The organism is Vibrio sp. PID17_43 (assembly GCF_002608565.1).
Taxonomy (GTDB): domain Bacteria; phylum Pseudomonadota; class Gammaproteobacteria; order Enterobacterales; family Vibrionaceae; genus Vibrio.
Genome location: NZ_LIXM01000003.1, coordinates 1 through 230,686, shown reverse-complemented (window position 1 = coordinate 230,686; position 230,686 = coordinate 1). Strand labels below are relative to the sequence as shown.

208 protein-coding genes, 1 tRNA gene and 19 pseudogenes (1 of these 228 cut by a window edge) are annotated in these 230,686 nt (G+C 45.1%); 128 read left to right on the top strand and 100 right to left on the bottom strand.

The genetic code is table 11. From position 1 onward, the window contains the following. From AK965_RS03740 to AK965_RS03660, 17 genes are all read left to right on the top strand, one after another. A protein-coding gene (locus tag AK965_RS03740; RefSeq protein WP_099078339.1) for a TonB-dependent siderophore receptor crosses the window boundary here: on the top strand, positions 1-926 show its 3' portion. 1,165 nt of this gene lie to the left of the window's left edge; only the last 926 of its 2,091 coding nucleotides appear in the window; its start codon lies off the left edge, out of view; it ends in the stop codon at positions 924-926. A gap of 125 nt (positions 927-1,051) precedes the next feature. After that, a complete protein-coding gene (locus tag AK965_RS03735; protein ID WP_172438056.1) occupies positions 1,052-1,819 on the top strand; it encodes a DUF3450 domain-containing protein in 768 nt (255 codons plus the stop codon). Between the two features lie 3 nt (positions 1,820-1,822). Continuing rightward, on the top strand, positions 1,823-3,211 hold the full coding sequence (locus tag AK965_RS03730; RefSeq protein ID WP_099078337.1) for a MotA/TolQ/ExbB proton channel family protein: 1,389 nt from the start codon (positions 1,823-1,825) through the stop codon (positions 3,209-3,211). Beyond that, on the top strand, positions 3,211-3,765 hold the full coding sequence (locus AK965_RS03725) for a MotA/TolQ/ExbB proton channel family protein (protein ID WP_099078336.1): 555 nt from the start codon (positions 3,211-3,213) through the stop codon (positions 3,763-3,765). The genes AK965_RS03730 and AK965_RS03725 overlap by 1 nt, the downstream gene beginning before the upstream one ends. Further along, complete coding sequence (locus AK965_RS03720) at positions 3,762-4,166, top strand: biopolymer transporter ExbD (protein ID WP_099078335.1); 405 nt, start codon at positions 3,762-3,764, stop codon at positions 4,164-4,166. The genes AK965_RS03725 and AK965_RS03720 overlap by 4 nt, the downstream gene beginning before the upstream one ends. Further along, entirely contained in the window at positions 4,166-4,786 is a 621-nt protein-coding gene (locus AK965_RS03715; protein WP_099078334.1) for an energy transducer TonB, read from the top strand. Before AK965_RS03720 ends, AK965_RS03715 begins: the two co-directional genes overlap by 1 nt. After that, positions 4,783-5,955: a hypothetical protein gene (locus tag AK965_RS03710; RefSeq protein WP_099078333.1), complete on the top strand. Its 1,173-nt coding sequence runs from the start codon at positions 4,783-4,785 to the stop codon at positions 5,953-5,955. Before AK965_RS03715 ends, AK965_RS03710 begins: the two co-directional genes overlap by 4 nt. 175 nt (positions 5,956-6,130) lie before the next feature. Further along, the gene (locus tag AK965_RS03705) at positions 6,131-6,760 is read left to right on the top strand and encodes a PepSY-associated TM helix domain-containing protein (RefSeq protein WP_099078332.1); all 630 of its coding nucleotides are present in this window, start codon (positions 6,131-6,133) and stop codon (positions 6,758-6,760) included. A 22-nt stretch (positions 6,761-6,782) separates the two neighbouring features. Continuing rightward, a complete protein-coding gene (locus AK965_RS03700) occupies positions 6,783-7,322 on the top strand; it encodes a DUF2271 domain-containing protein (protein ID WP_099078331.1) in 540 nt (179 codons plus the stop codon). A gap of 16 nt (positions 7,323-7,338) precedes the next feature. Next, positions 7,339-8,169 (top strand): DUF4198 domain-containing protein, encoded by an 831-nt coding sequence (locus AK965_RS03695; protein WP_099078330.1) that lies wholly within the window; start codon positions 7,339-7,341, stop codon positions 8,167-8,169. Between the two features lie 45 nt (positions 8,170-8,214). Then, positions 8,215-8,535: a hypothetical protein gene (locus tag AK965_RS03690; protein ID WP_099078329.1), complete on the top strand. Its 321-nt coding sequence runs from the start codon at positions 8,215-8,217 to the stop codon at positions 8,533-8,535. Next, the gene (locus AK965_RS03685; protein ID WP_099078328.1) at positions 8,532-9,086 is read left to right on the top strand and encodes a hypothetical protein; all 555 of its coding nucleotides are present in this window, start codon (positions 8,532-8,534) and stop codon (positions 9,084-9,086) included. The genes AK965_RS03690 and AK965_RS03685 overlap by 4 nt, the downstream gene beginning before the upstream one ends. Positions 9,087-9,109: 23 nt before the next feature. Further along, entirely contained in the window at positions 9,110-10,036 is a 927-nt protein-coding gene (locus AK965_RS03680; protein WP_099078327.1) for a zinc ABC transporter substrate-binding protein, read from the top strand. Continuing rightward, positions 10,036-10,770, top strand: a complete 735-nt coding sequence (locus AK965_RS03675) for a metal ABC transporter ATP-binding protein (protein ID WP_099078326.1) — start codon at positions 10,036-10,038, stop codon at positions 10,768-10,770. The genes AK965_RS03680 and AK965_RS03675 overlap by 1 nt, the downstream gene beginning before the upstream one ends. Further along, positions 10,770-11,645, top strand: coding sequence for a metal ABC transporter permease (locus AK965_RS03670; RefSeq protein WP_099078325.1), 876 nt, complete (start codon positions 10,770-10,772; stop codon positions 11,643-11,645). The genes AK965_RS03675 and AK965_RS03670 overlap by 1 nt, the downstream gene beginning before the upstream one ends. A 22-nt stretch (positions 11,646-11,667) precedes the next feature. After that, entirely contained in the window at positions 11,668-12,537 is an 870-nt protein-coding gene (locus AK965_RS03665) for a zinc ABC transporter substrate-binding protein (RefSeq protein WP_099078324.1), read from the top strand. Between the two features lie 215 nt (positions 12,538-12,752). After that, complete coding sequence (locus tag AK965_RS03660; RefSeq protein ID WP_099078323.1) at positions 12,753-13,823, top strand: porin; 1,071 nt, start codon at positions 12,753-12,755, stop codon at positions 13,821-13,823. Positions 13,824-13,996: 173 nt separating this feature from the next. Here the strand turns inward: AK965_RS03660 and AK965_RS03655 are convergent, their stop codons facing one another. The 4 genes from AK965_RS03655 to speA all read right to left on the bottom strand — a co-directional run bounded on the left by AK965_RS03655 (position 13,997) and on the right by speA (position 20,680). Next, positions 13,997-16,162 carry a S9 family peptidase gene (locus tag AK965_RS03655; protein WP_099078322.1) on the bottom strand — a complete coding sequence of 722 codons (2,166 nt, stop codon included), beginning with the start codon at positions 16,160-16,162 and terminating at the stop codon, positions 13,997-13,999. Between the two features lie 235 nt (positions 16,163-16,397). Continuing rightward, positions 16,398-17,603: a multidrug efflux MFS transporter EmrD gene (gene emrD / locus AK965_RS03650; RefSeq protein ID WP_099078321.1), complete on the bottom strand. Its 1,206-nt coding sequence runs from the start codon at positions 17,601-17,603 to the stop codon at positions 16,398-16,400. A gap of 244 nt (positions 17,604-17,847) precedes the next feature. Beyond that, on the bottom strand, positions 17,848-18,768 hold the full coding sequence (gene speB / locus AK965_RS03645) for an agmatinase (RefSeq protein ID WP_099078320.1): 921 nt from the start codon (positions 18,766-18,768) through the stop codon (positions 17,848-17,850). Between the two features lies 1 nt (position 18,769). Further along, entirely contained in the window at positions 18,770-20,680 is a 1,911-nt protein-coding gene (gene speA, locus AK965_RS03640; protein WP_172438055.1) for an arginine decarboxylase, read from the bottom strand. Between the two features lie 326 nt (positions 20,681-21,006). On the opposite strand from speA, the gene AK965_RS03635 reads away from it, so the two are divergent. Further along, on the top strand, positions 21,007-21,741 hold the full coding sequence (locus tag AK965_RS03635; RefSeq protein ID WP_172438054.1) for an MBL fold metallo-hydrolase: 735 nt from the start codon (positions 21,007-21,009) through the stop codon (positions 21,739-21,741). Positions 21,742-21,801: 60 nt separating this feature from the next. Here AK965_RS03635 and AK965_RS03630 read toward each other — a convergent pair whose 3' ends face one another. The 4 genes from AK965_RS03630 to AK965_RS03610 all read right to left on the bottom strand — a co-directional run bounded on the left by AK965_RS03630 (position 21,802) and on the right by AK965_RS03610 (position 26,129). Then, the gene (locus AK965_RS03630) at positions 21,802-22,230 is read right to left on the bottom strand and encodes a RimK/LysX family protein (RefSeq protein WP_099078317.1); all 429 of its coding nucleotides are present in this window, start codon (positions 22,228-22,230) and stop codon (positions 21,802-21,804) included. Positions 22,231-22,324: 94 nt separating this feature from the next. Next, complete coding sequence (rimK, locus tag AK965_RS03625; protein WP_099078316.1) at positions 22,325-23,230, bottom strand: 30S ribosomal protein S6--L-glutamate ligase; 906 nt, start codon at positions 23,228-23,230, stop codon at positions 22,325-22,327. A 370-nt stretch (positions 23,231-23,600) separates the two neighbouring features. Beyond that, positions 23,601-24,509 carry a LysR family transcriptional regulator gene (locus AK965_RS03620; protein WP_099078315.1) on the bottom strand — a complete coding sequence of 303 codons (909 nt, stop codon included), beginning with the start codon at positions 24,507-24,509 and terminating at the stop codon, positions 23,601-23,603. Positions 24,510-25,790: 1,281 nt separating this feature from the next. Further along, entirely contained in the window at positions 25,791-26,129 is a 339-nt protein-coding gene (locus AK965_RS03610) for a YggL family protein (protein ID WP_099078313.1), read from the bottom strand. A 300-nt stretch (positions 26,130-26,429) separates the two neighbouring features. On the opposite strand from AK965_RS03610, the gene AK965_RS03605 reads away from it, so the two are divergent. Then, the gene (locus AK965_RS03605; protein ID WP_099078312.1) at positions 26,430-28,472 is read left to right on the top strand and encodes a PhoX family phosphatase; all 2,043 of its coding nucleotides are present in this window, start codon (positions 26,430-26,432) and stop codon (positions 28,470-28,472) included. 119 nt (positions 28,473-28,591) lie between these two features. On the opposite strand, the gene AK965_RS03600 is transcribed toward AK965_RS03605, so the two are convergent. Both AK965_RS03600 and AK965_RS03595 read right to left on the bottom strand, forming a co-directional pair. Continuing rightward, on the bottom strand, positions 28,592-29,983 hold the full coding sequence (locus AK965_RS03600) for a glycoside hydrolase family 1 protein (protein ID WP_099078311.1): 1,392 nt from the start codon (positions 29,981-29,983) through the stop codon (positions 28,592-28,594). Between the two features lie 146 nt (positions 29,984-30,129). Then, a complete protein-coding gene (locus AK965_RS03595) occupies positions 30,130-30,465 on the bottom strand; it encodes an ATP-binding protein (RefSeq protein ID WP_301182220.1) in 336 nt (111 codons plus the stop codon). 22 nt (positions 30,466-30,487) lie between these two features. Between AK965_RS03595 and AK965_RS03590 the strand changes: the two are divergent. Beyond that, positions 30,488-30,909: pseudogene (locus tag AK965_RS03590) on the top strand (sigma-54-dependent Fis family transcriptional regulator); the annotation flags it as partial. Here the strand turns inward: AK965_RS03590 and AK965_RS03585 are convergent. Together AK965_RS03585 and brnQ are read right to left on the bottom strand one after the other, a co-directional pair. After that, positions 30,910-32,112, bottom strand: coding sequence for a GGDEF domain-containing protein (locus AK965_RS03585; protein ID WP_099078355.1), 1,203 nt, complete (start codon positions 32,110-32,112; stop codon positions 30,910-30,912). A 164-nt stretch (positions 32,113-32,276) separates the two neighbouring features. Next, positions 32,277-33,585, bottom strand: a pseudogene (gene brnQ / locus AK965_RS03580) (branched-chain amino acid transport system II carrier protein). An 828-nt stretch (positions 33,586-34,413) separates the two neighbouring features. Here brnQ and AK965_RS03570 point away from each other — a divergent pair. The 3 genes from AK965_RS03570 to lhgO all read left to right on the top strand — a co-directional run bounded on the left by AK965_RS03570 (position 34,414) and on the right by lhgO (position 38,922). Beyond that, complete coding sequence (locus AK965_RS03570; protein ID WP_099078308.1) at positions 34,414-35,424, top strand: TAXI family TRAP transporter solute-binding subunit; 1,011 nt, start codon at positions 34,414-34,416, stop codon at positions 35,422-35,424. Positions 35,425-35,578: 154 nt separating this feature from the next. Beyond that, positions 35,579-37,702, top strand: a complete 2,124-nt coding sequence (locus AK965_RS03565) for a TRAP transporter permease (protein WP_099078307.1) — start codon at positions 35,579-35,581, stop codon at positions 37,700-37,702. Positions 37,703-37,710: 8 nt separating this feature from the next. Then, positions 37,711-38,922 carry an L-2-hydroxyglutarate oxidase gene (lhgO, locus tag AK965_RS03560; protein ID WP_099078306.1) on the top strand — a complete coding sequence of 404 codons (1,212 nt, stop codon included), beginning with the start codon at positions 37,711-37,713 and terminating at the stop codon, positions 38,920-38,922. Positions 38,923-38,972: 50 nt separating this feature from the next. Here the strand turns inward: lhgO and AK965_RS03555 are convergent, their stop codons facing one another. The 4 genes from AK965_RS03555 to AK965_RS03540 form a co-directional block, all read right to left on the bottom strand. Then, positions 38,973-39,377 (bottom strand): cystatin domain-containing protein, encoded by a 405-nt coding sequence (locus AK965_RS03555; RefSeq protein ID WP_099078305.1) that lies wholly within the window; start codon positions 39,375-39,377, stop codon positions 38,973-38,975. A gap of 114 nt (positions 39,378-39,491) precedes the next feature. Beyond that, the gene (locus AK965_RS20895; RefSeq protein ID WP_099078304.1) at positions 39,492-39,590 is read right to left on the bottom strand and encodes a DUF2474 family protein; all 99 of its coding nucleotides are present in this window, start codon (positions 39,588-39,590) and stop codon (positions 39,492-39,494) included. Beyond that, positions 39,590-40,588 (bottom strand): cytochrome d ubiquinol oxidase subunit II, encoded by a 999-nt coding sequence (gene cydB / locus AK965_RS03545; RefSeq protein WP_099078303.1) that lies wholly within the window; start codon positions 40,586-40,588, stop codon positions 39,590-39,592. Before cydB ends, AK965_RS20895 begins: the two co-directional genes overlap by 1 nt. Positions 40,589-40,600: 12 nt before the next feature. After that, positions 40,601-41,989 carry a cytochrome ubiquinol oxidase subunit I gene (locus tag AK965_RS03540; protein ID WP_099078302.1) on the bottom strand — a complete coding sequence of 463 codons (1,389 nt, stop codon included), beginning with the start codon at positions 41,987-41,989 and terminating at the stop codon, positions 40,601-40,603. Positions 41,990-42,121: 132 nt separating this feature from the next. On the opposite strand from AK965_RS03540, the gene AK965_RS03535 reads away from it, so the two are divergent. Beyond that, positions 42,122-43,366, top strand: coding sequence for an NADH:ubiquinone reductase (Na(+)-transporting) subunit B (locus AK965_RS03535; protein WP_099078301.1), 1,245 nt, complete (start codon positions 42,122-42,124; stop codon positions 43,364-43,366). Positions 43,367-43,661: 295 nt separating this feature from the next. Then, positions 43,662-45,062 carry a tryptophanase gene (locus tag AK965_RS03530; protein ID WP_099078300.1) on the top strand — a complete coding sequence of 467 codons (1,401 nt, stop codon included), beginning with the start codon at positions 43,662-43,664 and terminating at the stop codon, positions 45,060-45,062. A gap of 71 nt (positions 45,063-45,133) precedes the next feature. Here the strand turns inward: AK965_RS03530 and AK965_RS03525 are convergent, their stop codons facing one another. Both AK965_RS03525 and AK965_RS03520 read right to left on the bottom strand, forming a co-directional pair. Beyond that, on the bottom strand, positions 45,134-45,745 hold the full coding sequence (locus AK965_RS03525) for a DUF2913 family protein (protein WP_099078299.1): 612 nt from the start codon (positions 45,743-45,745) through the stop codon (positions 45,134-45,136). 30 nt (positions 45,746-45,775) lie between these two features. Continuing rightward, positions 45,776-45,859, bottom strand: a tRNA-Leu gene (locus AK965_RS03520). A 644-nt stretch (positions 45,860-46,503) separates the two neighbouring features. Here AK965_RS03520 and AK965_RS03510 point away from each other — a divergent pair. Beyond that, positions 46,504-46,905 (top strand): annotated as a pseudogene (locus tag AK965_RS03510) (nucleoside transporter C-terminal domain-containing protein); the annotation flags it as partial. Positions 46,906-47,025: 120 nt separating this feature from the next. On the opposite strand, the gene AK965_RS03505 reads toward AK965_RS03510, so the two are convergent. Further along, positions 47,026-47,628 carry an alpha-ketoglutarate-dependent dioxygenase AlkB gene (locus AK965_RS03505; protein WP_099078298.1) on the bottom strand — a complete coding sequence of 201 codons (603 nt, stop codon included), beginning with the start codon at positions 47,626-47,628 and terminating at the stop codon, positions 47,026-47,028. Positions 47,629-47,768: 140 nt separating this feature from the next. On the opposite strand from AK965_RS03505, the gene AK965_RS03500 reads away from it, so the two are divergent. Next, the gene (locus AK965_RS03500; RefSeq protein WP_099078297.1) at positions 47,769-49,121 is read left to right on the top strand and encodes a diguanylate cyclase; all 1,353 of its coding nucleotides are present in this window, start codon (positions 47,769-47,771) and stop codon (positions 49,119-49,121) included. 289 nt (positions 49,122-49,410) lie between these two features. Here AK965_RS03500 and AK965_RS03495 read toward each other — a convergent pair whose 3' ends face one another. Continuing rightward, positions 49,411-50,967, bottom strand: coding sequence for a DUF3612 domain-containing protein (locus AK965_RS03495; protein WP_099078296.1), 1,557 nt, complete (start codon positions 50,965-50,967; stop codon positions 49,411-49,413). Between the two features lie 173 nt (positions 50,968-51,140). On the opposite strand from AK965_RS03495, the gene AK965_RS03490 reads away from it, so the two are divergent. Continuing rightward, positions 51,141-51,716 (top strand): hypothetical protein, encoded by a 576-nt coding sequence (locus AK965_RS03490; protein WP_172438053.1) that lies wholly within the window; start codon positions 51,141-51,143, stop codon positions 51,714-51,716. Positions 51,717-51,786: 70 nt separating this feature from the next. On the opposite strand, the pseudogene AK965_RS03485 reads toward AK965_RS03490, so the two are convergent. After that, positions 51,787-52,083 (bottom strand): annotated as a pseudogene (locus tag AK965_RS03485) (GGDEF domain-containing protein); the annotation flags it as partial. 67 nt (positions 52,084-52,150) lie between these two features. Between AK965_RS03485 and AK965_RS03480 the strand changes: the two are divergent. Genes AK965_RS03480 through AK965_RS03470 form a run of 3 tightly spaced genes read left to right on the top strand, consistent with a single transcriptional unit; the run spans position 52,151 to position 55,757 of the window. Beyond that, on the top strand, positions 52,151-53,494 hold the full coding sequence (locus tag AK965_RS03480) for a DASH family cryptochrome (RefSeq protein WP_099078294.1): 1,344 nt from the start codon (positions 52,151-52,153) through the stop codon (positions 53,492-53,494). 11 nt (positions 53,495-53,505) lie between these two features. After that, complete coding sequence (locus AK965_RS03475) at positions 53,506-55,050, top strand: cryptochrome/photolyase family protein (protein WP_099078293.1); 1,545 nt, start codon at positions 53,506-53,508, stop codon at positions 55,048-55,050. Beyond that, positions 55,050-55,757, top strand: a complete 708-nt coding sequence (locus AK965_RS03470) for an SDR family oxidoreductase (RefSeq protein ID WP_099078292.1) — start codon at positions 55,050-55,052, stop codon at positions 55,755-55,757. Before AK965_RS03475 ends, AK965_RS03470 begins: the two co-directional genes overlap by 1 nt. A 69-nt stretch (positions 55,758-55,826) precedes the next feature. Here the strand turns inward: AK965_RS03470 and AK965_RS03465 are convergent, their stop codons facing one another. Then, positions 55,827-55,985: a DUF2256 domain-containing protein gene (locus AK965_RS03465; RefSeq protein ID WP_099078291.1), complete on the bottom strand. Its 159-nt coding sequence runs from the start codon at positions 55,983-55,985 to the stop codon at positions 55,827-55,829. A gap of 117 nt (positions 55,986-56,102) precedes the next feature. After that, positions 56,103-57,245: a peptide-methionine (R)-S-oxide reductase MsrB gene (gene msrB / locus AK965_RS03460; protein ID WP_099078290.1), complete on the bottom strand. Its 1,143-nt coding sequence runs from the start codon at positions 57,243-57,245 to the stop codon at positions 56,103-56,105. Between the two features lie 186 nt (positions 57,246-57,431). Between msrB and AK965_RS03455 the strand changes: the two genes are divergently transcribed. The 3 genes from AK965_RS03455 (at position 57,432) to AK965_RS20405 (ending at position 58,753) form a co-directional block, all read left to right on the top strand. Beyond that, the gene (locus AK965_RS03455; protein WP_099078289.1) at positions 57,432-57,830 is read left to right on the top strand and encodes an OsmC family protein; all 399 of its coding nucleotides are present in this window, start codon (positions 57,432-57,434) and stop codon (positions 57,828-57,830) included. A gap of 108 nt (positions 57,831-57,938) precedes the next feature. Then, positions 57,939-58,514: a sugar O-acetyltransferase gene (locus AK965_RS03450; protein ID WP_099078288.1), complete on the top strand. Its 576-nt coding sequence runs from the start codon at positions 57,939-57,941 to the stop codon at positions 58,512-58,514. Positions 58,515-58,588: 74 nt separating this feature from the next. Further along, positions 58,589-58,753: a hypothetical protein gene (locus tag AK965_RS20405; RefSeq protein ID WP_099078354.1), complete on the top strand. Its 165-nt coding sequence runs from the start codon at positions 58,589-58,591 to the stop codon at positions 58,751-58,753. A 100-nt stretch (positions 58,754-58,853) separates the two neighbouring features. Here the strand turns inward: AK965_RS20405 and AK965_RS20400 are convergent. Next, positions 58,854-59,051, bottom strand: a pseudogene (locus AK965_RS20400) (endonuclease/exonuclease/phosphatase family protein); the annotation flags it as partial. A 425-nt stretch (positions 59,052-59,476) separates the two neighbouring features. Here AK965_RS20400 and yjjG point away from each other — a divergent pair. Then, positions 59,477-60,151 (top strand): pyrimidine 5'-nucleotidase, encoded by a 675-nt coding sequence (gene yjjG, locus AK965_RS03435; protein WP_099078286.1) that lies wholly within the window; start codon positions 59,477-59,479, stop codon positions 60,149-60,151. 138 nt (positions 60,152-60,289) lie between these two features. Here the strand turns inward: yjjG and AK965_RS03430 are convergent, their stop codons facing one another. Together AK965_RS03430 and AK965_RS03425 are read right to left on the bottom strand one after the other, a co-directional pair. Then, positions 60,290-62,272 carry a hypothetical protein gene (locus AK965_RS03430; protein WP_099078285.1) on the bottom strand — a complete coding sequence of 661 codons (1,983 nt, stop codon included), beginning with the start codon at positions 62,270-62,272 and terminating at the stop codon, positions 60,290-60,292. A gap of 179 nt (positions 62,273-62,451) precedes the next feature. After that, a complete protein-coding gene (locus tag AK965_RS03425; protein WP_099078284.1) occupies positions 62,452-62,913 on the bottom strand; it encodes a hypothetical protein in 462 nt (153 codons plus the stop codon). 189 nt (positions 62,914-63,102) lie between these two features. Between AK965_RS03425 and AK965_RS03420 the strand changes: the two genes are divergently transcribed. Beyond that, positions 63,103-63,642, top strand: a complete 540-nt coding sequence (locus AK965_RS03420; RefSeq protein ID WP_099078283.1) for an NUDIX hydrolase — start codon at positions 63,103-63,105, stop codon at positions 63,640-63,642. A 9-nt stretch (positions 63,643-63,651) separates the two neighbouring features. On the opposite strand, the gene AK965_RS03415 is transcribed toward AK965_RS03420, so the two are convergent. Next, entirely contained in the window at positions 63,652-66,927 is a 3,276-nt protein-coding gene (locus AK965_RS03415; RefSeq protein ID WP_253252655.1) for a mechanosensitive ion channel domain-containing protein, read from the bottom strand. 327 nt (positions 66,928-67,254) lie between these two features. Here AK965_RS03415 and phnR point away from each other — a divergent pair, with 327 nt between their 5' ends. Beyond that, positions 67,255-67,959, top strand: coding sequence for a phosphonate utilization transcriptional regulator PhnR (phnR, locus tag AK965_RS03410; RefSeq protein WP_099078282.1), 705 nt, complete (start codon positions 67,255-67,257; stop codon positions 67,957-67,959). 944 nt (positions 67,960-68,903) lie between these two features. On the opposite strand, the gene AK965_RS03400 is transcribed toward phnR, so the two are convergent. Then, positions 68,904-69,215, bottom strand: a complete 312-nt coding sequence (locus AK965_RS03400) for a DUF1840 domain-containing protein (RefSeq protein ID WP_099078281.1) — start codon at positions 69,213-69,215, stop codon at positions 68,904-68,906. Between the two features lie 234 nt (positions 69,216-69,449). Between AK965_RS03400 and AK965_RS03395 the strand changes: the two genes are divergently transcribed. Beyond that, positions 69,450-70,574, top strand: coding sequence for a M14-type cytosolic carboxypeptidase (locus AK965_RS03395; protein WP_099078280.1), 1,125 nt, complete (start codon positions 69,450-69,452; stop codon positions 70,572-70,574). Between the two features lie 42 nt (positions 70,575-70,616). Further along, positions 70,617-70,850: a hypothetical protein gene (locus AK965_RS03390; RefSeq protein ID WP_143699929.1), complete on the top strand. Its 234-nt coding sequence runs from the start codon at positions 70,617-70,619 to the stop codon at positions 70,848-70,850. A 68-nt stretch (positions 70,851-70,918) separates the two neighbouring features. Here the strand turns inward: AK965_RS03390 and AK965_RS03385 are convergent, their stop codons facing one another. Then, positions 70,919-72,289, bottom strand: coding sequence for an L-serine ammonia-lyase (locus AK965_RS03385; RefSeq protein ID WP_099078278.1), 1,371 nt, complete (start codon positions 72,287-72,289; stop codon positions 70,919-70,921). 146 nt (positions 72,290-72,435) lie between these two features. Here AK965_RS03385 and AK965_RS03380 point away from each other — a divergent pair, with 146 nt between their 5' ends. Beyond that, positions 72,436-73,326, top strand: coding sequence for a YdcF family protein (locus AK965_RS03380; RefSeq protein ID WP_099078277.1), 891 nt, complete (start codon positions 72,436-72,438; stop codon positions 73,324-73,326). An 11-nt stretch (positions 73,327-73,337) separates the two neighbouring features. Here the strand turns inward: AK965_RS03380 and AK965_RS03375 are convergent, their stop codons facing one another. After that, positions 73,338-73,598 (bottom strand): DUF333 domain-containing protein, encoded by a 261-nt coding sequence (locus AK965_RS03375; RefSeq protein WP_099078276.1) that lies wholly within the window; start codon positions 73,596-73,598, stop codon positions 73,338-73,340. A gap of 217 nt (positions 73,599-73,815) precedes the next feature. On the opposite strand from AK965_RS03375, the gene AK965_RS03370 reads away from it, so the two are divergent. Continuing rightward, the gene (locus AK965_RS03370; protein ID WP_099078275.1) at positions 73,816-74,334 is read left to right on the top strand and encodes an NUDIX hydrolase; all 519 of its coding nucleotides are present in this window, start codon (positions 73,816-73,818) and stop codon (positions 74,332-74,334) included. 457 nt (positions 74,335-74,791) lie between these two features. Here AK965_RS03370 and AK965_RS03365 read toward each other — a convergent pair whose 3' ends face one another. From AK965_RS03365 to flgA, 4 genes are all read right to left on the bottom strand, one after another. Further along, on the bottom strand, positions 74,792-75,538 hold the full coding sequence (locus AK965_RS03365) for a lytic transglycosylase domain-containing protein (protein ID WP_099078274.1): 747 nt from the start codon (positions 75,536-75,538) through the stop codon (positions 74,792-74,794). Further along, complete coding sequence (flgN, locus tag AK965_RS03360; protein WP_099078273.1) at positions 75,519-75,956, bottom strand: flagellar export chaperone FlgN; 438 nt, start codon at positions 75,954-75,956, stop codon at positions 75,519-75,521. Before flgN ends, AK965_RS03365 begins: the two co-directional genes overlap by 20 nt. 22 nt (positions 75,957-75,978) lie before the next feature. Beyond that, on the bottom strand, positions 75,979-76,260 hold the full coding sequence (gene flgM / locus AK965_RS03355) for a flagellar biosynthesis anti-sigma factor FlgM (RefSeq protein WP_099078272.1): 282 nt from the start codon (positions 76,258-76,260) through the stop codon (positions 75,979-75,981). Positions 76,261-76,395: 135 nt separating this feature from the next. Then, positions 76,396-77,193, bottom strand: coding sequence for a flagellar basal body P-ring formation chaperone FlgA (flgA, locus tag AK965_RS03350; protein WP_099078271.1), 798 nt, complete (start codon positions 77,191-77,193; stop codon positions 76,396-76,398). A gap of 79 nt (positions 77,194-77,272) precedes the next feature. Here flgA and flgB point away from each other — a divergent pair, with 79 nt between their 5' ends. The 12 genes from flgB to AK965_RS03290 are packed head-to-tail and all read left to right on the top strand — an operon-like array spanning position 77,273 to position 87,275. Beyond that, positions 77,273-77,635: a flagellar basal body rod protein FlgB gene (flgB, locus tag AK965_RS03345; protein WP_099078270.1), complete on the top strand. Its 363-nt coding sequence runs from the start codon at positions 77,273-77,275 to the stop codon at positions 77,633-77,635. 2 nt (positions 77,636-77,637) lie between these two features. Next, positions 77,638-78,072, top strand: coding sequence for a flagellar basal body rod protein FlgC (flgC, locus tag AK965_RS03340; protein ID WP_099078269.1), 435 nt, complete (start codon positions 77,638-77,640; stop codon positions 78,070-78,072). Further along, complete coding sequence (gene flgD / locus AK965_RS03335) at positions 78,072-78,758, top strand: flagellar hook assembly protein FlgD (protein ID WP_099078268.1); 687 nt, start codon at positions 78,072-78,074, stop codon at positions 78,756-78,758. Before flgC ends, flgD begins: the two co-directional genes overlap by 1 nt. A gap of 26 nt (positions 78,759-78,784) precedes the next feature. Then, positions 78,785-79,984, top strand: coding sequence for a flagellar hook protein FlgE (gene flgE / locus AK965_RS03330; protein WP_099078267.1), 1,200 nt, complete (start codon positions 78,785-78,787; stop codon positions 79,982-79,984). A gap of 12 nt (positions 79,985-79,996) precedes the next feature. Further along, positions 79,997-80,728: a flagellar basal-body rod protein FlgF gene (gene flgF / locus AK965_RS03325; protein WP_099078266.1), complete on the top strand. Its 732-nt coding sequence runs from the start codon at positions 79,997-79,999 to the stop codon at positions 80,726-80,728. Between the two features lie 39 nt (positions 80,729-80,767). Continuing rightward, positions 80,768-81,553, top strand: coding sequence for a flagellar basal-body rod protein FlgG (gene flgG, locus AK965_RS03320; RefSeq protein ID WP_005432423.1), 786 nt, complete (start codon positions 80,768-80,770; stop codon positions 81,551-81,553). 32 nt (positions 81,554-81,585) lie between these two features. After that, positions 81,586-82,257: a flagellar basal body L-ring protein FlgH gene (flgH, locus tag AK965_RS03315; RefSeq protein ID WP_099078265.1), complete on the top strand. Its 672-nt coding sequence runs from the start codon at positions 81,586-81,588 to the stop codon at positions 82,255-82,257. Beyond that, the gene (locus AK965_RS03310; RefSeq protein WP_172438051.1) at positions 82,257-83,378 is read left to right on the top strand and encodes a flagellar basal body P-ring protein FlgI; all 1,122 of its coding nucleotides are present in this window, start codon (positions 82,257-82,259) and stop codon (positions 83,376-83,378) included. The genes flgH and AK965_RS03310 overlap by 1 nt, the downstream gene beginning before the upstream one ends. Before the next feature lie 10 nt (positions 83,379-83,388). Beyond that, entirely contained in the window at positions 83,389-83,937 is a 549-nt protein-coding gene (locus AK965_RS03305; RefSeq protein WP_099078263.1) for a rod-binding protein, read from the top strand. After that, positions 83,938-85,311, top strand: a complete 1,374-nt coding sequence (gene flgK / locus AK965_RS03300; protein ID WP_099078262.1) for a flagellar hook-associated protein FlgK — start codon at positions 83,938-83,940, stop codon at positions 85,309-85,311. A gap of 12 nt (positions 85,312-85,323) precedes the next feature. After that, entirely contained in the window at positions 85,324-86,223 is a 900-nt protein-coding gene (gene flgL, locus AK965_RS03295) for a flagellar hook-associated protein FlgL (RefSeq protein WP_099078261.1), read from the top strand. A gap of 11 nt (positions 86,224-86,234) precedes the next feature. Continuing rightward, the gene (locus AK965_RS03290) at positions 86,235-87,275 is read left to right on the top strand and encodes a flagellin (RefSeq protein WP_099078260.1); all 1,041 of its coding nucleotides are present in this window, start codon (positions 86,235-86,237) and stop codon (positions 87,273-87,275) included. 94 nt (positions 87,276-87,369) lie between these two features. Here the strand turns inward: AK965_RS03290 and AK965_RS03285 are convergent, their stop codons facing one another. Then, complete coding sequence (locus tag AK965_RS03285) at positions 87,370-90,042, bottom strand: DUF2339 domain-containing protein (protein WP_099078352.1); 2,673 nt, start codon at positions 90,040-90,042, stop codon at positions 87,370-87,372. A 376-nt stretch (positions 90,043-90,418) separates the two neighbouring features. Then, complete coding sequence (locus AK965_RS03280) at positions 90,419-92,710, bottom strand: glycoside hydrolase family 9 protein (protein ID WP_099078259.1); 2,292 nt, start codon at positions 92,708-92,710, stop codon at positions 90,419-90,421. Positions 92,711-93,207: 497 nt separating this feature from the next. Here AK965_RS03280 and fni point away from each other — a divergent pair, with 497 nt between their 5' ends. From fni to AK965_RS03250, 6 genes are all read left to right on the top strand, one after another. Next, positions 93,208-94,245, top strand: coding sequence for a type 2 isopentenyl-diphosphate Delta-isomerase (gene fni / locus AK965_RS03275; RefSeq protein ID WP_099078258.1), 1,038 nt, complete (start codon positions 93,208-93,210; stop codon positions 94,243-94,245). Positions 94,246-94,345: 100 nt separating this feature from the next. After that, a complete protein-coding gene (locus tag AK965_RS03270; protein WP_099078257.1) occupies positions 94,346-94,609 on the top strand; it encodes a DUF3012 domain-containing protein in 264 nt (87 codons plus the stop codon). Positions 94,610-94,827: 218 nt separating this feature from the next. After that, a complete protein-coding gene (gene guaD, locus AK965_RS03265; protein WP_099078256.1) occupies positions 94,828-96,138 on the top strand; it encodes a guanine deaminase in 1,311 nt (436 codons plus the stop codon). Positions 96,139-96,212: 74 nt separating this feature from the next. Then, positions 96,213-96,650 (top strand): hypothetical protein, encoded by a 438-nt coding sequence (locus tag AK965_RS03260; protein WP_099078255.1) that lies wholly within the window; start codon positions 96,213-96,215, stop codon positions 96,648-96,650. 115 nt (positions 96,651-96,765) lie between these two features. Continuing rightward, positions 96,766-97,203, top strand: coding sequence for a hypothetical protein (locus AK965_RS03255; RefSeq protein ID WP_099078254.1), 438 nt, complete (start codon positions 96,766-96,768; stop codon positions 97,201-97,203). A 141-nt stretch (positions 97,204-97,344) separates the two neighbouring features. Beyond that, positions 97,345-97,815 (top strand): hypothetical protein, encoded by a 471-nt coding sequence (locus AK965_RS03250; RefSeq protein WP_099078253.1) that lies wholly within the window; start codon positions 97,345-97,347, stop codon positions 97,813-97,815. Between the two features lie 116 nt (positions 97,816-97,931). Here the strand turns inward: AK965_RS03250 and AK965_RS03245 are convergent, their stop codons facing one another. The 9 genes from AK965_RS03245 to fliD form a co-directional block, all read right to left on the bottom strand. Then, positions 97,932-98,219, bottom strand: a complete 288-nt coding sequence (locus tag AK965_RS03245; protein ID WP_099078252.1) for a hypothetical protein — start codon at positions 98,217-98,219, stop codon at positions 97,932-97,934. A gap of 88 nt (positions 98,220-98,307) precedes the next feature. After that, complete coding sequence (locus AK965_RS03240) at positions 98,308-99,300, bottom strand: flagellar motor protein MotB (RefSeq protein WP_099078251.1); 993 nt, start codon at positions 99,298-99,300, stop codon at positions 98,308-98,310. Beyond that, positions 99,300-100,157 carry a flagellar motor stator protein MotA gene (gene motA, locus AK965_RS03235; protein ID WP_099078250.1) on the bottom strand — a complete coding sequence of 286 codons (858 nt, stop codon included), beginning with the start codon at positions 100,155-100,157 and terminating at the stop codon, positions 99,300-99,302. Before motA ends, AK965_RS03240 begins: the two co-directional genes overlap by 1 nt. Positions 100,158-100,167: 10 nt before the next feature. Beyond that, on the bottom strand, positions 100,168-100,896 hold the full coding sequence (lafS, locus tag AK965_RS03230; protein WP_099078249.1) for a lateral flagellar system RNA polymerase sigma factor LafS: 729 nt from the start codon (positions 100,894-100,896) through the stop codon (positions 100,168-100,170). A 12-nt stretch (positions 100,897-100,908) separates the two neighbouring features. After that, the gene (gene fliL / locus AK965_RS03225; RefSeq protein WP_099078248.1) at positions 100,909-101,418 is read right to left on the bottom strand and encodes a flagellar basal body-associated protein FliL; all 510 of its coding nucleotides are present in this window, start codon (positions 101,416-101,418) and stop codon (positions 100,909-100,911) included. Positions 101,419-101,440: 22 nt separating this feature from the next. Beyond that, positions 101,441-102,493, bottom strand: coding sequence for a flagellar hook-length control protein FliK (locus AK965_RS03220; RefSeq protein WP_099078247.1), 1,053 nt, complete (start codon positions 102,491-102,493; stop codon positions 101,441-101,443). Beyond that, a complete protein-coding gene (locus AK965_RS03215) occupies positions 102,490-102,810 on the bottom strand; it encodes a LafD (RefSeq protein ID WP_172438050.1) in 321 nt (106 codons plus the stop codon). Before AK965_RS03215 ends, AK965_RS03220 begins: the two co-directional genes overlap by 4 nt. Then, positions 102,794-103,180: a flagellar export chaperone FliS gene (gene fliS / locus AK965_RS03210; protein ID WP_099078246.1), complete on the bottom strand. Its 387-nt coding sequence runs from the start codon at positions 103,178-103,180 to the stop codon at positions 102,794-102,796. Before fliS ends, AK965_RS03215 begins: the two co-directional genes overlap by 17 nt. A gap of 19 nt (positions 103,181-103,199) precedes the next feature. Then, positions 103,200-104,537 (bottom strand): flagellar filament capping protein FliD, encoded by a 1,338-nt coding sequence (gene fliD / locus AK965_RS03205; protein ID WP_099078245.1) that lies wholly within the window; start codon positions 104,535-104,537, stop codon positions 103,200-103,202. 416 nt (positions 104,538-104,953) lie between these two features. Between fliD and AK965_RS03200 the strand changes: the two genes are divergently transcribed. Further along, a complete protein-coding gene (locus tag AK965_RS03200) occupies positions 104,954-105,238 on the top strand; it encodes a hypothetical protein (RefSeq protein WP_253252654.1) in 285 nt (94 codons plus the stop codon). A 17-nt stretch (positions 105,239-105,255) separates the two neighbouring features. Here AK965_RS03200 and lafA read toward each other — a convergent pair whose 3' ends face one another. From lafA to AK965_RS03155, 9 genes are all read right to left on the bottom strand, one after another. Beyond that, complete coding sequence (gene lafA / locus AK965_RS03195; RefSeq protein ID WP_099078244.1) at positions 105,256-106,104, bottom strand: lateral flagellin LafA; 849 nt, start codon at positions 106,102-106,104, stop codon at positions 105,256-105,258. 225 nt (positions 106,105-106,329) lie between these two features. Further along, the gene (locus AK965_RS03190) at positions 106,330-107,100 is read right to left on the bottom strand and encodes an EAL domain-containing protein (protein WP_172438061.1); all 771 of its coding nucleotides are present in this window, start codon (positions 107,098-107,100) and stop codon (positions 106,330-106,332) included. Between the two features lie 19 nt (positions 107,101-107,119). Beyond that, a complete protein-coding gene (gene flhA, locus AK965_RS03185) occupies positions 107,120-109,210 on the bottom strand; it encodes a flagellar biosynthesis protein FlhA (RefSeq protein ID WP_099078242.1) in 2,091 nt (696 codons plus the stop codon). 30 nt (positions 109,211-109,240) lie between these two features. Further along, positions 109,241-110,368 carry a flagellar biosynthesis protein FlhB gene (gene flhB / locus AK965_RS03180; protein ID WP_099078241.1) on the bottom strand — a complete coding sequence of 376 codons (1,128 nt, stop codon included), beginning with the start codon at positions 110,366-110,368 and terminating at the stop codon, positions 109,241-109,243. After that, on the bottom strand, positions 110,365-111,141 hold the full coding sequence (fliR, locus tag AK965_RS03175; RefSeq protein ID WP_099078240.1) for a flagellar biosynthetic protein FliR: 777 nt from the start codon (positions 111,139-111,141) through the stop codon (positions 110,365-110,367). Before fliR ends, flhB begins: the two co-directional genes overlap by 4 nt. Continuing rightward, positions 111,141-111,410 carry a flagellar biosynthesis protein FliQ gene (fliQ, locus tag AK965_RS03170; protein ID WP_099078239.1) on the bottom strand — a complete coding sequence of 90 codons (270 nt, stop codon included), beginning with the start codon at positions 111,408-111,410 and terminating at the stop codon, positions 111,141-111,143. The genes fliR and fliQ overlap by 1 nt, the downstream gene beginning before the upstream one ends. A 12-nt stretch (positions 111,411-111,422) precedes the next feature. After that, on the bottom strand, positions 111,423-112,190 hold the full coding sequence (fliP, locus tag AK965_RS03165; protein WP_099078238.1) for a flagellar type III secretion system pore protein FliP: 768 nt from the start codon (positions 112,188-112,190) through the stop codon (positions 111,423-111,425). A gap of 18 nt (positions 112,191-112,208) precedes the next feature. Next, the gene (gene fliN / locus AK965_RS03160) at positions 112,209-112,577 is read right to left on the bottom strand and encodes a flagellar motor switch protein FliN (RefSeq protein ID WP_099078237.1); all 369 of its coding nucleotides are present in this window, start codon (positions 112,575-112,577) and stop codon (positions 112,209-112,211) included. After that, a complete protein-coding gene (locus AK965_RS03155; protein ID WP_099078236.1) occupies positions 112,574-113,392 on the bottom strand; it encodes a FliM/FliN family flagellar motor switch protein in 819 nt (272 codons plus the stop codon). The genes fliN and AK965_RS03155 overlap by 4 nt, the downstream gene beginning before the upstream one ends. A 370-nt stretch (positions 113,393-113,762) precedes the next feature. On the opposite strand from AK965_RS03155, the gene AK965_RS03150 reads away from it, so the two are divergent. Genes AK965_RS03150 through fliJ form a run of 8 tightly spaced genes read left to right on the top strand, consistent with a single transcriptional unit; the run spans position 113,763 to position 121,759 of the window. Beyond that, complete coding sequence (locus AK965_RS03150; protein WP_099078235.1) at positions 113,763-114,773, top strand: OmpA family protein; 1,011 nt, start codon at positions 113,763-113,765, stop codon at positions 114,771-114,773. Then, positions 114,773-116,104 (top strand): sigma-54 dependent transcriptional regulator, encoded by a 1,332-nt coding sequence (locus AK965_RS03145; RefSeq protein WP_172438060.1) that lies wholly within the window; start codon positions 114,773-114,775, stop codon positions 116,102-116,104. Before AK965_RS03150 ends, AK965_RS03145 begins: the two co-directional genes overlap by 1 nt. Positions 116,105-116,119: 15 nt before the next feature. Next, entirely contained in the window at positions 116,120-116,476 is a 357-nt protein-coding gene (gene fliE / locus AK965_RS03140) for a flagellar hook-basal body complex protein FliE (RefSeq protein ID WP_099078233.1), read from the top strand. 3 nt (positions 116,477-116,479) lie between these two features. Next, a complete protein-coding gene (gene fliF, locus AK965_RS03135) occupies positions 116,480-118,231 on the top strand; it encodes a flagellar basal-body MS-ring/collar protein FliF (RefSeq protein ID WP_099078232.1) in 1,752 nt (583 codons plus the stop codon). Then, positions 118,194-119,213, top strand: coding sequence for a flagellar motor switch protein FliG (locus AK965_RS03130; protein ID WP_099078231.1), 1,020 nt, complete (start codon positions 118,194-118,196; stop codon positions 119,211-119,213). Before fliF ends, AK965_RS03130 begins: the two co-directional genes overlap by 38 nt. 4 nt (positions 119,214-119,217) lie before the next feature. Next, complete coding sequence (gene fliH, locus AK965_RS03125) at positions 119,218-119,973, top strand: flagellar assembly protein FliH (protein WP_099078230.1); 756 nt, start codon at positions 119,218-119,220, stop codon at positions 119,971-119,973. After that, entirely contained in the window at positions 119,966-121,315 is a 1,350-nt protein-coding gene (fliI, locus tag AK965_RS03120) for a flagellar protein export ATPase FliI (RefSeq protein ID WP_099078229.1), read from the top strand. Before fliH ends, fliI begins: the two co-directional genes overlap by 8 nt. 3 nt (positions 121,316-121,318) lie before the next feature. Next, the gene (gene fliJ, locus AK965_RS03115) at positions 121,319-121,759 is read left to right on the top strand and encodes a flagellar export protein FliJ (RefSeq protein WP_099078228.1); all 441 of its coding nucleotides are present in this window, start codon (positions 121,319-121,321) and stop codon (positions 121,757-121,759) included. A gap of 53 nt (positions 121,760-121,812) precedes the next feature. Here the strand turns inward: fliJ and AK965_RS03110 are convergent, their stop codons facing one another. Together AK965_RS03110 and AK965_RS03105 are read right to left on the bottom strand one after the other, a co-directional pair. Then, the gene (locus AK965_RS03110) at positions 121,813-123,984 is read right to left on the bottom strand and encodes an EAL domain-containing protein (RefSeq protein ID WP_099078227.1); all 2,172 of its coding nucleotides are present in this window, start codon (positions 123,982-123,984) and stop codon (positions 121,813-121,815) included. Between the two features lie 115 nt (positions 123,985-124,099). Beyond that, on the bottom strand, positions 124,100-125,137 hold the full coding sequence (locus AK965_RS03105; protein WP_099078226.1) for a trypsin-like serine protease: 1,038 nt from the start codon (positions 125,135-125,137) through the stop codon (positions 124,100-124,102). 251 nt (positions 125,138-125,388) lie between these two features. Between AK965_RS03105 and AK965_RS03100 the strand changes: the two genes are divergently transcribed. Together AK965_RS03100 and AK965_RS03095 are read left to right on the top strand one after the other, a co-directional pair. After that, complete coding sequence (locus AK965_RS03100; RefSeq protein WP_172438059.1) at positions 125,389-126,141, top strand: phosphatase; 753 nt, start codon at positions 125,389-125,391, stop codon at positions 126,139-126,141. A 128-nt stretch (positions 126,142-126,269) separates the two neighbouring features. Continuing rightward, positions 126,270-126,659, top strand: coding sequence for a cytochrome b562 (locus tag AK965_RS03095; RefSeq protein WP_099078224.1), 390 nt, complete (start codon positions 126,270-126,272; stop codon positions 126,657-126,659). 140 nt (positions 126,660-126,799) lie between these two features. Here AK965_RS03095 and AK965_RS03090 read toward each other — a convergent pair whose 3' ends face one another. Further along, the gene (locus AK965_RS03090) at positions 126,800-127,711 is read right to left on the bottom strand and encodes a LysR family transcriptional regulator (protein ID WP_099078223.1); all 912 of its coding nucleotides are present in this window, start codon (positions 127,709-127,711) and stop codon (positions 126,800-126,802) included. Positions 127,712-127,834: 123 nt separating this feature from the next. Between AK965_RS03090 and AK965_RS03085 the strand changes: the two genes are divergently transcribed. Further along, positions 127,835-129,853, top strand: a complete 2,019-nt coding sequence (locus AK965_RS03085) for an alkyl/aryl-sulfatase (RefSeq protein ID WP_099078222.1) — start codon at positions 127,835-127,837, stop codon at positions 129,851-129,853. A 166-nt stretch (positions 129,854-130,019) separates the two neighbouring features. Here the strand turns inward: AK965_RS03085 and AK965_RS20395 are convergent. From AK965_RS20395 to AK965_RS03070, 3 genes and pseudogenes are all read right to left on the bottom strand, one after another. Beyond that, positions 130,020-130,192, bottom strand: a pseudogene (locus tag AK965_RS20395) (VOC family protein); the annotation flags it as partial. After that, entirely contained in the window at positions 130,185-131,114 is a 930-nt protein-coding gene (locus tag AK965_RS03075) for a LysR family transcriptional regulator (protein WP_099078221.1), read from the bottom strand. The gene AK965_RS03075 and the pseudogene AK965_RS20395, both read right to left, overlap by 8 nt. Before the next feature lie 77 nt (positions 131,115-131,191). Further along, on the bottom strand, positions 131,192-131,674 hold the full coding sequence (locus AK965_RS03070; protein WP_099078220.1) for a hypothetical protein: 483 nt from the start codon (positions 131,672-131,674) through the stop codon (positions 131,192-131,194). Between the two features lie 213 nt (positions 131,675-131,887). Between AK965_RS03070 and AK965_RS20890 the strand changes: the two are divergent. From AK965_RS20890 to tdh (AK965_RS03040), 6 genes and pseudogenes are all read left to right on the top strand, one after another. Further along, positions 131,888-132,285, top strand: a pseudogene (locus AK965_RS20890) (sensor histidine kinase); the annotation flags it as partial. A 580-nt stretch (positions 132,286-132,865) separates the two neighbouring features. After that, on the top strand, positions 132,866-134,272 hold the full coding sequence (locus AK965_RS03060) for an aminotransferase class V-fold PLP-dependent enzyme (RefSeq protein ID WP_099078219.1): 1,407 nt from the start codon (positions 132,866-132,868) through the stop codon (positions 134,270-134,272). 65 nt (positions 134,273-134,337) lie between these two features. Beyond that, complete coding sequence (locus AK965_RS03055; RefSeq protein ID WP_099078218.1) at positions 134,338-135,255, top strand: transporter substrate-binding domain-containing protein; 918 nt, start codon at positions 134,338-134,340, stop codon at positions 135,253-135,255. A 5-nt stretch (positions 135,256-135,260) separates the two neighbouring features. After that, positions 135,261-137,588, top strand: a complete 2,328-nt coding sequence (locus tag AK965_RS03050; protein WP_099078217.1) for a bifunctional diguanylate cyclase/phosphodiesterase — start codon at positions 135,261-135,263, stop codon at positions 137,586-137,588. Between the two features lie 216 nt (positions 137,589-137,804). Then, the gene (locus AK965_RS03045; protein ID WP_099078216.1) at positions 137,805-138,998 is read left to right on the top strand and encodes a glycine C-acetyltransferase; all 1,194 of its coding nucleotides are present in this window, start codon (positions 137,805-137,807) and stop codon (positions 138,996-138,998) included. Positions 138,999-139,035: 37 nt separating this feature from the next. Next, positions 139,036-140,067 carry an L-threonine 3-dehydrogenase gene (gene tdh, locus AK965_RS03040; protein WP_099078215.1) on the top strand — a complete coding sequence of 344 codons (1,032 nt, stop codon included), beginning with the start codon at positions 139,036-139,038 and terminating at the stop codon, positions 140,065-140,067. A 232-nt stretch (positions 140,068-140,299) separates the two neighbouring features. On the opposite strand, the gene AK965_RS20840 is transcribed toward tdh (AK965_RS03040), so the two are convergent. Then, complete coding sequence (locus AK965_RS20840) at positions 140,300-140,431, bottom strand: hypothetical protein (protein WP_259343771.1); 132 nt, start codon at positions 140,429-140,431, stop codon at positions 140,300-140,302. An 8-nt stretch (positions 140,432-140,439) separates the two neighbouring features. Continuing rightward, positions 140,440-140,610, bottom strand: coding sequence for a helix-turn-helix domain-containing protein (locus AK965_RS20625; protein ID WP_253252653.1), 171 nt, complete (start codon positions 140,608-140,610; stop codon positions 140,440-140,442). Positions 140,611-140,684: 74 nt separating this feature from the next. Here AK965_RS20625 and AK965_RS03030 point away from each other — a divergent pair. The 5 genes and pseudogenes from AK965_RS03030 to tdh (AK965_RS03015) form a co-directional block, all read left to right on the top strand. Further along, positions 140,685-141,077, top strand: a pseudogene (locus AK965_RS03030) (ISAs1 family transposase); the annotation flags it as partial. Between the two features lie 51 nt (positions 141,078-141,128). Continuing rightward, positions 141,129-141,302: a hypothetical protein gene (locus AK965_RS20390; protein WP_172438049.1), complete on the top strand. Its 174-nt coding sequence runs from the start codon at positions 141,129-141,131 to the stop codon at positions 141,300-141,302. Between the two features lie 50 nt (positions 141,303-141,352). Next, positions 141,353-143,590 (top strand): thiamine pyrophosphate-dependent enzyme, encoded by a 2,238-nt coding sequence (locus AK965_RS03025; protein WP_099078213.1) that lies wholly within the window; start codon positions 141,353-141,355, stop codon positions 143,588-143,590. A gap of 26 nt (positions 143,591-143,616) precedes the next feature. Further along, positions 143,617-143,760 (top strand): annotated as a pseudogene (locus tag AK965_RS03020) (methyltransferase type 12); the annotation flags it as partial. A gap of 108 nt (positions 143,761-143,868) precedes the next feature. Next, positions 143,869-144,068, top strand: a pseudogene (gene tdh, locus AK965_RS03015) (L-threonine 3-dehydrogenase); the annotation flags it as partial. Positions 144,069-144,340: 272 nt separating this feature from the next. Here tdh (AK965_RS03015) and AK965_RS20620 read toward each other — a convergent pair. Next, a pseudogene (locus tag AK965_RS20620) lies at positions 144,341-144,630 on the bottom strand (mechanosensitive ion channel family protein); the annotation flags it as partial. A gap of 240 nt (positions 144,631-144,870) precedes the next feature. Here AK965_RS20620 and AK965_RS03005 point away from each other — a divergent pair. Further along, entirely contained in the window at positions 144,871-145,218 is a 348-nt protein-coding gene (locus AK965_RS03005) for a transcriptional regulator (RefSeq protein ID WP_099078212.1), read from the top strand. A gap of 73 nt (positions 145,219-145,291) precedes the next feature. Here the strand turns inward: AK965_RS03005 and lldD are convergent, their stop codons facing one another. After that, on the bottom strand, positions 145,292-146,431 hold the full coding sequence (gene lldD / locus AK965_RS03000) for an FMN-dependent L-lactate dehydrogenase LldD (RefSeq protein WP_099078211.1): 1,140 nt from the start codon (positions 146,429-146,431) through the stop codon (positions 145,292-145,294). Positions 146,432-146,609: 178 nt separating this feature from the next. On the opposite strand from lldD, the pseudogene AK965_RS02995 reads away from it, so the two are divergent. The 4 genes and pseudogenes from AK965_RS02995 to AK965_RS02980 all read left to right on the top strand — a co-directional run. After that, positions 146,610-147,014, top strand: a pseudogene (locus AK965_RS02995) (LysR substrate-binding domain-containing protein); the annotation flags it as partial. 132 nt (positions 147,015-147,146) lie between these two features. After that, positions 147,147-149,180 carry a prolyl oligopeptidase family protein gene (locus AK965_RS02990; protein WP_099078350.1) on the top strand — a complete coding sequence of 678 codons (2,034 nt, stop codon included), beginning with the start codon at positions 147,147-147,149 and terminating at the stop codon, positions 149,178-149,180. 290 nt (positions 149,181-149,470) lie between these two features. Further along, positions 149,471-151,831: a Lon protease family protein gene (locus tag AK965_RS02985; RefSeq protein ID WP_099078210.1), complete on the top strand. Its 2,361-nt coding sequence runs from the start codon at positions 149,471-149,473 to the stop codon at positions 151,829-151,831. A 142-nt stretch (positions 151,832-151,973) separates the two neighbouring features. After that, positions 151,974-152,264, top strand: a pseudogene (locus tag AK965_RS02980) (methyl-accepting chemotaxis protein); the annotation flags it as partial. 96 nt (positions 152,265-152,360) lie between these two features. Here the strand turns inward: AK965_RS02980 and AK965_RS02975 are convergent. The 6 genes from AK965_RS02975 to AK965_RS02950 all read right to left on the bottom strand — a co-directional run bounded on the left by AK965_RS02975 (position 152,361) and on the right by AK965_RS02950 (position 158,419). Next, positions 152,361-153,122, bottom strand: coding sequence for a flagellar brake protein (locus AK965_RS02975; RefSeq protein WP_099078209.1), 762 nt, complete (start codon positions 153,120-153,122; stop codon positions 152,361-152,363). A gap of 366 nt (positions 153,123-153,488) precedes the next feature. Further along, positions 153,489-154,328: an energy-coupling factor transporter transmembrane protein EcfT gene (locus AK965_RS02970; RefSeq protein WP_099078208.1), complete on the bottom strand. Its 840-nt coding sequence runs from the start codon at positions 154,326-154,328 to the stop codon at positions 153,489-153,491. Further along, complete coding sequence (locus tag AK965_RS02965) at positions 154,325-156,079, bottom strand: ABC transporter ATP-binding protein (RefSeq protein ID WP_099078207.1); 1,755 nt, start codon at positions 156,077-156,079, stop codon at positions 154,325-154,327. The genes AK965_RS02970 and AK965_RS02965 overlap by 4 nt, the downstream gene beginning before the upstream one ends. A 6-nt stretch (positions 156,080-156,085) precedes the next feature. Then, positions 156,086-156,634 carry an ECF-type riboflavin transporter substrate-binding protein gene (locus tag AK965_RS02960; protein ID WP_099078206.1) on the bottom strand — a complete coding sequence of 183 codons (549 nt, stop codon included), beginning with the start codon at positions 156,632-156,634 and terminating at the stop codon, positions 156,086-156,088. A 268-nt stretch (positions 156,635-156,902) separates the two neighbouring features. Continuing rightward, positions 156,903-158,033 (bottom strand): HlyD family secretion protein, encoded by a 1,131-nt coding sequence (locus AK965_RS02955; protein WP_099078205.1) that lies wholly within the window; start codon positions 158,031-158,033, stop codon positions 156,903-156,905. Then, positions 158,033-158,419: a DUF3302 domain-containing protein gene (locus tag AK965_RS02950; RefSeq protein WP_099078204.1), complete on the bottom strand. Its 387-nt coding sequence runs from the start codon at positions 158,417-158,419 to the stop codon at positions 158,033-158,035. The genes AK965_RS02955 and AK965_RS02950 overlap by 1 nt, the downstream gene beginning before the upstream one ends. A 145-nt stretch (positions 158,420-158,564) precedes the next feature. Between AK965_RS02950 and AK965_RS02945 the strand changes: the two genes are divergently transcribed. Beyond that, positions 158,565-159,458 (top strand): DMT family transporter, encoded by an 894-nt coding sequence (locus tag AK965_RS02945; RefSeq protein WP_099078203.1) that lies wholly within the window; start codon positions 158,565-158,567, stop codon positions 159,456-159,458. A gap of 51 nt (positions 159,459-159,509) precedes the next feature. On the opposite strand, the gene AK965_RS02940 is transcribed toward AK965_RS02945, so the two are convergent. From AK965_RS02940 to deoD, 4 genes and pseudogenes are all read right to left on the bottom strand, one after another. Beyond that, positions 159,510-161,093 (bottom strand): GGDEF domain-containing protein, encoded by a 1,584-nt coding sequence (locus AK965_RS02940; protein WP_099078202.1) that lies wholly within the window; start codon positions 161,091-161,093, stop codon positions 159,510-159,512. Continuing rightward, entirely contained in the window at positions 161,074-162,561 is a 1,488-nt protein-coding gene (locus AK965_RS02935; protein ID WP_099078201.1) for a lipopolysaccharide assembly protein LapB, read from the bottom strand. The genes AK965_RS02940 and AK965_RS02935 overlap by 20 nt, the downstream gene beginning before the upstream one ends. 163 nt (positions 162,562-162,724) lie before the next feature. Then, positions 162,725-163,491: pseudogene (locus AK965_RS02930) on the bottom strand (lactate dehydrogenase); the annotation flags it as partial. Positions 163,492-163,588: 97 nt separating this feature from the next. Further along, positions 163,589-164,299, bottom strand: a complete 711-nt coding sequence (gene deoD / locus AK965_RS02925; RefSeq protein ID WP_099078200.1) for a purine-nucleoside phosphorylase — start codon at positions 164,297-164,299, stop codon at positions 163,589-163,591. A 393-nt stretch (positions 164,300-164,692) separates the two neighbouring features. On the opposite strand from deoD, the gene AK965_RS02920 reads away from it, so the two are divergent. The 4 genes from AK965_RS02920 to AK965_RS02905 are packed head-to-tail and all read left to right on the top strand — an operon-like array spanning position 164,693 to position 168,805. After that, the gene (locus AK965_RS02920) at positions 164,693-165,643 is read left to right on the top strand and encodes a DUF523 and DUF1722 domain-containing protein (protein WP_099078199.1); all 951 of its coding nucleotides are present in this window, start codon (positions 164,693-164,695) and stop codon (positions 165,641-165,643) included. Beyond that, entirely contained in the window at positions 165,633-166,439 is an 807-nt protein-coding gene (locus tag AK965_RS02915) for a MerR family transcriptional regulator (RefSeq protein WP_099078198.1), read from the top strand. Before AK965_RS02920 ends, AK965_RS02915 begins: the two co-directional genes overlap by 11 nt. Positions 166,440-166,458: 19 nt before the next feature. Beyond that, positions 166,459-167,874 (top strand): deoxyribodipyrimidine photo-lyase, encoded by a 1,416-nt coding sequence (phrB, locus tag AK965_RS02910; RefSeq protein WP_099078197.1) that lies wholly within the window; start codon positions 166,459-166,461, stop codon positions 167,872-167,874. Positions 167,875-167,878: 4 nt separating this feature from the next. Continuing rightward, on the top strand, positions 167,879-168,805 hold the full coding sequence (locus tag AK965_RS02905; protein WP_099078196.1) for a L,D-transpeptidase family protein: 927 nt from the start codon (positions 167,879-167,881) through the stop codon (positions 168,803-168,805). A gap of 26 nt (positions 168,806-168,831) precedes the next feature. Here AK965_RS02905 and AK965_RS02900 read toward each other — a convergent pair whose 3' ends face one another. Further along, complete coding sequence (locus tag AK965_RS02900) at positions 168,832-169,086, bottom strand: Lpp/OprI family alanine-zipper lipoprotein (protein WP_099078195.1); 255 nt, start codon at positions 169,084-169,086, stop codon at positions 168,832-168,834. Positions 169,087-169,510: 424 nt separating this feature from the next. Between AK965_RS02900 and AK965_RS02895 the strand changes: the two genes are divergently transcribed. The 5 genes from AK965_RS02895 (at position 169,511) to pstB (ending at position 174,587) form a co-directional block, all read left to right on the top strand. Next, on the top strand, positions 169,511-170,854 hold the full coding sequence (locus AK965_RS02895; RefSeq protein ID WP_099078194.1) for a DEAD/DEAH box helicase: 1,344 nt from the start codon (positions 169,511-169,513) through the stop codon (positions 170,852-170,854). Positions 170,855-171,040: 186 nt separating this feature from the next. After that, entirely contained in the window at positions 171,041-171,862 is an 822-nt protein-coding gene (locus tag AK965_RS02890; protein WP_099078193.1) for a phosphate ABC transporter substrate-binding protein, read from the top strand. 96 nt (positions 171,863-171,958) lie between these two features. Further along, entirely contained in the window at positions 171,959-172,891 is a 933-nt protein-coding gene (pstC, locus tag AK965_RS02885) for a phosphate ABC transporter permease subunit PstC (RefSeq protein ID WP_099078192.1), read from the top strand. Positions 172,892-172,913: 22 nt separating this feature from the next. Beyond that, the gene (gene pstA / locus AK965_RS02880) at positions 172,914-173,777 is read left to right on the top strand and encodes a phosphate ABC transporter permease PstA (RefSeq protein ID WP_099078191.1); all 864 of its coding nucleotides are present in this window, start codon (positions 172,914-172,916) and stop codon (positions 173,775-173,777) included. A gap of 60 nt (positions 173,778-173,837) precedes the next feature. Beyond that, positions 173,838-174,587, top strand: coding sequence for a phosphate ABC transporter ATP-binding protein PstB (gene pstB, locus AK965_RS02875; protein ID WP_099078190.1), 750 nt, complete (start codon positions 173,838-173,840; stop codon positions 174,585-174,587). Between the two features lie 84 nt (positions 174,588-174,671). On the opposite strand, the gene AK965_RS02870 is transcribed toward pstB, so the two are convergent. From AK965_RS02870 to AK965_RS02845, 6 genes are read right to left on the bottom strand one after another with little or no spacing between them, the layout of a single operon-like run. After that, the gene (locus tag AK965_RS02870; RefSeq protein WP_099078189.1) at positions 174,672-176,318 is read right to left on the bottom strand and encodes a BatD family protein; all 1,647 of its coding nucleotides are present in this window, start codon (positions 176,316-176,318) and stop codon (positions 174,672-174,674) included. Positions 176,319-176,322: 4 nt separating this feature from the next. Continuing rightward, complete coding sequence (locus tag AK965_RS02865) at positions 176,323-178,179, bottom strand: VWA domain-containing protein (protein ID WP_099078188.1); 1,857 nt, start codon at positions 178,177-178,179, stop codon at positions 176,323-176,325. Next, entirely contained in the window at positions 178,172-179,176 is a 1,005-nt protein-coding gene (locus AK965_RS02860; protein WP_099078187.1) for a VWA domain-containing protein, read from the bottom strand. The genes AK965_RS02865 and AK965_RS02860 overlap by 8 nt, the downstream gene beginning before the upstream one ends. Further along, on the bottom strand, positions 179,173-179,646 hold the full coding sequence (locus tag AK965_RS02855; RefSeq protein ID WP_099078186.1) for a DUF4381 domain-containing protein: 474 nt from the start codon (positions 179,644-179,646) through the stop codon (positions 179,173-179,175). The genes AK965_RS02860 and AK965_RS02855 overlap by 4 nt, the downstream gene beginning before the upstream one ends. 43 nt (positions 179,647-179,689) lie before the next feature. After that, positions 179,690-180,616, bottom strand: coding sequence for a DUF58 domain-containing protein (locus AK965_RS02850; protein ID WP_099078185.1), 927 nt, complete (start codon positions 180,614-180,616; stop codon positions 179,690-179,692). A 14-nt stretch (positions 180,617-180,630) separates the two neighbouring features. Then, complete coding sequence (locus AK965_RS02845; RefSeq protein ID WP_099078184.1) at positions 180,631-181,587, bottom strand: MoxR family ATPase; 957 nt, start codon at positions 181,585-181,587, stop codon at positions 180,631-180,633. Positions 181,588-181,966: 379 nt separating this feature from the next. Between AK965_RS02845 and AK965_RS02840 the strand changes: the two are divergent. The 4 genes and pseudogenes from AK965_RS02840 to AK965_RS02825 form a co-directional block, all read left to right on the top strand. Continuing rightward, positions 181,967-182,210: pseudogene (locus AK965_RS02840) on the top strand (methyl-accepting chemotaxis protein); the annotation flags it as partial. A gap of 58 nt (positions 182,211-182,268) precedes the next feature. After that, positions 182,269-182,469 (top strand): restriction endonuclease subunit S, encoded by a 201-nt coding sequence (locus AK965_RS02835; RefSeq protein WP_099078183.1) that lies wholly within the window; start codon positions 182,269-182,271, stop codon positions 182,467-182,469. Positions 182,470-182,648: 179 nt separating this feature from the next. Beyond that, complete coding sequence (locus tag AK965_RS02830) at positions 182,649-183,317, top strand: LuxR C-terminal-related transcriptional regulator (RefSeq protein ID WP_099078349.1); 669 nt, start codon at positions 182,649-182,651, stop codon at positions 183,315-183,317. 310 nt (positions 183,318-183,627) lie between these two features. Further along, positions 183,628-183,780: a hypothetical protein gene (locus AK965_RS02825; RefSeq protein WP_253252652.1), complete on the top strand. Its 153-nt coding sequence runs from the start codon at positions 183,628-183,630 to the stop codon at positions 183,778-183,780. 57 nt (positions 183,781-183,837) lie between these two features. Here the strand turns inward: AK965_RS02825 and AK965_RS20885 are convergent. Further along, positions 183,838-184,140, bottom strand: a pseudogene (locus AK965_RS20885) (diguanylate cyclase); the annotation flags it as partial. Between the two features lie 310 nt (positions 184,141-184,450). Beyond that, positions 184,451-184,639, bottom strand: a complete 189-nt coding sequence (locus AK965_RS20200) for a hypothetical protein (RefSeq protein ID WP_143699928.1) — start codon at positions 184,637-184,639, stop codon at positions 184,451-184,453. A 90-nt stretch (positions 184,640-184,729) separates the two neighbouring features. Here AK965_RS20200 and AK965_RS02815 point away from each other — a divergent pair. The 4 genes and pseudogenes from AK965_RS02815 to AK965_RS02800 all read left to right on the top strand — a co-directional run. Then, positions 184,730-185,155 (top strand): annotated as a pseudogene (locus tag AK965_RS02815) (transposase); the annotation flags it as partial. A gap of 55 nt (positions 185,156-185,210) precedes the next feature. Next, positions 185,211-185,412: pseudogene (locus tag AK965_RS20880) on the top strand (OmpA family protein); the annotation flags it as partial. Between the two features lie 78 nt (positions 185,413-185,490). Further along, positions 185,491-186,339: a mechanosensitive ion channel family protein gene (locus AK965_RS02805; protein WP_099078181.1), complete on the top strand. Its 849-nt coding sequence runs from the start codon at positions 185,491-185,493 to the stop codon at positions 186,337-186,339. 266 nt (positions 186,340-186,605) lie between these two features. After that, positions 186,606-188,654, top strand: a complete 2,049-nt coding sequence (locus AK965_RS02800) for an EAL domain-containing protein (protein ID WP_099078180.1) — start codon at positions 186,606-186,608, stop codon at positions 188,652-188,654. A gap of 127 nt (positions 188,655-188,781) precedes the next feature. Here the strand turns inward: AK965_RS02800 and azu are convergent, their stop codons facing one another. Further along, the gene (gene azu / locus AK965_RS02795) at positions 188,782-189,234 is read right to left on the bottom strand and encodes an azurin (protein WP_099078179.1); all 453 of its coding nucleotides are present in this window, start codon (positions 189,232-189,234) and stop codon (positions 188,782-188,784) included. 636 nt (positions 189,235-189,870) lie between these two features. Here azu and AK965_RS02785 point away from each other — a divergent pair. Then, entirely contained in the window at positions 189,871-193,650 is a 3,780-nt protein-coding gene (locus tag AK965_RS02785) for an Ig-like domain-containing protein (protein ID WP_172438058.1), read from the top strand. Positions 193,651-193,738: 88 nt separating this feature from the next. Here the strand turns inward: AK965_RS02785 and AK965_RS02780 are convergent, their stop codons facing one another. Further along, a complete protein-coding gene (locus tag AK965_RS02780; protein ID WP_099078178.1) occupies positions 193,739-194,389 on the bottom strand; it encodes an HAD family phosphatase in 651 nt (216 codons plus the stop codon). 195 nt (positions 194,390-194,584) lie between these two features. On the opposite strand from AK965_RS02780, the gene AK965_RS02775 reads away from it, so the two are divergent. The 3 genes and pseudogenes from AK965_RS02775 to AK965_RS02765 all read left to right on the top strand — a co-directional run. Then, positions 194,585-195,169 carry a 2OG-Fe(II) oxygenase gene (locus tag AK965_RS02775; RefSeq protein WP_099078177.1) on the top strand — a complete coding sequence of 195 codons (585 nt, stop codon included), beginning with the start codon at positions 194,585-194,587 and terminating at the stop codon, positions 195,167-195,169. A 140-nt stretch (positions 195,170-195,309) separates the two neighbouring features. Then, positions 195,310-196,335, top strand: coding sequence for a lactonase family protein (locus AK965_RS02770; protein ID WP_099078176.1), 1,026 nt, complete (start codon positions 195,310-195,312; stop codon positions 196,333-196,335). Between the two features lie 65 nt (positions 196,336-196,400). Beyond that, positions 196,401-196,687, top strand: a pseudogene (locus AK965_RS02765) (AraC family transcriptional regulator); the annotation flags it as partial. 47 nt (positions 196,688-196,734) lie between these two features. Here AK965_RS02765 and arsB read toward each other — a convergent pair. Together arsB and AK965_RS02755 are read right to left on the bottom strand one after the other, a co-directional pair. After that, the gene (gene arsB, locus AK965_RS02760) at positions 196,735-197,790 is read right to left on the bottom strand and encodes an ACR3 family arsenite efflux transporter (protein ID WP_099078175.1); all 1,056 of its coding nucleotides are present in this window, start codon (positions 197,788-197,790) and stop codon (positions 196,735-196,737) included. 85 nt (positions 197,791-197,875) lie between these two features. After that, a complete protein-coding gene (locus AK965_RS02755) occupies positions 197,876-198,217 on the bottom strand; it encodes a helix-turn-helix transcriptional regulator (protein ID WP_099078174.1) in 342 nt (113 codons plus the stop codon). A gap of 940 nt (positions 198,218-199,157) precedes the next feature. On the opposite strand from AK965_RS02755, the gene AK965_RS02750 reads away from it, so the two are divergent. Further along, positions 199,158-200,315, top strand: coding sequence for an amino acid permease (locus tag AK965_RS02750; RefSeq protein ID WP_099078348.1), 1,158 nt, complete (start codon positions 199,158-199,160; stop codon positions 200,313-200,315). A gap of 115 nt (positions 200,316-200,430) precedes the next feature. Here the strand turns inward: AK965_RS02750 and AK965_RS02745 are convergent, their stop codons facing one another. The 7 genes from AK965_RS02745 to AK965_RS02720 form a co-directional block, all read right to left on the bottom strand. Next, positions 200,431-200,535, bottom strand: a complete 105-nt coding sequence (locus AK965_RS02745; RefSeq protein ID WP_301182218.1) for a hypothetical protein — start codon at positions 200,533-200,535, stop codon at positions 200,431-200,433. 4 nt (positions 200,536-200,539) lie between these two features. Further along, entirely contained in the window at positions 200,540-200,734 is a 195-nt protein-coding gene (locus tag AK965_RS20615; RefSeq protein ID WP_253252651.1) for a hypothetical protein, read from the bottom strand. Between the two features lie 8 nt (positions 200,735-200,742). Then, positions 200,743-201,126 carry a hypothetical protein gene (locus AK965_RS20610; RefSeq protein WP_143699927.1) on the bottom strand — a complete coding sequence of 128 codons (384 nt, stop codon included), beginning with the start codon at positions 201,124-201,126 and terminating at the stop codon, positions 200,743-200,745. Then, positions 201,071-201,367: a hypothetical protein gene (locus tag AK965_RS20605; protein ID WP_099078171.1), complete on the bottom strand. Its 297-nt coding sequence runs from the start codon at positions 201,365-201,367 to the stop codon at positions 201,071-201,073. The genes AK965_RS20610 and AK965_RS20605 overlap by 56 nt, the downstream gene beginning before the upstream one ends. Before the next feature lie 227 nt (positions 201,368-201,594). Continuing rightward, positions 201,595-202,959, bottom strand: a complete 1,365-nt coding sequence (locus AK965_RS02730; protein WP_099078170.1) for a YjiH family protein — start codon at positions 202,957-202,959, stop codon at positions 201,595-201,597. A gap of 472 nt (positions 202,960-203,431) precedes the next feature. Then, a complete protein-coding gene (locus AK965_RS02725) occupies positions 203,432-204,103 on the bottom strand; it encodes a YoaK family protein (RefSeq protein WP_099078169.1) in 672 nt (223 codons plus the stop codon). Between the two features lie 138 nt (positions 204,104-204,241). Beyond that, on the bottom strand, positions 204,242-204,643 hold the full coding sequence (locus tag AK965_RS02720) for a GFA family protein (RefSeq protein WP_099078168.1): 402 nt from the start codon (positions 204,641-204,643) through the stop codon (positions 204,242-204,244). Positions 204,644-204,929: 286 nt separating this feature from the next. Here AK965_RS02720 and AK965_RS02715 point away from each other — a divergent pair, with 286 nt between their 5' ends. The 4 genes from AK965_RS02715 (at position 204,930) to AK965_RS20835 (ending at position 207,970) form a co-directional block, all read left to right on the top strand. After that, positions 204,930-205,559: a hypothetical protein gene (locus AK965_RS02715; RefSeq protein WP_099078167.1), complete on the top strand. Its 630-nt coding sequence runs from the start codon at positions 204,930-204,932 to the stop codon at positions 205,557-205,559. A gap of 123 nt (positions 205,560-205,682) precedes the next feature. After that, positions 205,683-206,969: a peptidoglycan DD-metalloendopeptidase family protein gene (locus AK965_RS02710; RefSeq protein ID WP_099078166.1), complete on the top strand. Its 1,287-nt coding sequence runs from the start codon at positions 205,683-205,685 to the stop codon at positions 206,967-206,969. A gap of 389 nt (positions 206,970-207,358) precedes the next feature. Beyond that, a complete protein-coding gene (locus AK965_RS02705) occupies positions 207,359-207,709 on the top strand; it encodes a hypothetical protein (protein WP_099078165.1) in 351 nt (116 codons plus the stop codon). A 129-nt stretch (positions 207,710-207,838) separates the two neighbouring features. Beyond that, the gene (locus AK965_RS20835; RefSeq protein WP_099078164.1) at positions 207,839-207,970 is read left to right on the top strand and encodes a hypothetical protein; all 132 of its coding nucleotides are present in this window, start codon (positions 207,839-207,841) and stop codon (positions 207,968-207,970) included. Between the two features lie 83 nt (positions 207,971-208,053). Here AK965_RS20835 and AK965_RS02695 read toward each other — a convergent pair whose 3' ends face one another. The 3 genes from AK965_RS02695 to AK965_RS02685 form a co-directional block, all read right to left on the bottom strand. Then, complete coding sequence (locus tag AK965_RS02695) at positions 208,054-208,632, bottom strand: glutaredoxin domain-containing protein (RefSeq protein WP_099078163.1); 579 nt, start codon at positions 208,630-208,632, stop codon at positions 208,054-208,056. Positions 208,633-208,689: 57 nt separating this feature from the next. Continuing rightward, a complete protein-coding gene (locus tag AK965_RS02690) occupies positions 208,690-209,535 on the bottom strand; it encodes a DMT family transporter (protein ID WP_172438057.1) in 846 nt (281 codons plus the stop codon). 421 nt (positions 209,536-209,956) lie between these two features. Continuing rightward, complete coding sequence (locus tag AK965_RS02685) at positions 209,957-210,925, bottom strand: porin (RefSeq protein ID WP_099078162.1); 969 nt, start codon at positions 210,923-210,925, stop codon at positions 209,957-209,959. Between the two features lie 557 nt (positions 210,926-211,482). On the opposite strand from AK965_RS02685, the gene AK965_RS02680 reads away from it, so the two are divergent. The 3 genes from AK965_RS02680 (at position 211,483) to AK965_RS02670 (ending at position 214,500) form a co-directional block, all read left to right on the top strand. Beyond that, a complete protein-coding gene (locus AK965_RS02680; protein ID WP_099078161.1) occupies positions 211,483-212,535 on the top strand; it encodes a porin in 1,053 nt (350 codons plus the stop codon). A 195-nt stretch (positions 212,536-212,730) separates the two neighbouring features. After that, on the top strand, positions 212,731-213,345 hold the full coding sequence (locus AK965_RS02675) for a fumarylacetoacetate hydrolase family protein (RefSeq protein ID WP_099078160.1): 615 nt from the start codon (positions 212,731-212,733) through the stop codon (positions 213,343-213,345). A 522-nt stretch (positions 213,346-213,867) separates the two neighbouring features. Further along, on the top strand, positions 213,868-214,500 hold the full coding sequence (locus AK965_RS02670) for a LysE family translocator (RefSeq protein ID WP_099078159.1): 633 nt from the start codon (positions 213,868-213,870) through the stop codon (positions 214,498-214,500). A 166-nt stretch (positions 214,501-214,666) separates the two neighbouring features. Here the strand turns inward: AK965_RS02670 and AK965_RS02665 are convergent, their stop codons facing one another. Continuing rightward, positions 214,667-216,361 carry a phospho-sugar mutase gene (locus AK965_RS02665; protein WP_099078158.1) on the bottom strand — a complete coding sequence of 565 codons (1,695 nt, stop codon included), beginning with the start codon at positions 216,359-216,361 and terminating at the stop codon, positions 214,667-214,669. Positions 216,362-216,686: 325 nt separating this feature from the next. On the opposite strand from AK965_RS02665, the gene coxB reads away from it, so the two are divergent. Genes coxB through AK965_RS02645 form a run of 4 tightly spaced genes read left to right on the top strand, consistent with a single transcriptional unit; the run spans position 216,687 to position 220,995 of the window. Continuing rightward, positions 216,687-217,850: a cytochrome c oxidase subunit II gene (gene coxB, locus AK965_RS02660; protein ID WP_099078157.1), complete on the top strand. Its 1,164-nt coding sequence runs from the start codon at positions 216,687-216,689 to the stop codon at positions 217,848-217,850. Next, complete coding sequence (ctaD, locus tag AK965_RS02655; protein ID WP_099078156.1) at positions 217,847-219,487, top strand: cytochrome c oxidase subunit I; 1,641 nt, start codon at positions 217,847-217,849, stop codon at positions 219,485-219,487. Before coxB ends, ctaD begins: the two co-directional genes overlap by 4 nt. 21 nt (positions 219,488-219,508) lie before the next feature. Further along, a complete protein-coding gene (locus AK965_RS02650; protein WP_099078155.1) occupies positions 219,509-220,114 on the top strand; it encodes a cytochrome c oxidase assembly protein in 606 nt (201 codons plus the stop codon). Beyond that, positions 220,111-220,995, top strand: coding sequence for a cytochrome c oxidase subunit 3 (locus AK965_RS02645; protein ID WP_099078154.1), 885 nt, complete (start codon positions 220,111-220,113; stop codon positions 220,993-220,995). The genes AK965_RS02650 and AK965_RS02645 overlap by 4 nt, the downstream gene beginning before the upstream one ends. A gap of 2 nt (positions 220,996-220,997) precedes the next feature. Here the strand turns inward: AK965_RS02645 and AK965_RS02640 are convergent, their stop codons facing one another. Then, positions 220,998-221,234 carry a DUF2909 family protein gene (locus tag AK965_RS02640; RefSeq protein ID WP_172438048.1) on the bottom strand — a complete coding sequence of 79 codons (237 nt, stop codon included), beginning with the start codon at positions 221,232-221,234 and terminating at the stop codon, positions 220,998-221,000. Between AK965_RS02640 and AK965_RS02635 the strand changes: the two genes are divergently transcribed. Genes AK965_RS02635 through cyoE form a run of 4 tightly spaced genes read left to right on the top strand, consistent with a single transcriptional unit; the run spans position 221,233 to position 224,468 of the window. Next, the gene (locus AK965_RS02635) at positions 221,233-222,000 is read left to right on the top strand and encodes an SURF1 family protein (RefSeq protein ID WP_099078346.1); all 768 of its coding nucleotides are present in this window, start codon (positions 221,233-221,235) and stop codon (positions 221,998-222,000) included. The two genes, AK965_RS02640 and AK965_RS02635, sit on opposite strands and share 2 nt — an antisense overlap. Beyond that, entirely contained in the window at positions 221,997-222,533 is a 537-nt protein-coding gene (locus AK965_RS02630) for a cytochrome oxidase biogenesis cluster protein (RefSeq protein ID WP_099078153.1), read from the top strand. Before AK965_RS02635 ends, AK965_RS02630 begins: the two co-directional genes overlap by 4 nt. A gap of 11 nt (positions 222,534-222,544) precedes the next feature. Beyond that, on the top strand, positions 222,545-223,564 hold the full coding sequence (locus AK965_RS02625; RefSeq protein WP_099078152.1) for a heme A synthase: 1,020 nt from the start codon (positions 222,545-222,547) through the stop codon (positions 223,562-223,564). Further along, positions 223,557-224,468: a heme o synthase gene (gene cyoE / locus AK965_RS02620; protein WP_099078151.1), complete on the top strand. Its 912-nt coding sequence runs from the start codon at positions 223,557-223,559 to the stop codon at positions 224,466-224,468. The genes AK965_RS02625 and cyoE overlap by 8 nt, the downstream gene beginning before the upstream one ends. Before the next feature lie 403 nt (positions 224,469-224,871). Here cyoE and AK965_RS02615 read toward each other — a convergent pair whose 3' ends face one another. Continuing rightward, complete coding sequence (locus tag AK965_RS02615) at positions 224,872-225,873, bottom strand: OmpA family protein (RefSeq protein ID WP_099078150.1); 1,002 nt, start codon at positions 225,871-225,873, stop codon at positions 224,872-224,874. Positions 225,874-226,329: 456 nt separating this feature from the next. On the opposite strand from AK965_RS02615, the gene aroG reads away from it, so the two are divergent. The 3 genes from aroG to AK965_RS02600 all read left to right on the top strand — a co-directional run bounded on the left by aroG (position 226,330) and on the right by AK965_RS02600 (position 230,457). Beyond that, on the top strand, positions 226,330-227,382 hold the full coding sequence (aroG, locus tag AK965_RS02610) for a 3-deoxy-7-phosphoheptulonate synthase AroG (protein ID WP_099078149.1): 1,053 nt from the start codon (positions 226,330-226,332) through the stop codon (positions 227,380-227,382). 170 nt (positions 227,383-227,552) lie between these two features. After that, positions 227,553-228,725 carry an MFS transporter gene (locus tag AK965_RS02605; RefSeq protein ID WP_099078148.1) on the top strand — a complete coding sequence of 391 codons (1,173 nt, stop codon included), beginning with the start codon at positions 227,553-227,555 and terminating at the stop codon, positions 228,723-228,725. A gap of 169 nt (positions 228,726-228,894) precedes the next feature. Next, the gene (locus tag AK965_RS02600) at positions 228,895-230,457 is read left to right on the top strand and encodes a PAS domain-containing methyl-accepting chemotaxis protein (RefSeq protein WP_099078147.1); all 1,563 of its coding nucleotides are present in this window, start codon (positions 228,895-228,897) and stop codon (positions 230,455-230,457) included. Positions 230,458-230,686: the final 229 nt, after the last annotated feature.

Genomic DNA, 230,686 nt, shown 5'->3' with positions numbered 1-230,686 from the left:
TTCCTCGCCCTGGTTACTCAGGAAAAGCAAAAGAGTCTACATCTGAGTACGATACTTGGGGTATCTATGCGCAAAATATGATGACAATTAACGATCACTGGCAAGTACTTGCGGGGGTTCGTTACGATGAAAAGCGCACTGATGAGCATACTGAAAGCCAAGTATCACCAAAGCTAGGTGTGATTTTCCACCCAGCAAGCAACGGCTCGATTTACGTCCAGTACTCTGAGAGCTTTATGCCTCAAGGCACAGTTAATAGCACTGATTACACTAACGATGGTGAAGATCTAGAAGCCGAACGTGGACTCTCTTACGAAGTGGGCACAAAGTGGGAACTGTTTGACGAGCGTCTATACGTTACGGGGGCGTTTTTCGATATCACCTTAGAAAACATCGCGTTGGATGTTGAAGACGGTGTGAATGCTAGTGGCGATGTGATGTACAAGAAGACTCAGGATGGTGAGCAAGTACACCGTGGTGCAGAAATCTTAGTACAAGGTTTTGTGACGGATGCGCTTTCACTAACGGCCTCTGCCATGTACTTAGATGCGGAAATCACGCAAAGTGCGGATTACAAAGGCAATCGCCCTGCAGACGTTCCTGAGTTTTCAGCAAGTGTTTGGTCTAGCTACAACGTTCACAGTAACACCGATGTAAACCTAGGTTTATTTTATGAAGGTGAGCGCTACGGAGACGCAGCGAACACATTTAAGAAAGATGGGTATGCTCGCATTGATATGGGCGTGGCGTACACATACAAGTATGATGAGAACTTGGATATCGTGACTCGACTCAATGTGGAAAATGTGTTTGATACTCATTACTTCGCTGGTGGTGGTAGCACGAATAGCCAACAAGCAGGAGCGGGTGAGGTCGTGATCGGCGAAGGCCGAAATTATATGGCGACAATCCAGTTCAAGTACTGAATAAGCTGACGAAGAAAGGGGAGGGGTAGGCTTCCCCTTTGCTATACCCAAGTAATTTTCGTTGAAACGCGAACCTTGAGATTACTTGGGTATAGTGTTTCTAGAATTAAGATATGTAAACTCGTATGAATCTAATGAAATCAAGTATTGCGTTGTTGCTCTCATCGGTTTTGATTCCCGTTCACGCGGAAAATCTTAACGATGCACAAGCCATGCAGAGTAAAACTAACCAAGCGTCGGCAGTGAGCCAAAAACGCATTGATATAAGTGCAGAAAAAGCGCTGACTTTAGAAGCTGAGATTGAACAGCTGCAGGAAGAAGTCAGCAATTTGACAATTTATCGCAACCACCTCGCGAGCCTTGTTGATAGCCAAAACCAAGAAGTAGAAAGTCTTAACGAGCAAATTGAGCAGATTGCTCAGACTCGTCAAGGCGTGGTGCCTTTGATGTACCACATGCTCGATGGTCTTAAAACGATTGTGGCGGAGGATAAGCCAATTCGTAAGGCGCAGCGTGCAGCGCGTATCGAAAAACTCGACGCTATGATGATCCGCGCAGATGTCACAGATGCTGAAAAATTCCGCCGAATTTTAGAAGCGTACCAAATTGAAATGGATTACGGCACTAAGATCGGTGTTTACCAAGGTAAGATCGCCTTGGGTAGCAAGGACCAAATTGAAGCTGATATTCTTTACCTAGGCCGCGTATCGCTTATTGCACGTAGCTTGTCAGGTGAACATTTCTGGCGTTGGTCACAGCAACAAAATGTGTGGCAAGCGGTTGATCCTAATCAAAAGCCAGATCTCGATAAAGCCTTTGCGATGGCAAACAAACAGATCGCACCGAGCATGCTTACTTTGCCTGTGTCTCTAAACGTTGCGGAGGGCAAATAAATAATGATGAAGAAATGGCTATCGGTCGCATTGATTTCTTGTACTGCGCTTCTCTCTCACGCCACATTTTCAAGCGATGCTCAAGCTTCAGCGAACAAAACCTTGCTGCAGAAAGTGCAACAAGAAAATCGTCAACAACAGTCGCACAACGTCGCTCGTGAGTCTGGCTTTATGCAAACCCAACAAGAGCTGCAAGCAATGAAAAACAAGCTTGTGGCTGAGCGATCAGCGCTGCAAGCAGAAGCCGATACACTAGCGGTGACGTTCAGTGAAAATGAAGCGGAACTTGCGCAGTTAGAAGAAAAGCTACGCCTTGAAACTGGCAGCTTGGGTGAGCTATTTGGTGTGGTTCGTCAAAATGCTAAAGAGCTGGAAGCAGAACTTAAGTATTCTGTTACTGGTGTAGATGCAAACTCATACCAGCAAAATATCGACGATATCGTTGCCGCTAAATCACTACCAACGTTGCCGCAGCTTGACGCGATGTGGCGCAGTATGGAAGAGCAAGTTAAAGCAAGTGGTGAGCTGGCGAAGGTGTCATTCACTCTGCTTGATGGTGAAGGTCGTGAACAAACGGTCAACGGTGTTCGCCTTGGCTCATTGGCGCTGCTAAGTGACGCTGGTTACGTGAAGTGGAACGGTCAACGCGGTGATGCGGTGAATTACCTTCGCCAACCAGAAAATGGTCCAACAGCAAGCAGCTTAAAGACCGGTGACATCGACTCAGTGGTGATTGACCCCTCTCGCGGCATACTCCTTGAGCAACTAGCAAACTCGCCAACGATGGCCGATCGCCTGAACGCTGGTGGTGTGGTTGGTCAGATCATTCTTGGCTTGTTAGCGATTGGTTTGATCATTGCGTTGGTTCGCGGTGTATCACTAATGATTGCCCGTCATAAAATCGCCAAACAGCTTAAGAATCCAACTCAACCAGAAGATAACCCACTTGGTCGTATCCTTGCGGTATACCAAAAAGACAAACATCGTAGCGTTGAAGCATTAGAGCTTCGTTTATTAGAAGCGGTGGTGGATGAGCAAACGCATCTAGAAAAAGGTTTGTCGATGCTGAAACTGCTTGCGGCACTGGCACCGATGCTTGGTCTACTGGGTACGGTAACAGGCATGATCGAAACTTTCCAAGTGATCACTCAGTTTGGTAACGGTGATCCGAAAGTCATGGCTGGCGGTATCTCAATGGCACTTGTTACCACTGTACTTGGCTTGGTTGCTGCGATGCCGCTGCTTCTGGCACACAACGTATTGAGCTCTCAAGCTGAGAACATTCGCAATATCCTTGAGAAGCAGGGCATTGGTCTTGTGGCAGAGCAAGCGGAGCGTGATATGGCAAAAGGTCAAAAAGCACCGAACACTGTAGCGGAGAACGCAGCGTAATGGAGCAGATCCTACTCAACACATTGGGTTTGATCAGCCAGGATTGGGCCTCAACTTTGATGCGCTTCATGCAACAAGGTGGCCAAATTCTATGGTGGTTGGCAGCCGTTGTTGCGGTGTGCTGGTTACTGGTGATGGAGCGTGTTCTTTACCTAACAACGGAATTTCCAAAGGTGAAGAAACAGCTTTTTAAGCAGTGGTCAGCAAGAGCCGATCATCACTCTTGGTACGCGCATCAAATCCGCGAAGGATGGATTGCCAAAGCGCACATTGAACTGAACCAAAACCTTTCAACCATCAAAGTACTTGTGGCGATCTGTCCAATGCTTGGTCTATTGGGAACGGTGACTGGCATGATCACGGTGTTTGATGTGATGGCTACACAAGGCAGCAGTAATCCAAAATTGATGGCTTCGGGTATTTCACTTGCGACGCTGCCAACCATGGCAGGTATGGTTGCAGCACTTGCTGGCATGTTTGTGCATGCGCGCTTAAGCAAGGTGTGTGAGCGCAAAGCCCTCCAGTTAGAACAATCTTTAAGGAGTCAGAAGTGAGACTCGGACGTAGAACTCATCGACAGGATGAAGCACAGATCGACTTAACCTCGATGCTGGATATTGTCTTCATCATGTTGATTTTCTTCATTGTGACTAGCTCATTTGTGCGAGAGTCTGGTGTGGAAGTGAATCGCCCCCAAGCATCGAACGTGGTTAGTCAAAAAGACGCGGGCATTTTTATCGCGGTAACCGCAGCAAATGACGTGTACATCGATAAACGTTTGGTAGATATCGAGCGTGTGGAAGCCGCCATTGAGCACCTATTGCTTGAGCAGCCAGACGCGTCGCTTGTGATTCAAGCTGACGAACATGCTTACAACGGTACGGTTGTGAAAGTGATGGATGCGGCAAAGGGTGCAGGCGTGAAGAACATCGCGTTGGCGGCGGAGAAACCTTAATGGGCAGGCTGTTACTCGCACTACCAGCGTCAATAATGATTGCGGTGAGCCTGTTTAGCTTTATGGCGTGGATGATCGATAAAGGCAATCAACGTGCACCTAAACCTTCGGAGGCGGTGCGCTTTGATATGGTGATGGTAGAGAACGATGCTGATGTGCAACGTCGTCAACGCGCTGTACCTGAGCAGCCTGAACCACCAAAATCGCCAGAGCCGATGAATTTGTCTCAAGCTGCAACTCAAGCAGAGCCAATGAGCCAAGTAACGCCAATCAGTGCATTGGGTCTGAACACCGCACTGGATGGTATTGCGATCAGTGCACCGAACCTGAAAGGTATCATGGGTAACCAACAGGCAATGATGCTATACAGCCCAGAGCCTCGCTATCCAAGTAAAGCGGTTAAGCGGAAGATAGAAGGCTACGTGACGATGCGCTTTACAATCGATGCGACAGGCCGCCCTAAAGATATCGAAGTGATTGATGCTAAGCCTAAGAGAATGTTCGAAAAAGAAGCCATTCGTGCATTGAAGAAGTCGAAGTATCAGCCGAAAGTCGAAAACGGTGTTGCGGTCGAGCGCTTTGGGCAAACCAGAAGAGTGGAGTTCAAGTTAGCCAAATGATGAAGCAATTCTTAATTGGTGCAGTATTAAGCCTGAGTGCTTTTACCACTGTCGCGAATGAACTGAGTCAGTACACAGCAACTCGCGTTCAGCGTGCTCATAACCTAGCGCAAGAAGAAAAGCTGCAAGAAGCCATCTCCACGCTTGAAAGCCTCGACTTATCTCGCGAATATGATCAAGCGTTTGTTGCTCGGATGCTGGGTATTTTCTATTGGCAAAATGAGCAAGTTAAGCCGGCTATCAAACAACTGGAGAGCGCAGTAAATAGCGGTCTTTTGAACGACGAGCAAGCTTGGCAAACACGTAAGATGCTGGCCGACATGTTGCTCAACGAGCAGCAGTTTACTAAAGCTCTGCCTCACTACTACGACTTGAGCAAATCAGTGTCAAAGAAGCAAAAATCGCACGATATTTGGTTGCGTATCGCACAGTCCCACTATCAGCTAAATCAATGGAACAAAGTGCTTTCTGCGATGGCTCGATACGAGAAGTTGGGTCTGCCAGATAAGATGGCACCACTGTCGATCAAATTGTCTGCGGAACTTGAACTGAAAAAGTGGCAATCCGCAATAGGTACGATCAAACGTTTGATAGCGATTGAGCCAGAGCGTGTGGAGTGGTGGCGACAACTTGTTGCGCTTTATTTGCGAGTGGATGATGACAAGCGCGCACTTGACTCTCTAGCCCTTGCTAAATTGCAAGGCGTTACCTTGAATCAAGATGACTTGAAACTTCTTGCTCAGCTGTATGGCAAGCGTGGTATCCCGGAGCGAGCAGCGAAAGTGTTGGCTGAGTTAAATGACATTAACTCAGACAGCAAACTGAAAGCACAACAAGCGACGTATTGGCAAATAGCGAAAGAGTGGCAGAAGTCGATTGATAGTTGGCGCGTAGCAGCCAAATTGGATCGTCAATACTATTGGAATCTGTCGCAACTGTTAGTTCAGGAAGGTCATTATCAAGATGCGCTTGTCGCTTTAGATAACGTTCCTGGACGCAAAGCGGATGTCGCATTGGTGAAGACTCGTGCGTACTATAAATTAAAGCGACTCGACGATGCCCTCGCTAACGCGAAACGAGCCAATGAGATTGAACCATCCACTCAAGCAGATAGTTGGGTGAAATACCTCTCTCAATTGCGTCACGCAAAAGAGAGTCAAAGCGGCTAGTCTGTTATTGAAAGAAGCCTAAAGACCTGAGTGCAAGCTCGGGTCTTTTTGTTTCAACCCTTCCAGAAACGCTATCGTTGCAGAATATTGAAACGTAAATAATGTAAATTAAATGCCAATACGAATGATTATCACTTAAATTGCAATTCATGGTTATTGGTGATGATTATTTTCTATGTTGTTCAAAAGCAAAGGTGTTCAAACTTGGGCTCGCCGCCTGCACATTTATGTTTCTATGGCACTTTTAGCGGTGACGCTTTTTTTCGCGTTGACAGGGATTACCTTGAATCGCCCTGAGTTGTTCGAGCGCAGTGAACCCATCATCCAGCAATACACTCTGACTATTCCCTCTCAGATCCTTTTTGAAAGAGAGGGAAACTTTCAACCAAATCGTTCGGCGTTGTTGGATTTCCTTACTCAAGAAAATGAACTGCGTGGAATGCCATCAGCTTTGGACGTCTACACCGAAGTAGAAAATGGAGAATTGGTATTAGGCGAGCTTTCTTTGGATTTTAAAGGTCCAGGTTACAACGCCACCGTTTTTGTTGATATGACAACGGGCCAAGCTGAAATTGAAACCACCCACTACGGCATTGTTGCGCAGCTTAATGATTTACACAAAGGGCGTAATAGTGGCGACACGTGGAAGTGGTTTATCGACATAACAGCAGTGTTAATGGTGTTTTTTGCCCTGACTGGTGTGTGCCTGTTGTTACCAAAGAAGAAAACATTCAGAACGTCGATGCAGTGGATGAGTTTAGGCACCGTATTGTCGTTCGTTATTTATTTTGTTGCTGTGCCATAACAGGTCATATAGAGAGAACCCTATGTTAAACGCAGGTCGATTCTTCCGTCGCCCCCCATTTTATAAGGCTGCACTTATAGCCGCGCTGATTCCACTTCCTCTTTTGGCGGAACCACTACCAGATAATGCCAAAGTCGATGTTGAATTTGAGTTACCAAAAATCGATACCTCAATGAACGCACGTCCTTATGTGGCGGTTTGGATTGAGGATGAGAAACGTAAACCAGTGAAAACCATCCAGCTTTGGGTTGGTAAAGATGAATGGTTAAAAGACCTTCGTAGCTGGTGGCGCAAAGTCGGTCGTTACGATCGTGAACTGGTTGATGCGGTAACATCAGCAACTCGCCCGGCAGGTCAATATCGCTTTGTTTGGGATGGTACCAACGATGACGGTCAGCGCCTTGAGCAAGGTGGCTATACATTGCATGTAGAAGTCGTGCGTGAGCACGGTGGTCGCAACTACCTGCGTCAAAAAATTCAGTTAGCAGACAAAGAAGCACGCTACCAAATCAAACCAACGGAAGAGACGGGCGTAATCACCGTCAATTACCAAGTCAAGTGATAGAGAAGGAGTAATAATGAAGACCAAAATGAAAGCGGTGGCACTAGCAAGCGTAATGGCAATGGGTTTAGCTGCGGCGACAACGGCACAAGCACATCCCCGTTGGGTTCTTCCTTCTCATTTCACGGTGTCGAAAGAAGGTGGTGATTGGCTAACGTTCGATGTAACCGCATCTCACGGTACGTTTGTTTTTGATAAACCCGCAGGTAGTGAACAAGCGTTTGTGATCATGCCAGATGGTCGTTCTGAGCGTCCTAATTTTGTCGTGCGCGGGAAACGCCGCTCGATGTTTGACTTCTATTTCGAAGAGGAAGGCACACACAAGGTCGCGATCAACAATCAACCGAGCTATTACACCCAATACAAGGCGGGCCGTCGTGACACGGTCAAACGGGCAAAAGCGAGTAAGGCTGACCGTGCGAGCGTTATTCCAGAAAAAGCACGCGATGTGGTGACTCTGCTAAGCTACACCCGTGCAGAAAGCTACGTAACGGTTGGTATGCCGACAGAAAAAGTGTTTGAAATCGAAGGTAAGTGGCTTGAGATGAAGCCGCTTACGCACCCTTCAGACATCATTGAAGGTGAAGAAGTGATCTTCCAATTTTTCTTTAATGGGGAACCTCAACAAGGTGTGACTGCGGAAATTACTCGTGAAGGTACGCTTTACCGCAACCATCAAGAGCAAATCGATGTAGTGAGTGATATAGATGGCAAAATTACATTCACGCCGGAAGTCGCTGGTCGTTACCTGATGAAAGCCAACTATAAAGGTGAGCTGAAAAACGACCCTCTAGCAGATAAAACCAGTGCGAATGTTCACCTGACGTTTGAAACTCAACTTAACTAAGCAAATTGTGGCTCACCGTTAAAGGGGAGCCACTTTGGAATGACCATGAACAGCACCTCCATTCTCAAAATCTCTTTATTGTTCTTCGGACTGGCATCGTTTCAGGCTATTGCACATTTTCCTTTGATGAGTTGCCATCTAGAACAAGAAAAAGTGATCTGCCAAGCTGGCTATTCGGATGGCTCAACGGCAGTGGACTTTGATGTCGAAATGTACGACTACGATGATAACTTGATTGCCAAAGTAAGAACCGATAGGCGTTCCATCGCAGAGTTCCCTCACCCGAAAACGGATTTCTATCTTGTGTTTGATGCGGGTCATGAAAACCCCGTCGAAGTAGATGTGGTTGAGTTACAAGAGAAATGAACACACAAATCGTTCGACCTAATAATGGTAATCGAGAAGGAAAGTGGGTGGCATTGACCGTCACCGTAATCCTTACGGCATCAACGTTCTTATTACCGTACCACCAAGCCGAGACCGAGCACTCGGAAGTGTTCGCTCATCAAGTGTCGATCACTGACCTTGCGCAAGAAGAGGTTGCCATGGTTGCTGAGCTCAAACTCGCTCATGAAGAAATTCGAGATCTTCGTGTAGACGCTGACACGTGGCCGGAAGTGAGTGAGTTAGAAGCATTTTGGATTGCACCATTTGTACAAGACCAAAGTTGGCAGCGTAAAGGTTCGCACCAATGGAAACGACTCGGTTCCGGACTTTATCTCGGGCTGAGACAGGATGAACAAGGTGCAGCGTCTATGCTCCTCGATAGCCGTAATGCTCAGGCAGACATCTGGTTTTCACAGGCTGTTGGTATTGTTCAAGCTAGCGCCTTGATGAAGCAAGAAGATCGTCAACGTCAAGGTTGGCTGCAAATCGTTCTCGTGCCGTCACCTTCTTCCAATTCACATGATCACTAAGTTCAACATAAATGAAAATAACGATGATAAAACGTGTTCTATTACGCCGTATTATGGCCGTAAGTGTGTTGCTTGCGGTCTCTGCTTCGAGCATCGCTGCAGATAAGCTAACTATTGGTATCACTCTGCAGCCTTATTACAGTTACGTTAAAGCTGTGGTAGGGGATAAAGCGGAAATTCTTCCGCTGGTGGATGCGGGGTTTAACCCACACAACTATTTACCACAGCCGAATGACCTAAAGCGCTTAAATCAAATGGATGTCATCGTGGTAAATGGCATTGGTCATGATGATTTTGCGCTGAAAGTGATTCAGGCGGCCCAGCGAAATGATCTTGTCGTGATTGAAGCGAACGAAGAAGTGCCTTTATTGCCTGCGATGGGGCAATCGGTGGGCAAAGGCGCGGTTAACCCGCATACTTTTGTTGGCCTATCGACCACGATTCAAAAGGTGTACACCATTGCGAGTGAACTGAGCAAGCTCGATCCTGACAATGCAGTTTACTACCGAAAGAATGCGCGTAACTACGCCAAAACATTTCGTTTGTTAAAGCGTGACGCCATGTTGTCTTTAGGCCAATTGAATACCGCTGGGATGAAAGTAGCAACGACGCATAATGCCTATGGTTATATCTTGCAAGAGTTTGGTGTCGATGTGGCTGCCGTGATTGAACCTGCTCATGGCGTTGAGCCAAGTGCGAGCCAACTGCAAGGAACCATCGAGAAGATCCGTCAATCTGGCATCGATGTGCTGTTTTACGAACTGAACATGCCTAACCGCTTTGTCGATACGATTGAAGAAGCGACAGGTGTTCAGCTTTATCGCTTTTCGCACATGACGCATGGGGAATATGAAGCAGATAAAGTTGAAGTTGAAATGCGTAACAACGTGGCGACGCTAATCGACGCGATGAAGTTTGTAGCAAGTAAGCACGAGCAGGAGAAAGCCTGATGCTCGGTCCGTCTATTTCAATCGATGGGGTGAGCTTGCAGTACGGCGGTAACCTTATTCTTCAAAATATCCAAACTCAATTTGAGGCGGGTCAATGCCACGTGATCATGGGACCAAATGGTGGCGGAAAAACGTCGCTGTTACGTTCTGTGTTGGGCTTAACCCCATTTACGGGGGATATCTCGATGCATTGGCCAAACCTTAAGCAAAACCAGCAATTAGGCAAAATTGGCTACGTACCACAAAAGGCGATGTTTGAGGCAAGTTTACCTCTGACAGTGATGGATTTTGTGTTGCTTAACCAAACACGCGTACCTCTGTTTTGGCGAAGAAAAACCAAACAAACTCAACAAGCGCTAGCTCAACTAGATCGTGTGGGTATGGCTGCCCGCAGTGATCGTCGAATGGGGCAATTGTCCGGCGGTGAGCAACAACGCGTGTTATTTGCGCAGGCGTTATTAAATGATCCAAGCCTACTCGTGTTAGATGAGCCAACAACAGGCATGGACGAGCAAGGGGTTCGTTATTTAGAAAGTTTGATTCTTGAAGTGGTGGCAGAAGGAAAAACAGTATTAGCGGTTCATCACGATGTCACAGCGGTGCGCCGTTTAAATGCACAAGTACACGTAGTGAATCGCCAAATTGTGGCTTCAGGACATCATTTAGAAGTGCTAAGTCCAGAGCGTATTGAATCTCTATTTAAGCATTACACAGCAAAAGTGGAGGCCGCATAATGGAGTGGTTAAGACAACTCGCACTTCGTGGCGTAGAAGCTGGCTGGTTAAGTGAAAGCTTCGCTTACGCCTTTATGGTTAATGCGATTGTTGCTGCGTTAATTCTAGGTCCGCTGTTAGGTGGGCTCGGAACATTAGTCATTGCCAAGCGTTTAGCATTTTTTTCTGAAGCGGTAGGTCACGCAGCACTGACAGGCATTGCCATCGGCGTTTTACTTGGAGAGCCACCGGAAAATCCGTTTATTGGGTTGTTCAGTTTCTGCATGATATTCGCACTATTGCTGCATTTTGTGCGTAATCGAACCAATGTTCCTTACGATACACTTGTTGGGGTTTTTCTCGCATTGGCTTTGGCCGTCGGTGCGGCATTGCTGATGTACGTGGCTCGTAAGATCAACATTCATATGCTCGAGAACGTGTTGTTTGGCTCAATTCTCACGGTAACAGACAGAGACATCACGATTCTGGCGGTGAGCTGTTTGATTATCCTTCTACTATTGATCCCGACATTTAACCGAGTTTTACTCACCTGCATCAGCCCGGACATCGCGCGTGTGCGAGGCTTCAATACCAGTTTTTATGATTATTTGTTTGTCATGATGATCACTCTGGTGACGATTGCGGCGGTAAAGATCATTGGTGCGGTGCTCGTGGGGGCACTCTTATTGATCCCTGGCGCGACGGCAAGGTTGCTGACTAAGCGAATGGGTAGTTTCGTTCTGCTTTCATCATTGTTGGCCACCGTCGCTTGCCTGATTGGTGCCGTTCTTCCTATGGAGTTTGAACTTCCTATTCCGTCAGGTGCATCAATCATTATTGTCTCGGCAGCGTTCTTCCTAGCCGCGACGATTTACCGAATCATGAATAACGCGTGATCCTTAATCCGAATAATAGAATATGAATACAAAAAAAATAAAGATGAGCTTGAGTTTGGTGGTGATGAGCACATTGACACCATTTACGTTTGCTAAAGATATCTTAACCAGCACGCCGGTTACCTACATGATTTCACAGCAGTTGATGCAAGGAACGGGTATTGAAACGACGTATTTACCACCTAAACGTTATGGTATTGAGCGTGTCGCTAACTGGTTTGCGAATCAAGGTCAAGAGCAAGTGATTGAAGCGGGTAAGTCGGCAACGGTGGCGATTACTCTAGGGGCAATTTGGCACCAAGACCCGACTTATGTCTATGCAAGACAAGGTAATATTCGATTGATTGAAATTGATGCATCGCAAGCGATTTCTCCTCGTGCTCAAGGTGTTGCCGTATTGACTCTTGATAAGGGTAAAACGTCGAAGTACGCGTGGTTGAACTCGGTTAACTTGATTCGAATGGCATCGATTGTCGGAGAGGATCTGCAAAAAATTTACCCTGAGCACCAAGAGGCGATTGAGAAAAACCATCAGGGTCTCATGCTAAAAATGCGTGAACTGATTAACCAGCAGCAAGAAGCGATCTTTGAAATGGAAATGGATTCAGTCATATTACTCGATGAATCGTTGGAAGACTTTGCGTCAGGCAATCAACTGTTTGTTGCTGGTCGTCAATTCAAACCAGAGTTGGAGTGGTCAGAGGCAGATAAACATTCTTTAAAAGCTCAATTTGAACAGGATAAAACACTAAGGATCGTGACGAGTAGACGACCGTCAAATATGCTAAAGGCTCTGGTTTCACCGCACAGAATACTGCAAGTTGACTCTATTGATCGTATGGGCAGTAAAAGTATCAAAATTGAGAAGCCACTCGCACGTTGGCGATTGTGACACGGTAAATACCACACAAATTATGAAGTGGAATGAAAAGTTCCCTTTTTTATTGTGATTTAGGTTAAATAATAACCAGAAATGTAGGTGGTTTAGGGGGAAAGCATTTGTTTCAGCTGTGTTTCATTACTACCTTGTTACCTGTTCGTTGCGATTGATGTCTAATTTCTTGCTGTCGGGGCGAACCGGTACAAACAACTATATGGATGTTAACAATGAAAATGAAAACTCTAGCCGTTGCAGTGGCGGCACTAGCATGTGGTACACAGACTCTCGCAGCAGAAATCTATAACAGCGATGGCACGTCAATGTCTATCGGTGGTTACGTTGATGTGGGTATTGGTGAATACTTTGAAGACAATGTAGGCATACACCAAGTGTCTCCACGCATCAATGTCGTTGGTAAGCAAGACATTGGTAACGGCGTAACAGTCGATGCAAAAGGTGAGTGGGCTCTAAACTACCTAGACGGTGGCGATACTTCATTCACTACTCGTTTAGGTTACATTGGTGCGACGTACGCAGAACTTGGTCGTGTAGTAGCAGGTACTCAGTGGTCACCTTACTACGATGTAGCAGGCGTAGCGGATATGCCAATCGCGTTTGCCAATGACTTCTTGTACTACAATCACGGTAATTTAGGTACAGGTCGTGCGAATAAAATGCTGAGCTACAGTAATGCTTATGAGTTTGGCGACGGTTTTGGTTTAGGCTTAGCTGTGGGCTGGCAAGGTAAGCAAACACAAGAAAGTACAACTTTAGAAAAAGTTGTCGAAGATTGTGATGTAAAATGTGTAGTGTACGAAAAAACAACAAAAACAGTATATGATGATCGTGGCCAAATTGCACTGGGCACAGAGCTAGCAGGTTTTGGTCTAGGCTACACATACAGCGGCGGTGATGTAAAGGTTGGTACTAAATCAGAGTCGGCGACGTCTCATGTGATTTCTGCTAACTACGGTGAATACGGTTCAGGTCTGTATGCAGCCATCGTATACGGTATGAATGATCATTTCTTCACTTACGATGGAACGACATACGCGAAAACCGTTCAACTTGACGGTCTATTGGCGTACGGCGTCAACGACTGGACATTCAGTGTGAACTACGAGTCGGTAGAAGACGACAAAGCGAGTAAGACGCTTTACAGCGAGTCGGCGATTCAAGCTGAATACGCTGTGACATCCGCTTTCTATACGTTTGCTGGCTACCAGTTTGACCTAGGCAACGATATTGGTAACAAAAAGAACGATTGGTGGACAATCGGCGCTCGTTACTACTTCTAATAAATAGAACCGTTTCTTCTGCCTAAACACATTTATTGTATTGACGCCTACTCGCTATGAGTAGGCGTTATTCTTTTGCATTTTCTTGTGGAGGAGAGTCATCGCTTAGACTCAAAGAGAATGCGTAAAAATACCCGCAAGTTGCGGGCATTATTTCGGAATTAGATGAACGTTTACTTGGCTTCTAGCAGATCTAGGAAGAAGGCATATTCTAAGGCATCTTCTTTTAGTCGCTTGAATCGACCAGAGGCACCGCCATGACCTGCCTCCATATCGGTTTTGAAGATTAGGACGTTGCTGTCTGTTTTCATCTCACGCAGTTTGGCTACCCACTTCATTGGCTCAAAATATTGAACCTGCGAGTCGTGCAATCCTGTTGTCACAAGCATGTTCGGGTAATGTTGCGCTTTTATATTATCGTATGGCGAATAATCAAGCATGTAGTCGTAGTAGGCTTTATCGTTTGGATTGCCCCACTCATCGTACTCGTTGGTGGTTAGAGGGATGGATTCATCCAGCATTGTCGTAACCACGTCTACGAATGGTACGTGAGCACCAATACCACGATATAACTCTGGCGCTTGGTTGATAATCGCGCCCATAAGCAAGCCTCCGGCGGAGCCTCCTACCGCAAAAACTTTCTCTTTTGCACCATAGCCTTCTTCAACCAAACCTTTTGTCACATCAATAAAATCGTTGAAGGTGTTTTGCTTGGTTAACTTCTTGCCATCTTCATACCATGGACGACCAAGCATTTCAGAACCACGAATATGGGCAATGGCGTATACAAAACCGCGATTGAGCAAACTTAAGCGAGTCGAGCCGAAAGTAGGCTCAATGGTTGAGCCATAAGAGCCGTAACCGTATTGATAGATAGGATTTGTGCCATCTTTCTTGAACCGATCTTTACGATAAACCAGAGAAACAGGTACTTTCTTTCCATCACGAGCTGTGATCATTATACGCTCGGATTGATAATCATCGGCATTAAAATCGCCCAGTACAGGTGTTTGTTTCATGGTCTCTGACTCTCCGCTATTGAGGTCGAAATCATAGTAAGTACCTGGCGTAGTTAAGCTACTGTAGTAAATGCGAACCTTGGAATTGTCCAGTTCGTTGTTGCCAGTGAGATAGGCAGCAAAGGCGGTGTCGTTGAATGTTAGCGGGAACTCTTTCCCTGTTGAAAGCTGACGAATCTTGACGGTTGAGAGACCATCCGCGCGTTGCTCGTAAACTAAGTGATCATCAAACAAATCGAAGTCGACAAGCTGAGTCTCATTGTCAGCGGCGATGACATCTTGCCATTTAGCGCGATCATGCATTTCGTTTTTATGAACTTTCATCAGACGGAAATTTACGGCTTGGTAGTTCGTGTAGATGTAATACCAGTCATTGAGCTTCGCAATGCTGTATTCGATACCTTGTTCACGCGGGTAGAATGGCTCTGCTTTTGCGTCAGGATCGTTTGCATCAATTAGAGAGACACCACTGGTTTCAGTGCTGGAGTGCCAAATATAAACTTGCTCATTATCCTTACTTGTACTGAGGTAAGTGTAATAGGCGCTATCGGTTTCTTCGTAGATCAGTACATCTTGGCTTTGTGGCGAACCCAATACATGGCGGTACACTTGGTAGCCAAGCAGTGTTTGTGGATCTTTCTTGATGTAGTAGAAGGCTTGGTTGTCGTTCTGCCATGCTATCGCGCTTGATGCACCTTCAATTTCATCGTTGAGGTATTCACCTGTCGTTAGGTCTTTAATCTTGATGGTGTAAATACGACGACTGAGCGTATCTTCGCCATAAGCCAACATGTTTTCATTTGGGCTCACGTATAAACCGCCGATATTGAAGAACTCGTGCTCTTTCGCTAGCTCGTTGACATTCAAGATAACTTGCTTGTCTTTGCCAGCAAAATCTTTGGCTCGTAGATGCACTTCGTATTCATTGTCGCCTGTGACTTCATTCGAGTAGTAGTAACTGCCTTTACGAACCGGTACTGAATTGTCGTCTTTTGCAATACGGCCTTTGATCTCTTCGAACAGTTGCTCTTGAAAGGCTTCGGTGTGCTTTAGAACTGTTTCCGCATACTGATTCTCTTGCTCAAGATGCTGCAAGATTTCTGGATCTTTACGCTCATCATCACGCATCCAGTAGTAGTTATCGACACGAATATCGCCATGAATTGTCATTGCATGAGGAACTTTCTTCGCAACGGGTGCTTGTGTTTGTTGAGCAATGAGCTGCGATTGGGAGTGGTGGTTCATGGTTGGTATTCCTTGATTGCTGCATCCAGCGACGAGCGCGACCGATACGGCGAATGTGGTTAAAGTGAAACGCATCTGTATATCCCTATTTTGTACTTTGCTCGTTTTAGTATCAGCACCTCTTGTTGTTGAGAGTTAAGGTACGTTTGTATTCTTCCGGTGATGTATATAAGCAACGGCTCTTTTTAGCAAAGAATAGCGGAGATGTTAAATGCTAAAGCTGGCAGATGGGAGCTTGGAGACAAGAAGCGTGCAACAAAAAGAGACACACTTTTCAGCATGTCCCTTTGAATAAGGTGAGGTCACTAATTTAGATTGCCAATGGCATTTCGTTCGAGTGATCGTGTTTGTGATTCACCCAGCGTAATCCTAGCATTGCGATGATTGACATTGCCATCATCAAGACACCAAGTGGCATTTGATCTTGAGCCGGGAAAAACGACGCGAATAGTGTCGCAATACCCGCACCTAGGTTTTGCATACCACCCAAAATCGCACCACCCGTCCCCGCGTGATATGGGAATGGTGAGAGTGCGCCTGTTGTCGCTGCCGGGAACAAAATACCAGCACCCAAGAAGTAAATGGTTGCACCGCCAATCAGAGTTAACGCTGTCGTTAGACCAAACAGACCCGGAATCAACACGACTGCTGAGCCAACTAGGATAGCCACTAGACCTACATTCAGAGCGCGGCGCTCAGAGCGACGTTGTGCAATGTAGCTCGATAAGCCAGCGCCGACTAAGTAACCCGGGATCGGTAATACAAACAGCAAGCTTACTGTGGTTGCTGGTAAGCCAAGTACACCACCTAGTAGCACACCAGCCGCAGCTTCAAATACTGCGACACCAGCAAAAGTAGCAACAAGCACCAATAGGAAACCTTGGAATCGTTTGTCAGACAGTACGAACTTGTAGCTCTTTGCAACGGATTCATATTTGCGTCGCTCTTTTGGTAATGTTTCCATCATGCTTGTCATCATGGTGATCACAACGGCGATACCAAATAGAGCAAGGAATAGGTAGCTAGAGCGCCAACCGAAAGCTTCTGTTAGGTAACCGCCCAACACTGGTGCAATAAGTGGAGAGAAAATTACACACATGCTGATCAAACTGTTTGCACGGTGCAATTCTGCGCCTTCAAAGCAGTCGCGAGTCAGAGTACGAGACATCGCGCCGCCACAGCCGATCCCTAAGCCTTGGATAAAGCTACCTGCTAGAAACCATTCGTACTGGTGTGCGAACAACGCCACTAAAGTACCGATGATGTAGATGATTAAACCGACGATGATGATCGGTTTACGGCCAAGGCGATCAGACAGTGGACCGTACACAAATTGCGATAGACCATAAGGGATTAGGTAACACGCCATCACCGCTTGAAGTGAAGACGCTGACACTAAAAATTCACCCGCCATATGACCGATAGAAGGCACGTACATCGTTTGAGTCATTTGGCCTACGGCAGTCAGGATTGCGATTAAAAAGGTAAGTTTCGCTAATGGAAACGAGGCGGACATTTGCGTATCTCTCCAAAAAATCAGGGCGTAAAAAACCATAGCTCTCTATGATAGAGTGCCAAGTAAAAAAGTGATTAGGGGTTCTAGGCGCGAGATATTAGAGCTTGAGTGATGACTTAGCAATCAAAAAATGTGAAGTTGAGCAAGACAAAAATCTATGATTTGGATTAGAAAAAATAATCTTTTTTTGCAGGAGGGCTCAAGACAAAAAAAAGGAGCCGAAGCCCCCTTTGTAATACATGCGTTATGCGCGACCTGAAGCGTATGCGTATAGCAGTTCTAGTGCGATCGTCGCGCCCGCTAGAGCGGTTACATCACTGTGGTCGTAAGGAGGGGAAACTTCCACCACGTCCATACCCACGATGTTCATACCAGCAAAACCACGAATGATTTTCAGTATCTTGTCCGAGTTTAGGCCACCACATACTGGTGTGCCTGTCCCTGGAGCAAATGCCGGATCAAGACAGTCAATGTCAAACGTAACATATACTGGTTTATCAGCAACCGTGCGGCGTACCTCAGCCAGAATCTCTTCTACTGACATGTCGTTTGCCTGCATCGCGTTGATGACATTGAAACCGTGATCTTGTTGCTCATATTCAGTACGAATACCAATTTGCACTGAGTTCTTTGCAGAAATTAGACCTTCTTTCGGTGCATGGTAGAACATGGTGCCATGGTCGTAAGAACTGCCGTTTGCGTAAGTATCAGTGTGCGCATCGAAGTGAATCAGTGCCATTTGGCCATGGTGCTTCGCGTAAGCACGCAGGATTGGCAGCGTGATGAAGTGATCACCACCTAAACCTAGCATGGTCTTGCCACTCTTTAGAATTTCGCTTGTCGCTGCTTCTAGACGGTAAGTGAAATCCTCTGCGTCACCACAATCGAACACAAGGTCGCCGGCGTCGATCACTTTCAATTTATCAAATACGTTGAAGTCCCATGGGAACTTCTTGCCTTCCCAAGCAAGGTTGACTGACGCACGACGGATCGCATCTGGCCCCATACGAGCACCAGGGCGACCAGAAGTCGCCATGTCCAGAGGAACGCCAAGCACGACAACGTCAGCGTCTGCCGATACAGGGTTTTTGATGTACGGTCGACGTAGAAACGACATAGAGTTGGAGTAAAGCGAATAATCGGTTTTAGTAAACAAATCATTCATATTAGAAGTCCTCTAAATAGGTGTAGCCAGCTAAACCTTGTTCCAGCTCAGCTAGGATTTGTGCTTGTTCATTGGCTTCAACACGCTCGGAAACCAATTGTTTGTAATTGTCACGAATCGCATCTACGTCGATATGAACGTAACGCATCATGTCTTCTACGCTATCACCTTCGTTGATGTAGCTGATCTCAAATTGACCATTCTCATCAACGTTGACTACTGCACTGTGGGTATCACCAAATAGGTTGTGCATGTCACCAAGGATCTCTTGGTATGCACCTACTAGGAAGAAGCCCATTAGGTACGGCTTGTCTTTGCTCCATGCTGGTACGGGTAGCGTGCTCTCAATGCCTTGACCGTCAACGTAGTTGTCGATTGCGCCATCGGAGTCACAAGTGATGTCCAACATCACCGCACGACGCTCTTCCACATCATCTAGACCAGAAAGTGGTAGAACAGGGAATACCTGATCAATACCCCACGCATCTGGCAGAGATTGGAAAAGAGAGAAGTTCACGAAGAACTTATCCGCAAGACGTTCGCTCAACTCATCCAAAATTGGACGGTGGAAGCGGTTCTTAGCACTCATCTGGTGATTTAGCTCGAAGCAAATGCGCAGTGACAATTGCTCTGCCCATGCTCGTTGTTCGAGGTTCAGTACGCCAGTAGCAAATTGCGAGTGTACCTCTGCCAAATCACTTTGGGTATCATTATAAATTTCAATCAGAGCACGCGCATCGGTACCATCTTGTAAGTTCTCCCAGCTGCGCCACATATTCTGTAGCAAGATAGGGGCATCTTCTGCGGGTGCGAACACGTCTTCTGGCTGGTATGTTTCTGTACCAATCACGTTCGAAATAAGTACGGCGTGGTGTGCCGTCAATGAACGGCCAGATTCTGAGATGATCACTGGCATTGGTTGTTCGTACTGTTGGCATACATCGCCAACAGTATTGACGATGTTGCGTGCGTATTCAGCCAAACCGTAGTTCATTGAGTTCGAAGATTGACTGCGAGTGCCGTCGTAGTCGACCGCCAAGCCACCACCCACATCGAAGTAATCAATGTTTGCGCCCATTGCGCGCAGTTCACAGTAAAAGCGAGCAGACTCGTTCACACCATTGCGTACGTCACGGATGTTCGCCATCTGTGAGCCTAGGTGGAAGTGCACCAATTGCATGGTGTCGAGCTTGTCTTCGCGTTTTAGGCGCGCAATCACGCTTAATACTTGCGATGCAGACAGACCAAACTTAGATTTTTCACCGCCGCTCGCTTGCCATTTCCCCGCACCTTGAGACGCTAGGCGGATACGCAAACCGAGACGCGGGGTGACACCCAAACTTTTCGCTTCTTCAAGCACCAAATCAAGTTCAGTCAGTTTCTCGAGAACGATAAATACTTTATGACCTAGCTTTTCACCAATAAGCGCAAGACGTACGTATTCACGGTCTTTATAGCCGTTACATACGATCACAGAGCTGCCTTGTTGAGCAAGAGCCAGTACCGCAAGAAGCTCAGGCTTACTGCCGGCTTCAAGTCCTAGCTGCTTCGTCTCAAGTTGAGCTTGGCTTGCAAGGATTTCATCAACGACTTCACGCTGCTGGTTTACTTTAATGGGATAAACCAACAGGTATTTATTCGGATATTGGTATTCTTCAATTGCTTGGTTGAAAGCTTGGCAAATACCGTGCACACGTTGATGCACGATTTGCGGGAAGCGTACGAGTACAGGCAGATTTAACTGCTTCGCTTCTAGCTCATTCACAATGGCACTGAAAGGGATTTGGTGTTTACGGTCACTACGAGGTGATACATATACCTCGCCTTGGTCATCAATTCCGTAGAAGCCTTGGCTCCAGTAGTGAACGTTGTAGTCCGCGCGAATGCGGTCTAATTTAGATGCTTTTTCCACATCGAATCTCACAAAAATGTACTTAAGTTCTTAATTTAATAGAAGAGAAAGTACAAAAAAGCAAATCATGAGGCGATAACCTCATACCCTGACACGAACTCCGTGTGCGCGCATTAACGGACAAAAGCCAATTGGAGTCTAATGATTAAAATTACCCGTGTCGATTAGCATTTGTTATTAGTGAGGGGGTAACGATTTATTTAACAGAGTGTTCATCCTACTGTTATAGTTGGTCTGACCAGTAGGAAATTGGTTACGACGAATTATCAACATGATCAAAGGACAGATTTTTGCGGCTTCACAGAATTCAAGGGTACATACAGACGATGTATCTCGCGGAGTATCCAGATAAGCTAATGTTGCTTGATGGAGCAAGTCGGGCAGATATTCTTCATCTTAAAGACTTTATCGAGCATCAGCTTAATCGCCGTTTTTCCGACCTTAAATTAGTCATTGTCACCCATATGCATCCAGATCACGCTGGAGCTGCGCATAAGCTTCGTGAGTTGACAGGATGTAAAGTGTTGGCAGCAAAGCGAGAGCATCATTGGTATGGTGGTTTTGACGGTTGGCTTATGCATTTGACCGATTTAATTTTGGCTAGATGGATGGCGAACAGAATGCGCAAGCCGAAGCGTAATTTATGGTACTCGCGAAAGCTTCGTCCTGATCTTGAGCTATTGGATGGTGATACCATCCCTGGGTTTGAAGATTGGCAAGTGTTGGAAACGCCAGGGCATACCGACCGAGATTTATCGGTTTATCATCCAGAACAAGATTTGCTCTATGTCGCAGACTTAATGGTGCAGGTGAAGAATCACTTGATTGCACCGTTTCCTATCTTTCATCCGAATCAGTATCGTCAATCGTTGTTGCGAGTCTTTGAAATGAATCCAACATGCTTGTTGGTTGCCCACGGCGGAGAAGTCGATTTCGACCATACTGCTTATCAACATATTATGAATACTACGCCTACAAGGCCGATCACACATTGGCGAGTGACAAAGGTAAAAATAAAAGGCTTGGTACGCTCTCTATTAAGAAACAAAAAAGCAAATTAAAGAAAGGCGTAAAGAGCCAGATGAGTGACTGTGAAGTTCACTCATCTGTAGCTACGGGGATTATGGCGCCAGTAGGTGCGATTGGCTAGGGTCTACCAGAACTTTGTCTGCCATACCCTGACGGCCTAACAACATCATGTAGGTCATTTTACCACGGTTCGTTAGCGTAATATCGATTGGCCATTCTTGACCGCCCATACGCAGCATCGTGGTGATTACGTAACGGTGTTCGAATGTACCATTTGATGACTTCACCTTACGGTTTGCTTTCACTAGAGCTTTGCAGCGAACCACTTGCTCTAGGTGATAGACATCTGGGTGTAAATCGAATTCTACGTAAGATTGACCGTCTTTTTCAAAACACTCAAGGTTATCTACGTGAATAGAAGAAGTTTGTGCACCAGTATCAATGCGCGCTTCTAGGTGAGTAATCCCTAACTCAGGTAAGCAAATTGCTTCGGCGTTCCCAATGATCATTTTCTGATTCATAGTGTCATCCTAGCGACGAGTAACAGTGAGAGTCTAACGTGTAGACACTCACTTGTACCCACCTAAATAAGTTAAGATGGGTATTAAACAAATATCAACCTTTACCGCGAGTACGGTTAGCGTTTGGTTTTGCATTCTTCTCAATAAAATCGAAGATCATGCCAGCAACGTCTTTCTCTGTCGCAGTTTCAATACCTTCAAGACCTGGAGAAGAGTTAACTTCCATTACCACAGGGCCATTCTTTGATTGAAGAATGTCGACACCACATAAGTTTAGGCCCATCACTTTCGCTGCGTTGATTGCCGTTGCGCGCTCTTCTTTGCTTAGCCTAACAAGTTGAGCTGAGCCACCTCGGTGAAGGTTCGAACGGAATTCGCCTTCTTTTGCTTGGCGTTTCATTGCTGCGATAACTTTGTTACCTACAACGAAGCAGCGAATATCAGCGCCGTTTGCTTCTTCAATGAACTCTTGCACCATGATGTTGGCTTTTAAACCCATGAATGCTTCGATAACGCTCTCTGCGGCTTTTGTTGTTTCAGCAAGAACAACACCGATACCTTGAGTACCTTCAAGCAGTTTGATAACCAGTGGAGCGCCACCAACGTTTTTGATCACGTCTTGGATGTTATCAGGGTGGTGAGCAAAACCGGTACGAGGAAGGCCAATACCTTGACGTGATAGAAGCTGCATCGAACGTAGCTTGTCACGAGAGCGGCTGATTGCGACTGACTCGTTCACACAGAACGTACCCATCATTTCAAACTGACGCACAACAGCGGTACCGTAGAAAGTGATAGAAGCACCAATGCGTGGGATCACTGCGTCGTATTTTGGCAATTCTTCACCCATGTAGCGGATTCGAGGGTTGTTACTCGTAATATCCATATAACAGTGCAGAGTATCGATAACATCAACTTGATGTCCGCGCTCTTCACCCGCCTGCTTTAGGCGCATAGTGGAATATAGATTCTCATTACGAGAAAGAATAGCAATACGCATGGCAATTCCTTAGTAAGTCAGTACCAAATTAAAAATGTAAGTATAGAGTATAGCGAGAGTGTGTGAATGATGTGACAGAACCCACTCTTCAACAACGATTTAGAATGGTGGTTGGACAACCACGTCGTCAGAGGGCGAACCTTAGGGGGTTTTCTTAATGGATAAAAACGAAAAAAAATAATTGAAACGATAAAAATAATTTATTGTACGCTCAGCCCTTACTGTGTGCGACTGTCAAGGGCTAGAGGAAGAAAAATATTGTGAAAAAGCAATATTTTTTGGAATGAATGTAAAGAAATAAAGTGATGATTTGACCACGAATATTAAACGTTTAGAGAATAGTTTAAAACGAATTTGGTAACTTAAGTTGCTATTTTGCCCCATGCACCGCGCCATCAATCACACCTAATAATACTTCTTTGATGGTTTGATAGCGCAGAGGTAATGTGCGGCTGCGTTTTCTGACTAAGAACAAATCCTCATAAACGGGTTGTTTTAGCTCCGCGACATACAATGCCTCTCTTAATGGAAAGCTCTCGACAGCGCTGCGCGGTAAAACGGTAAAGCCGAGCCCTTTGCTTACGGGTAAAAGTATTTGGCTGAGTTGGTTTACATATCCAGAACGCGGCATGCCACTGACTTTTATTCCATTTAGTAAAGGTTCGGCACATTGGTCGAAAAATAGTGTCAAGTAATGCTCGGCGTCAGGGTGTCCGATAACACCACAGCTTTTCAGTAGTTCCGGAGTTAGCGTTGTTCCTTGGTAGGATTTCGGTAAGATCAGACACAAAGTCTCTCGACCAATTTGCTCACTTTGGAACACACTTTTATTTGGTGAGTGGGTCACAATACCCATATCAATTCGACCGTCAGCCACACCATTGAGTATGGACTGGTTCGGGGCTGCTTCTAACTGAATCGATAAGCCACGATGTTGCTTTTGTTTTTCTAATAGAGGCGGAAATAACCTCAACGCGAGAGAACCAGAACACGCGAGCTTGCAATAACCTGCAAATGGGTCATCGAAATTTAAATCTTCTAATAGACTTTTCTCTTTCTCTTCTAACTCGAGCGCGTAGGCATACACCATTCGACCTTGCTCGGTCAGTTCAAAACTTTTGTTTTCACGTTTAATGAGAGGGTGATTACACGCCTGTTCCAACTTTTTTATATGCTGGCTTACCCCCGGCTGTGTCATATAGAGCTTTTCTGCGGTCTGAGTGAAATGACCGACCTCGACTAATGTTTTGAACGTGTGTAACCAAACAGGATTGAGCATAGAGTGTTGTGTGCTAAGACGTTTGTTAAGATAAGTTGCAGAAATAATAGCATTATGCAGGCGCTTGATCAGAAATGACAGGCAAAATAAAACCCCGCCTGATTTCCCAGACGGGGCTTATTCTCTTTTGCAGCAATCCAGCTACTATAGGTGCTCCCTGCATCTATCCTTGATTGTGGTTAAGTCCTTTAACCGAGTTCCTTGTTCATCGCCTTCCTAGCGGTGTCCATTCTGGCCTATCATCCTGACGGGCGAACTCTATCCAAGAGCTTAACTACATCCTTGCTGATAACTCATCCTAAGCTACCAAATCTTCATCCTGAAGATACCTAATCCATTAGGCTTTTTCCTGTTCCCGTCAACTTCCTGTCGACGAAGACAGTATTGATGTTTTGTTGATGACTCTCAATCGCCTTAGAAAAAAAACTTTTGCAGTATGCCTTGGTTTTGTTTTTATTATTCCTATAATTCAGTTGTTTACTATCAAATTCGCTTTGTTCTTATCTGGTGATGGGAGATTGGCTTACGCGGCTTGTAAGAGATCTCGCACAAAGATTCGGGTTGATGTATGGCAATGGCTCTATTTCCCTTTTTCTAGAATGTGATCAGTTTCACGATAAGTTCGAAAGCAAAGAGATTCCGTGATCACAGAGGGAGAACAGCTTCGGTTTTTAGATTGAGGATGTACTTGATTGCGTATCGTATTCGATAGGCGTAAGAAGATGGAACACGCACTTTACTCTTAATCGAAGAGTCGTTATTAAGATTTAATGACAGATGAATTACGGAACTTGATTGCCATTTTTCTGTCATATGTAATGAGTAACTTAACCGTATCATCAAGATGAAAATGGTTTAATTGGTTAAAAAATGAACGTGCAAAACCGATATTTATCATTATGCTGTGAAATTGGTCACAGTTAATTCGTTCTATCCCCTATAGATTGGAGGGGAAATAACCTTAGACAATAAGCTCATGAAGAGCGTTACCTATATAGATGAGGGAGATTGCTATGAAAAAGATGAGAAGGGCTCAGCTACACCGTGTACGTATCCAATACTGGAAAGATACGAAAACTGAGACTGCTAGAAAAGCATAGTAAACCACACTCGACGTCACTGAGCTGGCAATGGAATTCTAATGTTTCCCTTTAATTGCCAGCTCTACAAGCACTTAATACCAACTCCGATTAGTTCCTAATTATTCCTGTTTGTAAAAAACAAAAAGCCAGTCCTAAGACTAGCTTTCTCTACCATTGGTTTTTACGTTGTACTACCAGATTATAGGTAGTTTGCGTCAACCAATTCACCTGCTTTTACGCTGTTTACTTCTGGGCGAGCTTGTAGCCATGCTACTACCTGCGCTTTTTGTTCTTCTGTTGCGCTGCTGTAACGCTCAATTGAACATAGGAAGCCTTCGAATAGCTCAAGACCACCGCCACCAAAGCATAGGCCTAGGCCATCAATGTAGTCGATAAAGTCATCAACGAATGCATCGTAACGGTCAAAGTCGTTGATGTCAGTTTCGCAGCTGATATCGAAACCTAGAATTGCGAATTCACCTAGGAACAGCTTCTTACGAAGACGACGATTTTTGTTATCGATTTTATCTAGTTTCATGATTATCTCTCGTGGATGATTTAAATATACCTAAGTAACCTCAAGATGCTAGGTTCAGCGAGTGTGCCTTGATTACATACGAGGCACGAGTTGAAGTCACTCGAGTATAAACCTTATACCCCCAAACTTAGCTTAGCCCAAGCAAAATCGGGAGTATGTAGAGTGGATAGGTGCTTTATAGCATCTTTTAAACACAAAGTTCACAAAGATGGATTATTTCCGTCACTTTTCTCTTTCACACTTCCTTTCGAACATGATTCATAAACCGATAACTCACTCATACATTGGGAAAGTAACACCATGAGCAAGCAAACGTTCGATGCAACACGCTATAACCATAGTAACAACAAGCCTTTTGAAGAAGTACTGGAAGCGAGTTTGTCTCGTCGTAGTATCCTGAAAGGTGGGATCGGCATGGGGGCCATGACAGCGTTTGGTACATTTGGTCTGTCTGGATGTAATTCTTCAGGCTCAGGTTCGGTGGCTTCTGCTGGAAGTGGCTCAGGCGTATCAAATGCGGTACTGAATTTCGATTCCATTCCAGGCTCATTAACTGATGCGGTCGTTGTGCCTCCAGGCTACATCGCACAAGTTTTGGTGCCTTGGGGGACGCCTTTGAATGCACAAGGTAATGCCTGGAAAGATGATGGCAGCAACAGCAGTGCTGATCAACTTAACGCATTAGGCATGCATCATGACGGCATGCATTTCTTTCCATTGAACGACAGCACAAAGGATGGTTTGCTGTGCATTAACCATGAGTACATTGATACTTCGGTACTGCATCCAAATGGACCCACGGTAGAGAATGGTGTACGTACAATTGTTGATGAAGTCCGCAAAGAAATTAACGCACATGGTGTGTCAGTTGTTCGTATTCAACTAGAAGACAATATGTGGAAGTTGGTGGATACCGACCCACTAAACCGCCGTTACACTGGTGCGACAGTCATGGATCTGTCTGGTCCTGTTGCACACACTGCTCTCACCGTGACTCGCTTCTCGCCGGATGGTAGCCAAGCGCGCGGTACACTAAATAACTGTGGTAATGGCTCTACGCCATGGGGCACTTACCTAACGTGTGAGGAGAACTGGCCGGGTTATTTTGTCAATGCGGGGGTTCGTACGAAAGAGCAAGATCGTATTGGTGTGGATGACGAAAGTACGCGTTATTTATGGGAAACGCTAGCGGGTAATGCCGATGAGCGTTTGGATGAGTTTACGCGATTCAATGTCGAACCAACGGGAGTCACTGCGATGGACGATTATCGTAACGAAGCAAATGGCCATGGTTACATTGTTGAAATTGACCCTTACACGCAAAACTCTCGCGCTAAGAAGCGTACAGCGCTAGGTCGTTTCCGCCACGAAGGCTGTACATTCGGTAAGCTTGAAGCAGGTAAGCCCGTTGTATTTTACTCTGGTCACGATTCTCGTTTTGAGTATTTGTACAAATTTGAATCAGCAGCTGCCTGGGACCCTGCAGATGCAAATCCAGCGAACCGTTTGGCAACGGGTGATAAGTACATGGATGAGGGTACGCTCTATGTGGCACGCTTCAATGAAGATAGCACAGGTGCTTGGTTGCCACTGACGCTAAACGGAACGACCGTTTTTGGTGGTACGTTGGCAGACAGCTTTAACTCGTTGGCAGAAATCATTCTTAATACGGCTGGTGCGGCTGACCTTGTTGGTGCGACGCCAATGGATCGCCCCGAGTGGTGTACAGTAGATCCATTCACCGGTTCTGTGTACCTAACGCTCACCAATAACACTAAGCGTAAAGACGATACCAACCCTGCCAACCCGCGTTTGAACAACAAGTTTGGCCATGTGATTCGCTGGGATGAAGGTGAAGCAGCAACAGAGTTTACTTGGGATATCTTTGTGTTTGGTGCTCCAGCAAATGGTGATGCGGATACTAACCGATCTAGCCTGACGGAGCTTAACCAGTTTGCAAGCCCTGACGGTCTGGCGTTTGATCCGCGTGGGATTTTATGGATTCAAACCGATAACGGTGCGGATGAGGTGGAAGAATACACCAACGACCAGATGCTCGCTGTCGTGCCATCAAAACTGATGGATGAAAATGGCAATCAGGTCGTGATTGGCGCAGATAACCAAGCTGAGTTGAAGCGATTCTTTGTTGGTCCAAACGGCTGTGAAGTCACGGGGTTTACCATCAGCCCAGATTACAAATCCTTGTTCGTGAACATTCAACACCCAGGTAACTGGCCATACAGTGACAATGCTGCGGAAGCCACACCAGCGGGGATGAAACTGCGCCCACGTGCCGCGACGGTTGTTATTCGCCGCGAAGACGGTGATGAAATCGGTGTTTAATCGACTGAATGGCGAGAATAAGAAAAGCCCTGCGTTTGCAGGGCTTGGTTAGTTTCAATGATTCAGTTGTCACTTAAAGCTTTTAGTTTAAAGAAATGGCACTTTATATTTCAGTAAGACTAGCTTTTAAGTGAGCCACCGGCAGTACGAATCACATCTTGATACCAGAAGAAGCTCTTCTTGCGCTTACGTTCGAGTGTGCCTTGACCATCGTTATGACGATCAACATAAATAAACCCGTAACGCTTGCTCATCTCGGCAGTGGAGTTAGCGACTAGATCGATTGGTCCCCAGCTTGTAAAGCCCATCAGTTCCACGCCGTCTAACATCGCTTCGTGCGCTTGCACTAGGTGATCGTTAAGGTAAGCGATGCGGTAGTCGTCTTGAATCTCGCCATTTTCATCGATTTCATCACGCGCCCCTAGGCCGTTTTCCACCACGAACAGTGGCTTCTGGTAGCGATCGTGTAGGAAGTTTAGTAGAACGCGCAGACCTTTCGGGTCGATTAACCAGCCCCATTGACTCTTTTCAAGGTATGGGTTTGGTACGCTATCGACGATGTTGCCGACTTCTTTCTGTTTCGGATCCGCACTCGCACAACCACTGGCGTAGTAACTGAATGAAATAAAGTCGACGCTTGCCGCTGCGATCTCTTCCACATCGCCCGCTTCCATCTTGATCTCAATGCCGTTTTCACGGAAGTAACGCTTCATGTAGCCAGGGTACTGACCGCGAGTTTGTACATCGCCGAAGAACAACCATTTGTTGTTTTCATGCATTGCCGCGAGAACATCATCAGGGTTACAGGTGTATGGGTAGTTGAGCGCGCCAAGCAACATATTACCAATCTTGCCGTTTGGTACGATTTGCTGACACAGTTTTACCGCTTTCGCATTTGCCACTAACTGGTGGTGAATGGCTTGGTAAATGTCTTGTTCACTTGCATTTTCTTGCAAACCCACGCCAGTAAATGGTGCGTGCAAAGACATGTTGATTTCGTTGAATGTTAGCCAGAGTTTTACCTTGTTTTTGTAGCGCTCGAGCACAGTACGTGCATAGCGTTCGAAAAATTCGATGACGCGACGATCGCCCCAACCGCCATAATTCTCAACAAGCGCGTAAGGCATTTCGTAGTGAGACAAGGTTACGAAAGGTTGAATATCGTGCTTCGCTAATTCGTCAAAAATTTTATCGTAGAACGCCAAGCCTTCTTCGTTCGGCTCTAGTTCGTCACCGTTTGGGAAGATTCGGCTCCACGCCAAAGACAGGCGCAGACAGTTGAACCCCATCTCTTTAAATAGCGCGATGTCTTCGGGGTAGCGATTATAGAAATCGATCGCCACGTCTTTGATGCCAGGCGTACGTTCTTCACGGGTTTGATGCGGACTCAAGATGCCGTTTGGCAACATGTCTGATGTCGATAACCCTTTCCCCCCAAGGTTGTACGACCCTTCTACTTGGTTTGCAGCAATGGCACCGCCCCAAAGAAAATGCTCAGGAAACGTAATCATGTTTCTCACTCTTTATTGTTTTGTAGTGTATGTTTTCAGTGTTAGAGAATAGTATAGGTCAAGGAGGGATTCTTGTATTGAGATCGTGCTTTTCTCAAACAGCGGGGATGCCTATTTTTAATGATGATTTTGTAATCGATAGAAATTCACGCCGATTTGAACAATAAGGTGAAGGTCAATCCATTTTGTTTATTCTTATGTGCGGTAATTTGCCCGTTCATATCGCGCATATTGTTTGCGGTGATCACGAATCCCAATCCTAAGCCTTCACCAATTTTCTTCGAGGCCTGGAAGGGTTCAAACATCGATTCTAGCAGCTCATCCGATACGCCACAGCCATTGTCACTAATGAGCAACTCTACCTGATTATTGGTTGGAGTCACGATAAGGTTTAGCTGCGAGCTTTCTGTATTTTTCATCGCATTTAATGCGTTAGAGATCAGGTTTCCTAACACCTGAAGCAATCTGTTCGCTTCGCCCATGATATTGGGTAAATCTGGGGAACGTCTCATTGTTGCACAGATCTATTTGCCACCACAGAGAGAGAGGGAAGAGGATTCGCTGATTTTCTTTAAGCACTTTGCTCGGCAGAATAAGGTGGTGAGCCAAGCATTAAGTGAGGCGCTTACTCATGGCCGGGTAACGTGCGTGAGTTGCAAAACGTGGCGATGCGGTTTGTATTGGATGATACGGTTTCGGTGATGGAAGTACTATCTAGCCGTCCCTCGTCAACGACCGAGGCAGCACAGTCTGGTGTACCACTTGCGATTCAACTGCATAACTTTGAACGTAAAATCTTGCACGATACGTTGGTTAGGCATCAGGGCGGTATTGCTGGTGTGATGTTAGAGTTGGATTTACTTCATAGAACGCTCAATCAAAAGATGCACAAGTTTGGTCTGAACCGTTCTGATTACACCAGTTAGTTACGCACTTTGTTGGTAAAAAGGTCGGCCAAACTCTTCTTCTGTAGAGAGTACGGTGACTTTATCTCTGCCTTGTTTTTTGGAGTGATATAGGGCGTGGTCTGAGCGTGAAATCACATCGTGCAAGCTTTCAGTTTTATCCTTTTGAGCAACACCAAAACTCATGGTAACAGGCTTTGGACTATTCTCGAAGCAAGGTTCGGTTCTCACCAACTCTCTTAGCTTTTCTGCATGGGCAGCCGCCTGAGTTGCGGTATGACATGGCAGTACTATCATAAATTCATCCCCACCAAAGCGAATTACTTGAGCTGAAGGTGGTAAATACCTTGTCATTAGCTTGGCCACTTTCACTATCGTTTCATCACCCGACAGATGACCACAGGCATCATTAATGTGCTTGAAATTGTCGATATCAGTCATGATGATACTGAGATGTTCTTGTTTTAATCTGGCTTTTTCGACGATCTCAGGAATGACACCTTCCATTGCCCGACGGTTTAACAGCCCCGTTAAGGCATCCTGAGCGGAAAGTTCTTTAATTGAGGTGAGTAGACGTGCATTGATGAGCCAAAGCATACAAAAACTCATCGACACAACCAGGCAGATACTGAATAAGAAGGTGAGCTGGTGGATAAGCCCTGCTGTCATGAAACTGGTGAGCTCTACGTCGAAATGAGACCAAATGACCCGTGCGGCCATGAAAATGCTGAACCCGCATAGAGAAGTTGCCATACCAATCATTGGCAGTCGATGATCATTGTTTTCCCCTTTCATCATTGCAACAGCACTTGCGAGTGTTACTGTAGACAAATAGATACTAATGACAATAATTCGCATACGAATAGACGGGACGTGAAAGGTGAAATAATAGGTTAGCCCGCTTGCGATGGGCAAAGCGACCGTTAACCAATTCGCGACTTTGAGTGAGTAAGCGCGGAACACACTCACCCCATATAATGTGAGTAAGAAGCCTAGCAATATGATGGTATTTGAGGCAACGACAGTGACCCAATCGGATACGCCGTTTCGAAAACTTAGCAACATTGGGCCAGCACCAATGAACAACAGTGAAATAGCGAAGCACGTGAGCCCCGGAATTTTACGTTGGCTGTATTGGTAGAACATGAGTCCAATAGAGTAGATACAAGAGAAAAGAATAATGGTGAAATTGAGCGTTCTTATATCTAAAGAAAAGTTGTCCATGTTGCCTTGCCATCCTAGCATAGTGACTAAGTAGTTATTAATCCTTTACTTATTTGCAGTAAATGTTCGCTATCTTAGACTAATTCGTTTCCGTTGTCTTGGACCGATGACACTTTACAGCTAAATAGAAAGAAGCCCTTTCCGTGGGCTTCTGTGGTAATGGCTTAACGTGTAGAGTTTGCCAGTAGGATTTTTTGTTCAGATTTGTAGGCTAAGATACTCATGCAGACGATTACTACAGTGGGCACAATCCAGCTTGTAAAGTAGTGATATAGCGGCATGTTATTATCTAGCCATTGGTTTGCTGCTTCTGGCATGCAACCGAGGATGTGCAATGCATCTACGCAGCCAAATGCCAGCGCGGTAAACACGGTTACGACAACCATCATCTGTGACATCTTGTTACGTATAGGCGCCATGATCATCAACGCAATCGCGACTGGATGAAGTGCCACAACCGTTGGCAATGTGATGGCTAGTAGCTGCTCAAGGCCTACGTTAGCGATCAACCCTGCCAATACCATGGTCGTGATCACGCCACCTTTGTAGCTCACTTTGCTAAACGTGTTGTCGTAGAACTCGCTGCCCGCAGTGGTGACACCAATCGCTGTGGTCAAACATGCCAGTATCATTACGGCACCTAGCAATAGTGAACCAAACGCACCGAAGTGATTAAAAGTGAATGCCGTTAGGATGTCACCGCCGTTGCTAAACTCGAAACCTAAGTACGAGCTAGTCGAGCCAATATAAGCCAATGAGGTGTAGACAAATGCCATTGCGATGGCGTACATCAATGCGGCGATAAGCGTGTACTTCGCCGTTGCTTTCGGGCAGTCCACCCCCATGCTGCGAATAGCACGGAAGATGATCCAACCAAAACCGATTGAACCTAGCGCGTCCATGGTCATGTAACCTTGCGTTAAGCCTTCAGCAAAAGCGCCATTGATGTATGGACCACTTGCTTGTGTGAGTTCACCTGCAGGGTAAACCAAAGCCGTGATCGATATTGTCACTAGGATTGCCATCAATGCTGGCGTCAGAACTTTCCCCAAGTTATCGATCAACTTACCTGGGTAAAGCGCGAACAAAATGGTGATTACACAGAACGCGATGGTGAAAGGCACTAAAGCGGCGTCGCCAAACATGGGCGCGAAGCTAAATTGGTAAGCGACGGTAATGGCTCGTGGGATCACGAATGCAGGGCCAATCACGATAAACACCATCACCCAAAAACTGGTTGCCAAGGATTTAGGCAGAGCTGCGGTTAACTTGTCGGAACCATTGACGATAGCCACTATCACGAGTGCCATTGCTGGTAGACCAACACCGGTTAAGAGGAAGCCAGACATTCCACTGAGAAAGTGCTCACCCGCCTGGTAACCCAAAAATGGGGGGGAAAATAAGGTTACCTGCGCCTAAATACATGGCGAAAGTCATAAAGCCTAAAGCAGCGATATTGCGTGCGCTTAACATGGTTATTCCTCTTACGTTTCACTTGGAAGAAACTGAAAGGAATGGGGAGAGTATGAAGTGTTCCCGTCAGCTTCTTCTCAAACTGACAGAATTTTTAGAAATCGCCTGTCAGCTCTGAATCTGTTCCAGAGAGAGCAGGAGGATCGTAGCAGCAACGCCTGATGGGCGTTTTAAAGCAAATTGTAATTGCGCAGTTGCTGGCATGGGTGATCCTTAATGGCGAAAAAATACCAAGGAATACGTTTACCTTGGTGTGCTGATACCGTAGCAACATAGGGGTATGGATACAACCCTGCAGTAGAAAATAAGCTGATCTGGTTGATGTATGTTTATGAAGTGGTGGATTGAACTGGACGCTAGGTTATAAGTTGGACTATATGACTTTTCATTTCATTAACACTCTATGTTCTGGTGATTTTTAGCTCAGTCTTTAGTGTTTTTTGCTAGTGTCGATGTTTATCAAATAAACAAGCTAGGGCATTGCGCCTTAACTTCTTGTTGCCAAGACGTTTACTTAGTGGTTTTCACCTTATCATCATAATTGGCAAAAAATTCTCATTCGCTATTGGGGGATTATCTCTTATCGATCACAACTCATTAACTTTTTGAGAAGTAAAATGGAAAAAGCGCACCTATAAATAGGCAAAATATTGCTTATCAGTTTAATGGTAAATAAGCGGATTTTTGCTTATCCCGTATGCTATTAAGTAATTCAATTAAAATAATGACTTATAAGATTGAAGCAGAATTGCCTAAGGTGGTTTGTTGTTAATTAGTATTTAGCATAGTGTGAACTTCAATCGCAAAACGACTACACGGAGAGTAATAATGAAAATGAACAAGCTGGTTAAGGCTCTGGCTGTTGCAGTAACTTCTTTTGGTATTGCTGCTAATGCTGCGGCGGAAGAGCGTAGCTACATTCTTGCCACTGCATCAACAGGTGGCACGTACTACCCAGTGGGTGTCGCACTTGCCACGTTGAGCAAAGTGAAATTGGCACCCAAGCACCACTTTTCTTTATCTGCAATTAGCTCTGCGGGCTCTGGTGAAAATGTAAAATTGCTCAATGAGAACGAAGCACAATTCGCTATTCTTCAGGGGCTGTACGGCGCTTGGGCATGGTCTGGTGAAGGTCCTTACGCGAAAAGCGGTCGCCAAGATCAGTTGCGTTCAGTTTCTATGTTATGGCAGAACGTTGAACATTTTATTGTTCGAACTGAGTTCGCTACAACAGGCACAGTTACTGACCTAAATAACTTAGACGGCAAGAAGTTCTCTATTGGTAAGAAGAACTCTGGGACAGAAAACTCAGGTCGCCAGATCATGAAAGGTTTAAACGTTGACCCTGAAAAATTCAACCTTGCATTTATGGGCTATGGTGGTAGTGCGAGTGCACTACAAAACGGTACTATCGATGGTATGAATACGCCAGCAGGTGTACCTGTTGGTGCCGTGACTCAAGCCTTTGCGGCATTAGGTAAAGATATCTCTATTCTTTCGTTTACCGATGAGCAAATCAAAGAGGCGAATGGTACTTATAACCTTTGGACCAAGTACGAGATCCCTGCTAACACTTATCCCGGTTTGGATAAGCCAATCACAACCATTGCTCAACCAAATTTCCTTGCTGTGCGTGACGACATCTCGGAAGAAGACGTTTATCAGCTAACGAAAGCGGTCTACGAAAATTTACCATTCCTACAAGGCATCCACAAAGCGACCAAAGCAATGGCGATTGAAAAGGCGATTGCTGGTTTGCCAGTGCCTCTACACCCAGGTGCTGTCCGTTACTACAAAGAAATGGGCGTTGATGTCCCATCATCATTGATAGTGCAATAGTGCCCACTTTGCCCCGAGTAGAAGCTTGGGGCACTTTCGCCCGCCTTTAGGTTTTGAACTTTCTGAGATGGAACAAAAGGCAGCAGGATTTAGTGGCCTTTGAGTCGAATGTAACCTCGGGTAGCCACACACGCCTTTGAGCTTGGAGTAAGAGATGAGCGACTCAATTGAAAAGGGATTGCAGAAATTTGAGCTACCCACTCGCAGTGACTTCCCATGGGTGACCACCACCATTACGGTGTTTGGTGTCGTACTTTCTATTTTGCATATCTGGTTTAACACCTTATCGACGCTACCAGAGTTGTGGATCTCCGCCACCCATTTCGCGGGATTTGCCGTGATTTGTGCGCTTTGGTACCCGGCTCATATCTCTCTTAGACAGAGCAAAATGGCCTTGGCGGTAGACGTATTGATTGCATTGGGCGCGATCGCTTGTTTGATCTATATTCCTTTTGCTGAAGATGCCTTGTATGAACGTGGCGTGAAGTTTGTGACTAGTGACTGGGTATTTGCCATCATGGCCATTCTCATCGTGATTGAGCTGATCCGTCGCACAATGGGCTGGTTTATTCCGGTGCTGATTGTGGTGTGTTTGAGCTATGTTGTGCTGTGGGGGAAATGGGCGACGGGAATTTTTCATTTCCCCGGTTTGAGCATGGAAACCTTGCTTTACCGCAGTTTTTATTCTTCTGAAGGGATGTTTGGCTCCATTTCTCGCATTAGCTGGACGTTCGTGTTTATGTTCATCCTCTTTGGTGCGTTTTTAGTCCGTTCTGGCGTGGGGGATTACATCATCAATGTGGCTCGTGCAGCTGCTGGCAAAATCATCGGTGGTCCGGGCTTTATTGCGGTCATTGGCTCTGGTTTGATGGGCTCGGTTTCTGGCTCTAGTGTTGCCAATACCGTATCAACCGGTGTTATTAGTATCCCTCTTATGCAGAAAGCTGGTTTTCCTTCCCGTTTTGCAGCAGGCGTCGAAGCGGCGGCATCAACGGGTGGGCAGCTTATGCCACCAATAATGGGGGCTGGGGCGTTCATTATGGCGTCTTACACGCAAATCCCTTATGTGGATATCATCGCAGTATCGTTTGTGCCTGCGTTGATTTATTTTTTATCGGTCGCTTTTTTCGTTCGCATCGAAGCAAAACGCAGTGGCGTACAGAAAATCACGACGAGTGAAGAATCGCTAGTTAAGGTGCTTATCCGTGGATGGCACAATCTGATTCCACTTGTCGTTCTCGTCACGCTACTGATACAAGGCTTCACGCCAACGTATGCCGCAGGACTTTCCATTATTTCTGTGGTGGTGGCATCTTGGTTCTCTAAAGAGCATAAGATGGGCCCGAAAGCGATCATCGAAGCGCTCTCTCAAGGCGCGAAAAATATGGCCACGACGGCGGTGTTGCTGGTGGGCATCGGTTTGGTGATCAATGTGATCAGTACAACCGGTATTGGGAACACCTTCTCACTGATGATTGATGGATGGGCAAATGGGGACTTGTTTATCATGTTGATATTGATTGCTCTGGCGTCTTTGGTTCTTGGGATGGGCTTACCAGTAACGGCCGCATACATTGTATTGGGGACGCTTTCTGCACCTGCTCTGTATAAATTGATCGCCGAAAATCAATTACTCGAGCTGATGATATCGGGCCAATTGCCAGAGCAAGCAAAAGCGATTTTTATGCTTGTGGCGCCTGATAAGTTGGAACTCTTGAATGCACCAATGGCATTAGAAACTGCAAAAGAAATGGTCGCGCTTGTGCCCGCTGACTTTATGGAAACTCTGCTAGAGCAAAGTTTGGGTATCGAGGCAGTAGGGTTAGCATTGTTGGCCGCGCACCTGATCATTTTCTGGCTATCACAAGACAGCAATGTAACGCCTCCGGTTTGTTTGACTGCATTTGCTGCCGCGACGATTGCCAAAACGCCGCCGATGCGCACAGGCCTAATGGCATGGAAGATTGCTAAAGGCTTGTATCTCGTTCCATTACTCATTGCCTATACCGGTTTAGTAAGTTGGGATGTGACCTCTGTACTAACCGTTGGCTTTTTTGCGATCATTGGTACTTACTCGCTCATCGGTGCGATAGAGGGGTATCTAGAAGGGCCTCTGAATCTCTTGCTCAGATTTGTTTTGCTGGCATCGGGTACGCTATTAGTGTGGCCAGATATTCCCATCTTGGTTCGTGTGGCTTGTTGCACTGTCTTTGTCGCAATTTTTGTTTACAGTGGTCGTAAGTTCAAATTACAACAATCTCAACTTTCGGTGTTATGAGAGGCCGTATGAAACCTGTCTATGACTACATTATTGTTGGTGGCGGTATTGTCGGTGTTTCTACTGCGTGGCAATTGCAGCAACGTTACCCAGACTGCTCTATTTTGTTAGTCGAGAAAGAAGCTGATTTTGCTCAGCACCAAACCGGACACAATAGTGGGGTGATTCATGCTGGCGTTTACTACGCACCGGGCAGTTTGAAAGCCGATTTTTGTAAGCGTGGTGTAGAGCGAACCCTCTCTTTTTGTGCGAAGCACGATATTCCAGTTGAGAATTGCGGCAAGCTTTTGGTCGCAACCAATGAGCAGGAAGTTGATCGCATGAACGCCCTTTATGAGCGTTGTCTTACCAACGGTATCGAGGTAGAACTGCTTGACAAAGCACAACTGAAATCGGCTGAGCCGCACATCACCGGTTTAGGTGCGATTTACGTTAAAGCGACCAGTATTGTCGACTATCGTTTGGTGACAGGGCAGATGGTAAAAGAGTTCCAAAAGCTCAGTGGACATGTGAGCTTGAAGACAGAAGTTATCGCGATAGAAGAGCAAGGCGAAGAAGTGCAAATTACTTGTACTCTTGATGGAAAAACCATGCACCTGAACGCCAAGTTTTTGGTCACATGCAGTGGCTTGATGGCTGATCGCATGACGAAGATGATGGGTATCCCTACCGATTTTCAAATCATTCCGTATCGTGGTGAATACTATCGCCTAGACAGCAAACATGACCACGTAGTGAATCATCTTATCTATCCAATCCCTGATCCTGATTTACCATTCTTAGGTGTTCATTTGACACGCATGATTGATGGCTCGGTCACTGTGGGGCCAAATGCGGTGCTGGGCTGGAAGCGAGAAGGATACGGGAAAGTAAATTTCAGCCTGCACGATACATTGAAAATGCTCAGCTTCCCGGGTTTTTGGAAAGTCACGCAAAAGCATCTTAAAACGGGCTTGGATGAGTTCAAAAACTCATGGTGGAAATCAGGGTATCTAAAGCGGGTCAATAAATATTGCCCAAGTATTCAAGTGGAGGATCTTAAACCTTACCCAGCAGGAATCCGTGCGCAAGCGGTTCTTTCTGATGGAACCTTGGTGCATGACTTCCTATTCGCAGAGAGCGCAAGAAGTCTACACGTATGTAATGCGCCATCGCCAGCAGCCACATCTGCCATGCCAATCGGAGAGTACATTTGCGATAAGGTAAATGGAAAGGTTTAAAAATAGCAAAGGCGACGTGGTCGCCTTTGGTTATTGAATCGATTCAGAGCTTAAGGTTTACTGTTTGGACAGAGAGCACCTTTCTTGGCGTGTCTTTCGATCATGTAGTCACCACGAGAACTGTGGAATACCATTGCATTCCAGATCTCCCCATTATTTAACTCGAACTCGATAGCGTAGCGTGTACCCGCAACCACTTGAGTTCGGACTTGATTGATCTGTTTAAGCTGGTCGGTGGCGTTCATTTGATGCAAAACCATGTTAAGAGAGCGCCGTGCATCAGGGGTGACTTCAGACACTTTCCAGCCGCCAGCAAGCCCTTTTTCCGGCGAACAGATGGCCTGCATCTTTTTCTTCATCTCTTGAGACATCTGCTTGTCAACCGCAAGAACTGTATTTGCTAATGGTAGAACAGAAATTGAAAGCATCACTGTCCAGAACATCCTCACATTCATAAAAGCACTCCATTGTTTTATTCTTGAATCAGTATATACCTAATCAGTTGAACCTGCGGGGTTCGTTGTGATAACACTGGCCAAGTCTTGTTATTTAAACGCTCGTTATTCGATTTACATGAGCACATAGCGTATGAGGCTACTAACAATGAAGAGAGCTAGCACGCTTATTAACCAAATGCAGATGAACCAAAGAATCGGTTGGAATTTCATTAATGATACCCCTCTCCTTGTTTTATCTTGCCTCGAAATACCCAGTATGAGTAGACGGTATAAGCAATGATCAGTGGTAGTAATACCGCACTACCTGTGAGCAAGAAAATTAAGCTCTTATCTGGAGCGGCAACCTCTTGATAAGTCAGTGCAAAGGGGACTAAGTAAGGGAAAGTACTTACACCAAAAGCAACAGCAGAAATAAAGAATAGGCCTATTGCTAAAACATAAGCTTTTACTGGTTTGTGTTCTAGCAATGCTTTGAACAATTGCCAAATCAAAATGGCCGCAGCGATAGGTAAGATAAAAAACAGCAGCGAATTAGGCATAGAGAACCAGCGCTGAAAGACCAACTCACTACTAATTGGCAACCATAAACTGGCGATAAAAATACTCGCGACCATCGCCAATCCCCAGCGGCGGGCAACAACGTAGTATCGACGGATCATGTCTTCAGGCAGTTTAATTAGCAACCAACAAGCCCCGAGTAAAATGTATGCGCATACCAGCGCAACACCGCAAAACAAACTGAAAGGAGAGAGCCAGTCGAACCAACCTCCATTGTATGCTCGATCACTCACATCAATACCTTGAAGCAATGTACCCAACATGATGCCTTGCATTAAAGCCGCAGTGAAGGAGCCGATAAAAAAAGCGCTATCCCAAAGAAATTGTCCGCGTTGCGTTCTAAAACGGTACTCAAAAGAGACCCCACGTAAAATGAGCCCAAGAAGCATCAGAATAAGAGGGGCATAAAGAGCGGGCATGATAATAGAATAAGCGAGGGGAAATACAGCAAACAACCCACCTCCACCAAGTACTAACCAAGTTTCATTACCATCCCAAACTGGCGCGATACTGTTCATCATCATGTCGCGTTCGTCCTTACTATCTGCGCTGAGAAATAGGATGCCGATACCGAGGTCAAACCCATCGAGCACTACGTATATCAAGACTGCAAGCCCAATGAGCACGTACCAAATAAGTGCATAATCCATGTCTGTTACTCCCTAAGTCAGATGATTGGAGTGGGTGATGATGTCGGTTTCTGAACCGTCTGGAAGTCGACTGTCTAAGCCTTCTTCATAGCGTGTTGGCGACTTTCTCATCAGACGGAGAAGATAAAAGAATCCCGCACCAAATACGGTGAAATAGACAACGATAAATGCGGTGAGGGAGACACTCACTGCCGCAGCATCAATGGGAGAGGCGGAATTCGCTGTCGTTAGCAAACCATAAACGGTATAAGGTTGCCTACCGACTTCAGTGGTAATCCAGCCGGCTAATACTGCGACAAAGCCGCCCGGAGAAAAGAATAGACAAGTTCGATACAGGGCCGGAGAATCAAACAGTTTGTTATGTTTTCTGAGCCATAAACTCCACAACCCGATAAGAAGCATAGTGAACCCAATCGCCACCATTATGCGAAATGACCAGAAAACAATACTGACGGGTGGGTGCTCTTCTTCTGGGAAGGCGTCAAGCCCTTTCACTTCACCATTGAGATCATGCGTTAAAATCAGACTTCCTAATTTAGGAATTTCAAGCGCGTATTCTATTGTCTTCTCTTCTTCATTCGGGATACCAAACAAGATCAATGGCGCACCTTTATGTGATTGATAATGCCCTTCCATTGCAGCCACTTTGGCGGGTTGATGCTCCATTGTGTTTAGGCCATGCATGTCACCAGCAAGTATCTGTATTGGAGTGACGATCGCCGCCATCCACATCGCCATTGAGAACATGATGCGTGCCAACGGGTTATGCTTTGCTTTGAGTAAGTGGAACGCGGCTACGCCAGCGATGACGAAGGCGGTAGTTAAGTATGCTGCCAAGAGCATGTGAACTAGGCGGTAAGGGAAGGAGGGATTGAAGACAATATCCCACCAATCTTCCGGTATGAATTGACCGACCTCGTTGATGCTATAGCCAGCTGGCGTTTGCATCCAACTATTGACAGAGAGGATCCAGAACGCCGAAAGAAAGGTGCCAAAAGCAACGATACAAGTGGCAGCAAAATGCAGTTTCTCTCCCACTTTGTTGATACCGAAAAGCATGACCCCGAGGAAACCTGCCTCCAAGAAGAAAGCGGTAAGTACTTCGTAGCCCATGAGTGGACCAAGAACAGGGCCAGTTTTGTCTGCAAAGACACTCCAGTTTGTGCCAAATTGATAACTGAGAACGATGCCACTAACTACGCCCATGCCAAAACTGATAGCAAAAATCTTTAACCAATATCGGTAGATTTGCATGTACTGTTTGTTGCCTGTTCGCAAGTACAGCCCTTCAAGCACAGCAAGATAGCTTGCAAGTCCGATCGTAAATGCTGGAAAAATAATGTGAAACGAGACGGTGAACGCAAATTGAAACCGCGCTAAATCGATGGCAAGAGTATCCATTAGTTCTCTCCCTAGTACACATTATGTAGACAGTTAGTTACGCTGAATAAGTGGGAACAGATTAAAAACGATCGCTTTTCGTTATCTGGCGTAATACTTCATATGTTCGTGATCAAAAGGGGGACAGGAACAATGAGCTTGAAGCGTTATTTTGAAAAGGTCTCACCAAAGTTTGAACCGAGAGGCCAGTACCACAAGTTCTACCCACTCTTTGAAGCTGTCGAAACCCTTTTTTATACGCCGGGTAAAGTGAATCACGGCGCTACCCACGTTCGAGACAGCATAGATCTAAAGCGCATCATGATTATGGTATGGTTAGCCGTTTTCCCCGCGATGTTTTGGGGCATGTATAACATCGGTCAGCAATCTAGCTATGCTTTGTTGTATGGTCTTGACCAAGCAGCAGCGAAACAAGCTATTGATGCTTCTTGGGGGCTGAGTTGGGTTTGGGGGTCGGTTGAAGCGGCGAGTCAAGCCGGTTGGGGGAGTAAGCTACTCGTCGGCGCGACCTACTTTCTACCCGTCTACGCGACCGTGTTTATCGTCGGTGGTTTTTGGGAAGTGTTGTTTGCCATCGTCCGTAAGCATGAAGTGAATGAAGGATTCTTTGTCAGCTCGATTCTGTTTGCCTTGATTCTCCCTCCAACCATTCCATTATGGCAAGCCGCGTTGGGTATCACTTTTGGTATCGTGGTGGCGAAAGAAATCTTCGGTGGTACGGGACGAAACTTCTTAAATCCCGCTTTGGCAGGACGCGCATTTTTGTACTTCGCTTATCCCGCTAACATGTCTGGTGGTGCGGTGTGGATTGCTGCGGATGGGTACTCTGGCGCAACACCACTTAGTCAATGGTATGAAGGCGGTCAGAGTGCCCTGATGAACAACATGACGGGACAACCTATCTCATGGATGGACGCATTTGTTGGTAACCTGCCGGGCTCGATGGGGGAAGTCTCGACTTTGCTGATTGCACTCACAGGTTTGGTGCTGATCTTTATGAAGATAGCCTCATGGCGGATTGTTGCGGGTGTCTTTGTTGGCTTAGCCGTGACGTCGCTACTGCTTAATGCGATTGGGTCGAATACCAATCCTATGTTTTCTATGCCGTTCTATTGGCACTTTGTGATTGGTGGTGTAGCGTTTGGTACCTTCTTTATGGCGACAGACCCAGTATCGGCCGCATTCACTAATGGCGGTAAATGGGCTTACGGTATCTTGATTGGTGTGATGACCATATTTATCCGCGTACTCAACCCAGCCTACCCGGAAGGCATCATGTTAGCGATTCTGTTTGCCAACTTGTTTGCTCCTTTGTTCGACTACATGGTCAAAGAGAACAACATCAAGCGCAGAATGAAAAGGGCTAAACCTTCGTAAATGAGGCGAACTTCACTGAAGTTTGATTGAAAACTGCACTATATTAAAAAAGGTCAGAGACATGGGGTTTCTGACTTTTCTTTTATCAGGAGGACGAAGACGATGAGAATTAAGGCTATTCTCGATAGCCGTTTGGTGCTGTCGTTCTGGTACAACCTAGACTACTGCTTGTCTCTTCTTAGTAAAATCTCTGTGCGTTAATTTCCTCAATGCACTCGCATTGAGAAGCAATTTATTTGTTTGTTTTTAATCTTACGCTTAAGTGCGTAGGGTCATATGTATAAGGAAATTAACAATGAAACGTATCCCAGAACCGTTCCGTATCAAAATGGTTGAGCCTATCAAAATGACGACCTTGGCTGACCGAGAAATTGCCCTTAAACAGGCGGGTTTTAACCCCTTTCTGCTTCGCAGTGATGATGTGTATATCGACCTACTGACCGACTCTGGTACAGGTGCTATGAGTGATAATCAGTGGGCAGGAATCATGATGGGGGATGAATCCTATGCTGGCAGTCGCAATTACTACAACTTGTGTGATGCGGTAGAGCATTTCTTTGGTTACAAGCTCACTGTGCCTGCACACCAAGGTCGTGGTGCGGAGCAAATTTTGTTCCCTGCTTTGATTGAGCGAATGCGTCAAGTCAGGGGCGGTACAACACCGGTATTCATCTCTAACTACCATTTCGATACGACAGCAGGCCATATTGAGCTTAATGGTGGTAAGGCGATCAACGTGGTGACGGAAGAAGCATTTGATACTACGACCCCCTATGATTGGAAGGGCAATTTCAACCTTGGTAAGCTAGTGGAAACCATTGAAGAACATGGTTCAACTAACATCTGTGCCATCATTACGACGATTACGTGTAATAGCTCCGGTGGTCAGCCAGTGTCGATGGAAAACATGCGCAGCGTGTACGAAATTGCCACCCAATACGACATTCCTGTGGTGATTGATTCGGCTCGTTACTGTGAGAATGCGTACTTTATCAAGCAGCGTGAAGCGGGATATGAGGATAAGTCGATCCTAGAAATCATCCGCGAGATGTACCAGTACGGTGACATGTTAACGATGTCGGCCAAGAAAGACCCAATGGTGAACATTGGTGGTATGTGCTGTATTCGCGACCACCAAGAGTTGTTTCAGGCCGTACAGACTCGATGTGTTCCTATGGAAGGTTTTGTAACATATGGCGGTATGGCTGGCCGTGATATGGAAGCGCTAGCTCGTGGTTTGTATGAAGGGGCTGATGAAGATTTTCTTCATTACCGAATTAGTCAGGTACAGTACTTGGGTGAGCGTCTACGTGAAGGCGGAATTCCTATTCAATACCCAACCGGTGGTCACGCCGTATTCGTGGATGCAGCGAAAATCTTGCCACATATTCCCGCAGAGCAATTCCCGGCACAAGTGTTATGTAATGCTTTATACCTAGAAGCGGGAATCCGAGCGGTAGAGATTGGTTCACTATTGCTAGGGCGTGATCCAGAGACGGGCGAGCAAAAAGCGTCCGAGCTGGAGCTAATGCGTTTGACCATTCCTCGTCGTGTTTATACCAATGACCACATGGATTACATCGCTGATGCGATCATCGAACTTAAGAACCGAGCGCATGAGTTAAAAGGTTTAACGTTTGACTACGAGCCTCCGGTATTGCGCCACTTTACTGCTCGATTCCGTGTTATCGATTAGAATGGCATTGGATAGGAAAAAGGCCGCGAAATTCGCGGCCTTTTTAGATTCGAAAACATGGCTTCTAGTGATCATGCTAACTTTAGCGTGATCCGCACAAACTGTTCATCTTGGTACAGCACTTCGTAATTGAAGGTGTTGCTTGCATAAATACTGCCTAGGAACAAAGAGCGTTGGCTCATAGGTCCGCGGAAAAGCATCGAAATTGGTGCAATTAGGGCATTATTGTCGTCGAAGTGCTGGTTTAAGTTATCGGATAGCACACACAATAAGCAACCATGTTGATCATGAGATAAGTCGACATCTTCAGGACGAGAGAGCAATACGGTCGTGCCTAACTTTTTCTCGATTTCGTTAATTAAAAGTAAATAACTGTCGAGATGAGGTTGCGGATTACGCGGTTTATCGGCACCAACACAACGCTCAAGCAAGACTTCAAGGTTACCATTTTCCCCTTTTGCTTGTTGAGTTAATGACTTTAACGGCTTTTTAATCAGCTTGTAGCGATTGCTTTTTAGCTTAGGTTTAAGCCACTTCTGTAGCAGATCATTACGCTCTTTTTGGGGAAGATTTCGCGAGGATGCGTGGATTTTGAAGTGTAGGTGTAATAGGGCGTGCACCGCTAGTTCGCTAAGTAATTGGTTAGCATCTGCGGATGGTTTTGCCTGCTTAGAACTTTGCATTACACTCTAGGTTTCTCTTAGGAAAGATAATGGTGCCGAGAGAGGGACTCGAACCCTCACACCTAAGGCACTAGCACCTCATGCTAGCGTGTCTACCAATTTCACCATCTCGGCATCATGATACTCTGCGTAAGCAGAGGCTTCCGAAAGAAGCGAGTTAGATTGTATATCCAAAATCCATCAATTGGCGAGAATAAAATTACGTATTTCTCGTGTTTGATGTTTGATTGCGTATTTATTACTCAATTTAATGGTGTTCATGGCTCAGTTTTACCTTAAAGCCCTGCTTTTTATACAAGTATGGGCCTTGAATGGCATCTTTGCTTGATTCTTGAATGCTTGAACGTTTGCGTAATAAACATAATGAAACTCTCTTTTTGTTGACTATACTTGCGTCCCGTTTAAGCGGGAAATAGGGTATAGCTGTTCAAGCCCCTTACCCATACAAGCCGCCACATGGATCAGGCAGAGTGTTAATCTCGACCGCAGTGAATGACCCCACGGATCGGACCAGCTACGTTCAATTGCTTGTATAAGGTAAAAAATAAGATCTCGAACTATCCGTTCTATCACCAATTTGGATCTGCGAGTGCGCTGCCACTCGATACGTTGTTCCTTTCTTGTGCCAATTCCTTTGGCGTTTCTTTCTTTTTCAATGTTCAGTAGGTCCGATTCATGAGTGTTCTATTTAGTCTATTTGGTATTGTTGCACTATTAGGTTGTGCGTTCCTGCTGTAAGAGAGTCGTTCTTCAATCAACTGGAAAACCTTGGTGAAATGTTCGGTTTTGCGGACATTACGCTACAAGCGATTTTCGGTTATCTATTTACGCCTCTGGCGGGGTTGATTGGTGTCCCTAGTCACGAAGTTTTAGCGGCGGGTTCATACATTGGTCAGAAGGTGATAATGAACGAGTTCGTAGCATTCATTGACTGTGTACAGCACAAAGCGATGCTATCTCAACATACCCAAGTAATTATTATTTTTACGCTGTGTGGTTTTGCGAACATTGGTTCGATTGCGATTCAGCTAGGTTTTATCGGTGTGATTGCCCCTGAACGTCGTAAAGATGTGGCAAACATGGGGCTAAAAGCGGTAGCTGCGGGCACACTCGCAAACTTAATGAATGCTTGCTTAGCCGGTATCTTTATTTCGCTGTAAGTGATGGCCAAATAAATATTTGAACAAAACCCGTCTATATGGCGTTTTTTTTCTTATCTCATCAATACGTAAGCAATATGGCCTATTGCTTTGTGGCCGGTTTTAACTCATAACAACGGGTTACGTTACTATGTGCCTAAAAGTAAGGTTGATTCGTTCACCTTTAAGTTTCGCTGTTTTGGGCACGGCATGTTTCCAGTGATGCTGTAGCTCACCGGCCATGATCAGTAGAGAACCGGGGGAAAGTTCGTATTCAATTTGAGTTTTACAATGTAAATTTCTGAGCACAAAACGGCGGGTTTCGCCCAAGCTTAGCGAGGCAATGACGGGATTTGCTCCTAGCTCCGGTTCATTGTCTTGATGCCACCCCATGGAATCTTGTCCATTGCGATATAAATTGGCCAACACTGAGTTGAATGTGGTTTGAGCAACGGCTTCACTGCGCACTTTGAGCTCATTTAGATCTGGAGTTAATGGGGAGGGGGGCATGGTTAGGCCGGAGTATGTATAAGCAGTATCACCATACCAAGCTTGTAGACGTGGCTGACGCACCGAACGACCAAATATCATAATGTGTTCTTGATGCCACGGTAGTGTCGATCTCAAACGAGAAAAATAGTGCTCCGCTTCTATTTCGCTCAGAAAATCAGGTTGGTAGTAGATTCTGCCATGACTGACATCTTGCCAAAATGAGCTTTCAAATAAATCACCTTGTTTATCCATATTGGTCATCCTGTTTTGGTCATAAAATTGCGGAATAATTCCCCGCACCATTAGTGGTTTTGGTTATGATTACTATAGGTAAGTTATTTAATTGTGGTGAATACTTATCACTTTTGTGTGTCAAATTATGGGGGGGGCGCATGTCTTATTCACCCAAAAAGCAGCACTATTTTGTACTTTTCTTTGCCACTTTTATTTTGGTCTGTGTTGCGACGATAGAGCTGTTGCATCAAAGCCAGAACAAGCTGCGCCAAGAGCGTACGCAAGTCAAAACTAAAGAGCAACTGTCGCTTCTAGGAGCGAGCTTAGAAGCCTCTTTAATGGCTGACATCTATAAGGTCAGTACGCTTGCGGCGACCATTACTTTGCTGCCCACGCATGATTATCATGAACTGAATAGGATTGTGAATCACATTCTAGATAAAAGCCGACACATCATCAGTATTGGTATTGCAGAAAATGAGGTTTTACGTCGAGCATATCCGAGACAAGGCAACGAGAGCGCTGTTGCTGAGCATTCTCGTATTCTGGAAGAAAAAGCCAGAGAGATTGAAGACATTGTTGTCGCCGGCCCGGTGAGCCTAAAAGAAGGCGACCTGATCCTTACTGTGCAGGTGCCAGTATTTTTTGATCCTCCCATTAATAAGAACTACTGGGGGTCCATCAGGGCTACGATCGATTTAAAAGCGCTATTTCAAGATATTGGCGTGCTGAATTTCTCGTATTTATACCCTTTAACCATTAGAGGTTACGATAACCTTGGTCAGTATGGTGATGTGTTCTTTGGCGATCACAATGAATCAAAACAAGTGTATGGAAGAGAGAGGGTTCACTTTCCTAACGGAGGGTGGCTCATGGCAGTACACTCTAATGGTGAATCAGATAACCAAGTGCCTTGGTATATTTTTAATTTGGCTCGAATAGTTGGTTATTCGATCTTATTGGTCTTAATTTGTGCGATGATCGTCATCTACCGCTTGTATAGCATTGCAGATAGCCGTGCCTTACACGACGAGCTTACTAAATTGCCTAACCGTCGCTATTTCATGCAATCTTATAAACAGCAGTTTGAAATCGCTCAGCGATACAAGAAGCGCTACAGTTTTGCATTGATTAATATTGATCTGGATAAGTTTAAACATATCAATGACACTTTCGGTCATGATGCTGGCGACAAGGTATTGATCGCTTGTGCTCAGCGCGTGAAGCGTACTCTACGTCGTTCCGATATTGTCGCGCGCGTAGGAGGCGATGAATTTTTGGTATTAGTGCACAACCCCGAAACGGAAGAAAATATTCGAGCACTCTTAAATAAACTCAGAAAGGCGCTGTGCTCTACACCCGTAAAATATGACGGCCAACAGATTTACTTTAGAGCCAGTTTGGGTTATGCCGTGTTTGATTCTGAGATTGAGTCCCCTGAAATGATGATGAAGATTGCTGATGACTGGATGTACAGGCAAAAGCGTCGTGTCGCGGGAAGGGATAAGTAATGGGGAAATCATTTTGCTGAGAAAAGCATAAGTAATAATGCCATTGGTGGCATATTTATACTCGATTGCATTTTGCAATTGCATATTGCAACTTGTTGCTTAAGAAAGCGACAGTGTGCATGAAAAAGAACGGTGTGTCGCAAGTTTAAAGTTGGCACGTATAATGCAATTACTTAACTGACCCTTATTAAGCCGAGGGTCATCTAGCCAACTGACGTTGTTAGTGAATACAGATTGTTCACAGATATATATCGCCAATCACCTTTATTGTGGTTGGCGTTTTTTCTTTTTACAGTTCAATCGATTGAATACCACCCTCTGAGTTTTCAGATTCATGACATTTGCTATAACAGCTTGGCTGTCTTGGGCACACCGCGCCTCTAGAACAAATTAACCTTGCCTGTGTTTGAATTCCTCGTTCAATCCAATTGATGTTGAGGATTTTGGCGATGGTGGTGAGATCTTTTTTGATATGCGGTGGAATTACGCTACTTCCCCCTGATGTGACACACAGTGATTTGAGTTCTTCTGCGATGGATAACGCATCCCCTCCTTGAGCCGAGATAGCGGGATTAAGATCGATACCCGCACACAACACACGATTGTTACCAGCAGGGTCAACAATATTGACCGACTCACAACAGTATATCCTTGGTTCATTCCCCACGTTTAAAATTGAAATTTGGGCAGAGCTGGTATCTAGAGGTTGTGATAACCGTCTAAATACCGCCCAGTGCTGACAAGGATCGTTAACCGTGCGCATGTTGCCCCACGGTAGTGGAATACCGTTACCGCGATAGACCGCTTTTAATTTACCCGGGCCATAAGCATCAAAATAGTGCCAGTGAGGGTATGGGGATACAACAGTCATACGTCGCATTGCGACAGAGGGAGAAACTCCCGCTTTTTTATGTACCGAGATTTCGTAACCTGAGCGGTCAAGTAACTGGCGATAAGGTACTTTCGGACACAATAATGCCCCCGCGAAGAAACTAGACTCAAAGTCAAGCCATGCTTGCAGAATGTCTTGAGAGTTAAGACTAGAACCTGATGCCGAGCCGTCTGGTTGATCCCAGTTGTTCTGTTGGCCGATGGACAATACGTTGTTCATCCCATCACTACTGTGTAGTACTCGATGGCCAATATAAACCGCAAGGTCGTATTTCAACCTGGTAGGGTAGTCACGCATGAGTTTGTTGAGATAGATGGTGCCTGGCGCTTCCATAAATGAGGTCACCAGTTGCTTGGCGCTGACGCCTAGTTCATCAATGACGTCTTGCGGTGCTCGGTCTACCCAACGAATGTTAAATCCCATACTTTTAGCGATATCAATCAGATCTTCTACTGATAAATTTAAGCGCTTCAATCCGACCTCTTCTGCTGCACGCTCTAAGTCTGGGAAATGGTTTTGGTGGTTTTCTTGGTGAGCACGAATTAACAAATGGGCAAATTGCCTCCCTGTGATGCCAGTTTGGGAAAGCATCTCAGGAATGGCAATTTGCAGAATATCGTTAGAGAACAAGAAGCTTGGCTCTAATGCCATACCATTGATGCCACCTCGATTGCCTTTGTTGGGGGTGATCGCTTCTAGCTCCGGCTTATCGTCCAAAAACCAAGCGGGCTCTTTTTGAAAAACTTCGGCAATCACCTCTAGCATATCGATGCTAGGAACCCGTTTTCCTCGTTCTATCATCGAAAGGTACGAAACGGATGGTGCGTACTCCGGATTAATTCTTACACAGCGCGCAGACAAATCCTCCAACGTTAAATGGTTGTTTTTTCTTAGGTTGCGAATTTTCGTACCTAAAAAATGGGACTGGCGAATCAGGCTTTTTGGCACAGACATTTTGTAAAATTCACACTGTAAAATTTTTGTTGTGAAATTGTAGTCAATAATTCGCTAGTCTTCATAATAAGCAGGCAAAGAAATTTACTCTCCACTTCACAAATTTGCCTGAAACTTAAACGTCAGTTTTAAGTTTTTACTCTAACTAGTGTGTTAAGTACGAGGATATGACGATGAATATGCTGAACTTCGATAAAAAAGAAACCCAACAACAACGTCCGTTTATCGCTGAAGCTGTATTTGCCGTCGAAGCGGTAAGTGCTGAGCAGCAGAGTGAGAAACAGGTGAAAGCGAAGCAACTACTCGACCGTATGTTTCCGTTGGAAAAAGGGTCACACCAAGATGTTTCAAGCTATGTGATTGATTACCGACATGTGCTGGTTTTCTTTAAAGATGGAACCCATAGTGGCCTGAAAAGCCCAAAACACTTTGTGGCTTATACGGGTGAAAAAGAAGACCCAAAATCCATTTTGTTTAAAGACGAGTCAGGCAGTCATGTTGAAGTGCTGTTTGGTTGTCATAAAGGCACGGGATGTATTGAGCTAATGGATATCAATGACATCCAACTCGAAACACGTACGACATTCAGCCCAGAGCTAACGGGCAATGCAACAACGGCGATGCGTCACTGGATTAGTCTTATTAAAGGCGATAAGAAAGGCAAACCAATGGCGTGCAGTGAAGATAAAGAATATACGGCTAAAAATGGTGAAGATTACTTTTTAAGTTACTGTTACAGAATGGATTAATTTACATTCAAGAGTCAGAATAACAAACCCCCAAGCACAAGCTTGGGGGTTTGTGTTTTGAAAAAGCCGTTTAGACGGGCATGACACGGTTCCGGCTTAGCTGTTTGGCTTCATAGAATTGTTTATCAGCTTTATTAATCAGCGATTCTAGCGTATCAACGATTTGGTACTCTGCCACGCCAAATGACGCAGTGATGCTTTGTACCTGTGTGCCAGAGCGTTTATCGGTGACGCGCAATTTTTCAATCATTCGCCGCAGTCTGTCTGCGTACTTGAGACCAATGCGAAACGACTTGTTTGGTACAATCAACGCAAATTCTTCCCCGCCAAAGCGGTAGGCACTAATACCATCTCGACAGCTTTTTCTGATCGTGACTCAGTGAGATTCGTAAGAAAAGTTGGAATATGGTTTCATGTAAAGCAAGGAGTGTCTTGTGAGCATTAAGGTGGGTCTGTACTGGTTTACAAATGATTTGAGAGTTCATGATAATCGATTGCTGCAACATGCATCCTCAGAAGTAGAAAAGCTCATTTGTCTGTATTGTTTGCCTAAAATTACGCCTTTTTTGGCACACTTTGCGCAAGAGCGTGAGTTTGGTCGGGTAAAACGACAATTTTTAGAGCAATCATTACATGATTTAGATAAATCTCTTATTGGGTTTGGGCAGCGATTATTTACAACGGTATGGGAGCCGCGAGTGGCGATCATCCACGCCATTAAGCAGTCAGGTGTAACGCACCTTTATGTAGATGCAGTTCCTTCTTCTGATGAGCAAAGTGTGATCCAAACCATCAGAACTCAATGTCCGCACATTTGTGTCGTTCAACATCATAATCGTAGTTTGTTCAACATTGTGCAGCTCCCCTTTACTCTCGATGCATTGCCCAAGACCTTTACTCAGTTTCGAAAAAAGACCGAGAAGCAAAAGGTCAAGTTACCCGATGAAATGGTTAAATCGCTTCCCCCACCACCTCCTGAATTAGATTGGCTTGTCTTATTAAGCTCGGATGAGGAAAGCAAATCAGCGTGGCTAAAAGGTGGTGAGCGGGCTGGGCTGATACATTGTGAACGATACTTTTTTTCGTCATTGGCGAGTCAATATAAAGACACTCGTAACAGTCTTGATGGTATAGACAACTCAACGAAATTCTCTCCTTGGCTAGCACATGGCTGTATTTCACCGAGGACCATTTTCGCAATGCTGAAGCACTATGAATGTCTCAATGGAGCGAATGACTCTACCTATTGGATTTATTTCGAACTTCTTTGGCGTGAGTATTTCTATTGGTATGCTCGCAGATACGGAAAGCAACTTTTTCAATTTGCTGGTATTCGAAACCAGCCGCCGCTTACCACATTTTATGCGCATCGCTTTTTGCAATGGAAGAAAGGTGAAACGCCTTTCCCTATCGTAAACGCTTGTATGCACCAACTCAATGAAACGGGCTACATGTCGAATCGTGGCAGGCAATTGGTTGCAAGTTGTTTGGTGCACGAACTTGGCCTTGATTGGCGCTATGGCGCAGCATATTTTGAATCACAACTGATCGACTACGATGTGGCATCGAACTGGGGAAATTGGCAATACCTGGCTGGAGTCGGAGCCGATCCGCGAGGGTCACGACAATTCAACCTCGAAAAACAGACGCAGATGTATGACCCATATATGGAATTTATTGACCGATGGCAAGGCCGTTGTGCTGGCGCCCAGTTGGACAGCGTGGACATGGTCGATTGGCCTATCGTGATGGAAAGCCAAGAAAAAACCTCGTCCTAGGAGAAGCCGTAATGCAATTTGAAGCCGTACGATTGGTTTTGGGCGATCAACTCAACAGTGAGCATTCTTGGTTTAAACAACCTGACGAAAGCATCCTCTACCTGATTGCAGAGCTTAAGCAAGAGAATACCTACGTGACGCACCATATTCAAAAAGTGTGTGCGTTCATCTCTGCAATGGAACTGTTTGCAAAAGAGCGCCAAAGCGAGGGTCATCAGGTCTTGTATCTTTCTTTAGATGACACCCAGCCTTTCGATGCTCTAGAGCAACTCTTACAGCATTATGTGAGTGACGTTGGTGCAATCAAGTTTGAATATCAACGCCCAGATGAATACCGACTTTTGGAACAGTTAACGAGACTCAAGCTTGAAGGGGTTGTGACGCGATGCGTTGATACTGAACACTTTTTATTACCTTTTGAAGAGATTGAATCACAGTTTCCGCAAGGTAAGCACATCATGATGGAGCACTTTTACCGCCGCATGCGTAAGCGTTTTAATATCTTGATGCAAGATGGCAAACCGTTAGGAGGGAAATGGAATTACGACGCTAATAACCGAAACAAGCTCAAAGCCAAAGACATTGAACAACTGCCACATCCCTTGATGTTTAGTACTGATGTGAGTGTGATTACTGATCGGTTAGCGCGACATAACATCAAAACAATAGGCAACCTTGGGGGGGATTTGATCTGGCCGATCAATCGCGCGCAAAGCTTGTCCTTACTCGCTCATTTTTGCAAAGTCTGTTTACCACTGTTTGGTCGCTTTCAAGACGCGATGACGGGGAAGCATGATGCTAAGTGGAGCTTGTATCACAGTCGGATTTCTTTCTCGCTTAATAGCAAGCTGCTGCACCCCAAAGAAGTGATTGATGCGTCACTCAAGGCATTTCATTCCAACGCTGATATTGATATCTCTCAAGTTGAGGGTTTTGTACGACAGATACTAGGCTGGCGGGAATACATTCGCGGCGTTTACTGGGCAAACATGCCTGCTTACCAGAAAAAGAACGAATTGGGAGCAGAAAGAAAGCTGCCCAACTTCTTCTGGAATGGCGAAACGAAAATGGCGTGCATGCGAAACGCAATTGGGCAGTCGCTAGATTATGCCTATGCGCACCACATCCAACGTTTGATGGTCACGGGTAATTTTTGTTTGCTAACGGAAGTCGACCCCGATCAAGTGGATGAGTGGTACCTCGGCATCTATGTCGATGCCATTGAATGGGTAGAAATGCCGAATACGCGAGGGATGGCGCTATTTGCTGATGGTGGCATTGTTGGCACAAAACCCTATGCGGCGAGTGGTTCTTACATCAACAAAATGAGCGATTACTGCAAGGGCTGCCATTATGACAACAAAGCACGTAGCGGTGAAGGCTCCTGTCCATTCAATAGCTTATATTGGCGCTTTATGAACAAACACGATAAACGTTTAGCAACCCACCCACGAATTAGGATGATTTATCGCTCTTGGGACAATATGGAAGAGCAGCAACGTCAAGCGATACTGGATACCGCAGAACACTACATAGAAAACGCGGAGAACTTGTGATGGAAATACTCATCGTCGGTGGTAATGGTGGAATTGGTTTGGCGATGGTGCAACAAGCAGCGGCTCGTTTTCCTCATGCTCGGTTGCACGCAACGTACCGCAATCAAAAGCCCAGTTGGTCGCATCCTCATGTTATCTGGTATCAAGTGGATGTGACGCAAGATGCCCAAGTCAAAGCGCTCAGTGAGCAAATTGAACAAGTTGATTGGTTAGTGAACTGCGTGGGTATGTTGCACACTCAAGATAAAGGCCCAGAGAAGAACCTTAACGCGCTCGATGCGGATTTTTTCCATCTCACCATTGCTGTGAATACTCTGCCGAGTTTGCTGTTAGCGAAATACTTTACACCCAAGCTAAAACGCAGTACCGCGCCCAAATTTGCCACCATATCGGCCAAAGTCGGCAGCATAGGAGATAATCAACTAGGCGGTTGGTACAGCTACCGCGCATCAAAAGCGGCGTTAAACATGTTCCTTAAAACCATGTCGATAGAATGGCATCGAATGGTCAAACATGGCACGGTGCTTTCACTTCATCCAGGTACGACGGATACCGCCTTATCAGCCCCATTTCAAGCGAATGTGCCTGAGGGTCAGTTGTTTACACCAGAACGTGTGGCAAATGATTTATTGAGCTTGATAGAAAACTCAACCCCTCAAGATAGCGGGGCATTTTGGGCTTATGATGGCACGTTATTACCTTGGTAAAAGATCAGGGCCTTTAAAAGTTAGAATCAGAAAGAGACGATGGGCGAGTGCCCTACATTTTCTTTGTTTTTACTTCTTTGTTTTTACTTCTTTGTTTTTACTTCTTCGACAACGCTCAGAACAATAAATGATCTCTTCCCAATTTCGCGCCCACTTCTTTCGCCAAGAAAATGGGCGTTTACACACAAGACAAACCTTTATCGGCAGATTGGACTTAAAACCTTTCATCGCTCTGATTGTTCACTCCTCTTGGTTTCACCTTGCTTGATACCGCTTGATTTTAGTCGAGTGTAGCTATTTGTTGAGTAGTGCTACTTGTTAGGAGTGGCTACCTGTAGCATGAGGCTATTTATCGAATAAATACAGGTAATCGCCGTAACCTAGGCTCGCCATCTTGTTGACAGGGATAAACTCCATCGCAGCGGAGTTCATGCAGTAACGTAACCCGGTTGGTTTTGGACCGTCTTTAAATACGTGCCCAATGTGAGAATCACCAAATTTACTGCGGATCTCGGTGCGAGGGTAGACCAATTTAAAGTCGGTCTTCTCGGCGATGTAAGCTGGGTTAATTGGTCGAGTAAAGCTTGGCCAGCCAGTGCCTGATTTGTACTTGTCGGTAGATGAGAAAAGTGGCTCACCAGACACAATATCAACGTATATTCCGGCTGCCTTGTTGTCCCAGTACTTGTTGTCAAAAGGACGCTCTGTTCCCTCTTCTTGGGTGACGTAGTACTGTAGCTCGGTCAGTTTTGCCTTAATCTCTTTGTCGGAGGGTTTAGTGTAAACCTTTACTTTGGTTTGTAATTCCTGTTCTTCAATAAGCTGACGTAGTGTTTTGGGATTCTCTTGGCGATCGTCACCAAAAACTTTATCTAAGTATTTGTCTCGGCCAGATGCGTAGCGATAGTACTTATATTTCAAGCTACTCTTTTTGTAGTAATCTTGATGATACGTTTCTGCGGGGTAAAATTTTTCAAACGCGATCAGTTCTGTTTTGAGTGGCTTTGGATAGATCATTGCTTTATTGATTTCCATCATAAATTGCTCGGCAATCTGCTTTTGCTCTGCATTATGGTAGAAAATTGCAGGGCGATATTGAGAACCACGATCGACAAATGAGCCTTTGTCGTCCGTAGGATCGATATGACGGAAGAAATAATCTAGCACTTGCTCGTAACTCACTACGTTAGGGTTAAACTTCACTTCGATGACTTCAATATGGCCAGACTTTCCCGAAGAGACTTGGCGATAGGTCGGGTTTGCTAAATCACCACCTGAATAACCAGACACAACGTCCAATACTCCCGGCAATTGTTCTAAATCCGATTCAGTACACCAAAAGCAACCACCCGCTAATGTCGCAATGTCGGTAGTGCTCGATGCGTTGGCTTTACCCATGGTGTCGGCAGTCCCCACTTTGCTGAGTAGAATAAGCAGGACAGGAGTAACCAAAGCGAATGCCCACAGCAACTTAGATACTTTCTTCATAGCAGCCTCAAACGTTAGTTTCGTTATCAGTATTACGTAACAAGACAGGATAAGGCGTGAAAAAATTGCAGTGTTGTTGAAAATTCCTTTGCCCTTTTTGACCAGAAAGTTACAGTAACGGCACGAAACAAGCACTCATCGAGCGAAAGTAGAGTCGGTGAGTTGGATAGCAATATGAGGGAAACCATGCAAGCAGAAGTTAAATGGGTAGAAGGCTTTAAGTTCCTTGGTCAGTCTCAATCTGGTCATTCAGTGGTGATGGATGGCAACGGCGGCGCAACGGCACCAAGCCCAATGGAAATGGTATTAATGGCTGCTGGTGGTTGCAGTTCTGTAGACGTTGTTGATGGTTTGAAAACGGCGGGTCAAAAAGTTACTTCTGTTAACGCAAAGCTTACAACGGAGCGCCGTGAAACAGCACCGCGAATTTTTACACAAGTGAATATCCACTTTGAAGTTTCAGGGGAAGACCTAGACTCCGAAATCGTAGCTAAAGTAGCGGCAGATTCACTAGAGAAATACTGCTCAGTGTGTTTGATGCTCGGTAAAGGCGTAGAGATGACTCATAGTTGGGAAATTGTATAAACCCCTTTGCAAAATCACAAAATAGGAAAGAGAAAAGCGCGAGCTTTTCTCTTTTTTATCAATATTTTGCATTACTCTATTAACGTCAAAAGTTGTAGGAATAATCCAGTGACCGAATTAGAAAAAATGATGTCTGGGCAAGTCTTTGATGGTGGAGACGAAGAGATTGATGCGATTCGTACGAATGCAACCAAAACGTTACTCAAGTTGAATAGCAGCACCGATGCCGAAGAGCGTATTACCTTACAAGCAGAGCTACTAGGCAAGGTGGGAAATAGCTATATTCAACCACCATTTCATTGTGAATTTGGTAAAACCATTGAGATCGGCGAGCAGACTTTTATCAACATGAACGTGGTGATGCTTGATGGAGCCAAAATCACCATCGGTAGCCACGTTCTTATCGGCCCTAGTGTTCAGTTTTATACCGCTTCGCACTCTCTGGATTACCACAGTCGACTCAAGTGGGAAACGTTTTGTAAGCCGATCACAATCGAAGATAGTGTCTGGATTGGTGGCAACTCGGTGATCAACCAAGGCGTGACCATTGGTGCTCGCTCAGTCATTGCAGCTAACTCAGTGGTAAACAGTGATGTCCCACCAGACTGCCTTTACGGCGGCACGCCTGCCAAGTTGATTCGTCGTCTGGATCAAGAGAACTCGTTAAATGCTGCACCTGAATAGCGCGCAAAATTATGTAGAACATGCGTAGATTGGAAATATAATGCCTTATAAATTTCTAATCAGTGATGACAAAAATGAGAAAGTTCTACGTAGTTGAGGGTGATATCAACGCCAAGAAAGCAAAATTAGCTTATCCAACATTGGTTTTGTGTGAGAAGTGTGTCAATCACTATGTCGTCATTAGCGAAGGTGAGAGAACGTATCAAGAATGTGCTAAATGTGGTGCAGATAAGTCTTAACGTCTCCCTGAATGGTAAAACACAAAAGCCACGGTTTCATTCTAAAAACTCGTGGCCTGTTTGTTTTTAGCGTGCAAAGATGTATGTCGATGAGTAAAGACTAGTCAATTTTTACTGTCGCCCATACAAAGCGGTGGTCAGAAGACACTTCTTTATCTGTACCACGATCCCCAACTCGAGAGTCATTAAATAACAAACGACCCTCTTCGCCTTTTGCTTGCCAATATACGCCTGTATCTACCACATCAAGGTCAGCAGATGGCACCGCGTAATCCACTCGTGAGCCAAACGTTGCAGTGCGTGTTTCTGGGTTAAGGGTGACCTTTGCTGTTGTCTTCGTGCGTTGCCCCTGCTGATTCTGGTGTGTTCTGTTGGCCGACGTGATCAACAGTTTGATTAACTAAAGAATCACTCATTAGCTCTAATACACCGTTGAATCGAGCGTCTGTTGCATTGCCAAATTCAGTATCTGCGTTTAAGTCCCCCCATCAATTAAGGGCGGCGTATTCTAAATTATCAATTCCAATAATAAACGTTTGCGGCGATCGTCTGACTCGTTTGGGGCAGCAGTTAACGAACTTAGAATGAGATTGCTTTTTGAATCAGCCATTTTGCGTATTTCGAGCGAGAGTGAGGAAAAGAGTCTCGAATAAGAGATTTTCATTGAGAATAAGACCATCTAAACTACTCGCCAGAAATGACCTTGATATTGGAAAGAAGAAAATGAAATACGACTGGATCTTGTTTGATGCTGATGAAACCTTGTTTCACTTTGATGCCTTCAAAGGTTTGCAGCTGATGTTTTCTCGCAAAGGCGTAGATTTTACTGAGCAAGACTTCGTGCACTACCAAACGGTCAATAAACCACTATGGGTCGATTATCAAGATGGTAAAGTGACGGCAGAAGAGTTGAAGCATAAGCGTTTCACCGAGTGGGCTGAAAAGCTGAGTACGACGACGGCAGAATTGAACAGTGCCTTTCTAGAGGCGATGGCAGACATCTGTACGTTGTTGCCAGGCGCAAAAGAGCTGATGGAAGCGCTGCATGGTAAAGCGAAGATGGGGATCATCACCAACGGGTTTACCGAACTGCAAGCGATTCGACTAGAGCGTACAGGAATGGCGAACTACTTTGATCATGTGGTGATCTCTGAGCAAGTTGGCATCGCGAAACCGGATTTAGGTATCTTTGAATACGCGATGGGGCAAATGGGCTACCCATGTAAAACTCGAGTACTGATGGTGGGGGACAACCTGCATTCCGATATTCTTGGTGGTCATAATTTTGGCATTGAAACTTGTTGGTTGAATACTACCGGTGCAAGTGTTGATGGCCAAATAGCACCAAACTATACGGTTGCTTCATTAGATGAGCTAAAAAGTATCCTTGTTGCGTAGATATCGTAGATTACCTAGGTGACCTTGGCTACCTAGCATGCAAAGTTCGTCTTAACATGCTAAAAAGGCTTTAGGGACCGGATTGAAAACACCATCGAATGCACGATGGTGTTTTTGTTTTATTCATCAACTATCACATTATTCATCAACAATCACGGCTTCGAGGTTCCCCCATGGCTCAAGTGCGACATCTTGCCCGCCGTTCCAAATAATAATCGGCAAAGGATCGGGTTTAACATATTCAGAGAAAGTGGAATCTGAAATTAGATCGGTCGATTTGACGGGGAACACCAGTAAGTCAGCAAACATAACCTGTTGATCGTATTTCAGGATGTCCGCTACTTTCCCCCAATAAATAAAATCATTGGCTTCCATCCATTCTGTGGTTGGATTGGTCTTGAGCATTTGAGAAGCTGGTGGATACTGAATATCAACGTCTAGCACTATTCCCTCTGTACTGTCTCTTAATCTAACTTGAATCCCATCGTTAATGTTCTCGGTATAGGTGAACTGATCGGATGGCGGCTCGATTAATTGCGCTAAAGTAGCCGGGTTAGAAAAGTCCATACCGGGTAGGTAACGTTCCAAAGCGATGATCGGATCAAACCCGCCGATGTTGGTTTGTGCCTCTAAGACGCTGAACCTAGGTTTAGGGTCGGATTCTTCTGGGTTGATGACATAGGTCGACCATTCTGCTCGATAGCCATTGAGGTTTTGTCCCACCGATTGATAAATATTCAACGATACGGCGTAAACGGCTTTATGTTGCTCTGGATAAAAACGCATTTTGGCGAGCTTAAATGAGGGGGGTATAAAGGCTTTTTCAAATGCACGGACACGATGAGTGGCAATTTCAAAGTTGATAAACAGCGTCTTTGGTGCGTTCAGCAGTGAGAAGAACATCTTCGGTTTTTCTATGCCATAAAGAATGCCCAGACCTTGGTAAATATCTAGTAGAGCATAGTATAAGGTTGGTAGGGTGTGGGCTGGAAGCACAGCGGGTTGAGATTGAGCGATACCAAACAGCGTTGCAAATACGTCTTGTGGATCTTGCCCTTCCAGAACACAACCGATGAGGTGGGTGAAAAGCTCTGAACTATTGCTCGATTGTGTCGCTAGCGCACATGCACTAACACCACCAGCAAGTACTTGAGCAGGAGAAGTGACGGGTTGAACTAGGAACTCGCTCGTTTCCGCCAGTACAAATGCTTGTGGTGATCCTATAACGAACTGCCCCCATGGAAAGTCATGGTGGATGTCGATAGACCTTGGCTTGGTTGTGACGAACTTAGCACTGACCGAACTGCCATCGTAATAATAGCGGGAGACGCTTCCCATTGGCCCCAAGACTGTTTCACTTGCATCAAGATACCACTGTGAAAAGTGCAGGCGTTTGTTGATTTCTGTTCTGTCGGCTTTTTTTGTCTTGAGCGGAACCGTCCAATGTAAATTGCCCTCATTCGTTAGCAGTGTGCCGGACCATTGTTGAGGCAATGAGGTGAGTTGTATTTGCGTTGGTGTTAGATTGGATAGTTGCAACAAGTCAGTTCCAGGCATCGCTTTATAGCTGGCAAATCGATACAGATACGTGGTGTCACTTCCTGAGAGTTGAACAAACGTTTTTAAGTCGACTTTATAACCTTGCTCCGCACGGGTAGTGAGTCCGATATCCGCGATAACATAGAATTTTTTCGGGAATAAAATCTCTCTTAACCGTTGCCATCCCTTTTCTTCGAGGAATGTGTCAAAGCGCGTGGCATCCGCTGGAGAACGATCAATGACGACTGGTTTGACGCTCGTGATCTGGTAGGGTGGAAAGATGCCAACACTGCTTGAAAATGCGTGTATTTGGGAGGGGGCGAGCTCCCATATGATGAGCCCGCGATCGTTTATCTCATAAGGAAAAATGGGGGGCTCCTGACCGGAGATGGTGGCTTGTCGAAATGCCGCATCTAGCCTTGCTCCGCCAAATACGTTGTTTCTAATTTCCGTCAGTATCTGCTTTTCTTCTAATGAGATACGGAGTGCGGGGTTGGTGTTGGCAAGTGTTGTTGAGCCTATCAAAGTGCAAAACACCAGGCTGACAACCATTGTCAGTCGAACGATCGCTTGAGTATTCATGAAAGGCCTCCTTGCCTACATTAGATATGTCACCAAGCAAGTATAGTTAATCCATAGGAAGATAATTTTAGCTTTTAAAATATCCATTGGAAGTTACTGGGTTGTGGTATGTAAGATAAGCAAAGAAGACAAGGGAAAACGCCGAATAATCAGCGCTGTCAGTGGGGAGCTTAGTCTACTTATGATTGCAGCTCTTTTTCACCCAGTTTGAAATAAATCTTGCCGACAATGACTTCAGAGATCAAGATGGTGAACACGACGGCAAAGAAGGCGACCACACCATTCCATGGGCCACTGAAGTTGATTTTGTCACCAAACAACAGGTTGATGGCTTCAAGCATGATGAATTTCGACCCGACTAAAATGACGTATGTCGAAAGTCCGCGATAGATCTTCGGGGCAGTGCCAGGTTTTGATTTAAAGTACTCTGCAATTTTGTGTTCTGCTTTAATTGAAAGTTTCAGGAGCAACTGAAGTAATAGTGCTGCTGTAAACGAAATCGTAAACGAATCAATGGTCACGAAATCCCAATATTCGTCGTAGAAGTTCAGTACCGTCAGGTCTACCAATACCGCTAAGGTATAACCAACAAACAGACGTTGTGGCGTGTTAAAACCGTAGACTTTATCTGCTGCGCTCATAAGAACCCTCAATCAAATAGTGAACAAGTTTGCAAAGTCTTGCCTTGCGCTGATGGAATAACTATAGAAATTCATTTGACCTAAAACTTGCCATTTTGCGCCATGTGCTCAAATGAAAGACAGTAGGCCGTCTATAAATGCCGGCGCAAACCGCGTTAGAATGGAGTTTCATTATGGGAAGGAATCATCATGGCAGACATTAAACAGCTCGATAGTAAAGTGGTGTATCAAAATAAGTGGATGACGGTGCGAGAAGATAAAATTTTACGCCCGAGCGGAGCCGAAGGGATTTATGGGGTGGTGGATAAACCAGACTGCGTCGCGATTCTGGCAATCGACTATGGGGAGATCCACTTAGTTCAGCAATATCGTTACACCATTGGTCAACGTTGCTGGGAAATTCCTCAAGGTGCATGGGAGTCAAACCCAGATGCTAACCATTTAGAATTAGCGAAAGGCGAGCTGCGCGAAGAGACAGGGCTACAAGCGGGGACGATGGAGTATGTTGGTCCTCAGTTTATCGCGTATGGATTTTTGAATCAGACCTGTCATGTCTATGTTGCCAGTGACTTGTGTGAAGTCGGTAACCACCTTGATGCAGAAGAAGAGGATCTCATCACTCGTGCTTTTTCTATAGCGACGTTCGAACAGATGATGATCGACGCTGAAATCAAGGATTGCGTTACCGTCGCAGCTTACGGTTTGGCTAAGCTTAAGGGGATGGTGTAGTTTTGCCGGTTAAGGGTTTGCTTGAGGTCGATCTCCATTACTTGGCCAGTCACGTACGTGAACATCCATCTGCGGGAAAGAAATTTCGATACCATGTTGTTTAAACAGTTTGTCAATTTTTGAGTTAATGATATGCAAGGTTGGCAAGCGATGATCAATTGAGTTTATATACACACGTAATTCAAAGTCCAAACTGCTTGCTCCAAAGGATAAGAAAAATACTGAAGGTTCGGGGTCGTCAAGCACAATAGAATGCTCTTTGGCGACATCATAGAGCAGCTGCTCTACTTTTTCGATGTCGGAGCCGTATGCCACGCCAATCGGTATCACAATTCGTGTAATGGAATCACTGAGTGACCAGTTTATCAGTTTTTCAGTAATAAACGTTTTGTTGGGTACGACGATTTCTTTATTGTCCCAATCAATAATGGTCGTTGCTCGTGTCTGGATTTTACTAACCGTACCGGAGAGATCATTAATAGTTACGATGTCCCCAATGCGGATTGGACGCTCAAATAATAAAATCAAACCAGAAATAAAGTTAGCGAAAATCTCTTGCAAGCCAAAACCGAGGCCGACACCAAAGGCCGCGACCAGCCACTGCAATCTTGACCATTGAAAACCGAGAGTAGAAAACGCGAACATGACACCAACCATTAAAATTAAATAGCGTAGTAGGGTCGTTATCGCGTATCCCGTACCAGGACCAAGCTCTAACTTTCGCAACACTAACAATTCCAAAATACCAGGTAAGTTGCGGATAGCAACGAAGGTCACTATGAGTGTGATAACGGCTAAAATGAGCGATTGAAGTGTCACGTCAACCAATGTTGAACTGCCGCTGATCACTTCGCTGACTTGCCATACGATAACTTTATCGAGCCAACGGGTCATTTCTAAAGCACTAGACCAGAGTGTAAGCAGCGCGATGACTAAAACGATTAAAGACAATCCTTTCAATAGTGTGGTCGATTGTTCATTTATTTCTTCGCTATCCAAGCCCTGAGCGTCAACGTCTGGTAAGTTTTCTTTTAGCCGAGCTATTTCCTTGGACTCTTCCTCTTGTTCTTGCAGGTGTGCAACTAACTCTTCACGTCGTGCGAGTAAACGTTGATAATTTAGTTGCCGATATTCAAGTTTAAGCCAGCGTTCTCCTAGCTGATAGATAAATAACCCACCTAGCAGCAAGAAAATGGTCATCTGTTGATAGACCAGGAACATCCGAGATGCAACAGAAAGCCCCATCACACTCAATATGATGATGGCAATAAATGAACCCAAAATAATGCCCTTCAGTAAGAAGAACCCCACCCCTTGATGAAGTGGAGCAGGAAGTACCAACGAAATCCGATCAGACTTAAGTAACCCAAAATAAACGAAGGTCATTATTGTTATCAAAATTAAAAATAATAGCCTTGAAACTTCGGCTTGTTCATTGTTTGCGACAACTTCGGCGAAAGTGATGATGAGTAAAAAGGCAGTGATAGGTATGCAGAGTTGGTTACTCTTAACATTAAGAAAAGTACAGACCTGACTTGGCCACTTGAGATGAACCTCTAACAACCCATTTTTTTCGCTCATCCCATGAATGAGCTCTAAGGCAAACAGAGCAAAGGCGCTTGCCATGATTAGTATTTTTGAGTCGTTAAAATTCGGAGAAGGCCAGACCCAATATAACATCATGGCAGTACAGGCAAACCATATTGGTAGAATGAAAGCACGGCATATCACCAATAGTAATAGGGAGACACTGTTTTGAAATCGGTCCTTTACAGGGTGACCGTATACTTTTTTATATTGAGCACTCAAACTTATGGAGTAAGCATCGGACTTACGACGGAGATAAAACAGAATTAAGGTGTAAGTAGGCATAAGTATGCTTACAAACAGTAATGAAGAATGATTTAAGCGTTTCGACATGGATGAAATAGGATGTGAAGTTCCAAACCACACCTTAGGGTCAAAATGAGCCATGTTTTGCCACAAAGGTGGATTGCTTCGTGCCCAGAGTTGTTGCTCTTTCAGGAAATTACGCGCATTTTTAACCTCTAATGCGTATTGATTAATACTTACCTGCAGTTTGCTTAGTGCAATAATCAATTTCTCATAGTCGTCAATAAGCTTTTCAAGTATTTGTTTAGAAAGATTATTTATACGTTCTGTCGGTTTTAAAGACGTATCATCGTTCTCTTGTGTAGGCACACTACTTTCTTTGTCTAATAACTGGGTGAGTTCATATTTTCGAATATGAGCATGTGCGATCTTATCAGGGATCACCCTGTCTTCCACCTTTTTGGGGAGCCTTTCTAATTGAACGCGAAGAGAGGTGCCAAAGGCAGGGCTGTTTTTTAACCAAGCTAGGTTTTCTCTCACCAAGCTTTGCTCTTCGGATAAGTTGTGTAGCTTCAATTGGTATTGTTGGGTGGACACTCGAGTGTCATCGATATCAACTAATACACTTTCCAGCTCGTCTGCATGCTGACGTAATTGATCAATATCTTGTTGTATTTTTTTTGATGGACCGACGATCCTCTCTGCGCTTGCTTTTGCTTCAGCGATTAATACTTTAACCGAGGCTTGCTCCAATTTTGTCAGATTATTTTGCAGCTTTTCTAAAACGGGTGAAGCTAATTCTAGTTTTTTTTCGAGCAGTTTCTGTTCGAGTTGAAGTAATTCAAAGCGTTCATCCAAGCTTTGTAAAGCCATAGATGTGGCTTCTTGTTTTAACTTCAATCCTTGTAAACGTGTCGCTGTAAGCCATTGGTCGACTTGAGAATGTGATGAAGATTTGATGATGGTATCTTTATCTGTTTTGGCAAAAGTTGCTTTGTCTATCTCTTGATTGAGTTTGGCGAGCGAAACGGGCAGTGTTTTTCGATCTTCGGTAAGTTGTGTTAGGTTTTGTGCATTGGAGCGCAACGTAATCTGCCATTGATTGATGGCGGCTTGAAGCGATGAAATTGACTGTGAGAGATCATTGTAATTTGTCGTTTCCGTTGTGTTAAATATGTCTAATGAGTTTGCTTGAGCGATTTGCTCTTGAAGTTGTTTTTCTTGCGTTGGGAATTGATGGATAACATTTTGATAGTTTTTGGTTAATGACTGCTGTGTCGCAAATTCATTGATTTCTTTCAAAAGGGTTTCGTATTGTGCGATCTTGGTTTTGTCTTTGGGAGATTCATTATTGAGTCGTGTGATTTCACTTTTCAAAAAATCAGTTTTTGGTAAATTTTGGGCAGTAACGAACGCAGATGTGACCAAGAATACAAAGGCGAAGAACCCCACATAAATCTTATGTAATCCACTGTTTAACCGTATCTTCAAACTCTACCTCAACTTGCTCTAATCTCGTAAAAATAAGTGTATACGCTAGTTTAGATGGTCGCCTGTTTTCCGTACCCTAAAACAAAAAACGCCCCAGTGTGAAGTGGGGTGCTGTCATGCACCTATTTGGTGATGCATAGATGGCGATTTCTGCGGTAGTATTCTTCTAGTTAGGTATGCTTGGCAGAACTCTAACGTAGATATTGATTGAAATTACCAGTCAAAAGGGTGTAGAAACGGTAACGCTAGTGAGACATATGATATTGTCGCAACAGAGAAGGACTCCTCGTGCAGTACGTAAAAATTAAAGATTCAATTGTTGAACAGATAGAAGCGGGCACGCTCTCCCCTCGACAAAAGTTACCTGCGGAGCGAAAATTAGCCGAGTCCTTCAACACTACACGTGTCACTTTACGTGAAGCATTGTCGTTACTGGAAGTCGAAGGCCGGATCTATCGTGAAGATCGCCGAGGTTGGTTTATCGCGCCAGAGCCATTGCGTTACGATCTAACACAAACGCTCAACTTTCAGGCTATGGCTAAGGCACAAAACCGCATACCAAAAACACAATTAGTCGCGGCGAAAAGTACGTTAGCGAATAAGCAAGCGACACGCTTATTGGACTTGCAACCGTTTTCTGATGTCTATCGTATTGATCGCGTACGTTATCTGGATGAGCGACCAGTGGTATACGTGACGAATTACGTTCGTCCAGATATTTTTCCAAACCTATTGGATTTCGAACTCACTGGCTCGTTAACAGATATTTGCCGTGAACACTTTAGTGTCGTGTATCAAAGCACTCGTTATCGGATTTCTACGAGTACGTTAATGGGGGAAATGGCTCAAGCACTTCGCGCCACCTCTGGCACTCCTGCGATGGTAATTGAACGCATCAATTACAATCAACATGGTGAGCAGATAAGCTGTGATATCGAATATTGGCGACATGATGCCATCAGTATTGAGTCTGTTACAGCGTTTACTCAATAGTAGCGCATTTACCGTTTGGGAGCGTGTCACTGAAGCACTTTCTTTGTTAAATAAACAATATCGTCAAGCAACTTGGAAGAGCCAACTATTACTCTGTGCTGTTTCCCTTGAACTTGAATCAGTGACCACGCTCTGAATGCTACCTCTTGACGTCACTTGGGTATAGGATCTGTTGGGGCGTTTATTTTTATTATGAGTTTGGTGTCTTGCAACTATTGATATATAGAGGAACCATTTTAACTTAACTTTAAACTGGCTAATGAAAACACTTGTTAGGATAGAGGCAATAGCTATCAGCTAACTATCGATTTAGTCTAAAATTTGTATTGGATATATTTATAGCCAAATATATCTATTAAATAATGACTAATAAAATTTTTTAATGTTCCGAAGTAATTTCTGGTCTTTATTAATGCTCTCTATTGTTCGAGTATTTATAAGCTCGAAGTTTAATGTAAGTAAAGAGCACATTATGAAACGTATAATCACTCTAGCAAGCCTTGTCACCTTGACAGTGGCACCGGGCACGTAGGTGGTTTCTTTTGGGCGGGTAATACTGAGACCATAAGTGGGGATGTTGTTGATAGAAAACAAGCAGCATACGAGATAGGATTTGATATGATTAAAGACTAACAGAGAATGGCTTCAAGTCCACGTCGGAAAGAGTTTGTCAATAGTTATGGTAATGTTGACCGAAAATCATTTTCTATTACTAATACGAAAGTAACGGTGGATGAGTTTCCTCAGTATTATGGCGAAAAAGTCTATCAATCAGTATTAAAAGTTAAATATGAATATCCTATTCGTGAACTTAGGTGTCGTTAGGTTTTATTATAAATTTATTTTTTAAGTAGCGACTTATTGATATTGAATAATGGGGGTTCCCCCCATTATATTTATTTTCTACGAGGAACTTACGAGTTGGTGGTTATTACGCTTTGCTATTAATTATCCCACATTACGTTATTTTTTTCTCGTGACGCTGCAGTAAGAAGTTCAATTAATGGAAGCGCCCTATTTTTTAAGCTAACAGCATGCTCTGTCATATCTTCGTCATCTGAAAGGCTTTTTATTTCTGGCAAATCACTTTCATTATCGAGCGCGATTTTTAAATTATTGAGTGCCGCTGGCACGTCATCGGCGAGGATCGCACCTGGGATCTCGGTACTATGCCCCATCATTTTAAGCATATGTAAAGCTATATCGTGGAACATGATGACGTTTGAATAGGATTTACAGCTAAATGTGACAAGCATCGTTAGTTATCCTTATGATTGAATAGATACTTTGGTAATCTTAGCTCATATTTTTTCTTATGGAGCTGAAAATTAGATGACCGATAAAGTGTTAAGTACCGAGTTGGGAAAGTTTGGCTACACTGATTGTTTTGGCTTTAAATACAAGATCAAAGGATGAAAGTGATAGGGGGCACTTTACCTTTATGATAGCCTCAGTGTTTAAAACTCAGATGCAAAAGGTGAGTAAAGATAATGAAAGTATTCAGCAATTTTGATAGTGGCAGTATTCACGTAGTGAACGCGGATGACAAAAATAACATCCGACTAAAAATACCGAATGACAACATGTCAGAATTCTACCAATGGTTTCACTTTCGTCTAGAGACAGAAGCCGAGCAATCGCACACGATTAAATTATTGGATTTGGCAAAATCAGCCTACCCGGAGGGCTGGCAAGGTTATGATGTGGTGGCGTCTTACGACCGTGAGGAATGGTTCCGTATTCCCACTGAATTTGATGGGGATACCCTGACCTTTACTGTGATTCCTGAGCATCGTTCTATCTACTTTGCTTACTTCGCACCTTATACGTACGATCGACACCTAGACCTGTTACACATGGCGCAAACTGCTCACCATTGTCAGTTAGAAACGTTAGGCCACACCATCGATGGCAACGACATGAGTTTATTGACTTTTGGTGAGCCAGAAGAGGGCAAAAAGAAAATTTGGATGATCGCCCGTCAGCACCCGGGTGAAACCATGGCTGAATGGTTTATGGAAGGGATGATTCAACGCCTTCTTGATGAAAATGATGCCGTTGCGCGTGCGCTATTAGAAAAAGCAGTGTTGTATGTTGTTCCAAATATGAACCCAGACGGCGGTATTCGTGGTCACTTGCGCACTAATGCAGTCGGTGTGAATTTAAACCGTGAATGGCAAACCCCATCTATGGAAAAAAGCCCGGAAGTATTCCTAGTACGTGAGCGAATGTTAGCAACAGGGGTGGATATGTTCTTGGACATTCATGGTGATGAAGCGATTCCATACAACTTTGTTGCCGGCTCTGAGGGGATTCCATCCTACGATGAGAACCTTGCTAAGTTAGAGGCGATGTTTAAGCAGGCGCTTTTAACCATTACGCCAGAATTCCAAGATAAAATTGGTTATGACAAAGACGAGCCAGGTAAAGCTAATTTAACGGTAGGCTCTAATTGGGTTGCGGAGCAATTTAAGTGCTTGTCTTATACGATTGAAATGCCATTTAAAGATAATAACAACTACCCAGATCCGCTTTATGGCTGGTCGCCGGAGCGAAGTGTGTTGTTTGGTCAGGATGTCTTAACGGCAACGCTTGCCGTTTCGGACGAAATTTGACCACATACATTCACAGTCCGCTTTTTGCGGGCTGTGCTACCTGTGAGCGATTCGACGCATCTATTTGCTAGAGTTGGTACCGTTTATGTGATGGCCGGTGATGAGAAACAGCTCGCACCAACTGGCTCTTTAGGTGAAGAAGTGCAACGTTTCGAAGACATGTTTGATGATGTTAGCAATGGTATGGATACAAACGATGTTGCGACAGGCTTGAACGAAAAGCTCGGTTCTGAGCCAGCGTCTGTCACTGGCTATCGGAAGGTTACATCCAGTTGAAGCGGTTGGCGGAACGTTCTCCGCCAATCATGGAAGATCTTCATGAATTTGAAGGCGCTAAGCGCAGGTTATTCACAAGGCGGTGCCATATGAATCAACGCTAATCCGCCTAATGAGGTCTCACGGTATTTCTTGTTCATGTCTTTACCGGTTTGATACATAGTTTCGATAACTTTATCTAATGATATAAGGCATTTACTGGTGCGCTTTAAGGCCATGCGAGAGGCGTTGATGGCTTTAATTGCCCCCATCGCGTTTCGTTCAATACATGGCACTTGAACCAATCCCCCAATGGGGTCACAAGTCATACCCAATGAGTGTTCCATGGCGATTTCGGCGGCGATACAGATTTGTTCATTACTGCCCCCTCTTAGTGCCGTTAAACCCGCAGCGGCCATAGAAGAGGAGACACCAACTTCACCCTGACAGCCAACCTCTGCACCCGAAATCGATGCATTCGTTTTGTATAAGATTCCAATCGCACCAGCGACAGCGAGAAAGTCTTTAAGTTGCTTAGTGTCGAGTTCTTTGATGAAGCGATGGTAGTACATCAGTACTGCGGGAATCACACCCGCAGCACCATTGGTTGGAGAGGTCACGACTTGTCCTCCTGCCGCATTCTCTTCACTGACAGCAAAAGCAAACAAGTTAATCCAATCCATGATCTCCATTGGATCATTTTCAATTGCCGCATTGGCTTCAAGTTTCTTCAGTAGATTTGGCGCTCGGCGAGTGACGTTCAGCCCACCTTCCAAAATTCCTTCGGTATCGAAACCTCGTTGCATGCAAAGTGACATCACTTTCCATATTTGTTGTGCTTTTTGGTCAATGTCTTCTTGTTCACGAAATGCGCGTTCGTTTTGAAGGATCATTCCACCGAGGCTTAGACCGTTTTGTTCAGCTTTTTCCAGCATTTCATCAGCAGAAGAGAACGCGAAGGGGACTTGCACTTCCGTTTCGTTACAGCCGTGTTCTAGTTCTGCAGCGGTAGCGATGAAGCCTCCGCCGATGGAGTAGTAAGTTTCGAATGCCACTTGTCCGCCTTCAGCATCAAATGCGGTGATCATCATACCGTTCTCATGCAAGGGAAGATTATCGCTGTGGAAGACAATATCGTGAGCATAGTTGAACGCGATCACATGGACGCCTGAGACCGATAGAGTGCCATGTTCAATAGTATGTTGCAGTGCATTTTTGGCGCTCGACATTTTGATGGTATCAGGACGATTTCCCATCAAGCCAAGTACAACGGCACGGTTAGTATGATGGCCTTTTCCGGTCAGTGACAAAGAACCATAAAGGTCAACTTGCACCTTGTGTACTTTCGACATAGAGTCACTCAGTAGTTGAGTGAAATGGTAACCTGCAAGCATTGGACCATTAGTGTGTGAACTGGATGGGCCTACACCAACCTTAAAAATATCGAAAATCGACAGCATAATGAACTTCCTGTAGCCGTAGACCTTTCGCAAGGTCATTTAGAATAACATTGTTAAGTAGATGTTAATGTCGGGAGGGGGTATTGGCAAAGTGAATTTTTGTATACAAATCATTCAGTGCAAATTGGGGAAATGAGAACTTGGTAATGACGTTAGATAAGGTGGTCCTCGTTCTTGGTAAGCGGTTAGTGAACGATGAGCTGACTCTCGAGGGGCGAACTCGAGTAGAAGCATTAGTTGAGGCGTTAACGGATTTGCGCGTTGAAACGACGGCATTAGTCTTTTGTGGTGGCGTGACACGGGGTCAAACCGTCTCTGAAGCCGATGCCATGCTCACCTACTTTCGTCAGCTAACAGCCTCTGATTTCATGCCTTTTCCTCAGAGCCAAATCATCCTAGAAAACCAGTCACTTAATACAGTGCAGAATATGCAAAATTCAGTGGTAGCGTTGCAGCGAAGCGGGCTTTGCAAGAAGGACCAGCGGATTCAAGTCTCGTTGTTGTCCAATGATTACCACTTAGAGCGCATTTTAGAGATTCAAACCTTGATGGATGAACAAGGCTTACTGCGTGTGCTCAAAACGGGGAGTTTAGAGGCGGGGATTGAGTTAGATATTCCGATTGATATTAATCACCACATCAGCGCACACTATCCTCATGTTGGTACTTACGCTGAGGCGTTTTTATTGTCTGATGAACTCACAACGTATCGTGTGTATTTGGAGGGAGTGAAGAACAAGGCGTTTAAGCGAGACTTAGTTCAGGTGCAAGCCAAACCATTAGCCATTGCTCTCAAGGCGATAGAGAATCTCCAAGCTTTGCCTTTAGAACAAGAGGTTCTACGTCAAATCTCAGAAATGAAAAAGGCCATCGAGATGACGGCCATTGATGATTCAGTTCTAGCAGCAGAGCAAGCGTTGACGGTGCTCCATCCGATCCTCACAGCGTTAAATCAACGCCTCGATCCGGAAACTAGCGCTTTAGCTCGCGGTGAGTACGTACAGCACTCAATACAATCTAAGATTGCGAAAGCTTAATGAGGGTGAGGCTACGATGGGTTGTTTTCTTTGTGGTTGCTACGATAGTACTCCCACTGCTCAAGGCGTTCATTTTCAGATAGAAGACAGTAGGTTATGCGTTCACCATTTTCCGTTACAGTTTCAAGTTCCCCGCCTTGTTGTACGCAGTATACTGCCGCTGGGTTTGACATTGATGTGTACTCTGTAGAGCGAGTTGCGCCTTCATAAGTTGAACAACCTGCAAGTACCATCGTGGCAGACACTGCTGTCATTAAACTTGTTTTTTTCATTCTTTATCTCCACATGGGATGAGCGACTATTGCGTTGATTATAGGAGACTTTAAGAAAAAGATTGTCTTCTGTTTGTTAAAAGCATGATCCGGTTAGGATATTTTAGAAATTGCTCGCTGTTTAAACAATTTGGCTTCAATCGTATCCAAATTGAAACTTGGGAAAGCCGATGAAATTCGGTAGTATGCGTGCAAAATATTCATAGCGGAAACCTCGATGAGACATCTAAAATCGACCACGCACCCAGATATTGAACATCTGGATGATAAAATCATCTTTCAGCGTAATGCTGCGCGAGCCATCGTGTTAGACGGTGAAGATGTATTACTACTCTATACAGAGCGTTACCACGATTACACTTTGCCGGGCGGTGGTATCGATGCGGGTGAAGATGTCATCGCAGGCTTGGTTCGTGAGCTAGAAGAAGAAACGGGGGCGAAGAACATTCATAGCATTAAGCCATTTGGTATTTTTGAAGAGTTTCGTCCTTGGTATAAAGAAGATGCAGACGTGATGCATATGATTTCGTATTGCTATACCTGCAAAATAGATCGTGAACTGGGTAAGACCGCTTACGAAGACTATGAGGTGAAGAATGGTATGCGACCAGTCTGGATGAATGTACACGAGGCGATTGCACACAACGAAAAGACCATGGCAGAGAGCCCGAAAAAAGGGATGAGCATTGATCGCGAAACTTTCCTTCTACAGTTGATCGCGAAGGAACTGTTGTAATACCAATAACAGTAAGTAAATGAACAGTTATTTAGTATGATTGGGATAATAACCCACCGATAAAAAGTCAACGCCAGTCATAAAAAAGTCCGAGTTCCTCCCCCGGAACTCGGACTTATTCCAGACGCGCAAGCGAAGCGTCATTCTTATGTTCTATTTCGATACTCTAATTTTGTATCAATATGTTTATGCCAATAACAATAGCCGCTTTGTATTTGCTGTGTAAATAATTAATAGGCAAAAAATATTGATTTTCATTTTTTTCGTAAAGACCTGTGATCAATATCTACACATATTGCAAGTTTTTTGGCTAGATTCTCACCGCTCGTATTGGATTTCTTAATTTTGAGATAGATTAATTGAACTTTTCGACGCGTGTTGGAAGTGAGATCACGTACTTAGGGATTCATGACGCAAGGAAATGTAATTTTACATGCTTCTGACTTTGGCTGATTCATCATAAATCGATCAGCGGTGGCAGGCGGCCTAGGTCAATAAGTGGTTGCGGGTGATGTACCGATGGCGATGAAAATAATAATAAAGGCTGAAAAGAGTCACTGCGCAGTTTACTAACATCAACTAATTGCTCTAACGCATAAAAACGTTGGACGTATTGTTGCGTCTCTTTTGGCAATGTTAGCAGATTAAAATCGTCGGTTCCTGCTCGTTTTATTGCTCTTGCAACGCGACCTTCTCCAGCATTGTATGCCGCTAACGTTAGGGTGATGTCGTGGTCAAATTTTTGATATAGGAACGCTAAATAAGCTAGCGCAGCTTGAGTGCTAGCTTCGGCGTCAAACCGTTGGTCATTGTCTGATGACACCTGTAATCCAAATCGTATTGCGGTCGCCGGAATTAATTGCCAAAGCCCGGCAGCATTTGCATGGGAAACCGCATCTAGGTTATAGGAAGACTCCAACATTGGCACTAATACCAAGTTAGCTGGCAGCGACTTCAGCTTTAATTGTTTAAAAATGTGGTCTATCAATGAGCTGGCTGAATCAAGACGTTCGGCAATTTGCGACTTATAAGGGACGAGCACTTGATATTGGTGTTGAATATCATCACGGTGTGGTTTTGCATGAGCGGATGAGGAGGGACTCACTAAAGATAAGGCAACGAAAAGAAAGCCCACAGAGGAACGCCGGGAAGGTATTAATGTCTGCGGGCAGAGCGAAAATCGTTTAGAAAGAGCGCTCTTCATAAGTATGTTGCACAGGTTGCTTGAGTTGACTGACTAACTCTTGGAACGCCGCAGAGCTTTGGCCATTACTCTGATTGTCCTGTTGGCATTGTTTCACAAAGGATTCCAACAGTGTCCATTGCTTTCTTGCTTGCGTGCCAATTTTAGATGGCAAGGCATTGAAGATTCGGTTCACACTGGCTTCATTACACGGCAGCCCAAGAGCTCGCATTAGCTGGCTTCTTTCACTTGCAGAGCGACCAAGCTGATTCAAAATTGGCATTTGCTTTAGAATGTTTTCGTTTAGCGAATCGCCATCGAATTGCAAATACAATGTTTTTTGTTGTTGAATCAGCCCCAATAGTTGTTGGTAGAGTTTGACGTCTTCTGCGATAGAGCGAACAAACTGCTGAATGTGCTGTGATGCCGCCGTTGCCATGCTTGACTCCTAATGAGATGCGTTATTCGTGCCCAGTGTGGAATTGCATCACTGCTTTCGACAGCGCTTTGGTGTCGAGATTCAGCTCGCCACGTGCTAATGCGCTGCGGATCTGTTCGACCTTTGTCATGTCAATGTCTGGCAGTGATTGCATTTCTGCTTGAGCACGGTCTATAGCCGCGGTATTTGCTTGAAATGCGGGCTCTCGGTTTTTGCTCTGTACGATAGGTTCGACAGGCTTTTTGCTCGCTTGCTGAAATTTAGTTTGTGGGACATGACCGCCCGTGACTTTATCGATTTTCATGTTGTGGTCCTTAATCATCATGTTCTAAATCGATTAGGCGACCAGGGTTTGATGAACATTAAACTTTAATTTTTACTCGATATCGATACTGGATGACGAGTAGTAAAGTGAGAAAATGTTACCTTGAGTCCAAAATCAGAATTGAGTATGGACTTGATTCACCCCTGTCACAACCGCCCGAATGACTTTACCTGAACCGATGTTCTCAACCTTAATCTGATGTCCTCTCTTTCCGTTTTCTAAGGCGACGCCCTTGGTGCTAGCACTAAATCCATCTTTGCTAGCGATGATGATCACTTCGTTGCCTTTTTCAATCAGTGGCGGAGCGCTGAGGTTGGTTGGATCAATCATTTGGCCAGCTCGAATACGGCGAATGGTTTCTAGCCCAATGGCTTGGTTTGTCTGTGTGTAGAAGTCGTCTTGACGAGAAATCGTTCGCGACTCAATTTTTAAGTTTGAGGTTGAGATGGATTCGTTACGTCCAATCGCAGTGGTGGCAACGAGAACCGGAAGTGTCACCTTAGATTTGATAGTCACATTGATTCGCCATTGAGAGTTGACATCTTCACAACTGACAGCTCGTTTTAAATTACCAATAGGCAACGGACGATTATCTCGTCCTGTGATTGCCAAAGGTGAATTACAAACGGGCAGATGATTGGCAGAACCTGGTACCCAAATTTGATAGTCCAGTTGATAATTTCCCCATTGGCGGGACTGTGCGACTTGCGCTACTTCTTGTTCAAACTGTTCGCTGACGATGGCTTTGAGCTCATCTACCGTCAGGGTTTTCTCATTAGCAATGGCATTCAACGAGCTTGCAATCAGAGCCAAACCGCAAAGCAGCATGATTGAGGGAAATCGACCTTTCCCCTTCTTTTGAATGGTTTCCGCAATCCGGAAGCGACGCTTCCCTGTCTGTTTATAATTCATTGATATATAAGAATAATTTTTATGGCATACATCTTGTTTTAATATTCGATGTATTCGAGCCGACTTTAAGGAAAGATGCATGGCGATCACATTCGAAAATGCGTTAGGTGTACATCCAGAGGCACTCAATTTTCGCGTTCAGCGTACCAAAGTCCTCGCCAGTAACCTAGCAAATGTTGATACACCTGGGTACTTGGCAAAGGACCTAAGTTTCACCACCGTGATGAATCAAATGTCAGCGGGCAGTGTGAACAAACCAGTGCCGAAGCTTCAGGTTGAGGCGCAATATTCGGTGCCTTACCAAAACAGCAAAGACGGCAACACTGTAGAACTGGGCGTGGAACAAGCCAAGTTCACGCAAAACAACATGGACTTTCAAACCAGCCTGACGTTTCTCAACATGAAATTCAGTGGCTTGGCGAAAGTGATTGAGGGACGTTAAACATGTCATTTACTGATATCTATTCGATCACTGGCTCGGCGATGACGGCGCAAACCGTTCGTCTGAACACGGTAGCCAGTAACCTGGCCAACGCCGATGCAGTGTCTTCGAATCCGGATGATGCCTACAAAGCACTGAAGCCAGTGTTCGCAACTGTGTATCAAAAAACACAGCTGGCGACGGAAAACGGTGTTTATCCGAATGCGGAAGTGCGCATTGTCGATGTGGTGCAGAATGCGGGTCAGGCAGAAAAACGCTTTGAGCCAAACAACCCGCTAGCGAACGATGAAGGATATGTGTACTACCCAGACATTGATGTGGTTTCAGAGATGGCAGACATGATGTCCGCAACGCGCAGTTTTGAAACCAACGTGGAAGTGTTGACGAATGTGAAAAGCATGCAGCAAGGTCTGCTTCGACTAGGGCAGGGTAATTAATGAGTCTCGCACAATACACCGCGCTTTCTTCTGATGCGCCAGTCGCGACCACTGCTAGTGGCGACACAGGTGGCATTTCCGCGAACCCGTCGGATATGAACAGCGCAACGTCACTGCAAAACGAGTTTATTTCGCTAATGGTGGCACAGATTCAAAACCAAGACCCACTTAACCCGCTTGATGGCACGGAGTATGTCAGCCAGTTAGCGCAATTTTCTCAGGTTCAAAGTACCGAAAACATGTCGATGCTCATGCAAAACAGCATGGTATTGCTCGACAACATGCAGGTACTTTCAACGGCGGGCTTGGTTGGTCAAACCGTGTATGTATCATCAAACGAGTTTGAACTTGGTGAAGGCTTGCAAAGTGGCAAAATTGAGCTAGAACATGGCTCGAACCAAGTCGCATTGGTCGTCAAAGATGAATTCGGTCAATCGACCAAAGTCCCACTAGGTGCACACGGTGCGGGTGACGTCGAGTTCTCTATCAGTCCAGAAGAACTTGGTTTGAAGCCGGGCAAATACACCGTCGCGGTGGAAGTTCAAGAAGGGCAAAAGAGCCCAAATGTTTTGCTGGCAGGCACGGTTGAGCAGGTACGTATTCCTAGCTCAGGTGGCGCAGCACTGGTCAATGTCCAAGGCGTTGGCAACGTTCCTTTCTATCAAATCACTCAGTTTGGTGCTTAACCAAATAAGGAAATCAGAGGTTATTTATGAGTTTTAACATCGCACTTAGTGGTCTGGACGCGACCAACACAGAGTTAAATACCATCAGTCACAACATTGCCAACGCATCAACGTACGGCTTTAAAGGTGGTCGCACAGAATTTGCAGCGGTTTACAACGGCATGCAACCGGGCGGCGTAGAAGTCGCGTCGATTTCTCAGAACTTCGATAAGAATGGTTCGGTGACAGGCACAGGTCGTGCAATGGACTTGGCGATCAACGGCAGCGGCTTCTTTGTGACGAAAGATCACATGGGTCAGATGCTTTACACTCGCGCAGGTGTGTTTGGTACTGACAAGAACAACTTCGTAACCGCAAATAATGGTGCCAAGTTGCAAGGTTATAGCGTAGACAACAATGCTAACCTTCAAACTGGTTCTGTTGGTGATATTAAAGTTTCTACGTCTTCACTAAATGCTAAAGCAACCGATAACCTTGACTTTGTGGCGAACTTTGATGCAAGCGCAACGGCAGTCGATCAAGCGATTTACCCATTTGATTCTTCCGATCCAAACTCATTCAACTCTTCTTACACCAGCAAGGTTTATGACTCACTTGGCAACTCGCACACAGTAACTCAGTACTTCACGAAGACATCAGATAACGAATGGCAAGTGAATGTGGAAGTCGACGGTGCGCCAACGATACCAGCAACGGCTCAAACGGTTCAATTCAATACCGATGGCACGCTGGCATCTCCAACGGGTTCTTTCAACGTTGCATTCCCTGCGGCGGGCGCAAACGCAATGAGCATTGATATCAGCTTGAACGGCAGCACTCAGTTTGGCGCTGCGTTTGGCGTGAGCACTAACAACCCTAACGGTTACACTTCAGGTGAGCTTGCGGGCGTTCGAGTGGAAGACAACGGTATGGTTTATGCGACTTACACCAATGGTCAGTCTCAGTTACAAGGTCAGGTTGTATTAGCCGATTTTGCTAACACGCAAGGTCTATCGAAAGTGAGCGGCACGGCATGGACACAGAGCTTTAGCTCAGGCGCACCAATCATGGGTGTTCCGGGTACGGGCACATTGGGTGACTTAACACCGGGTGCGTTAGAAGGCTCTAACGTCGACTTAACTAGCGAACTTGTCGCGTTAATGACGGCGCAGCGTAACTACCAAGCCAACGCGAAAACCATTTCGACCAATGACAAGCTGACTCAAGCTCTGTTCAACGCGGTGTAATGGGAGAGTCGCATGGATAGCTTGTTATTTACTGCCACGTCGGGTGCGAGCCGAGTCCTCAAGGCTCAGCACGTGCGTTCGAACAACTTGTCGAATGCTGACACCGCAGGTTTCCGTGCCGATATGGAGCGCGTTCGCAGTGTTGAACTACAAGGTTCGGGCTTTGATGGCCGCACCATGGTGGTGACCAACTCCGCCGCAACGCGTTTTGATTCTGGCGACATCATGAAAACTGGCCGCCCTCTCGATGTGGCGATCATGGGTGAGGGTTACCTCACCGTTGAAACACCTGCTGGCAATGAAGCTTACACGCGAGCGGGCAATATCAAAGTCGATACCTTTGGCGCAATGAGCATCAATGGCTTCCCTGTTGTGGGTGAAAACGGCCCTATGGTGGTGCCTGATTTTCAGAAGATTGAAATCAGTGAACGTGGCCGTGTGTCTGTCATTCCACCGGGTGGCGGTGCAGAAGTGGAAGTGGGCACCTTAAAGCTAGTAAAACCGACAATCAACCAACTGCAAAAAGAGAGCGACAGCTTGCTACATAGCGTAGATGGCGTGCCTTTCCCTGCGGATGAAACCGTGCAGCTTTCTCCAGAGCACATTGAGGGCAGTAACGTGTCTGCCATTGATGAACTGCTGAGCGTGATGTCGCTGACGCGTAACTTCGAAATGCAAGTACGCATGATGAAAACCGCAGAAACCTTGGCGCAAGCCGGAAACAAATTGATGGCGGCGAGATAACCCTTACACGAAGGGATTCTCGTCCAAAGGAGATAACCAATGCATTCAGCATTATGGGTAAGTAAGACGGGCATGGCAGCTCAAGATACGAAAATGACTGCCATCTCTAACAACCTAGCGAACGTCAACACGGTCGGCTTTAAGCGCGATCGCGTGGTGTTTGAAGACTTGTTCTACAGCATTCAGCGTCAACCCGGTGCGCAAGTCGACCAAGTGAATGAACTACCAAGCGGTGTTCAGCTTGGTTCCGGTGTTCGTGTTGTGGGAACGCAGAAAGTCTTCACTCAGGGCAACACTCAAAATACCACTCAAGAGTTGGATTTAGCGGTGATGGGACAAGGCTTTTTCCAAATCGAAAACTCTGACGGTCAGATCATGTATACGCGTAATGGTCAGTTCCACATCAACTCAGAGGGTTTGATGGTCAACAGCCAAGGCTTGCCACTGGAACCGCAAATTCAAATCCCAGACAACGCGATTTCGTTCTCTGTGGGTGTGGATGGCACGGTAACGACAACCTCTGCAGACGATCCAACGCCGCAGCAACTGGGTCAGATTACGCTAGCGAAGTTTATCAACCCAGCGGGTCTAGAAGCTGTTGGTGGCAACTTATTCCGCGAGACAGAAGCAAGTGGTCCTGCGGATGAATTGATTGCGGGCGAAGACGGTGCAGGCAGCATCAAACAGGGGGCTTTAGAAGGCTCAAACGTGCAAGTAGTGGAAGAGATGGTCGACATGATCACCACTCAACGCGCGTACGAGATGAACGCCAAAGTAGTCTCTGCCGCAGACGACATGCTGAAGTTTGTCGCGCAATCGATGTAAGTAAGAAATTGGTGATGATGAAGGAAAAAGCAATGAAATGGCTATCGAAGAGTTGGGCAGTTGCCGTCGTGTTGCTGGTGGGGTGTGCGGGTCGTGATGAATTTATTCCACCCGAGCCAAACACAGAGGAATACGCGCCACCAGTGTTGGATTACACCTTGCCAGAGACCAAGTCCGGCAGCCTTTATCGTCACCAATACACAATGACGTTATTTCAAGATCGCCGAGCCTACCGAGTCGGTGATGTTTTGACCGTGCAGCTCTTTGAAGAAACCTCTTCAAGTAAGAAGGCAGGCACACAGTTTGGCAAAAGCTCAACCGTAGACTTTGCCGCGGCAACCATTGGCACCCAAACCATTGATGAGCTAGGCGTGAGTATTGATGGCAGCCGCAACTTTGATGGCAGTGCATCCAGCTCGCAAGGCAACAAATTACAAGGTGCGATCACCGTGACTGTGCATGAGGTATTGCCAAATGGTGTGCTTCGCATTAGCGGTGAAAAATGGCTGCGACTCAACCAAGGCGATGAATTTATCCGGCTCACAGGCATTGTGCGCGTTGATGACATCAACCGCAGCAACCAAGTTTCTTCTCAGCGTATTGCTGATGCTCGTATTACCTACGCAGGTCGCGGCGCATTAGCCGATAGCAACGCAGCCGGGTGGCTGACGCAGTTCTTCAACAGCCCATGGGTACCATTCTAATGAAGTCTATTAACGCATTTTTTACTTCTTTTCTATTGGCTTTGTCCTTGGGACTTCCTGCCACTTCACAAGCTGAAGTGGAAATTCCGATCATGGATTTGGTGGATGTTCAGGGCATCCGAGAAAACCAATTGGTTGGTTACGGTTTAGTGGTGGGTTTGGCCGGTCAAGGTGACCGTAACCAAGTGAAATTCACCGCTCAATCCATTACCAACATGCTGCGCCAATTTGGGGTTCAGATTGATGACAGCATGAACCCAAAATTACGTAACGTGGCGTCCGTAAGCGTTACCGCATCCGTTGACCCAATGGCTGGCCCAGGTCAAACACTGGATGTGGTGGTTTCCTCTATCGGTGATGCGAAAAGCTTGCGTGGTGGCACATTACTGTTGACGCCACTGCGCGGTATTGATGGCCAAGTGTATGCCATCGCTCAAGGCAGTGTGGTGGTGGGGGGCTTATCCGCCGAGGGTAAAAGTGGCTCTAAGGTAGAAGTAAACACACCAACCGCAGGTCGCATTCCAAATGGTGCAACGTTGGAGCGAGAAATCGAAACTGACTTTAACCAGCGTGACGAAATTACTTTGAATCTACGCAAACCAAGCTTTACGACAGCAAAGAACATCGCCCGTGAAATCAACAATACCTTTGGCCCAAATGTGGCAAAAGCGATCAACAAAGCGCGTGTAGAAATGCGTGCGCCAATGGATACCCAACAGCGTGTCACCATGATGTCGATGTTGGAAGAAATGAGCGTGGAAGAAGGCCGTAAACCGGCTCGAATCGTATTCAACTCTCGTACGGGTACTGTGGTGATTGGTAAGAATGTTAAGGTTGGTGAAGCGGCAGTAAGCCACGGCAACTTGACCGTTCGAATCTCCGAATCTCAACAAGTCAGCCAGCCTAACGCGTTTGCTGATGGTGAAACCAAAGTCGTGGATCAAACCCAAATCGAAGTAAACGAAGATCAGGCGCAAATGGTGATTTGGCCTCCGGGTACGGAACTGAACACCATTGTCAACGCTGTAAACAGCTTAGGTGCTACGCCAACGGATCTGATGTCGATTCTGCAAGCATTGAACGAAGCGGGTGCGCTGAATGCTGAACTTGTGGTGATTTAAGGAGTTAGCGATGAAGTTAGATACGAGCGGCGATCAAGCTCAACTCAATACCATGCTGTATCACGACAACAGTGCCCTAGCGAGCATCAAGAAAAGTCGCGACCAAGAAGGTGCTCTTGAAGTGGTTGCGGGTCAATTCGAGGCGATGTTCCTACAAATGGTGCTGCGTCAAATGCGCAGCAGCAGTGATGTATTGGCCGACAAAGACAGCCCGTTTGCTAGCCAGCAACAAGGCGTGTTTCGCGATATGTACGATGGACAATTAGCGATGGAGTTGGCGAAAAAACAGAACTCCGGTATCGCCAATATGCTGATCCAGCAACTTAGCCCTTCAATGCGCGAAGTGGCGTTCGACCAATCACGCAATGTCTCTCCAGCAAACGATGGAAAAGAGGTCAGTCTTGAACGCAAATCACAACTTGAAAAGGGTGACATCGCGATGACAACCGATGCAGTTAATCCCATGCAGCAAGCGGTCGCCTCTGTTAAACAAGTGCTCGGTGAAGCCGGAATGACGACCGCGTTTACTCAGCCGCTGATTAGGAAAATGGAGCTGTAAATGAACCTTGTGAATATCGCCCTTTCAGGCTTAAACGCGAACCGTGTGGCGTTGGATGTGACCGCGCAAAACGTGGCTAATATCAACACACCGGGATACAGCCGACAACAAGCGCTGATGGCATCCGTTGGTGACGGTAAGTACAACAAACTCAGCCCTGGCATGGGTGTTGAAGTGACGAGTATTCGTCGCGTAACGGACCAGTTCTTGGTTAAGCAAACATGGTCTACTAACAGTTTAGCGGCTTATTCGGCAGGCTATACCAGCGCGATGAGTCAACTTGAGAACACGCTTGGCGCTGATGGATTCAGTGTTTCAGCAGGTTTAGATTCCTTTAACGCCGCACTTAATGATGCCACGGTAAAACCGGAATCGATTCCATACCGTCAGCAAATCATTAATGAATCAGAAGCGTTAGCGCGTCGTTTCAATACGCTAACTGAGTCTCTTCATAATCAACACAAAGACATGAGTGACCAGCGTACTGCGGCGTTGAACCATGCCAATAGCTTGATGGCGAACATTGCTGATGTGAACAAGCAGATAGTCGAGATGCAAGGCATAGGCGGTAACCCAGCTCAATTGATGGATACTCGTGATGCGTTGATTGGCGAACTTTCTCAGATTGTTGAAATCAAAACGACCGACCAACCAGACTGCAGCATGCAAGTGACACTGGCTTCTGGTCAGCCATTGGTGATGGGATCGGATTACGGTCAGCTAGCGGCAAAACCAAACCCAACTGACCCATATCTTGCCGATTTGAGTGTCGATTTTGCATCGCAAAGCTTTGTCATTGACCACTCGGTAGGCGGCAAGTTGGGTGCGATTAACGATTATCAAACCGAAGTGCTAAAGCCAAACCAAGTTGCTTTGGATGACATGGCTAAAGCGTTGGCGGATGAATACAACGCAGTGCTGGCAACAGGGCAAGATCTCAACGGCAATCCGGGCACACCATTGTTTAGTTACGATCCTGCAAACCCTGCTGCAAGCCTAACCATTACCGATATCAGCGCGGAAGAATTAGCATTCTCCAGCGACGGCACGCCGGGTAATGCGGATGTATTGAATGACCTGATTCAACTTAGCAATAAGCCGGTTTCAGTCACTGGCTATGGTTCGCTGAGCTTGAACGATGCGTTCACCGCAATGGTCGGTGAAACAGCGATCAAAGCACGCCAAGCAGAAGCGGATTACGAAGCCAAAGCCGCAATGAACAAACAAGCGCATGCGGCGCGCGACAATGTCAGCGCCGTTAACAGCGATGAAGAAGCGGCAAATCTGATGACATTCGCTAACGCACACAACGCCAACATGAAAGTTATTAGCACCGCTAACCAGCTCTTCGACTCTGTATTGCAGTTATTCTAAAAGGAACCCGAGATGCGAATCAGTGACAGTCAATTTAGCCAGTTGATGCTGCAAAGTCTGCAAACCAACAACGCAGGTTTAGGGCATGTTCTTCAACAAATGGCCACGGGTGACCGATTAACCAAGCTTTCTGATGACCCAATGGCGTCGATTAAGCTGCTGAACCTTGAGCGTGAAAACAGCGCGATCGGCCAGTATCAAAGTAATATCGCCAACCTGAAAACCACACTTTCTGCCCAAGAAACCCACTTGGACTCCATTAATGAAAGCCTAAAGAGCGTGCGTGATTTGGTGCTTTGGGGCGCGAACGGCACATTAACCGATGAAGACCGCAGTGGCATGATCATCGAGCTAAAAAGCTACCGTGATTCGATTGAGTCTTCATTCAATGCCCAAGACGAAGAAGGCCACTACCTGTTTTCAGGTACTCAGACGGACAAGCCTGCGGTGAGTAATGCTGGTGGTGCGTACCAAGTTGATGGCAACAGCGACAAACGCGTGGTAACTGTTGCAAAGGGCGTGACCATGGATTCCAATATGACGGCAAAAGAGATCCTGGAACTTGGTGGTGGCGATAATGTGTTGAACCAAATCGACGTTTTGATTGCGGAATTTGAGAACCCGAGTCCGAATTTTCAAGCGGAGGTAGACGCGAGCTTATCTGCGATTGATGATACCTTGGCGAACGTACTGGGAGCGATGACAGAAATCGGTGGTCGCCATAACAACCTTGACCTAATGGACAGCGCACACGGTGAAAACAAACTGTTCGTTGACAAGGTGACCAGTGACTTATCGGCATTGGATTACAGTGAAGCATCAGTACGTTTAAGCAACTACATGGCCGCGTTACAAGCAACGCAAGCTAGCTACGTGAAGATCAACGATCTCAACCTGTTTGATCGTATTTAAGGAAGTTTTGTATGGTGATGAGCACAGTAGAGGTAAGACCCCATAGCATACGCTTAGGTGGGCAAGAACAAGCCTCTATCATGCCAACCCGCTCAGCGGATTCGAGCAGTGCGATTAAGCCGCGTCCTACGCAAGTTCAGGCTGACACCGCGTCAGCCTATTCTGTTTCCGGTATTCAGCTTACTCAAGGTCAGCAACAAGCAACAGCGGTACAAATTGCCTGTAAATCGTTGCAAGTGATTGGTAAGGAGCTGACTCAAATCAAGCGAGGTTTGACACAAGCCGTCAACCAAGGTGCACAGAATGTCCCTGGTCTGCAAGAAGGGCTCGTTCGTTCTAAAGCATCGATTCAACAAGTGGTTGAGCAAGCTCGTTTTGATGGGCAGAAAGTGATTGATAACGAACTGCACCTCAAGCTGGATAAAGCGGATATCCGTCGATTCTCGATCCCCGGTTTGAACGTGCATCGTTTGAGTGAGAAAGCTGAGCAAATCCGCTTGGACTTTCCGCAAGGCCAATCGGTGATGATCCAATTCGATGGTCAAGCCGATGGTGCACGTACCGTGAAAATGCTCGACCGCAGTTTGATTGCGATGGGCATGCGAGCATCACTGGCAGAAGATGGCACCATCTTGTTTGAAGCGCACGAGACTGCATATCAACAAATGCAGCAAAAAGTGTTAGTGACGGGTGAAGGTCATCGTTTTCCTGCAGGGCAAGCGAATGTGCTGAACCTAAAATCAGAACCGGATGGCATCGCTGAGTTAAGCTTTGATTTAGGCTCTCGTGATGGCATCAAACAGACCATCGCCAAAGTGAACCAGCATATTAGACAAGTGCAAAACAGCTTGGAAGAAGCCAAAGTGTTTCACGGTGAATTGAACTTACAAATGCGCTCTGTGCAGAGTCAATCTAACCAGATGAGTGTTGCTGATGTAAATGCGAAGCTCGATGACTTTATGGCAAGCTCAGGCCAGTTTAGCTCGACATTCCAAGCGCTCAATGCACAAGCGAATGTGCGTCGCCATACCGTGGTGGCGCTGTTGAAATAGCCCTTCAAGAACACTCCAAGATTCCCTTCTCAATTCACCAGTGGTTGCGTAACCTAGAAACGAGTTGGGAATCACCGCTATATAATCCTGAACTCTATTCCACTTGTTCCACCGATTCCGCCACTGAGCGATGCAGTTTTTGGAATAACCATCCCAATCCAATCAGTGATGCGCCTAAGCCTAAGAAGCTGATCGCACGCCAGAAACCATCCAGTGAGCTTACATCCCACAAGAACACCTTCAGCGCGACACACGCTAACACTGCCAGACCAATACGCTGAATTGTCATTGCTTTACGTGTTGCGCCTACCCAAGTCAGTATGCCACCGACAATCAACCCGGCAATCGAGTAGGTAAAAAGCTCAGCCATGCCAGTCGGTTGAGCTAGGGTCATCGAGACAGGTTGCCAGAACTGCCGAACCGACATACCTAGCCAAGCGGTCGCTAAGATAAGCCCAAAACTTGCGACTACAGGGCGCGGGATCTGTAATGTGTTCCAACGCTTGTAAGTGGTGACTAGTAAAATAACCGCAGGCAGCAGCCATCCGAGTGACAGCATGTTGAATACAGGCAAAGACTCCGCGGAAACATTATTGATCATCAACGGCGACTCAAGGCTATTGAGTAGCATCATCAATACAACAAAGGTGCCCCAAAGCAGGTAGCTGTAAGCTTGATAAACCCGTGCTAGTTTCTGCGCAAACTGGCTGCGATAGCTGTAAACCAAACCCATCACTAATGCTTGGTTAGCAAACACAATCGCCGAAGTGAAATCGATGTCGCCAAGGTAGCCGTATTGCCCTGTCAGCCAGTAGTTGGTTTGGGTGAACACCGCCATCAAGAACACATGTAAGAACGCACCTTCAAACCAATTGGCGAGCTCTGTATCTGAGCGATGCAATACGGTACGTGCGTAAGCAAGAATTGCCAAAGAAGGCAGATAACTGATCAGTACCCAAGCCCAGTGACCAGCATTGACAGGCTGCCACTGTGGAATAAAAGGTAATAAGGTCAGACGAACGACCAAGATGCCCATTGCGACTTTCACGGCCCAATTGGCAGGGCGGAACAGGTTAATTTGAGTTTGCAGCGCCATTACCGCCACTTGGATCGAAATGGCAGTGGTGAACCAAGTGTCACTTAGCCAAACAAAAGCCGTTCCGGCAATGATGGCATGCATGATGGCAGAACATTCCAGTGCTACAGCTTGAAGACGGTGTCCAAGTACTAGGTAATAGAATGCGACGAGTGCGGTGAATGCGGTCCAACCCAGAACGTGACGGCCCATAAACTCATCGGCGTAGAGCAAAGTTATCAGCGCCATTGATGGGGCGAGGACAAGCAACAACATCAGCGCGATTGGTGAACGATCACCAGCAAGGATTTGGCAAAGTGTTCGTAGTGCGGTCAAAGTAATGCTGACTGCCAATGCCACTAATACCCATGTTTGTGCGTTGGGCATGTAAATGGACTCTAGTGCAATGGAGAGCAGCAAAATTGCGGTTGCGGTAATCAACGTGCTTGGAAGGAATAAGCGTAAAGACCAACTTTGGCGAATCGCAGGTAGCCAGATTAATGCCAGCAGAAACGCATATAGATACAGCATTTGTGTGATATTAATTGTCGGCATCCGAGCGAGTGCAGACAGCATCAAAAGAACAAGTGTCAGTGCGATGGCTGTTGGCGGATGCGTCCACTTGCCGTGGCAATGACGATAACGTGGATGGAGCGCCCACCCCAGCCTTGGTACAGCAAAGACCAGATATAAGGTTAATGATAGGAAGATACCCAACCATGAGAATAACGTGTCAGTTGGCAGGCGTTCGATCAAGACCAACATCCACAACAGGTGAGGGATAGTAATACTAGGCGACAGCCACGCTCGCTGGACGGATTGCATCAATAAGGTCGCGGCGAAGGATATTGCGCTGATGTAGCTCGCCAATAGGTAGTAATTGGGCTCGGTTCCTGCAACCCACAACGGCGCTGAATATCCACCAATGAGACCAAGCACAGCCATCAACGGGCCTTGGCGCAGAGACAGCGCAAGACTAGAGAAAGCGGCACCCGCTAGGATAACTAAAGAAACACTCGGCAATAGCAGCTGATAAAAAACAAAGGCAAAAATGACGGTGCAGTAAACGCCAGTTAAGCCTGTTCCGGCAATGGCTGCGGGGACATACGTAAAGCCGTGAGCTCGTTTGGCACGCTCGGGGTTTTTCTGCTCTTTGCGGTGGAACCATTCGCCTGCGAGGACGGTGGCAAGAGAGAGCGAGAAGGCAATGGTGACGCGCATCAGAGGGGAGAGTTCAATATGACTGCCAATCACTTGCACCAAATAGCCACCACCAATCAGCATGGCGATCGCGCCAACCCAAACTAACCAGTTCTCTTGAATGTTGGCTAGTAACTTATTGGCTTGTTTTTCAAACACAGACTCGTTGATTTGATTAAGGCGATCAATATGAACGTCATCGGAGTCTGGATTGCAAGGTTCAAATATTAGTTTTTGCTGATGTTGCAATTGTTCGTTGACGGCGAGATCTTGGATAGGATCTGACGCGATCTCAAGATCATCTGAGGTGGTGAATGCATTCGATGAAGAGGGCGATGACTCAACATTTGACGTCGGTTCAAAGCGTTGCTGGCTCTGAGGTGTGACGCACTCGGAAAGGCGTGAGCGTAACTCAGCTAACTCTTTATGCAGTTGAGATATTTCATCTTCCAATCTCGACACTCGGCCGACCGCCTTCAATGTAATGAGCATGGCGAAAAATGCCAAAATCACCGCTAATAAGGTAAACAACGCGTACTCCCTATCTAACAATGATGACGAATGTTCTGATTTGTCACCGCTTGTATTATTAAAGGTTAGTCCACTGTGTTACAGGCGAGCGAAATGTACAACATGGGTCGTAAAATTTGGGAGATGAGCGATTCATTATTAATGAATGGCAATGAAAACTGACAGCTTACCAATAGTGGGCCAAATTCAAATTTTTCAACTATTTTAATTGCTTAGCTAATTAACTCTTATTAAGCAGCAAACTCTTGTGCTTGTTTGTGTGCGTTGCAAGAAGAGGTAACTGGCGCATCAAAGACGAAAATATCCTTGATGCGACTTCGTGTTTTATGATTCAGATTTAGTTAAGTTTACCCTCATCTAACGCTGCACTGACCCAAACCAGAGGTGCATTCCAGTTGATGGTGATCTCATTGAGCGACCAGGCATTGATATTGTCTTTGTAACAGGTTTGACCGATACAATTGCCTTTCATGCCCGCGGCAATAGGGTCACTAAAGTTGATGGAGTTTGGCCCTCCAATCAGCGCACCGGGTGCAGGTGCGGGTGAATTTTCATCAACGGCTTTTGCCCAGAAGCGGTGATGTGGATTTTGCGCTGCGCGAGTGCCGTAGCCTGTGACATATGAGATGTTCATTGGGTTTGCGCCCAGTACATAGTCCATCGCGTTGGCTACGGATTTCAAGTAGCGTATATCTTGGCTAAAGTCGTTGGCATAGATAAGGAAAATGCTGCGATTTACAAGGTTGGAATTTGAACCCCAAGGGTAAGACTTCACGCTGTAAGGAATGTGGTAGCCTTCATTTTTCATCTGGCCTACGTATTGGTTTGCGGTGTGGATAATCGCCTGACGTGCCTTAAGGGTCACGCCCTCTCCCAAGGTATGTGGCACAACCGCTAAACTGATGGTGCCAAGTGGCGCAGTATATTGCCAGAAGATGTCGCCATCGGTGGCCTGATTACCTTTTGGTGTTTCTAGGTAGTGAGGTGAAGCTTCTAGGAAGGCTTTATAGTTAGGGTTTCCTGTCGCAATAAAGAGCTCAGTTGCCGCCCAGTAAAAATCATCGCTTAGTGACAGATCATCATAAGGGCCAGAGCCGGTAAAGTTGTCATAAGCATAGATCTCAGGTAAGCGATTTGCCGCTTTCCAAGCGTTTTCAGCCGCCGTTAAACACTGTTTGGAGAAGCTCGCATCGATGTTTTTCCAGATACGTGAACATTGAGCACCAATTGCGGCAAGGTTGAGTGTTGCTGCTGTACTTGGCTGACCAACATAACGTTTTTGAGTGTCTTTGTGTGGAGGGAGAGGCATCCCTGTCCATACTTCATCGGCAATTTTATGGAACGCTAGGTGTGAACCATCAACTTTGCTCAGTTGCAACTTTTTGCCATCTGACTGGTCACCAATTGGCGCATACACCATTTTGCCTTGCGGAATTTGCATTGCAAGCATGAACTCTATATTCCAACGTGCTTCAGAAAGCAGCGCATTGACCCCGTCTTGTGGCTCAGGAATTTTTGCCGAGCCATCAGAGAATGGCAGCGCAGCGCCCTCGACCCATGTGCCACGTTCGTACAAATTTAGCAGGGTCCATGTCGTGATGCCGCTATTCACCGTGTATTTACCGTGATCGCCAGCATCATACCAGCCACCCGTGACGTCAATCGAAAAGTCACAGCCAGGCCAGTCATTGCCCCATGCGTCTTGCTTGTCGTAGCAGGTGACAATATCTTTAGTATGGCCAGCAGGTCTTGCTAGGTCGTCCCGTTGGACATATTGTGGCTTAATCTCAATACCACTGCGGTTTTGGTAAAAATAGGAAAACGCGTCGTGCTTCAATGAGTGGTAGATGTCATTGCGAATATCAAACGGGAACCCCGTTTCGTCATCAACGGTGATGGTCAGCCCTTTTTGCTGTGTGGTGTAATGAGACAGATCGATGCGGTGCAGATTTTCACCCGAGGCTGTATTGAGGCCAAACGGCGTGGTTTGGCCTAGGTCAATACTGATACCTTGTGCATTTTTAAGTGTCCAACGCAGTGGTTCCGTAGATTCAGACGCCACGAAAATAAATTTGTCGGCCTTTGGCAAAAAACCAACCTGGTTTTGACGAATTGGTGAGGTTTCTGCGATATGAATATACGGCTTACCGTCAATGGAAACGTTGGTGATACAAATGGTGGCAGGCTTCTGTGCGCCCATTTGGAACTGAAACTCACCGCCAGCGTCGCTATCGTGCTGCTGAGTAAATTGATAGCGATAAGACTGTGTGGTTTTACCAATCCGCGTGTCTTCAGTAAAGTAGTGAGTATAAGGAGGACCTTCATGTTGAATTAGGGTTTTAACCTGAGTATCGACATCGGCTCTCGCATCGAAACTGATGGTGTACTCTTGGCCTTTCTCAAGCCCCACACCACCGTGGCCTAAAATTATGCTCCATGCATTGGTGCCTGGATTGGTTATCTCCATACACGCTTCGTCGCCACTGGTGTCAATCGAGCCCCCCGCTGTCCACCAACCATCGATGCCATTGGTAAAGTTGCCATTTCTAATCATTTCATCTGCTTGAGAGGCAGCGTTGAATGAAAGTGAAATAACAAGGGATATGAGCGTCATATTCTGTTTTTTCATAGTTCCTCCGTATTCATTACAGTAAGGTTACAAGGGCAACGTATGGTTGGATATTGAACGATATGTGGTTGTGAACTTGGTGGGCTTTGGTTTTCGAGTTCGTGATTGCATCTGCGAGATTAGGCCAGTACATGAATCAGTTTCATCGCAAAATGGATTATTGTCGGTCAGTAAATGGAAGTTTAATGAGGTCGTATAAAAAGCACTAAGGCTCGATTATAGTCTCAAGTCATTGTCCCTGTTGATATTGCCATTTGCCGTTTTGGCATTGCGAGGCGGGTATTCGAGTGTGTAACCGCATTTGATAGAATATTTTTTGACTAAGCCCTCGCTTTTCACTGTACTAGTATGGAAAGGTATCGAGAGGGGGCAGGGCTGTGGAGATGAGTACAGGTGATTGGTTGCGGAAAAGAAGTTAGGTTATTTCTAAATTTTCGCATTGACGTCAATGTTAAGGATCGCAATACTGCGCCACTGTTTCACTTCAGAGTTACATTATGGCACCGCAGACGAACCGAAAAGACTTACATCTAGACGCTGTTTTACATCATGACATGAACATGAAGCACAAAACGGCGGGTTTCGAGTCTGTCGAATTTGAACATTGCGCATTGCCAGAATGTGATTTTAAAGGCATCGACTTATCGACAGAATTCTTAGGTCACCAACTGGCGTTGCCATTTCTTATTAGCTCAATGACGGGCGGCGCGAAAGAGGCCGAGATCATTAACTGCCGCTTGGCAGAGGCTGCGAGTGAAATGGGTATTGCGATGGGGGTTGGTTCGCAGCGCGTAAGCTTAGAAGACAGTTTACATTCAGGGTTAGGTAAAACCATTCGTGACCTAGCTGATGGCGTGCCTTTGTATTCCAATTTAGGTGCCGCCCAACTAAGAGATAAACAGCGTCTCGACAATGCACAACGCGCAGTCGACTTCATTCAAGCCGATGCATTGTTTATACACTTGAACCCAATGCAAGAAGCTTTGCAGCAAAATGGTGACTACAACTGGATTGGCGTGCTTAAGTCGATTGAGCAGTTAAAGCAACGCATTGATGTGCCGATGATCGTCAAAGAGGTCGGTTTTGGTATCAGCGGAGCGGTTGCCACACAATTGGTCGACGTTGGTGTGGATGCGATTGATGTCGCGGGGGCTGGTGGTACAAGCTGGTCTGCCGTCGAGGGTTATTGCCAGACTGACAGTAAAATGCAGCATGCAGCAGAACTGTTCCGTGATTGGGGTATGCCTACCGCACGATGTTTAGCGCAAATTCGAGGTCAATACTCAGAGTTACCATTGATTGCTTCTGGTGGGATATACAATGGACTTGAAGCAGCAAAAGCCATTCATCTAGGTGCAAACCTTGTTGGTCAGGCAGGCGCAGTATTGAGAGCTGGCACAATCAGCACACAAGCAGTAGTTGAACACTTAGAGCAAATGGCACTTGAGTTGCGTTTATCTTGCTTTGGCACCGGTTCGGTGGACCTTAAAGCATTAGTTCAAGCTCGACGGATGCACAAACAAACGCTCTATTAACGCATCGAAGTTGACTGAATTAAAATTGTCGATTTTTTAACACTGGCAGTGATAATTTCGGTATATTTCATTCACTGTTTGTAACTGGGCACTTAATTTTATGAAAAATCTGGTACTGCTACTGTTGGCATCTTCCGCTCTTACCGCGTGTTCTGATGAAGTTGGCACCGAAGGCTGGTGTAACGATATGAGCGACAAAGCAAAGACAGAGTGGACCACTGACAATGCTTTGGATTTCGCTAAGTATTGTGTCCTTCAAGATGGCATTGGCAGTGAGCAGTGGTGTAAAAACCTGAAAGACAAACCAAAAGGTGAATGGACGGCGAATGAAGCGACAAGCTATACTAAGCACTGCATTTTCTAAATAAGCTATTCCTATGCGCTATAGCACAGGATGAATCATTACCACGCCGAGCATCACGCTCGGTTTTTTTTCGACTATACCTATGTATGTTGAGGTTGCTTGGGTATTTGGCTTTGTGCTGACGGACATGAACGCAATGCGTTGCTGCTGAGCCCAAGTTTGAAATAAGGATGATCAGCTATAGTTAGAACGTGTCGATCTTTTGAGTGGTGTGATGCATGAAGACAGAAACGACAGTAGTAATTCGAGCGAGTTTTCTCCACTTTATTGAAAACCCTTGTGACGTCGATGATGAATCTGCAAGTTATGAGTATCTAGCTGATGGTCTATTAGTTGTAGAACATGGTCATATTAAGCAGCTCAAGGCGTTTGACGAATCTGACTATAAACAGTACGAACACATTGAGGACTTACAAGGCAAGCTCATTATGCCTGGTTTTATCGATACCCATGTCCATTATCCTCAGACACAAATGATTGCTGCTTATGGCGAGCAGTTACTGGAATGGCTCGAGACTTACACTTTTCCAACAGAGAAGCAGTTTGAAAACAAAGCGCATGCCAAAGCAATGGCAGAGTTTTTTATCAAAGAACTACTCAAAAACGGAACCACAACCGCCCTTGTGTTTTGTACTGTGCATCCGCAGTCGGTTGATGCTTTGTTTGAAGAGGCGATGCGTTTTAACCTGAGGCTTATTGCAGGCAAAGTCATGATGGACAGAAACGCACCTGATTATTTGCTCGATACCGCGGAATCCAGTTATTCGCAAGTCAAAACATTGATTGAAAAGTGGCACAACCATCATCGATTACAGTATGCGATCTCCCCGCGTTTTGCCCCAACGTCGACACCTGAGCAACTCGCTGTCGCGGGACGATTGAAAAAGGAGTACCCCGATGTTTATGTTCATACACATCTATCTGAAAATAAAAATGAAGTGGAATGGGTAAAGTCACTTTTTCCTGAGTACGTCGACTATTTCGATGTGTACAAATATTATGGTTTGGCCGGGAATAAATCCGTTTTTGCTCATGCGATACACCTGTCAGAGCCTGAATGGCATGTGATCAAACAAACGAACTCTGTCGTCGCGTTCTGCCCAACGTCGAATTTATTCCTTGGCAGTGGCCTGTTTGATTTGGAAAAGGCCGAAAAATTGGCGATTCGCTTTGGTCTGGGTACAGATGTTGGTGCGGGCACGAGTTTTTCGCTGCTCCAAACACTAGGTGAAGCCTATAAGGTGGCTCAATTACAGGGTGAAAAGCTCTCCGCGTACATGGGTTTTTACCTCGCGACGCTCGGAGGCGCTAAAGCATTAAGCCTTGATGACAAACTTGGAAACTTTGAGACAGGAAAAGAGGCGGACTTTGTCGTACTCAACTGGTCTGCTACCGATTTACAGAAATTGCACGCTCGTTACTCACAAGGCTTGTCCGATCGATTATTCGCGCTAATGATGCTTGGTGATGAGCGCAATATCCACTCCACTTTCGTCGCCGGGGAATTGGCGTATGTAAATGGTGAATGATTCATTTCTTGTGCCTACAATAATAATTCCATGGCCAGCTCGTACTGTACGTTGACAAACATGTGAGGTTCGAAATGAAAAAGATCGTCTTAACAATGATAACGGCTATTGCACTCTTTGGTTGTGAAGATGTGACAAAGAAGATGGAACAAACACAAGAAGCCGCCAATAAGAGCATTGATGCTGCTCAACAACAAATGGTGGACATACAGGAGCAGGTTGAAGACGTCGATTTTAACCTCGGCTTATATGGGGATGCGGCAATTTCAGCCGAAGGGTTAGCGGCATCGGTGGAAGAAGCTCTGGATGTCGACTTTAGTGATGCCCAAGCGGTTAAGGAAGTAAAAGAGCATATTGCCGTCGCATATCACTGCTTCGTTAAAGATACTTCCGCTTCTACGGCCGAAGACTTGATTAAAAAAATTGTTGCGACTATCAACAGTGAGCAGTCTAAAACGTTAATTGAAGAAGGGGTTGAAAGCGCCAAATTAGTAAAAGAGTGTGAAATGTAAGCGCCAAGAAAAGAGGAGTGGCCTTCAGCGTTTGCTAAGCGGAATTACTTACTTCCACTAACTAGAAGTGATGGTTTAGTATTGCATGGTATCCCCATGATTGTTAAGGCTCAAAATGAAAAAGATTATCTCAACAATGATAATGGCGATGGCGCTGTTTGGTTGTGAAGACGCGACAAAGGCGATCGATCAGGCACAAGAGGCGGCTAACAAAGCGGTAGACTCGGTTCAAGAACAAATTGATATCATTCAAGATCATGTCGATTCAGTTGACTTTAACCTTGAGCAATTTGGTGAAGCGACGGAATCTGCCCAAGCGTTAGCGGCGTCGGTGGAGGAAGCATTGGATGCGGACTTCAGTGATCCAGAAGCGCTTGTTGAGGCAAAAGACGATATTGCCAATGCCTATCGTTGTTTGGTAGAGGCATCTTCCGAGTCAACCGTAGAAAAAATGATGGATAACATTCTGGCGTCTATCAGTAATGATGAAGCTAAATCTCTGATTAAAAAGGGGATTGATAAAGCTAAGGCCGCGAGTGAGTGTGTGATGTAAGCATCACCAGATCAGCAAAAGGAGGATACGATGATCCTCCTTTTTTCATTTATGTCGTTCTGAATGACCATTGATTGTCACCTATCTTCGAGTGATGAACTAAAATTTCATAGTGTTTATAAAAATGGATAAAGGTTCAAAATGAAAAAGACATTTTTTGCAGTGATGATGGCCATGGCGTTGATTGGTTGTGACGACGCTAATAAAGCCGTGGATAATGTACAAGAGGCGGCAACTGAAACCATGGATAAAGTCCAGGAGACCGCCAATGAGGCTACGGAAGTGGTTCAAGAGCAAATGGAAAAGACCCAAGAACAAGTTGATTCAGTCGGGTTTGACTTCGAGCAATTTGCATCCACATCGGAGACGGCTAAGACACTGTCTAATACGGTAAAAGACGCGATGAATGTGGACTTCAGTGACCCACAAGCTATCGAAGAAATGAAAGATCGCATTGCCAACGCCTATCAATGCTATGTTGAATCTACCTCCGAATCGGAAGCCGCAGATGCGATAAATAGCATGATGGCATCAGTGAACAGTGATGAGGTGAAGTCATTGATAGAAAAAGGCATTGAGAAAGCCAAAGCGGTAAAAGAGTGCGTGATGTAAACGGCACGCTAATCGGAAAGAGGGGATGAGGTTATCCCCTTTTTTTGTGTCAAATAGCATGCTGTTGTATTGATTGGTCTATGCGCTTGGAGGCCACCCCCTCGCTGCATGGCACTTTAAACTAAGAAGAAAAAATAGAGAAAACAAACGAAGGCCAGCAATGTGGCGGACAGCACTGGATAGAGAATGTAAGAGTCTTGATGGCTGGTGCGCTGGTAGCATAGCGAAACTAGCAAAATGTTATACACCACAAGCAACAGGCTTATCATGGTGCCACTATTGAGATTGAGGCTCGAAAGTTGGGTGAGAAAAAATGCTAACAAAAGGTAGTCGAAAATGATCAGCCAAAGAAAGGCTTTTTTTAAAGCATCATTTTTGTTTTTAATAGGCGCAGGTACGGGCATATTGAACTCAACTAAACAGTCACAGCAACATCGGTTAATTGGTAGAAAAGGTCACGCAGTATCAAAGCCCTGGTGACCTTCTAGGGGGTTAGAGGTTTTGAATTTCCGTTTTTGGTGAGTCCGAATCCACCGAATAACGAATGATTTCCTGGCGAAAAACAGGCTGATTAAACTCTGCTTTTTGTTTTGCTTTTTGTAATTCGCTGTCTTGCTGATTACCAAATAACGTTGCCAACACCTGTGAGGCGGGGGTCGTTAAAACAAATAATTCAATACGACGGTTTTCGCTAGAATCTGGCTCTTCTGGATTAAGCAGGGCACGATCCGACATCCCAGTCACTTGCAAGACACGATCATCTGGCATGCCACCTTCCACCAAGGTGTTTCTTGCCACATCGGCACGAGAAGCGGATAGCGCCCAGTTCGATTGTCGACCAAATCGCTTCTTGAATGGCGTCGAGTCCGTATGACCACTGATGATCAATGGATTGCTGATGCGTTCGAACACAGGGGCAAGCGCAAGTAATAAGTCTTCAAAGAAAGGGGTTAACTCTGCACCGCCACGGCTGAACATGTGCTGCTTGTAATCATCTTGCAGAACAATGCGCAGACCCTGTGGTGTAATGGTGACGTTAACGTTACCTTGCGCACTGATTTGTCCCACGACTTCATCAATTACCTTAGCGAGCAGAGCAAGTTGTTCCTGGCTGTCGAAATTACCTGGGATAAGCGAATCGATCTCTGGGCCATCGCCGTCACCTTGGAAGAAGGAGCTGACGACATGGTTAGAGTTGTGTTTACTTGGCACAGAAGAGTCCTGTGCCAAGTCGATAGGAGAGATACTTTGTGAGGTATCGAAAGGGTTACCGTAGCTCTTATCAAAAACACTCGAACTATGAAGGTGCGCCACAATGGCTTTACGCTCTTCCTTGTCGACCACTTGCATGACCCAAAGGACAAGAAACAGCGCCATTAACGCGATCATGAAGTCGGCAAATGCGACTTTCCACGCACCACCATGAAACTCATCATGGTTATTTGCTTTTGCGCGTTTGAACACCACATGCTCTTGTTTTTGCATTATCCCTCCTGCTCAGCTAGCCACTTCTCCATTTGGTTGAAAGTTGGTTTGATGTCTAACTGAATGTGTTTACGACCAGCGTCGATAGCAAGCAATGTTGGCTTTTTCGCTACGTAAGCAACCAGAGTGGCGCGTACACATTCGAAAGCCGTCATGTTTCGTCTAACGCGTTGAGCCATAGCGTTACTGAGTGGATCTAAACAACAGTAACAACCGAAAATACCAATGAATGTACCAACGAGGGCGGCGGCAACATGATAACCAACCAACGCAATTGAGCCGTCAATGGCTTGCATGGTGATAATGATGCCACCGACTGCCGCAAGAATACCGAACCCAGGAAGTGCCTCTGCCGTGCGCTGCATAGAGCGTGAAGGTAAAAGCATCTCGGTTTGAATCGCTTCGATTTCTTGTTCTAATAGTCCCTCTAATTCATGAGGCGACATTTGTCCCATTGCCATTAAACGTAAATTGTCGGTAATGAAAGAAATGAGACGATGATCGTTACTGATTTTCGGATAAGCGAGGAAAATTGAGCTCTGTTCTGGTGATTCAATGTGCGAATCCAGAAACTTAAAGCCACGGCTGCGAGCGGTTTCGAGCAGGTTGTTGAGTAGCGCCATTAGCTGCATGTAGTACTCATACTCTTGACGCGGGCCAGAGATGGTCGCACGTACTTGCTGGCGCATTTCTTTTAACACTTGTGGCGGGTTACCAATGATCAGTGAGCCTGCTGCCGCACCTATGATGATCAAAAACTCGGCTGGCTGCCAAATAGCGCTGAGTTTACCGCCTGCCCACATGTATCCGCCGAAGACACACATCAGGACGGTAATGGCTCCAAAAAACTTTTGCATCTTGTGACTCCTAAGAGGACATTAATTGGTTGAGTTGTTTTAGCGCTTGTTTGTGCAACTGACAGATGCGAGGTGGCGTCAGATCGAGCACGAGCGCGATTTCATGGAGGTTGAGCTCATGTTGATAGAACAAAGTGAGCAATAGTTGATCGCGTTTCGACATTTTTCCCAGCGCAGTGTCTAAGCTACGCCGGATGTGCTCATGTTCCATACCGTCATACTGACCACCAAAGTGGCTGTCGCTGCCGGTTTCCATTAATTGATCAAGGCTTTGCATTTCCCCTGCAAGAGCTGCATTTTGACGGTTGTAATAGTCTTGCTCATCAGTGCCGAGTGCTTTGATGATTTCAGCGTCGGTTGGCATTCTGCCTAGCGCTCGAGTGAGGTCTCGTGTCACGTCGTTAAGCTCATGTGCTTGCTGTCGGGTCTTGCGTGAGCGCCAATCCAAACGGCGAAGCTCGTCCAAAATAGCCCCTCGAACACGACAAACGGCAAAGGCGGGGAAGTGCGGATCATCCACATCCCCATAACGACGTCCGGCTTCGACAAGTGCAATCAAGCCAATTTGCTGCATGTCTTCAATACTGCAATGTGAGGTCGCATGAACGCGCAGTTGGTTTACGACGCGCTTAACCATGACTTGATGACGCTGCAGCAGTGCATTTTCATCAATCGGGCGCGACGGCGTATTCACTTCCTCCGTCGCGGTATAACTTTCCTGTAAGTTCATCTCCAACATAGCTGTGCTCCGTTATTGCACAACGTACTTGGTCAGCAAAACATCATCGATATCACGTACGATGTCGGTTTTTGCGAACGAAAGCAGTAGGTTCTCTTTGATTTCGCTTTGCAGGATATCAATGGCACCTGCTTGCTGAAGCTCATCAAAAGTTTTGTCGCTGAACAGTTTTAGCAGTGAGTTTTGAACCATCGGCATGTAGGCATCAATGTCCTTAATGCGCTCTGGGCGGCGTGTTTCCACCGCAAGTTCCAGCATCACAAAGTGAGTTTGCTTTTTGCCTTTGATGGTCAGCACCACTTTATCTAATGGATGAAAGCTTGGGCCTTTTGTCGTTGGTTGCTCAGAAGTTAAGAATGCCAACGGTGAATCTTCCAATAAGGCGCTAACGCTGGAGTCTGATGATGAAGACTCTGAACTTTTGTTGAGGTACCAAATACCGCCGACCACAGTGGCAGCGGAAACGAGGGCACTGGTGATGATCATGGTGATAAACAGGGCGATCATTTGTTGTTTGGTCATAACCTTTTTCCTCGATGATGCATTAGGCTTGAGTGTTCAGCCAATGCTCTGAATAGTTTGTTGTATTAGATTTGAAGGCGTTGGTTTCACGCGCGGTAAAGACGTTTGCTTCTTCTTGAGTGCCGTCATGAGAGTGTCGCTCTTGACCTTGATCCGAGCCAACGTTGACGTCTACGTGAACGAAGTTCTGCTCTTGCAGTTCAGTTCGAAGGCGCTCAGACACTTGCATCAGTGCCTCACGGGTTGCGGCGGTATTGGCGTTGATTTGTACGCTCAAGCGGTCGCCTTCAACACGCACCAACAAATCCAATTTGCCAAGCTCTGGCGGGTCGAGACGAATCTTGGCTTCTTGCAGGTTTTGCTGAGCTTGTAAAGTCACGCGATCTTGCAGCACTTGCATCATCTGCTCGCCCCATTTACCGGAACTGGTATCCACGCGAACGGCCGCCCACTCCGCACCTTGAGCTTGAGTTGTTGCAAGCGGTGAGGTTGGATTTGAATATTGCGCTGTTGTTGTCTGCGATTGCGTGTTGGCTGCGAATATTTGCCCGTGAGCAGATTGATTCAGCAACGGTTGCAAATCAGAAGCAGAAACTTTAAGCGAATTTGCCGCGCTCGCTTGAACACCACTTTGGTTTTCTTGCGTAGGGGAGGTAAGCATTGAATTGGCTTGGGCGCCCATGTTTGCACTGTGCGAGGTGCTATTTGCCGACACTTGTGCAAGCTGGTTGGTTTCGCCTTGCTTAATCGCCGCCTTACTTATCCCTTGCATGAGAACTTGCGCTTGCGTGGCCAGATTCACCTCTGATGAAGCATTACCTAGTAACGTTTCATCAGAGGTGTCTTCTGTGTGGAGCTCTGGTGAACTGACGTCAGGTTGCATCGCTTCCGCTGGTGAGGCTTGCGTATTTAAGCGAAATCCGGCAACGGTGATAGACGCGTTGGTTTGACCCTGTTGAGTGACCGTGGCTGAATTTGCTAGCGAAACGCCTTGCTCTGAACGCGCGTGAGAGATCTTCCCTACGGCGGTAGATTGAGAAGGTGAACTCGCAGACATTGAGTTGGTGACCATCATTGCGTTAGCTCCATCGTCATTGCAAGCTGATACGCCATGGCTCGTTCCTGTTGGTCGTTAACCATATTCATCTCTTGCTGTAGTTCGCTGGTGGCTTTCTCGAGTGCAGCAAACGCAGTTGCATGCACCGTTTTTGCTCGCTGGATTTCCGGTGCGAGTTTCATATCGTTCAAGAAAGGCTTATGACTGATAAGCAGTTCGCGCAACTGTAAATCGTAGCGTTTTAGTGCTTGCCAATCGGCTGTTTTAGTAGCGATTTGGATCAGTTTTGATAAGTGGCGAAATCGCTCCGGCGACACTTTATGCTTGCTGTCCAAAGTTCATCCATCCTTCTCGAACGTTACCCATCACACGCTCTACGTTGTCCAAACGCTCTGCGTCATTTTGAGTGCTGCCGTAATACAACTCGACTTGGCAGAAATCGTAGAGTTGACGCAAGTTCTCGGCGATCTCTCCGCCATTCTCTTCATCCAATGCGCTGCTTAAGCCGATAAGGATGTTCATGCACTTGTTAATGCCAATTCCTTTTTCTTCGAGGCGATTCGCAGCAAGGTGACCGCGAATACGTTCAATTTCATCGAGTAACCCATCGATCAGCATGACGACGAGTTGGTGTGGATTAGCGGATGCTGCTTGAGCATCCAGATCGACCTGTTGGTATGAGTCGTAGCCGGAATCCATGAGCATAAGTATTTCTCCTAAAGCGTTAACCAAACAGCGACATGGTTTGGTTCATTTGCGTCATTAAGGTGTTCATTTGAGTAAATTGGGTGAGGTAGCGGTTGTACGACATCTCGTACTTGCGCTCTAAAGAGACTTGTTTGTCTTCAATGCGGTCCATATTGGCTTGCAGCGCATCTTTACGAGAATTGAACGTGCCAGACGAGAACTTCAAAAACGGTTCTGCCATATCATCGAGTGAGTCGAGCAGGGCACCATCACCGTTAAACATTGCTTCAAGCGCAGCGCTGTTACTCTTCTGTGCTTCGGCGAATTTGTCTTGGTCGACTTTCATTTTTCCATCGCGATCGATAGTGATGCCGACTTCGCTCAAACGCATTCCGCCATGTTCGCCACGAACAAGCGCATTTAATTGGCTTTCAATCGAACGTAGCGTTGGGTCACTGGCTAGAACGCCACGCGCTTGGTCTTCGCTACCAATTTGTGTGTACTCATCTAGCGTAGAAATAAGGGCGCTGTAGGTGTCGACAAACTTAGTGACTTGCTCATTCGTGCCTTCAAGGTCTGCACCGACTTCCATCGAGATAGGGGCTTCACCTGAGTTTTGTGCTTTGGTGACCGTGATGTCGACACCATCGATCACACCTTCAAAGGTATTGCTTGAGTTAGTCAGTTGCAGCCCTGTGCCTTCCGCGCCAAGCCAGATAACAGCATCTTGAGGTTTACTGATTTCTGTTGTGTTGGTGAACGCATCTTCAAACCACGCTTGTCCTGTGCCAGTGGCACTGACATTGATGCTGTTCGCAACGCCTGTCTCGGTACTGGAGAGCATGAAGTGTGTTTGGCCATTTGAACGCACAAGCGTGGCATTCACGCCTGGGTTATCAGGGTTGTTGTTGATCGCGCTGACTAGGTCCGTCACGGTCGCTTTTCCATCACCGTCAGTATCCACCGTCGACATATCTAACGTCATGGTTTCACCATTGATGGTGAACTCTAACGTACCGGTAGTTGGGACCTCGGTAGTGGCCTCCAAGTCTGCAGGCATACCGGTAGAAATCTGATGTGAAGTAGCCACTTGCTCAACGAAAATCTGGTAGTTACCGACTAATGCGTTGGCATCGGCACTCGCGGTGAAAAAGCCGTCTTGAGAGGTCGTTGCGGTATTTTTGATGATGCTGTTTGTGCTGCTGTTCATCTCGTTAACCGCAGATCGGAAGTCACGCAGCGCACTTTCGACTTTACCTAGAGCAGCCAACTGTGTTTGGTAACGATCGGCTTGCAATTGGTAACGTTGCTGAAATGGCTGAACGTCTAACGTGGCGAACTGGGTTGCCATGGTAATTGGATCTAACGAACTCATGAGGTCGCTCCCTCTCTCATCTGTATTTGGCTTTTCTATGCCAGTAATAAATACTCAATCGCAAGATGTGTGCCTGATATCTATATCTATATAAAACAGTATCTTACTGACCATTCTGTGTGTTGGGAGGAAGCGACTTTTCCACCTTGCTGGTTCCGCTTTCCCCTTGATAGCTAATGGGGTTCCCAAATAAAAAAGGCGACCAAAAGTGGTGAAAGATTTAATCCAATGGAGGGAAGAAAAGCGAGGCATGAGCGATATGCATAATGCGCAAATTTAGGCGTTTACTGTTAAGGGATTCAGATTTTTCTGATCCTGTTTGAATGCAAAGGTTTGCTATCTTATGCCCCTGCAATTTTTGTGGTTGCTAGCGGCTGGCTATTCCCCCCTAATTCGACTAAAAAAGAACGACAATAATGAATGACTTTGTTTTACGACTGATGAAGTGTGCTCGTGCATATGAGGCTTTCATCGGTACCAAACTGCGCAGTAAACAGAACATTAATGCCGAAGAGCTGGTGAGCAGCCGTGTAGAGACGCTTTCTCGATTTCCAGAGCTCAAAGCGTATGAGCCACATCGAGGTGTGGAATCTGTCGAACTGGAACTGTTCAACAAGTTTCTTCTCGCTAACAACGAAAAAGCCTCCCGGATACGAGGAGGCTTTGATTTTTTGGACGAATTAAATTTTGCGCGTTATTAGCGAATAGTGAGTCTCTATTAACGCAGTAGCGACATTGCCATACCTGGTAGCTGGTTAGTTTGAGAAAGAACCGTTGTACCAGCTTGCATTAGCATTTGGTTCTTCGTCATGTTTGAAGATTCAACAGCAAAGTCAGCGTCAGTGATACGGCCTTTCGCTGCCGATGTGTTTTCAACCATGTTGCCTAGGTTCACTACAGTGTGGTCTAGGCGGTTGATTGTTGCACCCAATCCAGAGCGTGCTGCGCCAACTTCATCAATCGCTAAAACTAGCGCATCCATTGCTGCGCTTGCATCACCAGTGCTGCCAATGTCTAGGGCAGGTACTGTTGTTTTTAGAGCAGTATGTGCCGCAGTAACATCAGTATCTACTGTTGTTGCTAAAGATAGCGTTTCTGCAGAAGAAGAACCGATTTGTAGAGTAAGACCACCCGCTTTAATACCATTAGCAGTAATCAATGTATCACCAGCGTATTTGGTGTTATCCATGATGTTTTGTAGCTCAGTACCTAGTTCTGCAAATTCTTTTTGAAGAGCATCTTGGTCTTTTGCTGTGTTTGTGCCGTTTGCAGACTGAGTTGCTAGGTCGTTCATGCGGTACAGAATGTTAGTTGCTTCATCGAAAGCACCTTCCGCTGTTTGTAGCATAGACATACCGTCTTGTGCATTACGCATCGCAACGCTCATACCGCGAGTTTGAGCTTCTAAACGGTTAGAGATCTGTAGGCCAGCTGCATCGTCTGCTGCAGAGTTAATACGGTAACCCGTGCTCAAACGCTCCATTGCTGTGTTCAGTAGGTTACTAGTGTTGCTTAGCGTGTTTTGAGTAACCAGCGAAGCGTAGTTAGTGTGCATTGATAGAGCCATAATCTGTTCTCCTTGATTGTTCAATGTGGGACTATCGCCCCGCTCACTAACTAGAGGCGGTCGGTTGGTTTTAATGATTAATTGAAAATTTAAAAATTTTGCCAAAATCGCCAATTTTGATGGTTTTTGGTGATATCTATTCCAGAAAACTCGTGTTTTAAGGCTGTTCAGACATAAAAAAGGGCGAGTTCTTATTTCTGAACTCGCCCTTTATCGTTACCCTATTTATTCATCGTCGAACGATTTAAACGACAATGAGGTGGGAATATCACTGAAATAGCCAAAGTAATAATTCGCACCGAGTAAGCGGTAGCGATTGAGTTCATTTTGGCTGGCGACTCTCCCTGCTACCCAAGGAAATTGATTGTGACGAAGAAAGCGCGCGATAGGCAGAAACGCGTGCTGATCTTGTTTGTTTTCCATTGTCACGGATAGCTTAATCATATCAGGTTTAAACTCTGCTATGCGTTCGAAGTGCACTTGTCTGGTCGCGATTTCAAACCATAACGCATACGCGTTGTCTTTTAACAGCTCAACCAAAGTGGTGACTTGCTCGTGCAGGCAAAGGGATTCATCGGCTTGTAAAGAGGGCACGACATGTTGAAATGCTGCCTTGTGGAATTGAATCATCTGATTCAAAAAATGGCGGCCTGCTTGCCATAATAAGGCGTCGATCCGAATAGGCACAACGACATTGCTGATAAGATCCGGATGAAAGGTATCGAGCTGGAACTGAGTTTGGCGCAGGGCTAAATACAAGCTGTATAAATCTAAGCAATATTGCATTTGCTCAGACAATTCAAACTGATAAACACTCTGCTCGCCACGTACACCAAAGCGCAGGGTGAGGTGTTGGTATGCCACCTCACCGGTTTTGGTTTTACGGATGGCTTGACAGGCGTGTTGAATGTCATTGTGTTTGAGCGCATCAAACACCAGTTGGTCGTCGTCCGTGACAATATGTTGCAGTGCGAGGCCGCATAAATAATCGTACATCGCTGTTGTTGATATGAGATTAGCCAAGGTTTCCTACCACGTTGATCTGTTTATTTTCTGGAATTTCATTGTAAGACAGTACCGCCAATCCTTGGGTAAAGGTACGTGCGTAACGCGCCAGCAGTGGTCGCAATTGGGGCATCACCAGTAAGATGGGTGGCAAGCCTTGTTGTTTAAGTTGCTGACGAATCAAAGGCAAGTTCTGTTGGAACTGACTAAGGATGTTTGGCTCTATTGGGAAGCTATCGAGCATGACAGCGCCTGCTGTTTGGGCTTGTTGTAGAGAAGCCATCAGCATTTTCTCAAGTTCATCCGATAAAGCGTAGACATTCAGTTCGTTTTTTTGTCCTGCGACTAAGTTCACCAGAGTGCGTTTCAGCGCGCAGCGTACATCCGCCGCAAGCAAAATTGGCTCTTTGGTATTTTCAGAAGACTCCAACATGGTATTAGCGATGGTACGAATGTCTTTCAGTGGAACTTGGTCAAGCAGAAGCTGACGGTAGACCTTAAGTTGCTGTGCTGGGGTCAGTGCAGCGGCTAAGGCTTCGGCCAATTTGGGTGCTTGCGCAGTCAAACGTTGAGTCATGGCTTCAACGTCGTCATGGGTGAACAACTCAGCCAAATTGGTTTTCATGATTTTGCTGATGTGTGTCGCGATCACAGTACCATCGTCAACCACCTGATAGCCCATGTTGAGCGCTTTGGCTTTGTCTTGATGTTCAATCCAAACGGCAGGCAACTGGTAGGCAGGATCGCTGCCAAGAATACCATCGACTTCGCCATAGGTTTCACCAACGGCAATCGCCATGAGACGTTCTGGCTCGATAAAGCCTTGTTCAATAACTTCACCGTTCAACGCAATGGTGTATTGGTTTGGTTTTAAACTTAGGTTATCGCGAATACGCACTTCTGGTAGCAAGAAGCCCACTTGCTCAGAGAGGTTACGGCGCACGCCACGAATACGCTGTGCTAAAGGCGCACCTTGTTCTTTGTTGACCAAGTGAACCAAACGATAGCCCAACGCAAGAGACAGCGTGTGGACATGAGGAATATCGTCCCAAGTGAGTGCAGTTTCTTCTACCTGCATCGCATGAGAGAGCGCCTCCACTTGGTCGATTTGGGTATCTTGCACCGGCTTTTTGCTTTGTCGCCACCCTGCAAATGCCAACACGGCGGCAAAGGTGAAGAACGCAAGATGAGGCATACCCGGGACCATTCCAATGATTGCCATGATGGCCGCAACGGTATACAAGGTTGCTGATGTCGCGAGCAACTGCTTATGCATGGTTTCCGACATGCCGTCATCGCTGTCGTTAATGCGCGTCACGATAATGGCGGCCGCGGTTGCTAGCAATAGTGATGGAATTTGAGCAACTAAACCATCACCGATAGTCAACAGGGCATAAGTCTTGAAGGCTTCTGACGCTGGTAATCCGTGCTCGAACACACCAATGCTGATACCACCGATGATATTGATGAACAGGATAAGCAGACCCGCAACCGCATCACCACGAACAAATTTAGACGCACCATCCATTGAGCCATGGAAGTCGGCTTCGTTCGCGACTTCTTTACGGCGCTGACGGGCGGTTTCTTGGTCAATTAAGCCTGCGTTTAAATCGGCATCGATGGCCATTTGTTTGCCTGGTAGAGCATCCAAGGTAAAGCGTGCCGAGACTTCGGAAATACGCTCACCACCTTTGGTGATCACAACAAAGTTAATGATCATCAAGATGATGAACACCACCATACCGACCACGTAGTTACCGCCGATCACCACTTCACCGAAGGCTTGAATTACCTTACCAGCAGCATCGCTGCCGTTGTGACCTTCAAGCAATACGATACGCGTTGAAGCCACGTTTAGAGTGAGGCGAAGTAAGGTCGCGACCAGCAAAATGGTTGGGAAAATCGAAAAATCGAGAGGTCGCTTCGCTGTCGTGCTGACCAGTAATACCAAGATCGCTAACACGATATTGAAGGTGAACAGCGCGTCCAATAGCAATGGTGGTAAAGGCAAGATGACCATTGCCAATACCATCAACAAGACGATTGGAATACCAATGTAGCCTTTAGTGGAAGTTTGAAGGTGTTTTAACCGGTTAAACATACTCTGTGTCCTTGGGTAAACGCGGGTTAATCAGTGTTGCAAATGCTTTGGAATTGAAAAATGAGGCAAAGGCGTCGGTTCCTTTCCGTCCCCTTTACGAAAGGCTTTCAACTGCAAAACGTAAGTTAAAATATGGGCCACTGCGATATAGAGTTGGCTCGGAATGGCCTGCTCAATCGCTGTGGTGTGATAAATCGAACGAGTCAGCGGCGGCGAGTTGATGATCTCGACTTTGTTCTCGCGGGCGATGCGTTGAATGTGCATCGCGGTTTCATCGACGCCTTTTGCCACCACAAATGGTGCATCGGACAGCGACGGCTCGTACTTCAATGCCACGGCGTAGTGGGTCGGGTTGGTGATCACCACGTCTGCGGTTGGCACCATTTTGTCGATTTTACGGCGAGCAAACTGCTGCTGAATTTGGCGAATGCGTTGTTTAACTTCTGGTCGACCTTCGTTGTTCTTGAACTCCTCTTTGAGTTCTTGTTTGGTCATGCGCAGCTCTTTGAGGTGCTCCCAGCGTTGGTAAGGAATATCAAGTACCCCAAACAGCAATAGGGCGAACCCCATCAGCAGCAGACCTTCAAACAAAATCGACATGATCAGTGAGAAGCCTTGGCTGAGTGGTAAGTTTTGCATGCCAAGTAGCGGCTGTAGATGGTTGTCTAGGTAGCCATAAAGAATGCCGAAGATGACGAGTACTTTAAAAGTCGATTTGACCAATTCCACAAGTGAGCGAGTAGAGAAAATACGTTTAATGCCAGAGATAGGGTTCAGTTTGCTGAGTTTTGGCATGACGTTCGCAAGGCGGAACATCCACCCACCCAGCACCATGCTGCTGCCAAAGGTGACAATGATGATTACTGAGAAGAGGGGCAATAGCATCTCAATGATCACCGCCAAGCTCTGACCAAGGTGTTCCACCAATTGCTTTGGGTTTTCCAAGTCGGCTTTGGTTAGGGTCATGTTGTAACGGAATACGCCAGACATGCTTTCCCAAATACTGTTGAGTTGGGAATAAAAAAACATCGCAACGGCTAGGAAGATAACGGCGGTAGTGAACTCTTTTGCGCGCGGAATTTGCCCTTCCTGACGGGCTTTTTTGACCTTCTGGGGCGAGGCTTTCTCGGTTTTGTCTTGAGACGACTGTTCGCTCATGCGCCCCCCAACATAAAGTTATTCAAGAAACGAATGGTGTCGTGAACTAACGCGGTATAGCGACTAGGCACGCCAGAGACAGAGATCAACACGCTGAACAAACCTAAGAGCATGGTCATGGGAAAGCCCAACGCATAAACGTTGAGTGATGGCGCTGCTCGGTTCATCACACCAAAGCTGATGTTGGCGAGCAGCATAGAAACGATCGCTGGTAACGCTAAGGCAAGCGCAGAAGCAAACATCCACCCAAAGATGTTCACAACGCCTTGCAAGGAAAGGGCGGAGATACCCGATCCCACAGGCCAAATGACAAAGCTTTGAATGACGATATCGATAACCAATAAATGCCCTTCAAGTGCAAGAAACAACAAGGTCGAGAAGATAAGGAACATGCGGCCTAGAATCGCCACAGACAAACCATTAACCGGATCGTTCATCATCGCCATACCCAAGCCCATTTGTAACGAGATAGTCTGGCCGAGCATGGTGAATACATTGAACAACATATGCAGGATTAAGCCGAACATCAGGCCCCATATCGCCTGTTCGAAGGCTAAGAAAAGCGAGGTCATCGAGAACAGTTCGACTTCTGGCATTGGTGGCATAAGTGGTGCGGTGATCACCACAATCGAGAGCGCAAGCAAGCTGCGAACCCAGACTGGAATCAGCGCGTCACCAAAAAATGGCATGGAAATGAATACGGCACCGATGCGAAAAAATGGCCACCACAGCTGACCTAGAATCACGGACAGTTCCGCAAACGTGATCGCCATTAGCCGATCATCCCTGGAATATTGTGGAACAAGAAATCAAACAATTCCATGATTTTACGTAGCATCCAGTGACCCGCAAAAATCACCATCAGCAGCGTGACTAACAAACGTGGCAGGAAGCTGAGGGTTTGCTCGTTAATTTGCGTGGCAGCCTGAAATACCGCAATGCAAAGACCAACAATCAACCCCGGCAAAACCAAGACGGCTACCATCAAGATGATCAGCCAGACGGCGTCAGAAAATAGTGTAACGGTGAGTTCTGGTGTCATATTGCGCTCCCATTACCCAAAGCTGGCGGATAGTGTGCCGACAGTCATCGCCCAGCCATCCACCAGAACAAACACGACAAGCTTGAATGGCAGCGAGATGATCAGTGGTGACAGCATCATCATACCCATTGCCATCAATACACTGGCAACGACAAGGTCGATGATCAGAAACGGGATAAACAACATGAAGCCGATTTGAAATGCGGTTTTCAGCTCACTGATGACGAAAGCAGGCAACACGACAGCAAATGAAATATCTTCGACGTTTTGGTCGATAGGCTCGTTGGCAATACGCAGCATTTGCTCCAACGAGCTTTGGTGGGTTTGTGCCAACATAAAGTGACGAACAGGTTTTTCTGCCACCGAAAACGCTTGCATCAAGGTAATTTCACCCTTGTCATACGGCTTGAAGGCGTTGTCGTAAATATCGGTCCAGACAGGGCGCATGATAAGCAGCGTCAACGTTAGTGCAATGCCGACCAAAACTCGGTTTGGCGGACTCTGCTGCAAGCCTAACGCCTGACGCAATATGGCTAATACTACGATAATGCGTGTAAAGCTTGTGGCCATCAAGATGAAGGCCGGCAAGAAGCTGAGTGCCGTCATTAGCAAGAGGATCTGTAGCTTAACACTGTATTCTTGCTGCGTGTCACCGTCGGAAACGGATAAGATGGTTAAGCCATTGTCTGCCGCCATGGTTGGCAGCGTAAACAACAGTAAACCAAGTAATGTAATCACCAGTAAAGGCAACCGACACTGACTGTCACTCAGAACATTCATCGCGCAACCCACCTGAATTTATCGGCCAACGCCGCTAAGCGCAGAGTCATGGACATCGATCAGGCGTAGGCCATATTTGTCGTTAATGACCACGACTTCTGCTTGTCCCATCAGAGAACCATTTACTTTCACATCAAGAGGTTCGCCATTGAGTTTGTCCAGTTCAATCACTGTGCCTTCACCCGCTTTCATCAAATCGCCTAGTGGGATTTCTTTACTCGCGACTTCTAAGGTAACGGTAACAGGAATGCTTTTAAAAAAGCTCAAATCGCGTTCTGTTACCGGTTCTGCTTGGAATGGTTGCTCTGGGGCAAAGTCTTCTAGCTGAAAATCGTCAAAGTTCAAATCATCGGCGTCGAATGCTGTGGTTGCTTGGGCTTCGCTCATCGCTGCGATTCCTTATCTGGGTTAAAAATCAAAACAAGTTGATCGTCTTGCTCGGCAATACGACCAGTGAAAAGTGACTGATTGCCAATACTGACTGGCACAGTATTGAGTAACTCTATCGGTAAAATATCATTCGGCTTCAGTCCGATAACATCACTCAATGCCATATTTTTTTTACTGAGTACGACATTGAGTCGAACAGGCGTTGACGCCAGAGAACGGCAAAATGGCTGATACAGGTCGACATCGGATTGTAATTTCAATTGATCTATTAAGGTTTGAATCAACTGACTATCCAATTTGAGATGAACCGCACCTTGGCAGTCATCGAACGCGATAGAAAGCTCGGCATGCAGTCCGATGCCTCTTGGCGTTTCGTACTCGCAGGCTTGCCACATTTCTTGAGGTGCTAGCCAGTTGATGATGATTCGACTAATACGCTCTTGAAGGCGCAAGTCACTCGCAGTCAAGCTTGTAGAGGCGCGCTCTGTTGCCGCACCGTAAAAACGGTCAGCAAGCTTGATTAATGCTTGTGCGTCTCCGTAGATATACACCATGCCGCCATCTTGATGCTGATAAATGGAGGTTTGGTCTTTATCCAAGAAAGTTGGTGAAAATCTGTGTAGCTCTACTGAAACTAAGTTTGCTTCGATTTTGTTGGTGCTGAGCCAATTTTGTAATTCATTGGTTAGGCTAGAACAAGATTCTGAAATCAAACTTTCGAGCTTTTCTCGAATGATATGAATAGGTTTGCCTAATAATTCTACATCAAGAAGTTTGATGTCGGAAATAGGCTCGTTGTCTCTGCTTTCCATTTATATTTTACCGTGCCTTAACATTCGAAGTTGTTTTAACTTAATAGCGTGTAGTCTACACAGAGTTTTTTACTAACCTTTAGTTTCAACTTTAAATAATGTGACTTTAGTTCATATGTTGATTTGCGGAGGCAATGAGGCACTTTTCATAAAAAATAAAAAGAGTTATTTTTGTCCTATAAATTCAAGATAAGAATATAAGTTCATGTGTTAATTATCTGGAATGATCGGTTAAATTCACAGCAATTCTTGAACACAAACATCATGCGTTACTTTCTGATCATGAAGCCATTCATTTATAGGTACGAGTGGAAATTCGTTCTTTGTACGCTTATTGACCACTTTCAATGTTTTAGAATAGGGAATCAATATGATTAACTATGCCAGACACCCTAATATGATGGCATATTTGAGAAATCTAACTAAGTCAAGGTTATGTAATAAATACGTTTTAACAAAAATATCAAAACTTATATTTGTCATGATTATGACATGGTCAAAATTAACCTTGGCAGGTGAAAGTGTCATTGTTCCTATGGATCTATCGAGTTGGGATTATAAAGGAAATCAACTTGAATGCAGATTAATTCATACGGACATTCCATATGGGAAGTTTTACTTCCGGGCGGAAACTGATAATCGCCTTTTTTTTATTTCAGAAGTAAAAGATGGCGATGAAAAATGGAATAGCGCTTCTCTTCAAACTCAAAGTGCCCCATGGAATGGTGAGCTGATAACGAATTTATTAGCGTCACAAACTGCTCCAGAAGCAACGCGTCGATTTGAATTCGTAAAAGGAAGTGAGTTACTTCTTGATGGTATTACTAAAGGAAAATGGGTTACACTGTCACTTATGGGGAGTGATGCTTCCTCGCTTTCCGAGCTGACGTTGCCAACCATTCAAATTCAACCTGCTTTAGCGTCATTTAAAGCGTGTCGTGAGCGGTTACCTAAATTGTCTTTTTCGCAAGCACGTGATCTGGTCCTGCCTTTCCAATTTGGGCAAAAAACACTGACCCCATCTCAGTTAGAAACGATTGCTGCGTTATACAGTTATGTGTCTGCTGATAACCGAGTCACTAAAATCCTTGTAGATGGGCACACAGACAACGTTGGTTCCGATGTAGTTAACCTCACTATATCTCGTCAACGCGCTGAACAAGTTGCCAAAGCCCTTGTCGGCAAGGGAATCGATGCCAACCTCATTGAAGTGAGAGCGCATGGTTCTCGCTATCCGATTGCTAGTAATAACACCAGTGCAGGACAAATGAAAAATCGTCGGGTGACGTTGCGCCTTGTTCGAGACAACGAGCGCGTTATTGCTAAAAACCATAAAGAATTGAAACAACACACTCAACAAAAGAAGGTCAAGGTTCAATGATGACGAAAACGGATATTTTGTTGGTAGAGCCCAATGAAAGTCTTGCTCAACCCGTATTGGATGTACTTGAGAGTGCGGGTTATTCCGCTCGACATTCTCGTACAGGCCGAAGTGCACTATTAGAAGAGAGAGCAAGCATTACCTTGGTCAGTTCAACACTACCGGATATGTGTGTTCGTGAGTTTGTAGTGTGTCACCAGAGGCAACGAAACGTAGGTGTTGTGATTGCGATTGTCGATCAAGAACAAGGCCTTCTCGCGGCAGAAATCATGAATTCAGGGGCGACTGACTATCTATTGCGTCCATTTGAAACCAATCAACTACTGAATTTACTGAAACGTGTTGAAGCACTGGGTAAACCATTGGCTAATATAGTGGCCGAGTCTTGGCGTAGTAAGCAGGTACTTCAATTGGCACATCGCGCTGCCTGTACGAACGCGAGTGTATTGATAACGGGTGAGTCAGGCACCGGGAAAGAAGTGCTCGCACGTTATGTGCACGAGCACTCTCCACGTTTGGATGGTCCTTTTGTTGCAGTGAACTGTGCGGCTATCCCAGAATCTATGCTTGAAGCGGTGTTGTTTGGTCATGTGAAAGGGGCATTTACTGGCGCGACTGGCTCCCAAAGCGGAAAATTTGAAGAGGCCAATGGTGGCACGATATTACTCGATGAAATCGGTGAAATGTCTCCAGCAGTGCAGGCCAAACTATTGCGTGTTTTACAAGAGCGCGAAGTTGAGCGTGTCGGCAGCCATAAAGCGATTCAATTGGATATTCGCGTGATTACTGCGACAAACAAAGACCTACGTGAAGAAGTGCAAAAAGGCACATTCCGTGAGGACCTCTACTACCGTCTTGATGTTTTACCTTTGCACTGGCCTCCGTTGCGCGAGCGTAAAGAGGACATTCTACCTATCAGTCAATTCTTTATCGAAAAATACCAAGACAGCAGCCGTTGTCGTTTGTCTCAGGATGCGATCTCTGCGCTGTGTCAGTATCACTGGCCAGGGAATATTCGTGAACTCGAAAATGTCATTCAACGTGCGTTAGTGATGCGTCACGGTGACTACATCACTGCCCATGATCTGATGCTACCGATTGATTTTCTCGTTCGAGTGCCTTCTGCGGAGCCAACCTCAAGTTTTGGTCACGTTGAGGCAAAGAAGCAGGCGGAGTATCAATTTGTCTTGGAAAAATTACGTCAGTTTGGTGGAAACCGAACCAAAACCGCAAATGCTTTGGGCGTATCTACCCGAGCGTTGCGTTACAAGCTCGCAGCAATGCGTGAACACGGTATTGATTTACAGTCGGCGCTAGGCTCGGCTGCCTAAAAGGAGAAACAGTAAATGGCAAGTCAACCTACCAACGCGATCTCGGCAGAGCAATTAATGCTGTCGAAAATGGAGATCATGAGAACTCAGGTTCAGCAGCCAGAATTTGTCGTAAGTGCTAACCCGATCGACAAGCAATCTCTGAATGCACCGTTATCGTTTTCTCAAGCAATGACCAGTGTGTTGGATTCGGTGAACCAGCACCAATCGGTGGCCAGTCAGAAAATGACAGCGGTAGAAACGGGGAAAAGTGATGACTTGGTTGGAGCAATGGTGGCAAGTCAAAAAGCGAGCTTGTCTTTCAATGCACTGATGCAGGTACGCAACAAGGTTGTGGCCTCTTTTGACGATATTATGAAAATGCCGGTGTAATCTATGTCAGAAATTACTCCCCAAGTTGCCGGAAACACGGCAATGCCTATGAGTTCAACACAAACGCTATCCTCTTCAAAAGGGATGGATGATGTGAAATATAAAATCAGACAGTTGTGGTCAAGCAGCCAGCGTAACCTTGTGTTGTCCGCCGTATTGGCAGCCATTGTTGCCGCGATTATTGTGGTCGCGTTGTGGAGTTCTTCTCAGAGCTTCCGACCGCTATATAGTCAGCAAGAGCGTTTCGATATCGGTGAAATCATCTCAGTGCTTGAAAGCGAAGGCATTAGCTACCGCATGCAAGAACAAAACGGCCAAGTGTTGGTGTCGGAGGGTGAAGTTGCCCGCATCCGCATGCTGCTTGCTTCGAAAGGGGTGAAAGCGAAATTGCCAACGGGTCTGGATTCATTAAAAGAAGACAGCTCGCTAGGTACCAGCCAGTTTATGGAAACGGCACGTTATCGCCACGGTTTAGAAGGTGAGTTAGTGCGCACTATCATGTCGCTAAATGCAGTAGCGAATGCACGTGTCCACCTTGCGGTTCCTCGTCAAACCTTGTTTGTGCGCCAAAACACGGAAAACCCTTCGGCTTCTGTGATGTTAGAGCTTAAGCCGGGGGAAGATCTGAAGCCTGAGCAGGTCGAAGCCATCATCAACCTAGTGGTTGGCAGCGTGACAGCAATGAAGCCTGAATTTGTCTCGGTGATTGACCAATACGGTCGACTACTGAGTGCGGATGTGGCTTCTGCTGAAGCGGGCAAAGTGAATGCGAAATACCTTGAATACCAAAAGAGTGTTGAGAAGCAAATCATCCAGCGCGCGGCTGACATGCTGACGCCGATCGTGGGGCCAAGTAACTTCCGCGTACAAGTTGCGGCGGATATGAACTTTAGCCAAGTCGAAGAGACACAAGAGATCCTCGATAACGCACCGGTCGTTCGTAATGAACACACTATCCAAAACAACTCCGTTGACCAAATTGCATTAGGTATTCCGGGCTCTTTGAGCAATCAACCACCTGTAACCGGTGAAACGCCAACCAACGATAGCCAGAACACCAATGCACGTTCAGAAGTTAATCGCCAATATGCGGTAGGCAGCAGTGTGCGTCGAACTCAGTACCAACAAGGTCAAGTTGAAAAGCTCAGCGTGTCAGTTCTGCTTAACTCGCAAGCCGCACCGGATGGTGTCGCATGGAGTGAAGCGGATAAATCGCAAATCTCAACCATGATCATGGACGCGGTGGGTATCTCGAATGCACGTGGTGACAGCTTGAGTTTGATGAGCTTTAACTTCACCCCAATTGTGATCGACGCGCCGCCAGCACTGCCTTGGTGGCAAGACCCAACAGTTCAGCAGCCCTTACGTTACGTTATTGGTGGCATGTTGGGTCTGGCGATGATTATGTTCGTTCTTCGTCCACTGATCATGCACCTAACTGGCGCAGACAAGCGTTCTTCTGAGTTGGAGTTCGCCCCGCCGCAAGATGAACCAAGCTATGATAATTTACAGACTCGTGAAGAGTACGAGTATGAAGATGTACTTAATCGTCGCCTATCCGAGAAAGGTATAGCTCTGTCTTCTGGACTGGATGTCAACAGCGATATGTTGCCACCGCCAGGATCACCACTAGAGATCCAACTTAAACACCTACAGCTTATTGCAAATGAAGAGCCAGAGCGTGTAGCCGAGATATTGAAACAATGGGTAAACATCAATGAACACAGCACAGTCAACGTCGAAGCAGACGCTTAGTTATGTAGAACAAACCGCACTGGTGCTGCTCGGCATGGGTGAGGACGCGGCGGCGAAGGTGTTGCAACATTTTAGTCGAGACGAAACACAGTGTGTTACTCGTGCAATGGCGAAACTCAACGGCATCAAAAGTGAGTCTGCTCGTACGGTGATTCAGAACTTCTTTGAAGACTTTAGTGATCACAGTGGTATTCGCGGTGCTTCAAAAGAGTACTTGTCGAATACGCTGCGCAAAGCGTTGGGTAATGATTTAGCGAAAGGCTTACTTAATAACCTATACGGTGATGAAATTCGCAACAATATGAAACGTTTGCAATGGGTTGAAGCGGAAACATTGGCGCGGTTTATCGTCAATGAGCATCCGCAGATGCAGGCGATTTTCCTGGCTTACCTACCCGCGGATAGCTCTTCTGTGGTATTGAAGCATCTGCCACAAGATTATCATGATGAGATCTTATTCCGCATTGCACAACTACAAGACATTGACCATCAAGTAGCGAATGATCTGCACGAATTGGTGGAACGTTGCATTGAGAAAGTGTCCGCTAATCAGAGCGTACCCCTGTCGGGCGTCAAACAGGCGGCCGACATCATTAACCGTTTTGAAGGTGATCGAGCGTCGTTGATGGAAATGCTTAAACTTCACGATGCCGATGTTGTCAATGAGATCGAACAGAACATGTTTGACTTCATGGTTCTCGGCCGTCAGCGCGAAGAAACGATGGATATTCTTGTGCAACAAATTCCACTAGAAATGTGGGCAGTGGCGCTAAAAGGATCTGAGATTACGTTGCTGCAAGCGATCAAACGCTCTATGCCACAGCGCATGGTAAAAGCACTAGAAGATGAGATGGAGTCACGTGGTGCGGTGGCATTAAGCCGCGTTCATCGTGCACGTAACGACATCATGCAGATGGTTCGCGAACTGGATGATGCAGGTGAAATCCAGCTGGTTCTTTATGAAGAGAAAACGGTGGAATAACACAATGGCAGAGAGAAGATCCACTATCATGCGTTTACCTCCGAATGGTTATCGTTTACATCGATTCCCTCCGTTAGCTAAGCCAGTTACGATTGAAGATGATTTTGTATCGGAAAGCCAGAACTGGCAAGAGACTCAAGTTGATATTCAGCAGCAATTAGAAGTTGGTTTTCAACAAGGCTTGCAGCAAGGTCACGAGGAAGGTCTACGTCAAGGCATTGAGCAAGGTAAGCAGAAAGGCCTTCTAGAAGGGCAGAAAGAAGGTTTTCAGAAAGGTTTCGTATCTGGAGAGCAATCGGGTAAACAAAGCTTTTTAGAGGCAGCAAAACCGGTCAACGAACTTTATCAAGCCTTGTCTCGTTGGCAAAGTGAGAAAGAGCAACAGCAGCGTCAAATGATCTGTGAACTTGTTCAGAAAGTCGCGCAACAAGTGATTCGAGCGGAACTCACACTCATGCCTCAGCAGATTTTGGCGCTGGTGGATGAAACCTTATCGGCTATGCCGGGTAAAGCAGAAACGGTGACGGTGCATTTGAATCCGCAAGATCTTGAACGGATCACGCAAATCAATAAAGAGTTGTCATCGTCATGGAAGTTGGTTGCGAACAGCGAATTGCCGGTAGGTGGTTGTCACTTGGTGACGGATGATGCAGAGGCTGATGCGAGTTGTGATTCTCGATTACAAATTTGTATGGATAACGTAAAGCAGCATTTGCTGGACGAAGTTCCTCTCCCTTCGGTTGAAGTAGAAAATGAGTAGCACCTTAAGCCACGAACTATTGAATGAACGTTTGAGCGATGCATTAGCATCGCTCGATTCGATCCCTGTCGCCCGAGTTACCGGTCGCCTAATCAAGGTGAATGGGCTGATGCTACAAGCAGTGGGGTGCCGATTCAAACTAGAACAACGCTGTCTAGTCGAAACAGCGGAAGGCGATATGATTGAAGCGCAAGTGGTGGGCTTTGAACATACGGTTGCTTATTTGATGCCAATACGACGTTTAGGCGGGTTATTTGCTGGCGCAAAAGTGATCCCACTGGATGGCGACAGCACCGTACAACTTAGTTCGCAGTGGCTAGGGCGTGTGGTTAATGGGTTAGGCGAACCATATGATGATGGTGCGCCACTTAAGGGCGGTGATAGAGTTTCACTTGAGCCAAAACCGATCAACCCGCTTAAGCGTAGGCCAGTTGATACGCCGCTAGACGTTGGTGTCCGTACTATTAATGGGCTACTGACTGTCGGTAAAGGCCAGCGCATTGGTCTGATGGCCGGCAGTGGTGTTGGTAAAAGTGTTTTAATGGGTATGATCACGAAAAACACCGAAGCGGATGTGATCGTCGTTGGTTTGATTGGTGAGCGAGGGCGAGAAGTTCGAGAATTTATCGAACGAAATTTAACCCCAGAAGCACGCCAAAAAGCGGTCATTATTGCAGCACCCGCCGATGAATCACCATTAATGCGTTTGCGAGCGACGTTACTTTGCCATCGCGTAGCAGAATACTTTCGTGATCAGGGCAAAGACGTTTTATTGTTGATGGACTCGCTTACTCGCTATGCCATGGCGCAACGAGAAATCGCGTTGTCACTTGGCGAGCCGCCAGCATCGCGTGGTTATCCGCCCTCGGTATTCAGTGTATTACCGCAACTTTTAGAGCGCGCAGGGAACAGTGAAAACCCTCACGGCAGTTTAACCGCAATTTATACAGTATTAGCTGAAGGGGACGACCAACAAGATCCAGTGGTGGACTCAGCTCGGGCAATATTAGATGGTCACGTTGTTCTTTCTCGTCAATTGGCAGAGCAGGGGCATTATCCCGCTATTGATATCAATGCATCGATCAGCCGCTGTATGAACGCATGTACTCATGAAGCGCACAGCGCTATTGCGAACAATTTCCGTCAGTACTATTCCAATTATCTGCAGGTGAAAGAGTTATTGCCGTTGGGAGGATATCAGCCGGGGCAAGATCCGGAGTTGGATCAGGCCGTTTCGATGTACCCGAAATTGCGTGCTTATTTGCAGCAATCAGCGAATGAAGCGGTAGACTATCCAACCAGTTTAACCGCGTTGGCACAGATGTTTCAAAATGGGCAATAGTGCATGGAAGCCAAGTTAAAAGCCGTCGGCAAACTGCAACAAATGGAAGAAAAGCAGCGCGATAGAGTAGGTCAGAAGTTGGATGTCATGCGGCAGCGACACGCTCATTTATCGCTACAGTTGGCGCAGTTATCGGAACTGAAAGCGCATGCAGGGCATTCCGCATTGACGACGCCGACACTCAATAGCGCCACATTAATGAACCTTAATCGTGTCGATCACTTGCTGCAAAAGATGCTCCGTCACCATGAGCAAGAGGAAGCGCTGATGCAAGCAGAATGCGCCTCGGTACAAAAAACACTAGAGATCAAGCATGCTCGCATTAAGGGACTGGAAAAAGTGCTTGAACGCTGGCGCCAAAAGCAGAATTACGAGAAAGCCAAAAAAGAACAAAAACTGATTGAAGATATTATTAACTCGCGGCTAAAGCGAAGAACGTTATAAACGCCCTTTTATGTTCATTTAAATTTCATCTAATCTCCAGCTTCTTTTCAGGCTCAAAATGTGTTTAAAAATGTAAGTAGTGGTCTAGGTTTCGCCACACCGTAGCCTTGCGCGTAGGTGATACCTAGGTTTTTCAATATCTCTATATGTTTTTCAGTTTCCACAAACTCAGCAACAGTCTCTAAATGCATGTCATCGGCGACATTACAAATGGAGTTCACGATCAATCGGTCGGTTTCGCTATTTGGTAGATTGATGACAAATGCACCATCAATTTTCAATATGTCTAATGGCAGTTTGCGCAGATAAGCGAAACTCGCATACCCGGTGCCGAAATCATCAATCGCGATTTTACAGCCCGCCGTTCTCATCGCGACTAACGTATCAATCGCCTGTTGCTCATTCTGGAATGCGGCAGATTCAGTAATTTCAAAACAGATACGGGAAAGTGGGATGTTAAACGCTTTAGCTTGGTTGATAATGCTATCCGCTAAGTGTTCAACCCCAAGCGTTTTTGCGGTTAAGTTAATCGCGCATTTTTCAATGTGGCTCCAATCGCGAACAGACCCGCTCAGCATTTTAAATGTGTTATCAATAACCCAGTGGTCAAGCTCAACTTCTAAGCCGAACTGATTGATAAGAGGAAAAATCTCTGCAGGGGAAAGGTAAGTGCCATCGATGTTTTTTATCCTCAACAACACTTCGAAACTGCATGCGTTGTCCTGTTTGCCATTTAACTTAGCATAAGGTTGGCAATAAAGTTCGAACATGCCTTTTTTAAACACTTGTTGAATAAAGCTTAGTTTGTCTAATCCTCTCACTGGTACGTGATGCGTATCTAACCAGCGTATTGACTGGCCGTAACTCGGTTGCTGATCGCAAAGTGCAGACACGGTTTTCTCTATGTCATCGTCCAGTGAAGCATGAGTACAGTGCAATGTTGGCAGCACCAGCGATATCGATGTGCCTTGCCAATAAAACTGGAATTCATCAAGGTATTTAGTGAGACGGTTTAAATTAGAGTTGATGCGGCTATCGCGCAAAGCGTAACCAAGAATACCGATAGAGAAAGGTGGACGGAAGCAATGTGGTAAGCTGGTAATGCCTTTACATAAGTAATCATGAAGTTGTTGAATAAGCTGGGTCTTCCCTTCATGGTCCAAGTCAGATATTTTCGAAATCGTTGGCGCTAAATCTAAGTACACTAATACCAATGAACCGTGGAGCTCTAAGTCTTCTTTTAGCTGTGCAATGTTGTACAGGCCAGTGTATGGGTCGATTCGCTCGTACTGGATCTGCTTCTGAGCAAGCTCGTAGCGACGAATGGATTGACTGCCTAACAGGTACGCCAACGTCGTTGTTACGGCGGCAATCACGATCCATTCTAAGAAGTTAGCATAGTGCCCGTAGTTGAGATTTACCCGATGTATCTCATTTTGGATGATAGTGAGAATGGCAACAGAACCGAGCAAAAGAGGGCGGATTAATCCGTGTCTGCCAAAGCCCGATACAATGACGATCAACAATAGAAAACAGAGTATATTGGCAAGCAGTGGGCTTGAATGAGAAACCGCCACGGCCATAATGACCACGCACATGCCAAGCCAAGCGATGTAGCCTAGTTCTCGGCTTGATGAGACGCGCAAGTTGTCATCCAATTGAGTTATCCCGTTAGTGCGATCTTTTAGTAAGGCGTTCAGTGCGACATGCAGAAGTGGAGTGACTAACAGTTGGGTAAGATACAGCCCTAACGCAGAATAGATGAAAAACGTGCTGCTGGTTGGTGCATCATTAAACCAGTACTTAAGTAATGAGAAGGTTATCGCCCCTAGGATGGGTAGCATGCAGCCGAAAACGATGAAATATAACTTCATCGCCGAAAATACCGTTGAATGCTCTTGTTTATTTAGTAGTAGCTTAAACAGTTTGCAGCAGATGAAATGTATGAGAATCGTTGTGGCAGCAATGACAGCTGAGGTGTCAAAGGCTCTATTGGTGTATAAGTAATAGACAAGAAGTCCCAGAAAAGTGGGGGCTAATGCTTTACTATCGTAGCGGAAAAAGCAAACCACTAAGATGGCGCTAACAAACGAAATAACTTGATAAGTATCATATGCGATGACGAAAAACGAAGACAGTGCAAAAGCGATCATTACACTGGTGAAGATCGCAATGTTAAATTTTACAGCATCCACCACGTGTTTGATTTTAAAAGTGTTAGTCATTTCATTTCTCGGAGCTCGTCTGCCTATATACCCAAGTGACTTCAAGATGCTGGATTCAGATCGTTGTCATTGATTCGAGTCCAAGGGAGCAATGCTATGAAATAGCCTGCTATTTCTAACGTGTTTGACTGACGTTTCGTTTGACTAGGAGAGAAATAGTAAGCAATAGCACTAACCAATTTGTCGAACCGCCACTGCTGTTTTGATCGCTATTGCTGATCGTGTCTTTTGGTTCAAAACCGGAATCACCTTGACTGTGGTAGTCTTCGGTCTTTGCTAGTGAGGCATCATAACTGGTCTTATTACCCGCACTCGTTTGTGCTTCAATCCAAGACGTATAATTAAGTATTTCGGTAAAGACACTTGGAATGTCAGGTGATTCACAGATGCTCGAGCCGTAGCTAACAATCCCGATTTGTTGGTAAGTTCCGTTAGCATCTTGGTAAGTTAATGGGCCGCCAGAATCACCACGACAGATACTGGTATAGGTTTGGTTTGGGAACCCATTGGCACATAAGCTTTCCTGAGCATTATAGCCAGACACTAATGAGGCGCATTGAGTGTCAGTGAGAGGTTTGACTTCTGCCCAGAGTAAGGCGTTTGGTCCGGTTTCATCATTTGTCGACGTTTGACCTAAACCGAATATCTGATATTTAGATTGGCTGCTGTAATCACCAAAGTCTTGAGGTAGAGTAATGGACTCGACATTGTCGGTGATTGGGTGACTAAGCTCCAAAATCGCAATATCGTTGAGCCATAAATCACTGGCATTGTAGTCTGGGTGAATGGTAATTGTCCGGACGTCTTTAAATTCTTCAATATATACGTTGTCCATTGTGGGGTTCTTAACCAAGACACGAAGGTCGTCGATAGTCCACCGGTCAGTAAAGACATCTGACGTCACACAGTGAGCGGCAGTCATGATATAGCGGTCGTTGATAATTGAACCGCCACAAAGGTTCGAGAACTGTTTTTCACCAGAACGATGGAGAATGATACGGGCGAAAAATGGGAGTTGATTCTTTGCGGCTGGCTGTCCACCGATGATAAAGGCTGAAACCCCCGGGTTGCGCTCCGTGGCATTTTGAACGGCTGTAGCGAGTGTGGGAACGAGTAAGCATACGGTACCGAGTAAGACATTGATAAGTTTCATAAGACCTTTCCTTGGAGCTTAGTGTATATGTTGTACTTTATACTAATTTTGGATTCAATTTGGTCAAACAAATGATTCTCTGTGTATACATTCGCAAAATTAGTGCATTTCATCGTCAAACCACTTGGAAAGCGCTTACTATTACGCCTCGCTGTTTTTCTTGTGCTTGCTCCTGTAACCCCACGTCATCCTGCACCTTAAACTCATTTGGGTATACAATGGTTGCAACTGTGCACTCAAGAGAATGAATGATGGAATTAAAAGTTGATACTCATACACATACCTATGCGAGTGGCCATGCATACAGTACGTTGATTGAAAACGCTAAATTGGCAAAAGTGAATGGTCTGGATATGTTTTGTACCACTGACCACGCGGAATCAATGCCGGGTGCGCCTCACTACTGGTTCTTCTCAAACCAAAAAACGCTTCCTCGCTTTTTAGATGGAGTGGCGATTATTCGCGGTGTGGAATCAAACATTCTGAATACAGAAGGGGATATTGATATCCCGTCTAGTGTTGATCTCAACCTTGATTGGGTGATTGCGAGCTTTCACGAACCCGTCTTTATTCCCGCAAATAGAGCCATTCATACCGAAGCCTTGATTAATGTGATTAAAAATGGTCGTGTAGATGCGCTTGGGCATTTGGGCAACCCGAATTTTGACTTTGATTTTGACGCCGTATTAACGTGTGCAAAACAGTATAATGTGGCGATTGAAATCAATAACACCACACTGAAAGGCAACAGCCGCGTTGGTAGTGTGGAGCGTTGTTATGAGATTGCGAAAATAGGGAAAGAACTCGGTGTGTACTTTACCACGGGCAGTGACGCACATTTCTGTCATGATGTCGGTAATTTAAGTTTAGTCAGTGAGTTGATGGATGGTGTTGGCATTGACAGCTCTAAGGTGATCACTCACTCGACTGATCAGTTTTTGTCATTTCTAGAACGACGTGGCCGTAATCCTATCGTAGAATTTGACGAGATTCGCACTGCATAAACCTGATTACATTTTTGCCTGTGCACCAGCGAATAGATTGCTTTACACTGCGACTCCAATACTTGAGTAACCTTGGTTATGGGTATAAAAAGCTGACTCAGAATACGGCACACAATGGAGAAGTAAAAATGTTACGTCCTGTAGTTTTAGGGTGTGTGGTTGCGTTAGGCTCAACATACGCAATGGCAGAAGCCGTCGATTTAAAACAAAATATGAAGCAGATGAAAATGGATTTTAAACAGGCAGCGGGAGCATCGGATGTCGAAACCATGAAGTCTGCCATTGATAGCTTGCAAGCAATCGTCGAAGAATCTAAACGTGGTAACTACCCACCAGAAAAGTTTGACCTTTACCTAGAAGGTTTTAATAAACTGTCTGTCACGTTAGATAATATTGAATCAGACCTCGACGCAGGTAAGCTAACTGAAGCGAAAGAGCAATTGCGTGAAATTGATGGGTTACGTGAAGAGTATCACGACAAGCGTAACCCAAGTATCTGGAGCAAGCTGTTCGGTTGAACGCTCAGGTAATATTTAAATGAATACAAAAATCAGCCTGCCATTTGGTGGGCTTTTTGTTTCTTCGACGTCCAGCTCTTGCTTCCTCCCCTAAATCACTCTCAATACTATTGTGCGGTTATCGCCAACTTCTCTCGTTACTAAGTCGATGACTCGGTAGAGAAATATGACCTGAGCTTGTCTCTTAGCCAGATATTGGCAGGACTGTGTTTCATCCGGTTATGGGTGAGTAGCCGATATTTCACAGGAATGTTGGTGAAAGGAGCATCAAGCACTTGCAGATCGAGTCGCTCTGCAAATTGGTCAGCGATACTTCTTACCGTCGCTACTAAGTAATCACAGTTTGAGACCATCGTCATTTGAGACACCAATGAATCACATTCGGCAGCGACTTTGCGCTCCCCAATCGACTCTTTAGTAAAATAGTCAGCAAGATAAGCGTCCTCTCTTCGCAGTTTTAAGGTGACGTGCTTTTCAGCATAAAACTGCTCAAGCGTCAGTGAGTTTTGTATTCTCGGGTGCGCTTTTCGAGCAATGACGCAAATCTCATCATTTAAAAAAAACTCAGAGAAAAAAGAAGGTGCGGAGTAATTCGCGAAGTCGATCGCCAAGTCGGCTTTTTGTTGATTGAGGTTATGGATCAGTTTTTCTTCACTAGAAAGCGTAGGGTGTAACTCAATCTCAACCTGTCCTAGGCGAGTATCGGCCTCTATCTTCGGCAGTAGCATTAACATTACGGGTTCAGTGGTATAAACCACAAAACGACGTGAGTTCTCTGTGGAGAAACTGTCTATTCCTTCCAACGCATTTCGGATTTGATTGAGTGCGGGTTCAACTTGACGGGCTAACTCGTGAGCCTGATGCGTAGGCTCAATGCCTCGTCCTGAGCGAACGAAAAGTTGTACGCTTAGCTGCTGTTGAAGTCGTTTCAGCACCCCACTGACTCCGGGCTGAGTTAAACCCATGATGTCCGCTGCAACCGTGATTGAACGGTGCTGATAAACCGCAATAAACACGTGAAGTAAATTCAGGTCGATATTGGATCGTTGCACAAGCTCCTCCTCTTAAAACATAACAATATGTGATGTTTTAAATAAAGTTTCATGCATGTATTTTGATGTGTCAACGAATTAAAGTAGCCTCATATCGAAAAACGAGACACCACGAGGCTCACTATGACTAACCGTTTTGCACCTTCAGCGATTTCACTTGCACTACTCGTTTCTTTTTCTGCGATGGCGGATTACGCCAGCTTAGATACTTACCAAGGTAAGCCAGCGACGGAACATACTCAGCGTGCAAATGCGACGTTGGCGAAAGATCTACCTTGGCAAGACGTCAGTGCATTTGATCGTACGAAGAAAGGGCTCATTGCCGAGTTTGGCACTCATGAAGCGGGCGAGCTAAAGAACCGCTTTGAATACATGTCAGACATGAGTGTGGAGCAATTACCTGCATCGGTTAACCCATCGATTTGGCGCCAGGGAATGTTGAACTACGCCGCTGGTGGTTTGTATCAAGTGACAGATGGGGTGTATCAGATTCGCGGTGCAGACTTGTCTAACATGACCATCTATCGCACTGATAATGGCTATGTGATTCACGATCCTTTGCTATCGAAAGAAGCGGCAGCGGCGTCATGGGCATTTGCCAAATTGCATCTGCCAAAGATTAATGGCGAACACAAAATTACGGGCATGATTTACTCGCACATGCACGCAGATCATTTTGGTGGTTCACGCGGTATTTTTGAGTCGGGTGACTTTGTTGAAGGCGCACCAATCTATGCACCAAATGACTTTATCAAAGAGCTAGCGGACGAAAACGTGATTGCAGGTGCTGCAATGGGGCGTCGTGCCAATTACCAATACGGAACCACGTTGGATAACAATACTCAGGGCATCGTTGATAATGCGCTTGGTCTCGGCACTTCTCGTGGTGAAGTCACCTTGGTTACTCCGACACAAGAAATTGAAGAACGCGAAAAAGTCGTCACCATTGACGGGTTAGAGTTCCACGCGATCAATATGCCGGGGGCTGAGGCGCCTGCAGAAATCGTTCTTTATATTCCCGAATACCGCTCGTTGAATACTGCGGAATTAACCTATGACGGTATGCACAATATCTATACTTTCCGTGGTGCGAAAGTGCGTGATGCACTAGTTTGGACCAAGTATCTTACAGAGCTGAAGTTACGCTACGTTGATAGTGGCTTGGTTGATAACATTCATGCCGCTCACTCTGCACCAGTGTGGAATGATGGCAAGACAGAAACCAACGAAATTGCGGATTACATGACGCTCCAACGTGATAACTATGGCTTTATCCATAACCAAGCGATGCGTTTAGCGAACCATGGTGTCACCATCCATGATGTTGGGCGTGAGATTGAAAAAATCGTTCCTCAATCTCAAAAAGACACTTGGCACACAAACGGCTATCATGGCTCATACAGTCATAATGCACGAGCAGTTGTGAACCTGTACCTTGGTTACCATGACATGAACCCAGTGAACACCAATCCACTGCAAACCAAAGCGAAGTCGTGTGTTTATGTTGAAGCCGCAGGTGCGGATACCTTATTCAATGCAGGACAAGCGCATTTCAAAAAGGGTGAGTACCAAGAGGCATCACAACTGTTTAATGACCTTGTTCAGTGTGAGCCAAGCAATATCGACTACCGTTTTGCGTTGGCGGATAGCTTTGAGCAACAAGGCTACCAGTCTGAAACCATGGCTTGGCGTAACTCTTACCTGCAAGGCGCCGTTGAGCTTCGTACTGGAGACATTCAGCCATCGATTAAACTCGCATCTCCAGATGTCATTGCGAATACGCCAACTGGCATGTTCTTGGACTTCCTTGCAGTTCGATTAAATGCGGAGAAAGCAGAGCAAGCAGGCCTCGATTTTAACTTTGGTATTCACCACCCAGACTTAAATGAGTCATACTTTGGGGAAGTGTCTAACTCCAATATGGCGAACATCCAAGTTGATAAGCTGCCAACCACAGATGTCACGCTGCAAATCAGTAAAGCGGATATGACTGCGATGGTACTAGGACAAGCAACGTTGGATGAACTTGTGAAATCCGGTAAAGCGAAGTTAACGGGAAATGCAATCCTTATTACCCAGCTGGCTAACACATTGGACGATTTTGATGGGATGTTTGAAATTCTTCCTATGCCAGCAAAGTAATTAGCGCATAGTCGTAAAACAAAGCCTCGGTGCGCCGAGGCTTTGTTTTCTACTGGGGCGCACGTACCGTAGTGTTTTCCCCTTGTTTTATTCAGCGGTTAGCCAACAAAACCTGTGAGATAGCAGTCACTTATTAACCTTGTTTTTGAGTTCATACACAGAGTAAGCTAAACAGTTCGATTTGAACACCGTTAGGCAGAGCAAGGTCAAGCTTATAGGAGTCTCTGGCTTTGCGATAATTTTCAGCAATGACTTTTAGCCCCAACACTTGGGTGTAAAGCGTTTCGAAGTTGGGTAATCACTGCAAATGATCGCGATGTGGTGAATGGCATTAAACATGACGCAGTTCCTTCGACCTCAAGTGTTCCTTCATAAAATCGATAAACACGCGTAGGCGGGCTGGCATGTATTTGGTTTGCGCGTACTGCATCGCAATAGCGCCGTGGTAGTTACTCTTAATCATCCAATCCGACAGCACTTCAACCACTTCGCCACACGCAAGTGCCTCTTTAATTACAAAATCGTGGAAGATGCCAATCCCCAACCCTGCCTTTACGCCGTTTAAACGCATTTGAGAATGATTAACGGCATAGCGACCACTGACGGCAATCGAGTGAAACGCTTCCTCTTTGAAGAATGACCAGATGTTGTCTTTGTCGTTCTCTGCAAGGTAAATACAGTCGTGCTGTTCAAGCTCAGTTGGATGCCCTGGCATACCGTGTTTGGCGAGATAATCTGGAGAAGCACACAAAACTAGATTGGTCTTGCTGATCTCTTTTAAAACCAAGTTTTCGTCCGGCTTATCCGTGAGTTTGAACGCCACATCAATACCTTGGCGGAACAGGTCAATCTCACCATCTGCGGCGCGTAACTTCAGCTGAACATTTGGGTAACGCTGCAAAAAAGGTAAAACAAACGGCTGAAGCACCGAATTAAGAAACGCTTCTGGTGCTGCGACGGTGAGAGCACCTGCTGGCTCAGTATGTTCTTCTGCAGAGAGCTCCACTGCTTGCTGCGCTGCGTTCACCATAGCAATGCTCTGGGCATACACTTTTTGGCCAGCTTGGGTGATGAGCAGTTTACGCGTGGTGCGTTCAAACAGTTTTACTGAAAGGGCTTGCTCTAATCGTGTGATCAGCTTACTTAAAGCAGAGGGCGTTACACCGAGTTTTTTGGCTGCGGCAGTAAAGCTGCCTTCGTTTACTACTAAGATAAACGAAGCAAGATCAGGAAGTAGAGCAATGAGCTTTGGGTTAACCATAATTATTCAGTTTTGCGTAGCGAAATGACGATATTGTCTGGCGCAACGTAGCTTGGTTCAAGTGTCGCCGTCTCGCATTAACGATATTTTATTAGAAAAGCCGTTAGGATCGGCAAACCTGATTCACCAAAATGGTATTGCTGCCAGCAACGATAAATCGCGGTCTCGTGATCAGCGATTAACTCAAGTGCGGCTTTCAAAGTGGTGGACTCTTCTGTTGTGCTGGTCTGTACCTCAACTTGTTCATACCAGCGACGGTATTTCACTTCATAAGGTTCGACCCAAGTGAGTAAGGTTGAAACCAGTTCGTCCCATGGTAACGCGATCCACTTTTCTGCATCTGCGAGGCCTTTTTCAAGCATCTCTTTATGCCGACTCTCGATGTCCATTCCTCTGGTGGTCAGAATGGGTTTGAGCTTCTCTGCGGTCAGTTCTTCTACCTTCATCAAGGTTTCCCAAAGTTCATCTCGCTTGGCGCATGAGTAGTTATTTAAGTAGTGATTGAAAAATGCGATGCCATAAACTTCGCCATAGTAGGCAGAAAGCACGTGATGAATCATTGTGAGAGCCGTCATGAGAACCGTGAATCACGCATTGTAGGAGGGATTAGCACTTAGAGTAAATAGCTGAGTCGCACTATGACATTACTGGCTCAGATATTCGATAGAACTTGTGAGAATTTGATGAAGTTGCTGATAGATTTGATCGTCATTCTTAGAGTCAAGAACGCAAAATGTTCGAAGCGTAATACTTAACCTACACGAGTCACGGACAAAGAAGCCCCTATGACGAGTTATGAATATCGCCCAGTGAAGCTTGGTACGTTGATGGCTGAGTGTACCAAGACGATGTAATGCCAGTTTTCACATAAAGGAGTGGTGTTGAAAATTGATGCCGACAAAGGGATTCAAACGGTCTGTGATAAAGGTTTAGTGGAGCGCTTAACTATTAACCTATTGGAAATGCGTTGCGTCACAGCCCAATCGGAACAGAGGTGAATTACCAAGCTCACTTAATTGAGAGTGAGTCACGAATTTATTTCACTTTTACCAATCATATCGAGAAAAGTGCTCCCACAGGCTCATTGGGCATTGGAACGAAAATTGTCCAATCGATATTGATGCTACACCATAGCTATTTAGTAACGAGTACAATCAAATCTACCTGTTAGCAACAGTTCATCCTTAGATCGTTATGATGTTGGTGGTGAATCTCTAAGTAATCTCTGGCTGCGTGATTCAGTGACAGATCAGCTCTCTACATATTGATGTCGTTTGGGTATAACGACAGGTAGCTTTCTTTCCCATGTTGTTAGCGTGTAAAAAACATTAATAAATTGCATTAAAACAACACAAAGGATGGGTCTAAATAAAATGCATATCATCACATATTTAATGTGACACACTGAATAATTAACTTTGGTGTCGATGTTGCCATTTTGAGTTAACAAAATTCAATTTAAGCTGTTGTTTACGGATTGTTAAATTATTGTTCGATATATTATTCGATGGGTGTTTGTGGGAGTATTTTAATGTGTGTTTAGTTGTTTATTTTATATGTGTTTAGTTGTTTAATTATTAAGGGGGAAATTGCTGCTTATCTCGCCATTATTAGTGAAAAGTGGAACCGAGGTCACTTAATTGCAGTGAAAATGCCTAATTCATTGGGTGAATAGGTAATAATGTATTGGTAACAGATAGTTACGGTCTCATAATTAATAATATGGCTAAATTTCCGACAAGGACCGAAAAATGAGCGACAAGGAATCTATTCAGACTAATTACAGCCGACGCAATTTTCTTAAAGGCGCAACTGGCGCAGTTGTAGCTGGCGTCAGTGCTTCCGCATTTTCTGGCGCTGTTCAAGCAGCGGAACCGAAAATTGATTGGAACAGCGGCACACTAGGCAAAAAAAATGATAAGCACTTTTGGAATAAAGTACAAAAGCAGTTTGTTTTAGATAAACGAACGACTTACATGAATATCGGTACCACAGGGTCGATGCCAAAGCATGTTTTAGAAGGTTACGAGCACAATAATATGTTGGTTGCGAAATACCCTTGGGACATGAAAGGTGAATTTGGCGGCTTTCCTTATGTATCAGATATGATTGCCGACATTGCACCGGGCTTTGGTGCGAATGCGAATGAAATGGTACTATGCCGCAATACCACCGATGGTTTATGTTCGATTATTAACGGCCTACATTTCGAGCCAGGTGATGTTATTCTGACCACTCACCATGAGCATATTGCTGCGACATCTCCAATGAATGTGGCGAAACACCGCTTTGGTGTGGACGTGGTCGAGGTTCAACTTCCTGTCTTTACAGGTACAGAGAGTGTGACTGAAGAAGATTACGTTCAAGCTTTCCGTGATGCGATTGAAGCGCACCAAAATGTACGCTTGATGGTTTTTTCTCATATTACTTATAAAACGGGTACGACTCTGCCTGCTAAAGCGATCTGTTCTTTAGCGAAAGAATACCGTATTCCAACTTTAGTTGATGGTGCTCACACTGTTGGTATGTTTGACTTAGACTTCCACGATATGGATTGTGACTTCTATACAGGATCTGGTCATAAGTGGCAGTGTGGTCCGGGCGCAACAGGTATCTTGTATGTACGTGATAACGGCAACCGTTTGAATGAGTACTGGAGCGATCGTGAAAATCCATTGTGGTTGATCAACTCTTCTCTTTCTCACTCAGATTACTTAGGTAAGCAGTTACAAATGCAATACGTTGGTAATGATAACTACCCAGCAAAACAAGCGCTTGCGGATAGTTGTCAAATGTGGGATGAAATTGGTCGTGACCGCATCCAAGCGCGTGTACTAGAGTTGAGCGCTTTATGTAAGAGGCTGCTTAACGAAGCGTTACCACATGCTCAGATGTATTCGCCAAATGTGGAAGGCTTAACCAGTGGTCTAACAACGTTTAACCCATTAAACGATGTGACAGATAATGAGCGACTGACTCTGTTCCGCGACCGTCTTCGTGAAGAATATGGCTACATCATCCGCACGACAAGCTTCAAATTATACAAAGAGGACGCATACGAAACGCACGCACTGCGTATCTCGACCCACTTGTTCCATGATGAGAGCGATGTTGAAGGTCTGGTAAAAGCGATTGCAGATCTTTACTACTCTTTCTAATTCCATCTTAGGTTGGTATTCTGCGCCCTTAATTGGGCGCTTTGTAAATGAAAAGGTATTCATTTATGTTAGGTAATACACGCAAACGTAGCTTGGCTGCGATGGCAATGGTCGCATTGGCTTCACCTCCCGCTTACGCGAATGAGCTACAAGCGATCAAAGAGAGTGGTGTATTGCGCCATATAGGAGTGCCTTATGCCAATTTTGTGTCTTACATTAACCAAGGTGAAATGAAGACACTGACTGGTTTAGACGTTGAAATCATCAAGGGCTTTGCTGACTCTTTAGGCGTGAGCTATGAATATGTTCCGGCTCAGTGGAATAACATGATTGGTAAGCTAACTGGTCGCCAAGTGCATTATAAGGATAAGCAGTTGGTGGAGGGGGAACAGGTGCCAATTGAAGGTGATCTCATTGCGAATGGTGTTACGATTTTAGATTGGCGCACTGAAGTAATCGATTACTCATACGATTACTTTCCATCAGGCGTATGGCTTGTGGCGCGAACGGACTCTTCTTTAACACCAATCAAGCCAACAGGTAAAATCGAACGTGATGTCACTGCTGTTAGAGAGATGATTTCAGGTCGTGAAGTGCTGGCAATGGAGCACTCTTGCCTCGATCCTAACTTATATGATTTGTATGACACTGGCGCAAAAGTGATTCTGCCTGATGGAGCGCGACTTTTAAACGAAATGGTCCCGGCAATAATGAAAAACGACGCTGAGAGTACATTACTCGATGTCGCGGATACGCTCATTGCTTTAGAGAAGTGGCCTGGAGAAATCAAAGTGATTGGCCCGATTTCGGAAAAGCAGAAAATGGCGGTAGCATTTCGTAAAGATTCGTCAGAATTAAAAGAAGCTTTTAACCAATATTTAATCTCTATGAAGAGAGATGGATCGTACCAAGCTTTGGTCGAAAAATATTACCCATCGATTTATTATTTCTATAATGACTACTTCTTAGAAGGTAATAAGTAAGGCATATGATTAAGTCTGGAAATATATTATCAAGTAATAAAATAATCACAATCAGTGCGATACTGGTATCGCTCTACTTAGGCATGATTATTACGGTAACGAGCTTGGGGCAAAATAAGTTAAGAGAATCCCAGCATAGAGAATTAGAACTAAAAGTAAAGAGTTATGCAGGAACGCTTAATAATCTATTTACGATAGCGAGTGAAGATATTGATAATTTGTCGACAGACAAAACAGTACAAACGTTTTTTGCAAACTTAGCATCCGGCATGTCGATGGAATATGGTTTGGGGGCAAGCTTAGTTAATTTGGAACGTAAACTGAACAAAAAGACGGCAGCCAAAGCGATTAATGGTCTACCGATTTATACACAGTTAAAACTGGTTGGCCTAGATGGGAAAGTCATCGTGGCTTCTGGGCCAGATTTTAACCGGAATGTTTATAGCGTTCACCTTCTTGACAATCATCAGTGTGCGGACAATATCGTCGCGACCAGAGACAATGGTAAAATACTAATACAAGTTATTAAGCCCGTAATCCTATCCACCAAGACGGTAGGTTATCTAATTGCAGATATTAATGAAAACGTGGTTATTGATCAGCTGACAAACCAAGAGCACGAGCATAGTTATGGCCGAATGGTGCTGAGAATCAATGATCTCGACATGGATGTGTGGGATTCTCTGAACCAAAAGTTGAGGGAAGGTGATACCAGTGACAGTAATGAGAACTTACAAGAGTTACAAGAGAAAATCTATTTTGAAATTCCTGTTGGTAGCCACCGCGACTTCAAGCTCATGGCCTGGTTTGAATCTCTGACTGAACGTGAGTTATATACTTCGAAAATGTTTATTTCAGGGTTAAGTGTATTAGCGATCTTGATTGTCATTGGTTTGTTGTATGCGTTTAATCTTAATAACACTCGTGTTGAGCTGAATATAAAACTCGAAGAAGAGAAAAAGCGCCAAGATATTCTTGCGCAGAAAAATCAACGTTTGACGAGTGAAATTGAACGTCGTAAATCTTCAGAGTTAGAACTGGCTTATCAAGCGAAGCATGATGTGCTCACGGGGCTACCGAATCGAACGTCTGGTGCGGATCGTTTGGAACTTGAGCTTTCTCGAGCGCAGCGCAGTGATTCCAATGTATTAGTGATGTTCATTGACCTTGACCATTTTAAGCAGATCAATGACTCCATGGGACATTTTGTTGGTGACGAGATTCTAAAGTTAGCCTCAGAAAGACTCCAGCAAGCTGTGCGTAAAACGGATCTACTCGCACGTAACGGGGGCGATGAGTTCTTGTTGGTTATTCCGGATCTAAAAGACACCGACAGCGCTAAGCGTTTTGCGACAACGGTGTTGTCTGTGTTTAATGAGCCGTTTAGTTGGCAACATCATGAGTTCTTCCTGACGGCGAGCGTGGGCATGTCGGTTTTTCCGAAAGATGGTGACAATGCTGAACAATTGCTCGCTTGTGCTGATATGGCGATGTATCGTGTCAAACAGGATGGACGGAATGCGTTCTGTTTTTATGACCACAACATGAACCATGATTTACAGCGTTTCCTCGATTTAGAGAGTCGTTTACGTCACGCCATATCACATGATTTATTAGATCTTTATTACCAGCCAATTATCGACTTGGAAAAAGGCGCAATAGTGGGGGCTGAAGCATTGATGCGATGGAATGATGAACAATATGGTTTTGTGAGCCCTGAAGAGTTCATCGCTATCGCTGAGAAAAACGGCTTGATTCATCAATTAGGTGAATTTGCTATTCGCGAGGCGTGCCATCAAGCCGCACAGTGGCAAACGATTTCACCTGTCGTAGTCTCGGTGAATTTCTCTAGCGTGCAATTCCGATATTGTGATCGTTTGTTCGAGCAGATCAAACAGCACCTAGAGGAGTCCGGATTACCTGCCGAGAAATTTGATGTGGAAGTGACCGAAAGTTTGTTGTTCAACCACAGTCAGGAGCTCATTGATTTGCTTGATAACCTCAGAGCGCTGGGGGCGAAACTCACCATTGATGACTTTGGTACGGGTTACTCGGCTTTAAGTTATTTACAGAAGTTTCCGTTTGATCGCCTTAAGATTGACCGCAGTTTTCTGCAAAATATGTTTGAAAATGACTCCGATCGTGAATTAGTCAACGTGATCATTGCAATGGCGAAAGCGCTGAATCTGAAGATTGTTGCCGAAGGCATTGAAGAGCAGCGTCATGTGGACTATTTGAAAAACTTAAACTGTGAGTTTGGCCAAGGTTTCCACTATAGCCGACCAGTGCCTGCAGAGGAGTTTGAAGCACTTCTCAAACGACCAACTTGGTAATAACTCCTTTTATTACAGCCTGATAGGAAAGCATTAATCTAATTTGTTCCTCAAATTCATTAATGCTTTTCCACCTTAAGGGATAATCGTTTTTTCCTGCTTGAATTACACTACACTTAATTGACAAGTGAACGCCTGTGACCCCCGTCATTCAAAGGCTCGCTCTCATTCTAATCGAGTAAAAACTCGACAAATTAAACAGGAAGGAATTGCCGAATGTCTTCTGCATTTTACCAACAGATTCAGCAGCAAATTGAAGAAGTGAAGGCGGAAGGCCTTTACAAAGCAGAGCGTATTATCACGTCCCAACAGAAGGCTGAAGTTAAAATTGCCAGCGGTGAAGAAGTACTTAACTTCTGTGCGAACAACTACTTAGGTCTAGCTAACCACCCTGCGCTTATCGAAGCGGCGAAAGAGGGTATGGACGAGCATGGTTTCGGTATGGCTTCGGTTCGTTTCATTTGTGGTACGCAAGACATCCACAAAGCGCTAGAGCAAAAGTTATCTAAGTTCCTCGGTAAAGAAGATACTATTCTTTACACTTCTTGTTTTGATGCGAACACCGGTCTGTTCGAGACGATTCTTGATAAAGAAGACGCAATTATCTCTGATGCACTGAACCACGCGTCAATCATCGACGGTGTACGTCTGTGTAAAGCCATGCGTTTCCGCTACTCAAACAACAACATGGAAGAGTTAGAGCAACAATTGATCGCTGCGAAAGAAGCGGGCGCTCGCCATACGCTAATCGTAACGGATGGCGTGTTCTCTATGGACGGTGTAGTCGCTAACCTTCCTGCTATCTGCGACCTTGCAGACAAGTATAGTGCGCTAGTCATGGTGGATGACTCACATGCCGTCGGCTTCATGGGTAAGAATGGTGCAGGAACGCATGAATACCATGATGTGATGGATCGTATCGATATCATCACTGGTACGCTGGGTAAAGCAATGGGCGGCGCATCAGGCGGTTACACTTCTGGTAAAGCAGAAGTGATAGACTGGTTACGTCAGCGCTCTCGTCCATACCTATTTTCTAACTCTGTTGCTCCTGCAATCGTAAGCGCTTCTATCCGCGTTTTAGACCTACTAGAAGAAAGCGGCGATCTGCGTGATCGCTTATGGGAAAACGCAGCACACTTCCGCGCACGTATGGAAGGTGCAGGCTTCACGATGGGTGGCGCAGACCACGCGATTATTCCTATCATGCTAGGTGATGCAAAAGTTGCTGCCGAGTTTGCTGAACGTGCCCTAGAAAAAGGCATCTACGTTATCGGTTTCTCATTCCCAGTGGTACCAAAAGGTCAAGCACGTATCCGTACTCAAATGTCAGCTGCGCACTCTCGTGAGCAACTAGACCGTGCAATTGATGCGTTTATCCAAGTTGGTCAGGACATGGGCATCATCTAAGATTCTAGGACCAAGGATCTTTAGTTAAGGTTATATTATGAAAATTAAAGCACTATCAAAGCTAAAGCCTGAAGAAGGCATTTGGATGACTGAGGTTGACAAGCCTGAAGTCGGCCACAATGACATTCTGATCAAAATTAAGAAAACGGCTATCTGTGGTACAGACGTACACATCTACAACTGGGACGAATGGTCGCAAAAGACCATTCCAGTACCTATGGTTGTCGGCCATGAATATGTGGGTGAAGTGGTTGCAATTGGTCAGGAAGTTCGTGGCTTTGAAATCGGTGACCGCGTATCTGGCGAAGGTCACATCACTTGTGGTCACTGCCGTAACTGTCGTGGCGGTCGCACTCACCTATGTCGCAACACAATCGGTGTAGGTGTAAACCGCGAAGGTGCATTTGCAGAATATCTAGTGATCCCAGCGTTCAACGCGTTCAAGATCCCTGAAGGGATCTCTGACGATCTAGCGTCTATCTTTGACCCGTTTGGTAACGCTGTACATACAGCGCTGTCTTTCGACCTCGTTGGCGAAGACGTGTTGATCACAGGCGCAGGCCCAATCGGTATCATGGCAGCAGCAGTAGCGAAACATGTTGGTGCTCGCCACGTAGTGATCACTGACGTAAACGAATACCGTTTAGATCTTGCTCGTAAGATGGGCGTAACGCGCGCGGTAAACGTCGCTGAAGAGAAACTAGAAGACGTAATGTCTGAGCTAGGCATGACAGAAGGCTTTGACGTAGGTCTAGAAATGTCTGGCAACCCTTCAGCATTCAACTCAATGCTGAAAACCATGAACCACGGTGGCCGTATTGCGCTACTAGGTATTCCACCATCAGACATGGGTATCGACTGGAACCAAGTGATCTTCAAAGGCCTGATCATCAAAGGTATCTATGGTCGTGAAATGTTCGAAACTTGGTACAAGATGGCATCGCTGATCCAATCAGGCCTAGATCTCACGCCAATCATCACGCACCATTACAAGATCGATGACTTCCAAGAAGGCTTCGACGTCATGCGTAGCGGGGCTTCTGGCAAAGTTATCCTAGATTGGGAGTAGGGTGAAGTCAGGTGAATAAGGGCTTTTATTGTTTGCTTGAAAACAGGTTATCCGAACAGGTGAATGGTAAAAACAGCCCCATTTTTCACTTCGAAATGCCCCAAATTTGCCCCAAAACTGCCCACATTTACTGGGGCAAATTGGGGCATACTTAGTAGATAAAATATACTAGGTGACTATTTTAAAATCATCGTGTAATTCTCTCCAGTGAAGCATTAATGCAGATTTATGCTCAGCTTTCATTTCCAAACCAAAATTCAAGATCATCATTATCATCTTTTAGATCTGACAATTGTGGTTCGAGTTTAGCAGTGCTAGAAACATTATCCGCTTCCTGACGGTTAGCCTTTGGTGAGATCGTCATTTCGAGTCCTAGCCCTTCAAGCACCGAAGTAATGTTGATAGTCGTACGTCAGCACCACTTTCAATACGCTGGTATTGTTGCTGCTTCATTCCAATACGCATATACATATCTTTTTGCTCTAACTTAAGCTTCTTTCGTTGCTCAATTAGTAGAGTTGGAATTTCATCAATATTTTTCATTATGCAGCCTTAAATAGCACATTAATCAGCTTAACAACACTTTAGTCGTTTTGTTCTTGAAAGGAGATTAATGGTGGATGTGTAAACCATATCAATGGGGTGGTCTAAGAAGCATTATTAAAGTCACTTCTGAGGTTGAACATTCAATGACAGGAAAGGTGAGCAAAGAGACTCGTTGGTATACGAGTTCATTGGATTTAGATGCAGAGCAAGTACTTAAAGCCGTCCGAGGACACTGGCAAGTAGAGAGTATGCATTGGATGCTAGATATGACTTTCAGAGAAGATGAGTGCCGCATTCGGAAAGGAAATGGAGCCTTTGCTTTCAATGCGCTAAGGAAGATCGCTCTCAACTTATTTAAGTTCGATACGACGAAGAAGATAAGTATGGCACGGAAGAAAAAGAACGCAGCCATGAACGATGAATACCGCTCAGTGCTTTTAGAATCTGCGATTGAAATGCGCTAGCCTTGGGACAATATTCGCCAAATGAAGCTTCTTTTGTATACTGTCTATAATATGCTGCTAGAAGCCTACACGCCGCGACAACTCGAATACAAGACCGGCGGACCGCCCAACATCGATATGATGATGGATAGCACCAGCCTGCAACATGAATTGACCGGGCTCGACATCGTGCAAATCGAAGAGACTGTCCGTGACATCCGCGAAGGCCAATTTCGTAATGAGTAAGGCGCAGTTGTGCAACTGCTGTCCCGAAAACCGGGAGGGGAAGATACATCATGAACAAACCGAAAATCGCTGACACTAAACCCATCGCCGTTGAGCTAGAGAAAGATAAAAAATATTACTGGTGCACCTGTGGTCTTTCATCCAACCAGCCCTTCTGTGACGGTTCTCATGCAGGCAGTGGATTCGAGCCACAGGCGTTCACCGCACAGCAGGATGGCAAGGCATTTCTGTGTCAATGCAAACGCTCGGCCAATCCCCCCTTCTGTGACGGCAGCCATAACGCCATTACCCAGGAGGAACACGACGCCGACCAGGGACTCGATACGATTTGGTACAAAGTGGCCGGGCTGGATGAGCTCAAGGATGACGAGGTCCGTTCGGTACAGGCCGGCTCGAAAACCATCGCCCTGACCTTCCATCAGAGCCAGTACGGGGCACTGGACAATGCTTGTCCCCACCAGGGTGGCCCACTCGGCGAGGGCGGCATCGAATGCGACGAGAGCGGCGAATGCTGGCTGCGCTGCCCCTGGCATGGCTGGGACTTCCATCCGTTGAGCGGTAAATCCCCCGGTGGATTCGGGGATGGAGTGGATACCTACCCAGTCGAAGTGCGCGATGACGGAGTCTATGTCCAGGTCAAGGAGCATCGGGAACGTACCCGCACCATCTCCGACGTCATGGTGGAAACCATGGTGAACTGGGGTGTCACTCATGTCTTCGGCATGGTAGGGCATTCCAATCTGGGCTTGGCGGACGCGATTCGCGAACAGGAAGATGCTGGGAATCTCACCTACATTGGTATTCGCCACGAGGGCGCCGCGTCTTTTGCCTGCTCAGGCTTCGCCAAGCTATCCGGAAAACCTGCCGCCTGCCTGTCGATCGCCGGTCCCGGCGCGACCAATTTGATGACCGGCCTGTGGGATGCCAAGGTCGATCGCGCACCCGTACTCGCGTTGACCGGTCAGGTCAACACCCAGGTGTTCGGCCCGGGTGCTTTCCAGGAAATCGATCTGGCCTCGGCCTTTCAGGCGGTCAGCCGCTTCAGTCAGACTGTGCTGCCGGGCAGCCGACACGCGGAACTGATGACGTTGGCGCTCAAGCATGCCATCGTCGAACGGGATGTGGCGCACTTGATCTTCCCAGACGAGGTCCAGGTCTTTGCGGCGGCGGACGATGCGCAGAGTTCATCGCCCGATGGACGCCTGGCAGCACAGCAAATTTCACCGGCCAACGACTCGCTAGGCATGGCGCTAGAGAAAATTGCGGCATCACAGCGTCCGGCCATCATCGTTGGCTACGGTGCAAGGGAGGCCATGGCGGACGTACTCGCGCTGGCGGAGCGACTCAGTGCCCCCGTTCTGACCACCTTCAAGGCCAAGGGTCAGGTCAGTGACCGACATCCATTGGCCGCAGGGGTACTTGGCCGCAGCGGCACCCCCATCGCCAGCGGCTGCATGAACGAAGCCGATCTCCTGATCGTGTTCGGTGCGTCATTTGCCAATCACACCGGGATCACCGAACACAAACCCATTATCCAAGTCGATTTCGAACAAATGGCTTTGGGTAAGTTCCACCCCGTCGATGTGCCGGTCTGGGGCGAGGTCGGCGTCACGGCCCGGCGCCTGCTGAACGACCTGCCGGCAATGCATTCGACCGTCGACCAACGAGCCGAAGTGGCTGGGCGCTGGGACGCATGGCGTGAGGAAAAAACGCGCCGCGCGGCTCGCAATAACGACCACGGGCTCAATTCCGCCACCGTCTTTGACGCACTCTCAGCGGCCTGCCCGGAGGATGCCGTCATCGCGGTAGATGTGGGCAACAACACCTACTCTTTTGGCCGCTATTTCGAATGTACCAATCAGACAGTGCTGATGTCCGGCTACTTGGGTTCTATCGGCTTCGGTTTCCCCGCTGCCATGGGTGCCTGGGCCGCCACCCAGACGGTCGAGGCGCACAAGGGAAGGCCGGTGATCTCAATCAGTGGAGACGGCGGCTTCGGCCAGTATCTGGCGGAGTTTACCACCGCCGTCAAATACGGCATGAACCTGACCCATATCCTGCTCAACAACAGCGAACTGGGTAAGATTTCCAAGGAACAGCGTGCGGGCAACTGGCAGGTTTGGCAGACATCCCTGCACAATCCGGATTTTGCCGAATTCGCTAATTCCTGCGGCGGGCTTGGCATCCGCGTCGACACGAAAGACCAACTGGATGAAGCGATCCGAAAAGCCCTTGCCTTCGATGGTCCCGCACTGGTAGAAATCAAAACCGATGCAGAACTGATTTGACCTATCGATAAAGCGAGAACAGAACACACAACCAAGAGCGGTTCTTCACAGAGGCAATGCTTTCATTGCCTAATATATCAACTCAGTGCAGCGATTTTGAAGAAGTGTTTGAAGCAATGGGGTTGCAAGTCAGAGGCATCAAAAGCCGACTTTTAGTGTCGGAGTGGTAATGTCGGAGAAGAGAAAGGTTGCTATAATACGTAGCAGCTTTCCCTTTTCTTATATCAAAAATACAAAAGCGCATTGATTTGCCCTAAATCTGTCCCATAGATTATTGTAAATTTTTGATAATTAAAGGTATTTAGACTGTTATTCCTAACATGTTCGAAACTTGGTACAAGATGGCTTCACTGATCCCATCAGGCCTCGATCTAACGCCAATCATCACGCACCACTACAAGATTGATGACTTCCAAGAAGGCTTCGACGTTATGCGTAGCGGGCAATCTAATCTGGCAAAGTTATCCTTGATTGGGAGTCGGGTAGTACAAGGTTAGATAGGCTTGTTGCTGTTACCCAAGCACTGGTTATCCGAACATGTGAATGGCAAAAATAGCCCTATTTAACGCCCTAAAATGTCCTATTTTTGTCCCTTAGACAGCGAAATAGTAATAAAAAGTGCCTCATACAGTATGAGGTACTTTTGTATCACTTGATGAAAAGTTTGGGTTTATTGTCCATCCTCAAAGTTTACTTATAGTGTTCAGCTCTCTTTTGCTTTCTCAAGCTCTCTCCACGCACGTTCTGACTCGTGCTTAGCCAGTTGAATTGATTGCCTAGTTCGCTGTGCAAAACGATGCCCAACGAGACGGTTGCAGGCCAGCACCAAATTAGCGTGCTGATGGGGGGGTTAATGCTTCTAAAAGCAAATCAACCCAATGGAAAGGGATTTTCTCTACAAGAATAGATTAGCGAGAGTGTAATACCCGCCATGCAATCCACGTGAAAAAGCTTGCAATAGTGATGAATAATACACTGCTGATCCATTCTTGATGGTGGATCATGATATCGTTTTGTAGTTCAGTAAGCCAAGGTGACATAGGTGTTGTTTCTTTCTAAATAGCAATGGCTAAAAGGTAACAAAGTCTGCGTCTTTACCCTAGTGGAATCATTGTTCTAGCGGGCTCAATGAAAGTGTTTAGGTAGCCATCGACGTTTTTTTGGGCGAGATGACTGTCAAGAGATTCAATGGATGAATTGTTTATTCTCTGACTCATCCCTAACATTTATCACACTCAAATATGAGACCGTAGGGCCACTTTGAATAGGGGAGATGGATCATGGAATTTACAGAGCTAGATAGAAACGCGCTCTATGACATTTGGATGTCACAAAAAGCAAAAATGCATATGACTCAAATGGAGATGGCGAAACGTATGGGTTTGGGATTGCACGAATTTACCGCCTTATTACGTGGAAATACGCCACTAACGCTAAGTTTTGTTAATCAGCTTTGTGAACAACTGCATGTGCGTCCAAATCAGGTTATTCCGTCTTTCACTGAGCGTGAATTTTCCACTTCAGGTTCGGTTTATTTACAAAACCGAGTGACAGTCGATGGGGACATACGCAATGTATTCATTGAAGGCAGCCAAGTCGTTATTGAGTATGAACACAAAATTGGCTGATCCAGTTTAGAGCAAATCCGAGCGCCAAGTACGAATGGTATTCGGCGCCTTATGTTTAAGTCAGTTATGCTGGTTATGGCATCCTTACCAAGGAGTTTTGTGACAGATCACCAATGCTCTTCGCGCCCGTAAGTGTCATTGCTACGCGCATCTCTTTGTTGTACAGATCGAGCAAATTTTCTACGCCTTCCGCCCCTTGAGCAGCCAGCGCGTACACGAATGAACGGCCAAGTAGCGTGCAATCTGCACCGAGTGCTAACATTCGAACCACATCCAAGCCCGTTCGAATGCCCGAGTCGACGAAGATCTTGAGATCCCCTTTCACTGCATTAGCAATACTGGGTAGCGCTTTTGTTGTTGAGAGCACGCCATCAAGTTGGCGACCGCCATGGTTAGAAACCACAATGCCATCAGCACCGAATCGAACCGCGTCTTTTGCGTCTTCTTCATCAAGAATGCCTTTGATGATCATCGGGCCATCCCAAAAGTCTCGTATCCACTCTAGATCTTTCCATGAGATTGAAGGATCAAAATTCGCTCCTAACCAACCGATGTAATCACCCAGCTTGGTCGGCTCACCACGGTACGTGGAAATGTTGCCCAAGTCGTGAGGTTTACCTAATAAGCCAACATCAAGTGCCCAACTAGGATGACGCATTGCTTGGAATACACGACGAATAGCGGCATTGGGGCCGCTCATACCCGAGTGCATGTCACGGTAACGAGCTCCTGGTACGGGCATATCTACGGTAAATACCAATGTTGTAACGCCTGCCGTTTTGGCACGTTCAAGGGCATTTTTCATAAAGCCACGGTCTTTAAGCACATAAAGCTGGAACCACATTGGGCGTTGAATTGCTGGCGCAACTTCTTCGATAGGACAAACCGAGACGGTAGACATAGTAAATGGAATACCTTTTTTTTCGGCTGCTTGCGCCGCTTGTACTTCACCGCGTCGAGCGTACATACCCGTTAGGCCCACTGGAGCGAGGGCGATCGGCATCGCCAGTTTTTCTCCAAAGATAGTCGTCTCTAGGCTTAGGTCGCTCATGTCACGCAGTACCCGTTGGCGCAGTGCGACATCACCTAAGTCATCGGTATTGCGCTTTAGTGTTCGTTCATCGTACGAGCCCCCATCAATATAATGAAAGAGAAAAGGAGGCAGCTTGGCTTTTGCGGCTGCACGGTAATCAGTAGAAGCAGAGATAATCATAATGGGATAGTCCTAGCAATGGTTCTATCGTTGCCTACTTCGCAAGAGGTAGATGCTCGCTATGCATAGCGTTCTTGCCCAAGGTTTACGCGCAACAGAAAACGATTTTTATGTGATACCTTGTTAAATTAATGTGAATTTACCTCTTTGCTTTTTATTAATATAGGGAAATAATGAAATCCTTTGTTCCTACATCACAAAAAACGGCAAGCCTATCGTTCCTATCGACCTCACCAGTCATAATTGCCTGCAATATGCCTATCAAACCACAGGAGCAACGGATTGGCAGTTTAAGGAACAAGAAGGGGATTATATCGTGGAAGTATCGGGTTACTTCTTAACAGACAACGAAACGGCATTAAGAAAAGCCGCATTGGACGGGCATGGTATCGCTTATGTGCGACGTTGCTTGGTTTATCATGATATTCACAGCGGTCAGTTGGTGGACATCTTTCCGGATTTGGTTGGTAAGAAGCTTGGTGTTTATGCGGTTTCCCCTTTTACTCGTCAGTCACCAAACAAAGTAAAATTGTTGATAGAGCACATGCGCGAACGCTACCTCGCGATAGCACATTATTTCTAGACGCTTCATTAATTCAATAAATGTTTCAATGTTTTGGTTGAAATTAGATGCCTACACCTTATGGTAGATATTGAGAATACATCTCAATAAAAACTAAAATAATGAAACTTCAAACGGAGCCACATGGACGTTATGGATTACCCAAAAACACGTAAAGATTCTGTCGTGGATACCTATTTTGGACACGACATTGCAGACCCATATCGCTGGTTAGAAGACGATCGCAGTCAAGAAACCGCAGAGTGGGTGTCTGGGCAAAACGCCGTCACTTTCGATTTCCTTGGTCAAATACCATATCGCCAGCAAATTCGTGACTTAGTTGCAGACAGCCAAAACTACGAAAAGTATTCCCAGCCATTTGTGCATGGTGATTACACTTACTTCTACAAAAATGACGGTTTGCAAAACCAAAATGTACTTTATCGCCGCAAAGGAGAGGGGGAAGCAGAAGTATTCCTTGATCCAAATACTTTTTCTAAAGAGGGGATCACTTCTCTGGGTGAAGTGAGTTTTTCTCAAGACAACCGCTTAGTCGCGTATTCGATTTCAGAAGGTGGCAGTGACTGGCGTAAGATCTTCGTGATTGACGTTGAAACCAAGCAGCAACTTGAGCCTGAAATTGTCGATGCCAAGTTCACTGCGATTTCTTGGTTAGGCAATAAAGGTTTTTACTATTCAAGCTATGACAAGCCAGAAGGCAGTGAACTGTCTGCCCGCACTGAGCAACACAAGCTCTACTACCATGAGTTAGGTACACCTCAGTCAGAAGATGAGGTCATTTTTGGTGAGCTTGAGTCACAGATTCATCGTTATGTAACGGGTACAACAACCAAAGATGATCGTTTTTTGATCATTTCAGGTGCGGAGTCGACATCGGGCAATCGTCTGTTTTATGTTGATTTGGATTCCGAGTCTCAAGAGGTTGTGACACTTCGTGACACCACCCAAGGCGATACTTACCTAATTGATAACCAAGATGATACGCTGCTTTTCTACACCAACCTCGATGCACCAAATGGCAAAGTAATGAGCTACCACTGTCAGACGAAGCAATGGGCAGAGGTCATTGCTGAGCAAGCGCAGCCACTGGATGTAAGCAAAGGTGGCGGCTATTTGTTCGCGACTTACATGGTCGATGTGTTGTCCAAAATGCAACAGTTTAGTTACCAAGGCGAGCTGATCCGTGACCTGGCTTTACCAGGGGAAGGCACCGCATATGGACTGGCCGGCAAAGCAGAAGACAAAACACTTTATTACACCTTCACGAACTACACTACACCACCAACCATTTTCTCTTTTGACGTCGAAAGTGGTGAATCCACACTCTATCAAGAGTCGAAAGCGCAATTTGATCGTAACGGGTATGAGTCTAAGCAGGTGTTCTATCGCTCGAAAGATGGCACCAAAGTGCCGATGATCATTTCTTACAAAAAGGGGACTAAGCTTGATGGTACTGCTCCAACGATACTGTATGGTTACGGTGGTTTTAATATCAGTTTAACGCCGATATTCTCAGAAAACGTCGCAAACTGGCTAGAGCTTGGTGGCATCTATGCCGTAGCTAATATGCGTGGCGGCGGTGAATACGGCAAGGCTTGGCATATTGCCGGTACGCAGCAATTAAAACAGAACGTATTTGATGATTTTATCGCTGCTGCGGAATACTTGATTGAGTATGATTATACCAGTTCTGAGCGTCTTGCAATTCGCGGTGGATCGAATGGTGGTCTACTTGTTGGTGCGTGCATGACACAGCGGCCGGAGTTGTTTAAAGTCGCGCTGCCTGCGGTGGGCGTACTCGATATGCTGCGCTATCACACATTTACCTCTGGTGAAGGCTGGAAGTATGACTTTGGCACATCTGAGCAGAGTGCTGAAATGTTCCACTACTTGCTTGGTTATTCTCCAACCCACAATGTGAAGCCAGGCGAGGACTATCCTGCAACGCTTGTAACAACCGCTGATCACGACGATCGCGTAGTACCAGCTCACTCCTATAAGTTTATTGCTGAACTTCAGGATAAATACCAAGGTGATAACCCGGTGTTGATTCGTATCGATGTCAACGCAGGTCATGGTGCAGGAATGCCACTTAGCAAGCAAATTGACCTCACCACCGACATGTACGCCTTTACTCTTTATAACATGGGAATTAAAGCTCTGTAGTTCGCACCGCAGTGCTTTCACACTAAAAAACGCCGCAATTTATTCGCGGCATTTTTCCTACGCTATGTCTGATCACTTACTTATTGTGATTGGTATAATTGAAAAGCCTGTCTTATCTAATCTCTTTGTTTGTCAGTATCCATGTGAAATTGAATAAAGTGACGTGATTTTGTTTATGGTTTAGTTGCTCAAAAAGCATTCAATTGAACTGGGGTGGAAGATAAATCACTTAAACTTAAGCAAATAATCTCTACACTGAGTTAATGACAATAAGAAAAAAGGAGACGGATATGGCCATACAAAGATTGGAACCAAAACAGCTGTATTCTGTAGCTAATCTAGAGAATATGCCATGTAAGTCGACCAAGGAACTGCCTCCGATTGATGAAATCGTCGGCCAAGAACGCGCGCAAAAAGCGGTTGAGTTCGCGATGTCTATCAAGGAGAAAGGGTACAATATTTACGCTATTGGGCAGAATGGCCTAGGTAAGCGCACCATGATTTTGCGCTATTTGAATCGTCATAAACACGATTCTGAAGAGTTATTTGATTGGTGTTATGTGGCTAATTTTGAAGACACGCGAACGCCAAAAGTACTTAAGTTACCCTGTGGTATCGGTAGCAAGCTACGCGCCGATATCGAAAAGCTCATGAGCAAGTTAATGAATGCGATGCCACTCGCTTTCGACAACGAAATGTATTATAGCCGCGCCGATCGCTTGAAGAATCAACTTGCTGATAAACAGCAACTTGAATTGGACGGCATCAGCAAAGAAGCCAAGGAAAAGGGTGTTAGCTTAACGATCACCACTCAGGGCGATTATCAGTTTGTTGCGATGAATGGCGACGAGCTTCATACCGAAGAGTCATTTGATGCTTTGAGTAAAAAAGATCAAGAGTATTTCGCTAACAGTATCGATGAGCTAGAGGTCAGTTTGCGCGGTATGATACGTGAACTGACGGAGTGGGAAGAAAACTTTAGCGAGAAAATCAAAAAACTCAATGATGAAGTCACGTTGGATGTGATCACTCACTTCATCAAACAGCTCAAAGTAGACTATGCGGGTTACTCAGAAATCAAAAACTATCTGACGGAACTTCAGAGAGACATTGTCGAAAATGCCGAGATTTTCCTAGATCAAGATGGGGAGCAAGGTGAGATAGCGACCGCATCATTAGACAAGAAGCTACCACGTCGTTACAAAGTGAATGTATTGGTAAACCGTGCTGATTGTAATTTCCCTATCGTTGTAGAAGAGAACCCAAATTATCATACGCTGTTTGGTTCGATTGAGACGGCAACGTTCAAAGGCACGGTATTTACTGATTTTTCATTGATCCGCGCTGGTAGTTTACATAAAGCGAATGGTGGCGTATTACTCATTGATGCGCAAAAGGTACTGGAGCAACCTTATGTGTGGGATGGTTTAAAGCGTGCCTTGCGTTCTCGCCAATTGAGTTTTACATCGTTAGAAAAAGAGGTCACCCTCACGGGGGCGGTGTCATTAGATCCTGAGCCGATCCCACTGAGTATTAAAATTATCTTGTTTGGTGATTATCGTACTTATCAGCTCCTTCAGCATTACGATCAAGAATTTGGAGAGTTGTTCCGTGTGACTGCGGACTTTGAAGATGAGATGAAGCGCACACCCGATTCTGAATTGCAGTATGCGCGCTTTATTTCCAGCGTGGTAAACGATAACAACATGCTGCATTGTGATAAGAAAGCGATAGCGAGGGTTATCGAGTATAGTTCTCGCTTGTCTGGGGACCAAACCAAGTTATCTCTTCATTCGGCCAACATTGCAAACGTGTTGCGAGAATCAAACTACGTTGCGCGTCAAGCGAACTCCAATATGATTCGCATCGGTCATGTAGAAGAAGCGCTTAAGAATCAGGAAATGCGCGTAAGTCGGCTGCAAGACAGCGTAATCGAGACGTTTGTCAATGGCACCACTTTGATCCGTACCGAAGGCACGGCAATTGGGCAAGTGAACGCTTTATCGGTACTGAGTACAACGGATCATATGTTTGGCGCACCCAATCGAATTACCGCTACAACCTGTTATGGCGATGGTGGTGTAATTGATATTGAACGCAGCGTTGATTTAGGGGGCAGTATTCACTCCAAAGGCGTCATGATTTTGTCTGCCTACTTGTTATCAGTGTTTGGAAAAACGGCACGTGTACCGCTAACTACTACGATCACGTTTGAGCAGTCTTATGGTGGCGTTGATGGTGACAGCGCAAGTATGGCGGAACTATGCGCCGTGGTGTCGGCATTTTCTAAACAACCTAACCGTCAGGATATTGCGATTACCGGCTCTATGAACCAGTTTGGTGAAGCGCAACCAATTGGAGGAGTGAATGAAAAAATTGAAGGCTTCTATGACGTTTGCGTGATAAAAGGGCGTCACCCAGGGCAAGGGGTGATTATTCCGCGCTCCAATGCACACAATCTGATGCTTCGCCAGGATATTGTGAAAGCAGTAGAAAAAGGCGATTTCCACATTTGGGCGATCGATCATGTTACTGAAGCAATAGAACTTTTTACTGGCAAAGCCGCAGGAGAAGCGACAGATGAAGGTACCTATCCAATTGATACCACCTTCGGATTGGCGCAAGCCAAGCTCAACGCTTTGCGAAAGTAAGACAGTGTTGAATTGATGTGATCTTACACTAGCGGTTGTGGCGACAATATATTGTTGATATGACAAAATATTTTCGCCTAATTCCATGAACTTATTGCTGTTTTATAAAGACATTCTGGCGAAAATTGATGATCAAACCTATTCATTGCAAGTCAGCCTTGAAATGTTGTGCCGCAATAATGAGCTAACTCAACAAGCGAATGACGCCTTGATTGGCATAACGGAATCAGTTGCGAACATTAATGATTCAAATACTCAGGTCGCCACCGTTGCGAAAGAGCAATCTCGAGTGACACAGGACATCAACCGTAATGTGGTAAACATGTCTGAACTCGGAAATCAGAATCTAGTGGGTATTAGCCAAAGTGCGAGTGCGAGCACAGAGCTGTCACTGCTGGCAGAAAAGCAAAAAGAACAGCTAAGTGTTCTTTAAGCTATAAATAACAAAAGGCACCTCTGGGTGCCTTTGCTTTATAGTAAAATGTATCGGTATCTTGTTATTCCATTCAAGCTGAGCCTTTATTATTATCTATTGTGCTCGGCTTTGTTGTTTAAGTTTGAGTTTAATACCGTCAAATTTAAGCTGACTCAGTAAGTTTTTCGCATTGGCTTTTCCTATATCGTCAAATTCGACCCCATAGCGTGCATAGTGAGTAGATTTTTGTAAGTTACAGATGCGTCCCTTGAGAGAAGGCAACATGCGTCCATTTCCTGGGAGGACTAAATCTAATGAAACTTGTTCCCCGACGTGTAGTAGGCGGCTCATCGGCGAGGTAACAAAGCGACAACCACTACGGGATAAATCACGTATCTCACATTCACTACGGTACTCTTTCAGCTGAACACGTGAGCGTAAATTTACCTCATAGCGCACTTCTTTTCGTAGTTGATACACCTGCATGCTACTTGGCAAACTCAGTACCAATAGTGGGTATGGCTCACTGAGACGATGTTGCAGTTGTGCCCTGAACGGAATAATTGCACCTTCCCCCCGATGTGAAAAGGCTTTTACATTGATCCAAAATCCCGCCTGAAAATAGTATTTTAAATCTTCTTCAGAAATATTCGGAATTTCAATCAGTGCTGTTTTATTCGAGTGGCAGCCTACAAAAGTACTGGTGGTGATACATTTAGTTCCTACTGGTGTCGTCACATTGAGAGTGACTTCGCTGCCGTGCTCGACCATAGCCATTGCATCTGTGCTGTTTAACGTTGTTGCCTGACGTTCCGGTGCATTTTTGTGTGAATGAGGCGCATTACATTCTTTAGCGCTTGTCATCTTATCACTCATTATTATTTTTTACCTAGACTGAGAAGGTTTTATGCACATCAATACTTAGTACTAAGATCTTAAGTATCAAGTAGAGTGATAATTCTAATTAGTATGAAATAGTGTTTCAACAAACTGGCCATTGATTCAGTCAGTGGTAGGGAAAAGTGAGAGGTAAGTAATAGTTTGTGTTAAAAAAATGTAGTATTTGTGGTTTTGTGACTTGAAGGGCGATCGCAACAGCATGCAAAAGTAAGTGCTATGCCTAAGTGAAATCAGATGTAGGATTCAGACTCGCGTGTTGAGATGGAGCTAAGGTAAGACTTTATTGAGTGATATAAAAATGGGATGCATTGCCATCCCATTTTTGTTTGTGTTGCATTAGATTCAGTACGGATACCAGAAAAGGTGAGTATCCATAACCCGTTTACTGATCGCTGCAACAACAATCACCACAATACCAGCCATACATATCATGTCGGCTTTGGTCAGCGGCTTCAGGCTGTACCATGTACGAGATGAATGACGACCAAAACCGCGTAACGTCATCGCATTAGAGATTTGATCCGCGCGATCTAGGCTTGAGAAGATCAAAGGGCCAAGAATCTTCGCGACGTTCTTAATACGAGTGAACAATGGTGCTTTCTTACTTAGCTCAACGCCGCGTGCTTGTTGAGCATGCATAATGTTAACAAAGTCCTTTTTCACTTCTGGCAAATAGCGCAGTGTCAAACTGACCGCATAGGCGATTTTGTACGGCACGCCTAAACGGTTCAAGCTTGCTGCAAATTCGGTAGGATGCGTAGTGAACACAAACACCAAAGCGATCGGGAACATGCTGAAGTATTTTAAGGTGACAGTCACAAGATAGAACAAGGTTTCTTGGGTTAGCGAGTAGTGACCTGGCAACGACAGTAGTACCGTAGTTGAGCCCATGTATTCAGAGCCTTGCTGTGGTGCCAATGCAAACATAAACAAGGCGTTCATCATCAAGACACTGGCTGTACCGATCAATAGCGGCTTGTATACATGAAATGGAACCTTGGTCATTTTTAATAACCAAAGGCCAGTAATGATTAACACCGCAATGATGCGTAAATCAAAGGTGGTGAGTACCACCGTAACCCAAGCAATGAACATCAAAAACTTAGTAATGCCATTCAGTTGATGCAGTGGTGATTGGGTATCAATGTAGTTGATACCAAACTTCATCTTGTTGTCTTTCATGCCACTACGTTCTCAATGTTTTCATTCTCAACGCCTTTGATAGGCAGCGTTGTTTTTGCTCGGTTGGTTTTCTCTGCATCAATAAAATGTTGCATAAAGCCGTTTGTGTCTTCGATACCTAATTCAATGGCCAGTTCGTACAAGCTAGTTGTGGTTAGGTTAGCTTGATCTAATAACTCTGGGTTACTAAATACCTGAGTCATTGGCGCATCGGCAATCAGTTTGCTGTCTGCAATCACGATAGAGCGTGTGGTGTATTCCAATACCAAGTGCATGTCATGCGATATGATCATCACAGTGATACCTAACTCACGGTTAAGCTTCTCGATAAAACTAAGCATAGAGGTGTAGTTACGGTAATCCTGACCGGCGGTTAGCTCATCCAAAATAAGTAACTCAGGTTCCAGCGCAAGAATAGACGCAATCGTCACGCGCTTCTTCTGACCGTAGCTTAACGCTTCAATTGGCCAGTGGCGGTATTTGCTCAAACCACACAGATCAAGCACTTCAAGGACTTTAGCTTCAACGAGCTTCTCTTCGATACCACGATTACGCAGTCCGAATGCGACCTCATCGAAAATCATGTGATGAGAAATCATATGATTCGGGTTTTGCATGACTACGCCAACCTTTTGGCTGCGCTCAAAAATCGTCAGTTCACTAAGATCTTGACCGTTCAATGTCATCGAGCCGTTGTCTGGCTCAATCACGCCCATCACAAGCTTAGTAATGGTGGATTTTCCAGAACCATTTTTACCCAATACCGATACGAACTCACCACGTTGAATATCGAAACTGACGTTTTCCAGGGCGTTTTTCTCACCATCGTAGGAGTACGTCAGATTACGTACGCTTAATATTGTCTCTGTTTCTGGCTCTGTTGCTGGCGTTTTTGCTTCATCAAACCATCCTGTGACGGCAGACTTATACTGAGCGAGCGGCAGCGTATTTAAGTGTGATGGCTTTGCGTTACTTTGGATAGTGCATCCCGCTTGCTTTAAGGCAGAGAGGTATAACGGCTCACGAATGCCGTATTCCTCTAGCAGAAGCGAGGCTAAGAGCTCATCTGGGCTGCTATCCGCGATAATCTCACCGCTTTCCATTAGGATGATGCGATCAACTGAGCGGTGTAACACATCCTCAAGACGGTGCTCGATCATGACTATTGTTTTGCTCGTTTCGCGATGCAGTTCATCGATGATCTCGATGGTTTTTTTACCGGTTTTCGGGTCGAGCGCAGCAAGTGGTTCATCGAACAACAAAATGTCGACATCATCCACCAGAATACCAGCCAAAGAAACGCGCTGTTTTTGTCCACCCGAAAGATCGTGTGGAGAGCGTTTTAACATCAGGTCTAAATCGACCATTTTTGCCGTGGCTTTGACCAACGGGTACATATCGATGTTAGACATAAGCTGGTTTTCCAGCGCGAAAGCAATGTCTTCACCAATACTTAAACCAACAAACTGACTATCGGTATCTTGTAATACGGTGCCAACTTGCTCGGTATATTGGTGCATATCAAAAGGAGCAGTATCGAGGCCGTTGATGGTCAACGTGCCTGTGACTTCCCCTTTGATTGCATGTGGAATCAGCCCGTTAAGACATTGGCCAAGGGTAGATTTGCCACTACCACTTGGACCGATGATGACGATTTTCTCTCCTTTCTCTATCCTTAGATTGATATTTTTTAGCGTCGGTTTATCCAGCGACTCATACCTAAAAGAGAAGTTAGAAAATTCGATTGTCATTCGATATTAAGCCTCTGTTAAGTTGCGGCTTTGCTTGTTACGTTTGGCGACAGATTTAAGAATGAAGAAGCCAACAATTGCAATAAGAATAGTGTTGCCCAGCGCGATGATTGACAGCTGAGTGAATACCTTAGTGAACGGTTCTGCGTACAAAATGGTATCTAGGAAAGCTGAGCAGCCATAACCAAACACATTGCCCAATAGAGCAAGTACGACGAACAACATAAAGTCCTTCATATTGAAATCTCCTTTCTCTAGACGGTTACGTGTCAGAGAAGGGAAAAGACCGATGATCAAACCGACAATACCTGAACCAAGCACCCAAGTTAACCATACGCCCCAACCTGCAAATAGATCGGTTACCCAGTGGCCGATAAAGCCGACCAAGAAGCCAACAAGAGGGCCGAATAAGACTGAGAACAGTGCCAACACCGCCATTGCTGGTTTTAGCGTCGTGTTTGCAAAGACTGGAATACCAAACATTGGCAGACCACCGATACCATAAAGGGCAGCACCGATTGCAATAACCACCACGGTTTTAGCAGAAAGATTCATAGATAACCTCAGTTCATTGTCGATTTTAAAGAACGTTCACTTGCTTTATTTTAGAAGCGTTTGGTTCATTGTTTGTTCTAATTTCTTTAGGGGGTGTGTCATTTGCTTCACACACGCCTTTGACTGGCTTAGTTTTTAGCAAGCATCAAAAATAAGGCGCGAATTATACAGAATAATAAAAAAATAGGGAATGCTATCTGTCTGGATGGCTAAAATGAAATCAGGGGCTAACTGTCAGCCCCTGATTACACTTTTTTTTACCGATAAATTAGTGATCTAGGTAGAGATAGTTTTGCCAGCTTTTCATCCGGATGAGTACCTTGCGCATGATAGATACGTGGGTGAAGCTGTCAGAGTAAACCGCGACCTCTACCGCTGTACCCATAGGCAAATGGTACGGTTCTAGATCGTCAGTGATTTCTAATTTAACAAATACTCGTCCACTTGTGCGTAGTGCATTGGTGTCAAGTAAATTACCACGCGCTTGGATTTGGCTTTCACCAATAGCGGGTAGTACTTCCATCACTTTGCCTTTGAAAACTTTTCCCGGTAGCGCTCGGAATATGAACTCCGCGTCGAAACCTGACTCTAGGCGTTGCAGTGAGTTTTGACGAAATGCGGCGGCGTAGATCTTTTCTTCTGTATGAACAAAGGTCATGACCGGAGCAAGGGGAAGAGGTACGGCCATGACGCCTGGACGTAACGCTAATTGAGTTACATAACCGTCGGTTGGTGCCGTCACTACAGTTTGATCTAGGTTGAATTCCGCTTTTCTCAGCTCGGCTAATAATGCTGCCACTTGGGTATTTTCACCGCCGACTTCAGAGTTTAACGCGATTTGTGCTTGATCTTGTTTAGATTGGGCCACTTCAAGTGCGGCTTGCGCTGCCTTGAAGGCTTGACGACGAGTATCCAATTGTTGTTCGGTAAACGCACCACGGTCAAAACCACGTTGGTATCGGTCAAATTCACGTTGTGCTTTATCGCGTTCAGCGAGCGCTTGTAGTACCGCAGCATCCGCTTCTTGCACACTCGATTCTAACCCTAACGCACCTTGACTGGCTTCTTTTACCTTAGCGCGTAGTCGGTCTACTTCGGCTTGAAAAGGAATAGGATCGATCCTAAACAGAATATCCCCTTTTTGAAGAGGTTGGTTTGGTTGAACCGGGACATCAATCACTCGACCACGCACCCCTGATACGACGGGCGTCGTCGAAAATACTTGGTTACCGACTTGGGTGAAGGGGTGGTTATAGTTCATTAATAGTATCAGTGTGCCGATTAACACCACACCACCAAGTACAGCGGTAGGCACTGTCCACTTATTGAGCGGGATATTGAATATTTTGAAAATTGCGATACAAAGCGCGGCGTAAGTTAGAACCAGTAGTAAATCCATTATTGATCCTCCTTACCTTGTTCTTGTTGTGATGAGACAGCTTGTGATGGTTTTTTCTGTTTTAATCTAGTGACTTCGTTTTTCAGCTCATTAACCTCATCAACCAGTTCTTCGAGACGATGGTGTATATCATGGGTTTCTCGCTCGAGTTGTTTGAAGCCCCATCCACGCTCTTTTCGCCATAATGTTGCCCAAATCCATAGAAAAGGCCAAAGTGCATGAAGTGTGAATAAGCTTACCCAGCCAGCGTAGTGAATCGCGTCTTGGTGTGGGTGCTCACGCTCTTTTGCTATTTCGTAAGGAATGTCGTGAATGACGATGATCCCGTAGAAGATAACTAAAGCAACGAAAATGAGTAACCCAAGTGCAAAATAGTCTAGAAACATCTTACTTCCCTGTATTGTTGCTAAAAATAAAACTTACGTAAATTAACTGTTTGAGTATTTGATAAAAATATCGATGAATCAAGAGTTTTATAGGTTATCTTACTGTAAATGATCGGTGCTACGTGGAATACGAAGGAGTAACACAGTGCAATATTTTGGTGAAATTGCCGCACTTTGTGCTGCGATAGTTTGGGCTGTCGCCACATTGATATATAGCCAATTTAGCCATCGATTTTCTGCAATGCAGTTGAACATTGTTAAAGGTGTTATCGCATCCATAATGATGTTAGCGGTAATGCCGTTTTTACCCCAAGGCTTACCAACGACTCAGATTGAACCTCTTTATCTGGTCGTGCTCGCACTTTCGGGAGTGATTGGTATTGCGATTGGGGACTCTGCATATTTTGCGGCATTAAAACGGATTGGCCCCAATAAAACGCTATTGTTGGAATCCCTTGCACCGCCGCTTTCTGGAGTGCTTGCTTTAGCGTTTCTTGGCTCTGAATTGAGCGCGCAAAGTTGGTTAGGGATTATGGCTACGATTGTCGCCGTGACCTTCGTGGTGTTTCAGCCATCCTCTTCAGGGCGGGCAATCAATCGGAGTGGTATTCTCTTTGGCTTACTTGCCAGTGTTTGTCAGGCTTCAGGTGTAGTGATTTCCCACTATGCACTGGTTGCAGGTGATTTACCGCCGCTACTTGGTGCGTTGATTCGATTGAGCATTGGCGTGTTGGCGGTATGTATGGTGATCAAAATGGTAGAGCCAGCTCCCTTTAGTACCGTCAAACAATACATTGCAGAAATGGGAAGCAAAGCGATGAGTTGGTTGCTGCTAGCGATTTTTGTCGGCACGTTCTTAGCGTTGTGGCTGCAGCAGGTTGCCGTAAAGTATGCCAATCCAGCTATTGCTCAGACGCTGATTGCTACGAGCCCGTTATTTATTTTGATTATTTGCGCGATGAGAGGAGAGAAGATCAGCCTAAAAAGTATACTTGGCACCTTATTCGCCTTGGCGGGTATTTCTTTGTTCTTTTTGTAAAACGATTGCAAAGAAAGCGCCCCGTTTTTCAATAGAAAGTCGGGGCATTTGTTATAGTTCGGTACAAATTTGATTTCGGCCATTGGCTTTGGCTCGGTAGAGTGCTTTGTCAGCTCGGTAGAAAGTACGTTGGGTATTTTCGCCATCTCGATGAAGCGTAATGCCAATGGAAACGGTCAGTCCTCGCTCGCCAAGAATTTCATGCCAGCTGTATTGATAGATGCGCTCGCGGTAGTTTTCTGCATGCATTTCAGCACGCGCTAATTCTGTATTTTCCAATATCGCTAAGAATTCTTCACCGCCAAAGCGAACACAGGATGCGCCGTGGATCTTAAAGTAGCTTGTCAATTCTTTAGCGACATTTTGAATGGCTTTGTCTCCAACTAGGTGGCTGAGCTCATCGTTGATTGACTTGAAGTGGTCAATATCAATAACCATTAAGGCAAATGGCGTATCGTGGAGCAGCAGATCTTTCAACTTTACTTCTAGCCAACGACGGTTATGCAGGGAAGTCAGCGGATCGGTGAACACGTCTTGCTGCAACTGAGCAACGGTGTGTTTGTGCTGTTTTGTGGTCTCTTTGAGCTCTTTATTTTCAATCTCAGATAGGATTAATTTGAGCTGTAATTCAAAGCGAGAAAGGCGTTTAATCTGAGCAGAACCAAGTTCACTGATTGGAATGTGTTTGACCAAATCTGATTCTATTCGGAACGCCTTTCTTTCGTAGCTAAGCGCTTTTTTAAACTGTCCTTGAGAGGCACACACTTGGCTTACCGCATCGTAAAAGCGATAAGCGATCAGCGGCGAGGTGTGTTTATTGATTCGTTTGTCTCTTGAATCGAGTAATAAGTTTGCCAGTGACTGACGGCCAACACCATTTAAGCAATAGGCTGCTTCAATTTTGACCATGGTGGAAAACCATTGTGAGTAGGCCTTTCTCGGTCCATATTGAATGCGTGAGATGGCAGCAAGTGCTTGGTGGTATTCTTTTTGGAGACGATGGAATTTAGCACGATATAAGTGGATTTGATTGGCTAGGTCTTTATCACTTACGAGGATACTCAGTTCTTCACATTCGTGTATTAGGTCGGCGGCGACACCGATTCGCTGCAGTGTGATATAGCAGGCTAGCATGCAGAGTTTGTACCGCAATCGAAGAGAGCGACTGCCAATGGCATGGTCGATAGCATCAATCTTCTGGTAGAAACGCAGTGCACGGTTATGGTCGCCATAGGTATCACAAAGGTTCCCCATACCGATGAGAGCGAGGACATAATGATCTATATAACCGTATTCAACGGCCATATTGGTCGATAGCGCGTATTCCGTGAGAGCGTCATTGTAATCGCCCCTCTCTACCAAACGTTCACTGAGGCTGGCTTTGAGTAGCAAGATATCTTCAACGTCTTGTGGTAATTCGAGAAAGGTGGCGGCATGCCTCAGCTCTTCAATGCTTTCATTGAGTTGTTGAAGTTTATGGCGGTATTCAGCACTGATAATATGGCAATGTGCTTTCTCTTGGTTGGTTACAGCGACGTGGTTACGAATATACTCCCAAAAAATGAGCGCCTCTTCGCCTGCAACAGAAGAGGGATCCATTCCTGCATCGGTGATTTTACTGAGCAGTCGTTCCATTCTTCATTACCTCAATGTGGCTTTCTTCCAACTGCTCAAGAGTGAACGGGAAGGTTAGGATGTCTTGTAGATAGAGGGTGGGTTTTACAGTGACAAAACCACGCCGCTTCCAAGGGTAGATGTCCATCATGGAACAAACCGTGCGATATAGCTCCTGGGCGGCTTGGCCTTTTTCGGCAATGAGCAAAGCAAGTCGGGTACTGCTAATACGGGAAATTAAGTCGCTTGGCATGGCCAAAGAGTGTACCAGTTCAGTACAGGCATCTAGGACCGCAGGGTTATGGTGTTGGATCATGATCACGGCGTGATTTGAATGCTTAAGTTCTGTTTTAAATAGAACCAATTGTTCCCACCAATAGGTCTCAGAAACCACGTTAGAAAATTGTTTCTCCGGATCGTATTCATGTTGGACGCGAATACGGTTAATCTGTTTCTTGGCTCGCAGTTCTAACTGGCGCTTTGAGCCATGGGCTTTATCCATGGTCTCACGATGCGCTTGCTCTTTGAGCATTTTGATGGCGTGTTGACGGTATTTTTGAAAAGCTTTGAATGCAACCTCGTATTCGCCTTGCTCTTCTGCTACTCGAGATTGTTGAAAAAATATTTGGCTAAGCAACTCACCGTTGTCGAAGCTTAGGGCTGACTCTTCAGCCGCTTCCAATAGTTTTACCGCTCCTTGGGTGTTTTTACGTAGGAGTTCAAGTCGCGCTCGGCTAATGGATGAGTGCGCTTTCATCCAAGATAGGTTTTGCTCAATCGCCAGCTGGTGAGCTTTTTCTGTTGCTTCTTCGGCCGCATCTAGTCGCCCTAACCCAAGTAAGGCTAGGCCTCTAAAATCCCAAATTTCGGCTTGCCAAGTACAGTCGGTATGATCTTTTAGGGTTTCTGTTGCACCGTCCAAGACCGTCAGCATTTCAGCGAAGTTGTTCAGTAAATAGTAATCCCATGCTAGCAGTATACGAGCTTTCCCTTCCAGCCATGCAATACGGACATTGTTTGCGACTTTGACCGCAAGCTCATGTGTGGAAGCCGCAAGCTGATGTTCATTGGTGATCCGCCAGACATTGCCTAATCCAATTAAGGCTTCAATTTGGGTCTCAATATCATCAACAAGTGCGGATTTTTCTAGTGCATTGATCCAATATTGCTGAGCGGAATAATATTTTGCTAGTCCCCAGTACTGCAAAGCAAACAGGTGGAGAATTTCAGGCAGGTGATCATCGTTGTCTAAATGAGTCTGTTTGCGATGGGCACCTTTGACGAGTTTAAGCCCCTGTCGGTAATCCATTTGACACCAGCAGCTATGCGCCATAATGATCAGTGCTTTTATTTCACCGTCAATAAACAGGATTTGCTCAGCGCGAATAAGGCACTGTTCTGCGATACGGAAAGCCCGTTCAGGGTCGGCTTTAATTTGCCCTTTAACTTTATTGAGCTCGGTCTCTAGCTGAAATTGGCTTTTGTCCAACGTTGATATCCATAACTAACGATGTGGTAATGGCGTCTAAATGTGATGCGCATCTCACTTTGTGTATGGTGTCAATGCCACACACAATAAGGTATTGAGTACCGTAATATATACATTGTTCACTACCTATTTACCACATATTAATTAGAGAAGTGTTAGATAGTCATGACAGCAATGGTTTAATCGTCAGAGGTGCATACGTGACTTTACTTTCAGCCTCTGAGCTGCGGTAAGCCCTTACTTATCTTGACAGCACAAATTATACCAAGCTCTGAATATATCTAACAGGGGTAAAATACCTGCAGGTCGTAATTTGCGACGTGGCTCGTTGATGAAACTCTCAAAAAGGAGCTGAAAGCGATTTTGGTAGAATTGAACGTGACGGGTCGTGCCAACATTGAACCATTCTTCAGACTTGTTTTTATCCCCGGCTAAGTAACAAATACCTTTGTGATTATTTCCTTGGCTAGAAATTGCCCAACGATCTCGCCACCAACTCATGTAGACGATATCAATCTTGCCAAATGGCGCAGCCATGTCCTAATTGGCATCTTCTTCTACATACATTAGATCGATGTTGCCCTGTTTAATCCTCTATAAACAGACACTCAGTGCGGTCGAACGAAGTAAATAGTCTTGAGGCACATAAATAGTGACTCGTTTCTCAGGATTGCACATATCAATCACGTGTAAATAGTTGGCATAAGACGTATACGGAGGACGAACTAATGCGCCTTTCGATGGGTAATGAAAAACAAAGAGGTTATTCAATGGAGCTTCAACATTCGCTCGCGCTAGCATGGTCTGATTTTTTTGATCGATCCGCTCACGCAGATTTTCCAATGGCTTGGGCGGCGCTTCACTTGCTTATGGCGTAAATTTTTCTGAAACAAAACGTGACACATCATCATAAGAGGTGTGATCCAGTGCGGCGATTTTGGCAGTTCGCCGTTAGACACAATCGCCCCCTCGGGATCATACGTGCAGCCGTTCAGGCTCCGGCTGCAATTTATTACTTAGGTGTTTCTTAGATGTTGATTGCTGTTTCTAGTGCAACTTTCATCATGTCGTTGAACGACTTTTGACGCTCTTCTGAGCTTAGTTTTTCACCACGGATGATGTGGTCAGAAACCGTTAGGATAGTTAGCGCTTTCGCACCTAGGTCTGCAGCTACGCCGTAGATACCAGCCGCTTCCATGTCTACACCTAGGATGCCGAGTTTTTCCATCTTCTCAAAGATGTCAGCTTCTGGTGTGTAGAACAGATCTGCAGAGAATACGTTACCAACTTTTACAGGTACATTTTGAGCACGCGCTTGGTTTACTGCTTCTTCTAGAAGACCGTAGTCAGCGATTGCTGCGAAGTCGTGGTTGTTGAAACGGATACGGTTAACTTTTGAGTCTGTAGATGCACCCATGCCGATAACAACGTCCATCAGTTTAACATCGTCACGTACTGCACCACAGCTACCTACACGGATAACGTTTTTTACGCCGTATTCAGCGATTAGCTCGTGTACGTAGATACAGCAAGATGGGATACCCATACCGTGGCCCATTACAGAAACTTTTTTGCCTTTGTAAGTGCCAGTAAAGCCGAACATGTTGCGCACGTCACAAACTTGTTTCACATCTTCTAGGAACGTTTCTGCGATGTATTTAGCGCGCAACGGGTCGCCTGGCATTAGAACGGTTTCAGCGAAATCACCTGATTGTGCGTTAATGTGTGGGGTTGCCATAAGTGCTCTCCAAAGTTTTGTTCAGGTAAAACGCATCAATTATAGGTGCTATTACCAATTCTGTTGAACTTGTTCGTTTTCGTTGAGGCCATAATATTGGCGCAGGGCAAGGGGGCTTGAGTGTTAAGTCACAAAATGGTCGGTTCTAGTGTCTAAATAATCTTTTAATAACTAAATCTGTTGAAAGCCAAAAGGCAATCGATTTGCTTTTGAGCAGTTTGTCGATTGCATGCACAAAATCCCTATATCGCGCTAAATTTTTTTTCAAATCGTCTGATCTAAATCCTGTCTGAATGAGTAAAACGGTTAAATTGTACAATTTATTTTCTTGTACAATTTGAATTGACTTACTATAAGTTATACAACAAAACATTTTGTATAGGATGCTTCGTTATGGAATCTTCAATCAAAGTCGGTATCAGTTCTTGTGTACTTGGAGAACGAGTACGTTTCGATTCGGGCCATAAAATCAGCAACTTCGTCACTAAAGAGTTAGATGGATACTTCAGTTTCGTGCCTGTGTGTCCAGAAGTTGGTGTAGGCATGTCTGTGCCGCGTCCGACTATCCGCTTGGTCAGTAATGAAGAACGTATTGCATTGGTCGAGACAAAAAATCCAGACAACGACCACACAGACAACATGCTTGCCTATTCAGAAAATAAAGTGAATGAACTGCAAGGCGAGCAACTTTGTGGGTATATTGTCTGCGCTAAATCACCGACTTGTGGTATGGAACGTGTAAAGGTGTACAGCAAAAATAATGCGGCAAAAGAAGGCGTTGGCTTGTACACCAAAACGTTAATGGAAAAAATGCCGTGGTTGCCAGTCGAGGAAGATGGTCGCCTGAACGATCCTGTATTAAAAGAGAACTTCATCACTCGCGTTTACTGTTTGAATGATTTTTATGAGTCGATGGATGGAGAGCCAACCCGTGGCAAAATTATCGAATTTCACTCGCGTTACAAGCTCACGCTAATGGCGCATCATCCTGAGTCGTACCGTTCTCTTGGCCGATTGGTGGCAGATGTAGCGAACTATGAAATCGAAGGCTTCTACAATGAATATCGTCTGGGTTTGATGAAGGCGCTACAAAACCGCGCGAGCCGCAAGAATAACACCAACGTTCTGATGCATTTGCAAGGATATTTTAAGCGATCCCTGAACGCCGGAGAGAAAGCAGAGTTAGCAGAAGTCATCAGCAATTATCGATCTGGTTTGTTGCCACTGCTTGCCCCTCTGACATTAATTAAACATTACCTTAATGCATACCCAGATGAGTACTTACAAAAACAGAAGTATATAGACCCACATCCACAGGAGATGAGATTACGTTATGGTTTGTAGCCAAGAAGTAAAACTATACGCAATTCGAGAAGTTTCAGAGCTAACGGGTGTTAAGCCCGTCACTCTCCGAGCTTGGCAAAGGCGCTATAACCTCGTTCAACCGAAAAGGACAGAAAAAGGGCACCGCTTATTCCGACAACAAGATCTCGATACTATTCGTGAAATACAAGGATGGTTATCCAAAGGTGTTGCTATCGGCAAAGTGAAAGGATTGCTTGGTCAAAAGTCAGATATTGTTGTGGCGACAGACATCCAGCGCTTAGAAGGAGTCCAAGCCATGTTGAAAGCCTTGTCAGAGCTAAATCGTGGCAAAACAGAAACGTTGTTATCTAATGCTCTGAAAGAGTACCCATTGAACTTAGTCATCGAGCAACTGATTAACCCAGTGTTTGAAGCGTTAGACTTGGTGAAAGTATCGCTACGTTCACTACAGTTGGGCTTGTTCCAAACTTGTTTGATTACCCGACTTGCCGTGGTCGTGGATTCTGAGAACAAAACCGCATCGAAAGGAAAGTGTCTATTGGTGAGTTTTGAACAGGCTAGAGAGGCTGAGAGTTGGGTTCAAGCGGCAAAGCTTTGCGAACAAGGTTTGCATATTACGCTAATTGATAAAGTGGATGATGTATCGGGGTTGATTGATCATGATGTGCTGCACCGATACCAATACCTCCACTTTTTTTCCAACAAAGCGCTGCAAATAAAACAAGTAGATGCGCTGCGAACGATGAAAGCTCTGAATCCTGAACAAGTTCAATTTTCTGAAGTGATTGAAAAGCTTCACCTCAAAAATAGTTAAATCTTCGTAAGGAGACGACATGATTCTGGTTTGGTTTCGACGTGATTTAAGAACGTTAGACCACATGGCACTGCAGGCTGCGTTAGAAAGTGGCGAGCCTGCTGTTGCTTGTTATGTTGCAACTCCGAGCCAGTGGCAAGAGCATCACATGGCTCCTATGCAGGCGGATCTTATTGCACGACGTTTGGCGCACCTCGCTGAAGAACTCACCGACCTAAACATTCCGCTTCTATATAAAGAAGTGCCGAAGTTTGACGATGTGACCGAAGTGATTCAAGCATGGGCAACATCTTTGGGTGCAAAAAGTGTCATGGCAAACATTCACTACGAAGTCAACGAGCAAGCGCTTGATAGAGAAGTGATGGATGCCTTGTATCAGAGAGCAATTACGTTTGAAGCTTTCCACGATAAGTGTGTTCATGCGCCAACAACGGTATTAAACAAGCAAAGTGAGTACTTCAAGGTATTCACGCCATTCAAACGTGCTTGGATGAGGAAATTCCAAATGCCCATGGTGTCAAAACCAGAACCACAGGCAGAGCTACCTAAAGAAGCGATCCAATTGGTTGAAGCCGAACGCTATCATCCAGATGTCCCTTTTTCTTATCCACGCGAATCTAGTGAGCATTGGTATGCCTCAACCACTGATATAGTTGAACAGCTAAGAGAGTTTGTCCGAGAGCACAGTGATGCCTATCATGCGGAAAGAGATATCCCTGCGATCGATGGTACGAGTCAATTATCTCCTTATCTTGCTATTGGCGCATTATCGCCAAGGCAATGTATCGCGAGGCTATACGCGGAGAATCCATTACCTGATTTGAGTGAAGGGAAAGCCACTTGGTTGAGTGAAATCATTTGGCGCGAGTTTTACCAACACTTATTGGTATTTGAGCCAAAGTTGGTGAAAGGGAAAGGCTTTACTCCATGGGAAGAGAAAATTCAATGGTCCTATGATGAGCAAGCATTTGAGCGCTGGAAAACGGGCACTACTGGTTACCCAATTGTTGATGCAGCAATGCGACAACTTAATACTACAGGCTGGATGCACAACCGCTTACGGATGATTGTCGCCAGTTTCCTGACAAAAGATTTGCACATTGATTGGCGTTGGGGAGAAGCATACTTCATGAGCAAATTGGTAGATGGGGATTTCGCAGCAAACAATGGGGGCTGGCAATGGTGTGCATCGACAGGCTGCGATGGACAGCCTTACTTTCGAGTCTTTAACCCTGTTACTCAGGGAGAGAAATTTGATCCCGATGGGCGTTTTGTTCGCCACTGGATTCCGGAAATAAATCCTGTGCCTAATAAGTTCATACACAACCCTTGGAAATGGCATGGTTTTTCTTTACTGGAATATCACAAGCCAATGGTTGATCACAAGGTAGAAAGAGAGATAACCTTACGGCTCTTCAAAAGCGCCAAGGAATAAAGAGATGCCTAGCAAGAAGCGTCCAATGAGTATCGCGAAACGAACCCTGTTATCAGTATCGTTGTCATTAGTGAGTGGGATATCATTCGCTAAGATGTACGCATTACCAGATGATGGGGCTCGTGTGATAGGTCGCATGGAAAATCATGTGGTTGAACATGGTGAAACCATGGCCAATATTGCTAAGTATTATGACGTTGGCATACTTGCGTTAATGGCAGCTAATAAAGGTGTTGACCCTTTTCTCCCTAAAGAGGGGCATGTGCTCACTATTCCTACTCAGTTAATCCTACCTGATGTTCCTCACAAGGGCATTGTTATTAACTTGGCTGAATTGCGTCTTTACTATTTCCCAGCAAACGAAAATGTTGTGCATGTTTTCCCTGTGGGTATTGGCCGTATTGGCAGAGATACGCCAGTGATGAGCACTAGCATCAGCCAAAAGCGTCCCAACCCAACCTGGACGCCCCCAGCTTCTATTCGTGCTGAATACAAAGCAAAAGGCATCAGCTTACCTGCGGTCGTTCCTGCTGGGCCGGATAATCCACTAGGTTTGTTTGCTCTCCGTTTGGCTTATGGTAATGGTGAGTACCTGATTCACGGTACTAACAAAGATTTTGGTATTGGTATGCGCGTCAGTGCTGGCTGTATTCGTATGGACCCTAAAGATATTGAGTGGTTATTTGAGCAAGTGCAGCGTGGCGAAAAAGTGCGCGTTATTAATCAGCCCGTGAAAGTAACATTAGAGCCAGACCGAAGCGTGTTTATTGAAGCGCATGAGCCTTTAACTCGCAGTAATGGTGAAAAAGAGCATTTAGAGTATCCGAAAGAGCTCGGTTGGTGGCTAGATGAGTTTGGTATGACGGATGTGAAAGCGAAAGCAACGATTGCTGCTCAGAATGGGGTTCCTGTAGAAATTACCGCGCCTTAACGGCTGTTAAAGCGCGGTAATTAATCTTACTTAGTGTAAGACTGAGCGATGTTGTCGATACGCTCATTTGCACGTGCAGCTTCTTCTTGTGCTGCCATAGCTGCGCCGCCTGCTGCTTGAACGTCAGATTGTAGAGACTGAACGTCTTGGCTTAGTTGGCTAACTTGGTTGCTTAGTTGGTCTAGTTTTTCTGCATTTGCCATTGCTGCGTCATCAGAAGAAGCACAACCAGCTAGTAGAAGTACTGAAGCTGCTGCAGCTGCGATCAACGTTTTGTTCATGTAAGAACTCCTTGCTTATAGTGAAAGTCCCGCCTAATGAGTGTTGTTTCATGTGCCAGCGGGGATTAATGTGGACACATTCTATCAGTACATGATGTAGCAAAAGTCAAAAAAATCCAAGAATTTCATGGGGTACCCGCTAAGAATGCTAACTTTAGTTTGACAAAAGTTAGCATTCACTACGTCTTACAGCCTCTAAACAGGTTCGATGCAGGTCATTTTTGCTACGTTCCTGATATCAATAATTTAGACGATATTGACGCAAATGAAAGTTTCTTAGAGGAAACTTTATTCTTTCTTGTGGAATTAGTTTGTGTGATCTCTATCTATACTCTTATGATTTGCGGTATTATAGCAGGCTTTTATTTTTTGCTGCGTTAGAGCGGAAACGACACTGAAAAACGCTCGGACGTTTACTGATTTATTGGAGAATACTTTGCAATTTAAAGATCTAGGCCTAGACAACCGATTGTTGAAGAACCTAAAACATTACGATTTTAAAAAAGCGACTGACATTCAAAAACAGGCAATTCCTGTAGCGATTGCAGGCAAGGATCTATTGGCATCTTCTAAAACGGGTTCGGGTAAGACTTTGGCATTTGTATTGCCAATGCTTCATAAGTCTCTAAAGACGAAGTCGTTTTCTGCCAAAGACCCTCGAGCGGTTATCCTTGCGCCAACGCGTGAGCTAGCGAAACAGGTATACGGTGAGCTTCGTTCTATGTTAGCGGGCTTGACTTACGAGGCCACTTTGATCTTAGGCGGTGAGAACTTTAATGACCAAGTGAAAGCACTTCGCCGTTATCCGAAATTCATTGTCGCAACGCCAGGGCGTTTAGCGGATCACCTGGAACACCGTTCACTGCACCTTGATGGCTTGGAAACTCTTATCCTAGATGAAGCGGACCGTATGTTGGATCTGGGCTTTGCACCAGAACTTCGTCGCATTCATAACGCGGCAAAGCACCGCCGTCGTCAGACACTGATGTTCTCTGCGACTTTGGACCATGCTGAAGTCAATGATATCGCTTCTGAGATGTTAAACGCGCCAAAGCGTATCGCTGTTGGTGTGTCGAACGAAGAGCACAAAGATATCACGCAGAGATTCTACTTGTGTGATCACTTAGATCATAAAGAAGCGATTCTGGAGCGAGTGCTTTCTGAAGCGGAATACCGTCAAGTTATCATATTTACTGCAACTCGTGATGACACTGAACGCCTGACTGCAAAGTTGAATGAGCAGAAACTAAAGGCGGTTGCATTAAGTGGTAACCTAAACCAGACTCAACGCAACACCATCATGAGTCAGTTTGAGCGCGCAGTATTTAAAATCTTAGTAACAACGGACGTGGCTTCTCGTGGCCTAGATATCGCGACGGTAACACACGTGATTAACTTCGATATGCCTAAGCATACAGAAGAGTACGTTCACCGTGTTGGTCGTACTGGTCGTGCTGGTAATAAAGGGGATGCCGTATCTCTGGTTGGTCCTAAAGATTGGGACAGCTTTAAGCGTGTTGAAGCATACCTACAGCAAGATCTGAGCTTCTCAGTGTTTGAAGATCTAAAAGGTAAATTCAAAGGTCTTAAACCCGCTAAGAAAGATTTCCGTAATAAGAAGGCGACCGTTAAGCAAGCGCGTCCGCAGGCGAAGAAAGTCGCGAAGAAGCCAGTTAAACGCGATAAAAGCTTCTATCAACATGTGGCTGTGGGGGATAACGTCTTCATCCCTAAGAAGAAGCCAGCAGAGCCTAGTTCAGAAGATTAATCTTTACTGAATATTATATAGATATTAAAAATCCGAGTGCTGTCACTCGGATTTTTTGTATCAGGAAAACGGCAAAGTGTCATAGAGGCTTCAATTAAGTGAAACACAACTGTCACATTGGGGTTCTAAAGTGAGAATCGTTCAAGTGAAACACGACGGTAATAAAGCCACTTAAAGGAAATTGTGATGAAAAAGACAGTAATCGGTGCAATCGCACTTCTAGGTGCAATGGCAGTGGCTCCTGTTTCTGCTAAAGAAACTATCTCTGCTGTGGGTTCTAGCAGCGTAACTCCACTGATGGAAGTTTTCTCTGAAACATACATGAAGACAAACCCGAACGTATTTATCGAAGTTCAAGGCCCTGGCTCATCTGCGGGTGTTAAAGCTGCAAAGAATGGCTCTGCTGACCTAGGTATGTCTTCTCGTAACCTGAAGGACTCTGAGAAAGAGCCTACTCTGAAAGAAGAGACCGTTGCTCTAGATGGGATCGCAGTGGTTGTTAACCCAAAAAACAAACTATCGGGCCTAACAGCTGAGCAAGTTACTGCGATCTACAAAGGTGAAGTAACAAACTGGAAAGACGTTGGTGGTGCAGACAAGCCAATCGTTGCAATCACTCGTGACACGGCTTCTGGTACTCGTGGCGCATTCGAAGACATCATGTCTCTAAAAATGAAGATTTCTGGTAAGAAAGTTTCTGCCATCTCTCAACGCGCTCAAGTTGCTAACGGTAATGGTGCACTGAAGACAATGGTTGCTTCTAACCCGTACGCAATCGGTTACATTTCTCTTGGTACCGTTGATGCGTCTGTAAACGCACTTCCAATTGATGGTATCGAAGCATCGGTAGACAACGTGAAGAATGGTTCATACAAAGTTGCTCGTCCATTCCTTGTTCTTTACAAAGAAGGCAAGCCATCTGCTGAAACTCAAAAATTCCTAGACTGGATGCTAACTGACGAAGCGCAAGCGCTTGTTGACCAAAAAGGTTATATCTCAGTTAACTAATCCTATGGGGATTCTAATTTTGCTCAGCCCAACGTTTCGGGCTGAGCCTTTTCTATCCATTGTGTTCGACGCATTGCTAAGAACCGTGAGATTTTTATGACCATCGCAACAAATAGTGAAAAGCTTATGAGTACTGACGCTAAAGCGATCAGCAAGCCAGGCCTACGCGAAAAACGACGCGTTGACTGGAAAGAGCGCATCTTCCACGGCTTGTTCCTAACGAGTGCTGTAATCGGCATCGTATCATTAGCAGTTATCGCATACTTCATCGTTCGAGAGAGTATTCCTGCATTCCAAGAAGCCGGCATCTCGGGCATCGTTCTAGGCCAAAACTGGTTACCACCAGCACTGTACGGTGTTGCAACTATGATTGTTGCTTCTATCGTATCGACAGCAGGTGCTGTTCTAGTGGGTGTTCCCGTTGGTGTCTTGACCGCTATCTTCATCGCAGAAATCGCACCAAAGCGTTTAGCTGACATCATCCGCCCAGCGGTTGAGCTACTCGCAGGTATTCCTTCAGTGGTATACGGTTTCTTCGGCCTGGTTATTATCGTTCCATTGATTCAGAACGTATTTGATGTACCAGCAGGTAACACTATCCTGGCTGGTATCATTGTACTTGGTGTGATGATTCTACCAACGGTAATTACGGTATCTGAAACGTCTATCCGTGCGGTTCCTCGTACTTATAAAGAAGGTTCTTTGGCACTGGGCGCATCGAAAATTTACACCATCTTTAAATTGCTCGTTCCAGCGGCTCGCTCAGGCATCATGACAGGTGTGATTCTGGGTATTGGCCGTGCGTTGGGTGAGACCATGGCGATCATTATGGTAATGGGTAACGCGCCAGCAATGCCAGAAGGCATCCTTGATTCGGCACGTACGCTAACCGCAAACATCGCAATTGAAATGTCTTACGCAAGTGGTGTTCACGCGAGCGCACTTTACGCTACAGGTGTGGTACTTCTGGTCTTCATCATGTCGTTGAACGCTGTACTACTTTACCTAAACCGAGAAAAAGCGAAGTAATCGCTCGTTAAAGGTGACTATTATGGATCGCGCAAAACTGAAAAAAGCACGCCAGTTCAAAGATAATGTCTTTAACGCATTTGTCTGGATCTCGGCGGCACTGACGGTAGGTTTCTTGTTCTGGATTATCTGGTACATCCTATCAAACGGTCTACAACACGTAGATTGGAGCTTTATTACTGATAACTACACGCGCACAGGTGAAGAGCACGGTATCTTCCCAATGATTGTGGCGACCATCTACATGGTTGTCGCATCTATCGCAGTGGCAGCACCACTCGGTATCATGACGGCAATCTACTTGACCGAATACGCAAAAGTGGGCAGTCGTTTGGTGAAAATCATCCGATTCTGCACTGAGTCATTGGCGGGTATTCCGTCGATCATCTTCGGCCTGTTCGGTATGACGTTCTTCGTGGCGATTCTTGGCCTTGGCTTCTCGATTCTATCGGGGGCACTGACGCTAAGTATCCTAATCCTGCCAGTTATCATCCGTACCACGGAAGAAGCGTTGATGGCAGTACCACAAACGTACCGTGAAGGCTCATACGGCCTAGGTGCATCTAAGATTTACACTATCTGGCGTTTGATTCTTCCGAGCGCAATGCCAGGTATCTTAACCTCGATCATTCTAAGTATTGGTCGTGTCATTGGTGAGTCTGCTCCAGTATTTCTGACAGCAGGTATGGTTGCACGTATTCCGGATTCGCTATTGGATTCTGGTCGTACGCTAACCGTGCACTTATACAAACTGACTACCGAACTGTTTACCATTGAAGAATGGAATCAGGCTTACGGTACCGCGACAGTTCTGATTGTTGTTGTTCTACTGATCAACATGTTAACAAAATTGATTGCCAGACGTTTTAACACCGCAACTTACTAACGAAACGAATTAAGAACGCACGTTAAAAGACACGAATTCAAGATTTAAGAGATTAAGAAAATGAACAAGTTTGATATTGAAAACCTAGATCTGTTTTACGGTGACAACCAAGCACTGAAATCAATCAACCTGCCAATCCCAGTCCGTCAGGTTACGGCTCTGATCGGCCCATCTGGTTGCGGTAAATCAACACTACTACGTTGTTTGAACCGCATGAATGACCTTATCGAAGGCGTAAAAATCACTGGTAAGCTGTCAATGGACGGTGAAGACATTTACGGCAACATCGACGTTGCTGACCTTCGCATCAAGGTGGGTATGGTATTCCAAAAGCCAAATCCGTTCCCAATGAGTATTTATGAGAACGTGGCTTACGGTCTGCGTGCTCAAGGCATCAAAGATAAGAAACACATTGATGAAGTGGTTGAGGGCTCACTGCGCGGTGCAGCACTTTGGGACGAAGTAAAAGACCGTCTTAAGTCACACGCATTTGGCCTATCAGGTGGTCAGCAGCAACGTCTGTGCATCGCACGTACCATTGCGATGGAGCCAGATGTGATTCTGATGGACGAGCCAACGTCAGCGCTTGATCCGATAGCAACGCACAAAATTGAAGTGCTGATGGAAGAACTAAAGAAGAATTACACCATTGTTATTGTCACGCACTCTATGCAGCAGGCTCGTCGAATTTCTGACCGCACTGCGTTCTTCCTAATGGGAGAATTGGTTGAACACAATGACACACAAGTGATCTTCAATAGTCCGAAAGATGATCGTACCCAAGGCTATGTAAACGGTGATTTCGGTTAATCAACACATTTACTGGCATATACACAAATAACTATAAGCGATGGTACTCTTGCCCCTCCTAGTGAGGGGCTTTTTTGGTAATCACTATAACTTTTCTAGCTGGTGGCTAGGTTTGCTTTTCTTCTCTTTGGCCAGTTGTTTGATCTGGGCGATCAGATTATTTGCCATCCACTCCTGTTGAGTTGCACTAAAGCGAGATTGGTTCATCAGGTTCAGTTCTTCTTTTACTGCTTTCACTGCTTCAGAATCATTGTTGAAGTGGTGAGTGTTTAAGTAGTCATTAACCGCTCTTTCAATCTTAGCACAGTCACCTTGTTTAATGATGTACTCTAGCTCTTGAAGCGAGGAACTGTTGTTCGTATTCGTAGTTTTCTCAACGCGTGGTTCGGCACGTGTCTTCCATAGTCTCAATGCAATCGCCGAAGAGACAAGCCACAGCACGCCAAATACGAAGGACAGTGTTTGCCATATAGATTCAACACCACTTTGAGTCGCTTGCTCAGAGGTGGTTGCCGGCTGTGCTGGTAACGCGCTTTCTGGCAGCGTAATTAAGCCACTGTCACTTTTCTCGACATTGAGTTTTAGCGCCGAAATGTCGGCTTGTCTTGTTTGGTCTCGGTTACTGTCCCACCAGTTAACTGTATAGCTAGGTAGCGTGAGTTCTCCCGGTTCAGTTGGAATCAATACTTGTTTAACCGTCATAGTCACCGTACCGTCGCGAGCGGTTTCGAACTGCGGCTGTTCTGAATAAACACGTATCGTACTAGGGTAGACAATACCGGCACGAGGTAGATATTCTGCTTGCGTACCGCGAGCACGGATACGAATTGTGCGAGTAATCGAAGATCCTTGCTTTACCGTGCTGACGGCATTTTCTGACAATGGATTGCCTTGCTCACCTTGCCAGCTTTGTGTCATTTCCAGTGCAGAGGCTGGTAGCCAGTTACCTTTAAAATCCTTAGGAATAGGCTTTACGGTAATAGGCATTTGTTCTGCTTTGGTATTGATCGGCATTATCTGGGTTGAACCCGTTAGGCTGTCACCATAGAAGTAAGAGCCTGTCAGTTTCGGACCATTAAGCATGTAGGTGCCTGGTTGTTCTGCAGTAATACGGAACGCTTGTTCAACGATAGTGACTTCAAGACCATCAATCACGCGTTGACCTTGTTTCATGTCGCTCGTAGGCTCTAGTTTCATCCCATCGATGCTTGGTGGCACAATTTGGGGGTTATCTAAGCGGCGAGGATCCACTTTAATCACCAACTGCATGCGAAGCGTTGCTGATTGTTGAGGATACAAGGTGTGATTGTCCACGCTCATATCAAAGTTAAATAAATCGTTTAAGTTCGGCTCGGCTTGATTCTTGGTGACACGTAACTTAATTGGATCTGTCTTCATGCCATCCACGGTAAAGCTTGGGATCGTCACCACCCCCTCTTTCATTGGTGCGATAGAGATGCTCCATTCCGTTTGAACCGATGTGTGGCCATTGATGTTATTGCTTGAGCGGCCGTAACGAGGCTGTCCTAAAAAGAAATCTTTCTTCAAGACATTGAAATCAATCGCACCAGAGCCTAGTTCTGTGTCAGCCATGATCCTTAAATTGATCACTTCGTTCTTCGCCACCTGAGTTTTGTTTACACTGGCTTGAAGGCTTTGTGCGAAAACCGAAAAGCTAGTCAGTAGGCTGGCCATTAGAACAAAGACCAGTTTTGCGCCTTTTTTCATCATGGACTTACCACTCCTTATTAGATTGTTGTGGGCGTTGTTTTTGTTGCGCTTGAAGCTGCATTTGAGCTTGAATCAAGAAGCTAGGGTCACGTGCACTTTCTACCGCTTCTAAGCGGCGAAACTCGGGATCATCTTGATGCATTTCCCCTGGCTGAGCTTGTGCCTGCGTTGGTTCGCCTTGTGTCTCTTTTTGTTGCTCAGCGTTTTGCTTTTCTTGTTTATTTTCAAGTTTTTTCTGGTTTTGTGACTGCTGTCCTTGCTCTTTTTTAGCGTCATTTTGAGACTTTTGTTGCTGCTGTTGCTGCTGTTGCTGCTGTTGCTGCTGTTGCTGCTGTTGCTGCTGTTGCTGCTGTTGCTGCTGTTGCTGCTGTTGCTGCTGTTGCTGCTGTTGCTGCTGTTGCTGCTGTTGCTGCTGTTGCTGCTGTTGCTGCTGTTGCTGCTGTTGCTGCTGTTGCTGTTGTTGCTGCTGTTGCTGCTGTTGCTGCTGTTGCTGCTGTTGCTGCTGTTGCTGCTGTTGCTGCTGTTGCTTCAGTTTCTCCTCTACAACCGACAAGTTCTTTTTCGCAGCTTCAAAGTCTGGTTTCTCTTGAATCACGTTCTTGTAGAGCTCTGCTGCATCCTCAAGTTGTCCGTTCTTAGCAAGTGCGTTTGCCAAGTTGTAGCGGCCATCAAGGCTTGGATTATTGGAGAATGCTTCTATCGCACTTTCGTAATCTCCAGCTTGGTAACTTGCTGCACCTTTCCAATTAGGATCAGTAAAGGTTCTTTGGGCTTTTTCGTACTCACCTTGTTGATAAAGCTGCTCACCTTGTTGGTTTTGATTCAAGAACGCATTCGCTTCTGCTTTCGGCGTCCAACTCATCGGTAACACCGTCGCAACCAGCAGCCAAATCATGCCTCGACGGAAGAGTAGGGCTGTGGGGAACAAGAGCAGAGGTAGCAACCAGAAACCGCCGTTCAAGCGAGAGTCGGTTTTCACGTATTCACTTTGCTTGGCGGCAAGGTTGTTGCTCGCGTTGTTGGTAAACTCGGCAATGTTCTCAACGTCACGGTTATTGTGTTGAATTGGCACAAATAATCCGCCGGTCTCTTTAGCTAGCTTCTGTAAGTTTTTCAGATTAGTTTTCGCTACCACAGTGTTGCCTTGTCGACTCTTCATTAAAGAACCATCCGGAAGAGCAATTGGTGCGCCAGTTGATGTGCCGATAGCGAGTACTGATACTCGAATGTTTTTACCGTTTAATAACGCTAATGAGCGAGATAATTCGGAGTCATCCAAATCATCTGCCAGCACGACGATGTCACCTTGATTTACGCCCGCCTGAGTAAACTGGCCAAGCGCGGTTTCAATCGCTGATGGTAAGTTGGAACCTTGATAAGGCATTAACTCAGGAGACAAGTTTTCGATGATGCCAGCGAGTGTGCTGGAATCTGTCGTAAGCGGACTAAGCGTATAAGCATCACCGGCGTACGCAACCAAGCCTGTTGAGCCTTCTTTCCATTTCGGCAATAAATCCAACGCTTTATAACGCGTTTGTGACAGGCGATTTGGTTTCACATCCGTTGCGTACATAGAGCGCGACATATCCAGCACTAACACTCGGTTTTGGTTTAGTTCAAAGCTCGGTCGTGTGTTGGATTGCCAACTTGGGCCTGCTAAAGCGATACAAGCGATTGCCCATGCTATTCCCCAAATGGCGAAGTAGTGCTTAGTTTTCACTGAATAGCCAAGCATTTTTGCCAAATGAGGCGCAATCAACGATGACTTTTTGGTTCTGTATTGGCTGTTAACAGCAAGGACAACGGGAATGACGAGCAAACCCAACAACCAATAAGGGGTTAAGAAAGTAAACTCAGCCATGTTTTCTCCTCAGAACAAACAGGAACACGGAAAGTACCAGTGCAGCGCCCAATGGGTAAGGGAACCATTCCGACTGAGGACGCCAAGTTTGGGTGTCAGTAGAAACGGGCTCTAGCTGGTTAATGGTGTCGTAGATCGTTTCAAGTTCTTTGGCATCACGCGCTCGGAAGTATTTACCACCTGTCATCTCTGCAATCTTGGTCAGCGTTTGCTCATCAAGGTCTGAGGCGGTATTGACTTTGCGCGTCATAAAGAAGTCTTTGACCATCATTTCACCAGCGCCCACACCTACGGTGTAGATGGTTGCGTTGTATTTTTTAGCGATTTCAGCGGCTTCAAGCGGATCAAGTACACCAGCAGTATTGCTGCCATCACTGAGCAAGATCATCACACGTTGTGGTGCGTCACTGTCTACAAAGGTTTTAGTGCCTAAGCCGATACCATCACCAATCGCAGTGCGCTGACCAACCAAGCCAATGACGGTTTGATTGATCTGTTGCATCACGGTTTTACGGTCAGCGGTTAGCGGCGTTTGTAGATAAGCGTGATCACCAAATAGCACCACACCTAAGCGGTCACCTTGGCGTTTTTCTACGAAGTCAGATAAGACTCTTTTGACAGCGGTTAGACGGTCTATGTATTCACCATTGTCGTTCATGTCTTCTTTCTGCATGGAACCAGATAAGTCGACCACTAACATCATATCGCGGTATTTCGGTTGGAACTCAACCGGATCGCCATACCAAACTGGGCGAGCACAAGCGACAACCAACAGAGTCCACACACCAACAGACAGGACTTTTTGCACTATCTGTTTTGGTTTGTTGTTGTGTTTGTTGTCTGGCAAGTACGCCAGCTTAATTTCAGCTTGCTGAGTCTCTTCAGGGAAGAACTTATAAATCAGCCAAGGTAGGGGCAGTAACAGTAATGCCCACCACCAGACAAACTCAATATTCAACCACTGAGAGAGGCTCGAAACGAGAGTTGCCTCAGTCACGAGTTTTTGCCTTTTTTCTTCGGTGGCAATGCGGTTGCAATCCAGAAAGCACAATCCTCAATCAGATCTTGATGTTGCTCTTGACCGGATTTTTGATACAGCGCCGCTTGCCACTGTTGTTGTTTATCGACGAATCGAGTCTCTTTGGTGCAGCTATCAAGAAACTCGTACCAAGCAGAGCCTGTTAATGGCGCGATTTCTTCACGAGGGAAGTAACTCAAAGCCGCTTGACGAAGCACCTCTAATGCAGAAGACGGTGTGTGTGGTGTGATCGGATTGGTCAACAGTTTCAATGCGGTCTTCTTGGCAACAAGACGCTTTGAATGCCATCTTAAGTAAAGTACAACAATCAAGATGGTAAAAATTACACAACCCAGAGCTGCCCACCAACCCCAAGCAAGTGGGAACCAATCTGGTGCATTCGGTAGGATTAAAGGTTCAAGGTTTAGGCTTTGATTATTCGTTGTCATTATTATTACTACTGCTTGAAGGATTTGTATGTTGTTGCTTTCGTTAGCTTAACTGTTGAACCAGAGGTAATCCGCTCGACAGACTGTTAAATGGAATCGCCATCGAATGACACTGCTGTTTGATGGCTTGCTGATGTTTAACAAAGTGAGATTCCAACGCCTGGCGCTGTCCCTTTGAACCGAAGTTAAACCACTGACTTCGATGACCATCAGATGCTTTCGCTTGGCCTCGGAAGTCGGTTTCACCTCGCTCTAAAGGATCATAAAATTGCACGGCACGAACGCTGTTGTGTTGCTTTAATCGACGCAGTTGAACCAGCTCTTTCTCTTCCACTTGTGCAAAGTCGCTGAGTAAAATGAGCTCACTGCCTTTCGGCGTAAGGTTGTGCAGCGTTTCAATTGCGCTCATGTAAGGCAGCGTGCGTGTGCTGTCAGCTTGTTGACTCGTAAGCAATTGATTGTGACTATTCACTATCGCGTCAAGAATTCTCAGCCCTTGCTTTTGTAGAGAAGAAGGGCGGAACTCAATACACTGGGAACCATCATCAATCACCGCGCCAATGCGATCTTTCTTGGCTAACGTCAGCCAAATCAAGACGCTAGCGAAGTGTGCCAGTTGGACCGACTTAAGAACATACTGTGAGCCGAAGTGAAGACTTGGGCTGAGGTCTATGTATAAAATAACCGCTTGCTCTTTGTCTTCTGAGAACAGCTTGGTATGCGCTTTACCCGTTCGAGCCGTGACTCGCCAGTCGATGCTGCGAATATCATCACCCGCTTGGTATTGGCGTACTTCCATAAAGTCCATACCACGACCTTTTTGACGGCTGGTATGGTTACCGCTCATTTGCGACCAAATACTCTGTGCTGGTGGCAGCCAGCGAACCGATTGAGTGCGATATTGAAGTAGCTCTTCAAGGGTTAATGTCACCCCATTCGCATGAGGTGGCAATGCATATGATGCAGACATGTCACCTACCTACGTTATGCGCTACCTACAAGATTAAGAAGCTTGTCGATAATCTGATTTGCTATGATGCCTTCTGCTTGGGCATGGTAGCTAAGCAGTAGACGGTGGCGTAGCACAGGGTAAGCCATGGCTTGAACATCTTCTGGAGAGACAAAGTCACGGCCCGCTAACCATGCGTGTGCTCGAGCGCAGCGGTCAAGGGCAATAGTGGCACGTGGGCTGACACCCATGGCTAGCCATTGCGCTAACTCATGGTCGTATTCCGTTGGCTGACGAGTTGCCATCACGAGACGTACGATATATTGCTCAATCGCGTCTGCCATGTGAATATTGAGCACTTCTTTGCGCGCAGTGAAGATGTCTTCTTGGCTCAAACTTGGGCGTTCAATCGTCGCTTCGCCTTTTGCCTCACCACGGTTGATGCGTAGGATCGCCAGTTCATGCTCTGCATCTGGGTAATCTACATTAAGGTGCAACAAGAAACGGTCGAGCTGTGCTTCTGGAAGCGGGTAAGTACCTTCTTGTTCAATCGGGTTTTGTGTCGCCATTACCAAAAATAGCTCTGGTAGCGCATAGGTGTTTCTTCCCGCCGTCACTTGCTTCTCAGCCATTGCTTCAAGCATTGCAGCTTGCACTTTAGCAGGCGCACGGTTGATTTCATCGGCAAGGATCAGTGAGTTGAAAATTGGACCTGACTGGAAGGTAAATTCGCCGGTTTCTGGACGGAAGATATCAGTGCCGGTTAAGTCCGCTGGCAGTAAGTCGGGTGTGAATTGGATACGGTGGAAATCACCTTCTACGCAATCCGATAGAGACTTCACCGCACGGGTCTTAGCCAAGCCTGGAGGACCTTCAACCAAGATATGCCCATCGGCAAGTAGAGCAATAAGGAGCTGTTTAACGAGATCATGCTGACCAATGATCTGAGACTCTAAGTAGCGCTGAAGAGTTTCGAAGTTTGTTTTGTGCATTTTTTGGACTCTCGGATATCCATAGGATTTTTACTGTGAATATTGGTCACTGCTAAGTGGGGAAAGTTCCCTTAGCGTTTGCGTAATTTATTTTTTGCAATATTGGGGCGTAAGTGCGGATTGCAAGCATTGTAGAAATCTAAAAAACACAGATTCAGGGTGTTACATTTCGATTTACATAAAATATGAGACTTTGCATGAGATATTTAGGCTTGGGCTGATACAAGCTAGGTGGCACAGGTGTCATGCAAACATGCCCTAGTTTAAATTTTTTTTGGGGGGGGGGTAATGAGTGATTCTTTCAAAGGTCCAGATATGTTGAAATCCAATTCTCTGAGTATTAAACAAAAGGTTGTACTTGGTCTTACTTTTGCTGTCCTTGTTCAACCAACTACAAAGTGACGTACAAGATGCGGTGACGGCGATGGAAGCGGGTAAAGTGATCACATCTTAAGGTGTGGATTTAAACGATTAAGCGGTAGAAGTACTCGTCAGCTGCAGACATTTCTGACCGAAATACTCAACTCGCAACGGCAACCGCAGAGGAACTTGCAGACGCAAGTAGAGGTTTACAGGCGCTTTCCTTTCGCTTGGATACGATGGTTGGTAGCTTCAAGCTGTAGAGTTGGATAGAATAGACCTAGTTTGCAAGTTTCACGACTATATATTTAGGTAAGTACTATGAATGACTTCGAAAAAGAACTAGAACAAATTTCTCAAGAGGCTGCTCAGGAGCCGGAAATAAAACTACCTTCTCTAGAAGAGCAAAAAGAAATCGCAGCTGAACTGAAAAGGCTCGAAGCGGAAGGAAAGCTCACTCCTGAGGTTCTTGAACAATACTTTGGCAAGTTCAACCAGAAAAATTCAGTACCAGTACATTAATCAAAAGGGAGTTTATTACTCCCTTTTTTAATCAGCTTATTAATTCTCTTATACTGTCCAATTATTGAGATATCAATCATTTACATATTGGTACTACTATTTTCATACTTGACTTTATCACGTTGGTAATTAAACCTATTGAATATCTTAAGGAAAATAACGTGGGTGCAGTGAATAGGATGGACGATAAGAGAATAAGGAACGTAATTTTAGTCACTGAAGATAGTTTGCAGTCATCTTTGTTAAAGGACGTCTTGGAAACGAAGCTTAGTATTCATGTTATTTTGATTACACCAGAAAAGCTCTCAACCCCTCCTGTCCTTACAGAAACCATTTCCACCATCATTTTTGATTATACCGTTGTCACTGAGGATGTGTTCTCTCGCTACATCAACTTCAAAGATGCGGCTTTCAAAGAGACGATAGAAGTTTTGATCAATTGTGACAAAACTTTGTCGGTCGAAGAACTGTTTATTTGGCAAACGTTGGCGGGGATTTTCTATACGTCCGATGATATAGGCACCTTGCAAAAAGGTATTGGTCGAATTCTACAGGGCGACATGTGGTTTAGTCGCGAATTTTCTCAGCAATATATCGCACATTTGCGTCGTCATAGTCGACCTATCAATAAAAATACACCTACCGTATTGACCAAACGTGAACAGCAAATTATCGATTTTCTTTCGATGGGGGCATCAAATCAACAAATAGCGAAGCAATTATTTGTCAGTGAAAATACGGTAAAGACTCACTTGCACAATATTTTCAAAAAAATAGATGTAAAAAATAGAGTTCAAGCCCTGATTTGGGCGAAGGAAAATGTTTCAGACTTATCGATGACAGGTTAATGGATGGCTTCAACGTTTTTGAAAAGAACTAGGGCCTGTTGATTTGTATTTAGTTGTTTTCTGTATATTCCCCGTTTGGGCTTAGTGTCATATGCTTGCTTGATGCCATGTTTTGGTCTCACCTGTACCTATGTAGGAACCTTTCTAACACCTACCTAATTGCGATGACTAAAGTGAACGTTGGGATGATTTCTTGTGCGCATATCACGTTTTGTGAAAAGCAAAAGTGTTCTCATATCGTGTTATCCCAAGTACCCTCAAGAGACTGGGGAATACATACACCCCAAATATTGGCTTTTTAGGCAAAACGATGAGAAACAATGAAGACAGAAAAACAAAAGATGTTGTTAATGCGTGTTTGTTCCTTACTCATCCAGACAACGATTTTGTTAATGGTCACAACCTTATTGTTGATGACGGAATGAGTAAGAAAATGATCTATCAAGACAGCTTATTGGATTAAGCCACCTTCTTCAGGAGTTAATACTCGAGTCACAATGCTAAAATCATGTCTGATGAGCTATTTTTCCCGATAGAGTTCTTTGTCTGCGAGATTAAACAAGTATTCAAAGCTTGGCTTGAGCGATGAAAATTGAGTAAAGTTTGCAACCCCCATTGACAAGGTTAATCGCTCTGAGCATATCGATGAGGGCTTGATCATATTCATTTGTTCGATTCGTTTTTGAAGCAGAATCAGTTTAGATTCGATCTGCTGTGAAGATCGATTCGCGCTAATGCGTAGGTACTCACCTGCATTATTGAAAACACCTTGAAGTACCTTCGCTACGGATGTGAGCGCGATATCCCCTTGTTGATGCCCATAGTAGTCGTTGAATCCTTAATAGTAATCAATATCAATAATGGCAATCGCCAAGCGTTTCTGCTTAGATGTAGCGCGTTTTAATCAACGTAGGTGCGATATTGCCTAATTGATATCGGTTATAGAGTCCTGTCAGGGGTCTGTTTTCGATAGCTTATCTAGCTGGGCATGAGCATACTGTAGGTGCTTTCTCTGGACAAAATTTTCCAATGAAATAGCCAGTTGTTCAAACAGATAAACGTGATGATGTTGATATTGCTTCTATGCGTCTGTCCGAAATCGTTCTAGCAATGGCTAGTGGTTGGTGGCAATGTTACAGGGTAGAATCTGAATCACCGAGTTGCCCTAATCCCATTCCCACATTCAATAGACAGATGGTTTCATTCACTGAATTACGAACTTTATTCGATGCTTTCGCGCCGAGTTTGGCTAGTTCAACTGCCAGAGGGTACTTTTCCAGAGATAGGTACAAATCACTGACATTGGTGTACGCCAGCGACAACGAGTTGGTATCAAAGCGATTTGAGTTTGGAAGCGCAAAGGTGGGGCATCATTTGTACATGATTCAATGCAGGATTGCTATGTATCTATTGCTGAGTTGAGTTTATTAAATGTGAGCGACGCTGAAGCGCTTCCAAATTTGCTTAAACAGATGCGCCTAAGAATCATTGAGATATCTGGTGATGGTGCTTATAACATAAGGTTGTGCTAAGAAGCGATTAGCATCAAACAAGCTGTCCCGATCATTCCTCGCAGGGAAGGCGCAGCCTTCTGGGTACGGGGTCATCTCCGCAATCTAGCGGTCGGCCGTCAGAAGCTATATGGTTAAAATAAGCATTGGAAAAAGATGTACGGCTACCATAAACGTTCGCTCTCCGAGACGGCGATGTTCCGTGTTAAAAAACGGCTCGGCGGTACATTAAGCTTAAGAAAATACAATGCTCAGGTTAGTGAGACTTACGCTATGATAAAAGCGTTAAACAAGCTCACAGGGCTAGGTATGTCGGAACGAAGGTGATTACCTAATAATTAGACATGTTAGGCGCGTTTTAACTCGAATTTGGAAACAAAGCCATGAGTAACTAGCGGATCGACGTGCACAAACTGTGATGGCGTAACTCAAAACATAAATCGACCCATCGCAGTTCGTGTGGGAGATAAATGTCTTTGGTGAACTTTAACCTGTTCAACGAAGAGTCTCTAGAAGCCTATGCGTTAAACCGCCGTGCGTTTATCGTATTTAAACAGAGCGAACTGGGGCAACCGACTGAATAATTTGATAAGGTTGTTCTGGCGAGGGTTAGCTTCTAACCTAAAGGATCTATCTACTCAAACTAAATAGGGAGCCGGGAAATGGAGAAAGTGCAGTTAGTCGTCGATTTTCTTCTTACTCACAAAATCGTTTTCACTGCATTAATTCTGTTCGTCGTTATGATTTTGCGTCGCTTGATTTTGTCGCAAATCCGTGGCGATGATGCCTTCATTACAGAAAAACAACGCAGCTGGATGTCGAGGACCAAAAACGGCACCTTTGCTATTACGTTGATCATTTTGTTTATTCTTTGGAAATCTGAGATCAGCGAATTTGCCCTTAGTGTCACTGCGATTGCTGTTGCGATTGTTGTTGCTTCGAAAGAGATCATTCTTTGCTTTACCGGATCGATTCAACGTGCAAGTTCTCGTTCATTTCGTATTGGAGATTGGATTGAAGTAGGCAAGTTGTGTGGAGAAGTGATTGAACACAATATGATGGCGACAGTGATTCAAGAAATTGATCTATACCATGGTCAATATCATTACACGGGTAAAACGGCAACATTGCCGAATAGTATGTTTTTTATATACCCAGTAAAAAATCTCAATTTTATGAAACGCTACGTTTATCATAACTTTTTTATCGTGGTTAGAGACTTTGTAAATTTATATCCAATCTTACCATTGCTGACCAATAAGATTGATGAACATTGCAGTTACTTTTCTGATGTTGCTCACCGTTACAATGCAATGATAGAGAAACACGCGGGTGTCGACCTACCAGGGGCAGAGCCACATATTCATATTTCTAGCAATATCAATGGCGAACAAATCGTGCATATTATGATTTTCTGCCCAACTGACAAAGCAAACCACCTCGAACACTTGATTCGTCAAGACTTTATGGAGTTGTACGAACAGCGTTTTCCATCAGGAAATGAGCATTAAACGTTAGCTTTCTTAATCATAAAATTAATACATTGTCGTTAAGATAAATAACCTTAATGGTTCAAGACGCATATAACAGTTAAATTACGCCTGCAATCACTTCTTGTGCGATAGTCTTTATTATCTTGTCCCACCAGCATTCAGCACCTGAATACTCCACAAAAATTCAAGAAAGGCGGTAAAACCAGCCATTTAGCTTGCAGTGGCGGTTGTAATTATGGCTGTTTAATTAACGGTTTAGCGCACTTTTAACGATAAGACTATCCATGAAAATTGGTTTAACATTTAATTCTGGTTTGTTTCATCGCGTATTAGCGATGACAGATTCGTGGCGTTCGGGGTCTAAATCCTATTTAACGGATTTGGCTTCGATTGCACTGTTGTTGCTGCCGCTGACTTTATCGAATGCATTGGCGATCTTTTTAGGCCACGCTTTTCGCTTGTCTGAGTTTTCTGAATTATCACGGATGCTGTTTCATGTATCAGACATCTTAATCAATTTATATCCAACAGCATTCTGCGTCGTTGCGGGTTATTACCTGTCACATAAGACAAATGTATCTAGCGCCGTTTTCATTATTTATTCAATGATCATGTTCTATCTAGCCTCGATAGAGAATGGAAGCTTGTCTACGACTTACATGTTGCCAAATAACCCTTTACTGGCATTGCTTAGTACGGTGATGACATATGTCTATTGCAGTATATTCAAGATACGTTTATTAGAGCCACAAGCGTTAGATTTTTCATCTCGCCTTATCAAACATGTTGTGCATTTTTTTACTTTTGTATTAGTCGCACTGGCCTTATCACATATTGCAGCTGTTTTGATAGCGATCTTGAGAGGGGTTATCCGTGATATTGGCGCGGATCCATTGACCCTTGAAGGTGGGCTGATCTATCAGATGATACTGGGTATTCTCGGTGCTATCGGTATTAATGGTCACAACATGCTATTTACCACCAAACAGCAGATATATGCAGCGACTGAAGCAAATATGGCAGCTTGGCAAGCTGGAGATGCCTCACTAAACGTGATTAGCCAAGGTTTCTATGATGCATTTATGTCGATGGGGGGATCAGGAAACAGCATCAGTTTGTTGCTTTGTGTATTGTTGTTTGCCAGAGAACGCCATCATGTCATATTGGCGTTGACAGCGATGCCACTGGTCATCTTCAACATCAATGAAGTACTGCTTTTTGGCTTGCCAATCATTTTTAATCCCTTATTGATTGTGCCATTCGTATTAGTGCCTTTAGTGAGCTTTGTCATCACTTATGTTTGTATTTCTACAGGGGTGGTATCACCCGTTGAGAACATTGTTAACTGGATGACCCCTCCGCTATACAGTGGTTATTTAGCATTGGGAGACAGAATTGAGGGCTCTATACTTCAGTTAGTCATCATTGTGGTTGGTATCTTTATTTATCAACCATTTTATTCGGCTTTTGCAGGGAAATATGTTGCTCAGTTTCGTTCTAGTAACGCATACTCAAGCATTGAACGTTCGGTATTTAACACTTTGCTGAGGAGTGTTAAAGATTCAAACGATACGAGTCTGAGTAAGTCGATGGCACAAAAACGTTTGAATATGATCATGAGTGAGGGGGAGCTAGTGATGTTTTATCAAAAGCTGCAATCCACTCAATATGATAATGTCTATTCTTACGAGGCTTTACTGAGATACGTTGATAGAGATGGTCAGTTGTGCCCACCCACGTTTGTAAGTGATTTCCAAATGTTGAATTCGATGCCTTTGCTGGATAAGTTAGTGATTGAGAAGGTATTGGCAGATATGCAAAAGATGACGCTATCCAAAGCATGTCGTGTTGCGATTAATATTTCGGTAGCGACTATTGAAAAAGCGGAATTTGTTGAGCATCTTTTTGCAAGGTTAGAGTACTACAATGTTTCTCCAGAATGGTTAGAGATTGAAATTACGGAAGAGGCAATTCTGAGTAATAAGGTTTTTTTGATCAAAACAATGGAAGCACTGCAAGCGAAAGGTATTCGAATTGCGATGGATGATTTTGGTACTGGTTATGCGTCATTCCCACACTTGCTTAAGTACCCATTTGATAAAATCAAACTTGATCGGTCTCTATTAAGAGGTGTAAATGATCAAAAGGGCCAAAACCTCTATCAGTTGGTGGTGAAACTCGGTCATATTACTCACTGTGAAGTTATTGCTGAAGGGGTGGAAACTAAGAGTGAATATGACTTCGTAAAAAAATGTGGTGTCGATAAAGTACAAGGTTATTTCTTTGCACGACCACAACCTCTAGCAGACATTTTTCTGGAACAACAAGAGTAACTATTGTCATCCATATAAATAGAAAACAGGCTCAATAAATAAGTTTGTAGGCATGGATGAGCGTCACGCTGTTTTTTGTAAGTCAAAAGGGAAGCCAATACTAATAGGCTTCCCTTATTCACTAAGTTTACTTAAATTCGAATTTTCCCTGCATGATTGCCCAGTGACCAGGGAAAGAGCAGAAGAACGAATAATCCCCCCCCGCAGTCATCTTCTCGGTGCTAAAGGTGACAGATGTACTCTCTCCACCACCAATGACTTCTGTAAAGGCATACACGCGGTTATCGTTAGGCTTAACGTAATTATTATCCATGCCAGCAGACATGCCATCTGTGCCCACCGCTTGTAGATTGGTGGTATCTGCAATTACTACGTTATGACCCATCGACTGAGCCGGCATTTTACCAGTGTGGTTCAACGTCAGTTTTACTTCTTTACATGTCGCCGGAACACTTAACGTTTTGGTTGAAAACTGCATCATATCATTGGCATCAATGGATACTTCACACTCTGCGCTTGCTTGTGCGCCAAAGCTTATTCCAATGAGTGCGAGGGTTGCTGCGCCTAAACGTAAAGACATATATAACATTCTCCCTATTTATTTCGGGCTAGTTTGGAATCAAACCAAGCCAGTACAAAACATCTCATTATCAACTAATTTCGGCAAAACAACGTGCTTCAATACTGATATTGACGTTTTTAAGCAAAGTTGTACGCAACACACATGTGGTGTGATCACTTTATATCTGATCTAAGAGCGATCAATTTATACGTGACTTGCGTCAAGTTTTTATGTAATGCATGGGTATTTCATAACATATGTAATGGTTGATTAGGTTATTTTTCATACCAACGTGTAAGTAGATATTTCAATAATTGTTATTATGTAACAATATTATTTTTGGATGCATATAATTTGCATGATGGCAAATAGCATCGTCTTTTGTGATGAGCAAATTGATTTTTTTTAATCTGGCGCACACTTTATTGACTTTGAACTAGAGTCTCAAAATTTTGTGTGCTGGGCGCTATTTTTCTGGTTGCCATAATTTTGGCGAAAAAATTCGTTTTTATTTTGGCATAATTACAAGTGTAAGCTTAGTCACATTTCGTTACATGCGTCTGCTGTGCCGCGAAAAAAGTTCGCACCTATAATGCTTGTCCATTTTATTGTTTTTATAAATCCCTAATTATGAGAAAGAATACACTAGCTATCATGCCAAGTGTTTTAGCACTTACGATCGGAATGGCACTGCCGGTAGCTCACGCGGCAGTTAGTACAGATGCAACTGTTGTTGGTTCTGAGAGCCAATGGTGGAATACATACAAAGTCACCTTGACTAATGATGGCACTAAGCCGGTTGAATTGCGCGACGCGAAAATTGTGTTTGATTCAAACATGTCAATGTCGACGCCATCATGGTCTGCACAAGGGATTAGTTACCCAGCACTGAAATTTACCAGCAACGCACAAGGCAGTGTGTTTTACAATACACTTTCACTGTCTTTTGCTGATGGCAGTTGGATCAAGTCACTACTTCAACCGGGTGAAAGTATTGAGCTAACGCTTGGTGTTAATGGTGTATTGGATCTTTCTCTGCTTCAAAATACGATTCGTCTAGTGGCAAATGATGAAGGTGACGTTGGTGAACCAGAAATCTCTATTCAACTTGCGTCACCTGCAAATGGTGCTGAGTTTGAAGAAGGCCAAACGGTCGCCATGCTAGCAAACGTAAAAGCAACAAATACTAACGTTAAGGGCGTGACGTTCCATGTTGACGGTAAGCAAGTTGCGAGTGTGACTAATGCGCCTTTTCAAGCAAACTGGGTAGCAGCAGGCGAAGGTGCTCACACGATTAAAGCGATTGTTGAAGATGCATCGGGCGTGAAGAAAGAACACTCAGTTCGCATTACCGTAAAAGCAAAAGAAGTAGATCCACCAATCATTCCTGATGATGTGATCCCGTTTGTTCCGGGTCAAACCCAAGTAAATAATGGCGATCTGGTTATCTATGACGGCGAGTGTTTTGTTGCAAAAAATAACCCTGGTGTATGGGAAGCACCAAGTGCAGAGTCATGGTTTTGGGATACTGTTGAATGTCCAGGAAACCCTGGTGAACCTGACGTACCGACAGTACATGAACTCTCATTTGTTTCACCAACTCAGGGACAATCACTGAATGTTGATGAAGCGACGATCATCAAAACTCGAGTAGAAGGTGAGTTAATTTCTAAAGTTGAGTTTTGGGCTAACAATAGCAAACTAGGCCAACAAAATATTGCGCCTAGCCAAACGCTTTACTCACAGTCTTGGACTCCAGGCGAATTAGGCAATGTAACGCTTCAAGTTCGTGTACTTGATCAAGATAACCAATTGGTAGAGCAACAAACGATAACGGTTTCAGTAGAGGAAGCTGGTGAGGATTTCGAGAAGCCAGAAGTAAGATTTGTGACTCCTGTGAATGCCTCGATCATCGAAAAGGATCAAACCGTATCGATTTCTGTTAGTGCTACGGATGCAGACGATGATTTGTCGCGTGTTATTGTAAAAGCAAATAACAAGCAAATTTGTGAATTTGACGCACAAACAACCAAGCAGTTTGCGTGTGATTGGAAAGCTTCTGAAGTCGGTGCGATTGCACTTGAAACGGTTGCAACGGATGCCCAAGATCTATCTTCCACAGCACGTGTAAAAATCACTGTCGAAGAAGTAGCCACACCAACGCCACCACCAGGTGGATTATGTGCTGACTTTAATGTCTACCCAGACTGGCCGCGTGGTGATCATGCGACAGGTGGTGACATTATGGTCCACAAAAATATCGCGTACTCCGCGATTTACTGGACACAATCCGTGCCTGGTAGCGATGCATCTTGGGCTCTTCACCTAAACTGTGACGGCACAGAGCCTGGTACAGCGCCGCTTCTATCACTACAAACCCCAATGGACCCAGTTCGTCTAGAAGTTGCAGGTTGGCCAAATACGTTTGTTGTTGCTAGCCCATCGTCAAGCGCACCAGCAACATTGACAATTGGCGCGAACAACAGTGACGTGCTAGCAGATACCGACGCATTAACACGCGCATTTGTTTCTTTCATTGAACAAGCTGAGCATGCAGGAGCTTCATCGATCATCATTACTAGTGATGTACTTGATCAAGCGACACAAGATAAAGGTGAGTCTTTCGGTACGGTTGCGGTTAAAGATGCGCTGATTAATGCGGTAGATATTACCGGCAGCAACATCGACGTTGATGTCATCAATGCACTGAGCAATGATGTGAAAGGCTGGGCGCAAGCGCACAACGTGATCATCGCTACACTTGCACCAGAAGCAACTTATGGTTGGTCACTAAACATCGGTGATTTTGCTTACGATACTCATTCAGGTCGTCAGTCTGTATGGGATGAAGCGTCAGTTTTCACCGCAGATTTACTCGATAACTTTGAATTGTACAAAGCAGACGCTGCAAACAAAGCTGACTTTGTTGTCTTCACTAAATCAGACGTAACAAACGCACTATCAAGCGACCAATGGCACAACGCACTAGAGTACGTGAAACAAGTGACAGATTACGTGAAGACACCTGCGATGCTGGCAAACATGCCAACGGATCAAACCGCGGGTTACTTCATGGGTGACACGCAAGGTAAGCCGCAACTTCGAAAAGCAGCGTACAGCAACGTATTTGCACTACTATTCAACCAAGATAGCGAACAGTTAACGGCTAAAATTGAGCGTTACCAAGATGCGAAAGTGCCACTGTACTACGTGGGTGAAGAGTTAGAGAAAGGCTCATTAACTCGTATTGAAGCACTGAACCAACAGCTAGCGAATGCTGAGTCTGTCATGGATAATGAAGCGTTCCTATATGAAACGCCGCAATCGCAATGGGTTCCTTCTACTGTGTACAAGTGGAATGACTTCTTGGACGGCTTGAACGCAATGCACAACATCGGTGTGGCTGGCAACAAGTTCTGGTTGATGAACGATGGTATCGATGATGAAACCAACATCAAATACGCGAAAGTTGCGATTGCTGCATTCTTAGCACAAAGTATGCAAGAAACTATCCGTTACAACGCATGTGACGAGAACAACTGGTCTGAAGTGAAATACGGCGCACCAACGGATTACCCGATGTCAGCGAGTTGTGGCCAGTTGGGTCAGAAATACGCGGATTACGGTGTGAATCCAGTATCAGGTTTAGACTACGCTTACTCTTGTCCACGCGATAACAAGATGGAAGTGAGCGCTCTGACGCACGCCAAATGGTACGGTGCACCAGCGCCAGTATTTGCGGCACCTGACACGGTACTAGAAGAGCGAGGTCTACTTGTTGATGGTGCTGTTGGTCGCTGGACGAACAACGGCCACTGTAACGACGTACCAGAAAGTGTAGATACGTCTAAGCAAGTATGGGAACGTGACGAATGTAAGACTTACGTTGGCCAAAAAGCAGGTAAGTTTATTTGGGATGGCAGCAGCCAAGAGAGTGTAGAAGGTTGTGGTTGGTGGGGTCGTGGCGTTATCCAGACGACTGGTCGTCAGAACTTCGGCACTCTTAACCATTACCTAGGCCGTTCACACGTTGATCCTGAAACAATCGGCAAAACGATTGATGGCGTAACGGTTGAAGCGCCGCCAGCGAACCCGCTATACGCAGAACTTGATTTCTGTTCAAACCCAGGTTTGATCTGTAGCTCTGAAGAGAACAAAGAGATTAAGTGGATTGCAGGTCTGTTCTACTGGGTAACATCGGTACAGGCTTACAATGACGAAGGCGGTCAGTACGCTGGCTGGAACTACTACAACGAGCTGAAAAACTACGTTGATGGTGGCCTGAAAGGTTCACAATTCATCGATGACGTTTCTGGCATTGTAAACCGTGGCTGTCCGGATTTGACCTGTTCGACTGGTGACGTTCACAACGTGAAAGAACGCCGTGATAACTTTATGCTAGTACTGCAAAAGCTGGGTCTTGATCCGCAATAAGCGACAAAAGCTTAAACTTAACAAACAAAGCCATTACCGAAAGGTGATGGCTTTTTCATAGAAAGCCTTTGACTATCAAAGTATTAGGTCATCGAGATTTTTTGATTTCGTTTAACGCATCATGCAATGATGTAACGATCGCATGGCCAAATCCACGCACTTCTTCACATGGTTCAACTAAATCAGGGATTTGATACGTCACCATATTGGCGGCTACTGCGGAGCGAACGCCGTTGTTAGAATCTTCAAACGCTAAGCATTGTAATGGATTAGCATTGAGGCGTTGTGCCGCCAATAGATAGATCTCAGGATCTGGTTTGCCATGAGTTACTTCACAACCGGTTGTCAGGCTATCAAAGTACTCACTTAACCCCGCAAGCTCGAGCTTCTTCTTGGCGATTTCGTTCGCGGTTGATGTCGCGACGGCGATAGGAATGCCTTGAGACTTTAACCACTCTAGAAGCTCAATTACCCCATCCTTTACTGGGATAGCTTGGTGCTGTACCACTGCGTTGTAACGCGTGCGCCATTCTTGATGCAGGCGGTCCAAGTCGTCCCCGTAGGCTTTACGAAAGATAGCTTCGATACCCGCAGCATTACGGCCAATGATGGACAGATAAACTTGTTTATGGAACGGAAGGTTTTGTACTTCGCATGCTTCTTTGAATATTTGCATGCAGACGCGCTCAGTGTCGAGCAGTAGGCCATCCATATCGAAAATAGCAGCTTGATAATTCATTACTTTCCGACTTGTCAGTTGAGATTGTGCATTTTGACATAACCACCATCGTTTTACTCGGTAAATTGAGCGGCTTTATGACGCTAAGATTCCTTTGGTCAACGTAAAGGTTTTTAGGGCTCTAGCTACGCTTGTCTATACTAAGGCTTGTCATTGCAGTATCGATTTTTCAATGGTTCATATTGAGGAGAAAATATGCAGCAGCTCATTAGTTCGCTTTTATCTAAAGGTTACTATGTATGGGATGATTTTCTGACACCGGATCAGGTTGAACACTTAAGGTTTTGTTTGCCTCACCGCTGGGAAGAAGCGCATGTCGGGCACCACGATAAGAAAATGCTTGAACGTAATATTAGAAGTGACGACATTTGTTGGCTTTCAAGTGAGCTCGGTGAGCCAGTACAACGATTTCTTACCCGGATGAAACAAGTTAAAAAGGTGATGAATCAGAAACTCTATTTGGGATTGGACGATTACGAAGCACACTTTGCAAAATATCGACCTGGTTGCTTCTATAAGAAACACCTAGATAGCTTCCAGAAGCTGAATTACAGGAGGGTATCTACCGTGCTCTACTTAAATGACAATTGGCAGCCTGCTGATGGAGGTGAACTGGTTATTTATGATCAGAGAGAGCGTGAATTACAGCGAATTTTGCCTAAAGCAGGGCGGTTATTGTTGTTTTTTTCTGAGCAACATCCCCATGAGGTACTCACTTGCAACAGGACAAGATTTAGCATCGCAGGGTGGTTCAAAGTCAGCAATGTGTTGCCGGGGTAGAATCCAAACGTTAATTTAGAGCAAAAAACAACCAAGGGTGATGTGTGCATCAAAGATGCAATTGGACTGCAAGAATAGATTGCTGTTTGGCGACTCGGACGGCAAGGTATCTAGAACAATTCCAAACCAATGAAGTCATTATGCCAGTCAATGATTATTTGCAATTTTATGTTGGAACCTATACCGATGCACCGAGCCAGAGTTTAGGTATTGCCCGTGTCGGGCTCAATGCTCAAACAGGTGAAATTATAAGGCTTGATGATGGATTGGTGTTACGAAATCCGTCTTACCTTACATTGACCCAACACGGTCTTTACACCTTTAGCGAAGTCGATAGAAAGCAGGGAGCTGCGCTGACCTTTTCAAAGGCGGAGAAGGAGTACACCGTCCCTATTGATGGCGATTACCCTTGCCACGTAGATTGTTTTAATCAGTTGCTTGCCGTGGCGAATTACGGTTCAGGGAATGTTGTCGTTTACTCGCTTGATGATCAGGGCAAACCGTTAGCCCCTATCGCTGATTTACTTATCCCAGGCTATGGACCTAACAAAGAACGTCAAACCTCTCCCCATGCTCATCAGGTAACGTTTTTAAAGTACTTAAGCCAACTTGCTGTTGTTGACTTGGGTAGTGACCGTGTACATTTATACGACTATGACAGGAATCAACAGGCTTTCTCTTTAGCTCAAAGTGTGGAAATGCCAGCGGGTTCTGGACCGCGTCACTTGGTGTTCAATCGCCATGAAACGGTGGCTTATGTTGTTTGTGAGCTGTCAGAGACCTTGGTTAAGCTCATCAAGCATGAAGGGCTGTGGCGTTTAGTGAATCAAACTAAGCTGATGATGGATGAAGTAAGCCAAGAGGCGGCTGCCGCCATTCGTCTCTCTAGCGACGATAAGTTCCTGTACGTATCGTGCCGAGCGCAAAATAAAATCGTGGTGTTTGATGTCTCAGATGAAGTGCCTAACAGGCTCGCGATTTATGAATGTGGCGGCGTTTTTCCGAGAGATTTGATTCTATCGCGCGATGGGCGGTGGATGCTGGTTGCTAATCAGCACTCCAATAATCTCATGAGTTTCCGTCGAAACCCAGATACAGGTGAATTGATCCCAACTGGACATACATACGAGATGGGCTCGCCGGTGTGTGTGGTCGAGAAGTTATAGTCATTAGAATGAACGCAATAAGCCCAATTAGAGGTTTATCAGCACTAATTTGTTGAATGTAATGGTACCAACCGCTTGCTGAGTGCGGTGTATTGCATCATCTATTTGCGGGCTCGAATACGACATTTAGCCAAAAGTTAAGTCGTTATCTGGCTCATTCTCCTGGAGAAGAACACAGCTGGAGGCTGTAGCGGAGCGTTTTGCTATGAGCCGTGCGACTATGATTCGTAAGCTTAAGCAAGAAGGTACTCAATAACGAGAAGTGTTGGCAGAAGTTCGCTTTAGCCAACGGTTTAAAGGCAAGTTCGGCCTAATGCCGAGTGATTATGTCAAAACGGTTGTGTCTAATTAGTGCATGCCGTCTATACAACATGCACTTTCAATCGTCATAACACTCGGCTATTTATAGTATTTTTGCTTCAGTCTGAGTGCTATGTTTACCAAGGCAATCAATACTGGCACTTCGATCAGTGGACCAATCACACCAACAAAGGCTTGGTCTGAATTCAGGCCAAATACCGCGATAGAAACCGCAATCGCAAGCTCAAAGTTGTTGCCTGTGGCCGTGAAAGCAATCGACGCATTCTTGTCGTAATCGATGCCCATTTTCTTACCAACGAAGAAGCTCACAAAGAACATCAACACGAAGTAGACAGCCAGTGGAATGGCTACTCGGAACACATCCATTGGCAGCTCCAAAATCATTTCGCCTTTCAAGCTGAACATCAGCACGATAGTCGCGAGCAGGGCGATAAGCGTTATGGGTGAAATACGTGGGATGAACACCTCGTTGTACCACTGCTCACCTTTCGCAGCGACTAGCCATTTGCGGCTTAAAAAGCCCGCTAGGAATGGGATACCAAGGTAAATTAGTACGCTTTCCGCAATGTCCATCATTGAGATATCCACCACGAAACCGTCGTAACCAAAGACTGGCGGAAAGACAGTGATGAACAACCATGCCATGGCACTGTAAGTCACGATTTGGAAGGCACTGTTGAGTGCAACTAGTGCTGCGCCGTATTCTTTGTTACCGCCACCGATATCGTTCCATACAAGCACCATTGCAATACAGCGAGCAAGACCGATGAGAATGATACCGACCATGTAACCCGGATGATCACCTAGGAAAATCAATGCAAGGATGAACATCAAAATAGGGCCGACAATCCAGTTCATGACCAAAGACAGCGTGATCGCTTTTTTATCTTTAGTCACTGTGCCTAGCAAGTTATAGTTCACCTTTGCTAGCGGCGGGTACATCATCAAAATCAAACCAATTGCTAGTGGCACGTTTGTGCTGCCTACTGACATTGACTCGTTCCACTCAGCAACTTGAGGGAATGCTGCGCCAATACCTACACCGATTGCCATTGCTACAAAAATCCAAACCGTTAGGTAACGGTCCAAGAAGCTCATTTTGTTGTTGGCACTGTTTAAAACGTGGGTCGTCATAGTGTTCTCTTGTTCGTTTATCGTCGAAAGGCGATGATTAAAGGTACAGTTTATCTCTACACACCTTATCAGCGTGCAAAGGCAATTAATCAAATAACTTAGAAAATCCTAGATTGAACTGTTCAAAGGCGTCGCGTTGAATGCGGTAACAGACTTTAGGTGGGTTTGGTTCCGCGCTGATAAAGCCTGCTTGCTTAAGAATACGCAAGTGCTCTGAAACCGTAGATTGTGCAAGACCCAGTTCAGAAACCAAATCACTGTTCAAGCAACCGCCCATGGTATCGAGAGTGTGCAGGATATGCAGAATACGCAAACGTGCTGGATGGGATAAAGCTTTCGCTTGTGCTGCCAGAGTTTGTTCATTCTCGAGTTGTTGTTGCGTTGTCTGAAAAGCAACTTCGCACTTGTCGTTGCATTTATCACTCATTCGCTGGCCTTAATAGTTCATCGTCGAATTACGATTAAGTGTACGTCTGCTTTACGCAGGATGCAACTGTTGAATCAAATGGGTAAATTTGAGCGCAAATACTGGTTCAGTCACGTTGTATTTGAGTTAGCGTGTTACTTCATAGATAAAGAGAAAGAGCAGACGTCGAGTTTTCAAGGCGTTATTAAAGATATTATCCTCACATGGGGGCTAGATAAAGAGTTATGATGGTTTATCAGGCAATACGCAAACGAGTGGATACACCGCAACAGAATTTGCGTAAAGTTGGTGTGTTAGGGGGCAGGGAAAGATGCAAATGCTGGGAAAATAAAGCCCAGCATTCAGACACTCATTTACCTAAATTTTCGAACCGTAAATCAGCGTTTAGAGGTATGTGAACCGAAATCAATCGGAACAGAAATAATAATAACGGTATTGACTGCTCGAGGCTATGCCATGGATTTCTAATGGCTGAACACAAACTGTAAATTCTATTGTACACGCCGAAGCGACACACGCGCTTTCACTCTTTGGTCGCCATCTAGCGATAAATGCCTAATTCCAGTTTAAAACCTCAGCATGTAAGCGGTAAAAGACTCGAGTTGTTAAAATAAATTGCTATGAGGCGGGCCTTTTTCTTTTCAATTCTCCAGTTTATGCCATACAATCCTTTCGAACCAAACCCATTAAGCAGAGATGGGATTGACGAAAAGATACGCTGATTTTGCTTCGAACCCAAAATAAGCCATTCTGTTAATCGAAAATTTGCCCGGAAAAGCATCCCCTTAACGCAATCATGCTCATGCAGAATTGAACCCTCATGAGTTGTGGCTTTTGGTTCGCTGATTGCCAGTGGTATTAAGGTTGGGTCTTTCCGTAGATCGCGCAAAAAATGCGCGATATGTACACAACTAACGGATTAAATTTAGAGGTATTAACCGTGAACCTAAAACTTGTCGGCAGCTCCCTGATCATAGCAGGCACTGCTCTTGGCGCTGGTATGCTTGCTATACCAATGGTGCTTGCTCAATTCGGCCTTCTTTGGGGTACTCTTCTCATGTTGGTCATTTGGGCAGGAACAACCTACGCTGCTTTACTTTTACTAGAAGCTAGCTGCAAAGTCGGTGGTGGTGTGAGTATGAATGCCATCGCTCGTGAAACCTTAGGTAAAGGTGGTCAAGTCATTACTAACGGCTTGCTTTATGCCTTACTTGTTTGTCTCCTCATGGCTTACATCATTGGCGCGGGCGATCTCGTTCAAAAAGTGACGGCGTCTATCGGTCTTCCAGTTTCGACAATTACCAGTCAAGTTGTCTTTACCGTACTGGTCGGTCTTATTGTTTCTGCAGGTACTGCTGTGGTGGATAAGCTAAACCGTGGCTTGTTCATCGGTATGATCGCAGCACTCGTACTTACCCTAGTTTCTCTAGCGCCAAATGTGTCGTTTGACGGTTTAAGTGAGGTTGTGAGTGATGACAAGTTGACGCTGATCAAAACCAGTTCTGTTTTATTTACTAGCTTCGGTTTCATGGTGGTGATCCCTTCTTTAGTGACTTATAACAAAGAAGCAAGTAAAACGGACCTACGTAATATGATTATTATAGGTTCAGCAATCCCACTCGTATGCTACTTATTATGGCTATTTGCAGTCGTGGGCAACTTACCACCACATGAACTTGTACAGTTTTCGAATGTATCTGAGTTGATTTCTGTATTAGGACAACAGTACAGTGGTCTAGAGTTCATTCTGTCAATGTTTACTGGTTTGGCTTTGCTGACCTCTTTTTTAGGTGTTGCGATGGCGCTTTACGACCAAAATGCTGATTTTTTGAAAGTCAGTAAACCAGTCGTATTTATAGCAACTTTTATTTTCCCACTATTGGGCGCAATATTCGCTCCTGAGCACTTCCTTGCTATCTTGAGCTATGCTGGAATCATTCTCGTTTTCCTTGCGGTGTTTGTTCCTCTATCGATGACAATGAAGGTTCGTCGTATGCCAGCAGCAAGTAGTGACGTATATGAAGCTGGCGGTGGTATCGTTGGCATGAGCATGATCTTCCTGTTTGGTTGTTTTCTATTGGTTGCTCAAGCGGTGTAATTACTGGTTGTTATAAGTCAAATTATTGAAAAAGCCGCTTATCTTTATGGATAAGCGGCTTTTGTCTTTTTGGCTTGATAAATTCACGTGATTTTTGGCGATTCATTGAAATGGCCTAATACCAATAATCCAAGTGATTTCGATCATGCGTTCGCTGTGTAAGTGTACGAACTTCATCCGCAACAACCGCGAAGTTAAGACCTGATTCACCGGCACGCACGGCTTCAATTGCGCCAATTCTTGCAGTTGGTTTTGGATCGCAATAGCAGAATCTTGAGCACCTCGGCAGTCACACGCGTTGCACTTAGAATTTGACTAGAAATCCGCTTCGATTCGATCATTTGATTTTGCAAATTATCCATAAAGGTATTAAAGCCTTTTGCGAGGTCAGCAAACTCGTGGTCAGTTTTCGTATTCAAACGTTGAGTCAGATCACCGTCGCCAGAAGCAGCGGCTTGAATTGTGCGTTATTGAGTTCATCAAGAGGGCGCAATAAAGGACGGATAAGAATAGTAAGTGCAATGATTGACGTGAATACCGCAATTAAAGAATAGATGATGGCATTGTTGCGCAGTGTTGTCACAGAAGCATAGGCAATGTTTTCATCAACAATGGCACCGACGTACCAGTTTTCACTTGGAATGTGGATCAGCACAACCATAAAGTCATTTCCGTTTATCTCTATATGCTGAGAACCTCGCTGTAAGTTTGCTTGAGGCAAGTAGCTAGATAGTTTTTCACCATTGTATTTGCTCTCAGGGTGGGCGTGGATCAAAGCTTGCGTCTGCTTCCCAAGAGTCATCATTTTCAAGTAGAAAACCGTTCTTATCATAGCCTAAAGCAATGGTTAGAAAACCGGATTTTAATGTCGATTTTTCAATCATTTCCTGGATATGGTTATGATTGGCAGGTTCGATTTCAATGATCTCTGTGGTCGATTGCGCAAGGTCTTTTTTTGCTTGTATCTCAGACTCTACGATCATCCCAACACTGGATAGAATTTCATGGACGCTTGAATCAATGTGCTGTTGGATTTGAGTGCGGATCGTCATTACTTGCTGTGTTGATAGTAAGGACACCGTAATAAGCAGCAATGAAATTTATGGATTAGATTTCATTTACTTTCAATTTATTTAAATCTATCAAGTCAGAGGGGGATTGCCATGAGGCTTTGCGGTATCTACCTGTTTCAGAGAGGTTTTTAATTAAAGTGGGCTTAATTATGTATGGATTTATAAAAAAGGCCCCAATATTATGGAGCCTTTGAAATTTATTTATTTTAGAAAATGAGGTGAGCGACACCGGCAATGACAGGAAGCGTAATCAAGGTACGTAGAATAAAGATAACAAACAGCTCTACGATGTTGATAGGGATCTTGCTACCTAATAATAGCGCACCGACTTCAGACATGTAGATAAGCTGAGTTACTGACATCGCTGCGATCACAAAGCGCGTCATTTCGTTATCGATAGAAGCGGCTAAAATCGCAGGGATAAACATATCAGCAAAGCCAACAACAATAGTTTGCGACGCTGCAGCAGCTTCAGGGATTTGTAGCAGCTCTAAGTAGGGAATGAATGGTTGCCCTAGAATTTCAAATATAGATGTGTATTCAGCAATCACTAACGCAACAGTACCCATACCCATCACGACTGGCAGTACGCCAAAGACCATATCGATAGCGTTGTGCACGCCTTCTTTAAATACTGACTGGAACGAAGTAACTTGGCCTGCTCGTTTAAGCGCCAAATCCATACCCCAAGAGAATCTTGTATGACCCGCAGGCACTGCATCGGCATCTTTTTGAGGTTGACTGCCATCCATGTAGGTGTCTTTCTTAAAGCTCAAAGGTGGCAAGCGAGGAATAATAATTGCGGCAACGACACCAGCTAAACAAACTGCACCATAGAATGGTAGGAATAAATGTTCCAGTTGAACCTGAGCGATAACAACCAAACTAAATGTAATTGATACCGCTGAGAATGTGGTACCAACTACGGCAGCTTCGCGCTGAGTGTAGAAGTTATTTTCATACTGTTTACTCGTTAGAAGGATACCGACACTGCCATCGCCTAGCCAAGAAGCCATACAATCAATCGCACTACGACCCGGCAGATTAAATACTGGGCGCATAATTTTACTTAGCAGTGCACCAAATAATTCAAGAAGACCAAAATTAAGCAGTAATGGTAACAACAGGCCAGCAAAGATGAACACCGCAAATAGCGTTGGTAAAAGCCCTGTTAGAACGAGTCCACCGGTATTTTCTTCCCAGATCGCTTTCGGACCTACCTGGAAAAATGTCATTAGGACTGCAATTCCACCAATTAGGCGAATGAATAACCAAAGTGGCGATGGGTTAAAAAGGCCGTTAAGGAAACCGCTACGAAGAATGGCAGCTGGCTTGAAGATTTTACAAAGAATGGATGCTACAGCCATAAACGCAATAATGATGGTGACGATAGTGATAAGGGTATCGCCAAGAAAAGCAGGAATGACTTTCGCCATTACCGCTACAGGAATAGTCAAGCCACCGTCATAAGAGATAGGTGCCATGAAGAGTAGAAGACCAATTAGCGATGGGATGAAAAACATCCAAAAGTTGCCCTTAGGTGCATCGGCAGCATTCGTATTGTTGTGCATATTTTTTTTCTCGTGTTACTACTAGTCAATAGTTGCCATGTTGTATGACATAAGTATTCACTAAACATCCGTATTTAATCACAGTGAGTGGAGGTTACCCGCAAACTGTATCCATGGCAATACTATTCATTAAATACATCTAGTTATTCAGCTGTTTTCTCGGTGATATTAGCGAAGTTCAGGCTGTTGTATATGAACGGGTTATATGTGTTAGAAAATTGTAGCATTTTGACCGAGGTATGTTCTTGGTTATGAAGTACAGTGTGACTAAAGCAGTAATAAATCGAGAAAATGTGACGTTAATCACAAATGTGTAATGGGAATTTGATGTAGTGAGGTTATTGTATATGGCGGATAACAGCACGAAGTTCTAACGAAAAAACCGTGTCATAATGTGTTTTGTTCTACATGATGAGAAAAATTTGAGCGTGACATGACGGTGTAAACAGAGTGCTTAAACCGCCACATCTCATTAGGCCGTTTTGTTTCTTTCTAATTGGGCTAAGTAACCCCAGTAAGCAAATGCAATGATGAATGATAACATCGCAGGGAATGCGAGCGCATAGAGGTCATAAACATTAAAAAGGGCTGCGCCAGCGGTACCACCGAGTAAAAAGCCAAAGAATATGAATACAAAAAGTTTAGCTTTACGCCGATCAAATTGACGTCCACGTAGACTTTCACCAATCATGATTCCAAGGTCGGTAATAATACCGGTCATGTGGGTGGTCCTTACCACTGCGCCACTAAAGGTGGTGATCATTGCGTTTTGTAAGCCACATGCGGCAGAAGCGAGATATTGACCGTATACATCCCCTTGAACTAAAAAGCCTAAACTCAGAAGCAGTAGCCCCCCCTCAATACAGAGGGCAATACCATAACGGCGGCCAAGCTTAAGTGCAGTACTTTCAATAAAAAAACCACTGAACGCAGAACCAATCAAAAAGCTGAAAACGATGAAAAGCAGGTGAATGGAACCTTCCACACCAGTTAGTAAGCTATTGCCTAGCTGAGTTACGGTTCCTGAAAGATGCGTTATCGCTTGATGCTGAAAGCCAAGTAGACCTACAGCATTGACGCAACCTGCAAGGAGGGCCAGTAGAAAAGCGCCATACTCGACCCAACGAGGAAGTCTGGAAATCACAATAAAACCTCATCAATGTTAGGTCAGGATTATATACCCAAATAACCTAGAGATGCGAGGCTCTGTGAGAATGACTTAGTGTATAGATGTGGCAGTGATTTGAACGTTAATCGGTTCTAAGCTGGGCTGGCTAGGAAATTAATCGATGTGTTCCATCGTACATTCAAAGCTTACCCAACCGTGTTTTCTTTGTTCATAAATTGAAATTGTTGGGTTAGGAAACTCTTTATTGTCAAATAATCCAATCGGGATAATGGCATAACCTGGTACGTTTGAAAGTAGTAAGCGCATGGTCGTTCCACAAGCAGGACAGAACTCATATTGAACGTTGTTTCCCAGATCACTGATTCGGGTAAAAGAAATGACGTTACCATTGAGAACAACTTGATGTTTTTTGAATCTTGCTTGAACGCCGAATACACTCCCTGTTCTTTTTTGGCACTCAAAACAGTGGCGTATAGAAGTACGAACGGGTTCGCCTGTACAGCGCAATTGAACTAAACCACAGGCACATTCGCATGTATGAATATTACACTTCATTGTCATTACCTACCAATTATCCTTGATATGCCTAAATAACTAAGAAACGTTGGCTCGATGAGCTTGAGTTGGTTTACAAACGTGGCGACGGTTTGAAGATTGAGAGGTGCTAAACCTTTAATCGATGATAACGCTCTGAGCTCGGTATCTTAAAGCTACTTGGGTATTATAGTTTAGTTTAATTTTGAAACACTTGAAGTAATGAAAGAAGCGAGGTTTGAAGTTAAAGGCATTAATTGGTATATACTCCGATCATTAATGAGAACGAGAACACAAGGAAGTCTCCATGACTCGTAGGAAATTTCTCCCAATTCCACTTATTCTTTTGATCCCGATTATATTGCTGGCCATGGTTGTGATCGCTGGTGTTTATCGCTTTAGCTTGTCCGATGAAGACATCATGGCGAAATTTCCTCAAGTGCAGCTTCAATCGAATTCTATCATCGCAGAAGTGTTGGGAATTCAATCACAAAACCCATGGACAATCCAAGTACCTGAGCAAGGCGCCGTTACTTTCCTTGAAGAATGGGACAAAGAACATGGTTTTTTGAAAGGGCAATATGATGCTGGCGCAACAAAAGGAGAGGTTGTTGTGCCGACGGCATTTATCGCTCAGCGAGATATTGCGGGAACACCTTGGCTTGTCGCCCCAGTAATCGTAACAACACAAGGCAGTGGCGCATTCTATTATGTTGGGTTGTTTAAATTTGATCCAATACCAAGTCGAGTGGTTTTGCTTGATAGCGTGTTTATCGGTGACCGCATTCAAATGTCAGATCTAGAGTGGGCCAGTGATACAGAAATCTTGCTGACTTACCTTCAGCATGGTGAAAATCAAGCGATGGCTGAACAACCAAACCAATTGACCTCCGTAGCCTTAAAGCGTGTTGGCAATGACCTACTTATGCAACAGTAGTATTGTTTTTTCGACTTATGAAAAAAATAAGTATTTTTTGCGCTAGATCTCATAATTTACTAGTGATTTCTTATTTGGGAATGAATAAGCTATGAGCCTTGCTAAAAGGAGATGATAATTCCCGTGTCTACAAATGAAATTACAACAAAACGGTTGCCGAATCTGGCAAGTCGTAAAGCGCTACTGTTGTACTCCTTGCCAGTGTTAGTTGCGATTGGTGTTTCTCACTCTTTCAAAGAGTCTTCTCTTACTAAAACCATCGCCTTGAACCTGCCAGAATCGCAGGTTGTTGAAAGAATTCTTGATGCGACAACGACGGAAGTTGTCACTCCCCCTAACTTTGAGTATCAAATTCAAGCTGGGGACAATTTAAGTTCCATATTTAGTCAACTAGGTTTTGGTTACAGCTCGTTGATGAAAGTAATGGAAACAGATCTAAACTTCCTTGCTCTAGATACCCTCAAGCCAGGTAATACTCTGCGGTTTTGGCGTAATGAGTCAACGGATGCACTTGAGAAAATGGAACTGCAATTCTCAATTGCAGACAAAGTGGTTTACCAACGCAACGAGGATGGTAGCTATGACTTCTCTGATATCTCGATTCCAGGTGTGTGGCATCAAGAGGCGCTCGTTGGCGTGATTCATGGCAGTTTCTCTTCTTCTGCAAATCGCCTAGGTTTAAGTTCTGCTGAAATTAGCCAAGTAGTGAGCCTTTTAAAAGAGCAGGTTAACTTTGGAAAAGACTTGCGCGCTGGAGATCGTTTTGAAGTAGTACGCCGCTCTCAAACCATTGATGGTGTTTCGACTGGTAAGAACGAAATTGAAGCGATTAAGATTTACAACCGTGGCCGTGAAGTAACGGCTTACCTTCATACTGATGGTCAATTTTATAGTGCGAAAGGTGAGAGCCTTCAACGAGCCTTCCAGCGTTACCCTGTCACTCGTAGTTGGCGTATTAGCTCCGGCTTCAACCCTAAACGTCTTCACCCTGTAACGGGTCGGGTTGCTCCCCATAACGGTACTGACTGGGCAGTGCCTAATGGCACGCCAGTAGAGTCAACGGGTGACGGTACGGTAATCATGACGCGTAAACACCCATATGCGGGGAATTACGTAGTAATTGAGCACGGAAATAAATATAAAACACGTTACTTACACTTGAGCAAGATCTTGGTCAAAAAAGGTCAGAAAGTATCTCGAGGTCAGCGTATTGGCTTATCGGGTAAAACAGGGCGTGTGACTGGTCCTCATCTTCATTATGAACTGCTTCAATATGGTCGCCCGGTGAACGCGATGCGTGCGAACATCCCAATGGCGAGTTCAGTGCCGAAGAAAGAGATGGCGAGTTTCATCGCTAATCGAAATGAGATGGAGAATCTGCTTAAAGAGAAAGCAAAAGCAGTGCTATAGAGCAGAGAAAGACCAAACATCGTTTGGTCTTTTTTGTTTTGTTCACTAGCGTTTTTTACCCTTTAATCGAATTTTTAGGTAATCGAGGAACAGTCGAATACGAATGTGTTGCTACTCTGCTTGCCTTTCGCGGTATGGTCACTTTTATGTGCGTTTACCTGCTTGAGTTTTGCTCAGGGAATATCTTTTCCTGTATCGACAGACTGATAACAACGTCGTTCATTCCTAAGTTATATAGCCTAGCCATTCTTGTTGAACCAAGCTTCTCGAGGTTACTTGGGTATGTAAGTTGAATCTACTTGCAACGCAACAAGCTCCTTTCTAAAATGCTCAGCAAATTACGCCAGTTACCTTATAGGTAGCCTACCCGTTAATCGTTAGGTGAAATCATGCAACAGAACGAGTTTGAAACACTACTAAAAGAAATTGATCAGACAGAGACCCTCCCTCAAGCACTTGAACTATTGAAAGCATGTGAGGAAGAAGAGATCGCACAAGCGGCACAATCATTAACTGGTCAGTTTGGTCTTGCCGAAGTTGAAGGTGAAAAACGCATTTACCATATTACAGTTCATCAAGACGAATCTGGTGAAGAACAAGAGTTCGTTGAACATGTCATGAATGAAGGTGACCAGTTGATCAAATTTTCCGCATGGTTTTTTGAAACTTTCTTTGAAATCAAGCAGAAAGATACATACAAAGCGGCAGGTAAAACTTACCAACAGCCAAAGCGCCAATAAAAATAGTTATCGCTAGAATAAAAATTTATGTAATAAAGCTACGAAGATAACGTGATGCGTGTCTTGTTTTTGTGTGGTTGTGGTGTAAAATTACAACATAACCAGTCAATTACTTCGTAGGAGAAGAGCATGGGTTACGGACTTGGTGGTGTTTACATGGGTCAAATGATCGGTAAAGAGGCCATGCATAAAGCGCTTTATGGTAAAACGAAGAAGAAGCCTTCAATGTTTGCGCGCTTAATGAAAAAACTAGCGAATTAAATCAAAAAGCCCTGATTAACCATCAGGGCTTTTTGATTTCTATGAGAAGGGGCGTTTACTCTAAGCTGTTTGGCTAGGGATCGCTATACTTTACCGAGTCCTTTTTCTGCCAACCACTTTTCTAAATTGTCTGCGCCTCCAATGTACTCTCCATCTAACCAGATTTGGGGCACAGTAACGGGTTTTTTATCACCAATGATGGCTTTCACTTCTGGGAGCATTCGGTATAGTGCCGCACTGTCTTTAACAACATCATGATATTGGTAATCCACTCCAGCTTGAGTCAATAACTTCTTCGCTTTTATGCAGTATGGGCATGTCGCTTTACCATAAACGATGTTACCTTTAAGCTTGTCTCGTTTCGCCCATTGAGCAATAACTGACTGCACAAGCACGCCCCGGTTTAGTGCTTCCCCTTGGCTGATGACTTTACCTTCCACGACCAGTATAGGGGCATGCCATGCACCTAGTGTTAAAGGCTCCCACCAATGTGACAACCAATCTTTTACGTCTAATTCGACGGGAACGCCTGCTAATTCGTTTTCAAACGTATCAGCAAGGATATCTTTCGTAAGGGTACACTCACCACACGGGATATTTACTTTGAATGGTCCCCAGCTACCAGCCCAGCGGTATAGCGTAATTTTGATTGGTTGTGCCATAGAGTGATCCAGATTTTCCTTCATGCGAACATAGAATTAAAAACTCACGGTTTTAATTTAGCGCACTTTTCTTTTTTTTGCTTCCCAATGAGTAATAAACGCTATTGAACCAATGATAATCGCCGCTCCTAGCCATAATCGGCCAGGAGGAACCCAACCAAATACCAGCCAACCTGCAAAAACGTTAAGTGGCAGTTTTGCGTGGTCAAATGGTTGCACGAATGAAGCATCAGATACGGCATATGCTTTAACAATAGCCCACTGAGCGAGGGCGGTGAGTACGCCAGCCAGAATAAGGATCCCCCATACGCTCCATTCATTCGGCATGGAGAAAGTTGGAGCCGCTAACAAGATATTGAAAGGAGTAATCAACAGCAAAAGATAAACCACCATCGTCGAAGGCGGATCGTTTACCGACATCTTTTTCACCATCAGTGAATAGGCTGCCCAAAAGAAAGCGGCACCAACGGGCAACAACGTAGCCCAAGTAAAGGAGTCTGACCATGGTTCAAGTATGATCATTGCGCCAACAAAGCCCGTAATAGTGGCAATCCAGCGAGCGGTACCGACTTTTTCTTTTAATAGCAACCCAGAGCCAACAGTGGCAAATAACGGGGACGTCATCAGTAATGCGATGCCTTGCCAAATTGGCACTGGATACGCCAATGCCCAAAGCCACAACTGAATACCAATAACGGATAAAAAGATTCGAAAGAGGTGCCAACCGAAATGCTGAGTTTTAAGTGACTGCCTGATGCCTAATGTTTTTAGATAAGGCAAGATCGCAAATAACGCAATAGCATATTGGAATAACGCAAAGGTAGTGGATTGTACGCCAAAGTGGATACTTGCGATTTGAGCGAAGTTATTGACGATGGCGAATGCCAAGCCTGCGGCGAGCATCCAACATGCGCCTTGGACAGGATGATGATTCAATTGGATATTTCCGGTTTTAAACAATGGGTAGGATCATACGTTCTAATGTTGGGGTAGCCAATAAAAAAATGCCTCCGATAGGGAGGCAACATTACCAATTCAAAGGACGTGCCTACTAAAGTAGGTACAAAGAACGAGAAGCACAAACGCTGCCATGCATTTGCCCGTTTTAATGTAGCAGTTAGTGTGCCAACTATTAACTTGTTGATTTGTATTGTTTTATTATTGGTGGGGCTAGAGGGATTGCACTAATTTCGGGAATGAATGGATTAAAAGAGGGCAGTTGGATTGCAGTAGACAATCTCCAGATTTTATCCTGATTAAAAATGACCGGCACGAAGCGCCGGTCAAAAACTTGCTACGATATCGTTTTGATTGGAAGTTATGGTTAGAAGTCGTAACGAACACCTATACGCAAGGTGTCTTCACCTTTAATTACGTCACCGAATTCATTTTTTTCTTTATCAAGTTGGTTCATGTAGTAAGACAAATAAGTGCGGAAGTTGCTGTTTAGTTTGTAGTAACCCACAAGATCAAAACCTTCAACCGCATCGTATTTTGCAGCGCTATTTGGGGCATTTTCTTGGAAAGTGTATAAACCTGCGACTGTAAACTTACTGGCTAACTTGTAGCTTGCAAGTAGCTCATAAGCGGTAAAGTCTTCAGAATCTGTGAGTGCACCTTGTGAGTAAGTACCTGCAAGGTAAAGGTTATCTAGCGAGTATGCGATACCGCCAAGGATTTGGTCTTCTGAGTTATCTTTGTCTACATCACCGCCTGAGTATGCAAGACCTAGGTCAAGCCCCATTGATAGAGAGTAAAGACCCGAAATGCCGTATTTGTCTTGCTTGTCACTTGAGTTTGCTTGGTAAGTGGCTTGAACTTGTAAAGCGTCGAATTCGCCACGGTAAGCAAAAACGCTATCCTGCTTATCTGAAGATGAGTCAATGACTTGTTGAACACCAGAAAACTCAGTGATATCCGTCATGTCTGAGATGATAACGGCAGCCATGTCTTGACGACCTACAGAGAAACGACCTGCATCTGCGCTTACGCCAACATACATATAACGGTTTTTAAATTCGCTTTTACCGGTTTTTTGTTCTGCTTCGTAAACACCAAATGCAGACAGACCGTTACCGATGTCAGTCTTACCTTTTAGGTTTACACGCGCACGTGACTTATCTTCCATAGAACCGTCAACTTCAGCACCGCTGGAACCAATAAAGTCACCTCGGAATTCTACGCGACCACCGAGTTTTAATTCTGTGCCACCATCTTTATAAACCATTGCTGCAAAAGATGATGTTGATACCAATGCTGTAAGAATTGCAGTAGAAAGTGCTGCCTTTTTCATTTTTTATTTACCTTATTTGTTATCGATGGGCTTTCTTGCCCGCTGTATTGATGAGGCTAAGGTAAACGGTAAAAATGAAAGGTAGATTTCTGTTAGGTTATGATTTTATTGCAATTTTGTTTCTGTTAGAGAGGGTGGTTCAATAGTGGTTGATGAACACATAGGGTTGAAGGCATGTGTTTATTTTTTTTAGTTATTTTATTTGAATATTTCTTTAAAAAAGTTTGTGAAGAGGTTTGTCTACGCAAACTGTAACTGCTACCAGTCTGTAACTGTGATTTAAAATATGTTCTTTCAGTTGTTTAGCTCAATAAATGACAGGTGGAGTAACAAATTGTTTTGTATTTTAGGTTTTTATCGCGATGTGTTGCATTTTTGGGTGGGGAAACGGAAGCCTCTTTCTAGTTAATTAGATTTTTTTACTCTACCAAAGGGAACTATTGCAATAAAGTGACGCACAGTTGTTACGCAAAGGTGACTTGAAATGGGCGTAATAAATGCCCTGTGAGCTTTTGAATAAAACTGACGTACAAACGAATAAATACATGGACTTTATAATGAATAAGAAATTCCTAGCAGCAGCAATCGCAGCAGCAACTTTTGGTACTCAAGCAGTAGCAGTAGAGCTATATAATAATGATGGTACAACGTTCTCTATTGGCGGTCATGTTTCTGTTAACCTAAATGGTTCTGAGCAAGGTGACACAGATGTAGGTACAAACTCTTCACGTATCAACGTTAATGCAACTCACGATATCGGTGAAGGTTTCACTGTTGACGCTCGTGGTGAATGGGCTCTTAACTTCCTAAACGGTGGCGAAAACTCATTCACAACTCGTCTTGGTTACCTAGGCCTAACTCACGATGTATATGGTCGTGCAGTGGGTGGTACTCAGTGGGCACCTTACTACGATGTAGCGGGTGTTGCAGATATGCCAATCGCGTTTGCGAACGACTTTATCTACGATGACCACAGTAACCTTGGTACTGGCCGTGCAGACAAAATGCTTTCTTACCGTAACGCTATCGAACTTGGTGAAGCGGGTAAGCTTGGCTTTGGTCTAGGTTGGCAAGGTGCGAAAGACAAGTTTTCTCGCAACGACAAGGATCAAATTGTTGACGGTGCAAACTACGATGACCGTATGCAACTTGCGCTATCATACTCAATCATGGACGCGAAGCTTGGTTACACGTACAACACGGGTGACTTCACGGCATTTGGTTCTAAGAAAGAAACGGCTGAATCTCACCTAGTATCTGCAGCTTACGGTTCTTACGGTAAAGGCCTGTACGTAGCTGCTGTTTACGGTTCAAACGAAAACATGAACTTTGATGGCAAAACTCGTCTAGCTGATAGTGATACGTACGAAGCGTTAGTCGCTTATGCACTGCCAAGCAGCCTAAACTTAAGCCTGAACTACGAAATGGTTGAAGGTAAAGCGACTAAAGCAAGCTCGACTGAAACTGCACGTGAACAAATGGCGGTTCAAGCAGAGTACAACTTCACTTCTAAGTTTGTTGGCTTCGCTGGTTACCAGTTTGACCTAAACGATGCTAACAATCGTAAAACAGACGACAAATGGGCGTTCGGTGCTCGTTACTACCTATAATAGCAACTTGTCCTAGTTGTTTTATAAGCCAGCATCGTGCTGGCTTTTTTTAACTCCGTTATTTACTCAATGGTGGTGTGTCAGCTTGATAAAAACGGGCTGAATGTCTTATTTTTAATATCCAGAATTGATAATTAGTGTTAGTAACTCAAAGGCTTAGATTATGATGTTGCCTTTGTTTTGCAGGGAAGAGCAATGAGCGTCATTCAGGTTGAAGAAAAGAATGTCAAAGTTGGCAAAGTTCTGTGCGTTGGACGCAACTATGCTGAGCATATTCAAGAGCTCAATAATGCGATGCCAGAGCAGATGGTCGTATTCAATAAGCCAGCGACTTCTGTCTCAACTAAGCTCACCGCATTTCATCAAGAACCTCTGCATTACGAAGCAGAAATCTGTTTTTCGATCAAAAACGGTCAATACAGTGCGGTAGGGCTTGGCTTAGATCTAACCAAGCGTGGTTTGCAGTCAACTCTCAAAGAAAAAGGGCTACCTTGGGAGCGTGCCAAAGCGTTTGATGGCTCAGCGGTGTTCAGTCGTTTTCGCCCTCTTGAGGGGATAGATATAGACGATCTCCATTTAGAACTGTTGATTAACTGTGTTCATGTTCAGAAAGGACACGTTAAGCAGATGCTTTACCCGCCAATGACCATTCTGGATGAGCTTAAGAGTTACACATCTTTAGAAGACGGTGATGTGGTGATGACCGGTACGCCAAAAGGCGTAGGAGAAGTCCATCAAGGTGATGTCTTCCTTGGTCGTTTGAAGTGTGGGGAAATCACCTTACTAGAAATCGAATGGTTGGCTACTTAATTGCCGCTTACAATCAAACTCGAAGCAGTAAAAATGTGATCATACTAGCGATGGTAGTCAGTAAGACATTTTCGTCACAGGTAAGCAACTGAGACTGCCACTGTGGCTGGCAATATAAATGGATTTTTGCCAAGTTCACCCCTGACATAAATACAATGTGTGCCCATTGCGGTAAACACCGCAGGGCTAGCATAACGCAACAAGCTGCTCTAAGCTGCCCAGCTCTTGAGCAATTTTAAAAGTCGCAACTTCCTTATTCTTCTCTTTCATCTTTGTTCGTGATGTTTAAGCTTAATGTCTCTACATAAAGTCCTTTCGAGTTTACCGAAACCATCCTGCTTATTTTTGTACGAAATTGCTATCAGTATTAAAAATGAACAGAAAAAAGGTTAATTGTTTTAAAGTTGAATATTAAACCTTTTGTATTTTCTGTATTTAGCTTTTTACTTGGACATTTTGTCTGGTTGTTATCCATTCATTGGTATAAGATCCGCCGCCTGTTTTTGAATAGCTAGTTCCACCATGATCGATTTATCTGTACTCCCTGTTTATCTCACCGCTGTTATTGCACTTCTTCTATTGCCTGGACCTGACATGCTGCTAATAGCCAGCTCTAGCATGAGTTATGGTAAGAAAGTCGGTTTGTTCGCAAGTTTAGGCAATGCGACATCAGGCGTAATCTTAACCTTGCTGGCAGCGATGGGCGTATCGACCTTAATTGCGATGAGTCCAATCGCGTTAAAAGTGCTTCATCTACTTGGTGGCGCGTACTTGCTGAAAATGGGGTGGGATTGCTTGCAAGCAGAGGCGGCATCAGCACCTGAGCTTGATCAGAAGAATAAGATGGCGTCGACCTATTACCAGCGTGCGTTGATGAGTAACTTGCTTAACCCGAAAGCACTGGTGTTCTTCGTCATGTTTTTACCTCAATTTGTATCTAGCAACATTACCGCATCTTCTGGTGAACAAATGCTCGCGTTGGGATTGGTGCTAAATGTGCTTGGTTTACTGTTCAACTTATTGCTTGTTGCGCTGGCGGGGACTTTAGGTAAAGGATTACTGGAAAACGAAAAGTTCCGCATGTACCAAGGCAAGTTTATGGGCTTGGTGTTCGTGATCCTTGCCGTGTGGATACTAAGTAGCTTCGCGATGTAATTTGTAAGAACAATCAGATTTTCTAACAAAAGCCAGCACTCGCTGGCTTTTTAGTATCGGGTCGATTTCTAGAAGTGGCTGTAATGAAGATTGAATTCAAGCTTGAGCCGAGAACAGAATCGCTCGGTGAACCTTTTTTGCTATTTGCCTTATTGTTCAGCGCTGCTCAAAAGCTTTGCTGATGTGCTTCAATCAACGCGTTCATCTTCGCTTCTGCAGCTTGGCTTGCTTGCTCGTAGTCCACATCTGTAGGGAAGTCGCTGATCACTTCATAGTAACACTTCAACTTAGGCTCAGTGCCAGAAGGGCGAACAATCACACGAGATTTGTCTTCTAAGTGGTAGATCAGAACGTCACTTGCTGGCAGGTTGATCGCTTCTGTTGGACCGTCGATGACAAAACGAAGTGATGATTTCAGATCTTCTATCACGTTAATACGAATACCTGCGATTGCTTTTGGTGGATTCGCACGAAGTTTGTCACCGATTGGGGGGGATTTAGGATCAAGCGAAATGCTGCGTTGTGCGTTGAAGTAGAAGCCGTGTTGACGGTATAGCTCTTCGAGTTTGTCCCAAAGCGTTTTGCCTTCTGCTTTCAGTTTGCCAGTCAATTGAGAGAAAGCGACCAATGCAGATAGGCCATCTTTATCCCATACCTTGTTGCCTACCGTGTAGCCTAGCGCTTCTTCGTAAGCAAACAAGAATGGATTGGCCTCAGTCTCTTGAGTCATTGCCACGTTCGTTAGCCACTTAAATCCGGTTAGCGTTTGGTAGTATTCTGCGCCGTGTGCTTTTGCAATACTGCTCAATAGGCGAGAAGACACAATTGTATTGCCGACCAGTGCATTTGGTTGATCTTGTAGTAAGTAATCACCAAACAGTGAGCCGACTTGGTCTCCTGTTAGCATTTGATATTCGCCATTAGGGCGTTTTACTGCGACAGCAAAACGGTCCGCATCTGGGTCGTTGGCGCAGGCAATGTCTGCGTCAACTGATTTACCTAGCGCCATGACCATGTCCATAGCGCCCGCTTCTTCTGGGTTAGGGAAGTTAACGGTTGGGAAAGCACCATCCGGTTCGCGCTGTTCTGAGACACTTGCCACTTTGTTAAAGCCAGCATCCGCAAGCAGCGTTTCTGCCATGTCTGCGCCTACACCGTGCATTGCCGTGTAAACGATAGAAATGTCGGTGTTGTTATCGGGTGTCAGCAGCGGGTTTTCATTCATTGCTTTTCGGTAAGCTTGGTAGTACTCATCCTCTAACCAAACCAATAGACCTTGCTGTTTCGCATCGTCTAGAGACATGAGCGGCAGTGGCTTTGTCGTTGCTTCATCGATCTTAGCTGCTATACCAGAGTCGTGCGGTGGAATGATTTGTGCGCCATTTCCCCAATATACTTTAAAGCCATTGTACTCAGGAGGATTATGACTGGCTGTTACAACGACAGCGGCCGCGGCATTTAACTCACGAACGCCAAAAGCAACAATTGGTGTCGCTGCTACTTTGTAGGTTAGGTAAACCTTGATGCCTAAAGCGGTTAGTACTGAAGCGGTATCGTGCGCGAACTGCTTCGAATCTGGGCGACCATCGTAGCCAATAACAACGCCTCGAGAGAATGAGTCTTTTACTTGTTCAATGAGGTAGTGACCGAGACCAGTGGCCGTTTCTTGAATCACGAGACGGTTCATGCGATTTGGACCGGCACCGACTTTACCGCGCAGACCTGCGGTACCAAACGCAAGACGGGAGCCAAAACGGTCAGAAAGCTCTTGTTCATTATTGGTGTCAGCTAAGTGCTGTAACTCTTCACGAGTTTTAGGGTCAGGATCTCGTGCCAGCCATTGAGTAATTGGTGCAGTCATATTTGTCTTTCCTTAGTAGGGAACCTACCTATTAGACACTTTTCAATGAAAAGCATCTCAGTTTCTCTCTTAATTAATGTAAATCGTTCTCAATTACATTTCAAAGTTGGCAATCGTTAAACTGAAATTCATTTTCTCAATTGTATATAATTTATTCGCATTTAATTTCTTGAAGAACCTTTGAACTAAAACTAGCCTTTAACATAATTATAACAAAGCATGTTGAACACGCAGTTTTTATGAATTTTAGTAAGTTTGTTCGATATTTGCATTGGGAAGCAAGGAAGCTCGCGTAAGCGCAGCGGCTGAGCAGAGGAGAGATCTTTTGAAAAGATTAGCAACTACTCTAGCCATAGTAACGAATGTGATTTTTATCACATTTTCATCGTGCGCTTGGTCAGAGCAGAATGATTACAACATGACAAAAGGCGTTACCGCAATAAGTGAGCAAGTGTTTGAATTGCATATGCTTATCTTTTATATCTGTTGCGCTATTGCCTTAGTAGTTTTTGGCGTTATGTTCTATTCCATCATCCGCCACCGTAAATCAAAAGGAGCAGTTGCCGCGAATTTCCATGAAAGCACAAAAGTGGAAATTATCTGGACCGTTATTCCCGTCATTATCCTCATCGCAATGGCTATTCCTGCGACAAAAACGCTGGTGGCGATGGAAGATACCAGCCAATCGGATCTCACGGTAAAAATAACGGGATCACAATGGAAGTGGCATTACAGTTATTTTGGTGAGGATGTTGAGTTCTTCAGCTTACTCGCAACTAGCCAGAAAGAAATCGATGGAATTGAAGCAAAAGGAGCGCACTACCTACTTGAAGTAGACAACCCACTCGTGTTGCCCATTAACCGTAAAGTGCGCTTCTTAATGACATCTGATGATGTAATTCACTCTTGGTGGGTTCCCGATTTTGCAGTGAAGAAAGACACGATCCCCGGTTTTATTAACGAAGCATGGACCAAGATTGATAAGCCTGGTGTTTATCGCGGCCAGTGTGCAGAACTCTGTGGTCGTGCGCATGGCTTTATGCCGGTTGTTGTTCACGCGATGGTTGAAGAAGAATTTGACCAATGGTTGTCAGGAAAGAAAGAAGAGATGGCATTGCAAAAAGCCGCAGCTCAGGAGGCCCTATCTCAAGACTTATCGATGGGTGACCTGATGGCACAAGGAGAATCTATCTACACGGCACGTTGTGCAGTGTGTCATCAAGCGAATGGTGAGGGTATTCCTGGTGCATTTCCTGCAATAAAAGGCAGTGCCATTGCTCAAGGTGAAGTTGATACTCACATCGATGTGATCGTCAATGGCCGGGCAGGCACCGCAATGCAAGCTTTTGCGAACCAATTAAGCGACCAAGAAATCGCAGCGGTGATTACTTACCAACGTAATGCGTGGGGTAATGACACAGGTGATACCATTCAAGCATCGGACGTTAATACCTTTAAGGCGCAAGAAACTGCCAAGGAGGAGATATGAGCAAGTCATTTGAAAAAGCGGTAAAGTCAGCGCCTGTAGAAGCGCAAACCAGTGCGAATACCACTATTGCTATTGATGACAGCCACGACCATGATCATGCACCAAAGGGTATTGCTCGTTGGATCTATTCAACAAACCACAAAGATATCGGCACACTCTATCTTTGGTTTAGCTTTGCCATGTTTCTCACTGGTGGCGCGATGGCAATGGTCATTCGTGCAGAGCTATTTCAACCGGGCTTACAGTTAGTAGACCCTCAGTTCTTTAACCAGATGACTACAGTTCACGGTTTAGTGATGGTGTTTGGTGCGGTCATGCCTGCTTTTACTGGCCTTGCTAACTGGATGATCCCAATGATGATTGGTGCTCCTGATATGGCACTGCCACGCATGAATAATCTGAGTTTCTGGATTTTACCTTTTGCCTTCCTCATTTTGATTGGCTCATTGTTCTTACCTGGTGGAGGTCCTGATTTTGGCTGGACCTTCTATGCACCACTTTCAACAACTTACGGGCCAGATAGTACTGCGTTATTTGTTTTCTCTGTGCATATAATGGGTATTAGTTCGATAATGGGTGCCATCAACGTGATCGTGACCATCGTCAACATGCGAGCGCCCGGTATGACTTGGTTTAAGCTGCCAATGTTCGTTTGGACATGGTTGATTACGGCATTCTTACTCATCGCCGTAATGCCCGTGTTGGCTGGGGCAGTTACCATGGTATTGACCGATAAATACTTTGGAACCAGCTTCTTTGATGCCGCGGGTGGCGGTGACCCAGTGATGTTCCAGCATATTTTCTGGTTCTTTGGTCACCCAGAGGTATACATTATGATTTTACCATCGTTTGGTATTATCTCGGCCATCATTCCGGCTTTCAGCGGTAAGAAACTTTTTGGCTACCACTCTATGGTTTACGCCACTTGTAGTATCGCACTGCTCTCATTCCTTGTTTGGGCTCACCATATGTTCACGACGGGGATGCCGGTATTTGCAGAGCTCTTCTTTATGTATTGCACCATGTTGATTGCAGTGCCCACCGGAGTGAAGGTCTTCAATTGGGTGGCAACCATGTGGAGAGGCGCGTTGACATTTGAAACGCCAATGCTATTTGCCATTGCTTTTATCGTATTGTTTACCATTGGTGGTTTCTCAGGCTTGATGCTTGCGATAGTACCCGCAGATTTCCAGTATCACGATACCTATTTTGTGGTCGCGCATTTCCACTATGTACTGGTCTCCGGCGCAGTGTTCTCCATCATGGCTGCCGTTTACTACTGGCTGCCCAAATGGACAGGGCATATGTATGACCAAAAACTGAGTCTCTGGCATTTCTGGTGTTCAGTGATTTCGGTGAACGTGCTGTTTTTCCCAATGCACTTTTTAGGGTTGGCAGGTATGCCAAGACGTATTCCTGATTATGCGATTCAGTTTGCGGATGTGAATCAAATAGTCTCAATTGGCGGTTTTGCCTTTGGCTTGTCACAGCTGATCTTTTTGTGGTTGGTGATCAAATGTATTCGTGGTGGTGAAAAAGCATCAGCGAAACCGTGGGAACGTGCGGAAGGATTAGAATGGACGGTACAAAGCCCAGCGCCGTACCACACATTTACAACGCCCCCTAAAATCGATTAATGGACATTCGAGGTGATTGAGATGCAATCCAAATCATCCAACAAAAGACTGACAATCAAGCTGTTATTGGCAACGGCATTGATGTTTGGTTTTGGTTTTGCTCTGGTTCCTCTTTACGACATTATGTGCGATGCGCTCGGAATCAACGGTAAAACCAGTGATGTCGCCTCGATACAGCCGATAGGTATGCAACCAGACATCAGCCGTACCATTCGCGTTGAATTCATGGCACATGTGAGCCCTGATATGCCATGGGAGTTCAAACCGAAAGTGCTCTCTATGGATGTGCATCCGGGGGAAGTGGTTCAGACCGAATATCTTGCTTTTAATCAAAGTGACCAGAACTTGGTTGGACAAGCGGTGCCTTCTGTCTCCCCCGGTACTGGCGCAGCGTATTTCAATAAAATCGAATGTTTTTGCTTTAATCAACAACCCCTAGATGGTAAGCAGCAAGCAAGCATGCCTTTGATCTTCTATATCGAACCCGACGTGCCGAACTCGATTCACACGTTGACGCTGTCTTACACACTCTACAAGCTTTCTCCTCAATCGGGCGATTCGTCAGTTGTTAGCCTCTCAAGGAGCGAGATACAGGCCAATAAGCCTCTGCAAGGAGAGAATCAATGAGCAACAAGCCTGAAACGTACTATGTCCCGGCCCAAAGCAACTGGCCCATTGTTTGCGCATTTGCCCTTTTCTTAGTGGCCGTAGGCGCTGGATTGACTGTCCAAGGAACCCAAACTGAGAGTGCGATTGGAACCTTAGGTGTCATTATTCTAACGTTTGGTGTGATATTTCTACTTTACATTGTGGCGAGGTGGTTCAGCAACGTGATTACAGAATCGCTTACCGGGAAATATAATGCTCAAATAACGCGCTCTTTTCGTCAAGGAATGAGTTGGTTCATTTTTTCTGAAGTGATGTTTTTTGGGGCATTTTTTGGAGCGCTGTTTTACGCAAGAATGATTTCGGTGCCTTGGTTGGGTGGGGCTGACAACAATTTTATGACCCATGAGGTGCTGTGGCCTAATTTTGAAGCAATATGGCCTTTAACGATGACGCCTGCAGGTGATATTACTCAGGCAATGCCTTGGGACGGTATACCTCTAACCAATACGATTATCCTGCTATTGTCTTCAGTTACGTTACACATGGCACATGTGAGTTTGGAAAAAAACCATCGTACAGCACTCATTGTCTGGTTAGAAATCACCATCGTACTGGCTTGTTTCTTTTTGTATTACCAGGTTGTGGAATATGGGCATGCATATGAAGAAATGAATCTAACTCTACAATCAGGGATCTACGGCAACACCTTCTTTATGCTGACGGGTTTTCATGGTTTGCATGTGTGTCTCGGTACCATTTTCCTGATTGTATTGTTGTTTAGAATCGCCAAAGATCACTTCTCTCCAAAAGATCATTTTGCGTTTCAAGCAGGCAGTTGGTATTGGCACTTCGTGGATGTGGTCTGGCTATGTTTATTTGTGTTCGTCTATGTGCTGTAAAGCTAGTAAGGGCGAGGGTTCGGCGTAATCATCCCGGTGCTTAATGCGATAAGAAGAAGTATGACCACCAAGGCAGAAAACATGACACGACGACCTAGATAGTGGCTCATTGGTTTAACTTTTTTCTCAGCATTGTCTGGATCTTCTCGAACCATTTCGATTAGTGCTTTTGCGAGGTTGAAAATGATGAATAGCAGCAAAAGAACCAGCGTTAATTTGAACAGAAATACGGTGGACATAGCACCTCCAGGTTCGTCGTTATGGTTATCGAAGTGGGTGTGGTTAGCTGTTTGTTTAACTGTGGCTGTGTTTTCTCTTTTGGTCAAACTGGGTTTTTGGCAACTCGAGCGTGGGCATCAGAAACGACTTCTAGAGCAGTCAATTTTAGCCAGATCGGATGCCCCTTATCAGGACATATCGACGGTATTGGATACTAACGATTGGCGTGAAGAAAATGTGATGGGGATAAAGGTCAAAGCAGAGATCAAACCGGAATCTTTGCCACTTATTCTACTAGATAATCAGACGTTTGAAGGTAAAGTGGGTTATCTCGCATTTCAAGTTGTTTCTTTGAGTCAAGATCCAGCGATACTGACACTCTTAGAGCTGGGGTTTGTTCAAGGGGAAAGAACACGGTCATTGTTGCCGAATGTTAGTGCTCTCGCTAGACCACTCACTGTCACCGGACGTTTATATCGCAAGTCGACTAACCCCTTGAGTTCCGCCTTGATGGCGGAGATGAGAGATGTCATTCGTGTGCAGAACCTCAATATTAACCAGTTAAGTCAGTTATTGGATAGAGAGTTGATGCCAACGATTTTTCAGCCCGACAATTTAGATAACTGGCCGTATCCCTTTCCGTGGAATCCCGTACCACTAACGAGTTCTAAACACTTCGGTTACTCGTTTCAGTGGTTTTCTATGGCTAGTGTTTTCTTACTTATTTCGGTGATTATTTTTGTTCGATCGATAAGAAACAGAGCGTCACATGGAGGTGAAGCATGACATCAGCAGTAACTAAAGGGCGAATTGTTCTGATTTCGTTGGTTTGTTTATTCGCATTTCCGGCGGTCATGGCAAAATTAGTGCTTAGCCAAGGTTGGTATAAGACCGGAGTGACAAATAGAGGTCAGTTGATTGAGCCTTACACTACGTTAGGTCAACTTGGGCAAGCATCGCCTTTGGTGGAGAGAGGTTGGCAACTGGCTTATGTCTTGCCAGCGGAGTGCAGGGAACAGTGTCAGCAACAACTCCATTTAATGCAGCAAAGTCATATCGCGCTAGGTAAGTATCAAGAGCGTGTCGTGCCAGTCATTTGGACATCTCAACGATCGGGCTCTGTAGGGGGAACAATGGCCGTGATGCAAATGAATGACGCTTTATCAGCTAAAGTGCACCAGGGACAAGTGTTAATTGTTGATCCATTAGGGCAATTGGTCATGTCTTACACCTCTCAGCCTAATGAAGACCTAGTGGCACTCAGTAAAGATATGCTGGCAGATCTACGAAAATTATTGAAATTGTCTCGAGTTGGGTAGGGGGGAAGTTCATGACATTGATACGACTGGTTAAAATCAGTTTATGCCTTACGCTAGTGGTGATCATGTTAGGCGCATATACCCGTCTAGCTGATGCGGGTCTCGGTTGCCCAGATTGGCCGGGTTGTTATGGACAATTGTTGGTACCACAATCAGAAGCTGAAGTGTTGAAAGCGAACGCCTCGTTTCCTGAACGTGCGGTTGAGCAAGATAAAGCATGGTTAGAAATGATTCATCGCTATTTTGCTGGTACGCTAGGGCTTGTCATTCTTGTTATAGCAATAGCCTCAGCGAGAGCTAAACAAGTCGACGCCACTATTCCAATCTTGTTGTGCCTATTGGTGATAGGGCAGGCTGCGCTTGGTATGTGGACAGTGACCCTTAAGCTTATGCCAGCTATCGTTATGCTTCATTTAATCGGTGGTTTTACGCTTTTAGCACTACAAATGGTGTTTTTGTGTCAGTTAGCATCACAGAATAACGTCGATTTTCCACCCTCGTCAAAAATAGTTCGCGTGCTCTCAATCGTGACTTTTGGTGTCGTGTTCAGTCAGGTGTTATTAGGGGGATGGACATCATCTAATTATGCTGCGCTAATGTGTACAACATTACCCATCTGTGAAGGAAATTGGATAAGTTATCTGTCGTGGAAAGAGGCATTTTCTTTTTGGCAATCAGGATTTGATAGCTATGAGTTTGGGGTGTTGGATTATCCTGCGCGAATGACGATTCATATAACGCATCGTATTGGTGCGATCGTGACGACTGCTGTCGTATTGACATATTGCTATGTATTGCTGCAACAAGGATCTCAGTACCTACAGAAAATCGGCAAATGGCTGTGTTTTACACTGGTTTGTCAAATCCTACTTGGTGTGAGCAACGTGCTCTTTCAGTTACCCATTTTTATTGCTGTTGCGCATAATATCGGTGCAGCGGTGATGCTGAGTTTAGTTTGCATCAGCCAATTTTATCTGTGGCAGGGAAAGGCTTGTTGGAATGATAAAGCGAAAGGAGTTCGCTATGAGTAAAGAAATTGCGCTATCACTAGAAAGTCGTAAGAAGATGGGGTCAGCGTACTTGAAGCTAACTAAGCCGAAGGTTGTGGCGCTCATGTTAATTACAGCCATTGTTGGAATGAGTTTAGCTCCGGTCGCTTCTTTTCCTTGGCTACAAGCCATATTTGGTTTAATGGGTATTGGCTTAATGGCGGGTTCTGCTGCAGCATTTAATCATTTGATAGATAGACGTATTGATGCTCGTATGGCTAGGACGCATAACCGCCCACTACCATCAGGTGAACTCAACCCCACTTCCGTCAGTATTTTTGCGACTAGCTTAGGCCTTTTTGGTTTCTCTGTACTCTATGTGTTTGTCAATGCACCTACGGCGTGGATGACATTTCTTAGTTTGCTGGGGTATGCGGTGATCTACACCATGTATTTAAAACGAGCTACCCCACAAAATATCGTGATAGCTGGGATAGCTGGTGCCATGCCACCGCTTTTGGGGTGGACGGCTGTGACAGGAGAGCTTCATGCCAATGCTTGGTTGTTGGTGATGATTATTTTTATTTGGACGCCCCCTCATTTTTGGGCGTTGGCGATTCATCGGGTAGAGGATTACCGAAAAGTTGAGATCCCAATGTTGCCCGTTACGCACGGTGTCGAATACACCAAAACATCGATTCTGCTTTATACCGTGTTGCTTGCCTTAGTTTGTATATTGCCTGTTTTGGTTGGTATGGCTGGTTCGGTTTACTTATTCTCATCACTCTTACTTAATGCCGGATTCGTTTACCACGCTTGGAAGCTTAAGTTCTCCCCAGAATCTAACAGCGCGATAGATACGTTTAAGTTCTCTATCTACCACCTCCTTGCTCTATTTGTGACGTTGCTTGTAGATCACTATATCGGCTTGTTTATTCTTTTATAACCATCAGTTTTAAATCATTTTTGTCACCGCACCTTTAACTAACGTGCGGTTTGTGTTTGTGAGTAACGATGTATACCCAAGTGACATGCCCTCAAATGTCGAGTTGTCTTGGCCTACATATTTTGTTAACACCATTTTTTAGATTCACTCAGTCTTCAAATTGTTACCTTGCTTGATAACCGAATCATTCTCACAGAGCCAATCGCTTGGAGGTTCGTTGTGTATCACTTAATGTAGAATTTAATTGGATTGTATTATTAGAGAACCCAAGCGCAACAGTGATTTGAATGATGGGGGAGAAAAAGGCGGTAAGAACGCTGAAAGTTAGTAGGAAAGCATAATTTGAAGCAAACAAAAGGGATGGCGAGCCATCCCTTAGAGTTTAGAACGTAGTTCTAATTAATTATTGTACAGTTGTTTTAATTGTTTCTTGGTATTCAACTTCTTCGTATTGGAACTCAGGAACAACAACTTCGACACGACGGTTTTTCTCACGACCTTCTGGAGTGCTGTTGTCAGCGACTGGATCTTCTTCACCCATGCCTTTTACTGTAAAGCGATCTGCATCAATACCTGCAGCAATGAGATAGTCGGCAACTGCTTGAGCACGACGCTCAGACAGTTTTAGGTTGTATGCTGCTGGACCTGAGCTATCTGTGTAACCTGTGATTTCAACTTTAGCTTGTGGGTATTCATTCAAGAAGTTTACGAAGTTGTTTAGGCGTTCAGATACTTCGTTAGTGAGCTTAGCGCTGTTGAATTCGAACGTTCCTGTGCCGTACTCTTCTTTGTGCGTTTTCGTTAGCACTACAGCTTCTTGAACCACTTCTTCTGTGACTACTGCGGCTGCCACAGGTGCTGCTGCGAACTTATAGTTAACACCAATACCGAAGAAGTTTGCGTCCATATTCTTCCAGGTATCATCTGTCATATCGTGATAGCGTTGGTATTCAGCTCTTACACTCCAATTACGATCGATGTCATACTCTGCACCCAACGAACCTGTTGGAACAAAGTCTTTTTCGTCACCAGACATCATGTAAGCGCCACCGATTTTTGCAAACAAGTTCCAAGTATCGTTGAGGTGCCAGTTGAATTTAGGCGCAAGCGTTAGTGCGGCAAGACGACCGTCGATGATATTAACAACGTTGCCAGATTTAAAATTAGCCTTATAGTGACCTAGCCAATCAACACCATATTCTAAACCGATAATATCGGTGAAATCGTAACCGATGTGTAGCCCAACACCAAAAGAGTCATCATCACAAGGGCTGTTTAGGTAGCAGGCATCACCTAGCGTAGTCATGCCTACCTTGCCCCCAACGTACATTTCAGCTGAAGCAGAGTTCATTAAAGCGCTACCACTGGCTACCACTGCTGCTACTGCAATTGCTACTTTCTTCATAATCTTTCCTTGTATTGATTGCATATTAACTTCTACTTTGTCTTTAAAATTTTTGAAAACGAGTAGTTATAAGATATCAGTTTCATATAGCTATTACCTAACATTAAGCAACAATAGCTTAGAATTCAATACACTTTTCGTCTCACTATCTCCCACAAACTTCTGATATTTCTTACATTGTAGACAAGATTTTTAAAGTTTTTAGAAAATGCATGATTATTTTGAACTTTTTCCGTAAACGATGTTTTACACCGAAGTTTTATGTAAACGGCTGTTCCGGTTTGCATTTTTTTTGAAAAAGTGATTGAAACTGTGGTGGTAAGCCGATAACGTGTTTAAACCAACACAACTAGATGAACCTAGAGCCCTTTTATTACTTGTTTTGTGAACAATGTTGAAGTGAATAACGTTGGGTAAAAATACTGGGTTAGAGAACGCAACCAGGAAGTAGAAGTAATGTTTCAAACTGATGATGTAAGAATTAATAAAGTAAAAGAGTTATTGCCACCGGTAGCGGTGCTAGAGAAATTCCCGGCAACTGAAACCGCTTCTTCGACCACTTTTGAATGCCGAAACTCAATTCATAATATTTTGGAAGGTAAGGATGACCGGTTGCTTGTCATCGTCGGTCCGTGCTCGATCCATGATCCAGAAGCGGCAGTAGAATACGGGAAGAAACTAAAGGTATTACGTGACGAGCTTAGTGACCAGCTAGAAATCGTAATGCGAGTGTACTTTGAGAAACCGCGAACGACTGTCGGTTGGAAAGGGCTTATTAACGATCCGTATTTGAATGACACCTTTAAGCTAAATGACGGTCTTCGTATAGGACGCAAGCTGCTGCTTGACCTGACGGACATGGGGCTTCCTACTGCAAGTGAGTTCCTTGATATGATCACGCCTCAGTACGTTGCGGATTTGATTAGCTGGGGGGCCATCGGTGCTCGTACCACTGAATCTCAAGTGCACCGTGAGTTAGCATCAGGTTTATCTTGTCCTGTTGGCTTTAAGAACGGTACTGACGGTAACATCAAAATTGCAAGTGATGCGATTCGTTCAGCGAGTGCTTCCCACCATTTCTTATCAGTGACGAAATACGGTCATTCTGCCATCGTAGAAACGGCTGGAAACCCTGACTGTCACATTATTCTTCGTGGCGGAAAAGAGCCAAACTATAGTGCTTCTCATGTTGCACTGATCAAAGATGAGCTAGAAGCGGCTGGTTTACCAAAGAAAGTTATGATCGACTTTAGCCATGCGAATAGCTCGAAGCAATTCAAGCGTCAAATGCTGGTATCTGATGATGTGTCTGAGCAGCTATCTGCTGGGGAAGATGCGATTTTTGGTGTCATGATAGAATCTCACCTCGTTGAAGGAAGACAAGATCTTATCGATGGTAAAGCGGATACGTATGGTCAATCAATTACAGATGCATGTATCGGATGGGACGATACTGAAACGGTTTTACGTCAGCTATCTGATGCAGTGAAAGCGCGTCGCACAAGATAGCGCCTAAGTTTCCAATATTAAGAAAAAGCCAGCAGCACGCTGGCTTTTTAATGTTTGAACCACTTATAGTCGTCGAAATAGGAGTGAGTTATTACGGTTGAATATCTCATGTATTTTAGCAACCAATCCATTAAGGTGTTGTAGAAACTAGAAAATACTCAAGGAATGAGATGAATAGAAACGTATGGCTTTTATCGCTTTGCCAAGCTTTACTGATGACAGGAAATATCCTATTGATTTCCGTTATCGCTCTAATCGGTAAGCAAATTGCGCCTTCATCCAGTCTGATTACGCTGCCTGTGGCGTTACAGTTTCTTGGTTTGATGTCCGCAACAATTCCTGCTTCTTTGATTATGGGTAAGCTAGGGCGGAGGCTGGGCTTTAGTGTCGGCAATATTATTGGGGTTATTGGAGCATCGTTAGCGACCTATGCTCTTACTCTGCAAAACTTCTCGCTATTTTGTGCTTCCACCTTCCTGTTAGGTGTTGGGATTGGGTTTGGTACGCTCTATCGATTTGCTGCTATTGAAGTGTGTGATGAGTCAGTAAGGCACCGAGCTATTTCAATCTCAATGGCGGGTGGTGTATTGGCTGCTGTTCTAGGACCGAATTTAGCCGTCTATTCCCAAAATTGGTCAACAGATGGCTTGTACACCAGCGCGTTCGCTGTTTTGATTGTGTTGTATATTACTGCGCTTATTTTGCTGCAAACCATTCGGTTTCCTGCAGCCCACACCCAAAATATTCATGTGAAATCCGATCCGCTCAAAATTATCGTGCGCCGCCCCAACTTCATGATCGCAGTATTAGCAGCAATGGTGGCTTATGCGGTGATGAACATTTTGATGACCGCGACGCCACTTGCCATGATTGGTTGTGGATTTGATTTCACCAGAGCAGCAGGTGTAATCGAATGGCATGTATTGGGAATGTTTGTTCCAGCTTTTTTCACTGGTCGATTGATTGAACAGTTTGGCGCGAAGAAGATGATTATAGCTGGCAGTATGTTATTCATTGTCTGTATCGCGATCAATAGGCACGGCGTGTCAATTTGGCACTTTAGTATTGCTTTGATTTTGCTAGGTGTAGGTTGGAATTTTATGTTTATTGCAGCGACGAGTTTGTTTAGCCAAAGCTACGAAGTGAAGAACAAAAGTAAAGCGCAAGCATTCAATGAGTTCTTGGTGTTTAGCTGTGTCACCGTCACCGCATTACTATCCGGTTGGCTGGAATCGACAGTTGGCTGGCAAAACCTTAACTTGTATGTTCTTCCTTTTGTTCTTTTGGTAATAGCGATATTTATCGTAAACGCGAACAGCAAGCAGCAATCTGAGTGGGCGTAACTTTTCTTATTAGCTCAATATGAACGCTTCTCAATTATTGATGATTTTATAATTTAATGGGTCGATATATGTTGCAAGTTTGGCATTTTTTATTAGCTGATTTGTAATCAAAACAGCCTTAATGTATACAGCATGCACTAAGTAAATAATAATAAGTGAAGTCTTATCTATGTCAGTAAAACTTTCTAATATAGCTCATGAAGTCTTCGTAGGTGAGAGCGAGCAGCTTGTCACGACCACCAACCTAGAGGGTGTGATCACCTACTGCAACGATACCTTTTGCAACATTGCTGAATACACTAAAGAAGAGTTGTTAGGGCAGCACCATAATATCGTACGCCACGGAGATATGCCCAAAGCGGCATTTGACGATATGTGGGCGCGGCTAAAGCAAGGCAAAGCATGGCGAGGTTTGGTGAAAAATCGCACCAAATCTGGAAGGTTCTATTGGGTTGACGCCTATGTTACGCCTATCTATGAAGGCAGCCGAATCATCGGTTATCAGTCTGTGCGTGTCAAACCTAAACGTGAATGGGTTGATATTGCGTCTAAGGCATATCAAGGCTTATTAAAGGCGGAAAAGTCAGGTCGAGCTTGGTCATTCAAGATCAACGAAACTCTACGTTACGCTATCTTAATTGGGTCATTATCAGCACCTGTTACCGGTTATGCGATGTCAGCGGAGGGCCCTTTAGCATGGTTAGCAAGCTTGCTACCAGCAGGGGTGCTCGCATTGCTGTTTCGTCAAGAGTTATTCGATACGCCACAACAATTCAAAAAGCTTCAGTCGCAATATGACAGCATTAGCCGTTTAGTTTATTCAGGTAACACTTCATTTTCTATCGCGGATTTTCACATCAAGATGTTGTCTGCCCGCATACGAACGGTTTTGGGGCGTATGACAGATTCAGCGGTACCCTTACAGCATTGCTCGGAGGATTTGAGTAATACGATGACAGAAGTTGCTGATGCATTAGATCAGCAAAGTAAAGATATTCGACAAGTGCGCGATGCGACAGAGGCGATGGAATCATCTGCAAATTCGGTCTCTTCTAGCACGCATGATGCGCACTTACTGATCGATGACACCCTCAAGTCTTGTTTGCTGGCGAAAGATACCATCGATCAAACGCATAGCAATTTAACTCAGTTAAGCGAGCAAGCAGAAAAAGCAACAGAGACGACGTACCAATTGAGTGATCAGGCACACCAGGTCAGCAAGTTAATGGAAGAGATTGGTGGTATTGCTGATCAGACAAACTTGCTGGCTCTTAATGCCGCGATTGAAGCTGCGAGAGCCGGTGAACAAGGTCGTGGCTTTGCTGTTGTCGCAGATGAGGTGAGAGCGCTCTCTGGCCGTACTTCGAATGCCACAGAGCAAATTAAGACATCGATCGAAGCGATGTTAATGACGATTCAAGGATGGCAGAAAGACATCATTGCGAATAAAGATCAGACCGATACGTGTTCAAAAGTCGCTGAACAGAGTGCACTGCGTTTGTCAGAGGTGGAGCAAATGATGCAAACCATGAGTGGTTTAATGGTTAATGTTGCTGAGTCAGCGAATAAGCAGTTGCAACTGTCGAGCGATGTGAATCAACACATCCACTCTATTGCCTCAACAGCGGAGCAGAACTTAGCCGCGACGTATTCTGTGGAGCAAAACAGCAGGCAGTTAAAAGAGCAAGTGCAAGACTTCTATCGACTGGCCAACCAGTTTGAAGAGAAGTAATTCGACATAGATATTTGGAAACGTTGCTGAAAATAGATAGCTAAAATAAAGCCCCGCCGAAGCGGGGCTTTTCAGTTTTCAAATTCGCAATAGAGAAAACTGATAGTACTAAGCGATTAAGCTAGCAGCTCTTTTGCTGTGTTCACTACGTTTTCTACCGTGAAACCAAACATTTCGAACAGTTGCTCTGCCGGTGCAGATTCACCGAACGTTGTCATACCGATGATGC

Coding starts and splice junctions, on each gene's coding strand:
- AK965_RS03735 (WP_172438056.1), top strand. CDS start 1,052: ATGAATCTAATGAAATCAAGTATTGCGTTGTTGCTCTCATCGGTTTTG.
- AK965_RS03730 (WP_099078337.1), top strand. CDS start 1,823: ATGATGAAGAAATGGCTATCGGTCGCATTGATTTCTTGTACTGCGCTT.
- AK965_RS03725 (WP_099078336.1), top strand. CDS start 3,211: ATGGAGCAGATCCTACTCAACACATTGGGTTTGATCAGCCAGGATTGG.
- AK965_RS03715 (WP_099078334.1), top strand. CDS start 4,166: ATGGGCAGGCTGTTACTCGCACTACCAGCGTCAATAATGATTGCGGTG.
- AK965_RS03710 (WP_099078333.1), top strand. CDS start 4,783: ATGATGAAGCAATTCTTAATTGGTGCAGTATTAAGCCTGAGTGCTTTT.
- AK965_RS03705 (WP_099078332.1), top strand. CDS start 6,131: ATGTTGTTCAAAAGCAAAGGTGTTCAAACTTGGGCTCGCCGCCTGCAC.
- AK965_RS03700 (WP_099078331.1), top strand. CDS start 6,783: ATGTTAAACGCAGGTCGATTCTTCCGTCGCCCCCCATTTTATAAGGCT.
- AK965_RS03695 (WP_099078330.1), top strand. CDS start 7,339: ATGAAGACCAAAATGAAAGCGGTGGCACTAGCAAGCGTAATGGCAATG.
- AK965_RS03690 (WP_099078329.1), top strand. CDS start 8,215: ATGAACAGCACCTCCATTCTCAAAATCTCTTTATTGTTCTTCGGACTG.
- AK965_RS03685 (WP_099078328.1), top strand. CDS start 8,532: ATGAACACACAAATCGTTCGACCTAATAATGGTAATCGAGAAGGAAAG.
- AK965_RS03680 (WP_099078327.1), top strand. CDS start 9,110: ATGATAAAACGTGTTCTATTACGCCGTATTATGGCCGTAAGTGTGTTG.
- AK965_RS03675 (WP_099078326.1), top strand. CDS start 10,036: ATGCTCGGTCCGTCTATTTCAATCGATGGGGTGAGCTTGCAGTACGGC.
- AK965_RS03670 (WP_099078325.1), top strand. CDS start 10,770: ATGGAGTGGTTAAGACAACTCGCACTTCGTGGCGTAGAAGCTGGCTGG.
- AK965_RS03665 (WP_099078324.1), top strand. CDS start 11,668: ATGAATACAAAAAAAATAAAGATGAGCTTGAGTTTGGTGGTGATGAGC.
- AK965_RS03660 (WP_099078323.1), top strand. CDS start 12,753: ATGAAAATGAAAACTCTAGCCGTTGCAGTGGCGGCACTAGCATGTGGT.
- AK965_RS03655 (WP_099078322.1), bottom strand. CDS start 16,162: ATGCGTTTCACTTTAACCACATTCGCCGTATCGGTCGCGCTCGTCGCT.
- emrD (WP_099078321.1), bottom strand. CDS start 17,603: ATGTCCGCCTCGTTTCCATTAGCGAAACTTACCTTTTTAATCGCAATC.
- speB (WP_099078320.1), bottom strand. CDS start 18,768: ATGAATGATTTGTTTACTAAAACCGATTATTCGCTTTACTCCAACTCT.
- AK965_RS03635 (WP_172438054.1), top strand. CDS start 21,007: ATGTATCTCGCGGAGTATCCAGATAAGCTAATGTTGCTTGATGGAGCA.
- AK965_RS03630 (WP_099078317.1), bottom strand. CDS start 22,230: ATGAATCAGAAAATGATCATTGGGAACGCCGAAGCAATTTGCTTACCT.
- rimK (WP_099078316.1), bottom strand. CDS start 23,230: ATGCGTATTGCTATTCTTTCTCGTAATGAGAATCTATATTCCACTATG.
- AK965_RS03620 (WP_099078315.1), bottom strand. CDS start 24,509: ATGCTCAATCCTGTTTGGTTACACACGTTCAAAACATTAGTCGAGGTC.
- AK965_RS03610 (WP_099078313.1), bottom strand. CDS start 26,129: ATGAAACTAGATAAAATCGATAACAAAAATCGTCGTCTTCGTAAGAAG.
- AK965_RS03605 (WP_099078312.1), top strand. CDS start 26,430: ATGAGCAAGCAAACGTTCGATGCAACACGCTATAACCATAGTAACAAC.
- AK965_RS03600 (WP_099078311.1), bottom strand. CDS start 29,983: ATGATTACGTTTCCTGAGCATTTTCTTTGGGGCGGTGCCATTGCTGCA.
- AK965_RS03595 (WP_301182220.1), bottom strand. CDS start 30,465: ATGGGCGAAGCGAACAGATTGCTTCAGGTGTTAGGAAACCTGATCTCT.
- AK965_RS03585 (WP_099078355.1), bottom strand. CDS start 32,112: ATGGACAACTTTTCTTTAGATATAAGAACGCTCAATTTCACCATTATT.
- AK965_RS03570 (WP_099078308.1), top strand. CDS start 34,414: ATGAAAATGAACAAGCTGGTTAAGGCTCTGGCTGTTGCAGTAACTTCT.
- AK965_RS03565 (WP_099078307.1), top strand. CDS start 35,579: ATGAGCGACTCAATTGAAAAGGGATTGCAGAAATTTGAGCTACCCACT.
- lhgO (WP_099078306.1), top strand. CDS start 37,711: ATGAAACCTGTCTATGACTACATTATTGTTGGTGGCGGTATTGTCGGT.
- AK965_RS03555 (WP_099078305.1), bottom strand. CDS start 39,377: ATGAATGTGAGGATGTTCTGGACAGTGATGCTTTCAATTTCTGTTCTA.
- AK965_RS20895 (WP_099078304.1), bottom strand. CDS start 39,590: ATGAAATTCCAACCGATTCTTTGGTTCATCTGCATTTGGTTAATAAGC.
- cydB (WP_099078303.1), bottom strand. CDS start 40,588: ATGGATTATGCACTTATTTGGTACGTGCTCATTGGGCTTGCAGTCTTG.
- AK965_RS03540 (WP_099078302.1), bottom strand. CDS start 41,989: ATGGATACTCTTGCCATCGATTTAGCGCGGTTTCAATTTGCGTTCACC.
- AK965_RS03535 (WP_099078301.1), top strand. CDS start 42,122: ATGAGCTTGAAGCGTTATTTTGAAAAGGTCTCACCAAAGTTTGAACCG.
- AK965_RS03530 (WP_099078300.1), top strand. CDS start 43,662: ATGAAACGTATCCCAGAACCGTTCCGTATCAAAATGGTTGAGCCTATC.
- AK965_RS03525 (WP_099078299.1), bottom strand. CDS start 45,745: ATGCAAAGTTCTAAGCAGGCAAAACCATCCGCAGATGCTAACCAATTA.
- AK965_RS03505 (WP_099078298.1), bottom strand. CDS start 47,628: ATGGATAAACAAGGTGATTTATTTGAAAGCTCATTTTGGCAAGATGTC.
- AK965_RS03500 (WP_099078297.1), top strand. CDS start 47,769: ATGTCTTATTCACCCAAAAAGCAGCACTATTTTGTACTTTTCTTTGCC.
- AK965_RS03495 (WP_099078296.1), bottom strand. CDS start 50,967: ATGTCTGTGCCAAAAAGCCTGATTCGCCAGTCCCATTTTTTAGGTACG.
- AK965_RS03490 (WP_172438053.1), top strand. CDS start 51,141: ATGAATATGCTGAACTTCGATAAAAAAGAAACCCAACAACAACGTCCG.
- AK965_RS03475 (WP_099078293.1), top strand. CDS start 53,506: ATGCAATTTGAAGCCGTACGATTGGTTTTGGGCGATCAACTCAACAGT.
- AK965_RS03470 (WP_099078292.1), top strand. CDS start 55,050: ATGGAAATACTCATCGTCGGTGGTAATGGTGGAATTGGTTTGGCGATG.
- AK965_RS03465 (WP_099078291.1), bottom strand. CDS start 55,985: ATGAAAGGTTTTAAGTCCAATCTGCCGATAAAGGTTTGTCTTGTGTGT.
- msrB (WP_099078290.1), bottom strand. CDS start 57,245: ATGAAGAAAGTATCTAAGTTGCTGTGGGCATTCGCTTTGGTTACTCCT.
- AK965_RS03455 (WP_099078289.1), top strand. CDS start 57,432: ATGCAAGCAGAAGTTAAATGGGTAGAAGGCTTTAAGTTCCTTGGTCAG.
- AK965_RS20405 (WP_099078354.1), top strand. CDS start 58,589: ATGAGAAAGTTCTACGTAGTTGAGGGTGATATCAACGCCAAGAAAGCA.
- yjjG (WP_099078286.1), top strand. CDS start 59,477: ATGAAATACGACTGGATCTTGTTTGATGCTGATGAAACCTTGTTTCAC.
- AK965_RS03430 (WP_099078285.1), bottom strand. CDS start 62,272: ATGAATACTCAAGCGATCGTTCGACTGACAATGGTTGTCAGCCTGGTG.
- AK965_RS03425 (WP_099078284.1), bottom strand. CDS start 62,913: ATGAGCGCAGCAGATAAAGTCTACGGTTTTAACACGCCACAACGTCTG.
- AK965_RS03420 (WP_099078283.1), top strand. CDS start 63,103: ATGGCAGACATTAAACAGCTCGATAGTAAAGTGGTGTATCAAAATAAG.
- AK965_RS03400 (WP_099078281.1), bottom strand. CDS start 69,215: ATGCTTGTCACATTTAGCTGTAAATCCTATTCAAACGTCATCATGTTC.
- AK965_RS03395 (WP_099078280.1), top strand. CDS start 69,450: ATGAAAGTATTCAGCAATTTTGATAGTGGCAGTATTCACGTAGTGAAC.
- AK965_RS03385 (WP_099078278.1), bottom strand. CDS start 72,289: ATGCTGTCGATTTTCGATATTTTTAAGGTTGGTGTAGGCCCATCCAGT.
- AK965_RS03380 (WP_099078277.1), top strand. CDS start 72,436: ATGACGTTAGATAAGGTGGTCCTCGTTCTTGGTAAGCGGTTAGTGAAC.
- AK965_RS03375 (WP_099078276.1), bottom strand. CDS start 73,598: ATGAAAAAAACAAGTTTAATGACAGCAGTGTCTGCCACGATGGTACTT.
- AK965_RS03370 (WP_099078275.1), top strand. CDS start 73,816: ATGAGACATCTAAAATCGACCACGCACCCAGATATTGAACATCTGGAT.
- AK965_RS03365 (WP_099078274.1), bottom strand. CDS start 75,538: ATGAAGAGCGCTCTTTCTAAACGATTTTCGCTCTGCCCGCAGACATTA.
- flgN (WP_099078273.1), bottom strand. CDS start 75,956: ATGGCAACGGCGGCATCACAGCACATTCAGCAGTTTGTTCGCTCTATC.
- flgM (WP_099078272.1), bottom strand. CDS start 76,260: ATGAAAATCGATAAAGTCACGGGCGGTCATGTCCCACAAACTAAATTT.
- flgA (WP_099078271.1), bottom strand. CDS start 77,193: ATGAATTATAAACAGACAGGGAAGCGTCGCTTCCGGATTGCGGAAACC.
- flgB (WP_099078270.1), top strand. CDS start 77,273: ATGGCGATCACATTCGAAAATGCGTTAGGTGTACATCCAGAGGCACTC.
- flgC (WP_099078269.1), top strand. CDS start 77,638: ATGTCATTTACTGATATCTATTCGATCACTGGCTCGGCGATGACGGCG.
- flgD (WP_099078268.1), top strand. CDS start 78,072: ATGAGTCTCGCACAATACACCGCGCTTTCTTCTGATGCGCCAGTCGCG.
- flgE (WP_099078267.1), top strand. CDS start 78,785: ATGAGTTTTAACATCGCACTTAGTGGTCTGGACGCGACCAACACAGAG.
- flgF (WP_099078266.1), top strand. CDS start 79,997: ATGGATAGCTTGTTATTTACTGCCACGTCGGGTGCGAGCCGAGTCCTC.
- flgG (WP_005432423.1), top strand. CDS start 80,768: ATGCATTCAGCATTATGGGTAAGTAAGACGGGCATGGCAGCTCAAGAT.
- flgH (WP_099078265.1), top strand. CDS start 81,586: ATGAAATGGCTATCGAAGAGTTGGGCAGTTGCCGTCGTGTTGCTGGTG.
- AK965_RS03310 (WP_172438051.1), top strand. CDS start 82,257: ATGAAGTCTATTAACGCATTTTTTACTTCTTTTCTATTGGCTTTGTCC.
- AK965_RS03305 (WP_099078263.1), top strand. CDS start 83,389: ATGAAGTTAGATACGAGCGGCGATCAAGCTCAACTCAATACCATGCTG.
- flgK (WP_099078262.1), top strand. CDS start 83,938: ATGAACCTTGTGAATATCGCCCTTTCAGGCTTAAACGCGAACCGTGTG.
- flgL (WP_099078261.1), top strand. CDS start 85,324: ATGCGAATCAGTGACAGTCAATTTAGCCAGTTGATGCTGCAAAGTCTG.
- AK965_RS03290 (WP_099078260.1), top strand. CDS start 86,235: ATGGTGATGAGCACAGTAGAGGTAAGACCCCATAGCATACGCTTAGGT.
- AK965_RS03285 (WP_099078352.1), bottom strand. CDS start 90,042: ATGCTCATTACATTGAAGGCGGTCGGCCGAGTGTCGAGATTGGAAGAT.
- AK965_RS03280 (WP_099078259.1), bottom strand. CDS start 92,710: ATGAAAAAACAGAATATGACGCTCATATCCCTTGTTATTTCACTTTCA.
- fni (WP_099078258.1), top strand. CDS start 93,208: ATGGCACCGCAGACGAACCGAAAAGACTTACATCTAGACGCTGTTTTA.
- AK965_RS03270 (WP_099078257.1), top strand. CDS start 94,346: ATGAAAAATCTGGTACTGCTACTGTTGGCATCTTCCGCTCTTACCGCG.
- guaD (WP_099078256.1), top strand. CDS start 94,828: ATGAAGACAGAAACGACAGTAGTAATTCGAGCGAGTTTTCTCCACTTT.
- AK965_RS03260 (WP_099078255.1), top strand. CDS start 96,213: ATGAAAAAGATCGTCTTAACAATGATAACGGCTATTGCACTCTTTGGT.
- AK965_RS03255 (WP_099078254.1), top strand. CDS start 96,766: ATGAAAAAGATTATCTCAACAATGATAATGGCGATGGCGCTGTTTGGT.
- AK965_RS03250 (WP_099078253.1), top strand. CDS start 97,345: ATGAAAAAGACATTTTTTGCAGTGATGATGGCCATGGCGTTGATTGGT.
- AK965_RS03245 (WP_099078252.1), bottom strand. CDS start 98,219: ATGCCCGTACCTGCGCCTATTAAAAACAAAAATGATGCTTTAAAAAAA.
- AK965_RS03240 (WP_099078251.1), bottom strand. CDS start 99,300: ATGCAAAAACAAGAGCATGTGGTGTTCAAACGCGCAAAAGCAAATAAC.
- motA (WP_099078250.1), bottom strand. CDS start 100,157: ATGCAAAAGTTTTTTGGAGCCATTACCGTCCTGATGTGTGTCTTCGGC.
- lafS (WP_099078249.1), bottom strand. CDS start 100,896: ATGTTGGAGATGAACTTACAGGAAAGTTATACCGCGACGGAGGAAGTG.
- fliL (WP_099078248.1), bottom strand. CDS start 101,418: ATGACCAAACAACAAATGATCGCCCTGTTTATCACCATGATCATCACC.
- AK965_RS03220 (WP_099078247.1), bottom strand. CDS start 102,493: ATGATGGTCACCAACTCAATGTCTGCGAGTTCACCTTCTCAATCTACC.
- fliS (WP_099078246.1), bottom strand. CDS start 103,180: ATGCTCATGGATTCCGGCTACGACTCATACCAACAGGTCGATCTGGAT.
- fliD (WP_099078245.1), bottom strand. CDS start 104,537: ATGAGTTCGTTAGATCCAATTACCATGGCAACCCAGTTCGCCACGTTA.
- AK965_RS03200 (WP_253252654.1), top strand. CDS start 104,954: ATGAATGACTTTGTTTTACGACTGATGAAGTGTGCTCGTGCATATGAG.
- lafA (WP_099078244.1), bottom strand. CDS start 106,104: ATGGCTCTATCAATGCACACTAACTACGCTTCGCTGGTTACTCAAAAC.
- AK965_RS03190 (WP_172438061.1), bottom strand. CDS start 107,100: ATGTACGATTATTTATGCGGCCTCGCACTGCAACATATTGTCACGGAC.
- flhA (WP_099078242.1), bottom strand. CDS start 109,210: ATGTTTAACCGGTTAAAACACCTTCAAACTTCCACTAAAGGCTACATT.
- flhB (WP_099078241.1), bottom strand. CDS start 110,368: ATGAGCGAACAGTCGTCTCAAGACAAAACCGAGAAAGCCTCGCCCCAG.
- fliR (WP_099078240.1), bottom strand. CDS start 111,141: ATGGCGATCACGTTTGCGGAACTGTCCGTGATTCTAGGTCAGCTGTGG.
- fliQ (WP_099078239.1), bottom strand. CDS start 111,410: ATGACACCAGAACTCACCGTTACACTATTTTCTGACGCCGTCTGGCTG.
- fliP (WP_099078238.1), bottom strand. CDS start 112,190: ATGAATGTTCTGAGTGACAGTCAGTGTCGGTTGCCTTTACTGGTGATT.
- fliN (WP_099078237.1), bottom strand. CDS start 112,577: ATGAGCGAAGCCCAAGCAACCACAGCATTCGACGCCGATGATTTGAAC.
- AK965_RS03155 (WP_099078236.1), bottom strand. CDS start 113,392: ATGGAAAGCAGAGACAACGAGCCTATTTCCGACATCAAACTTCTTGAT.
- AK965_RS03150 (WP_099078235.1), top strand. CDS start 113,763: ATGATTAACTATGCCAGACACCCTAATATGATGGCATATTTGAGAAAT.
- AK965_RS03145 (WP_172438060.1), top strand. CDS start 114,773: ATGACGAAAACGGATATTTTGTTGGTAGAGCCCAATGAAAGTCTTGCT.
- fliE (WP_099078233.1), top strand. CDS start 116,120: ATGGCAAGTCAACCTACCAACGCGATCTCGGCAGAGCAATTAATGCTG.
- fliF (WP_099078232.1), top strand. CDS start 116,480: ATGTCAGAAATTACTCCCCAAGTTGCCGGAAACACGGCAATGCCTATG.
- AK965_RS03130 (WP_099078231.1), top strand. CDS start 118,194: ATGAACACAGCACAGTCAACGTCGAAGCAGACGCTTAGTTATGTAGAA.
- fliH (WP_099078230.1), top strand. CDS start 119,218: ATGGCAGAGAGAAGATCCACTATCATGCGTTTACCTCCGAATGGTTAT.
- fliI (WP_099078229.1), top strand. CDS start 119,966: ATGAGTAGCACCTTAAGCCACGAACTATTGAATGAACGTTTGAGCGAT.
- fliJ (WP_099078228.1), top strand. CDS start 121,319: ATGGAAGCCAAGTTAAAAGCCGTCGGCAAACTGCAACAAATGGAAGAA.
- AK965_RS03110 (WP_099078227.1), bottom strand. CDS start 123,984: ATGACTAACACTTTTAAAATCAAACACGTGGTGGATGCTGTAAAATTT.
- AK965_RS03105 (WP_099078226.1), bottom strand. CDS start 125,137: ATGAAACTTATCAATGTCTTACTCGGTACCGTATGCTTACTCGTTCCC.
- AK965_RS03100 (WP_172438059.1), top strand. CDS start 125,389: ATGGAATTAAAAGTTGATACTCATACACATACCTATGCGAGTGGCCAT.
- AK965_RS03095 (WP_099078224.1), top strand. CDS start 126,270: ATGTTACGTCCTGTAGTTTTAGGGTGTGTGGTTGCGTTAGGCTCAACA.
- AK965_RS03085 (WP_099078222.1), top strand. CDS start 127,835: ATGACTAACCGTTTTGCACCTTCAGCGATTTCACTTGCACTACTCGTT.
- AK965_RS03075 (WP_099078221.1), bottom strand. CDS start 131,114: ATGGTTAACCCAAAGCTCATTGCTCTACTTCCTGATCTTGCTTCGTTT.
- AK965_RS03070 (WP_099078220.1), bottom strand. CDS start 131,674: ATGATTCATCACGTGCTTTCTGCCTACTATGGCGAAGTTTATGGCATC.
- AK965_RS03060 (WP_099078219.1), top strand. CDS start 132,866: ATGAGCGACAAGGAATCTATTCAGACTAATTACAGCCGACGCAATTTT.
- AK965_RS03055 (WP_099078218.1), top strand. CDS start 134,338: ATGTTAGGTAATACACGCAAACGTAGCTTGGCTGCGATGGCAATGGTC.
- AK965_RS03050 (WP_099078217.1), top strand. CDS start 135,261: ATGATTAAGTCTGGAAATATATTATCAAGTAATAAAATAATCACAATC.
- AK965_RS03045 (WP_099078216.1), top strand. CDS start 137,805: ATGTCTTCTGCATTTTACCAACAGATTCAGCAGCAAATTGAAGAAGTG.
- tdh (WP_099078215.1), top strand. CDS start 139,036: ATGAAAATTAAAGCACTATCAAAGCTAAAGCCTGAAGAAGGCATTTGG.
- AK965_RS20840 (WP_259343771.1), bottom strand. CDS start 140,431: ATGACGATCTCACCAAAGGCTAACCGTCAGGAAGCGGATAATGTTTCT.
- AK965_RS20625 (WP_253252653.1), bottom strand. CDS start 140,610: ATGAAAAATATTGATGAAATTCCAACTCTACTAATTGAGCAACGAAAG.
- AK965_RS20390 (WP_172438049.1), top strand. CDS start 141,129: ATGCTGCTAGAAGCCTACACGCCGCGACAACTCGAATACAAGACCGGC.
- AK965_RS03025 (WP_099078213.1), top strand. CDS start 141,353: ATGAACAAACCGAAAATCGCTGACACTAAACCCATCGCCGTTGAGCTA.
- AK965_RS03005 (WP_099078212.1), top strand. CDS start 144,871: ATGGAATTTACAGAGCTAGATAGAAACGCGCTCTATGACATTTGGATG.
- lldD (WP_099078211.1), bottom strand. CDS start 146,431: ATGATTATCTCTGCTTCTACTGATTACCGTGCAGCCGCAAAAGCCAAG.
- AK965_RS02990 (WP_099078350.1), top strand. CDS start 147,147: ATGGATTACCCAAAAACACGTAAAGATTCTGTCGTGGATACCTATTTT.
- AK965_RS02985 (WP_099078210.1), top strand. CDS start 149,471: ATGGCCATACAAAGATTGGAACCAAAACAGCTGTATTCTGTAGCTAAT.
- AK965_RS02975 (WP_099078209.1), bottom strand. CDS start 153,122: ATGAGTGATAAGATGACAAGCGCTAAAGAATGTAATGCGCCTCATTCA.
- AK965_RS02970 (WP_099078208.1), bottom strand. CDS start 154,328: ATGAAAGACAACAAGATGAAGTTTGGTATCAACTACATTGATACCCAA.
- AK965_RS02965 (WP_099078207.1), bottom strand. CDS start 156,079: ATGACAATCGAATTTTCTAACTTCTCTTTTAGGTATGAGTCGCTGGAT.
- AK965_RS02960 (WP_099078206.1), bottom strand. CDS start 156,634: ATGAATCTTTCTGCTAAAACCGTGGTGGTTATTGCAATCGGTGCTGCC.
- AK965_RS02955 (WP_099078205.1), bottom strand. CDS start 158,033: ATGGATTTACTACTGGTTCTAACTTACGCCGCGCTTTGTATCGCAATT.
- AK965_RS02950 (WP_099078204.1), bottom strand. CDS start 158,419: ATGTTTCTAGACTATTTTGCACTTGGGTTACTCATTTTCGTTGCTTTA.
- AK965_RS02940 (WP_099078202.1), bottom strand. CDS start 161,093: ATGGAACGACTGCTCAGTAAAATCACCGATGCAGGAATGGATCCCTCT.
- deoD (WP_099078200.1), bottom strand. CDS start 164,299: ATGGCAACCCCACACATTAACGCACAATCAGGTGATTTCGCTGAAACC.
- AK965_RS02920 (WP_099078199.1), top strand. CDS start 164,693: ATGGAATCTTCAATCAAAGTCGGTATCAGTTCTTGTGTACTTGGAGAA.
- AK965_RS02915 (WP_099078198.1), top strand. CDS start 165,633: ATGGTTTGTAGCCAAGAAGTAAAACTATACGCAATTCGAGAAGTTTCA.
- phrB (WP_099078197.1), top strand. CDS start 166,459: ATGATTCTGGTTTGGTTTCGACGTGATTTAAGAACGTTAGACCACATG.
- AK965_RS02905 (WP_099078196.1), top strand. CDS start 167,879: ATGCCTAGCAAGAAGCGTCCAATGAGTATCGCGAAACGAACCCTGTTA.
- AK965_RS02900 (WP_099078195.1), bottom strand. CDS start 169,086: ATGAACAAAACGTTGATCGCAGCTGCAGCAGCTTCAGTACTTCTACTA.
- AK965_RS02890 (WP_099078193.1), top strand. CDS start 171,041: ATGAAAAAGACAGTAATCGGTGCAATCGCACTTCTAGGTGCAATGGCA.
- pstC (WP_099078192.1), top strand. CDS start 171,959: ATGACCATCGCAACAAATAGTGAAAAGCTTATGAGTACTGACGCTAAA.
- pstA (WP_099078191.1), top strand. CDS start 172,914: ATGGATCGCGCAAAACTGAAAAAAGCACGCCAGTTCAAAGATAATGTC.
- pstB (WP_099078190.1), top strand. CDS start 173,838: ATGAACAAGTTTGATATTGAAAACCTAGATCTGTTTTACGGTGACAAC.
- AK965_RS02870 (WP_099078189.1), bottom strand. CDS start 176,318: ATGATGAAAAAAGGCGCAAAACTGGTCTTTGTTCTAATGGCCAGCCTA.
- AK965_RS02865 (WP_099078188.1), bottom strand. CDS start 178,179: ATGGCTGAGTTTACTTTCTTAACCCCTTATTGGTTGTTGGGTTTGCTC.
- AK965_RS02855 (WP_099078186.1), bottom strand. CDS start 179,646: ATGACAACGAATAATCAAAGCCTAAACCTTGAACCTTTAATCCTACCG.
- AK965_RS02850 (WP_099078185.1), bottom strand. CDS start 180,616: ATGTCTGCATCATATGCATTGCCACCTCATGCGAATGGGGTGACATTA.
- AK965_RS02845 (WP_099078184.1), bottom strand. CDS start 181,587: ATGCACAAAACAAACTTCGAAACTCTTCAGCGCTACTTAGAGTCTCAG.
- AK965_RS02835 (WP_099078183.1), top strand. CDS start 182,269: ATGAATGACTTCGAAAAAGAACTAGAACAAATTTCTCAAGAGGCTGCT.
- AK965_RS02830 (WP_099078349.1), top strand. CDS start 182,649: ATGGACGATAAGAGAATAAGGAACGTAATTTTAGTCACTGAAGATAGT.
- AK965_RS02825 (WP_253252652.1), top strand. CDS start 183,628: ATGAGAAACAATGAAGACAGAAAAACAAAAGATGTTGTTAATGCGTGT.
- AK965_RS02805 (WP_099078181.1), top strand. CDS start 185,491: ATGGAGAAAGTGCAGTTAGTCGTCGATTTTCTTCTTACTCACAAAATC.
- AK965_RS02800 (WP_099078180.1), top strand. CDS start 186,606: ATGAAAATTGGTTTAACATTTAATTCTGGTTTGTTTCATCGCGTATTA.
- azu (WP_099078179.1), bottom strand. CDS start 189,234: ATGTCTTTACGTTTAGGCGCAGCAACCCTCGCACTCATTGGAATAAGC.
- AK965_RS02785 (WP_172438058.1), top strand. CDS start 189,871: ATGCCAAGTGTTTTAGCACTTACGATCGGAATGGCACTGCCGGTAGCT.
- AK965_RS02780 (WP_099078178.1), bottom strand. CDS start 194,389: ATGAATTATCAAGCTGCTATTTTCGATATGGATGGCCTACTGCTCGAC.
- AK965_RS02775 (WP_099078177.1), top strand. CDS start 194,585: ATGCAGCAGCTCATTAGTTCGCTTTTATCTAAAGGTTACTATGTATGG.
- AK965_RS02770 (WP_099078176.1), top strand. CDS start 195,310: ATGCCAGTCAATGATTATTTGCAATTTTATGTTGGAACCTATACCGAT.
- arsB (WP_099078175.1), bottom strand. CDS start 197,790: ATGACGACCCACGTTTTAAACAGTGCCAACAACAAAATGAGCTTCTTG.
- AK965_RS02755 (WP_099078174.1), bottom strand. CDS start 198,217: ATGAGTGATAAATGCAACGACAAGTGCGAAGTTGCTTTTCAGACAACG.
- AK965_RS20605 (WP_099078171.1), bottom strand. CDS start 201,367: ATGACGATCCGCACTCAAATCCAACAGCACATTGATTCAAGCGTCCAT.
- AK965_RS02730 (WP_099078170.1), bottom strand. CDS start 202,959: ATGCACAACAATACGAATGCTGCCGATGCACCTAAGGGCAACTTTTGG.
- AK965_RS02720 (WP_099078168.1), bottom strand. CDS start 204,643: ATGAAGTGTAATATTCATACATGCGAATGTGCCTGTGGTTTAGTTCAA.
- AK965_RS02715 (WP_099078167.1), top strand. CDS start 204,930: ATGACTCGTAGGAAATTTCTCCCAATTCCACTTATTCTTTTGATCCCG.
- AK965_RS02705 (WP_099078165.1), top strand. CDS start 207,359: ATGCAACAGAACGAGTTTGAAACACTACTAAAAGAAATTGATCAGACA.
- AK965_RS20835 (WP_099078164.1), top strand. CDS start 207,839: ATGGGTTACGGACTTGGTGGTGTTTACATGGGTCAAATGATCGGTAAA.
- AK965_RS02695 (WP_099078163.1), bottom strand. CDS start 208,632: ATGGCACAACCAATCAAAATTACGCTATACCGCTGGGCTGGTAGCTGG.
- AK965_RS02690 (WP_172438057.1), bottom strand. CDS start 209,535: ATGCTCGCCGCAGGCTTGGCATTCGCCATCGTCAATAACTTCGCTCAA.
- AK965_RS02685 (WP_099078162.1), bottom strand. CDS start 210,925: ATGAAAAAGGCAGCACTTTCTACTGCAATTCTTACAGCATTGGTATCA.
- AK965_RS02680 (WP_099078161.1), top strand. CDS start 211,483: ATGAATAAGAAATTCCTAGCAGCAGCAATCGCAGCAGCAACTTTTGGT.
- AK965_RS02675 (WP_099078160.1), top strand. CDS start 212,731: ATGAGCGTCATTCAGGTTGAAGAAAAGAATGTCAAAGTTGGCAAAGTT.
- AK965_RS02670 (WP_099078159.1), top strand. CDS start 213,868: ATGATCGATTTATCTGTACTCCCTGTTTATCTCACCGCTGTTATTGCA.
- AK965_RS02665 (WP_099078158.1), bottom strand. CDS start 216,361: ATGACTGCACCAATTACTCAATGGCTGGCACGAGATCCTGACCCTAAA.
- ctaD (WP_099078156.1), top strand. CDS start 217,847: ATGAGCAAGTCATTTGAAAAAGCGGTAAAGTCAGCGCCTGTAGAAGCG.
- AK965_RS02650 (WP_099078155.1), top strand. CDS start 219,509: ATGCAATCCAAATCATCCAACAAAAGACTGACAATCAAGCTGTTATTG.
- AK965_RS02645 (WP_099078154.1), top strand. CDS start 220,111: ATGAGCAACAAGCCTGAAACGTACTATGTCCCGGCCCAAAGCAACTGG.
- AK965_RS02640 (WP_172438048.1), bottom strand. CDS start 221,234: ATGTCCACCGTATTTCTGTTCAAATTAACGCTGGTTCTTTTGCTGCTA.
- AK965_RS02630 (WP_099078153.1), top strand. CDS start 221,997: ATGACATCAGCAGTAACTAAAGGGCGAATTGTTCTGATTTCGTTGGTT.
- AK965_RS02625 (WP_099078152.1), top strand. CDS start 222,545: ATGACATTGATACGACTGGTTAAAATCAGTTTATGCCTTACGCTAGTG.
- cyoE (WP_099078151.1), top strand. CDS start 223,557: ATGAGTAAAGAAATTGCGCTATCACTAGAAAGTCGTAAGAAGATGGGG.
- AK965_RS02615 (WP_099078150.1), bottom strand. CDS start 225,873: ATGAAGAAAGTAGCAATTGCAGTAGCAGCAGTGGTAGCCAGTGGTAGC.
- aroG (WP_099078149.1), top strand. CDS start 226,330: ATGTTTCAAACTGATGATGTAAGAATTAATAAAGTAAAAGAGTTATTG.
- AK965_RS02605 (WP_099078148.1), top strand. CDS start 227,553: ATGAATAGAAACGTATGGCTTTTATCGCTTTGCCAAGCTTTACTGATG.
- AK965_RS02600 (WP_099078147.1), top strand. CDS start 228,895: ATGTCAGTAAAACTTTCTAATATAGCTCATGAAGTCTTCGTAGGTGAG.